The following is a 230,686-nucleotide window of genomic DNA, read 5'->3' on the forward strand; positions in this document are numbered from 1 at the left end:
CATTGTTCACGACCAGACCGATCAGCAAAATGTACCCGATCAAAACAGATACGGTAATAGGCGTGCCTGTAAACAAAAGCCCCAATATGACCCCAGTAAGGCTCGGAGGAACCGAGAACATGATGATAAATGGACTGAAAAGTGATTCAAACTGAGCAGCCATGACCATGTACACAAGCACAACGGACAAGACAATCGCGAGACCCAAATTCACAAAAGAATTCCCCATATCCTCGCTCTGGCCGCCCATTTCGATAGTGTACCCGTCCGGAACATTCAGCTTATTGATGATACTCGTAATTTCCGTCGAGGCCGCTTGCAGGTTATCCCCGATCCAATCGCTTGTGACCGTCACTTCGCGCGTCATGTTTTTGCGCTCAATCGATGGTGGTACATCGACTTTGCTAATGGTCGCTACGGAAGTGAGGCTGATTTGAGCGCCCGTCGGCGTGGAAATGCGCAGGTTCTTCAAGTAATTGATATCTTCCTTATAGTCTTCCGGCAGCTTGAGATTGATATCAATTTCATCTTCGCCCGTACGATACTGGGTAACCGTTTGACCTTGGAAGGAAGTTCGCACAGCAGAAAGGATTTCATTTGTTGTCAATCCGTACAAGCTCGCCTTCTCTGTATTGACCTTCACATCGAACTCCTGACTCATTTCCTGAACACTGGTAGATACGTTCATCGTTCCCGGTACCTTGGCTATTTCCCCTTTCACAATCTCGCTCAGTTCCGTTAAGACGTCCAGATCATCTCCGCGAATTTCAATCGAGATGGCTGCTCCGCCCCCCATACCACCGGAAAGGGATTTCACCTTGATATCTGCTCCTGCAATATGCTTGACTTGCTCTTGCAGGCCCACAGCAATTTCCTCTGTCGATCGCTGTCTCGTAGAAATCTCTCCTACATGCAGTTCGATCGTTGCGTTATGAGAAGTAGATGCACCGCTCTCTGAAATACCGTCGCCACCCCCGACCGAGGACTTGACCAATTTCTTTTCTGGCACTTGATTGACCACTTCTTCTACCTGTTTCATGACTTTTTCTGTTTCCGTCAAGACGGTACCCTTTGGCAGCTTGATCTCTACCTGGATTAATCCTTGGTCCATATCTGGGAAAAATCCTGCTCCGAGAGATGGAACTAGCATCAATGAGCCAATCAACATGGCAAAAGCAGATCCAATCACCGTTTTTCGATGACACAATGCCCATTTGAGCACCCTTTGATAGCCTTTTTCTACTTTGTGGAAACCGATATTAAACCAGATTAGCGGATTGAAGCCTCGATAGTTTTCGTGATTCGTATGCTCCGGTACTGTTTTTAACATGCGAGCACTCATCATCGGAACCAGCAAGAAAGTGAAAACGAGGGCGGCGATGTGTGAGAAAACGACCGTCAAAGCTAATGGTGCGAACAGCTCAGCAACAATACCCTCTGTCAGCGCAATCGGTAAGAATACGCAAATTTGTGCCAATGCGGATGCCATCACCGCGGTTCCTACTTCTTTGGAACCGACCAATGCCGCTTCCATCATACTCTTGCCTTGTTCCCGCTGACGGAAAATGTTTTCCAGCATAACAACCGCGAAGTCCACTAATGATCCCAATCCGAGTGTGAGACCTGCCAGGGAAATCAGGTTGATTGTTTGACCTGTCATATACATCAAGAGGAAGGTCGAAATGATCGATACAGGCAGGACAATGACAGCAATGAGCATAGACGACAGACTGCCCAAGAAGAAGAACAGCATGAGTACGCCAATGGCACCACCTGCAAGAGCATGCACTACCGTGTTGTCAACGGAACTCTGGATATATGTAGAGGTATCGAAAACGATACTGGTTTCTACATTTGCTGGAAGCGTGCTATTAATCTTCTCCAGCTCAGCCTTTACGTCTTTTGCGATTTTGATCGTATTGCCGCCGGTGCCTTTCATCACGGCAATTCCCAAGCTTGGCTTTCCATCAATGTAGCTCAGCTCGGTCACTTCTTTGATGGTGTCTGTTACGTTGGCAATATCACTCAATCGGATGAAGCTCCCACCGACAGAGATCGGAGTGAGCGCAATGGTGTCCACATTGGTGAACTCCCCTTGCACGCGAATACTGGTCTTTGCGTCACCTTCTCGTATCGCACCAGCTGATCCGGATACATTGCTGTTTGCTAGTGCTGCCTTAATTTGATCCAATGTCAATCCATAGGCGGCTAGTTTGGCTGGGTCCACGATGATATCGACAATTCGCTCTTGCCCACCAGTGACAGTGACAGAAGCAACACCGTTAATTCGTTCCAAGCGAGACTTAATCAAATCATCCGCGATTTTTTTCAGTTTATTGACATCTTGATCCCCAGTTACAGCCAAATCAATGATCGGCTGGCTTGTCGGATCAAATTTTAACACCCTTGGTGAACCAGCTGATTCAGGCAAGCTCCCTCGGACAAAATCTACTTTATCTCGCATATTCAGCGTGGCTTGATCCATGTCTGTTCCCCACTTGAAATGGAGGATGACCGAGGAGGAGCCATTAACAGAGGTTGATGTGACCTTGTCTAAATTCGGAACCGTGCCTAATGCATTTTCGATCGGCTTAGTAACCAGCTTTTCTACCTCAGCTGGAGCCGCCCCCTCAACAGAGGTAACAACTACAGCGACCGGAGAAGTCAGCGATGGCATCAATTCAATAGCCAAGCGCGGAAAGGTAACCAAGCCAAAAATGAAGATGGCTACGGATATCATAATCATCGTGACCGGACGTTTAATGGACAGCTCTGATATATTCAAAATTTTCTCACCTCTTTGTTTGTAGGGAGCTCAGCGTATCAGCTCAGTATTTCTTTTTCCAAAATAAGCGCGCGCAAGGAATGCAGCGATGCAGGTGTACAAGCACTTCCTTCTTGTCCCGCCCAATTCGCTGGTACACGCTCCGTCAATGCTGCCCACACAATTCTCCGATCCGATTTATCACGAAATCTGCGCACCAAGTTCATCTGTTCCAGCCGACTGATTAAACCTGAGGTCGTACTATACGAAAGATCAATCGCCTTGCTGATTTCTCCCATTGTTTTCGGGCTTATCGCGATTTGCTCCAGAATGAGAACTTGTTGCCAGGTAATATCACTTGAATCCAATGCTTGCATGGAAAGTGTGGAAAACACGGTGCTCGTATCCCGTAGAATCTTCGCTAACTGAAATAGTTCGTTCATAAAAGCCTCCTACCCATTGTCTATTTTTCGTCTATCGTTTGGGGCGTTCCCCTCTACAAATCACATTGTACTTATACGATTCGTCCCCGAAGTCTATCGGATAGTTAATTTCTGGATTTTGATTTTATCTATCCAGAGATAGAAGACCGTACACCCGGAGATAGACGACAGCGCATGCTAAAATGAAACTATAATGGGTATGTATTCCAAGAAAGGAGGTTGTCTTCTTGAACGCTTCAACTGCATCTTTACGCTCCCGTTTTCTGCTCATTTGTTTTTTTGTATTGATCTCATTTTTTCTCATTCCAACTGCTTACTTGCATGAACCCACCATTCCCTTTATCATCTCTCTGATCATCATCTTCTGCTTCCTGATGATGTTTCTCAGGCCCAAACAAAATTGGAAACCTTTTCAAAAAGACATCGCCATTATCGTTCTTGGTACCGTGTCATTTATAAAAGTTCTATATGTAGGAGAAGAGATCGGTCTATCCTTGCCATTGGTAGCTTTTATTGGATATCACATTCTCGAACGCCGAGCATTGTACTATGCGACTTTTTTTGGCGCATGCTCCTTTTCTTTCATGTACTTTCATGGAGACTATATTTTTGAGGAGGTAATAGGCTATATCGTGGCCTATATCGGATGGTATATCGGCGCACGAGGATTATCTCTTCAAAATCAAGCAAAGGAATCGAGCCAGCAGCATCTTAAACAATTGCAAGAGGCGCATGTTGAACTCCAGGAAGCTCATTCTGAACTTCAAGCAGCCTCTGTGAATACACTTCGTGCCGCTGTCCTCGAGGAGAGGACCAGAATCGCCCGCGATGTTCACGACGCCTTGGGACACAGTCTCACATCGTTAATCGTTCAATTGAATGCTTTGAAATACATGCTGCAAGGAGGACCGAGTGACGCACAGGAGGCTGTCCGAGACATGCTTACGGTATCCAAGCAAAGCCTCGATGATATACGCTCGTCTGTGCATACATTGGCTGCTGACAAATCCTCTCTGGGAATCACACCGCTGCGTATACTCTTATCACGAGCCCAACAGCATACCGACATCAAAATGCAGCTGATCAGTCCCAATCCAGATATTCCTCTATCACAGCAGATGACCATTACGCTTTACCGGATTCTCCAAGAAGCTATTACCAATTCCATTCGGCATTCTGATGCAACAGAGATTTTCATCACGATTGAAAAAAAGCATAACTACCTATTCCTGGCTATTTGGGACAATGGGAATATTACGAATCATCATCAAATCAAACTGGGCTCTGGTTTAACAGGTATCGCAGAACAAACCAAGCAATTAAACGGAGACCTTTCCTATTCCATTCGAGAGCCCCACGGCTTTCAAATTGACATCAGCTTTCCGCTTTGATAAGCAAATCACGATATATACGGAGGAATGCCAGCATGGTAAATCAAAACAAAAAAGAGACCATTCGTGTGGTCCTGGTCGATGACCAAACGATGATCCGTCAAGGATTGGGGTATGTCATAAAAATGCAGAAGGATATGGAAGTAAGCGGGGAGGCTTCCAATGGAGAAGAAGCCGTGAAGATCGTAGGAGAAATCATTCCTGATGTCGTCTTAATGGATGTACAAATGCCGAATATGTCAGGAATCGATGCAACCCGAGAAATCACTCGACTCCATCCTTCGATAAAAGTGTTAATCCTCACAACATTTGACACGTACGATTACATCGTAGACGGTATTCGCGCAGGTGCTGTCGGCTACATGCTAAAGGATTCCGATTCACAGGATATGTTGGACCTCATTCGCAGGGCCCATCAGGGAGAGGCACTGTTCTACACGGCTACAGCTGCCAAGGCTCTAGCGGATGCGCTACAGTTTCAACAAAAGAATCACGAGTCTGCCTCTCATCCTGACTCTGATGCTGACTCTGCTCTTCCCCCTCTTGTCATGTTGGATCAGTTGACCGATCGAGAGCGGGACGTACTTGAGCAGCTATCCTACGGCAAACGGAACGATCAAATTGCGCAGCATTTGCTTATCTCAGGGGGAACCGTCAAGACGCATATCCATCGGATTTTGCAGAAAATGGGCGTAGAAGATCGTACACAGGCAGTTGCCAAGGCGATCCGGTATAAAATCGTGAAGTAATGTAGGAATAGACTGCAGCTATTCCACACCCCGTACCTTTCCGATCTCCACTTCCAACAACGGCAATTTTCTGCCTGGGAAAACGGTAGACACGATTTCTCCTACTCGCTTTGCCCCTCTCGACAAGTAAAACGGTTCTGCGTACGGGTCGCTGTGGATGGTGATGACTGGGATATCCAGCTTTTGTGCCACCTCCACCATATGCTGCCACAGAGCCTTTCCGTAACCTTTTCCAACTGCCTCTGGTTCCATGAACAAAAAGCCTAATAGCCATTGCTCTTGCTCTGCATCCTTTTCCAGACTCATGAAGCCTTTGATGCTGCCCTCATCCTCTAACACATATACTTCATGCGTCTCGATATACGCAGGTGATAGCGTCAGGTCGTCACGACAGGACTCCATGAATTCATCACTGTATCCCCAATAAGCTTTGGAGCGATACGCTAGCTCGCTCAGTTCACTTGCTTCTTGTCCTTTAGCTCTGCGGATGTTCATTTGAGTCCATGCCCTCCTTTTCTACGATATCCGATAGACGTTGTTTGATACCCCCTGTACAAACACCACCATGATAGGCAATCACAGTCTCTATGTCGAACGCGAGCAGTTTGCGGATCGATTGCAGAGCTGTCGTTTGATCTGGCGTGAATTCGGGATTGAAAGGCATCACTACCCCATCTTGTGCTGTGAGGGCGTCACCTGAAATCAACGTCTTGCTCGGAATATGATACAAAGAGATGTGATCTGGGGAATGACCGGGGGTATAAATCACCTGGATACCGCCACAGTAAGGGAGAACATCGCCATCCTGTACGGCATGATCCACTTTTACCGGAGGAGCCAGTAGCCCGCTTTTAATTAAAGGTGTTTCTCCAGCCAGATACGGAATCGCTACCTCGTGAGCAACCACCTGTACGCTTCCTTCCGCTGCTGCTATCATTTCAGGCAAGCTGCCGATATGATCCCGGTCTTGATGGGTAATGATGATTTTCGTCAATTTTTCAAAAGGAATCGCTTCTTGCGCCAGTACGTTCTGAATCAGCTCCAATTGTCCAGGGATGCCTGTATCCACAAGAATGGCTTCATTCTCATCCCATAGCACTGCGGTGTGGACGACAAATGGATTGCCTCCTACGTTCATCTCCAGTTTGATCGTTTTAATTCCTTCTGTTTGGGTCAAATCGGACACCTCCAGCATTTGCTCGAATTTGAATCGTATGAATTATTCCTCAAAGGCAGACTAGAATCCTTTCCCGACCTACTCTGTCAGCAGATTCGTTTGCTCACAAAAAAAATGGTCATCGCAATGGACGACCATTTTCCCCTCTTATTTTGCTTCCTTTTGACGATAGACTTCCTTCCCTTCAACCAAGGTCAGCACGACTTTCGCATCCTTGATTTGAGTGGCCGGAATTTTAAACAAGTTTTTATCGAGCACGATGAGATCTGCCTTCTTGCCTACTTCGATCGAGCCTGTGATGTCGTCCACGTGGTTGGCGTAAGCACCATCAATCGTGAAGCTGGCGATCATTTCCGCAAGCGTCGCACGCTCGTCCGGGTTGGCAATTTTGCTCGGATCGGTTACACCGTCCTCGATCCGGGTAATCCCTTGTTGAATGCCGTGCGATGGATTGAATTCTGGCGTTACGATGTAGTCAGACGAAGAAGCTACATGCACCCCTTTATTCAGAAAGCTCTTCATCGGGTATTCTTTTTCTGCGCGTTCGCGACCCAAGTACGGTACTTCGATCTCATCGTAGTAGCCCTCTTCCTGCATAAACCAGAACGGCTGCACGATTCCGACTGCACCCAGCTTTTTGAAGCGCTCGATATCTGTTTCATTGACCAGTTGCAAGTGAACGAGCGAGTGGCGAGCATCATGCTTGCCATTTTGTTTTTCAGCGAGCTCCATACCGTCCAGTGCAATACGGGTAGAAGCGTCCCCGATGGAATGGACGTGCAATTGGAAGCCTGCCTTGTCTACTGCGGCAGCTGTTTGATTGTAAACCTCTTGCTTCCAGATTAATTCTCCGTTTGTTTCCTTATGGGCATACGGCTTTTCCAAGTAAGCTGTGGCGCCTTCTACGACACCATCCAAGAAGATTTTGACAGCGTTCACCTGGAATAGCGGGTTTTGATTGCGCTCACGGATTTTTACGAATTCTGCGACCTGCTCAGGTCCTTTTTCCGGATTCGCTGTCAATGCATTGCGGAAGCGGATGGTCAGCTTGTCTTCTTTCGCGAGCTCCTCGTATGCTTCCAGTACGTTCGGATAGCGCAGCATATCCGGGTCGCGCACTGTAGTTACACCGCGTTCAACCGCTTTTTCTTGGTAGGCTTCAATTCCGGATTTGTATTGCTGTACGGTGTATCCGCCGATTTTTGCCAGCACCAGATCCATTGCGCTTTCACGCAACGTTCCAGATGGTTCTCCTGTTTTCGGATCCCGCTCGATAATGCCGCCCTCAGGGTTTGGCGTGTCCTTCTTGATTCCGGCCAGCTTCAATGCTGCCGAGTTCACCCACAATGAATGTCCATCATCCGAGGTCAGCGCGATTGGCGTCGTTGGAACGATTTTATCCAATACTTCCTTGCGAGGACCGATGCCAGGCACTACCGGATTGCTCCAGCCGCGTCCTTGCAGTGTTGGTTCGTTTGGATGCTCTTTTACGAATTTCGCGATGGTCGCAACATATTCCTCGACAGAGCCTCCGTCAAACAAATCAATGGAGTAAATAAGTCCCGTCGTTTTGCTCGCATGCGTATGGCTGTCAATAAAGCCCGGCAACACCATTTGGCCTTTCAGATCGATTACTTTCGTATCCTTGCCGATGTGTGCTTTCGCATATTCATCTGCGCCGACAAAGACGATTTCATCACCGCGAATGGCCACTGCCTCTGCCCAGCTGTTCTTTATGTCCACTGTGTAGACCGCGCCGTTGGTTAACACGACATCTGCTGGCTGTTTCGTCCCTTGCGCGGCAAAAGCAGACATCGGGCTCATCAGCGCTGTGGCTAGCAATGCGCTGGTTAATTTTTTCCCAAACACGTTAAAATCCCACCTATCTATTTATCTAAGATGAAAAGAATGCCAAAACTGATTGTAGCATCGCAACTCTGAAAATTCCATGAAATCCGGTCGAAATCGATCACATAATGACCACCTGAATTGGTCAAATTGGTAAAAGGTTAATTTGACTCTCCTCCATGAGTCGATGTATACTCATAATTGTTTTAGGGGGTAAACATTTAACTCCATATATAATTAAGCAATAAAAACAGGAGAGGGTACTATGCAAAGCCAAGTCAATTTTGAAGAACTTTATATACAACTCCAACGAAAAATTTCGGCTGAGTCACACAAGCGTCTAGACCCGCTCGTGTCAGGATCACAAGCCATGCTTTTGCGAATTCTAGATATGAACGGTCCGCAGAAGGCATCTTCTATTGCAGAACGTATGAATATTACCCCCGGAGCCGTTACGAGTCTCGCTGATAAATTGATTGCTTGCGGCTATGCCACGAGAAACCGTGACAGTACGGATCGCCGCGTCGTGCAACTGGACATAACCGATCAAGGAAAAGACATCCTGCGGCAATACAAAGCCGTGGTGAGGAGCACGATTGAACAGTTTTTTGCAGGCGTATCTGATGAAGACAAGCAACACTTAGTCCGCATCTATCACCAGGTTCTGAAGAATATAGAGCAACAAAGAGAGGAGCATCAAGATTGCAACAACTGACAGAGAAAAAGAAAGTGACGATCATGATCGCGATTATTACAGCCATGTTTTTCGCTGCGATCAACCAGACTATTATCGGGGTTGCCATGCCGCGTATTATCTCAAAGCTGGGTGGCATGGATTACTATTCGTGGGCGATTACGATTTATTTGCTGACCTCAACTGTCGCTTCTGTGCTGGTTGGGAAGCTCTCCGATATCTATGGAAGAAAACCATTTATTTTGACGGGTATCGGATTGTTTAGTATCGGGGCCTTGTTATCCGGGTTTTCCACCGATATTTTTCAACTGATTACGTATCGTGGCATTCAAGGGGCGGGTGCCGGGATCATCATGTCCACTGCTTTTACCGCCATGGGTGATCTGTACGAACCTCGCGAGCGCGCAAAATGGGGCGGAGTCATGAGTGCCGTCTTCGGAGTTTCCAGTGTGCTCGGTCCTCTGATGGGCGGCTATATCGTCGACCATCTCGACTGGCACTGGGTGTTCTGGATCTTCTTGCCGATTGGCGTAATTGCCTTTCTGTTGATCATGATTCATTTCCCGAAGGTACCGAAGCAAGAAGGAGAGTCTGTCGACTACTTCGGCTCGCTGTTCCTGACGCTCACCATCGTACCGATGCTGCTCGCCTTCTCATGGGCGGGTAATGGTCCGGGCAAATACGCTTGGGGCTCGTGGCAAATCATTGGTTTGTTTGCCGCCACCATCGTTTCGTTGATCGTGTTTATTATGATTGAGATGAAAGTAAAAACGCCTGTACTTCCGCTGGGTTTGTTCAAAAACAGTATTTTTACTGTCTCCAATCTGGTCGGATTCTTCCTCAACGCGGGGATGATGGGCGCAATCATTTATGTGCCGTTCTTTGTCCAAGGGGTCAAAGGCATCTCTCCGACGATGGCTGGTTACGTGGCGATGCCGATGTCGATTGCCTTGCTCGCGACCTCCGCACTCGCCGGACAAATCATGACCAAGACGGGAAAATATAAAAAGATGGCACTGGGCGGACTTCTCGTCATGACCTTGGGCATGGTGCTGATGTATTTCATGTCCCCAGCTACACCGATTTACTTGCTCGTGATCTACATGATCATTCTTGGATTGGGGATCGGGATTGCGATGCCAGTCTTCTCCTTGACGGTGCAAAATGCAGTCGCACCACAGCAACTAGGTGTCGCTACAGCAACATCGCAGCTCTTCCGCAACCTCGGTGGGACCATTGGAATTGCTGTCATGGGAACCGTCATGAGTGCCAGCATGTCTGCGAAAATGACGCAACTGTCGGGAGCCATGGGCCAAGGGAACAATCCCGCAGCAGCCGACCCTGCTCTGGCAGAGAAGCTGTCGCTCTTTACGAATCCGCAAAATTTGTTGGATCAGCCGAAAATTGAAGCCACGCTGGCTAGTCTGCCACCGGATCTGCAGCCTCTGTTTACTCACATGCTGGATATGATCCGGGAAGCGATGAGCTATGGGATTACGACTACGTTTTTGACTGGGGCGATTGTAGCGGGTGTCGCTGTCATCATCGCGCTGTTCCTGAAGGAAATTCCACTGCGTAGTGGGAAGGACATGGGGAAAAAGCCGGAGGGCGAAGCAGGAAAGGCGTAAAAAGGGAAAGGAAGAGGCACTTGTCCTCTTCCTTTTTTTCATGGTGTATGAATGCACAGATCGACATACTACAGCTCCGCTCTTCCCGTTCGGATCGCATACGCATAGTCTCTGCGCCCGTTTTCCTCTGCTTTTCTGGCTGCCTGCTCGAAGTCATACGGAACCAATACATGCTCCACAAGCCACGAGCCGCCTTGTTGTTTTACCGTGACGTACTTGGCATGGGGCGTCTTCGATTCCATCGAATGCGGGTACGGCGCTTCCTCAAAATACGCTGGCAGCCCGACACTCCCCGGGTTTACCACGAGCTTGCCATCTGGGAGCCATACAGATTTGGGCACATGAGAGTGTCCGCAAAAAATGACTTTCTGCTGGATGCCTGTCAGCTCGATCATCAAAGCGTTTGGGCTTTTCTCGTCAATCCCGTACGGAGCCACACTCTCCAATAAATACACATCATCAGCAAAAGGAGTTCCATGGCAAAACAACAGATCGTCATACGTCCACTGCTTTTGGAATGACCCGATCCAGCTGAGCATTTCTTGTGTCAGCAGTGGCTTCACGTATTCGAAGGTGATGGACTCCATTTGCTCTTCCAGTAAATATCTGTCACAATTACCCATGATGTGGGTGATATGAGATCGCTCCATTAAGAGCTCTGCCGTCTTGATCGGATCAAGCGGTCCAAATAAGGTGTCGCCCAAATTCACAATGGTTTGAATGCCGCGGGAATCAATGTCGCGCAGCACTGCTTCCAATGCATAGGCGTTGCTGTGTATGTCGGAGATCACCGCGATAGCATGGTTGATAGGGTTCAAGGTCGTTTACTCCTTTACGAATTCGAAAGCATGTATTCTTATAGTATTACCGCAAAATTATGTAGATTTCCTGCTCCAAACTTATAATGACAGCATACATGCAATCCAAGAGGATGCCCTTCTTTATGTACAGCGGGGCATCCTCTTCCTGTACAAATTTGCATTTTCATAAAAAAAGTTTGAGAGGGGTTTCTCCTTCTCATCGTCTATAGTAATGAACACCAAAAAGGAAAGCTGCGCAGCACCTTTTTGCAAGGAGGTAACAAACATGCAGGACGATCGAGAGGTCATTGCGGAGGTTCTTCAAGGAAATAAAGAGGCTTATGCTCTGATCGTCAATAAATACAAGGGAAAAGTCGCTTCGATTCTTGGGCGCACACTCCACCATGCTCATGATGCCGAGGACATGGTGCAGGAGGTTTTTATCAAGGCGTACTACAGTCTGCCAGATTACAAGCCCAACTATTCCTTCTCTGCCTGGCTGTATCGGATCGCAATTAATCGCGGAATTGACGAGCTGCGGAAGCGAAAGCGGATGCCCTCTGTAACAGAGATGGATCTCGAGGTAAAAGACGAGTGTCCGATCCCGGAGGAAGATTATCTGGTAAAAGAACAGCAACAGGCGCTGCGACAGCAGATGATGGCACTGGGCAAGGACTACAGGAAGATTCTCGATCTGCATTATCTCCAGCAGTTAAGCTACCGGGAGATTGGCAACAAACTATCTTTGTCCGTAGATACCGTAAGAATGCGCCTTTCCTATGCCAGGAAAAAGCTGCGAGACCAGCTAAGCAAGCCGGAGAAAAAAGGGGGTACCCCACTTTGAATTGCCTTACGCAAAGACAGCTGATCGCCTACATGGAAGATCGTTTATCACCAGTGAACAAAAGAAATATCGAAAATCATCTCGAGCATTGCTCAAACTGCCAGCACCAGCTGGAGCAATGGATCGATGAGCTGCACCAAACGGAAGAACCAATGTGGGAAAACTCCCTCTCAGCAAATATGGATCAAAAGATTATTCAGATGCTCTCCCCTCATCCCGTGAGAGTATTAAACCCTGCTACCCCTTCACACCAACCACCATCGTGGAAAAAAAGGAGTATCACCATCATGAAAAGAATGAGTATAGCCGCCGCTGCATTAACCATCGTTGTTTCGGGAGGAATGCTGATCTCCCCAACCTTTGCTGGATATGTCAATGCCGCTTTTACCAACAACCCGCTCGCCAAGACTGAGCCTGTAGCGCCTGTGAACAACAGCTTTTTGCAACAAATAGCGGACAAAGGAATTGCTCAAGCAGCCAAGAATGGGTTTGCTCAGTCCGTTGATGTAAGTGCGACAGATCAAGGCCTCACTTTTACCGTGCATGAAGTGGTCGCTGACCCGTTGCGTATTAGCATAGCAGCTTCTTTAAAAGACAAGAACGGCAAGGCATTAGACAGCTTCATGTCGGAAATGGTGAGTAGATCTATCAGAGAGCCACTTATCACCATTAAAGACAAACAAGGGAACATCCTTACACCCTCTGAGGAAAAAAATGCTCAATACCCCAACAAGCCTTGGCACGTTTCCATGTATGCCGAACAAGGTGTCATGAACTTGGATCGCGAGCTGCGAAGCTATTTTGATGATATAAGCAAGGTTCCAGACGAGCTGATCGTAGAGTTTAACATCAAGCAATTAGACGACATCAAGGGGAATTGGAATCTGTCCGTACCTGTAGATATGAAAAAAGCAAAAGCTGCAATGAAGACGCATGAAATTAACAAAGCCTACACGACCCCGCAAGGACTCAAACTGAACGTCAAACAGATTACGTTTGCGCCAAGCGGAGTGGAGATGGTCATTGATCGAACCCTTGCTCCTAGCGAGAAAAACGCATACAGCTATGAGCTGGTAGACGAAAAGGGCAAAGTGGTAGCTGCTTGGGATTCGACTTCGATTATTCATGAAGCCAGCAAACGAAACAATTTGATCAATGATGTGAAATGGGAACATACCCAATCCACCAAAAGTGGAGCAAGAGACTTCCATTACTTCTATCCAATCGACGAAAGCCAAAATCTCACCTTCAAGCTCGGGTCTGTATATACAGAGGAAGCCGCTGAGCTGAACGCGAAATTGGACACCAATCGCCTCGAGAAGAAAGAAGTCATCACAGCGGAAGACCAGGGAGATCAGTTTACTTTCAAAAAATATCAAAAGGATCCAAACGCGGTCGTTGATTTTGAAGGCTATGACGGGTATCACCGCGTAAATGACGATGGGTCTACCACCAAAGTGGAGGGCTACCACCTGACATTCGAGGCAACTCTCTCTCCAGATACTGCAGCTATGGGTCCCTATCAATACTGGACCATTACAGACGAGGCTGGGAAAAAGTACGAAGACGCCAACTACTTGATCGACAAGACTGAGTATGAAAATGGCCGGGCGATTTTTGGCGGTTCCATCTTCTTGGAAAACCTCACATCCCTGCCTAAACAACTGATCATTACTTCCGAGAAACGCATGGTTGAACACAAAAATGTAGAGTGGGAAGTACCGATTTACGCCGGAAAATAAGAGCTCTTCATACGCAAAAAGCTGGTGGTACCCTTCGTACCGCCAGCCTTTCTTTTCACGAGATATATTCCTGCTGCAAAATCCCCATGTGCACGAGATCATGCCATTTTCCCTCGCGAAACAAAAACTGCCGCGAGATCCCCTCTTGCTTGAAACCGAGCTTCTCATACAGCTTGATCGCCTTTTCGTTAAAGGAAAAGACGCGAAGCGATACCCGATGCAAGTTCATTTCCAAGAACGCATAATCCAGCAGCAGCTTCAGCGCTTCTCCTCCATACCCCTTTCCCCAATACTCTTTCTCCCCAATATCGATGATACATTCCGCATTGCGGTTTTTCAGGTCGATTTGGATGAGGGAGGTTATCCCGATCGGTCGATTGGTTTGGCTGTCTACGATCATGTAGCTCTTCGAGGAGCTCGCATGCAGGATGACCTGATTCACAAACCCGTTCGTATCGTCCCACGTAAAGACATCCATGGACGGGCTCGTTGTCCGCATGACTTCCACGTCATTTCTCCACGTGTGGTAGACGTCCACATCCTCCCCCGTCATTTTTCTCAGATAGATTCTCTCTGATTGAAACAACATTCTTCCTCCTCCTTATTGAACTGGTCCCAGCATCGCTCTCAATGAAAACAACAGTGCTTCCATCTGCACAGACACCTTCGTTTTCTCTGGGCCCAAATGCGCGGCATCCAGCATCAGTCCATCGATAACCGAGATGAGATAGCGAGCGATCGCCTCGGGTGGAAGCTGTGGCTTGAACTCACCTGTCGCTGTCCCATGCGCGAAGAAAGCTGCCAACACATCGACCATTTTTTCATAGCGAGTCGTGATGTATGGATAGCTTTGTTGCTTTTGTTGATCTTTCAGTGACAGGAAAAATTCTGAGTTGGCTTGGGACAGTGTTTGTTCGATTTTCTCGATCTCGGCTTGCTGTTTGTAGACCCATTTGTTGATTTGCTGCCAAGACGTTTCGCCAGCAACAGGCGCGAAAAACTGTACATCCTGTTGATCCTCGAATTGCAGCAGCTCCAAATATAAGTGCTCCAGGTTATCAAAGTAGGCGTACAAGGCTCCCCGCGATACACCAGCCTCGTCCATTACGTCTTGCATGGTGGCCCGTGTATAGCCTTTTGTGATGAACACTCGTTTTGCCGCTTGCAGCAGTTCGATTTTCTTTTTGGTTTTGTATTCGTCGCTTACTTTTGGGGCCATGGGGGTTGAACCTACCTCCTTTGAACAAAATATACAAAGATGTCGTTTTTGTTGGTGAGATAATTATAAACGACACTAATGTCGTTTTCAACTCCTCATGATTTTCCCACAATTTTCACCCCAACTTTCAATGGAAGTCGCCGCAATGTCCAATCAATGAAAAAACCATGGCATATTCTGTGTTAGATTGTCATGAAAGGATGAGGGCATTCTTGAAAAGAAAAAAATCGAAGGATCTGAAGAAAGTCTTTAGACGTTTGATACAATATGGACCTTATCTGGAACGTCGTCGAGACCTAAGCAATCATCTGAGAGATGAATGTAATGAGTTGAATCCGAATAATCCGAGTGGGGCTTTTTGTTGTTACCATTGTAGTAGATGTGCCATATATGGTAAGCGATATGGTGACTATGACTGCAACTATTGTAACTCCGCAGAATGTAGGGGCCGGTGAACAGCGTATTTAGGTATAGAAAACGCAAAAAAGCACCCTGCTTCACCAGTAACAGTGATCCAGGGTGCTAAAACAGCAACTCACTCTATTGCGTCCGATCCGGTATGACAAAGGAAACCGTTGTTCCTTCGCCTGGCTTGCTCGTGATAGACAAGCCCTTCCCGTACATTTGCGTCAGTCTTCGATTCGTGTTGGACACCCCGATTCCGCCTCTTTCCTTCTTCGACAAATCGAGAATTTGCCGCACAGTCTCCTCCTCCATTCCGACACCGTCATCCTTCACCTCAAAAAGGGTGGCATTCTTTTGCCGGACGATGCGGATATGAAGCGTTCCTCCCTCTAATCGAGTTAGAAGACCATGATTAATTGCATTCTCAACCAACGGCTGAATGGTAAGCGGCGGGATCAGAAGATCGATACCCGATTCAGCATCCCATTCGATCGTTAATCGCTCCCCAAACCTTTCTTTTTCAATGTAAAGATACGCTTGGACGAGCTCCAGCTCATGGGAGAGTGCAACTTGTTTTCCTGTATTCAAAAAGTCAAAGCTGATATGCAAGAAGGCGGTAAACGCATCCCCGAGTTTACGCATCTTCTCTGTATCAATGTCGCTCAACGCCATAATCGAGCTAAGTGTGTTGAACAAGAAGTGCGGGTGAATCTGCGCCTGCAAGTAGGCAGCCTCCATGCGCAGTCGTTCATCGACCGTTTGCTTGAGCATCGTCAACGACCAGACACGATATTTTAGCTCCATGCCATCGACTGGTTTGCATACATAGTCATTCGCACCAGACAAATACCCGGTGTATACATCCTCAGACTGGCTGCGCGCCGTTAAGAGCAAGATCGGAAGCTCTGAAACGGAGAAGTGCTCCCTGACCTTTTGCGTCAGCTCATAGCCCGACATATGAGGCATCATGACATCGATGATAAGCAAATCCCACTGCTCTGTAAAAAGCAGATCGAGCGCGTCTTTTGGCGATGTGCACGTAGTGATTTGATAATGCGAGGATGAGAGCATTCGATCCAGCACCCTTAAGTTAACCGGGTCGTCATCGATCGCTAATATTTTCGCCTTTCTTTCTACAAACGCATGTGCAGCCGTTTGCTGAAAAGCCAAGATATCTGGCGCTTCACTATGCCTCATCTGGTTGATAGCCTTCACTTGATTGCGCTTATCTATCTGCTCCGCATATTGGCTCTCTGCTGCTTCCATCTCATCTGTACTAACCACGGGCAGCGAGAAGCTAAATACCGATCCTTTGCCCGGTTCAGAGTCGACTCTCAGCTCGCTATCATGCAGCTCGACCAGCTGTGTACAAATAGCAAGACCGAGGCCGATTCCTCCACCACTGTTCGTTGCTTGAGCTCCCTGCTCATATGGCAAAAATATACGTGACTTGGTATGCTCATCCATCCCGATTCCTGTATCTGATACATAGATCGCCAACTGTTCGTCTACGATGTCAGCGGAAACGACGACAGATCCTTCTTCCGTGAACTTCAGTGCGTTGTGAACAAGATTGAATAGAATCTGGACGAGCCGCTTCTCATCTGCCAAGATGGGCGGGATGGACTCTGGTATATCCATTTTCAGTTGAACAGGCTTGCCTTCTACCATGTAAGTGAGCATGCCGATGATACCGGAAACAACCGATTGAATATGCAAAGGCTTCTTCTGCAACACGATATGCTTGTCCTGCAACCGTACGACATCTAGCAAATCGTCCAGTAAATGCGACATTCTGCGGCTGATCGTGATTAACAGCTCCATGTCCTGCGTGCTGCGACCACCCATGACATGCTTTTCATTGTTGACGACGGTCTGGGCGATATTCATGATGCCATGCAATGGCGTTCTCAGTTCGTGCGAGGTATGGGCGAGAAACTGGTCTTTGAGCTTGTCCGCTTCTTTCAATTGCTCCGTTAGCTTTGCCTTTTCCTCTGCATTGCGAAAGAATCGCTTGAACCAATACGCAGAAAAACTGACAAGAGCAGCAATCAGGTCGAGCGGATAAAATACGTACTTGATATCGATGACTTGATATTCCACGATTGCGGACCATATGACATTGGAAAAAATACTCGTTGCAGCAATAAGCAAAAACACAGCGTCATGCTTGTTTTGCATGAGCATGCGGCTGATTCTGAAAATAAACAATAGCAACGGGCCAAAATAAATCATGACTAAAAATGGCGTTCCAGCTAATATATACACCCATTGTGCCGTTCCCAGTACGATGACTGCCGAATAAAGACTGAGTATGGAAAGATACGCGCTGAACGGTTTTGTATATTCTTTCTCCCCCTGTTCCGTCAGGCTTCTCACCAATACGATCATCAGCAAAGGCTGCCATATGTAGGCGAGCACTTCTACCTTGATTGCCCATGTATAATCGATGGGGAGCCAAAGCAACAGCAGGTTGTCATAATCAGATACAGTCTTTATCCCCACGCAGGATAGCAACAGCAAAAACACCAGAAACTCTTTGTGACGGGCATTCAATATGTACAGGATGCCGGCATACAAGCCATGTAGCGATAAAATGAGGAAGGTTGTCATCTGGAAGCCGATAGAATACCAACGATCGGTGTCAATAGCGGCCTGCGACCCGAAGTAAATCGATCTGACGATGCCCCCCTCTATTGGATTATGAAAGTTGGCCGTTCGGACAAGCACTTCAATGACCTTTGCATCACCTGCAACGTACGTAACCGTGAAGGATGACTTCCGCGGCGTGTACGCTTCCGCTGTTGCCGCAGGCATTCCGATTCTGGCCAAAATCTCTCCGTTAACCTCTACGGTAGAAGATGCCTCCACTTGCGGTAACCATAAGGTGTATGGCTGATGTAGCGGTTGATCGACCAAGATCCGTAAACGGTATGTTCCATAGCCAAGCGATGACGGAGAGTCCTTGGAAAAAGCGCTGCTCCAATTGCCAGGTACTTGAACGTATTGTCGTTCGTAATTCAATGATTGCTGGAAATCTTTATGTGTGATCAAAGAATCAGGAAAAAACTCCCACTCCCCGTCCAGTGAAATAGACGGGGAATTTTCAAAGTCCCACCCGCGCATATCAAGAACCCCTTGAACCACAGGCGGATGCTCTGGAAGCGCATGAAACGAAAACCAGAACATCCGAAGCCCTAGTAGAAATGCTAAAAACAAGAGAAGAATCAAAAGATACTTACTTATGAGTGCTTTTGAATGACTCCGATTATGGTTGCTTCGCTTTATCATAGTATGCATCTTTCGACATACTTCGGATTATCCCTTGTCAAATTGCAGTTCCACAGTCCTATTTTTCTCACACAAACTGTCTACTATCGTTATTTCGCCCAAACCGATAAATGGCGATCAAGGCAATAACCGTAGCGAATGCGAGCAAAATGGCCATGTTCAAATACAAGCTCCCCAGACTATGCCCTTGTTGCAGCTTATTCACCGTATCGAGCAACCAATGCTGAGGCAAGAATGTTGAAATTTTGCGCACAGTGTCCGGCATGATTTCCATTGGAAAGAAGCAGCCGGCCAGAAGGCACGTCGGTACAATGATCAGGTTGGAAATCGCTCCGGCACCTGCTCTACTCTTCGCAAAGGCAACGATCATCAGGGACAGGGCGATAGCCCCTAGCGCGAACACGAACAACGGCAGAATCATTTGACTATACGAGACGCCTGCATCTATGCCGAAGACGGTTTTCATGACGAGCAAGGTCACGAAGATTTGCAGCAGCAAAATCAACATGCTGACGATAATATTCGAGAATACATAGGATCTGGCCGACATCGGCGAAGAAAGGAGTCGCAAAAAGGTGCGATTCCCTTTTTCTTTTAAAATGATCTCTGACATGTCCACCGCTGAAAACATCATGAACATAATAAGGAATCCAATCGATTGATTCGTCATCCGCGTCACGTTTGAGTTGTTTTGAAGCGTTACCGTACTGAGCTTGTAGCTTTGCTCGTGGTATGCCTCATACAGCTTCGTGAACTTTGCCTCATCCGCCTGTGCCGCTTTTCCAATCGCGGCAAGATTGCCGATATAACTGTGCAGCATGGCCTTCACGTAGGCAGTAACCTGCTCACCCTTTACGGATACAATATTCAAGTGCGCTGGCGCCCCTTCCCGAACGCTGGCAGCAAAACCTGGCTCGAAAACAATTCCGCTATCCAGTTCACCAGAAACGATTTGTTCACGCATTGTCTGTTCGTCGATAACTGTGACCTCAACATGATTCAATCTCTCGATAAACCGGATCGAATCCTGCGTGATCACCTGGTCCCCATCCTGATTGATGATTCCTACATGGATCGTGCCGCTGCCTGCATTGCTGTAGATGGTAAGAGACAGCAGAACCCCTGCGATCGGCAACCCCAAATAAGTGAACCAGCTTTTTTTGCTGCGAAACGTCTCCATCAGCGTTTTCCGAATTAGCCATACCATTTCACTCATACAAAAACCCCCTCTCGTCTGCGCATCGTAATAACAGAAAAGATGATGAACGCCGTGGCAATGCCCACATTCATCGCAATCGCAAACCATGCGCCTGTCGGATTGTCTGTGTAGATCATTTGCAGCAGACCTGTATTTACCCAGTGAAGGGGAGAAAGATTGGACAGGAGGCTGAAGAAGCCATCCGATTGATCAATTGGAAAATAGGCACCCCCTGCAAAGGAGGCGACTTGCGTAAAAATATTGTTGATTGCCCTTACCCCTTCGCCTTTGAAAAGAAAGCTAATACCGAGGCCCAAGCTGACCGCAAGCAGCACCTCTGTCAAAAGCACCAGGATAACCATCCCGTAATGGCTGCCCCAATCCGCTTTGAACACGAACTTGCTGAATAAGAACACAGCTAGTACGAAAAACAGGTTGATCACCGTACACCCGATCACTTTTCCGGTAAAAATGGCACCTTTGCTTACAGGCGCTGCCATTAATCGAATGGCCGTTTTTTTCGTTCGCTCTCCGCTGAATAAATAACTGGCATTGAACATCGCGTAGAGCCCAATCATCGTGGTCATTGCCATCGCGTAATAGTCGATGGAGCCCGGTTTTTTATTCGGATTCAAGGTCGTTTCGCGAATAAATTCATTGTTTTGTCCGGCAGCTGAAAGAGTAGCCGCAGCAGTCTCTGGGTCTACCTGAAAGGCTGCGGATGCGAGCGAGTAGCGATCTGCAAAAGCAGTTAGCATCCCGGCAAGGATATTGCTTCCGATCGCATTCTCACTGCTTCCATAAAACTCAATCCCTTCATCACTGACAACTGCGTACCCCGTATAGCGATTCGCTCTTATTTCCTCATGCCCGTCTGTGCCTGATTCCGCTTCAACGACCTCGACTCCATTTTTTCCGATAGTTTCTATAAAAGCGTTCCACCCCGTCGATATTTGCGCGTTCGTCCAGTTGCTTTTATACAACAGGCGCATGTCATCCACAGTCCTCGTGTCATCGAATGCATTGGATAGGGCGGAACCTAATATCAGCATCAAGATGATGGGTAGTGCTAGCATAAACATAAACGTTCTCTTTTCGCGAAGGCTGGACTTGACTTCTTTTACAGCGATACTCCATATATCCATGGCAAAGCCCCTCCTCTAGTCTCGCAAGTTTCGACCGGTTAAGGTCAAGAACACAGTCTCCAGATTCGGCGCTTGCTCTTCAACGGAGCGGATTTCTACCTGATCCTTGATTAATTGTTGAATGATTCGGTTCAGGTTGTTGATCTCCGTTTTGGAAACGATTTTGATCGTATTCTCTTCTTGAAGCACCGCATCCACACCAGCAATCGCCTTTAGAGCTTCGAGGTTTAACGGTTCATCTGCTCTGACGCCAATCCAAATTTCCTTCGCGTCAGTAATAATCGCTTTTAACTGCTCCTTCGATCCTTCTGCGATGACTTTTCCATGGTCAACGATGGCAATGCGAGTGCAGATTTCTTCGACTTCCTCCATGTAATGGCTCGTATAGATGATCGTGCAGCCCATGTCGTTCAGCTTGCGTACCGAATTCAAGATATAATTGCGTGAATGAGGGTCAATCCCGACAGTAGGTTCGTCCATGATGATCAGCTTCGGCCGATGGGCAATGGCGCAAGCGATGTTTAACCGACGCTTCATCCCGCCAGAAAAGTTTTTGGGAAAGCTAGTCGATTTGTCACCGAGACCTACGAATTCAAGCGCCTCTTCCGTCCGTTCGCGAAGCAGTGATCCACGCAGTCCGTACAAGCCAGCAAAAAACCTCACGTTTTCATAGGCAGTCATATCCTCGTAGATGGCGATATCTTGTGGCACGATGCCGATGTTCATTTTGGCGAATTTGCTGTGTTTCTCAATGTTTTTTCCCAGCAAGGTAATCTCGCCCTTTGTTACGCGCAACAGGGAGGCGATCATGTTGATGGTCGTGCTCTTTCCCGCTCCGTTGGCCCCCAAGAAACCAAAGATTTCTCCTTCACGCACGTTCAGAGACATATTGTCGACGGCGACGAAATCACCGAATTTTTTCGTTAATTGACGAATTTCCAATACATGACTCACGTGACTCACTCCCTTCGTGACTATGTCTGCATTGTAATAAAAAAGGATGCCCCTATGTCAGTGCATAAGTTCATCCCCCGGTATGAGAATTCTCACGTTGTTTCTCATGATCTTTTTCATTCGTTGCGATAAGGCAGCAGTGTGGTCACGCTAAAGCCTCGCGTACCGTCTACAATCACTGTTCCACCAGCGGAAGCAGCTCTCTCCTCCATCCCGAGAATGCCAAGCCCTTTTACAACCTTTTCTGCGCCGGCCCCATTGTCTGTGACCACTGCTTTTATGAAAGTGTTCAGCACCCGTACCTCTAGAGAAATCGCTGTCGCCTTTGCATATTTGAGTGCATTCGTAACCGCTTCCGTTGCATTTTGCTGGATGATTTTCCACTGAATCGGTGTAATGACGTCAATGTCTCCATCAAAAGTAAGCGTGGCTGTCACTGTCTCTCTCGCAGACAGCTCATCAACAAACAACCGGAGCCGATTGATCCCCAGCTCCTCTGGCCGTGGCTTCACATCCTTGAGTGTCACTCTGATTCGCTCCAGCCCTTCCTTCGATATGGCGATCGCATTGCGAAGCAGCTCGGATGCCTTGTCCTGATCAGTCGCCATCAGCAGTCGCGACGCTTCCATCTGAATGAGCGCACCTGCCACCGCATGCCCTACATCGTCGTGAATTTGTTGAGAAAGGCGATTGCGCTCCTCCAGTTGAATCGTATAAGTCGACTGGCGGAAGTATTCGCTGCTCTCGTTCAAGGAGCGGGTCAAGCTTTGTAAATCCTCTCTCATCTTCTCCCGTTCAGCCTCTAATCTGCGAAGCTTGTCAGTTAGCATGCTGCCACTCCTATACAGCAAATAGCTAAGAAAGGCCGTCAGTAAATACAAGGGCATCCATTCAGGTAAAACAATGAATAAAGGCAACAGCATACATCCAAATACGACCAACCTCTGCATATTCGCCAAGAACGCGAGCTCCAAAATGTGGACTGGCAAGAGCAACACAAATAACGGGTCCAACACAAGTGTACTTGCTACCACGAACACGATGGATATCCCCATAAACAATTGCTTATGATTCCTCTTTTTCACAATGAGAATAGTGAGATTAATAGCCAAATACAACAAGTACACAAGCATTTGCCAAGGGTCAATTTCAGAAGTGGGATGAGCAAGAAAAGAAGTCACGATGATAAATCCAAGCACCGCTGCCTTATTAGCCATTGTCCATAACTCCATCGGTGGTGGCCTCCTTTCAATCAGACATGTTCGTTTCGCCCGTCAAATAATAGATGGCGATCTGCGTACGGTGTTCCAGCGCTGTTTTATTCAAGATGGAAGTAATGTAATTCGCAACTGTTCCCTCGGAAATAAACAGCTTCTTGGCGATTTCTTTGTTCGATAGCCCTTTGGCGATCTGCTTCATGACATCGAGCTCGCGTTCCGTAAATAAGCTTTGGTCAATTTTGCTTTCGGTAGGGATGGCTGCTGTCGCTTTGGAAGGAGCAGTAGTGGACACAGTATCCCCAGCGTTACTCCCTGCATTCAGGTTCATTTTGATCTTATCCAGGACGACATCCTGCAGCACATGATGGTTGTTATAGACACTCTTGATGGCATCTCGAATGCGGTTGGGATCATTGTTTTTCAATAAATAGCCGCGTGCCCCAGCTTGAATGGCTTCGAGGACAAATTCATCATCGTCGAATGTGGTCAAAATGAGCGGTTTGACCGTAGTCTCGGCAGTCAGCACACGAGTTGCTTCCACTCCATTCATGTTCGGCATCCGAACGTCCAAGAGTGCTATGTCTACCTCGTTCTGTTTACAAAACGTCACCGCTTCGACCCCATCCTCTACACTCCCCACTACTTCAAACTCCTCGAAGCTCGTCAGGATGATTTTCATGCCTTCCCGTATAAACGAATTGTCGTCTGCGATCAACACTTTGATTTTCAAAACAGCTTGCCTCCCGTCGAACAAACCCTCGACCGCATAAAGAGCGGACGTATCTATTTTTCCCAATATTACCACTGTCCCGCTTTGCTTCACAATTGTAGAATCTCGTCCCTAATCGTCCTCACTTTCAGGTCACGCATGGAAAAATTAACACTTCGAAAATGTATAGACACGAATGCGCTGTGTCAGTATGATAAATTACCTAAGCCCTCGTAACCAACATACCGAGGCCAATTTTTTGAATGGAATACTCTATGGAGGGGAATTTGTGGAAACAGCACAACTAAATAAATCGGCTTGGAACACTGGGGCTTATCAAGCGTGGCTGAAACGCTTTGGAACACCTGCTGAGGCAGCGGTCAAAATTAAAGAAGCCCCCCAAAAGCGAATCGGTAAAGTATATGAGCACATGGGGGATATTCGCGGCAAAAAGATTATCAATTTACTCGGTTCAAATGGAAACAAAGCCGTTGCACTCGCCTTGCTAGGTGCCGACGTGACCATCGCCGATTTCTCTTATGAGAATGAGCAGTACGCCAAAGAACTGGCTGCAGCTGCCGATGTTGACCTGACTTACATCGTATCGGATGTATTGCAGTTACCTCCAGATGTATTGTCTGGTGAGTATGATCTCGTTTTTATGGAATTCGGTATTCTTCATTACTTTTTGGATTTAACCGAATTATTCCAGGTGGTCAACTCGCTCCTGCGAAAAGGCGGCGTGCTCGTCCTCCAAGATTTCCATCCGGTATCCACAAAACTCATCTCCTCACGCGGAACGACTGCTAATATCCGCAAACATAAAGTAACAGGCGATTATTTCGATACCTCGCTTGAGGAAAAGGACATTGCTTTCTCCAAATTCCTTTCGAACGGGATGAATGACACTGAATCAAAAGTATTGTTACGCAATTGGACATTAGGGGAAATTGTTACGTCCATTGCAAGCAAAGGGCTGTGCCTGAAAATGCTGGAAGAGCTCCCGAATCTTTCATCGGAAGTTTTTGATAAAGGAATCCCGAAAACCTTCACGATTATCGCCGAGAAATTATAACGAACGTTTGCCATTATCTTCATAAATTCCTACTACCGAATAGAGGAGGCTCTCCCTCCTCTTTTTCTTTCACGCACTGATAGACTGACGGTCAGTCATATGGTAATCTTTATTCAACCACTTACTGACAATCGGAGGAGGCGCCGATGAAAAGAATCGTGAAAGACCCCACAACACGGCGAGCAGAAATATTGGAAGCCGCCGGGGAGCTGTTTCGAAATCAGGGTTATGTCCATACAACCGTGGATGCAATCATTCAAAAAGTGGGCGTAGCGAAAGGAACCTTTTATTACTACTTCAAATCGAAGGAAGAGATCCTCGAAGCATTTGTCCAGTCCATGGTCGATACACTTTGCGAAGAATATAAAAAAATCGCAGATGACTCTACCTTACCTGTCATGGAGAAGGTTCGCCAGATGCTGCGCAGCCAGAGCCACCCCATCGACAAGCAAGCCGAATGGATGGAAAGCTTGCATCGCCCTGAAAACAGAGAGCTTCACGAGCGTCTGAACATCGCCATTATCGTAAAAATTGCCCCTGTCCTTGCGCAAGTCATTGAACAAGGAAATAAAGAAGCTGTCTTTCATGTCGAGAATGCCTTGGAGACCGTTCAGTTTCTCCTCGCTGGCTCGCAATTTTTGTTGGAATCAGGCATTTTTCATTGGGAGCAAGAGGAACAGACAAAGCGTCTACAAGCCATGCAGGTAATTATTGAAAGATCACTGGGAGCTGCGCCGGGGTCCTTCTCGTTTTTGTAATGGATGAAAGGGAAGAAAGACAATGAACGCTCATGATAAAGCCTTTCGCAGATTCCTGATCATTTGGTCAGGGCAGCTGTTTTCAGCGATCGGAAGTTCTAGTCATGCTGTCCGGTCGAATGGAATTATGGCACATCTATTTGGGGGTCGGCATCAGCTCGATCTCTGCCGCTATTCTAAGCCCAGCCTTTAAAGCAGCCGTCTCCGATCTAGTTTCGGAAGAGCGGTACTCACAGGCAAGCGGGCTCATCCAACTGGCAAGTTCGGCTCAATATCTTATTTCTCCACTGGTTGCAGGGTTTCTTCTCAGTGCTTTTGATATCCAGCTCGTCTTACTCATCGATATGATGACCTTCCCTCTTGCTGTGGGCGCCGTGCTGATAATTATGAAACAGGATGCCACTCCCCAGAAACATGACAGACAAAGCTTTTTTTGCGAAATGTCTGAAGCCTTCCGCTATCTTCTTTCCAAGACGCTCGGTATCGCCCTTTCTGTATCTGCATCGGGCATGCTCGTCAGCAGTCTTTTGATCGGACTTTTCGGTATGGGAAAGAGCAAGGTACTCATGCTGTCCTTCTCTCTCGTACTTGCTGATGGCTGGGTCAAACGGTCGGGCAGATCATCGGAACGGGAGCGGGCAGAGGGATTGGCTTTCCGTTTGTTCTCTCTGGCGTACTTGTTGCCATTCTCGGAATTGTGATCGGGCGTGTGAGAAAGATACGGGATTTGGAAGGAATGTCACTGAAAGGTATCCATTCGAACAAATAAAAATATTTTCTCAAAACCTATGCAACCTATTCATATTTTCTTCCGTCTTGAATGTCGAGTTCATGAGACTTACACCTAGAAGGAGGAAGATTCAAATGAAAAAAGCGATATCTACTTCGTTGGTTGCTATTCTACTCGCAACAAGTGTACCTGCTGCTCTGGCGGCTGACCTGGAAGTAAAAGGAAAAGGGAACGGCAAGCTCGAAGTAAAGATGGAAGCAAAAGATAAATCAAAAGAAACTTCTGTCAAAGAATCTGATACCGATACAGATAGCGACGATGAGGACTCAACCGAAGCTAGCACAGAATCCAACATCAAAGACGTAAAATTGAAAAAACAGCTGATCGAGCTTCGCCAAGAGCTCAAGCATACGGCTGAAATCACAGAAGATCAAAAAGCGAAATACGAGCAACTGGTAGCTGAACTGGAAAAAACCACTGACAAACGTGGAGCTTTGGACGTACAGCTTGAGCTTCTTCAGCGCACGTACCAAAAAGGAGATCATACACCATTCAAAAAGCTTGGAGAACTCCTTGAGGAAACAGGCTCAACAGAAGTGAAAGCATTCGTGGATGGACAACAGGTACAAGCTGACGTAGCACCGTTTGTACAAGGTGGAAGAGCTTTGGTGCCTGTACGTGCCATCAGCTCCGCATTGAAAGCGGAAGTGAACTGGAAGCCGGAGACTCGTACCGTTGAAATTACGCGTGGCGAAAAATCCATCACGCTGTACCTCGATAAAAAAGAAGCAACTGTAGACGGGAAAACCATTTCTCTGGACACTGCACCTGTACTAAAAAATGGCCGTGTATTCCTGCCTCTGCGCTTCATCAGTGAACAGCTGAGCGCGGAAGTAAAATGGCAAGAAGAAGGCAAAATCGTCATCATTGACGACATTCAAGCCTCTAACGAATCCGAGCAAGATACAGACTCTGACGATACATCTGCAAAGTAATACAGGCAAAAAGCCCTCAGCTATATGAGGGCTTTTTGCCGTAAGTTCTACCTTTGCTCGTCTGAAAACAAGAGACGTTTTGCCTTTGTTACGCTCCAAACCGCTGGCGATATCCACATCTTCTGCATAATTCCTCAACAGCTTCCCTGCGAGAAAATCCTTCTACCAGATTATTGGCCCGCTCGCCATCCACAATATCAGTGAAAGAGGTCTGATTGATATTCCCTAGATTAATAACCCCTTCCCCATCGAGACAGCACGGCACAACGGTTCCATTTTCAAGGATCGCCGCTTGCGTGCGCAGTCCATGGCAAAAGCCTTTTCCATCATCCTCAGGCGCTGTCAGACTCGGCCACTGGAATTCGTAATCTTGGTTCAAATAAACACGGTCATCGATTTTTACCCCGCTGCCCGGCACTACTTTTTCTTCAATTCGATAGTCCAGCCCAAATTCTTTCTCAATCACTTCGAGCGTCTGGCGGTTTCTACTCTTTTGAATGTTCGTAGCGTTATCCTGTGTCAAATTCCACAGACGGAAAGAAAAAATCACTTGATGCTCCTGAGCTTCTCGAACAAAGGAAAGAATTTCCCGCAAATAACCTTCGCGGTCGGTTGAGCCGATATGTCCGTCAAAACTGTGAAGCGAGAAGTTCATTTGTCGGAGCGCAGGCTTGCCCAGCAATTTATGCCGATTTTTCGCGATCAGCGTCCCATTTGTGGTGATGTTGACCTTGAAGCCTTTCTCATGACTGATATCGAGCAGCTCATCAATTTTGGGATGGAGAAGCGGTTCCCCTTTGACGTGCAGGTAAATGTAATCCGTGTGCGGTTTGATCTCATCCAGCCTTTTCGCAAAGTCTTCTACTTTAATAAAACTTTTACTGCGCTCCGTTGGCGGACAAAAGGTACAGGCGAGATTGCAAACACTGGTGATTTCTATATAGACTTTCTTAAAGGTTTTCAAGATGTTTTCCCCATTCCCGATGCCTATGAATTTGTGGCAGTCGTTTGTTGCTACAAACATAGTAACATAGGAGTGCTCAGATTAGAGCAATATGCGATTCTGTCTAATAATTCCTATTCGGCAAAAAACAAACCTATCCACTCACGAATTGTGAAGGCTGAGATTTGTTTTCTGATACAATAACTTCATCCAGTACGAGTTGGAATGATTGGAGTGATAAGGATGAAAGGTGAAAACCAAATCTACACTGATTTTGGGAAAATGTACTATGATATTGATGAAGCAGCCAATAACTACTACCGTATCTTCTTACAGGAATACCTGATGAATGGAAGATTCCCAGAAATATATACATCTGAACATACGGCAAACGCATCCTGCGCCAAACAACTTCTCAATCATTTGCAGTTTGAATGGAATCCCGTTCGCTTATTAGCTTTACTATCTACACTTGGCGCTGCCTTAGGAATGGAACGCCCTGTGCCCGCTTTAGATTTTTGTACGATGATTGAAGGACAATCTCTTATTTGCTCTCCATATGTTGATTACTATCTAGATAAAAAAGATATTCTTCTAGCAACATTAGAAATGTTTGCAAAGGACGAAGAAGAGTCGTAGTTCCATTCTACTCGATCTTTATTACACGCCTTGCATAGACATCACAATCAAAATTCCCATCGCTGCAAACGAGCTCCTTAATTCCTTCATCTCTATAATGGGGAGACAGCGGCACCACGCCCAACATATAATATCCGCCATGTGCAGCTGCTCCCCCATCTCCACCTTTTGTATAGCGGGGAATCTACGAGCTCATACAGATATGGATCGTATGCGATATACACACCAAAGCCATTCGGTTTCTCCAAGTCTGCGTCATAGTAATACCGTTTTTCCATACCGATATCCTCTAAAAGACCCTGATCAAGATGTTCACTGAAAATCCGCTTAGTTCCTGCCCCACATATGTACTCCCATTCATCCTCTGTCAGTAACGAGAAGCCTTGCTGGTCAAACTCCTTGATAACCTCCATGAAGTTAACCAAACGCCCATCCGCATGGACGACTTGCTGTACATTTCTTTCCACAAGCATCGGGGGAATCTCTACTTCTCTTACTGGCGAAAATACGCTTGAAAGATAGTAGAGGGCATCCTGTTCAAAACCAGCGATCTCAAGGTCGCTCTGCATCGCAGACAAAATGAATTCGTCTTGTTCCACTAGCTGATTCCATCCCAATCTCACTTTACCGCCTGGTACGAATACAAACTCGCAGCCGTCCAGCTTGTAGATGCCAGTTGCCAGAGTCAGTTTGCCTGAAGGAAAGCTCTCTACGGTTTTGCATGTAAAGGCATGACCTTTATAACCTTCGAAGGACTTGAGCCATTCTTTTTTCTTCCATAGATAGCCAGTTGTTCATTTGCAGGTCGTTTATGGATTTCATCCGATTTTTCACCCACTTGCTTTTTCGTAGTCCTCTTTTAGCATTCCGTAAATCTCTAGATCCACGATTCCTTTGCCCGACCATAGCGTTGCTTGTCTGAGCGTTCCTTCCTTCATAAAGCCATTCTTCAACAATACTTTCTTGGAGGTCTCATTCGGAGGCATCACTTCCGCCTGTATTCTGTTGACGTTGACAGCCATGAACAAAAAGTGGAGCAAGATATTTACCGCTTCCGTCGCAATCCCTTTTCCCCAATGCGATTCGGACAAGAAGTAGCCAATTGTCACCATGTTTACCTTTTGCTGAAAGTCGAAAGCTTCGATAATGCCAAGCAAGTGATCGGGGTTATCATTGGCGAAGATCCCCCATTTGATCCTGGATTTTTTCAAATAGTCTCTCTCAAAATGCCCGATCATGTTTTTCACTGTCGCTTTATTATGCTTGGGGATAATTCCGCAGTATGCAAATACGTTGTCATTACTGTAGATTTCAAATACTTCGTCCACATGCTGCTCTTCGATTTTCTTCAAGGTGAAACGATCTGATTTTAAAATGGGAAACTGGTTAAACAGTACGTCAACGTTCATGATTTCAGCTCCATCTTTTGAGAATTCCTTACTTCTTACTTTTTCCAAAGTGACTCTTTTTCCTCCTGATCCAATCGATAGTCATGTCTCGCATAGCCCCCCTTAACAAGGAATCGGTAACCATGATGCGATGATCCAGTTAGAGGTACCATCTGTAAAACATGGATTAACGAAGTCAAGTGAATCCACCTATTAATGCCAGAAATATTTTCAATCAACTCTTTCATTTCCTAATATTTCCTTTTATAATAAAAATGTAAATAAATTACAGGTGGAGGTCTTGAAATGAAAAAGTTGTACAGCCTATTTCTTGCCATTTGTTTAATGGTAGTTTTCAGTGTCCCTTTTGCTTCTGCGGCAGAAGTCAATGAGAAAGCCACACCTATACACAATGAAAGAGTTATCAGTATCTTAAAGAAAAACAATATTGACTTTAAAATTGCAGATGGTAATTTAAAGTTAGTCGAAACATCACCTGAATCTATAGCTAAAGTCAATAAATTGCTTGTCTCAGAGTTCAAACCCAGCCTTAAAGCTGCTGTTTCTTATCCAACTCCCTATGTGCATATGAAATTGCATGACATTAAAACCTCACAGAAATTCATCGCAGCAACAAAAACAGCTTTGGCAGCAGCCGTTATTGAATGGGCAAAAAATAAAGGAGTACCAGATCCACGTAAAATTGGTGTAGCCGCTGCTGGTGGATTCGCTGCCTATTATTTCATAAACACTGATAAAGAAGACTTGTATTTTTATATTAAATACTCCTACAGAGAATTGTCGGCAGGTAAATTTGATATGAACGGGAACTTTATTGGAGACTATGAAATCAAAAAAGAAATAAGAGTTACAAAAAACTCAAATTATACTGGTGGTAATCTTGAAGTAGATGTAAGAAAATCTTCTATATTAGACCCTTGGTTCTGAGATGAGGTGAGATGATTAAAACTTTAGGATACTTTATTACCTTCGTACTCAACTTGATAGTAGCTTACTTTATATACGATCAATCCAGCTATGTTAAACCTCTATTGCAATCTATTTTTATAGTTGCTTTGATCGTTATAATGGATTTAATTACGAAAAAAAAGAATGAAAAGCACAAATAAGAACCAACTAAACAGCCTTAGTCCATATTTCTATCGGACTAAGGCTGTTTTAAATATGTCCTCTTACTCATTGGAAGCGTTGGTTAAACTACGTCTTCCTCTCGGTAATACATACAGACAAATAGGGGACAAGATCTTGGTGACAATATGCATGCTACAATGTACCCGGATTCTCCTGAGTGGAGCGAAGCGTTCGGGACTTACACCCTAAAGCTATCGCCTGGGCGCACTAAAAAACGAGGGCATGGATCACTCCAGCCCTCGTACTTATTTCTACTAATTCATCTAAATGAGCATCCCCGCAATCGCTGCACTCAAAAGATTCGCCAAGGTTGCCGCAACTACTGCGCGCAAGCCCATCTCCGCAAGGTCTGATCTTCTTGAAGGAGCAAAGCCGCCCAAGCCGCCAATAACCATAGCCAGCGCAGCCAGATTGGCAAAGCCGCAAAGGGCGAAGCTGATGATCACAACACTTTTTTGCGACAAATTCGCAATCTCAGGTGCAAAAGCCGTGTACGCGACAAATTCGTTGAGGACAATCTTTTGCCCGATGAAAGAACCGGCTTTTAGCGCTTCCTCCCACGGAACCCCGATCATAAAAGCAATCGGCGCGAATAGGTAGCCTAAAATGTGCTCAAGCGTCAACGCTTGTACTCCCACTAACCCGCCAAGCCAGCCAATAATCGAGTTCAGCAAGAAAATCAACGAGATAAACGCGAGCAACAGCGCACCGACACCAGCAGCCACTTTTAGCCCGTCCGAAGCTCCGCGAGCAGCCGCATCAATAACGTTTCTAGACTCCGTATCTTTCATGACTTCCACATGTTCCACTCTGTGTGGCTGTTCTGTTTCCGGCATCATAATTTTCGCAAGCAACAGACCACCTGGCGCTCCCATGAATGCTGCGGCCAGCAAATACTCAATGGGAACACCAAGCATCGCATACCCACCGATAACCGAACCCGAAACGCACGCCAGTCCGCCTGTCATGACAGCAAACAGCTCGGACTTGGTCATTTTCTCAATATAAGGCTTTACGACAAGTGGCGCCTCAATCGGACCCAAGAAAATATTTGCAGAGGCTGACATGGATTCCGTTTCGCTCGTTTTGAGCACCCGAGACAAAAATCCACCAATAATTTTCGTCGCCCACTGCATGATTCCGAGATAATACAGGACCGAAATCAAGGAAGAGAAGAAAATAATGATCGGCAATACTTGCAGGGCAAACGTAAAGCCTGCATTTTGTGCACCCAGTATCCCGCCAAACAAGAACTGAATTCCGGCATTCGTCGAATCGATGATGCTTTGAACGATCGACGCCAAGTACTCCAGAAGCTTTTTCCCAAAATCCCATTTCAGTACGACTAAAGCAAAAATAAACTGAATCGCAAACGCACCAATGACCGTCCTCGGATGAATCGCTCTGCGATTTTTCGAAAACGCAATGGCTATGATTAAAATTCCCAGGATGCCGAGAACTCCCCAAATGTATTGCATGAACATATCCTTTCTGTATCGCCAGCTGTGTCGATATCTAAGATGACTTGCTTTGTTCTAGATCGCTTTTTTCGCTAATTCTGTCATGTAATCAAAGAATGCATCACGATCTACGTCATAAACCACATGTACCGGGCGTCCGTCAGCCGTCTCAACAGTCCGGCCTTGGCTTGCCCCTTCTGTAATGACGATGCTGTTAACCGTTTGCACCTTTACAAGATCACTATTGCCAACAAATGCTGTGGTTAATACATCCCACAGGTAGTAAGTCGAGTTGGTCGAGAAGTGTACGAGCGGCGGCACCATTGCATAGCATTGACCCAAGAAATCGACACCGATATGCTTGCGCTCTTTTGCCCAGCGCTCACGAACATCCAGTGTCAGTGGGACCTGGTTCGTGCTCTCCAGTGCGACCAAATCAATCTCCATTCCGCTTTCCCATACGCGAGCAGCCGCTTCCGGGTCCCAGAATACATTCCACTCTGCGGTTCCATCGTGCTCAGGCTCATGCACGTTTCCTTCTTCGCGGAATGTTCCGCCCATCCACACTAGGCGCTCTACTTTTTCTTCGATGGTCGGATCGATATCCAATGCACGCGCAAGGTCAGTCAAAGGACCGGTAAACAGCAAGGTTGTTTTTCCTTCCGTTGCACGCAGCGTTTCAATCATGTGAAGATGAGCAGGTTTGTCTGCTACTGGCGTAATCACTTCTCCTGCTTCATTGAGCAAGGGCAGTGCGTCTACATAAAATGCATGCATGCGCCAGTCCTTTGGAAAAGGATTTTTCCCGCGGGAATTGGACTCTGCTACATCCAAACCGCCGTTACCGAAACGATCAATGATTTTCCGGCTGGCAAACATCGCTGGTTCCAAGTAGCAATCCGCTGGAATGACGGATACCCCCGTCAGATTCACATTGTCCATTTGGAGCAGCAAGAATAAAGAAATTAAATCATCAACGCCGCCATCATGGTTAAAGTAAATGTTTTTCTTCATCATTATTATCTCCAATCTCATACATGAACTTGTAAGAAGTACAAGTAAACCACTATTATTTGGAACCCTTCAAAAAATAATACTAAAGTTTCACTAAAAAATATACAATCATTATGAACAAGCTGTGGACGAAAAAGAGACTATCCTCCAGTAGAAAATCTACTTTCGCGACAGCCTCTATGCCCCTTTATTTGTTTAACAGATGGAAAACTTGTTCTACGTCTTTGTCACCCCGTCCTGAAAGATTAACAATCAGGATCTGCTCCGGTGAAAGAGTGGGAGCCAACTGCAAGGCATACGCAATGGCATGTGCGCTTTCCAAGGCAGGAATGATTCCTTCTGTTCTCGATAATTCTTGAAAAGCAGCCAACACTTCTTCATTCGTCACCATGTAGTATTCCGCTCGTCCACTTACTTTTAGCTGGCTGTGCTCTGGACCAATACCAGGGTAGTCCAACCCCGCAGCAATCGAATACGTTTTTTGCGGTTCCCCATTTTCATCCAGCAATACGAGGCATTTAAAACCATGGATGACGGCTGGAACTCCTTTGGTCAAGGTAGGTGCCTGATCAGGCTCAACACCAATCAGACGTACGGATGGTTCCTCTATATAATGGGCAAAAGCCCCAATCGCGTTACTGCCGCCGCCAACAGCAGCGATGACCGCATCCGGTAAACGCCCTTCTTTCTCCAAGATTTGTCGCTTGGATTCTTCACTGATAATCGATTGGAAATACTTTACCATCGTAGGGAAAGGATGCGGCCCAACCGCAGATCCCAATAGATAGAACGTGTTTTGATAGTTTTGAACCAAATCATTCAGCGCTTCATCAACCGCATCCTTCAATCTTCCTTGTCCTTTGGACACCGCTACCACTTTTGCGCCTAAAAGCTCCATTCGAAACACATTCAGGGCTTGCCTTTTCGTATCCTCCGCTCCCATATAGATCACGCATTCCATGCCAAACATCGCGCAAACAGTCGCGGTAGCAACTCCATGCTGTCCTGCACCCGTCTCGGCAATAATACGATGTGCACCCATTCGCTTTGCCAGAAGGATTTGACCGATGACATTATTGATCTTGTGGGCACCGGTATGGTTTAAGTCTTCCCGCTTTAGATAAATTTTGGCACCGCCGAGTTTTTCCGTTAAATGACGAGCAAACGTCAACGGATTTTCCCGACCTATATATTCTTTCAGATAATACTTGTACTCTTCGATGAATTCCTCATCATCTTTATACCTTTCGAATTGTTCAGCCAAATAGTCCAACACTTCCTGCAATTGTGGAGGGACAAAGCTTCCTCCGAACTCCCCGAAATATCCCTTTTTAGTCTGTTCTGTCAACGACATGCTCATCTCTCCTCAGCTATAGCTAGTCCTCAATCCTTCCTTGCATTTTATAAGATCAAAAGAGAGTGTGTCAATTTAGTTTTATGATTATTCAGAATTCATTAGTTTTTTGGTAAGTTTTACAAAACCATCATTTTAGCTTCATATTTCCCCAATATAGATCGGGTAGTCTAACAAAAGCAGTTCACTACGTCGTTTTTTCATTCGGAGGGGTATGATGAAGATTCGCTTTCAAAAGAAAGGCTTTCTGATCGCAACAATTGCGGCTCTAACATTGATCGGTACACAAGGAGCAGGTGCAGCACAAAATGTAACGGGAGCACCCGTTGTAACCGAAATTCATGAGTGGAAAAATCCTCCTGCGCTCGCTGAAGGTATTAAAGAAGGCGGTTTCTCTGGTCTGGTGCATCTTCCTAACGACCCTCCTTCTATCTTTTATACATTGGCTGACCGTGGACCCAATGGGCAATACGGCAAGGACGAGCTACGTACGTTCCCTGACCAAAACTACACACCACGCTTGTACAAAATCAAAGTGGAGAATGGAAACATTCACGTTTTGGAAACCATCAAACTGCGTTTGCCACAGGGCAAGATCAACGCTTTTACGAAAACGAACGATATCAGCGGATTGCCGAATCTCGCTGGCCCTGATGAAGTTCCCTACGATGTAACGGGAACAAAAAAGATTAGTTACGATCCAGACGGTTTGGATTTGGAAGGCATCACTTACAATCCAGTCGACGATACTTTTTGGTTGTCCGACGAATACCGCCCATCCATCATCCAAGTAAAACGTGACGGCACAATCCTGGGCCGCTATGTGCCAAAGGGCACCAAAGAAGCCTTGGTTGCCGCGGGCGCAAAGATGGAGATTTTTGATACTTTGCCAGCCGTCTATTCCAAACGCATTGCAAACCGTGGCTTTGAAGGTATCACCATCTCGCCAGACGGCAAGTTCTTGTACACTTCCATTCAAAGTCCGATGGCACTCCCTGATAAAAAGACAGGCGAATCTTCCCGTAATTTGCGCATTTTAAAGATGGATCTCGCCACCAAAAAAGTCGTAGGCGAGTACATGTACATCGCAGAGAACGCGAAAGATTTCGTGAAAGTGAAACAGAAAGACGTCGTTATCAGTGACTTGGCCGCACTCAGCCAGGATGTTTTACTGATTGACGAGCGAGACAAAAATGCCGGGGCAGACGTACAGCTTAAGCGTATTTACAAAGCAGATTTTTCGAAAGCAACCAATTTACTCGGTACGTCAACAAGTGAGCATGACTTCGAAAAACTCACCGTTGCCCAAGTGAAAGAGCAAGGAATCGTGCCTGTTTCCAAGGAATTGCTGGTGGATGTAGCCAAGCTGAATTATCCGCATGAAAAGCTGGAAGGCTTGGCGATTGTGGATAAAAACACGATTGCCATTGTGAATGACAATGATTTCGGCGTAGATGGCTATGACGAGAAGGGTAAGATTAAAATCAACAGCAATCCAACGCAGATGTATGTGATTAAAGTAGGTAAGGATTTGAAATAAGAAGGAAAAGAAGAAGTCCTGCGCTTCAAAAAAGTGGTGGGACTTCTTTTTTTGCTTCATTGTTGAAATAGAAATATCCACGTGAATGTAAGAAATGTTATTAAACCACTTTTAGTTGGAACTTCAAATACAGTCGGAGTAAATAGTATAAGGAAAAGCCTCGCGGTTGATTTATGTCCGCGAGGCTTTTAACTAGTCATTCGTATTTTTAATTAATACAACTTCGATAAAAATTCAGTAAATGTTGAAGCGATTGGGGTGATGGCTTCTCTTTGCCATTCTTCTAGGGATTTTTCTTCTAGTTCTTGCTCGTCCAGGTCTCTTTCCGAAACCAAATATTCGTGGTCAGCAAAAACAACAATTGGTTCAGCATGCTTCCCATTGACATAATCAAAGCAGATAGAACCACCTCCTGCATCGTATCCGATAGGAATCACTCCATCAGGCAAAGAGTCCTTTGTTTGCTCATATGCTAGCAATATACGGTAACTCCCCACCTTTCTACTAAGGCTAAAGAATGAATTAAACACTTTTCCTTCTACTCGTCCGTAATCAAATCGGCATGGAACTGGAGCTCCTGCATTATTCTCAAGCATACACTCTACGAAATCTTTCGGAAAGCGTACTCCTATTGCAAATTCAACTTCTTCGATATCTTGAATGTCTATTTTTTCTGTGCAGCATTCAAATGTTACCTGCTTTGGAATTGTCATACCATTGCTCCCTGTTAATAATTTCGATCCACTTTACTAATATCGGAAATTCTTACATTTCATTGAAACAAAAAAAGAAGGGGCATGATCCCCTTCCTTTGCCACTCATTCGATTTCTTCTGCTCTTTCTATAACGACTCCCAGGTGTTTTCCAGCCACTGATCAAAATCAGCACCTTTTTCTCCCTCGTACGTATCATAGATATCGCTTCTCATTTTTTGCAGTTTCTCTTTGAATTCCTCGAACGTATGACCTTTTGGCAAGCTTTTCTTAATTCTTACCAGGGCTTTCGTTGCTCCTTTGATCAAGTCGCCTTTTTTCTGAGCAGGTAATCGAACACCTTCCCCAAATGCTTTCAGTTTTTGAAAAGCAGTCTCTTGCACTTTATACACCGTATCGTTTTCCATCATTCGCGTCAGTAATTGAATCGTTTGCTCATGCTTCCACTGCCCTAATTCTTCAACAGCCTCTAAGCGCTCTCTCCAATTCGATGTTCGATTGGCAGCTTTCTTTAATTCCTCAAAGTTTAGAGGAAGCTCGTTTTTGATTACAGGTTTATTCAATCAAATCTATCTCCTTCTGACTATCATCCTTCTATTATGACACTACGCCACACGAATAACACCACCTGCTCACATATAAATTTCTCGAACAACTAGGTCTGTTCCCGTCACCTCATGAATAAAATGAACGGTATTTCGCCAGTTCCCCTGTCGTCTATACATTGAGAGGAAAAAGGGAGGGTTGCCTATTGTTAGCAGTCAGGAAGAAGAAAATATCCCTTTGGGTGATCAGCGTAATGATGCTCTCTGCCATCCTGTTGCTCTTTGTGCCATCCGTAGAAGGGGCACAGGGCAAGGGATCTGAAGCATCCACAAACACAAATGTTTTAGCCGCAGCCAAAGTCGCACCAAAGGGCTTTTATGCAAAATGGGAGATGGATGTAGGTGGAACACGAGGATGCTCCACCTTGTGCTGGGAGTATTTTTACTTCATCAACGATAAGCAGGTTGCAACCACTTTCCCAGATGGCGGAATAGATGCACTCAATTGCAGTAAAGATAAATGTCTGACGTATCAAATCAAAGGGAACAAACTCACGCTCAGTAACGGAAAATCGTATACGTTCAAAGTCAAATCAGCAAACGAACTGGAGATCAATGGTGGAAAATTTATCAAATACGCCCCCTCTACTGGGTTGAAGCTTCAGGGTAAGTACGAGTCTTTCAGCTATTCCTCCAACGTTCTTGGTACTGGCTATGCAAGCTCAATCACCTATGTATTCAATAAAGACGGTACCTTTGTGGACAGCAGCCTCGTGGGCGTCATCAAAGATGGTTCCAGTACAGGAGATAATTCGGGCACTTCTACTAGCGTCGGATCGGAGTCCCAAGCATCTGGAACCTACCAAATTACAAACTATACCATCACTCTGACCTATAAGGATGGCAAAACGAAAAAGCTCCTATTTTTCCTCCCTGAACAGCCAAGTCTAAAAATGCTGCGCATCGGTGGTCGCGACTTTTTGCTCGCGGATGGAAACGCCTCGAAGCCTCAGCCCCCTGAACCGCCTTTTGCAGATTTTCTCACAACCAAAAAAGTAGCAAAAAAACAAGTACTCTTTACCTTCAAGCCAGACAAGAGCGATCAGTATGACAACATCAAAATTACCCTGCAAGGGTACCAGTGGGCAAAGCTGACGATTGAGCCAGCTTATGTCAATTCTTTTAAAGGATTCGGTGATAAGGGGATTGTCGCGCTAACGGCAAAATATCGTATCGATAATGGGTCAGCTCAAACGGTTAAAGTCAACAGCTTGCAAGTTGCGCTTGATTTGCCTGATTCCAAAGCCAGTGTAAAAGCCGCAATCGGATTGACCCCTACAGTCAAGGATGAGTTAAAAGCAGGTGAAAGCGTGGAGAGCATGCTGGTCATTTTGGTTCCAGCGGAGCATTTTGACAAGAACAAGGATTTCAAGCTGTGGTTTGGTCCATTGCTCAACCTGAAAGGCCAAGATGTGTTTCAAGAGGAATGGCCCAACTTCAACATTTGGAAGAAACTATAGTCAAAAAAGCTTCTTGCCGCTCATGATGATGAGGCAAGAAGCTTTTCATTTTTAATTCAGCACGGAATACAAAGACATGATACGTCTTGCTGCTTCTTGGTATCCGCCAGCATTACGCAAGGAGTCCCCTACCTGTATCGCACGCTCTTTATAGGTGGATTCGTTCAACACTTTCAGCAAAGCATCCTTCAAAGCTGTCGGTGTAAGCTGCCCTCTATCTAACATAATACCCGCTCCTAACTCCTCCACCCGCTTCGCCACAATCGGCTGATCGGAGCTTAATGGAATCATGACGAGTGGCACATGAAAATAGAGAGCCTCACTCGTACTGTTCATGCCCGCATGTGTAATAAAAGCATCGGCTTGCTGGAGCACTTCCAGTTGCGGAACGTACGGCTCAACAATGAAGTTTGGCGGAATATTATCACCCAGCGACTCCAGCTCCGTGTCTTTTCCGCAAGACAGTACAAATTGAGCCGGGATATCTTGAAAGGCCTCAAAGCACAGTTTGTAAAGCTCCACATCTTTGGTCAAAATACTGCCCATGGAAATGTATACGACCTTATCGTGTGGCGAGCGGAGCTTTTCAAACGGAAAAGAAGGAGCATCAGGACGCGATGTAATCGAAGGTCCTGTAAATATATAACTACCGTCCAGCTTGTCAGCATCTGGCTGGAATTCACGACTGGTAAAGACAATCTTCATGTCCCCATACTGGCGGGTAATATCTTCAATGGCAGGTACGGCTACGTTGCATACACGAGCGATGCTCTGTGCAGTCTGCGTCACTCGTTCATAAAGTGCATCCACATCTACAGCATCGCTTGCATCAAACACTTCGACAATCTTGCTGAGTGGTTCAGCAAATGCCAGGTTGGTTACGGAGCAGATCGTCGGGATTCCTAACTTCTCCCCTAAAATCGCCCCTCCCCACCCAAACAAGGAGTCAAAAATCAGGTAATCAAATGATTCGTTTTGTATCTGCCGGAGAATCTCGGGAATGCGGGGTTCAATAATGCCTCGGAGCATAAAATCAGTGAAATGAAGAGGGTGTTTGAATTCTGTTGGGTTAAAGCCTAGGTCGCGAAAGACTTGTTCATCCAATTGATAAGCGCGGAATTGTGCCCCAGTCTGGGCAAGCCTATCCCGATATTCTTCTGAGCACATATAGACGACTTCTTCTCCGTTGCCGACTAGCTGCTTCACCAATCCCAATGTAGGATTGACGTGACCTTCTGCTGGAATCGTAACATACAGTACGCGTGCCACTCACTCCACCTCCAAAAGAATACCTAATTAGAAAATGTTTCCATCTCATTATAGGCTAGATGGGTGGTGAAAATGGTCAAAATCCAAATATTTCATAATTTGTTCAATATTTTATATGAAGATGTTTATTATGTTGGAAGAAAACACAAAAATCCCTCCAGCCATCATTTCTCCATGTGAAGGGATTTCCATCCATATTATTTAATTAGGAAGCCCCAAAAGCCCAATACCTACAAGTCGTTTAACTTCTTTACTTTCTTGAGGTATTTAAAATATTCCTCTCGAAGCGGGTGCTTTTTACTCAACCACGGTTTACTATCTTCCCCTGTGTAGTGAATTATGGCCGGATCTATTCGCAGGTTGCTTTTATAAAGATGTTTGGACTGATAATTCCACTTTGTGTCAAGCTGAAGCCAATTATCATGAAGAATCGCATTCATCGGATCTTGACTGGGATAACGAATAATACTTTGGTTCTTTTTCATGTAATCCATAATCTTTTTTGTGATGTTATGCTCTCTCCATTTTTTCAAATTCATGACTAATACTCCTGCATTAAAGTAATCACAGTCATCCGGAATAGCTAGGTCTGCATGTCTTAACTTGTTTACCCCTTGCCATGAATCCATCACCGCTGCAAGGAAATATTCATCAACTTTTGTGTTCCATAATGGAGTGATGTCCTTTTTAATCACGATATCACTGTCCAAATAAATCACTTTTTCCACTTCTTTGTCCAACAGGTCTGGAATAGAAATTCGATGATAGGTTTCCTGCGTAAGATGATCACGAACAAGGAATCCATCATATAGGGTCGGATCAATAGTTACATATTTGATTTGAGCATGGAATCGTTTCACAGTTTTCGTTAAGATGGATTTATTTTTCCCTGAGACTTGACTGTCAATAACGTGAACGATGACTGGGTTTTTCGAAACCTTATTTTCAAAAAGGGAATATAACATGACTGCGAGATGTATAGCAAAACCATCATTAACGGCTGTTACAATATGAATCGTGCCCACTATTCTCCCACCCCATATCCTTATTGAGCTATATATACACACTATTCATGGACAGCGCTGGTTTGTGTGATGAAAATACCCAATTATTTCTAGATGGGAGCACAAATCACAGCTGCAGACTTCCGCTAATGCCGCTTTTTTCTGTGATCGTGAAGAAAACCGTTATACGACTAGAGCATGTTCCATCCATCCCCATAAAATATATAAGCTGAGAGAACGACTCGAATTCGGCAATGACCTTATCCCATCAGTCGCGGTATGGGGGTAACTTGTCCAAGCTCCAGACAGGGAACAAGAAAGTACCTATTTAAAAGGGTGATGAAATATGATCTCCTTTGTGGTTGGCAGAGGTATGGGCCATCTCGGTAGATGCATTAGCATAACCGAAAAATTGCAGCAACACCATCTTCCCATTCACGTGTTTGCCTTTCGGGAAACACATGGCTATTTATCGAAAAACCTGCACAATGACGTCCAATTGAAAGCCTTTAAATCCAAGAAATTTGAAGATGGTAAACAAACCACACTATTAATAAATGATTGGCGTTCCGATGTGCCTCGATTTCGCAGTGAGGGGAAAGTCGGTGGAAACACAAAGGTCGTGACCCTCTATCACAGTGACTTTATCATCGAAAAAAATGATTCAGCTCCGATGCAGGAATACAAAAATCGCATTGTAGAAATCGCCAATCAATCCGATATCTTTCTGCATATGAATCTTATACCGCCTAAGCAGACCCAACCGCAAATGAACTGCATCTATATCCCTATTCCTTTAATCACCAGGGAAATCAGCCAGTCACCGGAAGAAGTACGACGCATGTTAGGCCTTCAGCAGAACGAGTCGTTTATTCTGGTTCACATGGGTGGCGGACTCGCTAACCGTTATGAACAGATCGTGAAGTGGTATGATCAAATAAACTCGCTTGCCGGCCGCTATCGATTTGTTGTGGCAGGACAATTGGCAGATGAAGATTACCAATTCGATGAAAGGATCATCAAAGCCCCTCTTATCCCGAATGGCAAAAATCTTGTAAAGGCGGCCAGTCTGGTCATTAGCAAACCGGGCATGGGCATTTTAGGAGATTGCATCTCCACTGGAACCCCATTGCTTTTCCTTCCGCCAGATGATGCGGAACGCGAGCAAAAAATAGATATGCTGCGAGAAATAGCCAATAGTGATAGGATATCGATCCAGGAACCGGAAGAGATTGTACCAAAGATCGAGTATGCTTTAGCAAACAAAGAGGTCATTCAAAAAAGATTTAGCCTTATCCCTACCAACGGCGCTGAGGTCGCAAGCAAAATAATCGAAATGGCATACCGAATCCCGCTATCGAAATTGCCAAAAAGACAGGAAGATCTCCTGCGCTTGACGCCGTATAGCTCCTTTGGAAATAAGGACGGATGACATTGAAGCAAGCAAACAAGGAGGACTGTCTTAGGTAGAAGATCAATTTCTGCTTAAGACAGTCCTCTTACTTTCGCGTTTCGGTATGACTTGTTGATCTATTCCTGAAACATGATTTTCCATCTATACGTTGAGTATATTTTCGATTAGAATATATCAGTGCTGTCCTGCTATCCGCAGAATGCCTATTCTTTTACAGGTTTATCCTGATCTCATTGGAGGCTTTTACTACCATCATGAATAGTCAACAACATACCAACGTCAAAATCGTCACAGCCGATCCTAGCGCGATCGGTTTATTCGGACTGGCTATCGTTACGTTCGTAGCTTCTTCGCAAAAGCTTGGACTGACAGAAGGTCTCGGACTCGTGATTCCCTGGGCCATCTTCCTTGGTGCTTTTGCCCAACTCTACGCATCTATCCTCGATGCGAAGCACAACAACACATTCGGGACGACCGCTTTTGGGGCGTATGCGTTCTTCTGGTTCGCGACGGCAAGCAGCTGGCTTGTGAAGCTCGGTGTATTCGGTGAGACACTCGCAGCTAACGCTGACGGCGCGCAGCTCGGCTTTGCCTTCGCTGGCTATCTCATCTTCTCCATTCTGATGACGATTGGATCGATGGAGACTCATAAAGTATTGTTCTTTATCTTCGTACTGATCGACGTCTTGTTCGTGGGACTGACTTTTGATGCTTTTGGCATTGCTTCTGGCGTATTCAAACCAATGGCTGCTTATGCTGAGATGGGAATCGCTCTTCTTTCCTTCTACGGTGCAGGGGCAGCGGTGCTCAATAATCACTTCGGCAAAGTATTCCTTCCTGTCGGTCGTCCGTTTGGGATTTTTAAAGCTCGTTCTTAGGTTGGTAGCCGCTCTTTCGCGTTCTGCGAGGGGGCGGCTTTTTCTATGCAACGCTTTCCACATCCACGGATTGGTGTTTGCTCTATTGAGTGATTTGAAGCGTAACATATCCTCTTCATCTACAATATGATGTGCCTAGAACAATCTAAAGAGGTGAGTCGATGGCAGTCGTAAAAGCCAGGAAGAATGATATCGACATGTTGGCAAGGTTGCTTCGTGCCGAAGCTGTGGGTGAAGGCGAAATGGGTATGCTCCTTGTGGGAAACGTTGGAATTAACCGGATCAGAGCGAATTGCTCCGATTTTAAAGGAATACGGACAATTCCCCAAATGATCAACCAGCCGCATGCGTTTGAAGCTCTGCTTCATGGTATATACTACCAAAGGGCTAGAGAGAAAGAACGCCGTCTGGCGCGACGGGTTGTGAATGGGGAGCGGCATTGGCCGGGCAAATTCGCCCTCTGGTATTTTCGTCCGGGAACGGCGCAAAATCCCCTGCCTTGTCCACCGACCTGGTATAATCAGCCGCACGTAGGACGATACAAGCTTCATTGTTTTTATGAGCCGACCGCGAAAGAATGTGAAAATGTATATAATACTTTTTAACTTCATGGACGAAAACAGCCCAGACATTTCACTATGGGTGAGTTACGACAAGGGGCTTGAACATTAGCCCCTTGTATTTTTGTAAGTCTGATCAAATCAACGTTACGCTCCGAAATCTCCAAAGTCCTCCGGTGACTTATCCTCCAGCAAGATGATATCTTCTCCTTGCTGTTGTCTTATTTTAATATTTTCTTTCCCCCAAGAACACATAACATCAACGATCTTATTCGCTGTCACTCCATATTCCGTGAGACTATATTCGACTTTTGGCGGCATTTGCTGGTACACATATCTTTTTACAAGTCCATCCTTCTCAAGTTCGCGCAGCTGCTGGATCAGAACCTTTTGCGAAATGCCGTGAATATTGCGCTGTAATTCGCTTGTTCTCTTTCCACCGGACATTAACAAGCATATGATCAGAGCTTTCCACTTTCCGCCGATGATTTCAAGTGTCGCCTCTATGCCTAGATTATATTGTTTCATAGATGAACACCTCGTTCATGCTGATCTTGTAACATCAGTATAAAAATTGATTGTTGCATATTTATTTTTGGGAGTCCAGTACACACCTTGAGGTAACCATCTTACTTTATTGTGTGTATTTTCTTTTTTTTATGCCTGCAAGATAATGATGATATTCAAAAAAGAGGCAAGGCACTTTGGGGATGTTGGACTGAGAAGGGAGTTTTTATAATGAAAACATTGGTGATTTTGGCACACCCGAACATTGCGGCTTCAAGGGTGAACCAGCGCTGGAAAGAAGAGCTGCTGCAATACCCAAACGATATTGCCATTCATGAGATTTACAAAGAGTACCCTGACTGGAACATCGAGGTTCCTAAAGAGCAACGTCTATTAGAGGCATACAACCATGTTATCTTGCAATTCCCCTTGTATTGGTACAGTTATCCGCCTTTATTGAAAAAGTGGTTTGACGATGTTTTTGCTTACGGGTGGGCTTATGGATCAACTGGTGACAAGCTTAAAGGCAAAAAGGTAGGACTTGCCATGTCCATCGGCGATAAAAAAGAAAATTATTCGCCAGAGGGCTCTGTTTCTTTTACCCTGGATGAAGTGATTACGCCTTTCAAAGCCAGTACAGTACATGTGGGCGCTGTGGCATTACCCTATTTTGCTGTCTTCGGAGCTTCATTTCAAGCGAGCGATGAGGAAATCAATCGCAGCGCAAAAGAGTATATCGATTATATCTTTACGTATCAACAATAACCAAGCTCTTCCGTGTTGCTATCCCATCATATCTTTCAGAGAAACATAGTTCACACTTCCTCTGATGACTACTGTCGCGATCTTTACATACATTTGTTTTTACGATAAATACCCAAAAATTACCAATACGTGATACAAGCACTGTCACTTACCTTCCCAACTCCATAACTTACTATCAGGGAGGACAAAACTAATATCTCCCTGCTTTATGGAGAAAGGAAGAGGATAAATGGTAACATTAGTTGTTTGTGTATTTGAATCTGACGGAAGTTTCTTTTCTGTTGTTAAGCTCAATGGGATCGAAGTTACTGTCCCTATTTCGAGCGAAGTTTATAACCTGCTCAAACTGATCGGCGTCCCTAATTGTCCACAAGTCAGTTAATAGGTAGGAAGAATGAAAGTCTGCTAAATCTTTGCTTAGAGGCTGATGCTACATCAGCCTCTTTTCATCATTGCTTTCGTGAACCAACCACACCATATGAGCCATTTGTTTACCTTTACTCTCGAAATACTACATGACATACCCAATCTTCTAAAAATAGGTATTTTACGCACGCTGAATGCCTGTACCATTCGCTTTCATCCCTCATATGTTAATCATGATCATGAGAATATGGAGGTATGCAACTTGGCAATTAGCCCACTATGCCGTAGATTTGCTGAAATTCTGAATGCAGAGGCGACAGTCGTTAATGGTGTTTGTACTGCCCAGACCCTAAGGACCAATATTAGAGCTACCATCCTAGGAAGACGGTCGAACTCTGCGTTGACCATCCCCCAATTCCACTCTTTTGAGAGCATTAGGGAGAATGGCACTGCACTTTGTCTGGGAGAAACAGTTATCCTTACACGTGAGATTAACCCATTTATCTCGCGTCTCCGAAGTCATGGCATAAAGGTTACTGCTTTGCATAACCACTGGCTGTTTACCAATCCAAATCTGTGGTATATCCACTATGAAAAGATTGAGAGACCATTGGTTTTCGCCAGAGCTGTACGCGATGCTCAGGGTGTGTTAACGAAAAGGATTGTACGCCCCGTTGTTCGTAGAAAAAAAAGATAAGAAAGCGATGACGGTTGGTGCTGCCCAGAGAATCCAATATGACCTTGGTTGAAGAAATGCAATTCGCATCGGTTGCGTTATAAAAAATGGAGTTCATGTAAAAGGCACAATTCTCTCTTCTGATCAGTACACCATCATGATGAATCACACTCTAAACACAGTCTTTTTTTCAAAGCAGCAATCTCAGCAATCACTCCGTTCAAACCTGTACCATTATCAAAAATTTCGAAGTAAGACTTTTCAATATAAGTCAGCTTTCTGCCCTATCATTTATCTGGTAGGGCATTATTCTTTTTGATTATCAAAGTAACTAGTTTGTTAATAAACAATATGAATGCGAAGCAGAATATTAAATATATCTTTACAGTATGAACAAGCTGTAAGATATGCCCCACCATATCCTTTTCTGGTCAATCTAAAGATTATTTCGGGAACTACCGATATAGTTAGTATTCCAAAAAATATATTTAATGGGAGTATAATGATTGACGTTATGCTCACATCTCAAAGGGGAATATCTTATGAGGCTTCGTAATCATACTAGGATTTTAAAAGTAATCGCTAGTTTCTCTGTTATTTTCGCTACTGTAAATTATCCAGTTATCTCTTTTGCCGAAACAGCTGATTCTAGTTTCGTCAGTGAAACAAGCAACGCCGATGACATTAATACCGGTATAGCAAACTTAGACTATGATAATGACGATATTTTAGCAGTAAGTGGTGATGAGATAGATAGTTTTGTTCCAAAAGAAGGAATCAATCCAAATGGTAAGTTTATCGTCGTAGAACGCAAAAAAAAGTCACTTTCCACTTCTCCCGTAGATATATCCATTATTGATTCTATGGCTAGTCGCACTTACCCAGGAGCATTACAACTTGCCAATCAAGCTTTCGCAGAAAATAAGCCTAGTTTGTTACTGGTACCAAGAAAACCTTTGACGATTAGTATTGACTTACCTGGTTTGAAAAATGAAAATTCAATTACAGTGGATAATCCAACATACGGGAATGTGTCTGGAGCAGTAGATGAGCTTGTATCTAAATGGAGCGATCAGTATTCAGAAACACATACTTTACCTGCGCGATTGCAGTATGCAGAATCAATGGTTTATAGCAAATCTCAAATTGGAAGTGCTCTGAATGTTAACGCGAAGTATCTTGATTCTACATTAGGAATTGACTTTCATGCGATTGCTAGTGGAGAGAAAAAAGTGATGGTGGCAGCATATAAGCAAATCTTTTATACGGTAAGTGCGGAACTGCCTAACGATCCATCCGATCTTTTTGATGATCGTGTTACTTTTAAGGATTTAAAACGTAAAGGGGTCAGTGATCAATCCCCACCTGTTATGGTATCCAATGTAGCTTATGGTAGAACCATTTATGTGAAATTAGAAACAACCTCTAAGAGCAAAGACGTAAAAGCAGCATTTAAAGCCTTGCTTCAGAACACTGCCAATGTCGAAACGAATGCCGAGTACAAGGATATTTTTGAAGACAGTTCCTTTACAGCTGTAGTATTAGGCGGAGATTCACAAGAGCATAACAAGGTCGTTACAAAAGATTTTAGTGAAATCCGGAATATCATTAAAGATAATGCGGAATTTAGCCTAAAGAACCCAGCGTATCCCATTTCCTATACAAGTGTTTTCTTAAAAGATAATGCCATTGCTGCCGTTCATAACAATACAGATTATATTGAAACTACCGCTACAGAATATTCGAAAGGGAAAATATCGCTCGGTCATTATGGCTGGTATGTTGCTCAATTTGATGTATCCTGGGATGAAGTTTCCTATGATGAAAACGGTGAAGAAGTCCTCACACATAAAACGTGGGAAGGAAGCAACCAAGACAGAACCGCTCCTTTCACTACAGTCATTCCTCTGCCACCTAATGCAAAAAATATAAGGATTTTTGCGAAAGAATGTACCGGCCTTGCTTGGGAGTGGTGGAGAACCGTTATTGATGAATACAATGTTCCATTATCTAGTGAAATTAAAGTGGAAATTGGAGGAACGACATTAAACCCAACAGGTGGTATTACGTTTAAGTAGTTGTGAAAAGAAACGGCTGAAACCCTTTTTATAGAGGCTTTCAGCCGTTTTTCTTTTTCTTATTCCTCATTCAAATGAACAGCGGTTACCGGATGCTCTTCACAGTGCTTGCCTTAATAGGACTCACACAAGATCAAAATAAAAAACACCCTGATTATTTTAATCAAGGTACAAAAGGAGTGGTCACTTTTCTATAGGAATATGGCACCTAATTAATGTCCGGGGTCAGCAACGTTCTGCTTTACTTTAAATATATGTAATATATGTGCCGTATTATTGTTAGTCACGTCTGTAGGTAGCCAATTGACATGCAAAGTCATAGACAACAATAATACCATCAAAGCCATTTCCTTTTTCCTCTCGGGAACCCTCCATATTTACCAAAATTACCCACAGTGCTATTATAACTATTAAAGAAAAGTAGGTGATTCTCCTTGAAGAACAATTTATCTGAATTGGTATTGGAAGGGTTAAAAAAGACTCGATAATAGTAATCGATTATTAGTGCAAAATAGGAATGGAAAAGTTGATACAGCCCAGTTTACATTTAACCCTCCTGCTAATGTGGAAGAAATTGAGGAGTTTTTAAGGAGCACTCATTGGCACTTACCAACTGACTATAAGAATTTTCTCCTAATCCACAATGGAGCATGGCTGTTCGAAAGTGTAAGATATGGTGGAGGATATGAGTTACTAAGTCTGGACGAAATTAAGAATAGTCACCTAGATTATATGCCTAAACATTGGTATCCTATCTCGATCAACAATGGCGATTACATTTTTATTGACTCTAATCGAGTTGCGTCCGATCAGAACAACTATTTAGTGTGTTTTAATCATGATGATGTTTCAACCTCAGAAGGTTATTACTTAAATATGACTTTTGAAACTTGGTTAGAAAGATTAATAATTGCACAAGGAACAGAGTTTTGGACTTGGTAAGTGGAAATAAAGAAGGGGCTGTTTCAAAAGTCGATTTTTTCGACTGAGAGACACCCCATTTTTAATATCGAAACTCTTGATACATCAACGTTTCAGGGACTTCTCTAGTTGTCTAGTTGTCTAGTTGTAAGGAAGATGTGGAAGCACTCATTCAAGCTTACTCTAAACAGATTGAATCTGCCCCCTACTTTCACATAAACTCCCATCTAGATTCAAGAGCGACAATGAACTATACTAATAAGCCCCTGCCTTCTGAATAGGGCGACCTACACAAAGATAGTAATACAAACGGGAGTAATGGTTGCCAGTTAGCAAGTTCACTCTTTTGGAGAATTAGAAATCGAATAAATACTTACAGTTTCAAAATACAAATTCTTCATCTCATCCTCTTGTATACTTGGTTTAAGTTCTTTAAACCAATCTGCTTCTAAATCCTCATCATTAAGTACGTTTCCTCTCCAAAGGGACAATCCCAATTGCGGAAATGTATATGAGTAGCCTAAAGAAGCATCTTCATTTCTATCGAACTGTGAAATCTTATCTAGTATTTCTACGAGCTTGCTTGCTTTCGTATTAAACACATCAATCCCTCTAAACAAACAATAGTAATAGTCTTTCAATAAATTAGAGATATGAATGTGGGACACTTTTCCATCTGCATCATATTCGCATTGAACATCTTCATAAAAATGCCCTTCAATAGAATCATTTTTACTCAACTGAACATATCTCTCGACATCTTCTTTAGTCATTCCAAGCTTAATTACATCTATTGAGTATCCTTCCTCAATAATTAAATTTTTCATATTATCCCCCTAGTATCTTTGTAATGGAAAATCTGAACACAACCTTAAACTATTAGAAGAGTAAGGCTTCGTTCAGATTAATGTTACTTTTCTGTTACTTTACACCCCAAAATCGTAGTGCCAAGTAGGATGCCGCAACAATATAATCGTTATACTTAATGGATAACCTCCCGCTTATGTGCGGAATATTTTGTGTACGTTGTACAATTTAACTTTTCATCACAAGATTACATGTTGAATTAGCTAGGAATTGCGGAAATTTCAATCCAACGTTCTTGTATTCAAGAAAACGCCCAGCCCTAGATAGCTCTTATCTTAGGCTGGGCCGTTTGTTGTCTGAGATTCTTCCTAGATTATACATCTGACAACCAAGGGGTGGTAACCCCGCAGCGTGAATACAGTTTATGCCCGTTACTGTCTTCTAAGCATCACCTGAAAACCTTTGATCAAGATTCCAACTCTATTTTTTACTTTGGTATAAAAACTCAACTTCACCATCTAGCAAATATCGATATTCAAATAATTGCATTGTTCTTTCCCTAATTCTCTCCCGTATAACCGTGCCTAGGCTTACCGATCCTTGTGATCCAAGGTAACCATTATTAATAAATGTCTTCTCTACAAATTTTGTTTCCCTTAAGTGATACTGTAACCATTCTTTCTGCGATTCAATTAGTGCTTCTCTTGGTTCTCTATCCAACTTAGAAAGAAGCTTTTTATATATTTGATTCAACTCTTTATCCCAAATCTCTGTATATTTGCTTTCCAAAGCCCCCCATCCCAATGTTGTAATAATCTCTTTGGAATTTTGAAATTCATTAAATTCCACTTCATAATCATGATCGATAGGATTTCGAAGCATTTCATCATAAAATTCTCCAGTCAAATCATAGTTCCCAATGTTCATGGATAACACTTCATTGTTAGAAGGATCTGATCGACCTTCAGTTATTTCTTTCGATTCTGTTCCATTACCTGTACTCACTACATCAGGAGGCAGTTCAGAATTCATTTTTGATTTAGTTTCGCTGTTCAAAGTAGTCGATTGACTAATATTTTGACAAGATGAAAACATTATCGTAATAAAAAATAATAAGAGTATCTTGCCTTTCATATATTATCTCCTTAAATATTATCTTTACTATTTACCGGTAATGGCGCATAACGTCTTATTCACGAACTTCGTAAATAATCCCACATGTAGGGTATTCTTGAAAACTTTTGAACTATCCTGCCCGTAACTTTAAGAAAGGACCTTGTGCGTACAACAGATTCTTAAATAATTTGGTACGGAGCAAACGAGGGTTCACGGTAAAGTGAACCTTTGATTGGCAGTAACGTCAGATTGGACAGGCTATTCGATGCTGTAAAAGGGAATGTCGGTCTAAAACAATCCGCACTAATAAAAGAGTTGAACAAGCTGAATAAGAATATTTAGGGACTAATAACCCTCTTCTCAAATCAGGCTCTTACCCTTGAGCAGTTTAATGCCCAAAATCAACGCAATCAGGAAGAACAACATGTCCTTGCCAAACGCAAAGCGGAATTAGAAACCATTCTCGAAACGCAAAAAGACACGGAAGAACAATTCCGTGCCTTTCAAAAGAAAATTGCGTTGTTTGCACAGCTTGACATTGATGATGAACAAGTTCTAAAACAATTGCTCCATCAGGTAATTGAAAAGATAGAAGTCCATCAAGATGGCTCTATCAAGATTCATTACAATATTGCTCACCCTCAGGAAATGACCGAACTATTGCAAGGGGCTTAATCGGAAGCCCCTTTTAATTTAAGTAACACTGTACACTCTACATGTGTGGTTTGCGTAAAATAGACAAGCTTCCGATGTGGCAGTATTCGCTAAGTAATATCCTAGATTAGCTCTCGACAGATGCATCCTTTTCGTCTCAGTAGGTATTGTGGATATTTGTGCCGAGAAGATGAATAAAAGCACCTTGGCAGTAGTTGTTAAAGTACTTTTGTTACACAAGAACAAAGCATCTTATTTACCACCCTGGGTCAGTGCCATAGGAAACTACTTGAGAATGGTTTGGAATGTTTTGTACCTCATTTGCTTGAATAGTTAGAGGCACAGCAACTAAGAACACCGTCATAAATATATGCAAGAGAAGCCTGTTCATCACTTTCCCCTTTGGATTTCGTTTATTAATGTCCGGGATTATCCGAATATAACTTTATAGTTTTTATTGGAGAAACGTTAGTTCCATGTTCAATTTCATTCCTAACATTAGGAGTAGTTACTGTCAAGACAGAAAACGAGATTATAACAGAACACGTTACAATATTCATTAACAACTTTTTCATCATTCATCCCTCGCTTCGCTTTCCTTATATACTTTATTATATACCTCTTTCAGATTTCCTATAAGTTCCAATTTTATCATTTTTTCATGTGTGTAATGATGAGAATGTATCTCATTGTAACATTGCAAAATACTTTTATAATCACTTATCTTAGCGTAATGTAATATACTATTTAGATAAGCCTCCATTCCTTCATCAAAACAACCCCTCTTAACCAAAAATCTGCCTTTGTATTTGTAGTACCTTCCTAGTTCGGAATATTGATATGGATCGGTGTACTGAAGTAATATTTTACTCTCTTCTGACCCCAGAATACTGCTAATTGAATTAAGATCATTGACTTTAAATAAAGCTTCCAAAAGCATATTTACTCGATGTAAACGATTACTATCAGTTACTTCTTCTACACACTGATACAACATAGGAATAGCAACGCTATATTTCCCTGTCCGAGATAGAATAATGGCGCGGTAAAGCTTCAACCGCTTAATAATCTGCGTGTACTTCAATTCTTCATAAATATTCAAGTGTTCTTCCAAGTTACTATATTTTCCTAAGAATAGGTATGAGTTGCATATAGCTAATGCAACCTGTTCTTTTAACGTATTACTTGTCTTATCTTCGAGATGACCTTTTTTCCCCAGTTCAATACATTTGTTATAGTCTTCAATGTTATGAGCATGAAGCGCCATTCTATAATAAAATGTAATCTTTTCATCATGGGATAGGAAGTCAACATAGTGTAAAATTTCCTCCCCATTGCAAAAGGTTTCCTTTAGTTTTTTGAGATCATTTCGTTCAATTAGATATTTCTTAAATAAAGCTTTTGCAATGTATTTCGGCTCTCCGCACTGTCGTGCATAATTTGCGATGACCTGATAGAGAGCTAAGCGTATTTCGTTTTTTATTACTATTACAGCAGTCGAATCAGAGAAGTTATACAGTCGCTCTAATGCCTTCTCAATCTTTTCATTCGGCGATTGGAGAATTTTCAATGATACTCTTTCCACTAATGAAGAATATTCACACTGAATGACCTCTTGAAGAATTTCAAATAACGTCTCACTCCTATTCTCATCCTCAAGGTATCCTTCAATAATTTCTTCATACGGGTACGGAAATATAGCGGCTATCGACTTCACTGTTTTAAATTCAGGGCGTTTTGTCTCTCCGCTCTCAATCTTTTGTAGTACGCCCCTACTTACACCAGTTCTATCTTCTAACTCAGCAAAAGACAAGCCATTATTTCTTCGGCTCTCAGACAACATGTCCCCAATTGTTTTCTTTTGCACTATATCCCCCCGCAACACAAACTTCCTTTTTTTTACAATACAATCGAGTAGGATTATAGCAAGTTGATGTTTGTTAATTCAACAAAAACAAACAGACATATTTCGACCGAAATTTGCGAAAATTATCGAATGATGTCAAATGAATCAAGGTAATTTTTTCCATGTTCTTTTTGATATACGTGCTATAGTGAAAAAAGAGGGGGTGAGACTATGGGGGGCAGATAACAATGGGTGAATGGCAAGAAGTAAGCAACGAAGACCTTACACAAATCATCAAGAATCTACAATATCAGCTTAAAGAAGTCTTCAAACAACAGGGCAAACTGACAGACTCCGATGTGTTGAAGATAAGTCAAGAACTGGATGAGTACATCTTAGAGTGCCAACGAAGAAATCTTACTAATCAGAAAGGAGGCAAGTTGTAAAAGTGAATGGACTTGTTTTGAGAAAGCGGATCAACAAGAAAGGACGTTCCTCCTTTGCTTCCCGGCAACAGGAACGCCCTTTTATAGGAGCTGCTTTAAACTCCTCTTTCTAACTCTATCACGAGATGTTCAGATTCGGAAGAAGGAGATTCTTACGAAATAAACCTAAAAAACATAGCGGAGCATTTGCTCGAAGAACTCGGATAATTAATTTTAGAGAATAAATTTTTGCATGATGAAGTCGTGGAATTAAAGTAATTCAATCATTTCAAGGAGGGAACCTATTAGATGAATGTTAAGAGAATAATATCGTTCTTGCTTCTGTTTATTTTATTATTTTCAAATTCATTTACGAGTAGCTCACATGCAAACGGTTTGAATTCCGAGGAAAAAGACGAGTACACTTTAGAAACTATTTATTTGAAAGATATTGAGGTTTATGATGATGTTCTGGAGTTCATTAAAGAAAATAATTTTGAAGATGAAATAGCGGACCTGTCAAAGCAATCAAACTCGAATAGTTTTGAAAAAACACTTTCAAAGCATGGGGTTGACGAGGAAACAGAGCGTAAATTAGTAGAAAAGTATGGATTAGAAAAACCTGAACGGGAAGAACGTCAAGCGTCAAATCAAAAAGTGATGATTCAAAGAAATTTAACTACAAATGGTATTGATGGTATTATTGCAATTAGGCTTGATGTTGATGATACTTGGGTAGAATTAGATTTGGTTCATCTACAAACAGGCGTTCGTCCAATTCAAAGAATAACTGGTCTCGTAACTCAGTTTAACTTGAGTGGTAGTGATTGGAGAATTGGGCAAACTAAGTCCGTTGATAGATCATCGGTTAGAAGTGGTAACTTTTTTTCGTGGAAAATAAGTAAGGAAGCCGTTTCGGATTACTTTGAATATGATCTGCGAGTTACTGAAAATAATGTTACCCAGAGATTCGATAATAAAGGTGATAGGGACGAAGCCCACCAAAGATATAATTTTGAAGTAGATACTTATAAAAATTTAAAACCAAAAGGTGGTCAAAGACATCATCTTGTTTCAGCAAAAGCATTGGATGATGCAGGATTTAATTCAGGTAATGCACCTTGCATTAGGATGATGGCAGAAGATCATTACAATACACCGAATTATGGTGGCAATAAGAGTTTCCGAGATAAAGAACTCAATTACTTACAAAATGAACAATACGAAGAACTATTGCAATTTGAAGTTGACGCACTGAAAGATGCTGAAGATTCCGAAGGGCGATATAGAAATTTACAAAGAAAATACTATGACGCTATTATCGAAGCATTAGCACAATATCATGATTATTTCGGAATTGAAGTTTAGGCAACCATCAAAGCTTCTCGTTGATTAAAAACAAGGGTCACACTTTCCAGAATAAATTCTATTTATGGGATGGTGTGGCTCTTTGCATTTTCTTAGTATAATAAACATTTAAATGAATTAGTGTTCAAGTAGGAGGGATAACAATGGATAAGTTAATCATTGAACCTGGCATTGGAATTGGCACTATAAAATTTGGTATGGATAAAGAGGAAGTAGAAGAATGCATCCAAGAGTACAAGAGAAAATACAATAAAGATAATTTAACTACTAATTTCTTCAAAAATTCTATCCGTGTTAAGTATGATTCATATGAGAAGGTAAACTTTATTGAAATTTCATCGAATTTACAAAAAGTTTTTGAATGCGTAGTTATAAATATTGATGTATTCAAGACAAAAGTGGTAGACCTTGTGGAGAAAATTGACAAGATATCAAAATATGATCGGGATGACCGTGAGTTAGGCTGGACTTATGATTTTCCAGAGTTAGGATTACTTTTTTGGAGACCTAATGTACTTACAGAGGAGGACTTAGAGAAAGATTGGTTTAAAGAATTAGATCCAGAGATCAAAGAGGATGAGATGAGAAATTTGTTCTTTGAAAGTGTATGTATTCGCGTATTAGAGGCCAACTAAATCTGAAAATTATAAGGTAAGCTTTATCTATTCTCAGAATTGAGTAGGCAAGAATGGACAGTTTTGCTAGAATGGGAGGATTTTTCTGTAACTCACAATGATTAAAATCTTGACATACTTTGCGGGTGATGTCAGCTACGCTGGTATGTAAATGCTAATCAATAAGTTGATCATTTTTGGGGCGACCGCTCATCTTCGAGTTGACCACCTACGATGCTCACACAAAGTAACTTTTTATTTCCTGCACCAATGCTCGTCAAAAACATTTACTAATAGGTGTGAAAATGATGATGTGTGTTCAGTCTTCCTTGTGGGTAACTTTAGGTTTTGAGCAAAGTGGTCAACATTTTGGCGAGCCTATGACCTATTTTCACCGTTAAAGCCTATCGCTGTACGTACACTAATATTTCACAAAAATTTGCTGTAGGAAAAACGAGGGTAAACTTCACCAATGCAACAAAAAACAAATCATTCGGTCCCCCCTCTATACTTAGACGTTCTAAAGGATTTCCAAGGGCGGCTATAAACAAGAACCAAGCCACCCTTAATGTACTAATGGTAGCAGGTTGGCTCTTACATGTTGTTTAATGCTTGCAATTGTTCAGCATGGGATGGGTCAATGTAAATTGCTGTGGTCTGGATGCTTTCATGTCGTGCCAATCTCCTGATGCCTTCTATAGTAGCCCCACCATTTGCAAGATTCTTACAGAAGTTATGCCTTAAGCGGTGCGGCAATGTCCTTCATGTTCGCCAAGTCAGCGTATTTATCAAGCATCACCTGTATTCCTCTTGCCCCAAACTTGCCTGACCGCTCAGATACAAACAGGTACGAAGATGATGTGTACTTTACATCGGTCAAGCTATGTCGGAGTTTCAACCTCTAACGGAGGGTCTTAGAATGTTACAGTAAGCACCTAAATGATCTGTTATGACAGATTTGGTCAACAATACGTCCATCATGCACCTGTTACATTTTGTTTCTATGTCCTGTATCAATCTCAAAAACTCTATAAAATCAACTATTTACGCTGTCTGTTTCTTTACTCACAAACAGAGCCACACTCTCCACATGTGTGGTTTGCATAAAATAGATACTTGATGTGGCAGTATTCGCTCATTATTTTAGTTAAAATATTCTAGAAGAAAAAATAGCTTAATACATCAGCGCCCTGCCGAAGTATTAAGCCTACATTAAGAAAATTATGTCTATTGTTGTTACTTTAAATTAAATCCCCATTCAATTTGATTATATTTTTCTAACATCATATTACCAGTTTCCAATTCAATTGATCTTACAAACATGATTCTACCTAGTAACCATTCTTGAAAAGTAGCAGGGTTTTTTTGAATTTCCATTGAATGGTCTTTCGGTCCATATTTATCAGCATAAAACAAATGTTTTAATATATCTTGTTTATATTTTTTTGGCACTTTAGCTTTCTCACCTGACACAAGTAACCCCGTAACAATTTGTCGTTGTCCTTGTTTTCTAGTTGCCGTTTTACTTTTGTTCAGTTGAAATCCTTCTTCACTTAAGATTTTCTTTATTATAGCTAGTCTTGGCAAAATCTCAGTGTCTGTGGAAAATGTTAAATCATCTGCATACCGAGTATAAGTTACCCCTAACTTTTCTGCTAATGAAAATAATCTTTTATCGAGTTTAACAGAAACTAGGTTTGCAAGAGTAGGACTTGTTGGTGCACCTTGAGGTAAAATAAAATCTATTTTTTTTTGACTATAACGTTTTATTGATTCAAGGAATTCTTTTTGTTCAGTTGCTAGAAAAGAATCTGTTTCGATTGTTTTTTCTATTTCAACTTTATGAATTGTACATAACTTAGATAAATCATGAGCAAGACTCTTATTATATCCTAACTTGCTAAAAACATTGAAAACTTGCTTTTGCGTAATGCTTCCAAAATAATCTTCGATATCTAAATGTAAAATTGTTTTTTTAGTTAAATGTGGGGTAGCATTTGTTAATATTGACTCACCGCGCCGAAACCCTTTACAAGAACTATGCAAAGGAACTCTTGTTAGAATATAATCTAGTATCCACCGCTGTATGTTCTTCAGGATAGGAAGAGGATATTGGATTCTTCTGTAACCTCCCCTTTTTTTCCTTAAATTAAAAGTCCCATAAAAATCCTCGCGATTATCCAATATATAATTCAATTGTTTAAATGAGATATCCAATAACTCACAAAAATGCTTCGTTGAAAAAATGACTGGTAATCCTTTGTAAGTAAGATTATCAGCATACAGGAGGCATTCATTAATAAATTCTTGAGAGTGTCCCTGCTTTATAGCTTCTTTGACAAAATCATTTCGTGGGAATTCACAATTCATCTGGTTACTCACCCAATCATTATCTTACTTACTTATGAAATCTTTATGGTGCACCGCGTACTTTGCGGTGTGCGCCTTCTCTGCAACCTACTTCTTCGAGATACTTTCTGTCAATGGTTGTAGAGAAGACGCAATGAAAGTTGCTTTACAATTACTAAGTTGACTCAACTTAGTCGCCATAACAAAGGCCACGGCTAACCAAACTATGTGATTCCCCGAAATGTTAATGGTACATAAATCTTTTCGAAATTAGGATTTGACTCAATCTCGTTTTCTTTTTGAAACAAAATTATTTTTCTGCAAATGTTCTTATAGCATTCTTCACCATATTGCGACAAATTTCCATTTCTGTCAAGGAGTTGCCTTCTGATTCCTTCTTGAACAATCTCCTTATAGTCACTCTCAACAATTCCCAAAATTTGATAAATGACAGTTAGCGGACGACCTTGCCGTTTTAAGCGAATTAAGGCAAATAATCTAAAATCAATTCGTTGAATATACTTAAATTCAAAATCATGAATCTCATCATACCCAATACCGGTAGCAAAAAGAGTAGCTACCTCTGAATCCAATGACCTAGCGAGCCCTAACCAGTAGGCAGTTTGTTTTCGGTATTCCTTGCTACTTTGTATTTTATCCTTTGAGAATCTAGGGAAAATCGCCCTCCATCTTCTTCCATTTGAATTACGCCTTGAAGACCAGAAAATAGGCAATAAATTATTAGGTGAACCATACGAAAAGGTAGTAAACCCTTGAGTATTCTCGTACCCCAGTGGTGCTTCAGGCTCTAGAACTGACCCATATTTATAGACCATATCTCGGATTGATTTCATTTTCTCGTAACTTCCGAAAGGTGAACGATTTCTCCGAAACGCCTTTTCCACAGTCTTCCAAGGAACTACTTCTGAGTTTGGAATATGCTTTGTTAGATATTCTTCTGCATGTTTTTGTGATACAAGTGGCATCCAGAAAGAATGAAGATTCACTTCTTTTGGAATTATGTTTTTAATACTGTGGTTGTAGTATTTTACAGCAGACCGACCACTGCCGAAATAATCATCAATAAATAATAGGTATTCATTCCCCTTAAGTTTTTTTAGTTTTCTCTCATGCTTTGTTAGCTTAAAAATATGCTTGTTTTTGCTGTAGTTTTGCGATTTACGAAATAAGTAGATCATTGAGGTGCCACTCTTGCCAAAGTCTCCAATGGGAAGAGTGTATACTATCGCATCCTTAGGAAGGATCTCAAGTAAATAGCCAATTCGTTCGTTATAACCCTCAATTATTTGTGAATCATCCCAATAATCAACCATACTTAACAACCTCAAGGCGTCATCACGATCTGAGGGCTCAAAGTTATTTAACCACTCAATAATATCAAATTCATCAATAGAACGCTTATGACGTCTGCAAATAAGTAGACTCTGCATAACCAGGTTGGTATATTCGTTCATTAATGTTTGGTTGGATAGCAATTTATTCTTCATACCATGACTCCAATCATGATAATTCTTCAATATTACTCAATGAATATAACCCAATTCTTTTAAATATTTTATATAAATGGGTTTCAATTGAAGGGTGGTACCTTTTTTATAAAGCCATTCGATAACATCCATTTCTAGATAGTTTTGTTCTTTTTCAAACTCATTATATATTTTCAAAGCAACGCTCCTATTAATACCTGACGATATTAATTGAATCATTATAGGCTCCATTGTGCCTAATTCAAGCATTACAGGTAAGGATAAAATTAATTTATATTTCTCCTTCTCTTCGTCAGATAATGAATATGCTAAAATATCGGCTAGAACCTTAAAGTACTTTACTAAAGTAAATGTAATAACCTTCGAGTGAATGTTCATTACATCATTTATTCTCTTGTTAATATCGGTTTCATTTTCTGCATTTATTTCTTCACGGACATTTGCATAGTAATTAATATCCTCTTCAATTATTTCCCTATAGCTCCTATTGTGTAGCCACCTAAACCCAAAGTGCGAGATATTACCAATATATAAGTTTGAAATATTATGTTTAAAGAACGTTTCTTTTGTAATTCCAAATATTTCATTAATTTTTTTGCATAAGATAGAAAATTGCCAATAAAAACTTAGATCATTAAACTCGTATTTTTCCAAATCTAATTTCCTTATTCTTTTGTGAAAATTAGGATTAGGAGAAATTACCCATTTGATAATCCCTTCTTCTTTAATATTTTGATATAACTTATTTTGCAACAAGGGGTCCACAGAAGGATTTAATTTTAATACCTCAAAAGGTAGCTCTATGTTCACAAGTTGTGATTCAAGCTCATCTATTATCATTGCAATTTGCGACTGATCTAAGTTTTTATTATTCAAATAAGTACCCAACTCATTTTTTCCACTTAAGTACTTATGTTTTAGTAACGTAATCGTATATCCACTCTTGTTTTTATTAGTATCAAGAGTTCTATCCTTTAGCTCGGTTTCAATAAAGTTATCCTTTTTTAATGATTTACTAGTCGCCAGAACAACTTCTTTTTGGTAATTCTCAGAAAAGTACTTTTCCGCTAAAACCTCATCACTATTATCCTTTGCTACATAATATATCGAGCCATATAATGAGTCTTTAATTCTTCCTGCTCTACCTATTAAATTTCCGAATTCAAATGGAGATAGTTTCTCGCTTCTTTTTCTAGGTGAAATTAGAAACAAATTCTTTGCGGGTAAATTTACTCCTTGTATCAACGTAGAAGTACAATACAAATACGATATCTCTCCACTATCAAATAAACTTTCTATTTCCTTTCTAACAAGTTCCGGTAATTTACTATGATGAAACGCAACACGATGTTCTAAGCATTTAACTAAAAAATATTTTGGGTGGATCTCTTCTTTTAGATACTCAATTAACTCTCTAAGAGTATTACTAGCTTTAGATTCTAAATTATTTAAGTGCTCTAATGCCCATTTCTCGGCAAAATCCGTCCTTGGAGAATAAATAATACTTTGTTCTCCATCGGCTATCCTTTTTACAACTTTAGACAACAAAGCACCTAAATTAGATTCAGTTTCCTGTTTTACATTAAAATCAACTGGCAACGAAATATTTAATCTTTGAGATGTTTTTTGCAAAGAGGCGACCCTTAAATCAAGGTGGTTACCTGCAAAATTAGGAGAAACAATAGCTTTTATTTGAAACACAGGTGATAAACTTGTTTCATTTTCTACACACTCTTTATTAAATATATTAGAAAATAAAACCTCACTATTCGAAATATTAGGTCCTGCTGTAACTATAGTTGCTTTCGGCCACGTCTTACTTAAATCACCCAAAACATATTCTAAAAGAACTCCCCTTCCCTCTTCATCTTCTATGTTTTGTATTTCATCAATGAAAATAAAGTCAGGAGAAAAGGAATCATTCTTTTGATTGAGCAGATTCAAGCATCTTTCTGGTGTCAGTACATACATTACTTTGTCATACTTAGGGTTGTCGTAGTTGACTTGATTATTAATAAACGCAGTTTTAATCAATATATCTTTACTTAATATTCTTCGAAATTGTTCGCTTACTTGATTTAATAACGCCTTGGAAGGGATGATATATAATACATTGAATTTTTCTAATTTATTAAATTTATATTTGATATAACTTTGGATAATAAATGATTTACCACTCGATGTTGGAGCAGAGATAGAGATATGATTAGGTTCAAATAAATTTTCCCAAAGTTTTTTTTGGAAATCTGTCGTAATAATTGATTCATTATTAAGATCAATAGTATTTTCGTTACGTTTAAATCCTACCTCGAAATCAAGAACTGTCCCAAATTCATGTTTGAACTGTATGTGTGACGGATTTTGCTCAGAATCGTAATCGTAAAGTACAGATAAGAACTTAGTTGCTAGTAAATTTCCCGTACGTGAGAAAATAACATAGCTCAATTTATTGCAATTGACATCGTCGCTGTACAACAAATACAACAAGGATGCAAAAATCTGAGCCCTTTGTTTATGTATATCTGTATTACTATCCGCAAGAATTGAGGCTACCCAACCTGCTTTCTTTAGTTCATTTATCTCAATTTCTTTGCTAGTACCATTAAAATTTTTTACTATGTAATTGTAAAGCATTGTATCCAGAACCTTATTAAATATCGCATGATGATACGCCTGTTCATATAAACTATCCTTCATACTGTACCCCGTGTATTTGATAATAAACTGTGTTCCTAAACTTTCTGACGTTATTAACTGGGATGATAAAAAAATCCAAATAAACCTTCTGTAGGTTTTCCCATTTCATTATCTTATCTTGTATTAGACGAAAATGTTCATTTCCTCTTTTAATAAAATATTCCTTAATTAACTCTTCAGCCATTGTCTGCGTCAAAGCTTCTTTCTCGATGGTATCAATACCACTCGTATTGTACATAAGAAAAACTGGATGAACTAAGATATTCTTCTGAAACGCTTCAGAACCTGGCGTGAGACAGTCATAAACGTAATCAATATCAAAATCATCGCTTAGACTCTGTTTAGCAACCATAAATTCCGTAGCACTAAACTGTGGTGATGAACGTTCATTATGAAATCTGTCCAATGAGTCTAATGCATCTTCGACACTAGCAGCAAACCCGTCCATTATTTTGGATTCTCCTATAAGACAAGCAGGGTGGTATTTACCAGTCTGATATTCATAATCCCCAAGAAAGATACCGTCTCCTCCCTTTACTTGATCTCTTGTATTTGATAATGTCGTAATTTTATGAGCAACCATTGGACATTTAAGAACACTTTCTACTAATAAAAAAAGTAAAAGCTCCCCATACTTCCCATCAGTATCAGGATTCTTTTTTCCAAAGTACTTTTGGGCTTGCATTAGAGCTCTGATTTCACCAAGTTCTTTTATTTTCCCTGAGCTATAGACAAACTTATGAATTGACTCAGCTACAAAGGTAGAAATAGCATTAAAATCAAGAATATTTCCTGAAAATTTAATACTGTATCCTCGTATTTTTATTTTTGTATCTTCAGCTTTATGTTGCCTCGTCAAATGCTCATTAACCCATTGTTCATCTATCTGAACTAACTTTTCCCATTCCATAAATTTTCTTCTACTACTCCTTCATAGGAAAATTTCTTCTAACAAAACTGAGCTGAATAACCTTCTGGTCATAAAATACTTATGGTAATTATTTCTTTCTAGCTTGTTTGGCTGTCTCTTTTCGTTCAGGTAGGTATGCATTAACAATAAAATGATAGATTCTAAATATACTGCCGTTCTCAGGATTACTGTGTATTGTTACAATGACATCATTCATTCCATCAGGGGATTCAATAATTTGCTCAGTCTCAAAATGTTTTTCTCCTTCAATTTCAACATAAAAATTTTGTAGCAATGTTTTTCTCTTTTCTAAAACTGTGCTCAATCTTGTAGACTTATTAAATAAAATAATAAATCCAAAGTTAACATATTTGTCCATATAACCAAGTAACTGTTTAAATTGATCTCCATAATTCTTCCATTCTTTGTTTTCTCCTACTGCAACTAATCTGAAAACATTGTCATTATTTGAGTAAATGCAAAAGTCTAATTCCCCTATTACTTTGTTTGCAAAACCACTCGGCATTTCTCGTGAAATGATCAAACCAATATCACTTAATTTCATAAATAGAACATGTGCGATATCATCACTTAACTGAGTTTCCGACGTTTCCATTAATCTTATTGGATCCCGTTCCTTTAGTTTTGTTGAGGAATAAATCATTTTTACTATTGTTGATTCTTCGTTATAATCAGTAGCTATCTTGTTTCTATATTTGTGGACATCAATTTTAAGACTCTTCCTGATATCATCAGGCATTAAATCAGAGTATTCTTCAATATCAATATGCAAGAAGTTTATAACAAACTCAGGATTCTGTTGATAAGCCTTTACGTACAAAGGAACATTTAGAAAATCATGATCATCAAACATAAAGTACTTATATTCAGCAATATTGTTAATGTGCTTAGCTAAATATTCGTCATCGTCATTCAAAATTTCTGAACTAGATATCTCCGTATTAAAGTCAACGTCGGTAACATCTAACCACCAATCAAATATGTTATATAAAGCGTACTCATAGATTGGTGGCAATACATGTTCAAAAGAGTCTACAGTAAATTCTTGCAACTCAACTAGAATGTTAATGCACCGTTGTCTATTTTCTCTGTAAAAGTGACTAGGAAATATCTCCTGAATAAAAGTATCGTAATCAAGGCCGTTACAGCACTCAAAAAACAATTCAAATATTAAATAGATGTTATAATTTATCTTTTTGTTTATATTTTCAGATGCCTCAAAGTTAGTGGTTAGCATATTTTTATTTCTCCCTAATCCCGTTCTTCTTTATAATGATACCTCCGTTGGGAATTATTAACAAGATACTGCATTTAGTAAATAGGACTTTGGATACTAGCGGAGCTCAAATATCGAAAAAAGAGCCACTAATCGTTTAGTGGCATATCTTCATTATGATATAGTAGCTAAAATATAAGTTCTGATTTTTTGATATTATATATAGTTTTCGTTTCTTTAAAATCAACTTACGAGGAAATGGACGAGCGGCGAAATTGATAAGGATATGTTCAACGCTTGCTGTGGGGCGGTCAAGAACGAACGCCAAGCATTAGAGGAACGAGCGGCACGACTTCAAACGGAAATCGCCCACGAACACGATACAGAATCACGAGTATCGGCGTTTAAGGCTGAGTTAATGAAGTTCGCCACATTTGAAGTAAGCAACGAGGAAATCCTGAGAGATATGATTCACAAGATGATTAACCGTATAGACGTCCGTGAAGACGGCTCAATCGAAATTGGGTACAATTTCCAAACAGGGGACGTAGCCTTAATTCGGCTAGCCCCTTCTTTCCATCAATACAACGCCCTCCACATGCCCCGTATGCGGAAACATATCCACCGGCTGCACTTCCTTCACCTCATACCTCTCCGCCAGCACCTTCAAATCCCTCGCCAACGTAGAAGGATTACAAGACACATAAACCACTCTCTCCGGCTGCATCTCCAAAATCGTCGTCAACAACGCCTCATCACAGCCTTTGCGCGGCGGGTCAACGACAATCACATCCGCCCGTATGCCCTTCTCCTTCCAAGCAGGAATGACAACCTCCGCAGGCCCTGCCTCAAACGTCGCATTCTCCACGCCATTCAACTGCGCATTCCGATTCGCATCCGCAATCGCTTCCGGCACTATCTCTACACCGTATACATGCTTGGACTTCTGCGCCAAAAAGAGCGAAATCGTCCCGATACCGCAGTACGCATCAATCACCGTCTCCGTACCAGTCGCACCCGCGTACTCCAGCGTCTTGTTGTACAGCACCTCTGTCTGCGCAGGATTGACCTGATAAAACGAACGTGCCGAAATGGCAAACTTGATCGGACCGATATAATCGTAAATCACATCACTGCCCCAGAGCGTCACGGTCTTTTTGCCAAAAATAACATTGGTCTTGTCCGAGTTGATGTTCTGCACGATACTCGTCACGCCCGCGACTTGTTCGCGAATCGCATCCACCAGCTGATCACGCTGCGGAATCTGCTCCTCTGTAGTTACGAGCACGACCATGACTTCCTCAGTCTTGACGCCAACCTTAACAACCACATGACGCAGCAAGCCTGAATGGCGCACCTCGTCATAGGCCGTGATATTCAGCTTGGTCGCCGCCTGCTTCACGGCTGCCACTGCTTCATCATTCGCCTGATGCTGAATGAGGCATTCGTTCATGTCGATGATGGAGTGGGATTTCTCCGCGTAAAAGCCGCCGACCAACGCTCCGTTTTCCTCGCCGATCGGTACCTGAGCCTTGTTGCGGTAGCGCCATGGATCGCTCATGCCGAGTGTCGGATGAACGGTAACGGCTCCTTCTCCTTCGACCTGGAAACCGCCAATGCGCCGCAGGTTGTCCCGCACGATTTGCTGCTTGTGTCGCAGCTGCTCCTCGTATGCGAGATGCTGCAACGAACAGCCACCGCAACGGTCGTACAGCGGACAGGGCGGCTGGAAGCGATGGGTACTCGCTTCTACTACTTCTGTCAGCTTGGCAAAGCCGAAGTTTTTCTTCACATGATCGACGCGCGCATGAACTCGCTCTCCTGCAAGCGCGCCATCTACGAACAGTGTATATCCTTCAATCCGACCGACTCCTGCTCCTTCGTGGTTCAGTCCGGTTATCTCCACTTCCACGGTTTGTCCGACACGTACAGGGACGTCCAGCTCCACTTTGGCTGTCGGGTGCGGACCGCGCCGCTTCTTTGTTGTCTTCGCCACTATCTATTGCTCCTTTTATCTTGCTCTATAGGTTTTCGTTTTCGCTCCAGGAAGCATGCAGGGATGCACTGCGAAAAGCGGCATCCCCACGGCTATTGCTATTCATTTTACTATCTTCTTACGGGACGAACAACTCGATATGCCCCGGCAATGCTTCCACCACGCAAGGCAGCTGTCCGCCCAGCTCACCGTCCAGATTGAGCTGCACCGTCTCTCCGCCCGGCGAAGTGGCTTTGATGTAATCTGCCTGGAAATACAGGATGTTCGGGTCCTTTAAGTGCTCGCCGCGAACTGCCTGTGTCGCCAAGCGAATAAACTCCGCGATATTCGTCTTTTTCACGACGATGACATCCAGCTTGCCGTCTGACAAGTCCGCATCTGGGGCGAGCCAGTCGAAGCCGCCTACAGATCGGCTATTGGCGATGAGGAACACCATGATTTCTTCATCCAACAGCACTTCTTTGCGGCTCTCCAGACGAACACGGATCGGGTGCAGCGATGGCAGCTTCTCCAATCCCTTGACGTAATACGCCATTTGTCCGATCAGCGTTTTCAGCTTGCTCGGGACCTCGTAGGTCAAATTCGTCAGCGAGCCGCCACCCGCGATATTCATAAAATAGCGGTTGTTGATGCGCCCCAGGTCAATGCGTTTCTTCTTGCCTTTGGCGACAATCTCCGTTGCACGCGTGATCGATTTCGGTATACCGACCGCCCGGGCAAAATCATTGCTTGTTCCGCAGGGGATTATTCCCAGAGATGGACGTGCTTTCTGCTCTGCCATCCCATTGACTACTTCATATATGGTTCCATCTCCACCAGCGGCCAGGATGACGTCAAAACCGCGAGCTACTGCACGAGCAGCTTCTTCTGTCGCATCATCTTCCCCTCTGGTCGCATGGCATGAAGTTTCATATCCGGCCGACTCCATTAAATCGAGGATTTCCGGCAATCGCCGACGCACGATCTCCCGGCCGGAGCTTGGATTGTAGATTAATCTGGCTCGTTTCAAGGCAGATCCCTTCTTCCTTCCCTCGCTCACGGGGGTACTCTCTTCCATCATATCCTGTATAGCCATTTTTGGGAATCGCTATGCTCCATATAGCGTGATAAGATAGAAAAAGATGGAAAACAAGGAGATAGGGGAGACGCTTGTGAAGAAGATCATCGTGGGAGTAGATGTGGGTGGCACTGCAATCAAGATGGCTTTGATTACACCAGACGGCGAGCTGGTTACCAAAAGGCAAGAACCGACGCCTGTTGTGGACGGCGAGGATGGCATTTTGCAAAAAATCGCAGACATGTCTCATGATCTTCTTGCGCAGCATGACTATTCTCTTTCACAAGTTTGCGGAATCGGTGTAGGAGTACCCGGCCCCGTCGATGGCGGGAAGGGAATCGTCTTCCAAGCGGTGAATCTTCACTGGCGCCAACCTGTTTTATTAAAGGATAAATTGGAAGCCCTTACAGGTCTCCCAGTCGCGGTCGACAACGATGCCAATGTCGCAGCCCTCGGGGAAATGTGGCAAGGTGCAGGCCAAGGTGCACAAGACCTCGTTCTTATCACGCTCGGCACAGGTGTAGGTGGAGGCGTCATTTTGAATGGAAAGGTCATCCATGGCATCAACGGTGTGGGTGGCGAAATCGGGCACATCACCATGACCCCGGATAGCGGTGCCCCCTGCAATTGCGGCAAAACAGGTTGTCTCGAAACATATACCTCTGCGACTGCCATCATTCGTGAAGGGCGATTTGCCGCTACAAACGGATCAAGCCCGGCGCTTGCCGCTGTCCTATCCACCAAAGGAAACATTGCCGCCAAGGATGTCCTCGAAGCAGCCGTAGCCGGAGACACAGCGGCTCTCGTAATTATCGATCAAGTGGCGCTCTATCTCGGTCTCGCTCTCTCCCACTTGGCAATTGTGCTCAATCCTGCGAAGTTTATGATCGGTGGAGGCGTCGCCGCAGCAGGAGAATTCCTTTTTTCCCGAATCCGTGAATCATTCAAACGCTTTGTTCCGTTCACCTACGTCGTCGAGTCCACAGAGATCGTTCCTGCCGAACTCGGCAATGATGCGGGTGTATACGGTGCAGGCTGGTTAATCCGTTCACAGATGAACGAATCCTGATCGGGCCACATAAAGAGAATGGACGCTCCTGCACGTGAAGCCTCACAGCTAGAGCGTCTTTTTGGTATGACCTTATGAAGAAGCCTGCCTGGGTGCCAGCTCCGGCTCGCCGCCTTTCCCCGAAACAATCAGCGCAGCACCGACGAGCACTGCACATCCCCCTAACAGCTGGAGCAGGCTAAATGCTTCGCCAAACAACAACGCAGAAAACCCAAACGTGACAACAGGCTCCAGCGTGCTTAACACAGACGCTTTGGTTGACCCGATCAGTTGCAAGCCGCGGAAGAAAAAACTGATGGCGACCACCGTAGAAAAAACAACGATCCCCAGCAGCGCCCACCACCCTTGTACCGCAAAAGACAGATCAACCCCTCCGTCTTTTAGCGCAATGAAAAAAGTAGAAATGGTAGCAAACAGGGCGATGTACGCAGACGTTACATAGGACGAGACGCCTTTTACCACTCGATTCCCCACCACAATATAAACGGAGTAAAACAACGCCGCAGCAAGAGCCAGCAATACGCCAACCGGCTGAATCCCGCCAAATGACAAGCCGAGCACCAGTCCAAGACCAACGAGTGTAATCAGCATGGCGATGACCGTCTTTTTCGTCAACCGCTCCTTCTCGACGAAGTAGCTCAGTATGGCAACAAACACCGGAAATGTGTACAGCAGCAAGGCCGCCATTGAGGTCGGGATGTACTGTACCGCAGAGAAAAAGCTAAGGGATTGCAGCGTGTACAAAATCCCTCCGAGACAAAACATCGCGAGCACCTGTTTTTTATCCAAGCGAAGCGACTCCTTGCGCCAGAGCAACAAACCAAAAAACAGGGCAGTCGCCAATAAAAACCGCAAAAACAAGAGCGTCGAAACAGACACACCCGCTTCATAAGCGTACACAGCAAAAATAGACATGACGCCAAAGCCAACAGCCGATCCGAAAATATATAGCACACCGACATACAGCGGATTCACAACATTTCACCATCTTTCTCGAAATGACAGCGACGAGTGACGTGACAGGTCTGAAAATTTTGCGATCAGTGCTTTAACCCCGCCCCTTCTCTGCGGAATATGCGCGACGCGAGAAAAATAGTGAAAACCACATAGACAAGCAACGAGCCAATCCCCAGGAGCGCATGCATCGGGTCGACCTTGCCATAAAACACTTCCTTGGACAGTGCGACACCGTTGAACACGGGCATCACGTAGTAATGCGCGGGGATGTCGACCGGACTGACTGGCATCAGCATATACGAGGGAACCATTGCCAAAAATATGACAGCACTCATGTACGTCTGCCCCTCTTTAAAAGACTTGGCAACCGTACTCAAAACAAGCTCCAACCCTGCAAAAAATGCCGCCAGCAACAAAATCGTCACGATGAGCACCAACAAAGTGACAGGCGAGAAGAATGCGAGTGTAAAATGATCTCCTTCCGTCGCCATTGGTCCCAGACGCATGGCCAGCGTGACAGAAATCAGCGATGCCACTGCCCCCATGATACTCATCGTCATGACAGCCAACAGCTTTGCCGTGAGAATGTGCTGGGCTGCAATCGGCGCCGTCAACAGCGATTCAAGCGTTCCCCGCTCTTTCTCACCAGCGACGAGATCATTCGCTGCGGCCATTCCCGCGGATGCGAGCGAGACTACCAACATCAACGGAATGATGCCAGCCAGCATCCCTCCCGACTTCCTTTCCTCAGAGGCTGCATTTTGAAAGGTGGAGACAATCGGTTGAATCGTCTGCTCGGACAAGCCCGCTTGGTTCAACCTTTTCGCTACGATGTCTTTGCTGTAAGCCTCTACGGTCTGCTCGATCAAGGTACGGGCATAGACAGATTTTTGATTGGTGGAGTCATACACAACCGATAACTGCGCTGTTTTTCCCGCCGCGATCTCTTCATCGAACCCAGCAGGAATCGACAAAATGGCGCGCAGCTGACCTGCTTGCAGTGCCTGCTCCGGATTGGACGGCTCCAGGATTTGAACGGCTGAATTTTTCTGCAAAACCGTAATCAAGGAAGATGATCCTTGAACGGCTAACGGGATGTACTCCCTCGCTTCTTTTTCCACATTGCTATAGGACGTCCCCAGCAAAAAGAAGACGAACGGAATGACGAGCAATGGCACCAGGAGCGTCCCCATCCACGCCTTGCGATCGCGAAACAAGTCCATCAGCTCTTTTTTCAATACGGTCCAAACGACATGCGAGCCCATCAGCCTTCGCTCCCTTCCACGACAGCCATGAAAATGTCGTCCAGATCCTCTGTCCCAAACTGCTCGCGCAACGCATCCAATCCCCCGGCGAACTGCAGCTTACCCTTGTGCATGAGCGCAACCCTTTTGCACAGCTTGTTAATCTCGCCCATGTTGTGACTGGAGAACAGAATCGTCTTCCCCTCTTCTTGCAGCTTTCTGACCATTCTTCGAAAGATTGTGGCAGCCGTAACATCCAGCCCTGTCGTCGGTTCATCCAGAAGAATGACATCGGGATCGTGTACGAGCGTCCGGGCAATCGCTACCTTTTGCTTCATTCCCCGGGAAAAGGCCCCCACTCGCCTGTCTAAAAAAACGTCCATCTCAAGCAGCCGGCTCAAACTATCAATGCGCTCCTCAAGCCTCGCTTGCTCCAATCCATATAAACGACCGAAGTACGCGATATTTTCCCGCGCTGTCAAACGGTTGTAGAGACCTACATCTCCCCCGAACAAGATGCCAATTCTGCGACGCACTTCAAGCGGTTGCTGTCGAACGGAAAAACCGCTAATCTCGATGTCTCCCTCGGTCGGGGTCAAAACCGTCGCCATCATGCGCATCGTCGTTGTCTTTCCCGCACCGTTTTCGCCGAGAAGTCCATATACCTCGCCTGCCTCGACCCGAAACGATACATGCTGGACCGCTGCGATCTCCTTAAATCGCTTGCTGACATCCTTGACCTCAATCAACAGCAGCCCCTCCTCTCCCGTATTATCTCTAGAATCGTACCTTCAGCAAGTACGACGCACGCTTTTCTCCTGTAAACGTCACCTGTACGACACCCGTCCGCCCACGCAAAACCCTCGGTATGGCGCCAGTGACATGAAATTCCCGCCGTTTCTCATCGACTCGCGCGACAGACACGGAGCCTGGGGGCGAAAAGACCTTGTCGCCTTCCAGTGTGTAAAACGAAAGGGTGATTTCTCCCGCTTGTCCGTGGCCTTCTCCCGAAAAACGGATGATCTCCATCATTCCTGACACCGCCGACACTCCCGTGAGGTCAAACAACGGGTGACGCAGGTTCGCAAGCGTCTGCCCTTTTTTCCAGTCCTGCAAAAACGCATCAAACTCCTGCACAGCAACCATCCACGCCACCGAGGAAGTTGTAGGGACATGCGAAGGTATTGCACCAAAGACAAGCGCAGAAGACGTCATCACCAGTGGCAGCCAAATAGAAAACATGCTAATTCCCTCCAATAATTGGTTGCCCTTAGCATGCCCTATCAAAAGTTACCCGTATGTGTCTTTGGCGAATCAGAATCTTTTGACTTTAAAAACCGTTTCACTCCTATCCTACAGCGGATAACGCTCTTTCCACTTGGTCAAGGAAAAGCCTTCAAACAGCGCGACGAAAGCCTCCGTATCATTAATATAATGACGGGTTTCTTTTGCCTCTGGATGCTTTTCCAGAAACAGCGTCGCTACCAAATGGCTGACAGGAACACCTTCTGCCTCTTGATCGTAAATGCCCCGCTCAGCGAGCACTTTGCCAAAATAACGCACATAGGTGACGGTTATTGTTTTTTCTTGACCATTTTCTTGCCACGTAGAAATGGAACGGTCAAATGTATCAGACGGTGAACCACCTTTTCCAGGTGCCACACTTTCTCCTGCAACAGAAATGAGCTTCATGTACTTCCATCCTCCTTTTTATTCCTGTACGTTTCATTATAGGGGAGAGTGGAAATTGTTACAAATTGCTTTGTCATCTGCCATTGGAAAACCCACTGCGTTTACTTGTTTGATACACTAAACAGAACGGTTAAAAAACTCCGAAATTTATTTCGCATCCCGTGTCAGAAAATCCGTGAACCCGAAGTCTACATAGTAAATCAACAAATCACGAGGAGTTTTTGCGATGGATCACTTGATAATCAGGCCCAAGACTCATGAGGAGCACACCCAGATAGAAGACGAGACTTTGGTAGAACAGGCGAAAGCTGGGGATCAAGAGGCGTTTAGCGAGCTGGTCAGGCGCCATCGCTCCAAAGTATACGGCTATGCACGGTCGTACACACAAGAAGCCTTTCTTGCCGAAGACATCGTTCAGGATGCTCTCATTCGCGCCTTTTTGCACCTTGGGACGCTGGTGGACAGCCGACGTTTCCTTCCTTGGCTGCATCGGATTGTGCGCAACCAGGCCTACACACGGCTTTCGAAGGGTTCGCAAAAAAGGGAAACCGTCTTCTCGAATCTGGGCAAACAAACGCATGAGCAGGAACCGACTGACTGGGAGGACCTCGATAGTATCTTGCACAGGCTGGGACGGTCTTGGTCACACTCTGCGCAGAACACCAACCCCGAAGAGGTCATGGTGCGTCGTGAACTGTTTGAGACAATCAGGAGCCTGCTGTACTGCCTCAATCCTCGGGAGAGACGCATTGTGGAATCTCACTTTTTTGATCATTTGGCCCCTCATGAGATCGCCCACATGTTCCAGATGTCCCAGGCAAACGTCTACCAAGTGCTATCGCGTTCTCGCAAAAAACTGCTTCAGGAAAAAACTCGTGTCGTTGTTGATCAATACATGAATACGAGAAAGGTTGCGGGGAGTATGAAACAAGCAGTATTGAACAAACCAGAAGCATTCACGATGCCTACTTGGGTTACTTGCGCAGCGGCACTATTCGGATTGGTAGAATCGAGCGAACGCAAAATGTCTTTGCCGATGATACTTGGCTTGAGCGGCCATGCCTTTCGCTTGACGATCGTGCCTGGAAATATCCATATTGCAGGCCCAACGATGTTTCACTTTCAGCGGGTCTTGCAGCAGGGTTTGAAAAACATGGGCTTTGAATCTCGTGCCGTCACCTCGTATCATCTATCCTGCGAACCAAGCATCAATGCCAATCAAGTTGCTCCCTCGCTATTGAGCCCGGAGGCACGCGAAAAGCGCCAGCTGTCTGTCCTCCTGCCAGAAGCATTGGAACTGGTCCACCGCTCCATCGACAAAGGGCACCCTGTGCTTGCTTGGGACCTGTTCATGCCAGAGTTCGGATTGATCTACGGCTATGATGATGAAAAAAGAGTGTTTTACGCAGGAGACAACTGCCGAAACGACAGTACTATTCCCTATGAAAACTTGGGGCGGGGTATCGTCGAGGAGTTGTTTGTCCTTGCCATCGACCGTGCGTTTCCGATCGACCAACGCACGATGCTCGCAAATGCTCTCCACTCTGCACTCGTTCATTATCGTGGAGAAGAATCGCAGGACCCGAGTTGCGTCAATGGTCTAGCGGCCTATGCTGTTTGGCAGGAAGCCTATGAAAAGGGAACGGTTGAGCCGAATGGCAACGCTTATACGACCGTGGTGAACGGGGATGCACGTCGCTACGCCTCTCTTTTCTGGAGCGAAATCGTTGATTCGTGGACAGATTCTGTGTTTGATGAGGTTCGTCCGCTGATGAAAGAAGCGGCTAGCTTGTATGGGGGGATTGCCGATGGCTTTGACATGTTAAGCAAGCTCTTCCCATTCCCTGCTGGGGGCGAGCCGAACGATGCGGAGCAAGGTAGGCAGGCTATTGCGTTGTTGAAGGCGATTGAGCGAAATGAACGTACTGCTGTATCCGTACTGGAACAAATACAGGCGGGGCTTGAGAATAAAATAGGAAAGTAAACAGAAAGAAGTAAGGCGATTTATGGTCGCCTTACTTCTTTTAGGTTATTGCTCCATTCAAACTTCCCGCTTACTGCATCTACGGTTGGCCAGCCCTTATAAGTATCAATTGTATAGACGAGCTGAAGATAAGGAGATTTTTTGCCATTGTAGGTGGGCCAGAAGTAGGACAGCTTGAGCGGAAGATTCTTTGCTGCCAGATCAGCAGCTTGCTGTGCAGTCACAGATGGTTTACGTACTGGAAGTCCGCCTTCCTCGTTCGGCATAGTTGGAGAGAAATATACGACTTGGCCGCTCTTCATTTCGATCACGACCCAATAATTGTGATCGAGCACAGGCAGACCATTTTGGAGCCTATGAAACCTGAATGAATAATTATCTGTATGTCTTTCCTTAACCTTATTTAATTCCATCATCCAGTCGGCCAACACCGCAGGTTTATATGGATCGAATATCTCTACTTGCCATTCATTAGCCGAAATCGGAGCATACGATTCAAGGACGGCAATCGCTTTTTTTAGTGCTTCTTCCCTCGTCAATGGAATAGATAGATTTTCCTTTCGTGTCCAATCCATAGCATTGATAACCTGTCCAGTAGATTCGTCCACCGTAAGGAGAATATCCACCCCACCACGATCTGTCCAAGAATAAACGAAGTCTCCCCAAGTATTCCTTGCATCATAGGGCATATTCGTGAGCTTTTTATCTGTTCCAAACAAATTCGTAACAATTTTCTCTGCATCAGCTCGGTTTGAGACAATCAGTGAGTTCTCTTTTGGAGTGATCGTAATGTTCTTCACATTGACAGGATTTCGTTTTCCATCGTCTACGATCTCTAATCCGCTAGGCGCTTCAATCTGCTTTCCTGTTACAGCTTCTATAAATGGTGAAGTTCTCCATGCATATTGTATACTCGGTTTGCCGTCGCTCCCTTCCTGAACATATCCGTAGTCGAAATGATCGGGGGTGAATAACTGCTCTGTGATGGCTTCTGGTGCCAATACCGATTTTGGATCAGGAACCTTGGTATCTTCCAAATCAAGTGGATGAAAAGACAAACTTAAAAGATGACCTTCGTAATCCGTGACCATGTATATGCCTGTCAGGATCCCTCTATCTACTTCCAAACCATTCAGCATAGCAGGATATTCTATGTACCGAAATCTGACTATCTCGGGACGCTTCTCCTTAATTTGCGATAATTTAGGATTACCTGTCATTTTCCGTTTATCTGACCATTGTACGGCGAGCAAATGTTTTTCTGCACGCTGCAACAAAATCTCGTCCGTTACTCTCCCTTTAGCATTCCAAATATCCAGGGCTGCGTTATAGTCGAGCATTTCCCCGGTTTCCCTATCAAAAACGAGAGAGGCTCCAACGTACTCATCTTTTGGATGACTCATGTACAAGACTACTTCATTACCCGTCCTCAGTTTAACGGTTCGCACTGTCAACGTTTTTAATTCGGGCTCCAGCTCTTCTAAAGCAGCCACAATTTGAGCGGCGCCTTCTGGGAGGTTGATTTCTTCTGGAGCTGGGGCTGCTGTGCTTTTCAGGAGGATTTCAGGGCTTGCAGCCAATGCCGGTCCACTTGTTCCAAAGAGTATCGTTGCTACTGTTAGAACAATTGATAAGCATTTTTTGAACATGTTGATCAAGCCTTTCTCTCTTCCCGTCTCGTATTTCTATACGGGCTACTATTCCTCGGACTCACTCCATTTGAACGATCCGTTTACGGCATCTACAGTTGGCCAGCCTTTGCTGGTATCGAGTTTGTAGGCAAGAATGGGAGCATTATGATCACTGGATGTCGGCCAGATGTACGTCAGCTTTATTGGTACATTTTTGGCGAAAATTTCAGCAACCTGCTGGTCTGTTACGGATGGTTTGAGCACAGGATATTTGCGATCCTCTGCGGGAACTGAGACTAGGAACTCTGCGACTTGTCCTTTCCTTGGATCAATAACTACTCCATAGGAATACTCCATGACTGGTATACCGTTTTGTTTCTCGAAAAATAAAAAGCCATACTGCTCGACGGATTTCTTTTCCTCAGTCTTTTGCTTGTTATCCCTATCCGAAAGAACCTTCATAGCCAGTGGATCTTCTGGTTTGATCCGTTCGTACATTTCGACTTGCCATTCGGATTTTTTAGCGTAAGGCTCCAAGAAAGCAATCGCCTTTTGTAACGACTGTTCTTTGGTGAGCGGAGCAGGAAGATTTGGGATATGCGTCCAATATAGATAACCGCCAATCTCTCCCGTCAATTGGTCTACCATTACAGAAGCGTAATTGACTTCAACATAGTTCGCCCAATAATGATTGATTATGCCGTCCTGCTCCTCCTTTCGATAGGTCGGATACGTCTTCTTCGTATCTATTCCAAACAGTCGCTCTAAAATTTGTGTATCCGTTGCATTTTTCTCAATGAATGGCTTTGCCTGGGGCTTCAAGGAAATATTTTTTAGATCAGGAGCATTTAGCTTGCCTTCCCCGTTTTCTTCCCCCCATCCATCAACGATCTGCTCGCCTGTCAGTGCATCAAATATTGGAGATGTTCTTAGCTTATACGCTAATCCAGACTTGCCTTCACTACCTTCCCATACATAACCATACTGGATACGTTCAGGTGTAAAAATCTGCTTCTGGATCGCATCTTTTGTGACAGCTTTTTTCGGGTCAGCAACCTGAACTCCCTTTAAATCGGGTGCTTCAAACGAAACCCCGATTAAATGACCGGCCGTATCCATGTCTACATCTATACCAAAACGTGTTCCTTCTATTTCCAAACCGTTCAACAAAATCGGATAATAGACATTTCGGAATTCACTCGATTCTTCCTGATCTTCCACGAACGTGGACAATTGAGGAGCATTCGCCATACTTCGCTTCTTCGCCCCAAGCAACTCCTCAACGGCTTTATCGGCTTTTTTCAAAATGGCCTCATCTGTTGCTTTTTCTGTCTGGTCCCAAATGATAGTGGCAGCCTCGAAACCAACCATTTCACCGCTATTGCGATCAAAAAGGATATACGCATCCTCGTGTATATTGTCGGGATGATGCATAGTCAAGACCACTTGATTTTCATCTTGCTCGGAAATGAAGACTTCCCTCACCGTCAAACCTTTTAGGGCAGGCTCCAGCTTCTCCAGTGCAGCGACAATCTCTACCGCACGAGCAGGCAGCTTGATTTGGTCTTCGGATGAGGTTTCTGCATTTTTCAAAATCAATTCCGGGCTTGCAGCAAATGCCTGGGCACCCGTTCCCAGCAGCATGGTTGTCACTGCAAAAGCAGCCGTCGCACTTTTCCAATTTTGTGTCATGAACATTTCTCCTAATCAATTATGATGATAGCTACGCATTCTATCTTACCTTTTTTTCCACTATTTAGCATAGCTTACGGCACAAAAAAACAGCACCCTCCCCTTACAGAGAAAGTGCTGTCTTATGTTTGGCCTACAGGCTGTTCAATACTTCCTGAATCAACTTGTTTACCATTCCCGGGTTTGCCTTACCTTTGGTTTGCTTCATGACCTGACCAACAAAGAAAGCAGCTGCTTTTTCGTTTCCGGACTTGAAGTCTGCCACGGCTTGCGGGTTGGAATTGACCGCATCGACGACGATTTGACGCAGAGCGCCTTCATCGCTGATTTGGACGAGTCCTTTTTCTTCGACGATCTGCTTCGGCTCTTTGCCGGTCTCCACCATCTCTTTGAAGACGGTTTTGGCGATTTTGGAGGAGATAGTTCCATCCTCGATCAGCTTGATCATCTCACCCAAGCCTTTTGGTGTCATTTTCACATCAGCAAACACCAGATTGTTGGCGTTAAGGTGTGCCAACAGGTCTACCATCAGCCAGTTCGCTACTGACTTCGGCTCTGCTCCTGTTTTCACAGTCTCATCAAAGAAATCAGCTGTCTCTTTGGAGATCGTAATGACTCCTGCATCATCCTTAGACAAGCCAAACTCGTTCACATAGCGTGCCTGACGAGCATCTGGCAGCTCTGGAATGGTCGCGCGAACCGCTTCAATCCACTCCTCGGAAATTTGCATGCGAACCAGATCCGGGTCTGGGAAGTAACGATAGTCGTGCGCTTCCTCTTTGGAACGCATCGTCAACGTCTTCTTGTTCGCTTCATCCCAACGGCGCGTTTCCTGAACGACCTTGCCACCGGATGAAACTACCTCCGTCTGACGCTGTACCTCGTACTCCAAGCCCATTTGCACGTTACGGAAGGAGTTCATGTTTTTCAGCTCGGCCTTGGTTCCGAATTCTTCTTGACCATACGGGCGAATGGAAACGTTAGCGTCGCAACGCAGGGAGCCTTGTTCCATGCGAACGTCAGATACTTCGGTGTACTGAATGATCGCTTTCAGCTTTTCCAGATACGCACGGGCTTCTTCCGGTGTGCGGATGTCCGGCTCGGAAACGATCTCTACGAGAGGTACCCCGACGCGGTTGAAGTCTACCAGAGACTCTCCGCCAAAATCGCTGTGCGTCAGCTTGCCCGCATCCTCTTCCAAATGCAGACGAGTGATGCCAATGCGCTTCGTCTCACCGTTTACTTCGATGTCGATCCAGCCATTGTAGCCGATTGGCTGGTCAAACTGCGAGATTTGGTACGCTTTTGGCGAGTCTGGATAAAAGTAGTTCTTGCGGTCGAACTTGGTCTCGCGGGAAATCTCGCAGTTGAGGGCGAGTGCTGCTTTCATCGCGAATTCTACCGCTTGCTTGTTCGTTACAGGCAGTACACCTGGATGTCCCAAGCAGATCGGGCATGTATGTGTATTCGGCGGTGCACCAAATTCAGTCGGGCAGCCGCAAAAGATTTTACTGTTGGTCGATAGCTCGGCGTGAACCTCCAAGCCGATGACGGTTTCGTACTTGCTCATGCTCTTACCCCCTCACCCATTCCGGTTTGCGACCGTAGAAGCCTGCGGTTTGTTCATACGCATGGGCTACGCGCAATACGGTGGATTCGTCAAATGCACGTCCTACGATCTGCAAACCGATCGGCAGACCGTTTTTGGAGAATCCGCACGGCACGCTGATTGCTGGCAGACCAGCCAGGTTTACAGGAACGGTACAAATATCCTCCAGATACATTTTCACCGGATCATCTACGTTTTCGCCTACTTTGAAAGCCGTAGAAGGCGTGGTTGGGTGCAGGATGACATCGTAGTCAGCAAAAATGCTGTTGAAGTCCTGAATGATCAGGGTACGCACCTGCTGCGCCTTTTTGTAGTAAGCATCGTAATAACCAGACGAGAGCGCGTAGGTTCCGAGCATGATGCGGCGCTTCACTTCTGGGCCAAAGCCTTGGCTGCGGGATTCCTTGTACAGCTCGATCAGGTTTGCCGCATTGTCTGCACGCACACCATAACGAACGCCATCAAAACGAGCCAGGTTGGACGAAGCTTCAGACGAAGACAAGAGGTAGTAAGCCGGCACTGCATATTCCGTGTGCGGCATAGAAACCTCGCTCCATGTAGCACCCATGCTCTCCAGCTGCTTCAATGCTGCCAGAACCGCATCGCGAACCTCAGGGTCAATCCCTTCTCCGATCAACTCTTTCGGTACCCCGATACGCAGTCCTTTTACATCTCCAGTCAATGCGGACAAGTAATCCGGTACGTCCACATTGGCAGAGGTAGAGTCGTATTCATCATGTCCCGCAATCGCTTGCAGCACATAGGCGGAATCCTCAACGTTTTTCGTCACAGGTCCGATCTGATCCAACGAGGACGCGAACGCAACCAGCCCGAAACGGGAGACACGTCCATACGTAGGCTTCAAGCCGACAACGCCACAAAAAGCAGCAGGCTGACGGATGGAACCGCCTGTATCAGAGCCGAGTGTGAAGTAAAAATGACGCGCAGCCATTGCCGCCGCTGAGCCACCGGAAGAGCCTCCCGGAACGTAGTCGGTGTTCCACGGGTTTTTCGCTGGGAAAAAGCCGGAATTTTCATTGGAGCCGCCCATCGCAAACTCGTCCATGTTCAGCTTCGCAACGATGACGGCATCGGCATCCTTCACCTTTTTGGAAACAGTCCCGTCATGGACCGGATCGTAGTTCGCCAAAAATTTGCTTGCGCAAGTCGTGCGAACGTCTTTTGTAACCAGGTTGTCCTTCAGTCCGGCAGGCAAGCCGTAGAGAAGACCCAGCTCCTCATTTCCCTTGACCAGGCGCTCGTCCAATTGACGGGCATGAGCCAAGGCTCCCTCTTCATCTACATGCAGGACGGATTTGATTTCTCCGTCATGCTCCTTGATGCTGGCGATGGAAGCCTGCACCAGATCCGTTACCGAAATCTCTTTTGCGCGCAGGGCGCTATGTATCTCAGACAATCGCTTGTCAAACAGCGACACAGTGGGTTCCTCCCTTCTCGTTATCCAGTAGGTTATTCGAATACAGCCGGTACTTTAAACTGCCCGTCTTCGTGATCCGGTGCGTTTTTCAGCACGTCCTCACGCGGCAGGGACGGTCTATTTACGTCTTCGCGCATGACATTTTTCACGTCTGTAGCATGGCTGGTTGGCTCAATATTGGATGTATCGAGCTCATTCAGCTTGGCTGCAAAATCAAGAATCGCATTCAGGTCTTTTGTGTACCGCTCCGCTTCTTCCTCAGTGAGCTGCAAACGGGCCAAATTAGCTACGTGTTCTACTTCTTTGCGAGTAATGGCACTCATTCTTTCCACCTCCGAATCGTATCACATAACTTTGATCTTACTTGAAAAGAGCAGGTTCAGTCAATTTTCGCAGGGATTTCGGCATAGAAAACAAAAATGTTTTCGGCAAAAAAATATTGATCGATTATTAACCAGCAAAAACTTTGTCCGGCTGTTGTGGTGGGGAGGAAACAGGAGAAAACGCTCAGCTTCTTGTCCCACCCGCTGGGGGATTCACTGCCCGACTCCATGCAAAAAGCGAAACCGCGTCCAAAGTAGTCCTTTCAGGATGTGTTTCAGAGGTGGACGCTTAAGAGCGTGTTTCGCTTTTTGCATTCCGTCTCGGTCGGTGTACCAAAGATCTTCGCTTTTTTCTCCTGTTTCCTCTACGAGCTTTCCGTGTTTACCGATCTTTTAACGACTTGAAAGATTGAAGAATGTAAGAAGTTACGCCAGAGAAGAATATTTCCAGACGTAGCGACTTGTGGAGGCCTACCTAGCGGAGAAGGGATTTGCGGGCAAAAGAAACGCAACGTGCCCCGACTTCGAAGCAGCTACCACTTTTGCGTTTCCCCGCAAGTCCCTTCGGAGCGGGCAGTCTCACCCCCCAGCAGGACGGAGCCTGGAGCCTAGACTGGAAATATTCTTCTCCCCACCGCAGCTGCCTATTTAGAGAGCTTAAGTTGTTGCTGTAGTGCTGGGGAGGAAACAGGAGAAAACGCTCAGCTTCTAGGTCCACCCGTTGTGGGATTGACTGTCCGGCTCCATGAAAAAAAGCGAAACCCGCGTCCAAAGTCGTCCATTCAGGGGGTATCTCAGAGGTGGACGCTAAAGGCTTGTTTCTCTTTTTTCATTGCGCCTCGGTCAGCGTCCCTAAGATCTTCGCTTTTTTCTCCTGTTTCCTCTACGAGCTTTCCGTGTTTACCGATCTTTTAACGACTTGAAAGATTGAAGAATGTAAGAAGTTTCGCCAGAGAAGAATATTTCCAGACGTAGCGACTTGTGGAGTCCTACCAAGCGGAGAAGGGATTTGCGGGCAAAAGAAACGCAACGTGCCTCCGCGACGAAGCGGCTACCACTTTTGCGTTTCCCCGCAAGTCCCTTCGGAGCGGGCAGTCTCACCCCCCAGCAGGACGGAGCCTGGAGCCTAGACTGGAAATATTCTTCTCCCCACCGCAGCCACTTCTATTAGAAAACTTCATCTCCTAAGAAAAACAAGTCCAAGGCATTTGCCCTGGACTGTGATCTCTTTTGCCGTTTGTTATTCTGGCTTCTTTTTCGCGAGCGCTTGCCCCATCAAGAGAGGTTTGCCTTTTTCAACACCCGCTGCCCATTCGAGCTGATTGGATTCCAAGAGCAAGATGACGGTCGAACCAAATTCGAACCAGCCCAGCTCCGCCCCTTTTTCATAACGAGGTGTCCCAGCAATCTTCTCGTGTGTTTGGCGACCGCGCTTGATGTTCGTCGTAGCTGTGTTGTAGCAGACCTTCACGCTGCCTACAAACAAGGCTCCTACTTTTACCAAAGCTATATCGCCCAAGCTATCTGTTTTGATGTGCGTTACCAAGCGTTCATTGCGGGCAAACAAACGGTCTACGTTTTCAATCCCCAGCTGGTTGACAGGATAGAGTCTGCCAGGCAAATAGCAGTAACAGCTCAAATCGCCCGTTACCGGCATATGAATCCGATGGTAGTCCCTTGGACTCAAATAAATGGTGATAAATTTACCACCGTAGTAGCGCTTGGCCTCTTCCTCCGAACCGCCCAACAGCTCCATCACACTGAACTCTTTTCCCTTTGCTTGAATTAAGGTGCCTTCGCAAATATCACCCAACTGCGAAACGGTTCCATCTACCGGGCTTACAATGGTATCTGGGCCAGGTGCAATCGGTCTCGCTGCGGGCTTCAGGCGGCGGGAAAAAAACTCCTTCAGCGTGCGGTATTCCGAAGCCGGCTTTTCTATGATGGACGTATCAATTTGATAGTGCTTTATGTATCGTTGAATGGCTAATCGACTAAAGGGAGTAGCGGTAATTTTGCCCATAGTCCGTGACATCGCGTTTTGTGGCAAGCGATGGATGAGACCTGGGAGCAGCTTTTTGCCCATAAGAAATGCTCCTTCGTAAAACAACAATACCCTTACTTTACCACTTCTGCTAACAGCCAGTAAACCCCGCACTATTACCAGAGGTTCATCATTTTCTTTGAGAGTCTTGCTATACTATAATCATTCCAAGAAGCCACTTATCAGGAGATATCGGTTATGGTAAAGAAACTCGATATTACTACACTTATCAGTCAGCATGGTGATATCCTAACCAGTCTATTCGATCATATGTCGGACATGTTCTTTCTCATGGCTGTCGAACAAGATTCGGACGGGGCGTATCAGTTTCGCTATGTCTTGATGAATCCATCCGCTATGCACGTTGCCCAATTGAGCGAGGAAGCATACGGAAAAACGTTTGAGGACGTGTATCCTCATGAAAAAGCCAGCTTATTACAGCACATGTACACACAAGCAGTAAAAAGCGGGAGTCCGATCCACTTTACTGCGAATGGTGACATCATTGGCGAATCCATTCTTTCCCCTGTCTACGATAGCAATGGCGTATGTACGCATGTATTTTCCATTACCCGCGATGTTACCGAGCGCACAAACCTGCAGTCGCAATTAGCCTATATGGCTTATCATGATGCGCTTACGGGATTGCCGAACAGGCGCCTCCTCTCCGAAAAGCTCCAGCAAGCTCTACGTGCAGCCCAATCAAAAGAGGAGATGGTCGCTGCCCTCTATTTGGACTGTGACCGCTTTAAAGAAATCAACGATACGTGGGGTCACGACACAGGAGATCTGTTTTTACAAATGCTGGCTACACGCCTCAAGTCGTCCGTTCGAGATGGAGATATCGTCGCGCGTCTGGGGGGAGACGAGTTTGTCATCGTCCTGACCGGCATTCATTCCGAACGCCAGGTTGAAAAAATTGCGAGCCGTATCCTGCTTGCGACGCAAGAGCCTTGGATGATCGAGGACCGGGCCATACCGTTTTCGACAAGCATAGGCATTGCCCTCTACCCGACATCTGCAAGCGAAGCCGAACAACTGTTGAGCAATGCAGACAAAGCACTCTATCAGGCTAAAAAGACAGGGCGCAATCGTTTCTTTTTCTTTGACCCCATTTGATTATTGACTGTAAAACAAAAACACTGCCAAGACGGAGAACAGCAAGCTCACCACATACAGAATGATGACCGTCTGCTTCGTTGACAACCCCCGGGACATGAGCCGATGATGAACATGTCGACGATCCGCTTGGTACATGGGGGAGCCTGCCAAAAGCCGACTGATGATGACCTGTACAGTGTCTATGACGGGCAAGCCTACTGCTAGTACAGTCACGACTAATGAAATGAGTGTAGCCCCTTTCATCGTTCCTTCCAACGAGATCACGCCGAGAGCGAATCCCAAAAACATCGATCCCGCATCACCCATAAAAATTTTCGCCGGATAGAAATTAAAACGTAGAAAAGCGAGTGCAGCACCTGCCAGTGCCACTGCCAATAATGCCGTTAATTCTTGACCTTTGAGCATCGACAAAAAGAACAAGGTCACCGCTGAGATCACGGTAGCACCGGCAGCAAGTCCGTCGACCCCATCCAAAAAATTCACCATATTGATCAAGCCGACGATCCACAGCACGGTCATCAGCAGGGAAACAAGGATCGGAAATGAGATATACGTCCCTTCCTCTCCCCCCAGCCACATCAAATTGATTCCCCGAAAGCGAATATCCATGAGGAATGTCATCGTCGCTACCAGTAACTGCACCATCAGCTTCGGCAGTGCCGGAAATTCTTTTTTCTTCGATTTGTACGTATCGTCTACCCATCCAATGGCTACCAGCATGGTCCCTCCAACTGCCAAAACTGCAACGGTTTTTTGCGCCCCTGCAAAAAAAGTTGACACCAACAAGAGACCGACGAACATCGCCAAACCACCAGATAATGGGATTGGTCTGCTATGTCCCTTTCTCCCCTTTGGCATATCCAGCAGCTTTGTTTTCCAAGCCAGCCAATTTGCTACTGGCATCAACAAATACACAACAAAAAACGAGGAGAGTCCTGACACGATGTAAGTAAACAGCTACCCTCACCTGCTTTGCCCTTCATTTTGTCTTTAGTGTGGACAAAATGGGAACAAAAAAGCCGCCTCTATAAAAGAGACAGCCTTTTTATTGCGTAGCTTACAGTTTTTCGGAAACCATTTTTGCTTGTGTGAAGAGCAGGAGGTAGTCTGGTCCACCCGCTTTGGAGTCTGTACCGGACATGTTGAAGCCTCCGAATGGATGTACACCTACCAAAGCGCCTGTGCACTTGCGGTTGAAGTACAGGTTACCTACGTGGAACTCTTCGCGAGCGCGCTCCAGGTTCTCACGGTTGCGGCTGATAACAGCGCCAGTCAAACCGTACTCGGTGTTGTTCGCGATTTCCATTGCATGATCGAAATCGTTGGCTTTGCAGAACGCTACCACTGGGCCAAAGATCTCTTCTTGCATGATGCGAGCTTGTGGATCTACATCTGCAAACACAGTTGGCATGATGAAGTAGCCGGATTCTGGACCTTTTTCGCCACCTGCAACCAGTTTGCCTTCTGTTTTACCAATCTCGATGTACTCGAGGATTTTGTTGTATGCTTTCTCATCCACCACAGGACCTGTGTAGAAATCGTTGGTTCTGATGTCGCCTACAGTCAGTTGTTTGGTCAGTTCTACTACGCGGCCCAGTACTTGATCGTACACGTCTTGGTGAACGATAGCACGGGAGCAAGCGGAACATTTTTGACCGGAGAAGCCGAATGCAGAAGCCACGATGGACTGTGCAGCCAACTCGATGTCGCAGTCGTTGTCAACCACAATGGAGTCTTTACCGCCCATTTCGGCAACCAGACGCTTCATCCATTTTTGACCTGGACGATGTTTCGCAGCCAGTTCGTTGATACGCAGACCTACGTCACGGGAACCTGTGAAGCTGATGAAACGAGTCAGATTGTGCTCTACGAGGTAATCGCCGATTTCGCCACCGGAACCTGGTACGAAGTTCACAACACCAGCTGGTACGCCAGCGTCTTCGAGGATTTCCATGAATTTCGCAGCGATTACTGGAGTGGTAGAAGCAGGCTTCAATACAACGGTGTTACCCGCTACGAGAGCTGCTGTTGTCATACCAACCATGATCGCAAGAGGGAAGTTCCAAGGCGGGATTACGATACCTACGCCGAGTGGAACGTAGTACAATTCGTTGTCCTCATCCGGGATGCGAGGCAGGTCATGGCGCTGGGACAGCTTATCCATTTGACGGCCATAGTATTCCATGAAGTCGATTGCTTCTGCTGTGTCAGCGTCAGCCTCTGCCCAGCTTTTTCCTGCTTCTTTTACGAGCCATGCAGAGAATTCATGCTTGCGGCGACGCAGGATTGCTGCTGCTTTATACAGATAGCGGGAACGTGCTTGTGCAGGCACCTTTTTCCATGTTTCGAAAGTGCTAGCAGCTGTTTGGATCGCTTTTTCAGCCAGTGCTTGGTCAGCCTGGGAAACAACGCCCACTACTTGTTCTTTATTAGAAGGGTTGAAGGAGCTGGATTTCTTTTCAGTTGTGATGCGTTCTCCGCCGATGATAAGCGCATACTCACGGCCAAGCTCACTTTCTACCTTAGCGAGCGCTTCTTCAAATGCCTTTTTATTTTCTGGCAGACTAAAATTGGTAAACGCCTCGTTTTTGAATTCCACTTGCATCTTGTGACGCCTCCTTATCGATATCTTCCATGTTCGGATCACTCATAAAACATATGCAAGGATCATACCAACAAAACAATTAAAGGCTCGACTCTATTAGTGTTTGCATTTTTACAGAAAAATCACCGATAAGATTCAAGAAGTATTCCGAACACTTTTGTACACACATCGTTCAACGTTTTACATATTTGTTCAATTTACTATCTTTTGTGTACAAAAAAACACCCGACCTCCTCACCTTCTCAGGCGATCATTCGGGTGTTTTATGCTTTTCCTTATTGTCTGTAAATATGCATGTACGGCTCACCACTTGTCGGTCGAATATAGAGCGACAATGGTTTGTTCATCGACTGTACGTACAGGTTTACGTGAACGCTTTTGTCGAAGAGCTGATTAATGCTTCCTGCTGCAAATTGCGTAAACTGCAATACCTCTGTTCTGGAGTCATACTCTGCCGTGGCGGTAATCGTAAGTTCTGTCAGCTTGCCATCCATGAAACGTCCGAGACCCGTCATCCCGATATATTCAGGGAAATAGCCCTTGGATTGGCGCATGAGCTTGTCGTACTGCAACGACTGCTCTGGGTATTTCTGCTCAACCTCTGGACTTGGGAACAGGAAATATTCCTCTTCGATCGGCAGCCACTTGGATACCGCTGCTTCATTCGCCCCTACTGTACCTGACATGATGAAGTGCCCTGGCACCAGAGTAGAATTCGCCTCCGGTACTTGATACATCAAAACCAGGATCGGAACTTCCGGACTGGTTCCACGTACAGACTGCACGATACGAGCTGCAACCTGCTGGCCTTTTGCTTGCAGTTCTTGTGTCGTGTACACCTTGTCCTGACCGGTTGCATCCTGATAGTTCGGCGAAAGAGACAAGCCCAACACCATGCCAGCCAGGCTCTTATCCTTCTTGTTCAGGTAATCATGCTCCAATACGTGCACGAGAATTCCGTTTTTCTTTTTCCCGTTGGCCCCAGCCGTCTTTTCCTGTGCGATCCACTGGGTAACCTGCTCTTTTTTAACCACTTGACCTTCTTGGAAATAATAATCGGACGTCGGGTATGTCTCCCGAGCAAACTCCATCAGCCCTAATTCAAGGTGACTGAAATCGATGCGATATTTCGTACCAGCAAGCATTCCTCGTGTCTGATTCGGCTGGTACGGGGTAATGCTGCCGTAGTAATCCTCGGATACTTCCACTACCTCCGACAAGGACGGTGTAGTAGGCTCAGGAGCTTTGTCCTTGCCCCCAGGTATCAACGAGCAGCCAGTCAATGCCATCACAAGAAGTAAAGCTGTCAAGAACCTGCATCCTGTCAAAAACTTCACTTTCATAGATTACTCCTTTTCATATCCGAAAGTGGGCGATGTACAAATCATTCATTCCACTTGATCCATCGATTGTCTTCGAGCTTGTAGATCAATGCCGATTCGCCAATTCCCACCCATTTTGTATCCTCGCCACCTGAAGCAATGACAATCAGCTTTTCCGGTGAGCGAGCATCGAGCAAACGCCATTCGCCCTTGATTTTCTCATAGATACCTTGTTCGGTTGCGACAGCGAGAGTGCCAGTTCGTCTGTTAATGGCGAGCGAATAGATCTGCTGTGCTCCGGGAATCTCCTCTGTCTTCCACTGCCCCTCTTCATTATAGAGCAAGCTGAATTGGGCCGCTACATAGAGACGGTCTTGTTCTGGATCAAAGTCCATAGCAAATACTTCCTGATCCATCGGCTGCCACAGGCTCCATGATTGGGCTTCGTCCGTCGATTGATAAATACCTTCACCCGAGACAAAGGCAAACAGACGTACTTCGTCTCCTTGGCGGCTGCCTACAAAGCTGCTGATATTTGCAGGCTCTGGCAGCCCATTGTTGACAGAAGTCCACTTTTTGCCGCCATCTGTTGAATGAAGAACCCCATCAATCCCGCCGACAAATATTTGCTTTGGATCATCCGGGTCTACAAACCAACCTTCAATCGCATACTGCTCTAAATCTGTCGAGAGAGATCCCCACGTTCCACCGGCAGCCGAGCTATACAGCCCTGAGTTGGTACCAACCCATATTTGACGAGCATCATCGGTCATCATCAGATTGTGAATGGTCGCTCCCAGTTCCAATACGTCCTGATAGGTCAAGTTCCCTTGTAGAGCAGCAGCTGTAACTGTTGGAGGATTCGTATCGATTTGTTTACTGCCGGTACTGCTGGTACTTCCACAGCCAACCAATTGCAGCATGGCTATTACACCGATTCCCCATTTCAGGAAGCTATTCATGCTCTTCACGTCCCTTCCCTTACTCATCCGTTGTCGCCACCGTTTTCTTAGGCGTTGCTCTCCAATACTTGCAGGAAGCCTGCTTCGTCCATAACAGCCACACCTAGTTTTTCTGCCTTCACCAGCTTGGAGCCGGCTTTTTCGCCTGCAATCACCAAGTCTGTCTTCTTGCTGACGCTGCCTGTTACCTTGCCACCCAAGCGCGCAATCGCTTCCTCTGCCTCCTGCCGCGACATTTGCGTCAGCGTGCCGGTCAACACGATTGTTTTGCCTGAGAATGGCAGGTCTGCGCCACTTTCAATGCGGATTCCTTTGTACGCCATGTTCACTCCGGCCGCTCGCAGTCTCTCAATAACTGCCTGTGCCTGCGGCTGTGCGAAGTAGTTCACGAGACTCGCAGCCATTTTCGGCCCGATCTCATCGATTTGCGTAATCTCTTCTTCGGATGCCTGCATAATGGCATCGATATTGCCAAAATGCTCCGCGAGAACACGTGCCGCCTTGGCTCCGACCAAGCGAATGCCAAGACCAAACAATACGCGCTCCAGCGAGTTCTCCTTGCTCGCTTCAATAGCCGCAAGCAAATTATCTACGGACTTTTCACCCATGCGCTCCATGCCCAGTAGAACATCGCGCTGCTGGTGCAAATAATACAGGTCAGCGACACTGTGGATAATACCGTCGCGATACAGTTGGGCCACAACTTTTTCTCCCAAGCCGTCAATGTTCATGGCCGTGCGGGACACGAAATGAATCATGCCTTCACGGATCAGTGCCGGACACATTGGATTGATGCAGCGCAGAGCCACTTCTTCCTCTAAGCGTACCAGCTCACTCCCACATTCGGGGCAATGCGTTGGCATGGCAAACGGTACTTCATTTCCTGTACGACGCTCTGGCAAGACCGCGATAATCTCCGGGATAATGTCCCCTGCTTTTTTGACGACAACATGATCGCCGATAAGGAGGCCTTTTTCCCGAATAATGTCTTCGTTGTGCAAGGAAGCACGCTTTACGGTCGTACCTGCCAAACTGACTGGCTTCAATAGAGCAGTCGGGGTGACATTCCCTGTACGCCCCACAGATACTTCGATACCTTCGAGAATCGTAACCGCTTCTTCGGCAGGGAACTTGTATGCGATGGCCCAACGCGGACTTTTCGCAGTAAATCCAAGCTCCTCCTGCTGAGCGTAACTGTCGACCTTGATCACCATGCCGTCGATTTCATAAGGCAAATGAGGACGCTTTTCTGTCCAGCCCGCAATAAAAGCGAGCAGTTCATCGACGTCGTCAAATACACGTCGCTCCTGATTCACCATGAAGCCGAGCGTCTCCAGCAAATCAAGCCCTTCACTGTGCGATTCCACTGTCTCCCCTTGCAAATCGCCAATGCCGTAAATAAACGTATCCAGTTGACGGGATGCGGCAATCTTCGGATCGAGCTGTCGGAGCGAACCTGCTGCGGAATTGCGCGGATTGGCAAATAACGCTTCCCCACGCTCCTCGCGCTCTTTGTTCAGCTTTTCAAATGCTCCTTTGGACATGTAAGCCTCACCGCGAACCTCAAGGGTTACCGGCTTTGTAAGCCGCAAAGGAATGGAACGAATCGTTTTCAGGTTTTGTGTGATGTCTTCGCCTGTTGTTCCGTCTCCACGTGTAGCCCCGCGGACGAACAGCCCATTTTCATAATGAAGCGACACGGCCAGACCATCAATTTTCAGTTCTGCTACATATCGGACAGCCTGACTGCCAACAGCCTGACGTACCCGGCGGTCAAAATCCCTGATGTCCTCCTCATTAAAGGCGTTGCCGAGACTGAGCATCGGTGTCTTATGAACGACCTTTTCAAAGAAGGGCAGTGGTTCTCCCCCTACACGCAAGGAAGGAGAATCAGGCGACTGCAAATCAGGGAAGCTGGTTTCAAGCTCCTTTAGCTCCCGCATCAATTGATCGTATTCCTGGTCAGAAATCTCAGGTCGATCCTCTTCATGGTAAAGACGATTATGCCGCTCAATTCGTTTCGCTAATTCTTTAATTTTTGTTTCCGCCGTCAATCGATCCATTTCGTTCATCCTTTACTTTTGCGATTGGCCTGTATTTGCACACTATCCTTTTTGAATAGGGGCGAACTTCGCTAATAGCTTTTTAATGCCAGTCGGGCTTGGGAAAGCAATGTCGAGCTCCATGTCGTCGCCCGTTCCTTTTACTTTGACGACCGTACCGTTGCCCCATTTGCCATGTGCCACTCTGTCGCCAACCTTCCAATCAACGCCTGCTCCTTGACCGTGTCCAGGCAGTTTTTCACCCGCCGGACGGGTAAACGTAGCAGGTGTGCTACTTGCGGTTCGTTGACCCTGTCCAAATTTCGGAGCAGAGCCTGCTTGTGAGGATGACGCTCCAAACGGTCTCGCTCCCGTGTCACGTCCGAATGCACTGCCATCACGCTGTCCAAATGCACTGCTGCGTCCACCGCCGAAGCCCCGGTCCGCTGTCGCTGGATTTCCTTCCAACAGCTCTGCCGGAATTTCTTGCAGGAAGCGAGACGGCGCATTCACATTCGTACGTCCAAACAACGTCCGCATACGGGCACATGTCATGTACAGACGTTCCTCTGCCCGTGTAATTCCCACGTAAGCCAGACGGCGCTCTTCCTCCATCTCAGCATCGTCAAACAAAGAGCGGCTATGCGGGAAGACACCTTCCTCGCAACCAACCAGGAACACGACAGGGAACTCCAGACCTTTGGCGCTGTGCAAGGTCATTAATACAACCTGCCCCTCTGCCGATACTTCTTCCTGGGCACCGTCATCTCCCAAGGAATCGATGTCTGCCACCAGCGCGAGGTCGGTCAGGAAGGCTAGCAAGCTCTTGTCTTCATTTTTGCGCTCGAACTCCTGCGTAACAGACAGGAACTCCTCGATATTCTCCAGACGCGCCTGTGCTTCCAGCGTCTTTTCTTCTTTTAAAGAATCGCGGTATCCAGAGCGCTTCAGCACTTCTTCCACCAGCTCAGTCACACTCAAGTAATCGGTCATTTGCATCAAATTCGAGATGAGATCATTAAAGGACAGGATCGCATTCGTCGTACGTGAAGGCAGCCCCATATAAGCCGTCTCCTGAATCGCTTGGAAAAGGGACTGACCATTTGCGTTCGCATACGCTTGTAGCTTGTCTACCGTCGTATCCCCGATATTACGCTTCGGTACGTTGATGATTCGCTGCAAGCTGATATCGTCATCCGGATTGGAGATCAGACGCAAATAAGCCAAGATGTCCTTGATCTCTTTGCGATCGTAGAACTTGGTTCCGCCGACGATGGTGTACGGCATGTTCGATTTGATGAAAACTTCCTCGACCACACGAGACTGTGCATTCGTCCGATACAGAATCGCGAATTTGTCGTAGCGCTTGTACTGTGCCATCTGCTTGCGAATCGTATCGACGATAAAATACGCCTCGTCGTGCTCGGAATCCCCCTGGAAGCACATGATCTTGTCGCCGCCCGGATTCTCTGTCCAGAGCTTCTTTTCCTTGCGCAGCTTGTTGTTGGCAATGACCTGGTTCGCCGCCTGCAAAATCGTTTTGGTAGAGCGATAGTTTTGCTCGAGCTTGATGAGCTTGGCTTCGGGATAGTCTTTTTCAAAGTTTAAAATGATCGAGATGTCGGCACCGCGCCATTTATAAATACTTTGGTCAGCATCCCCCACGCAGCATACATTTCGATGCTTGTCTGCCAGCATGGAAATCAAAAGGTATTGCGCCCGGTTTGTATCCTGATACTCGTCAACGTGTATGTAACGGAATTTCTTTTGATAAAACTCCAATACTTCCGGCACTTCTTTAAACAGACGAACCGTCGTCATGATCAGATCGTCGAAGTCCAGTGATTGGTTGCTTCTCAGCTTTTTCTGATAAGCCGTGTAAACCTTGGCTGCCACTTGTGCAAATGGATCGCCCGCAAGACGCGTATAGGTTTCTGGATCGGTCAGCTCGTTTTTCGCTCCGCTGATCGCAGCCAAAATCGAACGCGGCTCATACTGCTTCGGATCGATGTTCAATTCTTTTAAACATTGCTTGACGACAGACAACTGGTCACCAGCATCCAAAATGGAAAAGCTGCGATTGATGCCGAGTCGGTCGATATCCCTGCGCAAAATCCGCACACACAAGGAGTGAAACGTCGACAGCCATGCATCCTGCGCTGCGGCTCCGCCAATAATGGCAGCCACACGGTTTTGCATCTCCCTCGCTGCTTTGTTGGTGAAGGTGATCGCCAAAATGCTCCAAGGTGCTACCTGTTTGGCACTGATCAGGTATGCGATACGCTGTGTCAGTACCTTGGTCTTGCCGCTACCCGCACCGGCCAAAATCAAGACGGGGCCTTCTGTTGTAAGGACTGCTTCCCGCTGCTCCGGGTTCAGACCTGCTGTGATACGATCTGCAAAAGACATATGTATAAATCCACCTTTCCACGTTCCCTAGACGAAAGCATATGTTCCTATTTTCGCACAGATCGCAGTGGAGTTCCAGTTCGTATCCCGAACAGGAAACATCATCCTTTCGGCAGCAATGGCTCGTACATCAAATAAGCCTGATTCTGCGTCAGCCATTCTTGCTCCACCCATTCTCCTTCCAGCGTATAAACATCACGATACAATTCATTTTTTCGTTCATACCCTCCCCAAATCGAAGGCTGAATCTCATGTTCTTTCTCGATAATGACATACGTCCGTGTCGGTGGCATGTCTGAACGCCATTCCCCTACCAAATGTGTATCGGTCAGGTAGACATGCAGTTGAAAGGGCTGTTGCGTCCGGTTGGCGATTTGCAAATCCAGATAATTATAGAAACAAGTCGCTCCACTTCCGAACGGCTGTGTCCGATTCGAATCGGGAAAAACATCGTAGCTATGACGATGCCGTTCCGTCACTGTCAATGGCGTATGCAAGGTCATCCAGTACAGCAGATTCGAGAGCTGACAAAGCCCTCCGCCAACTCCGGCCGTAACGCGTCCCTGCGAGAGCAGCATGCCCTCTACATAGCCTTTGCTACGGGTCGGCTTGCCAATCTGCTTCCAGTACGAAAAGGTTTCCCCAGGGTGGATGAGCAATCCGTTCAGTCGTGCAATCGCCAGGCGCAAATTGATCACTTTGTTGTGCTGCATCCACATCTCCACGTTCTGCAATGGGCGTAACAAAATCGTTTGATGTGAATAATGGACATTACGCAACAAATCGCTTCTTTTCTCATGAGCGAACCTCGTTTGACCAAATGTCCATTGTACATACCTTTTCCAACGAAAATATGTCATGCCTGCTGCTAAACGCCACTTCCCCCGTACAATCGGTTTCATTTATGCACCCCGACTTCCTGATTATTACAATAGACGCAGGAATTTGGTAGGAAGTTGCGGTCGAATACGGGAGATCCCCTCACTTCTTACACTTTTGTAAGCGAGACGTAAGCAAATGCTATTTCTCCTCCATCCCGGGATAAGCTAGGATAGGAAAAGTGCGCGATCGGACGACGGACAACGAGAGAAGGAAGTGATGGGATTGAAAGAAAACGCACCTACCATGAACCAACGAATTGATGCATTAGATACCGTACGGGGCTTCGCCTTAATGGGCATTCTCCTCGTCAACATCGTGGCATTGCTGTATGCGCAATCACCTGAAATAGGAAGTGTAGACCACTGGCTGTTCCAGTTTTTCAATTTCTTTGTGGAATCGCGCTTCTTCGTGATCTTTTCCTTCTTGTTTGGTGTGGGCTTCTATATTTTCATCAGTCGAGCAAAAGCAAAAGGGGCCAACAGCATCGTTTTGTTCATTCGGCGCCTGATTGCGCTACTCGCTCTTGGCTTTATGCATAAAATGTTTCACCCTGGCGAAGCACTCTTCATCTACGCCATCTTCGGATTCATCTTACTGCCTTTTTATCGATTGAAGGCGCGAACCAATCTGATCATCGGACTTGTTCTGTCGATAGCTGTCTGTGCTACCAGCTTCAAACCGCTATTGGTGCTTCCATTGTTTATTTTGGGACTTGCTGTCGGGCAGTACGGGATCTTTCAGGACATTCCGAGATTTTTGCCTGTGATTAAAAAAGTGCAGGGCGTGACCTTCGTCCTTTCGTTAATCGGCTTGTTTATCCAATACCGACTGACTCCGGCTGATCCGGCAATGGGTGGGGCGAATCTGGTTGTAGATGATTCCATGTCAGAAGAAACCCTTCAGCAGCTGATGAACTACACGATTGCCTTGACCTCCACAGGTCTTGTCATGGCTGCCTTTTACACGACGACCTTGATTCGGCTGCTGCAAAATAAAACCGTCCAGACCGTCCTCTCTCCGCTGACCAGCTATGGGCGCATGGCGTTGACAAACTACGTCGGACAAACCGTATTGATCCTTGTGGGAAGCTATATGTTCGATTGGTTTGGCAATCTCGGCTACCTGCAAACGACACTGATCTGCCTTGGTATCTACGTGGTGCAGATGGTATTTAGTGTACTTTGGCTGTCTGTCTTCCGCATGGGACCACTTGAGTGGGTATGGCGATTATTTACGTATATGAAAATCACACCGCTGCGAAAATAAACAATTAAAGACCCCAGAAAAGCTGCCTTGGTTGACAGCTGACCGGGGTCTCTTATTATTTTTTCGCCAAGTATTTGCGAATGTCAAAAGCAACGGCTGCCACAATGATGAGTCCTTTGATGATGAGCTGCCAATACGGGCTGACTCCGATAAACGTAAGTCCGTAGTTGATGACGCCAAAAATAAGGACACCCGCAAGCACACCTGGAACGGTACCAATTCCGCCAGACGTCGAGACTCCCCCTACCACACAGGCTGCAATGGCGTCCAGCTCGTACATGTTGCCGTAGTTGTTCGTCGCGCCACCTGTCCGGGCTGCCTCCAGAACTCCTCCGAGTCCATACAGGGCACCAGCAATGGCATAGATAATCATGAGGTTGAAAGCGACGTTGATCCCGGAAACAGTTGCGGCCTGCATGTTGCCTCCGATGGCGTACATGTTTTTACCAAGCCGTGTTTTGTTGAAGATTACCCAGACGATGAAGGCAACCATGATCGCAATGATGACAATATACGGAATCGAATACGGGCCACTCGGGCCGATGTACCCTGTCCCAAGCTGATTGAAGTCACTCCGCAGTCCAGCGATTGGCTGCGATTGATTGGGCTCCATATCAAAATAGATGGAGTTGAACCCGTATACAATGACCATCATGCCCAACGTAGCGATAAAAGGTGGCACACTAAAACGAGACACAATAATGCCGTTGATCAGACCAACCAGCAAGCCCGCAGCGATTGCGATGAGAATGGGGATAAGCAACGGCAAATCGGGTAAATCCGGGAAAAACCTCCGCGGATAGTCTTGGCTTTGCAGCATTGAGGCAGAGATGACAGCCGTCAATCCGACCACTCGCCCCGCGGAAAGATCCGTTCCGCCTGTAATAAGAACAAACGCAGCACCCAAGGCAATAATAGCGCGAGTGGAGGATTGCACCAAAATATCCCGAAGCGTTGTAATGGAAAGAAAATTAGGGTCGTAAATCGCAATTCCCGCGATCAACAAAACCAGAACGATATAGATGGCGTTTTGCGTAACAAAGCCTTGCACCTGTTTAGCAGACAACTGAGACATGCCTGTTCGCCTCCTTTCTCATGCAAGATGTTTGGTAGCCAGCCGCATAATCTCTTCTTCGGTTGCCGCTGTACCCGACAAAAAACCGGAGAGCCTACCCTCGCACATGACCATGATTCGATCTGACATTCCAAGCAACTCTGGCATTTCCGAGGAAATCATAATGATCCCTTTTCCTTGACTCGCCAGTTCCGCGATGATCGTATAGATTTCGTATTTGGCGCCGACATCGACTCCACGCGTAGGTTCGTCCAGCAATAAAATATCCGGATCAGTCAAAAGCCACCTCGCCAACAGAACCTTTTGCTGATTGCCCCCTGACAGATTTTTGATCAAGGCTTTCATAGAGGGAGTCTTGACGCGGAGCATCTCGATGCTTCGGCTGACATCCGCTCTTCGCTTGCGCTCATTGAGGAGCAGAAAAGGTGTTTGGTAACTGGCCAAATTCGCGATGACCGTATTTTCCAGAATCGATAAGACAGGAATGATGCCAGTGACTCGCCGCTCCTCCGTCAAGAGCGCCATTTTGTGCTTCTTCGCATCCTTCGGTGATTTGATCCGCACCTCCTGACCGTTGATCGACACTTTTCCTGCTGACACTGCGCGCAATCCAAACAATGCCTCAATCAGCTCTGTTCGTTGTGCGCCCACGAGGCCGCCTATGCCCAAGATTTCGCCTTTGTGCAATTCAAACGACACGTGCTGAAATGACTGGGAAAATGGAGAGGTCAGTCCTTCTACCTTCAAAATCGGTTCTCCTGGCGTATTGGATCGACTCGGGAAACGCTGCGTCAGGTCCCGTCCAACCATTTTCGAGATGATCAGGTCAGTCGTCAGCTCGGCTGCCCGCCATGTTCCAATGAGCTTGCCATCGCGCATGATCGTCACGTCATCCGCAATCCGTAAAATTTCTTCCATCTTGTGCGAAATATAGATGATGGCGACACCTCTGCTCTTCAGTTCGCGGATGATCGCAAATAGCTGCTCCACCTCGTTTCCCGTCAGTGAAGACGTCGGTTCGTCCATAATAATCACTTTGGATTGGTAGGAAACAGCTTTGGCTATTTCAAGCGACTGTACCTTGGATACAGACAAATCACGGACAACAGCGTGCGGATTCAAATCCATTTCCAGATCAGCAAACAGCTTCTTCGTATCCGCGAGCATTCTTGTCTCATCCACAAACGGAAAAGGACCGATTCTTTTGACCGGAAAACGACCTAGCCAAATGTTTTCCATGACATTGCGAAAGGGCACCGGATGCAGCTCTTGATGAATCATGGAGATGCCATGGGCCAGCGCGTCCTTTGAGCTGCTCATCGTCACCTGCTCATTGTTTAGCAGGATTTCTCCCGCATCTGGTCGATATATTCCGAAGAGACACTTCATCAGGGTCGATTTGCCTGCCCCATTCTCTCCCATCAGTGCATGAACAGTTCCGGGACGGACTTTTAGCGTGACATCGTCGAGTGCCTTGACCCCTGGAAATTCTTTATGAATGTGGTTCATTTCCAACAAAAATGCATGCTGAGCCATGCGAGTGCCCTCCTTTTTGCAAAATCATCCCCATCACCGAAACAGGAGAGTCGGATTCGTCTCTTCACCGACTCTCCTGCTTTTTATTTCGCGTCGTTCATGTTTTCCTTGGTGATTTTTTTGTAGGGCACCCACACGTACTTCCCATCCGTAATGTCAAAGCCTGTAGAATCTTTCGTTGGCGTTTCACCCTTCGCCAAAGACGCCGCGATGCTAAGGGTGGCTTTTCCTTGGTTATTCGCATCGTTGAGGACCGTTCCGAGCAAGGTTCCCGCCTCCAACTCCTTCAACGCAGGTGCTGTGGCGTCCACGCCAACAACAGGCATGTACTTGCCATTCGCAAAATAGCCAGATGCCTTCAGCGCTTCGATTGCCCCCAGTGCCATATCGTCGTTGTTGGCAAGAACGGCTTCGATCTTGTCACCGGAAGCTGCGAGGAAGGCTGCCATCTTTTCCTGCCCTTTTACGCGATCCCACATGGCCGTATCTTCCGCGACCTTCTCTACTTTAATCCCTGCATCTTCAATCGCCTTCACCGAAAACTTCGTCCGCAGCTCAGCATCCTGATGCCCTGGCTCGCCTTTTAACATGACATATTGGAGGACACCATCCTTGTTTTTATCTGCTTCCGGATTTGCCTTCCAGTAATCGACGATCAGCTCGCCGGAGATCGTGCCGGATTCCTCCGCTTTTGCTCCCACGTAGTAAACCTTATCCCACTTCTGCATATCCTCTGGCATCGGCTCACGGTTGAAGAAGACGACGGGAATATTGGCTTGTTTCGCCTTGTCGATAAGGACGCCAGCAGCTGTGCGATCCACCGGATTGATGGCGAGGGCATTTACCTTTTTGTTAATGAACAAATCCACTTTGTCATTTTGCGTAGGCTGGGCATTTTGGCTGTCTACAATGTCCACTTCCGCTTTGCCTTCTGCGGCTTTCGAAATCGCATTGCGCACTCCTGTCATGAACGTATCATCGAACTTGTAGATGGCGACTCCGATTTTGGGATTCCCCGCAGGAGACGAGCCTCCCCCGGACGCTGCCGGCTGCGAACCGCCAGATTGTGAGCATCCAACCACCGAGAGTGTAACAGCGGCTACCAGTGTAGTGGCAATCAGCTTTTTCATTCGATAATCCCCCTTTATCCCCTATGTTTACATCTGATATACACCAAATGTAAGCGTTTTCTCAAGCGTGTTCCATCGAAAATCCTGCGCATTTCTATCAAAATTCTCATCTGTTTTTTCGGTGGCCTATTTTACGAAGGGAAAGAGGAGCTTTTGATTCTCCGACCAAAACATATTCTCCCGATCGATTGCTTTTGTTCCGGTGTCGACCAGACTGGGCACTGCTTCTCCGTTGCTCGCTTCGACTGCGTACTTGACGCCGAGATATCCCATCGATAGCGGCTTCTGGATGATCGTCGCGGAGATGATCCCTTCCTGCAAATACTCCAGCACTTCCGGTGGACTGTCGATTGCTACGATTTTGACTTTGTCCCGCAGTCCACTGTTTTCCATTTCCTCGGCCACACCGATCGCTGTACTGGCATCGAGTGCAATCACCCCTTTCAACTGCGGATGCTTGCGGATCAGTTCGCGCGTCCACTCACCGATCTGCTTTTTATCCAAGGGAACATTTTCGTTGGCAATCAATTCAACCTGCGTTTCCCGTGGGAGCAAATCGAGGACGCCCTGTTCTCTTCGTTTGGCATTTGCCTTTACCCGATCTGTGCCGAGCAATGCGATTTGTCCTTTTTTCTCGATCAGGTACATCATTTTTTCGAATGCCTTCATGCCCATATCGTAGTTATCCGTCCCAATGTAGCTTTTGACGGCTGAATCTTTTCCGACGGTGTCGAGTACAAGGATCGGGATGGCCCTCTCCCTAGCCAGCTTGATAGCTTCTCGCAAAACTTGTTCGTCACTAGGTGCCACCACGATTGTCTCGGAGCCATCTGCGATTGCCTGCTGCACCAGCTCCATTTGCCTGTGGGCATCCTCCTCATAGTCTGGCGCGTAAAAATTCAGGTTTCGCTCATATTCCTTGGCAGCCATCTCCGCCCCGAGCTTGACCGTTCGCCAATAATCGCCGTGCTTCATACGGACGATCAGCGCCACTGTCTTTTTCTTGCCTACTTCCCCATCTGTAATCGGAGCACTACACGAGTAAAAAAGCGTCACCACTGCCAAAACGACCAGTCCGTATACGCTAAAACATTTCACCGCTGCCGTCCTCATAATCGATCTCGCTCCTCTGCAACCTGGCGCGGAATCCATACACGCACAACGGTCCCCTCTTCCTGTTCGCTCGCAATTTCCAAACCGTACTGTTCCCCGAACGTCAAGCGGATGCGCTCTTGCACGTTTTGTATCCCAACGCCCGAGCCTTCTTCGCTTCTATAAAAGCCGGCTTTTACTTGTGCAAGAACATCAGGGGACATGCCCAAGCCATTGTCGCTTACCTGAAGTAACACCTTACCGTCGATGAGTGCTGCAAATATGCGAATCATGCCCGGATCAGCCAAATGCTCAATCCCGTGGTAGATAGCGTTTTCCACAATCGGCTGGAGCAGTAACTTCAGCGTCAGACAATTGAGCACCTCATCCTCATTCTCGACCACGATCTCGTACTCAAATTTTTGTTTGTACCTCATTTTTTGAATAATAAGATAATGGCGCACATGCTCCAGCTCTTCCCGCACCGTGATTATGTTCTTGCCTCTGCTCAGGCTAATCCGAAACAGCTTTGACAACGAAGTAATCGTGGTGATGACATCCTCGTTTTTTCCGTTGCCGACCATTCTGACCACAGAGTTCAACGTGTTGTACAGAAAATGCGGATTGATCTGTGCCTGTAGCACCTCCAGCTCGCTTTTTCGTTTGGCTTCCTGTTCCCGAATGATCTGGTGCATCAATTCCCTGACCTTCGCGACCATCAGATGAAAACGCAAGGAAAGCTGTTCGACCTCATGGCTTCCCCGGATCGGTTCACTCTCTGAAAAGTCTCCCTGCTCCACCTTTTCCATGGATCGCTCCAGCAGCTTGATCGGTCGTGATATTTTCGCAGAGAGATAGTACAGCACGAACAACACAATGACAATCACAAAGATGAGCAGCCAAAAAATGAAGCGACTGATTTCTTTTTTGGTCGTCACAATCTCGTCCATGTAGGAAACCCCAATGATTTTCCAGCCTAGCTGATCGATCGTCTTGATGGTAATCAAACGCGATTCGTCCTGTGTCTCTTCTACATAGCTGCCATAGGAATGCTTCAGCGGCAAGGAACGATTTTCATTTTTCAATCCAGCGTAAATCAACTGCTGCTGCGGATGGTAGACGATGTTCCCGACCAAATCAATGATATAGACGTACCCCTTTTTCCCCAAGCCCACTCTCTGGCACAGCTCATCGATCTCCTTGAAATTCACATCGACTAAAAGTACGGCCGGAATTTCTCCGTCAGGTCCATGGAGAAGAATTTCCCGACTCATCGAAACGACCCAGGTGTACTCCCCTTTAAACAAGTTCTGGATATGCGGAAGTGAAAAGGACAGGTTCGTCGGGTCCTCGATCGCCTTTTGGAACCAGCTCTGTTCGGTCAGACGAGTGTTTTTTCTCAATACTTTGGAAGGAGTTGTGGCCAACAACGTTCCGTATCGTGTAAAAACCGCGATGGAGACGATGTCCTTTCTCGTTTCTACGATTGTCTCAAGCTGTTCGTTCAGCTCGTCTGCCGTGAGTCCCTTGCTTCTTCTGATCTTGTCATCAACGAGTTCGAAAATTTGCGTCATCCCATTCATATAGCTCTCCAGATTGTATTTCACCTGCTCCAGGATTTGCTGCGTGTGCAGATACGCGTTTTGCTCTGCCGTCTGCGCAAATTTTCCGTACAGCATCACCCCGACAAACAGCATGACGAGTACCGTCACGAGTGTAAAGGAGGTGGTAATGATAAATTGAATGCCTTTGACCTTGATCACCGCAAGCAATCTCTTCATGGGTTAACCTTCCTGCTCGCTCTGACTTCGGTACTCTTTGGCGGACATGCCTGCATACTTGCGAAAGCTGAAGCTAAAGTAATTGGGATCGGTATATCCTACTTTCTCCGCGATTTCAAAGGACTTCAAATCGGTCGTCCGCAAAAGCTCCTTGGCCTTTTCCATGCGTAATGACAGGAGATAGGTCACAAACGTTGTCTTCGTTTCTTTCTTGAAAATACTGCTAAAATAACCGAGGCTGATGTGCAGATGATCGCACACCTTGTGGATGGATATGTCGGGAGAATGATAATGCGCGTGGGTGTAGTCCAATGCCTGCGTAATCAATCGCCTGTACGTCGTTTGCCGTCCGTTTGCGATACTCGCCATGAGGCGCTCACAAATATCTGTGATCTGTTCGCGGGCATCCTCCATACCGGTAAAAGTCGTCATGACCTGCAAGAGATAGCGTTGTCCGCCAAACAGTTGATCCATGTCAACTTCGGCACGATGGGCAGTCTTCAAGATGGTCGTCAAAATCTCCAACAAATAAATTCGGTAGTCCTCAATGGATACCGGAACACGTGCCACTTGATCAAACAATTCATCAATCACGTTCCGAAGCTCCGCACTCGTCCCCATTTTGATGCACCGAACCAATTCATGTTCCCTTCTCTCATCGAGGCGTATCTGCTCTCTCGCTTGCTTTTCCACGTCATTGATCACAATCATCCTGTTGCAGCCGAGGATGCTTCTGTAATCGAGTGCCTGCATGGCGTCCTCATACGAGTAAGGGAGTGCCGCTACATCTGTCACGACGTTGCCGATTCCGATTGTTACCGTGATGCTCATATATTTTTCAATCGTTCTCCTGATTTCTTCGGCGATATTTTGTGTTTGCACTTCGATTCGTTGCGTGTCGTCTGCTTTTGTTCGCATGAGCAGCACAACCTGATCTTCATGGAGAAAAACGATGCCCGCCTGTTTGCCTGCGTTCAGCTGTTCTTCTGCGATATTTTTCACAGCGAAAAGAAACAGCTGCTGCTCCTCCTGCTTGGGCTGGTCTATACAGATGACCGCCACGAGATATTCGGGACTCCTGAGCTCTATTCCGTATTCGCAGGCTTTTGAATAAACATCGTGCTGTACGAGCTGACGACTCAGCAAAGATGATAAAAAAACTTCCCGCAAAACCGGCAAGCTTTTTCGATAGCTATCGCGCAGCAGCTGAACGTTTTCCCGATGAGCCGCCTCCTCGTCCATCCGTCGCTTGACCTTGTCCAGCGCTTCCAACAGCTCACTCGCGGAAAACGGCTTGAGCACATATTCATCAATTTGCAGCTTCACGGCCTTTTGCGCGTACTCGAACTCATCAAACCCAGTCAGGATAATGATGCGAATGGCAGGGTAATCACGCCCGATAGACTCCGCCAGCTGAAGTCCGTTCATAAAGGGCATCTTGATGTCGGTTACGACGACGTCCGGTCGAAGTCTCTCTACCAACTCCAATGCCTCTTTGCCGTTTTCTGCTTTGGCAACCACCTCATATCCGTGGCTATGCCAGTCAATTTCTTGGCTAACCCCTTCTCTTACATCTTCTTCGTCATCTACCAATATCAGCTTATACATAGACACCTCCCGCTGTTGTACTTGTACAACGGGAGGCGATTGTTTTCCTGCCAATGGAATGGTATGGCGCTACCACGTCTTATTCAGATCATCTGCATAGAACAGAATCGCTTTTTGATAGGCCAAAATCGCAGGATCGCTTGAGGTTTCCGCGAGGTTTTTCAGGAGAAGAGTCATGGCTTCGTGATGCTTACCTAGATTGTAATACGCCATGGAAAGAAAAATCGGAAAGGAACGGTCGCAGGGGAACTGTTGCATCCCCTTCGCGAGCGTAGCTGCTGCCTGCTCGTATTGTCCCAGCGTGCGATACGTACTGCCCAGACCCAGTAATGCCCCGTGCAGGTCGTCTTCGACAGACAGTCCGAGCTCAATCGCTTTCTCGTAAAAGGGAACGGCTTCCTTCTCCAATCCGGCTGCATCGTGGCACCATGCACATTGATAATGGGCAACAGGATCAGTCGGGGATTGGCTGACGAGCTGAAGGGCAAGCTGGATCGCTTCGTCCAGATGCCCTTCTTTTCGCAGCTGAATGATATTTTGGATCATCGGGTTCATGTGAGCACTTCCTTTGCCTGGGTATCTCTCTTCCCCCTAGCGTAACAGGGCAGCTTGGCAAGGTGAAGACTTAAATTATGTACCCTGCAAGGATTTTGTCCGCTCTCTTTCGCTTCTCCGTTGTCGATAGGCTCTCATCCACGACCAGCCCAAAATGAGAAACGGAACCAGAACCAACAGGATCAACAGGATGCCGTCCCAAAACTCCCACGAGTGAAGCGAAGCGTTTTTCATATCGTCTGCGATGATCCAAATGAAATCAACCGCCATACGCAGCTGATACTGGACAAAGAACCAGATTCCCCACACCGATCCGATCAAGTAGACCCAGCTATACCAGCGGATGACTCTTTTCTCATGGTCGGCTACGTACTCCCATTCCTCCTGCTCATCCTGCGTCAGGGAACGGAATTTCGCTTTTAGAAACAGGCGTGTATTCACCATCAAATTGGAGCATTGGAACTTGGTTGCCAATACGTAATACAAGTCAGTCTGCATGAAAACCATGAACTGAAAGGCCAAAGCCATTAGCAGGATCACATTCAGCATACGAATGAATGCTTCCATGAAGGGCACAAGCGTCAGCCAGCCTTGATCATTGGCAAACAACAGAATGACACCGATCCCCATAAACATCGCATCCCAGGACATTCCCGCCAAAAACGCCCTGTATCTGCGCTGTGGATCAACGAGAACAATATTGGACATATTCGTCTCAGCTACGGCAAAAACAAGTCGATGTCCCAGACCGATACGACTGCCGATCCCCAATGATCGGGCCGCCATCAAGTGGGCCATTTCATGGAAAAACAGAAAAACCCATGTAGCCACGAAAGAAACCACTACGGAAACCGTCACGGAAGAAGAAACAAAAATATCGGAATAGACCGGGATATACTTGCCCGTAAACACACAAATCAAAAGACCTGTGAAAAATAAAATACCGTATAATCCAAAAGCAACGCGGTTAAAGAAAAACTGACCCGTACCCTGCTTGATCCAAGAGAAATGATCCACAACCGGTACTGGCTCGTTGACAACTTCTCCATCTGCCATGTAGACAAATTGATAGGAACCAATTAAATCCTGCGCAAAGTCGAGCACATCCACCGGTTCGCCTAACCGTTCTTCCATGATTGTCGCTACTTCATTGATGCTCTTCCCTTCATCCAGCATATCGATGATCTCGACACCAATGGCCGGAAGCACAATGAAATTGCTGATATCCGTTCGGCCAATGAGGATCTCTTCCTCGTTTTCCGCCCGGCGCGCAAGCGGGTGCATCTTGAGAATGCTATCTCCCGAGATATTCACTTACAGACACCTTCCTCTCTTACAGGAACGACTCCTTACTTTGCGAGCACTTCTTTTCGCTTGATATGAAAAATCGGCTCCGTTCCGCTGCCTCTTCCACAAGTCGGGCATTCGGCTTCATTTCGCTCCCACTCAAAAAACACACTCTTTTCCAACGTATTAAAGTCGAAAATGATAAATTTGCCCGCTGATTGTACCGGAGCGATCCCTGTCAAATACCTGATTGCATCGGAAGCCATCATTCCCGTAATCATCATGGTATTGGGTGCAATCGTGGCAGTAGGCAGGATAAAGTTGGTATCGAGCAGCCTTTGGATCAACTGCGAATAGTCTTCGATCTGTCTGGAACGATGCAAATGCATGCAGTCGATACAGCCTGTCTTTCCAGGTTCTACCATAAAGAACTGTCCTTCGATGAGGTTGAATCCCCCAGCAATGAACGGGATTTGCAGCTTAGCGCAGGCATGATTCACCCATCTCTGCAAAAAGAAAAAGGGCTGATCGGCTGCGAGCATCACGAGGTCACTTCCGGCAATAACCCGCTCCACGTCTTCGCTGGACTTGATTTGCAGCGTCTCCGTTTCAATCAATACCTCAGAATGAAGCCTTCCGATGAAATCACGTGCCGCTTCCACCTTCAGCCGACCAATATCCTTTTCGTTAAAGACCATTTGTCGGTTCAAATTGCTGAGCTCCACTCTATCAAAATCCACGAGCTTGATATGCTGGATTCCCGCTCCTACCAGATTGACCAGTAGCGTAGAGCCAAAGGCACCCATTCCCAGGATCGTCACTTTTTTTCTACTTACCTGTTCCTGTAGCTCGCTAGGACTTTGATTGAGATCAGTGAACAAGGAGAAGTAGCGGATATTCGCTTTATACCTTTCCTTTTGTTCCGAAGTCAGAACGGAAGCCTCTTCCTTCGCCTGATCCATCAGGAAGCCCAAGGCACTGAGTGATTCCACTGCTTCCACTATTTCTTCATACGTAATTTCAGGGTAATCAACAGCCAATAATGTATGTATTTCACCGACAGTACGAGTGCCATCCATCAGTTTGATCATCTTGCGGATGGACCCATTCTCGTCTTCCAATTCGAAGGTATAGCCAGGCGCCTCTCCCAAGCGGATCATCTGCTCTGTCACTTCATAGACGGGATGCACTGGTTTAAATAAAGGACGACGTTCCATAATACAAAACACCTCCCAATAGTGGGGTTCGCTAACCCGGCTCATTTTAGATGAAAAAAGGGAATAGCTCGTGTGCTATTCCCCCTCTTCTTAAGAGAATTAAGCTGCTACTGCAGTAGTGCGAACGCTTTCAACTTTTTTCGCTTGGATTTTCATGGATAGTTCCCCCTCTCTTCATTCAAAAATTAAGACAAGTTCATTATATTTCATGAATTTACAGAATTCTACAAATATTAGTAAAAAATTATATATTTTGGTAATATTCTACTATTTATTTCGTAAGCAATAGGATTTTCCTTCCAAATTCTATCCAGAATATTACAAATCCTTCTTTGCCGGAAATATTTACTAGTCTTTTTGGAAAATACTCCTGAATTTGGGACACTTTCATTTTGGGATTCGTAGTACTAGGATGTAATAGGGAAATTTCACCAAGATCACTTTTGTTTGATCAAAAAAGGAAAAGCTGCGCAGCGAGCCTTTTTTGCCTAGGGGGAGCACAAATGGAGGAAGATCGAGTGATCATCGGGCGGGTCTTGCAAGGAAACAAAGACTCCTACTCCGAGATCATTACCAGATACCACGGAAAAGTAAGTTCCATTCTTCGTAAAATGTTGGGACATACACCTGATGCACAAGATATCGTGCAGGAAATTTTCATCAAGACGTATTACCATTTACCAGAATATAAAACAAACTACGATTTTTCTGCATGGTTGTACCGGATAGCAGCTAACCACTGTCTGGACGAGCTGCGCAAGCGCAAGCGGAAGCAGCAGCTCACCACCAGCGAAGAAATAGAACCAGTGGATAGCCATACGCCGGAGGTTGCCTTTCTGAATAAGGAGGGTCAGCGCCTGTTGCGTCAAAGGATGATGTCCGTCGAAGAAAAGTATCGGATCGTCCTCGAAATGCGCTACTTCGAATCATTGAGTTGTGAAGAAATCAGCCATCGACTTTCGATTCCGTCGAGTACTGTTCGGACGCGTCTGTCTCGTGGAAAAGACAAGTTAAGGGAAGCAATCGGGCATGCAGGGCAAGGGGGGGACTTTCATCTATGAAATGCTTAGATAAAGGACAAATTGCTTTGTATCTATACGACCTTCTTGAGCCAGAAGAAGCCGAGGTCATAGCAGCTCATTTGGAAGAATGCCGTCATTGTCAGTTGAAGTTGAAGCAGGAGCTGGACGAGCTGGAAGATCCGGAAGAATCGCTAGCGACAGATGAGCCATCCGATGCTGTCATCCAAGACATCATGGCTAGTCTTCCCCCTTACCCCATACACGTCCTGAAACGATCAGAGAGACAAAACATACAGAAGAAAATCGATTGGAAAAAAAGGAGCCTGGATATCGTGAAAAAAGCAACCATCGCCGTAGCAGGAATGGCAGCAGTCGTCTATTTTGGAACACTGACTTCACCATCTTTTGCGACTTATGTAAATGACTTGTATGCCGCTACCATAAAATCACAGCCGAAGCAGACAGAGAGCAGCTTGTTTGCAGAAGAAGCGTCCGAGGACGCTCTCATCCAGCGCGGACTTGAAGAAGGATATAACAAGAAGCTTGATTTGAAAGCCGTCGACAACGGAATGACGCTGGAAGTAAAAGAAGTCATGGCAGACACGAGGGATGTCCGGATTATTTTCGGCTTCAAGGATAAGAATGGCAAGCAGCTTGAAAAGTTGTTCCGGAATTTCCCACTGGGAGATGAAGATAAACTGAACGAAACCTATGAAATCAAAATCACAGACGAAGATGGAAACGTTCTTGAGACAATTGATAAGTACCATCTTAATTATAACAAGAAGGAAAGCATCGGCGAAAAAGATGAGTACTTGATGGTCAGCCGACCGATTAGCAGATATTTTACAGATGTCAGCAAGATTCCTGACAAACTGAACATCGAGCTTAGCATCAAGAAGCTGGACAAAGTTGACGGAAATTGGAGCGTGACGATTCCTGTTGATATTTCCAAAGCCAAAAAAGAAACGAGAATTATCCCGATCAACGAGCAATACACCGCTCCTAATGGCGAAGTGATTGATCTAAAGCAAGTGATGGTGACACCTGGCCAGACTGAATTCGTGATTGAGAACACGGGTGAAGGTGGTAGTTCCCAGCCCTTAACCTATGAAGTTGTGGACGACAAGGGAGCTGTCCTGGCGGCCTGGAGCAAGCTGGATCTATCGAGTGAATTTGGCGAGGAACCGAATCCGTTTTTCAAAAATGTAAGCAGGGAGTATTTCGTCCGTGCAAATGAGGACAAAAATATTCACTTCATCACCTATCATTCCTTGCCAGCCGATAATAATCTGACCTTTAGAGTGGGCGGTACTTACGATCAGGTTCCTTCGAATTTTAAGCAAAAGCTGTCCATTGAGACTCTGAAGACCCAGCCTGTAACGATAAAGCACAATGGAAATACGCTCACCTTTTCAAACTTTGCAGTAGAAGAGATAACAAAAATAAATCCAATAACGTCTGCCAAACATAAAATGCTGCGTAGTACATTACAGCTTGAGGCAACTTTGGCACCGGGTGTGGTCTTCTTAGACTCCTGGGAGGGTGCTGACGAGCAGGGGGAAAGATACAACTTCAACTTCAAGGGATCCACAACAAAAGATGAAAAAGGGAATTTTATCATGAAAGGTACACTCGTAGATGATATGGACGTCATCCCGAAAGAGATGACGCTTACGATCGAGGAACAAGTGAACAGAGCAAAAGATATGGATTGGAGCGTAGCACTTCCACTGAAGAACTAACGCAAAAAAAGACCACCACTCCCAATGAAACTGTAACAGCTCATGGGAGTGGTGGTCTTTTTTAGTTTTGGGTTCCTTTTACATCCTTCAGTACGAGCGGGATCAAGTACGAATCAAATCCCGGCACAACCGCATCCAGCGAGGAAATCTCCAAAGCAGCCGGTACTGCGTAACGATGCAATCGCGACATCAATTCGAGCGTATTGTCATAAGTCACACCGTACGTGCCGCCTACATTTTTTATTAAAAACTCAAAATTCATTCTTTTTGCAAAAAACTTTTATTTTTTGGAAAATCCCCCCGATTTTGGGACGCTTTTCTTTTGGGATTCGTAGTACTAAATGTAATGGGAAAATTTCACCAAGATCACTTTGTTTGATCAAAAAAGGAAAAGCTGCGCAGCGAGCCTTTTTTGCTTAGGGGGAGCACTAATGGAGGAAGATCGAGTGATCATCGGGCGGGTCTTGCAAGGAAACAAAGACTCCTACTCCGAGATCATTGCCAGATACCACGGAAAAGTAAGTTCCATTCTTCGCAAGATGCTGGGACATACACCGGATGCACAAGATATCGTGCAGGAAATTTTCATCAAGACGTATTACCATTTACCAGAATATAAAACAAACTACGATTTTTCTGCATGGTTGTACCGGATAGCGGCCAACCACTGTCTGGACGAGTTACGTAAACGTAAACGCAAGCTTGCGCTCAGCTCGAACGAAGAGATAGAGCCAGTGGATAGCCATACGCCGGAGATTGCCTTTCTGAATAAGGAGGGGCAGCGCTTGTTGCGTCAAAGGATGATGTCCGTCGAAGAAAAGTATCGGATCGTCCTCGAAATGCGCTACTTCGAATCATTGAGTTGTGAGGAAATCAGTCATCGACTGTCGATTCCTTCGAGTACTGTGCGGACGCGCCTGGCTCGGGGAAAAGACAAGCTCAGGGAAGCAATCGGGTATACAGGGCAAGGGGGGGACTTTCATCTATGAAATGCTTAGATAAAGGACAAATTGCTTTGTATCTATACGATCTTCTTGAACCAGAGGAAGCCGAGGTCATAGCAGCCCATTTGGAAGAGTGCCGTCATTGCCAACGTAGGTTGAAGCAGGAGCTGGATGCGCTGGAAGATCCAGAAGAATCACTGGCGACAGACGAACCGTCCGAAGCAGTCATTCATAGCATCATGGCGAACCTTCCCCCTTACCCTATACACATTCTGAAACGATCAGAGAGACAAAAATTGCAAAGAAAAACCAATTGGAAAAAAAGGAGTCTGGATATCGTGAAAAAAGCAACGATCACTGTAGCAGGAATAGCAGCAGTTGTCTATTTCGGAACACTCACCTCCCCTTCTTTTGCAACGTATGTACATGGCTTGTATGCATCAACCATCAAACCTCAGCTGAAGCAGACGCAAGAGAGCAGCCTTTTTGATACACTAGCCTCCACAAACCTCCTCATCCAACGTGGACTTCAAGAAGGCTATAATAAAAAAGTTGATCTGAAAGCTGTCGATAATGGAATGACCCTTGAAGTAAAAGAAGTCATGGCGGACTCAAGGGATGTCCGAATTCTTTTTACCATCAAGGATCAGAATGGAAAACCAATTGAGGATCTGTTCTCTCGTGTTTTGCAGGACGAAGGTACATCCTATGAATTGAAAATAACAGATAAGGATGGCAAGACGTATACAAACTACGATGAGGAATTCCAAATCGGGTATAATGATTTGACGCAAGTAAAAGGACAGAGTGAGCTCATTATGCTCAGTCGCCCCATCCAAACCTTTTTTAGTGATACGAGCGAGATTCCAGATGAATTGAACATCGATCTTGTGATCAAGGACGTCGAAGGCATTGACGGAAAATGGAATGTTACCTTTCCAATTGACATTTCCAAAGCGAAAAAAGACACAAAAATTGTTCCCATCCATAAACAATACACTGCTCCAAATGGCGAATTGATTGATCTAAAGCAAGTCATGGTGACACCAGGCCAGATTGAATTCGTCATCGAGAACACCTTGGCAGAGTATACCTCTCAGGGTCTTACCTATGAAATTGTGGATGATACAGGAGCCGTACTTGCCAAATGGAGCGAAATGAATAGAGGGAACAAGGAGAGATACCCACAGCCATATTACAAAAATGTAGCCAGAAACTACTTTGTCCGTGTTGTCGATGACACACCAACAGGCAAAAAGGTTAACTTTCTCACATTTCACTCCTTGCCAACGGATAAAGACCTGACCTTTAGAGTCGCAGCGACCTATCAAACCACTTCCGCAGACTTTGAGCAAAAGCTGTCCATTGATGCGATGAAAAACAAGCCTGTCACAACAGAGCATGATGGAAACGTGTTTACCTTCTCGAATTTTACTGTAAAAGAAGAAACGATTCGGAACGAGAAGAGAATGAGTGCAACGATGCAACTGGATGCAACCTTGGCACCAGGTGTTGCGGACGTAGATAAATTTGCAGCAGTTGATGAAAATGGCAATAAATACACCGGCTATTTCAAAGGCTCACTAACAAGAGATGCAAAAGGCAATATTGTCTTGAGCGGTCCACTCAATTTGGTGAAAGATCTGAAAGCTATCCCGAAAGAACTGACGATTTCCATTAAAGAGCAATTGAAAGAAAACAAAGATGTCGACTGGAGCGTAACCCTTCCCTTGAAAAACTAAAGTAGACATGAAAAACCACCTCGCCCAATCATAAGTTGGGGAGGTGGCTTTTTTAGTTGCTTGTTCCCTTAACGGCCTTCACAGTAGCCAATGCAGCAGCGAGATCATCATAAATGACATTCCCCACAACAACCGTATCTGCAATCGCAGCCATTTCTGCCGCTTGCTCCGGGTTACGAATCCCTCCGCCATAAAAGAGGTGGGCTTCGCCCGCGCCTGCTTTGGCTGCCTTGACGATCGCCGGATCGCCGTATGTACCGCTGTACTCCATGTAGACAATTGGCAAACGGCAAATGTTCGTCGCTACCTGTGCGTACGCTTTGGCCTGCGAGGCATCCGCAATCGGACGTGCTTTCGTCAGCTCTGCTACGCCCGCTTCTGGATTGGCGATGATATATCCTTCTGTAATGATCTCATCCCAATGAATATAAGCACCAAACGCTTGAAGCCCCGATACATGCGGAGCAAAAATCCAGTCTGGATCGCCAGCGTTCAGTACGAGCGGGATCAAGTACGAATCAAATCCCGGCACAACCGCATCCAGCGAGGAAATCTCCAAGACAGCCGGTACTGCGTAACGACGCAATCGCGACATCAATTCGAGCGTATTGTCATAGGTCACACCGTACGTACCGCCTACAATGATCGCATCTGTTCCGGACTCGCAAATCGCCTCCAAGGCCTCGTCATCGATTGTTTTATCCGGGTCTAGTTTAAATGTATGGCGCCAGCCACGATAGTCAATCAACGTTGCCTGCCTCCTAGCTATTTTCCGATCCGCTCGAGCGCCATCTGGTATCCGTCATTTCCATAGTTCAAACAGCGTTTGACGCGGGAAATGGTCGCCGTACTTGCGCCGGTCTCTGCTTCAATCTGATTGTAAGTAAAGCCTTTGCGGAGCATTCTCGCCACTTCCAGGCGCTGTGCGAGTGACTGCATTTCGTTCACTGTGCACAGATCGTCAAAAAACTGATAGCACTCTTCCATCGTTTCCAGGGAAAGAACTGCTTCAAACAACTGTTCGAGGCCTTTTCCTTTTAATTTTTCCAATTGCATGTCTGTCACCTCTGTTATATAGTCCGTCTTTTCGAGCGGTTTCTCACTGTACAATTTTTAAGCACTAAAGCTTCAACAATTATCTTAGAAGAAACCGCCTTCATCCGCAAGCCCTAATCCTTACTGGAACTTGAGCGACTTCGACAGACCCGGTGAGTTCGGCAATATGGCCACCCATGTATTTCCTGGCAAAAGTGGTGCTTCTTGCGTCAGAGCCGCGTCCTCATAGACACGGATGACACCATTGCTACGCTTCCATTTGACCTTGCGCGCTTTTCCTTGCTGGAATAAATAACCGTCCCCCGGACCAATTACATCGACCGATAGACGCCCTTCTTTATCCAGCACACGGTGTTTGGCAGAGATGACCAACAGATTGGTCGTGGACAACTGTCTCTTGTCGCTCAAGTCCAAATGCGGCTTGCCTGCCGTGAAGCGCATGTATTTCTTTTGCTCGGCATCATATGTAAAAGCAGCTTTATTCAATGAGTGGAACGTCAGATCTACCTGTGTAGCAGGCTGGCCTTCCTTGATCTCGGCATCCTCCGGCAGGAACGTGAAGTGAGGCACCTCTGCCGTTTGACGCATCCCTTTATCCTGCATCGCTTTTTCCAAGAGCTCTGGCTTGGTATACAGGTTATGTGGCATTTTGCGGAATTTTTCTCGCCAAAAGTATTGACCATTCGGGATTTCATCCAGATGACTGAGGTCTTTTCGCGCCAAAGTTTCCAGTGCATCCGGACTGCCTCCCGCGTGAACGAGGACCGCATCAAAGCCAGTCCCGATCTGGATAAAATAAGGGCGGATACTGCGGACAGGTCCGATTACTTCTGGTGTTTGGCTTTGGAATATCGCAAGAAAGCGGGTCATTTCCCCTTCTGACAATACCTCATAAATCATGTCCGCTTTGTTGATGCCTGTTTGTGGACGGGCGGGCGGAGCATTGTTGATCATCACCATGATCGGTCGTTTGCTCCCCAGATTTTCGTGACTGCCAAGTCCTGTCATCGGTGCCTTATACGCATATTGGATGGGCTGATTCGTTTCCGGTGGCGTTTGCACAATCGGATCAGGCATCTGCGGACTCGGTTGGGTGTCCACCGGCTTTTGACCGCAGGCCGTAGTTAAGAGCATGAAGGCTAGTACCATGAGAGACGATTTGACTGTTCGTTTCATATGAATCGCTCCTTTCCATCTCTCGTTGTTGTTTTTTCCCCTGTTTCTTTTTCCAGAAGGATACAGGTGAATCCTGCTTCCACACGTTTTCCACGATTCTCATACGTCCGTGCCACACATCTTGTTTTTGGCTATGCTACAATATTGATATAAAACAGATGCAAAGCGAGGCCGAAATCCATGAATACCCCCTACCTCGTCTATCTGGTGGACGATGAAACGAACCTGTTGGAGCTGCTGCAATCCTATTTGCAAAGTGCCGGATTGCAGGTGAAAGCGTTTTCTAGTGGCAAGGACGTCTTGCCGTTACTTGATGAAGAAACACAACCACATCTGTGGATATTGGACATCATGATGCCCGACATCGACGGCTACGAGCTCTTGCGCCTTATCCGCGAAAAGTCGAATGTACCCATCATCTTCATCTCTGCTCGCGATCAGGATGTCGATAAAATCATCGGACTGGAACTGGGCAGCGATGACTACTTGGCGAAACCATTTCTACCACGTGAACTGGTCATCCGTGCGAAAAAGCTGCTACAGCGTACCTATGAGAAGTCCAATGGCACTGCTTCCTCTACCCAAACTTTCCAAGATTGGGTAACGGTTGATCCTTATATGATCTCAGAAAAAGGCAGACAAGTAAAAGAAGGCGACGAACTCATTGATCTAACTACAAAAGAATTCGAGCTAATCGTCTACCTTTTGCACAATCAAGGTCTGGCCTTGAATCGCGAGCAGATTCTGACTTCCATCTGGGGGGAAGACTACATCGGCTCAGACAGGGCTGTCGATGACTTGGTGAAGCGTATCCGCAAGAAAATGCCCAAGTTTCCATTGGAGACGGTCTATGGCTTCGGCTACCGTATGACACGTCTATGAGCAAATTCCGACTGAAAAACCTGCCGATATCCAGGCAAATCCTCATTTTGTTCATGATCCTGACAAGCGTCCTCGGGGTTGGCCTTGGTATCGGGTATCCAATGGCTGTCAAACAGTACCTGGTCTCCAACACTTACTCGCTCTTGGAAGAAGAGTTTTACACCTTATCTCAGCATATCTCCTTCAACGAGCATAATGAGCTGCTGCCTGTCCCGGCTGCGGCCCCTTACTTTTTACAGCTCTTGCTCCAACGTTATGAGTACTCATTTGATATGATCGTCTATGCTGAAAACGGTCAGGAGCTGGGTCGCCGGAGCAATACCAATGGCCGCATTCCGTATGAGGATACCAAGGAGCTGTTCCTAAAAGCAGCCACATACCCAAGCCAAAAGCTGCAGCATGGTTCGCTGGACCGTGGAGCCGAGAGCTATTTGTTCGTCAGCAAAAAAATGGACTACCACGGCTTCCCTTACTACATGGTGCTGTTCTCCAAGGAACAGGAGCTCAACCAGATCAACTCGATTTTGACACGTCAGTTTTTACTCGTGTTTGGTCTGCTGCTGCTCGTAAGCTGGCTGTTGGCCGTGTGGTTTAGCGGGTATTTGAGCAGACCGCTGCGCACACTTGAAGAGTTGTGCAAAAAGATCGCCCGTCGTCAGTTCGATATCCCGCTTGCGATGGATCGCGGAGATGAGATCGGACAACTCGCCCGCTCTTTCGATATGATGAAAAACCAACTGAAGGAATACGACGAGTCGCAGCAGCATTTTGTCCAAAACATTTCCCATGAGCTCAAAACACCGATTATGGCGATTCAAGGATATACGCAAGGACTCATCGAAGGCGTCTTCCAGGGACCTCAGGCTGAAAAAGGACTTTCTATCATCATGGAAGAGAGCAAGCGCCTCGAAAAGGTCGTCGGACAGCTCTTGTACATCACGAAGATCGAGTCTGTCTCCCAAATGATGCAAGTCGACCGCGTCGACCTGTCAGAGATGATGCACCTGTTGAAACAGCGGCTCTCCGTGCTCAATCCGCAAATCGAGTGGGAGTTAAATCTGGCAGCTGACTTGATCGTAGAGGGAGACGGCGAGCAATTGAGCACTGCGTTCGTCAATATCATGGAAAATCAACTGCGCTACGCCAAAAGCCGACTGACTATCACAGGAAGACACGCGGGAAAAAGCGTCGTCGTCGCGATTTCCAATGATGGGCCACCCATTGAGGAGGCGCTGCTGCCGAATTTGTTCCAGCGTTTCCGCAAAGGAAAGTCGGGCAAGCATGGGCTTGGACTTGCGATTGCCCGTGCCGTCTTGGAAGCACATAAAGGGACGATCGATGCCCGCAACGATCCAGATGGACCTTGCTTTACGATGATTGTACCTGTTGAATTTAAAGGCCGATTAAATTGATAGGAGGGGACACTTGTCCTCTCTTTTTCTATTCTAAAGGACAAATTCAATAAAAGCGTAAGAAGATACCGTGACAAAACCGAGCTTCTCATATACGTGCATCGCAGTCGGATTATCCGTAAAGACCATCAAATAAACATTCGCAGACTTCTCCAAGCCAATTCGGGAAATATCTGAGCTGATTTGCGTACCCAACCCTTTTTGCCAATGATGAACAGATGTTCCAATGTTCCCGATTTCTACGTAGGCTTCGTCATAGACATGAAAGCCTGCTACGGCCATTGGCTCGCCATCTTCCGAAAAGAGCGCGATGTGCGGCATTTCGGCTACTTCCTCCGCCCGGAAACTAATCATGCCGAGCTCTGCCGCCATATCCTCCACGATCTGTGCTTCGGATAACTCCAGTATTCGTGATTCGCCCACAGGTAAAAGACGCTCTGGATCTGTAAGTTTCATCAGACGCATGGTACGTGTGGCGAGTATATTCGGAATCTGTACGCGCGTCAGGAGAGGCTCTGCTAGGGCAATCACGCCCTTTTGTCCATCTGGCAGGCTGCCGTCTAGCACTTCTTTCATATAGGAGAGCATCGGCTCCACCTCGTAATTTTTCTCCCCCTCTACTACATGAAGAGAAAACGCATGAAACGGCATCCCTTTCAAGTAAGACCCGATGACGGTTACTTCTCCCTGAACGCTGTCCGTTACGACGACGCTCCTGTCCGTTCGCACGTACATATTCCCGTACAAAATGTACGAATCTTCTAACGAAATTTGCCCCAAAAGCTGGCGTTGTTCATGACCTGTTCGCAATTTTAGCAAAGAAATCTCTCCTTCTATCGATTCCCTATTGACGTTGTCGTGCTTCGCGGTTAACATGGTAAAAATTTCTCTGTTTAAAGAGGCAGTTCAAAAAATGGAGACCAACTTCACCTAGGAGGAGAGAATCGTGGCTTTTTATTACACAGAACCATCTCGGACGTTTAATGAGTTTTTGCTGTTGCCAAATCTCACCACAAAAGAATGCACTCCGAACAATGTGGACTTATCCACTCCGATTACCAAGTATAAAAAAGGTGAAAAGCCTGCCATCACACTAAACATACCGTTCTCATCCGCAGTCATGCAAGCAGTTTCCGACCATCATATGGCGGTCGCATTGGCTAGATGTGGCGGTATTTCGTTTATTTTTGGCTCCCAGTCCATCGAGAGCCAGGCAACCATGGTTCGCAAAGCAAAAGGCTACAAGGCTGGTTTCGTCGTTAGCCGCTCCAACCTGACACCAAGCCATACGCTGAAAGACATTTTGGAATTGAAAGAGGCGACAGGCCACTCCACCGTTGCCATTACGGAAGATGGTACGGCAAAAGGCAAGTTGCTCGGAATCGTAACCGGACGCGATTATCGAATCAGCCGTGACTCTTTGGACAAACTCGTCAGCGACATCATGACACCATTCTCGAAGCTGATCTATGGCAAATCCGGCATCACGCTCTCCGAAGCCAACGACCTGATCTGGGAGCACAAGCTCAACTGCTTGCCAATCGTAGACGAAAATCAAAATCTCGACTTCCTCGTTTTCCGCAAAGACTACGATTCCCGCAAAAACAATCCGCTGTCCCTCTTGGACGCGAACAAAAGCTATATCGTAGGTGCTGGTATCAATACAAAGGACTACAAGGAGCGCGTCCCTGCGTTGGTGGAAGCAGGCGTTGATATTCTGGTCATCGACTCCTCCGACGGCTTCAGCGAATGGCAGCGCGAGACGGTTCAATATGTAAAAGAAAACTTCAATGTTCCGATCGGTGCAGGTAATGTCGTCGATAAGGAAGGCTTCCGCTACCTCGTGGAATCGGGCGCAGATTTCATAAAAGTAGGGATTGGCGGCGGCTCCATCTGCATTACCCGCGAGCAAAAAGGAATCGGACGCGGTCAAGCCTCTTCCCTCATTGAAGTGGCAGCAGCTCGCGACGAGTACTTCAAGGAAACAGGCATTTACGTTCCGCTCTGCTCTGACGGCGGAATCGTACACGACTACCACGTGACACTGGCTTTGGCTATGGGTGCAGACTTTGTCATGCTGGGCCGTTACTTTGCTCGCTTCGACGAAAGCCCGACCAAAAAAGTGAAGATCGGCAACAACTTCGTGAAAGAATACTGGGGAGAAGGCTCCAACCGCGCTCGCAACTGGCAACGCTATGACACTGGCGGAAAAAGCAGTCTCGTCTTTGAAGAAGGCGTAGACTCCTACGTCCCATACGCGGGAAGCCTGCGCGAGAACATGGACCGTACCTTGAGCAAAATCAAATCGACCATGTGCAATTGCGGTTCGCTCTCCATCTCAGAGCTTCAACAAAAAGCGCGGATCACCGTCATCTCTGCTACCAGCTTGGTAGAAGGCGGCGCACATGACGTTATCTTGAAAGAAAGCAGCATGGCTGCTGAGTAAGACAATGAATTCGTAGTCACAAAAAAACAGTCTGCCGCACTTCTAGCAGACTGTTTTTTTTCTTCTTAGGGCCCCCACACTCAATAAGAGAATGGGCAAAAACAAACCGTACGTTAGGGAATAAGGCATCCAAATTTCCGAAACGAAAGTATCAAAATAAGGGCGGTTAGGCATCGTCGCCAATGCCACCACGATCATGATCATCCCCAGCGGAAATGTCAATTGGCGGTAATCCCGCAACCCCAGCGTATTTGCGATTCCACGGCTCGTCGCATAAAAGCAAATGGTAATTTTGACAAAGAGCGTAATAAACCAGATGACGGCCATCAACACTTCGATTCGCTCAAAAAAATTACCGATACTGATTTTTTGCGCAAGTGTGTAGCTCGGGTAGGCGAGCAGTACGGTAATATCAGCACCCAAGACCAAGATTGCCACAGCCGTAATCATTATCAGGAAGAAATTAGAAAAAAGGCTGCCCAAGATATACGCTTTGGCGGCACTCGCTGGTCGCTTTACCAAGGGAAACATTACGATCAGAATGACTGTTTCCAGCAAATAACCCATGTACCGGAAGTTCCCCCCAAATACAGGCGCCATGCCATGCGCAAGAACAGGCTTCACATTTTCTATTTTGATCTGGGGGGAGATAAATACGATTAAGACAAAAAACAGCAACAGAAAATACGGAAACAACAGCTCACTTACCCGAGAAAAGGCTTCTGCTCCACTGCGAACCCCCATGACGATGATCACTGTAAAAAGGACAAGAATAATTTCAATGGGGGTCTCCTGCATAATCTGTGTCGTGACAAAATCTCCAATCTCCATCAGCATGAGCGAAGCGTCGATGAAGAAATAAGTGATAAACAGGATAGCCACCACTTTTCCCAACCATTTTCCCAATATATCCTCACTGTACTGAAAGATCGACTTGTTTGGGTAGCGCATGCTAAGCGAAACATACAGATAAGTCAAAAGAAAGCCTTCCCCCCACCCTATGAGGGCGGAGAGCCACGCATCTTGCTGGGCAGCGGTTGCAGTAAGGGAGGGAACGTACAAAATCGCGTCGCCAATTGCAAAAAGCGTCACGAGTATCATAAATTGCCTTGCGCTAATATGACCGTTGTCAATCAATTCCTCTCGCTCCCCCGCCTCGCTGCTGGCTACTGCTTCATTCCACAATTCCAAAAATGAAGTCGCTGAATGGTTTATAGACAAATGTGATCCAGTCCAACGGGTTCGGAATGTTGGCCTCAAGCGATTCGGCTATGCCAAGTCCCGTCCCGACTACAAGCAAAATGAAGAAAACCAGCAATTCCTTGTTCATCGCGTTCTTTCTCAAATAAGGCACCTCAACGAGGGCAATCAGTAGGCTGATCAGCAAAATCATTATGATGGTCCACATGCTATGCGGCGCACCTACTTTTTCGCTGGAATACCTTTACCATTTCCCCAGATGGAAAAAGTTATGCTCTAATCCTTTTTGATGAAAGGAATAAACGAATTGCCCACCTTTCCTGTCCGCCTGAGCCTGACGTCCACTTTTACCTTCACGTTCAGGTCGGTGAATTTGGAATCCCAATCTTCCTTTACCTTCTTCCAGCCTTTAGGGTCATTGTGGTAGATCGACTGCCCAAATCCCAAAACATCGGAGTGGTATTGCTTTTGCGTTTTATGGATGGCACTTACGATTTTCTCCCTGATCCTCTTTTCCACATCCGCCTCCAATTTGTATATGGTTTGGGGATTGGACATATCTTTCGGACACGCCACCTCGCCTACATTCCCTTCTGCCGAAACACTGACTTCTATTTGCGGATTGCCATTCTTCACCTTCCCGTTGACTGTTGTTTTGCTCCGAATGATCTCAACGACGATTTTATGTTTTTTGTCACAAGGAATTTCTTCTACTGTACTGTCCACTTTATCTGTGATATAGCTGAATCCGATGCTTTCCTCTTCGTTCAACCAACCCAGCAGCTTATCTTTTTTGAAGACCCCAATGTCCTGGTACCTCAACAGATTGGGCTGGCTATCTTTTTGGGAGCTTATATCGGTTGAACCCGTACGTACCTTTCCTTTCAGCGTAGCGCCTACCAAAACCGGCTCTACACCTTCCCGGAGCAAATCAGCAATGACTTCATCCAATCGCATGGAGACAATCGACCCCCAGGCTTTCTCTCCCGTTTCCAAGCTTTTATAGAGCTTCGTCGCGGGGATTTTTTCCAACGGGTCGATCATGCTGAGGATTTGAAGAGCTGTTGTATCCTTCGCCAGAATGACATAAAAATCGGGTCGAACCTCATGATCGCGAAATAACAAGTCCAGTGCTTCTTTTATCCCTTCTCTTGCTACCTGCTCCCCCAAAACCAGCACCTGGATATGGGAAAAATACAGCCTTCTGGGCGTTTCCGTTGTCATTCTCCGGATTCCCTCAAAAATGCTCGATCCCCGCATACTGTAAGTGGCAACAGCTGATTGACTTATCTTCCCACTTTCAGTTGAGGCTACCGCTCCAGGATTGACGATTTGGGCGGAAATCACATATTGCCCGTCAATCTTGTCGATACCTGTCCCCATGACGATCGCCAAATCATTCAATTCTCTACGGTTCCAGCAGCCTGTCAACAAAACGAGAAGAGTCAGGGCCAGGAGGAACACACCTTTTCGTTTCATGCCGTCTCCACCTCGGCTAATAATTTATCATCACATCGGCACGATACTTGCGCTATATTTTACTTTTTCGTTCTCTGACGCTGTTTTTCTGGCGTAAAAAATGGGGACGCGTATGCATCATCCAGATCGGAATCCGAAGCAGCGTATCCTTTTGATCAGACAGATTCATAGGGGCAAGCGGAGCCATATACGGGACACCAAACGAGCGCAAGGTGCACAGGTGAATGCACAAGGTGATCATTCCCACAAATATGCCGATAAAACCAAAGCTGGCGGCAAGTGCGATCAAGCCGAACCGCAACAGTCGAATCGGAATGGACATGGAAAAGGAAGGGAAGACAAAGCTGGTGATAGCCGTAATGGAAACGACGATGACGGTAGCGGGTGAAACCAGTCCTGCCTGCACGGCAGCTTCCCCCAATACGAGTGCTCCTACGATGGAAATCGCGGATCCAACCGCCCTCGGCATGCGTACCCCTGCCTCTCGCAGCATTTCAAAAGTAAACTCCATTAACATCGCCTCGACTGCAGCAGGGAATGGCACTCCTTCACGCTGGGCAGCAATGCTCATGATTAGGTTGGTTTGCAGCATTTCCTGATGAAAGGTGGTAATGGCGACATAAATGGATGGACCGAGCAAAGCGATAAAGAAAGAAATGAGCCGCAAAATACGAAGGATCCCAAAATCCGCACGCATGTAATAATCCTCTGGAGACTGGAAGAATTGGACAAAGACAGCTGGTACCAACAAAACAATCGGTGTACCGTCCACCAGAATGGCGACGCGCCCTTCCAGCAGCCCGGCAGCCACCGAGTCTGGACGCTCCGTATTGTAAATCGTCGGAAATGGAGTAAAGGTATGATCCTGAATCATTTCCTCGATGTTCCCGCTCTCCAAAATACCGTCGATCTTGATCTGCCCCAGCCGCTCTCTCACTTCTTCTACTACGCTATCCTGCACGACTCCTTTTATATACATTATCGCGACTTTGGTTTGAGTCATCTCCCCAATCTGTACGGTCTCCAACCAAAGATTGCGATTATTGATCCGTCGGCGTACCAATGCCGTATTGGTCCGGAGGTTTTCTGAAAACGCTTCTCTGGAGCCGCGGACCACCGTCTGCACGGAAGGCTCTTGTACCCCACGATCTTCCCACTGTTTCGTATTGATGATAAAGCCGTATGTATATCCCTCTACCAGAATAACGGTATCACCGGTCAGTATCGCATCATACAAATGGTCAAAGTCATATACCTCTTCCACTCCACCCATCGTTAGCAGGAAATCCTTCATGAGCAGCAACGGCTCTACTTCCCGCTCGGCCTCTGTAGGGATAACCGTTTTTCTTGCATGGATCATGATAGACTCCAGGAAGGTGCTAATCATGTTTTTATCGACCAGACCCTCTGTGTACAAAATTCCCACCAGTAACTGATCGATGGCCTCAAGACGCACTTGCCGCGTCACAAGGTCTGTGCTGTTGCCCAGCTCTTTCTTCACCTTTTCCAGATTTTCGTCCAACGAGTAATGAAAGGGCGCCGCTTGTTTTACTGAATGGATCATCTCAAATCACTCTTTTTCCAGTTCGGGATATGTTTACTATCCCTCATGGCTTTGGGGTCTATGCTGAACACAAAAAAGCCCCCTTAAGGGAGCCTTTGGAACTGGCTGTATTAATCGACAGTTGTCACCATTGTTACGGCAAACGATATACGGCAAATGGTTCCCCGTTTCGATACGTGTCACTCAATCGGTCCAGCTCTGCCAAGGTCGCTTCATCCAACGTTAACGCTGCACTTTGCAAATTATCCGTAAGCTGTCCTACACTGGTCGCGCCCACGATCACCGAAGATACAGCCGGCTTGTGCATGAGCCAAGCCAAAGATAGCACACTGGAGGATACACCAATACCCGCCGCTACCTGACTGATTTTGCGTCCAAACTCCAGCTTGTCTTCGCTCAGCAACCGGACAAAACGCGGCTCCTTGTCCGCACGCGAACCAGCTGGGGCCTGTTCTGCGGAGGTGTATTTGCCTGTTAAAATTCCGCCCGCAAGCGGGAAGTACGGAATAATCCCCACCCCCTGGTCAAGACAAAGCGGTACGAGTTCACGCTCCGGTGTCCGATCTGCCAGCGAGTAGCTGACCTGCGTCGATATGTAACGATTCAGCCCTTCCCGCTGACTGATGCCAATTGCCTTCATCAATTCCCAGGCCGCATAGTTGGAAGCACCGATGTAACGCACTTTCCCAGATCGAACCATGTCATCTAGTGCGCGAAGTGTTTCTTCCAAAGGCGTCTCTGGATCAAACGTATGAATTTGATATAAGTCCACATAATCGGTGCGCAAACGCTTCAAGCTGTTCTCCAGCTCCAGCATTAGGTGGTAACGCGATGAGCCTCTTTGATTCGGTCCTTCGCCTTTTACCAAACCAGCCTTCGTCGCTAAAACGACGTCGTGCCGCTTCCCTGAAAGCGCCAGCCCGATAATTCGCTCCGATTCTGTTTGCGTGTAAATATTTGCCGTATCAATAAAGGTAATCCCGTTTTCGATTGCGGTATGAATGATGTTTACAGACGTTTGCTCATCCGCACGCCCTCCGAATGAGTTCGTGCCTAATCCCAATGCTGATACCTTCAATCCACTGCCACCGAGTCTGTAGTATTTCATATTGTGATCGACCTCTTTTCATAATAGGAGTGCTCTTCCATTATCTCCTATTTAGGCGGGAATTGAAAAATAAGATTAGGAAAGTTTATTTTTCGAAATATTCTGAATTTTTTTCATGGTTCTTGATACACACATTTGGGATACATTTAAAAAATCTGCCGTTTGCGTCTGATTGTAGCCTGACATCCTTAATTGCAGGACTTGCCACTCTTTTGATGAGATTTGATTTTGCAGTTGCGCAAGCATTGCAGCAACATATAACTTGTCCAGCACGTACTCCTCCACGTCACGTCCTTCATCCTTTAAGACATCCATAGCGGTGGCAGCTTCATTGCTAGAAGCGGCTCCATTCAAGTATGGCTCCTGTAAATACTTCACAGGTCTACCGACATCCAGCGCTTTTTTGATCTGTTCTACATTTTCACCCAACAGTTCGGACAGTTCTTCCATTGTAGGGAGATATCCCAGGTCTGTTTCTATTTTACTTATCTGTTGGAGAATCGTTGTTGCCGTTCTAGTCGGTCGTACAATATGTCCGCTATCTCGCAAAAAGCAGTTGATCTCCCTCACAATCGTGATGACAGCAAAGGATGAAAACTTCACGCCTCTTGCAATATCAAAGGCTTTGATAGCTTTGATGATTCCCATTCTCCCCAATTGCAAGATATCTGCTTTTTCCAAGCAATATTGCTTCACTAATGTCTCCGGCTTTCCGATATATTTGTGCACAGAATGCCAAATGAGATCTTCATTTGCGAGTATTACTTCACCGAGATACTCACTGTCTTCCTTGCAGCGGCGAATATTCTCCATGTTATACAAGGAGTATTGTTCTTTTTTCTTGCCCAATCTCTGTTTTACGAACACGGCATGTTCACTCATAATACCTCCTCCCAGCCTATCTTGATGATTCTTGTAATAAGCCGTTCATTTTTTTGTAATGGGTCATGACTTTTGTATAGTAGCCATCGTGATAACGATTTCGGTCTACATTTCCCTCGCCTTGGTTATAGGCAATGATACTTAAACGAAGGTTTCCATATTTCTTTTGCAAGAGATCGAAATACTTGATACCTGTCTGTAGATTGATCACTGGATCAAACAGGTCATCAGGGTGAACTCCCAGCCAGCTTCCTGTGCGCGGCATGATTTGTAATAATCCTCTTGCTCCTTTGCCGGAAATCGCGTCGTGCTGAAATCGGCTTTCCTGCCAGATCATCGCCATGATCAAAACCGGATCTATTTCGTATTGATTGGATAATGCAAAAATCGTTTCTGTATAAAGCTCAACGGTAGCTTTATCAAGTCTCGGTGCAACATGTGTGATTATGTTTGCAAGCTCCTTTTTTCTATGCAACTGCCTCTCTGTGTCCCTCGCCAGTTTCATCACAGGATGAACTTCCGACAGCCCCTTTTCTACGGCTGGCAGTACAGCATTTGCGGGAATGAACACTGCCGCAACAATGCCGATTAGCTTTGTTAGCACGTAACTCGCTTTTTCAGATGTTGCTGATGGACTGCCTGCAGAATGTTTTTCTGCATTCTCTCCACCCCGATTGCCGTATCCAGTGTATGTACCGATCGGCGCGAAGTATGGGCAAGGGAAAGATAGGCTTCCTGCACCTTTAGCAGCATGGCATTATTCGCATCTACTTCGGTTCGCAGAAAAAAGGTTGCATCGGGTCGCTTCGTCAAATCACTCATCGTGGCATACCAAGAAAGAGGAGTATCCTTTATATAGAAGTAGTAATAATTGGACAGTTCGTAATGATCAATGATGATAAAATCAACGTTCTCCTTCGAAATCCGCGCCATTTCTCGCTGATAGTCCAGAAAATCCGCTTCAAAAAGCTTTCCTACCGCTTTCTCATCCAGTTGAATTTCGCAGCGAAGCCACATGCCAATGACCGCTCCGATTGGGGTATCTAAACGCGGAAACGATACTCTTTTCACTTTATATCCGAGGCATCTCAAATTTTCTTCTAGCAACGCCGCTTGGGCTTCCTTCGCATTGGCGTCAATTCCTTCGAAAGCGACAATCGTGGGCTGTCTCATGGCACTACATCGTCTCCTCATTTGTCGAGATTTCCTCTGCCGCTTCACGAAGCTTTTTCTCTGCTTCAAGCTCAGCAGCCTGAGTAGCCAGATGATCTGCCAGCATTTGCTCGAATTCTTCCTTTGTAATCTCATAAATCTCGGAATGGAGTCGGTTCACCGTGTATCCCATACCGTCGGTCAGTAAAAAGTTTGTGTAGGTCAACGGCTCCTCACGAAATTCCTGCTTCTCGTAATCGAAGGCAATGACCGCTTTTTCAATGCCCGCTACGCAACCGCCGAACCAAATATTTACCTCTTCTTCTCCACCTTCGGCTGTAGGTGTTGCATGCATATTGGTCGGAACGTGTACATATTTTCCAATGACCTGATGGGAGAGCTCCTCGGTCAATTCCTCATTCATCTTTTTCAACAAAACTGCCATGCTGGATCATTCCTTTTCATCGATTATTTGTGTATGTCTACAGCTCACCGTACTGTTTCAAAATCGCCTTGATGATCTGACACACTCTTTCCTTGCTGATATTGAATTTCTGACCAATTTCCTCATGGTAATAGCCTTCGCTTCTCATCTGGAGAATCAGCTTGTCTCGCGTGGACAGCTTCATATACTCCATAATGTCGATCATCATTTCTACTTCCTCATATCGAAACTCCTCACTCGGAGCAGCAATACGGCTGATCATCGTTTCCTCTTCATTCTCATCTCCACCAGAGACAAGAACCGCATTACTGTTTGTCAGGTTTTTTTGCGTGCCGGCTTTCCGCAAGCAGTCACGAATTTTATTCGTAATCACATGATCGACAAAGGTAGTCACTCTTGCTTTTTCCTGGTCGTAATCCTTCATCGTGCGATACACCTTCAAGAGAACCTCTTGGACGACATCATCATGGGTCATTCCGGCAAACGTCATCCCGGTCAGCTTGGCTTCACAGTTTTCCTTTGCCTTCTGCAAAAAATCATCGACTTTCCCTGCGAAAAATAACTCGTCCATTTGGTGAAGTTGATCTGTCATGTACTTCATCCCCTCCTCATGCTCCTATTCACAGTTGCTCTATCACACTAGGTAATTGGAGGAGGGATTTAGCAACCAACTTTCAAAATTTTTTTCGGACATGTTTGCAAGGTACCAGCCGTGAAGACTTTTCCATTCAAAATCTTCCATGAGGCACACTGACGCTTGATGTACCATTGGCAATCACGGCAAATGTCATGAACCACACAACGACAGGTCATGGGCACGACATCTTGTTCCTTTGCTGACATCACGATGTCATTGACTATCATCTTCTTTTGGCAGGCTTTTTCATAATCACATCCCTGACAAGCCATGCTACCCACCGATCCTGACGATCCCGATTCCTTTTAGGGACTCAGGATTCACTTGAACATGCTCGCGAAAGAACTCTTCCAAAACGGCTATGGGGGTGTCTTGGGTCGACGTATATTTCATGACCTGCACCTGCTCTCCATCTGCCGAAAAACTAATCTGATAGTACATGGATTCTCCCCTCCTTTTGCTTCTTGTCGAATCTATACGAAGCGATTTGAGATGTATTAAGTGGATTTTGAAAACAAAAAAACCAGCCGTTTATTCCAGCTGGTCCTCTACGTATAATTCCTCTATCATTTCCTCTGTTATATTCATCTTCCCAAATTCCTGACAAACTTTTTGAAATCCAAGTAGCAAGGAATTATTTTCTGTGAAAACTTCGTTCAGATCCATTCCTACCATGCCGAGCGCGTCACTGAGCTCCTCCCAGCCTTCGCGATCGATATCTTCTCCTAGTAGAAATTCAGCTAATGCGGCAATAATTACGACATACAATACGGCTTTTTTGGAATCTCTCATTCTTATCCCCTCGATTCTTTTTCGTCTGAGATAGAATAGACAGTTTCGAATGAGTTTTCTCCAATTAAAAAGAAAAAGCCCGCTGTAAACGGGCTTACTTTACATCTGAGATGATTTTTTGAATCAAACTTTCATCTATCAAATGGCTGGCTACTGTCAATGCCTTTGCCATTCGCTCCTTATCTCCATCAAAAACCTCATGAATGATGTGACGCACACTTTCTTCATTCAGCGTGTAGTTCTTGGCCATGGCCATAATCCCAACAACGGCTTCATGATCTTCGAGCGTCTTCGCAGAGACTTTTTCCTTGGTCTGTTGGATGATGATTTGTATCATTTCACTTCGCAATGTTATGACCTCCTGGCTTAATTACGACTGAATATGTATTTCAAGGGAGACATCTTCCTCATCTGTCTAACCTATGAACGTAGAAGGAGAACATTTTGTTCCAAAAATTCTCAGCAAAAGGGGGTGAATCATTCGTGATTGTCGACCTCTATCATCATCTCTATGAACTACTTTCTACGGATAGTCGGGTGCTCGCATTACTCGGCATTGCTCCAGAAGACAAGGACTCTCTATCCAAGCAGATTATCAAGCAAAGAAAGCTCGCTCAGCTATCTGATGTTGCGAAGCCTCTCTTTTCCTTCTACGCAACTTCCGGAAAGCGCGACACCGACAATCCCTTCCTTCTCACCAGCTTCTTCCGATTTGATGTGATCACGCCTGGCGATATCAAGCTGGCGCATCAAATTGCTAACCATCTTTTCTATCTCTTAGACGGCAAAAGCTTATCGATGAATGGAATAGAAGGATTGGACACGTATGTTGTCTCTCAGCAGGAATCCGATACGGGCCATTCCTCTGCGTACTGTTTCACACTGATCACGAAGTTTACTTTGCAAGTTTGTTAGACATTTCAAAACCCCGTCTATCCTATGACAAGCTGATCGCGGTTCCCTTTCCACACGATTCAGCTACAGCACCCAAATCCCCTATCTAGAAGGAGTGACTTTCATTGTCTAAAAAAATGATTATCAAAGGTGTCGGTCAATTTCTTGCCAAACGCGCTTCCAAAGATGGAAATGGCGTCGAAGTCATCACGCTTGGTAATATGCAGGACCTGAAAATTGACATGAATGTTGAAATGGAGGATATCTTTGGCGGCGATGGTCTCTTCGCCATCGACACTCTCGTCAAATCGAAAAGCATTGAGATTACCGCAACGGATGCCAAATTTGATCTGGCCGCACTTGAGCTCATGATGGGCTCCAAGCTGCAAGAGCAAAAGAGCGACTATGTATACGTGCTGGGTGAGCAGAAAGCAGTCACTGCTGGCAGCCTGGATCGCACAGCATCCACTGGCGACGCTGGTGTTTGTGAAGTAGAGTTTGGCGGCAAGCTCTTCAACGGCGGCGGATTTGCTGTTCGTCTGAAAAATAGCAATCGCCTGTTGAAACAAGTGAAATTGAGCACGTCTGCTGCACCACAAGCTGATGAGTTCATGGTAGATACTTTCAAGGATGGCGGCGAAGATAAAGCTCGTCTCATCTTCTCTCCTGCCCTGCTCAATGAAGATGTGGTATTCAACTATCAGCGAATCGAAACCGTAGACGTGGTCGACATTTTGATGGATGAGGTGCCATTCCCGGTTCATGTCGTCCATCACGGCTCTTTCCTGCAAAAAGACGGAACTTATGCAGGCATTGAAACAGAGCTATTCTCCTGCATGGCAAAAGGCAGCTTCTCGATTGATGCGGCACGCTCCACAGCCAGCACTTCCGCTATTTCCTTGTCCGTTATTGATCCAGAGCGAGCAGATGGCAAGCTAGGCAGTGTGAAACGCTTCGTATCGACCAAAAAAGTGTAACTCTTTCGAGGTTAAGCAGGCTGAGTGGAGAGCTCCGTGCTCTTCGCTCTTGCCTTGCTTTTTTTCAAAGGGAATAACTTACAACGAATCATAGCGAACGACAACTCATTTTAGCAAGTAGATATATTTAACAAATACAATCTGGCATTGTTCAAGGAGGGATTCTTCCATGCTAAACCACCAAAAAGCTCTGGAAAAAAAACACGCTGAGATGATGAACCAGGAAGCTGTCGAGCGTATCAAAAAACAGGAGGAGGCTGATCTGGTAGAAGCTATTTTCTTTGAAGATGATAGTGAAATCATGCTGCGTGACGGCAAAACCTACCGGATTCCGCCTGTGACTTTAAAGGACGCCCGTATCCTGATGAAACAACTAGGAACCGTCCATATCGACGCGATTATCCTTAATTTTCTCCCCTACGAAAACAAGGAAGAAGATTTATTCGATATCCTGCTTCTGGGCTTTCGCAACTACCCTACGGTTACTCGCGAGTACTTGGATGAACATTGTGATTTGGAGACGGCCAAAAAGCTTATTAACATTCTCATTGGCCTAAACGGCTTAAAAAAGTAGAGAGTGGCGAGGGTGACAGTTCCTCCATTCGTGATAGGGAATCTGGTGAGCCACTTGATTGGGGCGATCTATTTTTTCATCTCCATAAGGACTGTGGTTTGAAGAAATGGGATATTTGGGAGTACACCCTTCCCCAAGTAGCAGAATTAATGAAGAGAGTGAACAAATACATTCAATTTGAGGTAGAGACACGCATGGGATTTCCTTTCTTGAGAAGAAAGGGGACGAATTCTGTAGACAGCTCCCCCCATGCATCTAGCTCGCAAGACTATCAGGAAATATCCGAAGACGATATTGCCGTACTTGGCAAAGTGTTAGGTGGTCTATAACCCGTTTCTGTCTATTCTAAGACCAGAACGGGATTTTTCTTTTGAGGAAGGTGATATTCATGGAAACCCAACGTTTGACCGATGCCCTCCGCTCTATAACGAGTGCTGTAGAACAGTCGGCATCCCCATTTCGTGCCCAGCAAGCTACACCATTTTTTCAAGCACTGCATCAACAATTGTATGAATTGCGCGAGATGATACGCGACATTGAGTCAAAGCCGCTCAGCTTTTCTCGTAAGTACGTCTCTCAGCCTGTTTCCCATGCTGCTCCTGCTTCCCTGTTGTCCGTAAGTACAGGAGCCATTGCCCCGTTCCGCTTTGCGACTTTACCAAATGACCCCGTTAAAAGAACAGAAAAGTCCTACAGCAGAAGAAGCACCCTCCATCCACAAGCATGGGAAGAGGCTGCCGTAGATGTGTTGCGAAACATGATGAGCAGCGGCCTTCACACGCTTATCACCTCGATGGATATTGAAAATTGGGAGTCAGCGAAATCTTTGAACCGCCTGTTAAAAAAGGCAGAGCGTAATTTTTTGTTCAAAGATACAAACATGATGGATTTGGCGCAAGCACGCGTTTCAGGAGGATCGACGGATCAAAAACAAGTGGAAGAAGAAGCACTTGGTTTGCGCGAATACTTGCGAACAGGAGTCAAACAAGACCTGCGGGATATCGCGCTAACACATGCCGTCAGCCTTGAAGAAGTAACCAGAGCCTACTATACGTCTTCTCGCCAATCAAATGACCCGCATGTAACTATAGCGGATATTCGGGAGAAAGCAGCTTTGTTACCAGATGACCCGCTTGCTCCCCAAACCCAGATGCAAACCATCTGGCAGGCAGCGTCCCTTGAAGCATTCGATATTTTTAAAAATCAGCCCGGTAGCTTTCCCTCGCTTTTGGTCCACCTGCTTCAGCGCATGAGAGAAAGTCAGAGCCAATTATCGCTCGCTGTACGTCTGTTGAAAAATGCTGCGGATCAATACGGCGGAAAAGCTGCCTACGTCAAAGCCCGGCGCAATCTTCATGAAGGAAGTGAGCAGCGAAGACAAGAGCGTGTTACCGCACTGCTTGGTCAATCCTCTTCTCCCTTTACACAAGAAGCGATGGAGATCCAGTCCTGGCAATTGCAAAATCTGTCTTCCTTTCAAGCTACCCGCACTCGGTTGGTTCGCAACAGGCTGGAACAGAAAAGAGTACAAGAGCTGTATCCGTACAATGATCGATTGTTAAAGGCATTGATTGCGGAAGAGAAAAAGCTTCTTGAACAGTTGCATTTGCTCAGACGAAAGATGCGCGATGTAGAGCGTCAGGCACATTTGCTCACCAGCCGAATCCTTTTGGTCCAGCGCGCATTCGGCAGTTTGCAGAACACGATTACCTCCTTAATTCCTTCCGTCTCTTCGCTGGATGAGAGGCTGCGTGCCCTCTCTGATACATCTGTCACGACCGACCAGCAAATCAAGGACATGACAAGCGATTTAAAACAGCAGGAGGAACAACTCCAGAAAACACGGGAAGCCTTGAAGGAATTGACAGAAGCACTGTCCACGGCTGTACCCAAACCTCCGACTGCCACAGCGGGTCCTCAGGCCGCTCCCTCAGCTGCAGCCGCCAGCAGTTCATCCTCTACCACTAGCAGACTCGCCCCTTTTGCTGCTCTCCTTTTTGAAGAGTTCTCGGGTGATTTTAAGACGAAGATACGGGAAAAGTTCTTCAAGGGCAAAAAGAAGGGGGATGAGAAAGAATCTGAACCTGAATCCAAACCTGAACCTGAATCCGATTCAAAATCTAAACCTAAACCTAAGTTTAAATATAAATTGAAATCTGCCGAAAAGGCGAGCGGTCCGGATGAGTCAGACTCCACTCCGAAAGCTCCATCCAAAGCTGGCAAAGCTGCTTCAACGTCTGTCGATGATGCAGCCAAGAGTGTACCTCTATGGCGAAAAGGATTAAAAAACATCGCGAAATTAGGTAAAGGTCTACCTGGCATAGGGATTGGTATTACAGCACTCACTTTATTGGACAGTTTTAACAAAGATTGGTTGCAGCCTATGTTTATGTCCGATACCCAGAGACAAAGCAGAGTCTTAGAAAATCAAAAAGGTCTAGTGGCCGACATCACTAATTTTGATAAAATGCCTCCGGGTTTAAAGCATTTATTTTTTGCCGGTACTGCTGTTTCTGGTATTACAGATGGTCTGATCAACTTCATGGGTGGCACTGCTCCTTCATGGAGCGATTACTATAACGCTTTTAAAGCGGCTTATAAGCATGATGGCCCTGAACTCAAACAGCAGTTGGAAAATACCTTTCAGCTTGGAGACAAGGAAGCTCAACTCACGCTTGAAAATGTCAAATCCGACATTAAAAAGAAAAACGAAAAAGAAAAGCACTCTAAACTTATTGATGTCGATGGAGATGGATACAAGCTGGACGATACTCCACTACCTTCATGGGATGAAGTCAAGACACTTGAACATGGCAAAGAAGTGGTTGGGTATCGCCTGGAAAAACTCGCTTTAGCGGAAGGCAAGTTAAAAGCCAAATTAGAGCAAACGCAGGCAACTCTTCTAGACCAAGGTAAATCCGAAGATTCTCCAGAAATGCTGAAAGCTTATGCTGACTACTACAGTGGTATTAATAAGGAACGGAGTGAACACTTAGCCTATTTTGAAGCGGTATTAGCGAAAATCCCTAAAGGTACAGATGCCTCTGGAGTAGTAGAATCAGTAATCGCTGATATAAATGCTTCTATCGCCCAAAACAACCTCGATAAAACCAACCATACCTCCGGCACAAAAATTGATTCCGTGAAGGACAAGCTGAGCTCTGAGCTGGAAAGTAAAGAGCTTCAATACTCGATTGACAGGAACAAAGCAATCTTGGCAGGGCACAGCGCAAATTCTGAAGTAGTAAAGAAGCTAGATGAAGAATATTTACGCAGTATCAATGAGCTTTTTGATACGACGAGTTCTGAAATGGATCGCCTTTTGTCCGGGAACCAAATGAATGAGACATTCAAGAAAGACATCGAGAACTTTAAAAAAAGCCTCGAAAAAGCCAAGTACGACAATCTCGTATCTCTGCATATGTCCAAGAAGCCCACCAAAGGAACCTTCAACATGCCCGACGGCTTGCAGCCGCTTACCTATTGGGGCATGCAAACCGCAAATGCAACACACAGCACCTACGACCTTACCTATGGCGGCGACAGCAATGTGAACATTACCATTGCCAATATGAGCGGAACGGAAGCTGACCTCCAACGCCTCGGCTCAACCGTCAGCGAAGCCGTTCGCAATACACAAGCAAGCCTTTCTACCGAATTGAGCCAACAAGTCCGCTCTGGAATCGCTACGAGCTACACGAGATTGTAAGGAGGTACAACGATGACCCAACAATACGCCTTTGGCACTGCCAATCAGCGCTATAAAAAAAAGCTGTTCGTCGATACAGGCTTTGAATTCATGGAAATAAACGCCCGACTCATCGAGCCCTATTCTCCGCCAAATCCCCAGCCTTCTTTACGCGAAATCAAAATCATCAACGCTCCCTCGCACATCCACCACTCCGGCTTTAGCAGCTACCAGTGTTCATTGACCTTACTTTTTCCAGACAAAGAATCGTATAACGATTACTTGAGCTACGCAGGCTGGACCCACAAGTTTTACGATGAAAAGGGAAGCATTTTCCTTGGAAGCGCAGAATCCATCACCCCCCATGTGCTTGAGGCAGGACGGCGCTACAGCGTCACCGTCGATCTGATCCTCATCAAAAAAGACTCGATCGAACGCGAATCACGTTTCCAGTTTCAAGATATTGAAGGGCATTGGGCACAGAAAAATATCGAAGAAATGGCCGATCTTGGGCTGATCACGGTCATTACCCGAGATGGGAAGCCCGTCATTTACTTCCGCCCCAATGATTTTGTGACACGCGCCGAATTTATTGCCTTTTTGAATCGGACAAGGCGACTGGTAGAACGGATGATTCGGGAATAGCTGGGGCTGTTACGGGTTTCTGTCTACTCTATAAAGGAGGTGATGAAAATGATCAGCTGGGCTGATGTGAATGAAAAAGACTGGTTTTTTAATGAAGTAATGGAGGCCAGCAATTATTTGATGGCTGACGGAGAACCGTTCATTCAAGGAATTGCTTATGGCTCCTTTGAAAGCAATGCTCCTTACTTGTATGAGGAACAAAAGGGCTCCACCGGACAAAAAGTATTTACGCTCACAGCCAAATTGACACCGAGTGCAGATAACCCCGTCAATGTCTATATTGACGGCACGCAAACCCTTTTCAAAGAAATTCGGCCGAATCAAACAGACCCGAACAAAACGGACGTCGAGCTGTATTACGCACCATCTGCCAACTCAGTTGTTGCCTTTTCCAGCTTCGGCAAGCCTGCCTTGGACCGTTTTGGCAAACCGATTCCCCCCAACTCCTCTTCCTTTGCTTACCCGAACAAACGCCTCGATAACGGAGACACGTATTTCTACAATCCGTTCAGTCGCCAATTCAACGAGTATTTGTACGCATATGGACGCTCCTTCAAGCGGATTGATGTGCCAGAAGAGGAATGGAAATCGACACCTGCCCAAGACCTCGCCAAAAAATATATCGGACTCAAGCAAGACGTCTACATGGTTAGTCCTGCTCCCGGAGCCACGATTTATCTTCCCTACAATCTAAACGGCGTACAGTTGCGCTTCATCTACAACAGCTACGAAAACGGCGCTCTGTTTATGCGAGGCGGATATTTTTCGGTGAAAAGCCCTGGCGTATGGCGAAACGACCGCTTCTTTCCCAACGCCTACATCAATCGGGCAGAGGCTTTTCTTCTCATTGACCGGCTTCGGCGCTCTTTTTACCAACGCTTTACGGATTCACAACCTCCCACACAGCGGCTGGATGAATCCCACACGGCATACGAGGGGCAACGTGTTTTTCGCCTGAACGGTACCTATCCTGCGGGTAAGGAGCTGCTTGCCGTCAAAGTGGATGGAAAAGCGGTGAAAAGCTCGGACTATCAAGAATTTGATGATCATACGGTACTGTTCAACATGCCGCTTGCGGCAGGTAAAAACGTTCATTTCTTCTATGTCAAAGAAACGAGCACCCGCTTTGAAGATGTCGGGCACGAAAAATATATGTACAACAGCAATACCGGGGAAAAAATTGCGCTAAACGGTGGGATGACAGGCAGCAAGCCTTCATGGTGGGCACCATCCGTCCTCTCTATGGAAGACGAGCGGTTTGGCAACGGAGATTACTTGATCGAAGGAATTGCGATCAACAACTTCGTCGATGGAGCGGCTGTCGTCAATCATATGTACGAGGTATCGTCATCCAATGCGGAAGAGAAAGAAAAATGGTTCATGCCTTACTCGCTGCTCACTCGGGCACAGGCCGTCTCTTTTTTGAATCGCTTTCGAAAATGGTCCCTGGAACGGTTTAAATAGGAGGTGCTTTCATGCAAACGATGTCCAATGAGCTGCGCAGAATTCTCTCCGAAAGACTCAAGCTCGGAGAATTATCGAAGCCCGCTTGCCGCGTCGAAGTAGATCGACTCGTCTTCGTGCCGGGCCGTACTGAAGAACTCGATTTCATTATGAGTGATCCGCGAGAAGAGAAAACATTGACCCGCACCATTATTCAGGATGGTTCAGGAGATGGTGGCACTGCTCTGTCCAAGATTCCTTTTGTCTTTCCCGTAGAGGGCAAAAGCATCCGCGATATTACAGCCTATATGGGCGACAATCGCAACCACAAAGGGATTGATATCGCTTGTCCAGTCGGTACGCCCATCAAAGCTGCCTGGGCTGGCAAAGTAAAAAAAGTGACCGTGTCTGAAAAATATACGAGCTTTGGCTTTCGTGTAGAAATTCAGCATGCGGATGGCATGTGGACCCGCTACGCCCATATGAGCGAAATCCACGTCAAAACAGGGGATTATGTCACGCAGGGCACCATAATCGGTAAAAGCGGCAATACAGGCGATGTCCGCTCTGCCGGCGTTACTAACATGGGCACCTATGACGATCCGAATTCCCCCCGCTCCAAAGGAAGAGGAGCTCATCTGCACTTTGAAGTCTGGAACGGACAAGCCGTTATCGATCCGTTTCCTTATATGAATGGCTCGAAGCATCTGTTCGCTGCCTCTTCCAATAACGGCGCAGGAGTCACAACCGATGCCACCTATGTTGGAACACCAGGAGCAACTCTTTTTGACGAACGGTTTACCAATAATACGTGGCACACAAAATCTGTCTACAAAGTAGACGAGCTGACCAAAAAGCTATCCATGATCGAGAGAAGCTCGACGGAGCATAGCAACCTCACCTTTACCTTTGATCCCAAAGGGTACAAGACCGTCTTCCCCTCCCCTACCGTTACAACAGGCATGAATCTCAAGATGACCTCCGTTCACCCCGGCATTTTTAGCATGGGGTTCTCCACCAACTTCGGTGAAGGTGCCGGCGAGCTGCGCGTTTTTTTCAATGGAAAAATGCAAATCAAGGTCAACAAATTCTCCGGGACAGAAAACGTAGAGATTCGTGATATCCCCTTTCCCAATGGCGAAACGGAAATCCGTTTCGAGCTGTTCTGGAATGGAAAACAAATCAATCGCTTTTCCCTCCAATACATTCAGATCAAGGAATTGCAAGGGCGCCCCGATCTGTACGGGAACAAAGACAAAGTCGATCCGACGGTGCAGCAGGAGTTTTTTGAGGAACGGGAAATTACGAGCACCTTCATGCCTGGGCAGCCGCGAAAAGTATCGCTCCAGGTCGGAAAGTTTGTCTATATGGACACCCTTACTCTGGACAATATTAACCACATCGAAATGGACGACCAGTTTGAAATGGAATCATGTGAGGCACGAATCACGATTTCAAACCCGGGCGGCTACTACAGCCCGGACTACAATCCGTTTTACTTTCCCGAAACCTACAAGGAAACCCCTTGGTCTTATTTTGTGAACGGATTCCATGTCGGTGTCCTCTCTGAAAATACTCCTGTCCGGATCTACATGGGTTATGGTCTGAATTTGATGCGGGTATTTACTGGGCTGATCGACAAGCTCGATTTGAATGGCGAGGAATCGACCATGACCATTTACTGCCGCGATATGTACAAAAAGATTTTGAACAAGGTCATTACCGAGGACAAGCAATATCCCCCAGACATCGGACATTCTGCCGCACATGATACCAATGTTTTTTCCTCGATGTCTCGTCGGGACAAAATCATCTCGATGGCCAAAAAGCAGTCCAAGCAGCAAGGTCCCGAACTCGATTATAAATTTTTGCTTGCCATTGCCGAACATGAGACAAAAATGGGGACGCTCGGGAAAGGTCTTCCTCCTGGCGATTTCATTCTCGGGTATGGATGCTATACCGGTGAAAAATGCGACCCGCAATACCAAGGAATCGAGCGACAGCTCTATCGCGGAGCCGTTCGCTATCGGGAAGCCATGGCGAGCAAAGGCTGGCGCTTCCAATCAGTCGACGACGTCAAATATTTTTGGCAAGGAGGAGACAAGGGGGCTTACCAATGGGCGAGCGATACGAATTGGTATAACAGCGTGTGGCAAATCTATCAAAAGTTCCGTTCCAGCACGGAGTTTGATTCGATCCTTGAGTGGGAGGGTACCGCACCTGTCCCAACCGAACCAACTGCCAAAGCCGCCTACCTCAAATCCGCCATCGTACAAGACTTGATCGCCCATGCAGGAATGTACGGCTGGCGTAGCAATCCGCAAGACATTTACTACCCCTATGCTATTGTACAAGAGACAAGCTATACCCACGTGACGCAGGCAACAGGCAAGGTTTTCAAGGCTGTGCCTGATAAAGAGGGCGAATTCGTGGAAGTCGATGCCGAATCCATTCTGACCCCAAAAGGTTGGAAAAATCCTTTTATTGAGCCGCCCGGACGCAAATTCGAGTCGTATCAATACAAAGTGGGAGAAGCCATCGCGGAAATCATGAAAGATACAGATTTCCGTTCCTATTGTGACCGTTACGGTACGTATCGCTTGGAAGAGATTGATATGAATCGACCAATTGTGGCCACTTATACGGAGCACGATAATTTGATCACGATTCATAAGACGATCGATTTTTCCCGTGGCAGAAGCCATCTTGTCATTTTGGATGAAGAAAATAAGGCTGGTCATTTCGTAGACACGGAGATTTTGATGGAGCTAAAAGGCGAGGTCCGCACAGGCGTGAGGCACGTTCCTTTTGCGAAGACAGACGAATTGAAGCGACTGGCCGCGCGACGATCATTTTTTGATATAAAACGCTTGTGCCGTACGCTGCAAATTTCCATCCCTGGCAACCCTGCCTTGGATGTTCTCGATCGCATTTACATTATCGACTCCAATACAACGACCCGCGAAGCGTATACCATCAAAGGAATCCGCACGATGTTTGATGCGCAGAACGGCTATATGCAAATCCTCGATTTATTTTGGAGCAACAACGAGGGGGCGATTGTGTAATGGCCGGGATTGCCAATGATTATTTGATTTACCCCATCCTCGATCTGATCCGTGATGAAGTCCACCGAACCACGACCGTCACAGCAGACCCGTTCGAAGAGGAGCCCTCTGTACGTCTGATCCGGGAGCATCCCCTCGATCCGGAAAAGGTCACGGGTGCCAAGCTATTCTACGAGTCTGGCTACATGCTGGACATTTCCCTCACGTTTGGCTCTACAGACACTACCACCTTCCCCCTTGAAGTCGATCAGCTCCATCCAGACTGGGAGTACTATTCTCTATGGCGCTTGACCTCGGTTACCGCTGTGGGCTACGCACCTGACGGAAAAACGGTAGGATCTTACCTGATCCGTCTACTCTATGATACGAGGGGCCTCTTAACTGGCACCGATGTCCTTCGTATAGAGAAAGAGAGGTGAGTACAAGTGGGCTTCTCCGTTGTTTATTCGGGCGGGGGTGTGATCGACAAGGTACGTGAGCTCCCCTACCCGCACTTTTCCAAATTTACTGAGCCCTTCATTCGCGGACGCATGATTGATGTGACTGCATCCAAGCAAGTCTTTTCCGATACCTATGCCCTTCCCTATCCGACAGAATTTTTATCCGTGGCGTTTGCTACCAATAATTATTGCGTCGGCGATTACTGGGAGCTGAGTCTGGACGGCGTGAAGGTCTGTGAAACGATTTATACCAAAGAGCTCCCGGAGTCCGTCTCGATGGGAAACAGCTTTGGGATCGTCTATCCGTTGAAGCCAAATGCGCAGGTCCGCTTTGACTTCCACAACATTTCAGGTACGGAAAAGAAAGTTTGGTACAATGTGAAATTTTTACGCAAGAAACTGTAAAGGAGGCGTATGGATGCCTAGTAAACAAGTAGCTTGGATTGAGGGCGAGGTTACAGCCGATTTGCTCATCAACAAGCTGGCTGATGAAATCGTCAATGCCAAAATCCCGGATACGAAGAACCGATGGGAAAAGGTGTTTGAGGTCAATGAAGATAAGTGGGTTACGTATACGAAGACGACTGTTGCGAATACGCAAGGAACGTACAAGCATACGGATGGGAAGACTTATCCGGTTTATGTGTTGCCGGATTTGCGGGAGTTGAGAGCCTCGTACGCTGATATTCCGCTCGTTGATGAAGATGGTTATGTCTATGAAACTCTCGGTACTAGCAACACGAAATCAGGTAAAAAAATCCAGGTAAAAGAATTTGTCTACAAAGATACTGAAGGTAACGACATTACCCTTTCTGTGCCAGGGCTACTGGTGGTTAATATCGATGATGATGATCCTTCAAACACCGTCGGTAAGAAATCCTATGTACTGCTTCAAGGTAAATACGAGCTTGATGGGGTTACTTTTACACCCGGTGTCGAATGGAACGAGTACAAGATCATTACACAAATGCCTTCCGATTGGAACGACCTACTTTCAAAAACGAAATGGACTACCTACTATTCGGGAGGTTACTCCACTTACGTTAGTGCCCCATTATACAAATTCGGAATGATCAAATACATTGCCAATCCCGTCCACCACTACGATCGCACTGTCGTCCTAAAAGCCATTCCTGACGTACCTTCAGGCCAAACGTCTAACGAATATTTCGTCATGTTAAAACATCCTAACAATCAGTACAACTATTTCGATGTGTCCTACGGCAAAGGCTTCACTGGTAAAAATCCCGTTGGAAAATCTGCTGATACCTACCTCCTTGCCTGCGATGAAAACAGCGTTATTCCAGGCAAAGTACCCGTCATCATCGACCAAAAACAAGCCGAGCTTCAATACAACAAATGGAACAATCCCGATGAAACCGACAAATACATCCCGCCTCACGAAGCATGGACACTCGATTACGACGACAAGGTCGAAATCAAAAGCCCTTCCTCCCACTTTTTCTACGGCGCTGACTCTGTCGTCTCTTGGGTACCAAACAAGAAACGTCGCCCAGACTATTGGGTCGAATACAACCTCTCCGTCAGCAATGATCGTGTAGCAATCGTAATTGAGGGCGACCCTTCGCCTGATATGGATGCCTACTACAGCAGCTTTGCTTATATCGGAAAAACCATTCCTTTTGCTGACTATGACCACAAAGGCAATTTTGGAATCACCGTCGGCATGGGTGATTTGACAAAAGAAAAATCAGGCTTCCTTCCAGCCGACATCAAGCAGGACAGCAATCCTAACTACTCGGGTTGGGGACGCTATACCTCCAACGGCATGTATTCCTTCTCCATGCTGCAAACCCGAAGCTCCGTCTACTTCCAAGCGTACTACCCTGCCTTCATTACCCAGCTCCCCAAATACGATGGCGTGGGCACAATCCCTCCTGAGCTTTCCAAGATGGTACTGGAAGCAAACGGCTTCCAAAGCTCGAAATGGACGAAGAAATATCATGCGTCGCCGATCTATCTGGTGCACCAGTTCGAAGGCTATCGGGGCTACCTCGACAGTGTCGTAGCAATCGAGGACCATAATCTGATCAACAAGGACGAGCTCGTCGTAGATACAGAGGAACCAAAAGATCCGAAGGACCCCGCTGCCGGAACTTGGACAGAGGTTTACAAGTTCTTCCGAATCAATACCCCTGTCAACTTCTTCAAGTACTCCCCCAACCCTACCGATTGCACCATCGCTATCTTAAAAGAAGTATATTAAAGGAGGAATTTTACATGGCTAATTTTAAATACATTGAAAAAATCACCACTTCTAAAGAGCTTCTGGAGACGATTAAATCCGAAATTGAGCAACTTACCAACTATTCCTTTAACCCAGCCGCCGGAGAGACACAAGAAAAATCAACCTGGACGGTCATGACCGATCTGACAAAAAAAGATTCCGCTTCTGGAAAAACCTCCGAGCTTGTCCTGAAGGGCATCTCCAGCATTAACAACGTGACCAAAGATTTTTATGTCAAATTCGTCAATCCAGGCTTCACCAACCCAAAGGAACATAGCTCCTTGACGGTTCAAGTATTGGCAGACTACAATTCCACAGCCAAAACCTTCGGAACAGAAGGACATCCAGTCAATTTTGAATGGGCTGACGAGAAATTCGTCACGAGTGACAAACGACCGACAGATCGTACGATAGACAAACCTGTCTACCTGTACATGAACGTGATGAACAATCGCCTTTCCCTCGTAGCTGTTGGCGATCCGGCTGTTCACTTTGAAGATTATCGCAAGAGCTTCCTGTACGTAGGCGCACTCAAGCCGTTCAAGTACAACATGGATGACGTAGTTGGAAACATCATGCTGACAGCCGGAGCTGTCGCTGCTGAGCCTGCTGCTCCGATCGCCCCACACGATTATGGTCAATACACCTCTTTTGGCAACAACACCTTGCAAATGCTCGGGACAAAATCGGGCATTCGCTTCCAAAAGCACTACCCTGCCTTCATTACCCAAGCTCCACAGCCGGGCAAGGCATATAAGGATGGCTCTCTAGGCGATACTGGGTTGCTGCTGGAGCCACAAGGCTTTAACGCATCGGCTTGGACACGCCGTTACCATTTGAGCCCGATTTATGTTGTGCATGGCTACGATGGATACCGCGGCAGCCTCGATGCCTGCATTGCCGTATCGAAAAACAATATTCTCCACTTGGATGAATTGATCATTGATGTCGATCCGAGCGACACGACCAAGAAACACAAGCAGGAAGTATACCGCTATTTCGACCACAATACCGAGCAGAATTTCATGAACTACTCCGCCAACGTAAAAATGGGGGTCGCTTTCCTGAAGGAAGTTCGCTACTAAAAGAAGTCCCTCTAAAACCGTATAGCTAGCAAAAGGGGGAAAACTAGAACGCATCTCTGGTGTTCCCCCTTCTTTTTGGGAGGTGAACCATTTGACCGGGATTTCTTCTCTAGCAGCCTATCAATTCAGACTTGCAAACCACCATGCTTCTATTCGCAACTATATAGGAAAAGTAACTTTCACCACTTCTCCCTCCCGCAAGTATTCCTTCGTCTACATTCCCTACGGACAAAGTGCCAGTATGGTCATGCTGGATTATTTGCTCGCGAATCGAAAATGTTTTGCCTCCGCTGAGCTTCAAGATTCCCTGCAGGATATGATACGGAATGATACCAGCATGGCAAATCCTATGGATCTTGTCGTGGTATCCGATCGCTCGCCGCTTAAAGAGAGCTTGCTTCAAAACGATGCCTTGGATGCTGACCGGATCATTAAGCAGCCATTACAAGTTATTCGTCGCGTTCATCTATCAGATCGGATCAAAGCAGCCGGAATGGCAAAGCTCAATCCGACCCAAATGTCCGTGCGCGTAAATAAGGATGAGCTGCATATTGACTTGCCACCAGCATCGGCAAGCCGTTCCATTTCTACCGAAGCTACCGTTGGGAAAGATCAACCTAGCGCAACACGGACTGAGCGATTCGCCGGAAAAAAGATGAACGAATGGTTCACGGGAGAGCGTTTTTCTACCTTCGATTTATTCATCAACACCGAAAGAAGCTTGGCTGAGCGAAAGTTTTGGGCTTCTCTCTTTGTGCAGATGGAAAGAGAATACGCAACCAGATCAATCACTCACAGCCTATCTATTGAGAACAGCCCCTCCCTTTCCAGACGGGATAACAGACATGCCATGTTTACGGATTGGTCCCGTTCCGTTGGCGAGCGTCATTTTGCCTTCGAGATGACCCGACACTTCGTGCAAGCTTTCCGCCGGATTAAAACACACCCGACGAAGGTGCTTCGCGACATGGACTGGGCTTACCTCAAAGCCCGTCAGTATGACGCCTTGCTGCATTTCCTTCAACGTGCAAGCAGGATTGCTACTCATGACTTAGCTATCCATCAGGCTTCTACAGGTTTTCGAACCATGCGTCAAGGTGGTTCCATTTTGCAGGAGCGCGGCTGGGGTTATCGAGACTTCTTGCGTCTTCTCTCCCTTGATTCCATTTCACCAACAGCCTTCCGTCCGTATCAGAGTGACTTGTTCATTAATCGCTCTCGACTCCATGCTTTTCGTCCCTATCAATCACCTGGCACACTCATGATGGAATATACAATCGGTAATAGAGACGTGGTTTCGGAGCTCGCTATTCTCCTGTCACAGCTTTCTGGAACTCGTTTGATTCAAACAGATGCTTCACTCTTAACCTATCTCGAACAAGCCTCTCGACAAAGCAGCCACCATCTGTTTATCCCAAATCCCATCACTGATTCTCGACGCGAAAAAGTCAATCCGCTCTGGATTTCTCAGGACTTCGAACTCGGAAAGAAAGATCTTTCTCGCCCCACTTCGATTATCAGGGATGATGTTCGCGCAAATCGCCAACTCATGCGTTCTGCTCATCTTTGGGAAAAGGAACGCCCTATCGATCTCAGTGGGGGCAAAGCACCTAAGCCATCCTTTTATCAGGATGAGGATGACATTTTCGCCAACCTGGAAAATGTACGCCCAAGTCTGCTTCAGGAATGGCTCGCTGCCCAGCTCTATTCCCGCGAAGCAACGATGGATAGCTTGTTGGCAGAAGATATGCTCTTCGCGACCATCTTGCGCTTACTGCCCTCTCATCTTTTGGAAGACATCCTTGCTTCCAAAGAATTTCCTTCCCATCTGATGGACGACATGATTTTTGCCTCGCGCCTTACAGACGGTCAGAGCATATTGGAAGCGCTGATGGAATGGGCGCTAACCAACAAGGCTTTCGATGCTTATGTAGATGAGGAATTTTTGGAGGGTGTGCGGACGCGGGTTCAGGCATTGATCGAATCTGAGGTCATATTCAGTAAGACGTTGCAAGAAAAGGCAGGGATTCTTTCCTTTGAGACATGGGAGTCCACCCGTCCGAACGAGGTTATCTCGCATCTGGAGGAGGACGGGGTTGCAGGAAAACGGGAAGTATTGCTCTCTTCCACCGTTGAAGAGGTCGAAATCGCTAGCCAAATGGAGGCAGCCCCTGCAACCATTGCAGAAGCACTTGTTGGCGAAGATGTATTCCGTCCAGCCGAGCTGCAAATTGAGCATCCTTTTGGTTACATGGAACCCGATCCGTCCTTTTTGTTCGACGAGCATACAGCCCGTAAATCGGCTCACTCCAGCGATCTTGACGAGTTGCCGGTTACCGCACTGCTGCGCAGCCGAATCACGGAATTGTGCAGCGGCTATCTCTTCGCTACCTCCCCGCATGAACGAGCCAGTTACCTCGTCGATTTATACGATGTGGCAGAAAAAAGCGCGCGTGATGGAGAACTGCAAGACGATGAGTGGCAAAAGTATGCCAAGCTCGCGCTGGAACAAACGGTATTGCATGAGCAACTGATTGCCTATCAGCCGGAAGCAGCAGCTCATTTGATCGAATCCATCCTCAGCTACAAGCAACCAGATCAAGCTGTTATGAACGCGGATTGGATAGCTAACAACCAAGAGCGAGCGACCTCTCTTCTCACCCAAATCATGGGTAAAAAAGAACTCGCAGATGCTGTCATCCTGGAATACTTGGCTGGCCAATTGGATCATAGAAAAGGTCATATCGAGAAACCATTACTTTCTGTTCGCGACTACAAGAAAGCGTGGGCAGATCGTATAGAAGAAATAGGACAAGGTTTGGTCTACGACTACTCGGATGATGTACTCGAAGCAGAACATGATCCCGAGCATTGGTCTGGTGGTTTTTCTGTTCCAGAAGCATACGATCCCCACGATCCATTCAATGCGTACTATCCGTGGACGACAGATATGAACGCACTTGCGATGGGGCAAGACAACTGGACTCGTTTTGGTTCTGGCACTTGGGAGCATAATCGCGACCAAGGCACTTTTACCCATACAAAAGGCTCCAGTGGCATGAGTGGCTACATCCGAAACGACTTTACCTATACAGACTATCAGTTTGAGGTCGATTTCAAAGTAGATGAGCCCGCAGAAGGGGACAGCGCTGGCATCGTGTTCAAATATCACAATGCTCAGAACTACTGGATGTTTGTCGTCAGTGACGGAGGCGCCAGCGGTATGCCGCGGCCCATGCAGCTTTTCAAAGTAGAGAATGGCAGATCAACCATGTACTCTACCCCGATGAACCCGTTTGCCTGGGAAAAAGAGAAATGGTACACGCTTCGTGTTTGGGTTACGGGAAACCGCATCCGCGTCTGGGTAGATCATAACCTGCAATACGATTTTACGGATTAGAGGTGATCATTTTGGGTCATACGTTTGGCATTTTTTCTAAATCAGTGGGCAACGTCACATTCGGAAAAATGCGCTCCTCATTGGTAGAGGGCGCATTCCACCCGAATCATCCAGATAATCCGCACAGCCCCAATCGTCCTCGTGCAGAGGATCGTTACGCTGGGTATCAGAATCCGCTCTTAGGTGATCCTGGCAAAGGTCAGATCGGCCGTTGGCAGACGGTGAATCTCGATTCTCTCGAAAACATGATTGATCAGATGATTGAACAATTTGTCCGGGACAAAAATTGGTACGCCAAGGTTCGTTGCCGCGAAGCGCTTTGGAACATGTACCGTCGTCTGGAATGGTGGGTCAACCAGCAAATCGATCCGCAAAAAAACGACTATCAGCGCGCCTTGCTCATGGTACGAGATTGCATTTACAAAATCCTGAAAAACGCCGAGCAGCCGGATGGAACCCACCAAAATGTTTCGCTGCCAGTTTGTCCAGCTCCTTACTATCATCACTTTAGCGGCTACTATCTCAATCATTACGATGCCATCGATAAAGAAGTCCCTACATTTGATATGCGGACGCTCCCGCTGTCGGACAAGTTTCACGGCCTTTTCCGTTACGTCTCCTCGACGGAAGATCAGGAATGGAAGATGATTCACTCTATCGGCTCCAATGAGATGGCGGGGAATGAAAATATCATGAAGCTGGATGTGACCACGCTCAAGCACGGTAATTCCAGCAAAGTGACTTTTCAATGGCGCTTTAAAAAGCAAGGCTTTATTCGTTTCAAGTACATGGCTAGCACCGCCCCTGGCGATGGGTTGCTGTTTTTTATCAACAACAATCAGGTTGGCGGGGAATGGAATCAAAACAACAGCTGGCAGGAAGCAAAGTTTCACGTCAAGCCGGGGCAGACGTACAAGTTTGATTGGTTTGTGCGTCGGATGAGTGATCGGCGGTTTGGGAAGAATTCGGTTTATGTTAAAGATGTAGAGTGTGTTGAGGTGGTGCAGAGCTTGGATGAGCAGACGCCGCCGGATGTGGATACGTTGGGGGATGCGGCTTATAACATTCCTGGATGGGAATGGATTACATTTTCAGATAAGAGCATCATCACCACTTATTTTTCAGGAGTAAACGACACACTTTCAAGGAAAGTTCAGAGAGTACTTGATGCGGAGTGCGCTGGAGATTTCAGTTTTCAATACGAAATGGGTGTGGATAACCCGCCCTATACGAATGAATCTGCTCTATTTTTCGATGAAAGATTTGCTTCCCGTACCCAAACCGGCGAAGGAGTACGAGGAAGTACCGCGGTCTCACAACATGGATGGCAGTGGTCATTAGATGGACGTTCCTCCTCCACTCAAGAAGATTCAGCTATCATTTCTTATGATATTGAAATTGGTGACAACTGTACCGTTGATTTAACAGGAGATGTCCAACTGATTTGTCCACCACTAGAGATTGATCACTACGAGGAACGAACCACCAATGTTTCTGATCCTTTAAACTTCTCCTTTACTGGGGTGAGTCACTGGGAATGGAAGTCGATTCCCGGACTTGGCAGCGGAATTTATATGCAGGACCCCATTGTTTCAGGAAATGGAGATGCCACCTATACTTTTGAGCTTGAGGCTGATGGGTGGATTGAGTTCAGTTTTACTACTGGTTTACGTGATACAGAAAGACTCCTTGTCATTATCAATGACGTACAACAACTAGAAGCGACGGGAGATGAATGGGAGAAAAATGTACAGCTCCCCTTAGCAAAAGGCCGAAATACCGTTATTTTTCGGATTCAAGATGACCTGACAGAAGAGCCCCTGGAAGAAACGTATCCTGGTGAATTTTCTTATCGCTCTTCAAGTGGCAAACATAAAACACCGATGGGCAGCTATATTGATGTAGACCGGGAATGGAGAACAGACAAAAACTCCAGTTACACAGAAAAGGATCGTGCAGAAAATGTTTACGACATCTTCCTAAACCCTGGTTCCTCCTTTGACTTTTCGGAAGAACTGGAGCTGAAAAGTCTCATTGATGAATCAGAGGAAGATGAATATGAAGTAATTTTCTCCGAGGATTTCAATGATCGCGATAATTATGCACGTGAAATTCGTGTTGATGACAATTGGGAATGGGAAGATATCGTTACTCGTTATCATGGGGAGGGTCACGGTGGAGACGGTGTACTTAAGGTCGAGAATAAAGACGGTACCCGGAACCGCCTTTATGTCGAGAATATAGATTTGGATGAACCGGGGTTCGTAAAGTTCGAATATGGCGGTTCCTTTTCAGACTACGAGAATCTCACTCTATATAGTAATAATCGGTTAATTTGGTCTGAAAACAGAAGCACAAGCGATCCGCTTGGTCGTACTGTAGTGGTTCCACTCGGCAGAGGAAAACAAACATTAAGGTGGGTATTTGAAGATTACGATGAAGTAGAGGTTGAGGACCCCGACTTCGATTATGAGCCGCCGACGAAGCCAGATCCTTCTACTGGGGGTGAGAAATGCTATCCGGCGGGAAAAGAAACTCATTTCGGTGATTATAGTCCTTTCATTGATCACCAACAAGTATATGAATCGAAAAGAAAATTTCGAGTGCGATGGATGCAATATACCCAAGATCCTGTAAAGATTTACTACGATGGTAACGTACCTATTGCTCAAGGAACTGAAAAAGATGGTTACACACTCAGACGATTTGTTAACAACTCTTCTATCACATCAGCTAAATATTCCGAGCGATTAAAAATCTATGCTGGTAAAGGCTATGATGTTCCAAATGCATTCGATGTACCTGTCAAATGGGTTTTCCGCTCTCATCCTGACGCTGATAAAAAGACACCGATACACTATGATAATACCTATGTGATCACGTCCGAACAGGTTGCAAATAAACACATTTCCTCTACTTATTGGTACGTTGTATTTGACAGTGTGGGCAACGAACATATAGAAGTTGAGTTTGACTATCAATACTATTGTTACGAACCAGATAGTCAACAAGGTAACAAAAATGGGCGACAAGTCTCTACGAAAAGATTATATGGTTACGCAATAGCGACAGAATACGATCCTAAAACGAATTCTCATCTTTTTGTAACACGTAGAGGTATTGGTTGGAGTACCCCAACAATCAATATGACAGGTAATAAGAGGATGAATGTAGGAAACACGCAGAATCCCTATAAAATAAAAGATTGGAGCGCCGCTAAACACCACGGCCCCAAAAAATTTTATTGTAATAAGCCAGGTCCCTATTGTATTGTCTTTGACGTCCAACGAACTTTTTTTAAAGACTCCACGTTTGGAAAAGATGGAATTCCCTATTACATCGCGATCCGCAATCTCAAATTAACATCCAACAAACACCGTAAATTCAGCAATAACTATGACGAAACAAAAGTAGAAGTTACCGTAACGGATTTGACCAATCGAACGATTATTGATTCTTACCCCTTGTCAGCAGGTCCTACAGGTCAGGCAGAGCATTTCATAAAGTACGATGTCCCTCAAGGTAGACATTATCGTTTTGATTACAAGCTGCTAAAGGGAATAAGTCATAGGGGAGGATTAGATGACAACGGTGGGGTATTTACTCTCAGTCAAGGAAAAGCTGAAGAAAAGTGGGTAAAATATTGCATTGATAAACTAGGCTCTATTTATCCAAAAGACAACTCGCCATATGAACCCAATCTCCCCCCTCCAACTCAAGTAATCATACCCGACGACTCCTGGTGTTGGATCGATACAATCGAGATCAGGCAAAGTAAAAAATCAAAACCATGCCGTGATGCCTATGTACGTGTAAGAGTTTACGATGAAGACAACGGAACCATCCTATCCGAAGAGAAATACTCTGATTTTGACGATATACAAACAATCAAGGCTGCCATTACCAATGATTCTGATGAAGGGAAAAATTATTCTATCCGAATCAAATTCTATACAGATTGCGATGCCGAAGCGAGATTGAGCAATGGAGAGTATACCTTTCACGACAAGCTCCCCCTCCCTAAATCATCGGCTTTTGTATACAACTTCAAAACGACTGCCAATGTCCCAATATGGATGGGCGGATGCAACGGCAGCAATATTCAGGTAAACATCTTCGATCAAGCAGGCAACAAACTTCATCACACGACAGTTAATCTCTCCGGAAACTACGACTTTACCCTCGAAAACCTTTCCAAGCCTTCCGTATCTAAAGTGCGTGTAGAAATTACTACAGAACAAAAAGGTGAAATAAGCGAGTGGACTGGCAAAAGCTATTTGACTACGTTCAAGCTACGAAATTTCAAGGCAACGGAAAATTGGACAATTGTCCCCTCTCCTTTTAATAGCCAATTAGACTTCTACATCGATGGAGTTCTTCGAGGCAGCTATACAAATGCGGGTGGAGCTCCTGTGTTTCAAGTAGATAGAGGAAGACATACTTTCACCTGGGTATTTACAGCGAAAGGCACATCGGAAGTTTGGGATTACTGCAATATCGACTACATCAAACTAACCAACTGGATCTGCGACAAAGTCCTGGTCACCCCCTACTGCGATCCCGGCAGCGGAGACAAATGCGTCGAAGCACTGATCAAATGCTTGCTGGCGATCTGGAAACAACGCCCTGAGGCATGTGTGATTGGCAAACGAATATGGCTATTTACGTAAGGAGGTACTTCTATGAGTGTAGTTTCTCGGCGTAAATCGGGGTTTCTCTTCGAGGATTCTTTCGATTCTCTTACCCTCGATTCCAAGTGGAACATGACACCAAATGACTCTGCAAGGTGGTCGCTATCAGACGCACCAGGCTCGCTCCGTTTAAAAGGCGGAGCCGAGCCGCTTCATCTCTTTTTAGACACACTTACCCCCGTGAAACAATTCGTCCTCGATATGAAAAATTCATACAATCCAAAAGCTTCCGGAAGCACAGGCGGATTGACTGTCTTCATAAACCAAAATGACTTTTTCCACGTCGAAGAATATTACGATACATCGCAAGGCACTGCGAAAACCTTCCCCTGGCTTCGATTAATACGCGACTACAATACCTACACCGCGTATTGGTCCGAGGACGGAGCCATCTGGCACATCATCGGTTCGGAGGAATTCAACCGCCTCGCTCCCAAAATCGGTATATTTCTCAACAGCAAGGCTACAGACGACTATCTGGACATGGAACACGTTCGCGTTTTCTCCCTCCCCACTCTCACAGTCTCAAACCTCTCCCCCGGCACCCGCGTGGAACTGCTCGATTCCAAAGGAGCCCCCGTCGACTCCAAAACGTGTCGGACAAGCCAAACCTCCATTCAATTTGACATGACCCAGCATCCCATTCCTTTTACAGGCTCCCTACGTTTTGCGGAAGCAGACGGCAAAACAACGATTAGCTCCAGCGACCAGATGGAAATCTGGGGTGGAGACGAATACGACTTTTCCCCCTCTCCTACCCTCTTTTTTATCGATGGCGAAGGAAATGAGGTACACCTCCAAGACAACACAGAGGAATTTCTCGGTCATATGCTCCAAGGCCAGTACAAAGAAGTGAAAATGATCGCCCGAAATACCATGCTTCATGGAACTTTTACGGGTATCCAAGGTGTTCTCACCTCTTATGCAGGTACCGATCAGTACAAGCGGCTTGTAGATGTCGCTGTAGACCAAAACGGTGTGCCCGGCTCGTGGGGCGATTCCTTCACTCTGCCAGATACTACCGCAGGAAATGAACAAGTTTTCTGGACGCGGATTTCCCGAGAATCAGATCCAGCACTCATAGATAAAACCACGCATGTCCATTTTGGTCTCAATTTGTCCGCCGTTTATACCAAATAAATCGAAAAGGAGCTGAACGTATGTCGGTCAGAATCACCCGAACAGGCAACGAGATCGTCCTGGATCATAATGAGTTGGCCAACAAGGGTAAACGTACCCACGCTGAAATCGACTCCTACCTCCAGGAGCTGGATGACGCCAGAGAGGATAAACCGAGCTTACAGGATAAATTCCGTGAGCTAAAAGACAAAGACGACGAACAGGATCGTCAGCTTGATGCCGTGAAAAGTGATGTTTCTACCTTTCAAACGGGGCTGAATACGTTATCGTCAACCGTCAGTGCGGCAGAAGCGAAAAATCAGACGCAAGATCTCCGTCTGTCGCAAGTTGAACAAAAAAACGCACAGCAAGACCAAGCCATTTTGAAACTGCAAAGCGATGTCTCCTCTAACCCGAACGCCGAGGTGGTTGCTGCACGTCGGGATCGGGATGGCAGGACTTTTCCCAGTCTGAAAGCTCGGTTGGATGACATGCAGGGGAAGATTGGTACAGGGGGTGGCGGGGGTAACGATGGCGGTGGAACAACTACCACGAAGCCGTTAGTTGACGTCGTTGCTGCTACTAATATTTTGCGAAATGCTTATCGGACTTTGGAAAGCATGGGGCAGGGAGCATCGGTACGGCATAATTTGTATGCTGATGCTTTTTTAAATACGTCGGGGGTTGATATATCAAAGTCCGAATCATTTCAAATTGGAAGCGGCAAATTTACCAAATCAGCTGGCTCAGTTTATAACTGGAAGACACTAGGTGTACAGATCGCTTCTTCTGTTGGAGATTACAGCAATAGCAATACTGCTTATCGCCCATACAAAGCAAATGGCACTACATCTATCTACTCTGTTGAAAAAATCGCAGATGATAATGCCGTTGCGTCTCCAGGTGGATATTCTGATTACTGGTTACAAGGTGGTACAAGTGCTGACTTATTCATGAAATGGGAAACCCTTGTTGATGTTTCGAAAGTCATTCTTTGGATGAATGGGAGTTTTGGTAGTAACGGTCACCACTATTGTGATCATCAAATTTTTGTTAAGAATCCTTCTTCAGGTAAGTGGGATGCAGTAACTCCAAGAATAAATCTCGCCTCTTCGACGGACAAAGGTGTACATGGCGATGGTTCATGGCACTACCCTATCAGCCTAGACTATCTCATTAATGAGGTCAAAGTAACGGTATGGAATAAAAGCACATACATGACCGTTACTGAAATACAAATACTGCAAGCATCTGACAAAAATCCTGTCATGGTTTCTAAACCGATTCCATTGGCAACAACTCCGACCCATCTTGTGCTGGATGCAGAGTACGAAGGCAATATCAGCATTGATTTGTCACTCGATGGAGGAACCACGTTCACAGCTGGTGTTCCTTTGAACCAGCTAGTTGATTTAAGCACTTTCCTACCAGGTACATCTCTTGTCATTCGCGCCAACCTTAGTGATAAAGCAGTCCTAAACAGCATTGGCTGCATTTGGTATGACGAAGACACGCTGCCGACTTATACAGATACGGTAGGCGAAAGTTCTGGAGGAAAAGACCCCGGTAATAACGGTACCAAAGTAGAGGTAGATCCTTCTCTTGGCTCTATCCTTTTATACAATACCATCGGCCTCATCACAGCCAATTTCCGAGCTGCCGAAGCTCTCAATGTCCCCAAATACACCGCTAAAAATTTTGTGATTGACTCATTTATAGACGACTCGGGAATTGATAAAACAAAGTCTTCTGGCTTCATCGTTGAACATGGTGAGGTCAAACGTATGGGACATAACGCAGTTAAAGGCAAGACTTACAATCTAAATCCTATCCCAACAAAACATTATCCAGATAATATACCAAACTCAAAACTAACTGATGGTAAAGCAGGAAAAGATGGCTCGGCTGCCGATTATCTTGATGGCTCTTGGATTAGTCAGTTAGGGATTCCCGGATCCATTTCTACGGTAGACTTTGACCTTACCGTTCCAGAAATAATTAATCGTGTCAGAGCCCTGTTTTGCGAGTATCAGGTATCTGGAATTTTCTATCCTCCCGAACTATACGTTTATGGATCGAATGACAACAGCAATTGGACTCTACTTTTTCATCAGCCTACTGGTCTAAGTGGTAATGGCATTAGGAAATGGATTGACTTTACCTTTGCGAATACTATCTCCTATCAATACTACCGTGTAGGCTATACCGTTGGCGGTACGGGGGACACATACAAACATTTATTTATAAACGAAATAGAGTTGTATTCTACCGGTCCCTCTACCTTGTATACAACCATAGAATCGCTTCCTGTAGAACCTAAAAAAATGATTGTTGTAGCTGAACACAAAGGACAAGTCACCTACGATCTATCTGTAAATGGCGGCATTACCTGGTTGAACAACATTACTCTCGACAAGTTTTTGGAGGTAACTGGTGGGAAAGAAGTTTGCATTCGTGCTAATCTCGCCACAGGGTCAACCCTATTATCCTTAGGTTATGGATGGTTCGATGATTCAGTCGAATTCATAAAGGTCACACCCGGAAGTGGCGGATCAACCGGGTATCCTATGATTCAAGTCAATAAATTCGGAGTCATAGCCTCTCCTAACACACCTGAAGAAGTAAATATAACCATCCCATATTCATCCGACTACAGACTACCACCTATTGAGGTTTTGAAATTTTCCCCTGGTGAACAAAATTACAGTCAAGAGATAGCAGCCTTTTCTAAAAACGAAGCCTCTAACTTTGATTATGACAATTACATGGAGTTGGAGGGTATGTTACGGCTTAAAACCGACTATTTGATTGAAATGACAGAAGACGTCGTTCTTCCCTCTGGTAATAGTGTGTACTCATTTAGTCTCGATACTAAACAATACTCGAGTATTGAAAAAATTGAAGTGACTTAAATTGTCTATTTTCCTTCAATTCAAAAAGTTGAGGTGAGAAAGAATGCCAGTGCCAGCAACAACTGGGCAACTCCAAGAGAATGTTTTAGATATGGAAATCGCTGATTACATTGTGATGAAAGTAACTTCCACAGGTCTTCACGAATTCGGCGGAACTACAGCAGGTTACACTGAAACACCTGTCAATGGAACCAAACAAAGTCTCTTAAACACATTTATTTACATGGTGAAAGTAGATAAAGGCCTGCTAATTGCAGACAGAGTTCGTTCACATTCCGTCTCATGGGATAGTCTTAACGTTCAAAAAGCAATTGAGGGAAATACTTGGAATAGCGCCAATCTCATTCCTGTTATGACAAGCAATACATCTCCTAGCGGTATCGTAAGTGCAAGCAGTGTATCCAGCAATCAAAATGGTGCTTTTCAAGCGTTCGACGGCAAGTTAGTTGGAGCATGGAAAAATGTATGGTATACCAATGGCGAGTCTACGGGTTGGTTGGCTTATGAATTCCCCGAGCCAAAAATTGTGAGAAAATATACGGTTATTTGCGGTGACGCAACAGATACTCCAGCATCTTCTCCAAAGGATTGGATTTTTGAAGGTTGGGATGGAGATAAGTGGGATCAACTAGATTATGTTTATGGTCAAACAAATTGGTCTGGTTCGCAAAAGCGTCATTTTCTTATAGAAAACAACACACCTTATAGGAAGTATCGTATCAACGTGTTTTCTAATAATGGCTCAGCATTTCTCAGCATTGGTGAATTGGAGATGTTTGAGTTTACGGGTATTATGCGATCCTTGACTGGCGGAGTAACCAATGCAGATGGAAACGGGCATCTGTCCCTTATTGATAAAAATCAAGGTGGATGGCCTACCAATAATGAGTGGGATAAATACATTGTGAATTTCCCTATTGATAAAATTCAGCCAGGAAAGTCACTGGATGATGTATTCCATTGGAAAGTAGGTGTAGCTACATGGTGTCAAGAAACACCCGTTAATGGAACGAGACATCATGACGGAGTCACAGCTGGTGCTTCTATACATCGGATATGGAGAGGTTCTGCTAATGTAAGTGGTTCTGTACGACAAGAAGTGAACTATTCCAATTTCTCGGGTAGTAGCATTAGCAGCACGACAATTGGATACCGACCTGTATTTGAATATAGAGAGAAGTGATAAAAAATGACAATGCCCGCAACTACAGGACAATTAAGAATAAAAATTTCAGAAATGGAAATAGGGGATTACATTCCTTGTAGATTTTATTATGACAAGACTAATAACCAGATGGCATTTATGGGATTAGGTACCCCTCCCTCTACAATTGCACCAGAATTTCCTCTCACCGGCAATGCTTCAGGGTTTACTGGAATGCGGGAACTTCTGTCCTTTCTCAATGGGTAGGTTACATTTTTGGTGAGCCACAAGTGGTTAATGCAATAGGCTTCACAGATTTTAACAGTTCAGTTTATACATCAAACGTATCCGTTCAAGCGACAAGTGATGGTTCCAATTGGAATGTCACGCTTGCAAATGCTTCCTACTCGAGTGGTGGAACGAAAGTGATTACCTTTAAAAATTCGACTGCCTATTTAGGTTATAGGCTTGTCATTAACGGCTACGTAGGTGGCTGGATAGCATTAAGAGCAGGGCTATATTTTGGAGAAAGCAAGGATGTAATAACTGCACGAGCTCTAACAGGCGGAGTGATTTATTCTGACGAGCATGGGCAGCCTTCCATGTCTGATAAGCGAAAAGGAGCATGGCCTATTAATAATGAGTGGGATCGATATATTGTGAACTTTCCCACAAACAAAATTCAGGCAGGGAAAACAATAGATGATGTGTTTCATTATGCAGATAACTATACATGGGTTCAAGAAACACCCTTGTATGGAACTTGGACAGACTTCGCTGGCACTACAGATTCAGGTGCATCCAATTCAACTCGAATGGCAAGAGGCAATAATAACAGGAGCGTCTGGAGAGATTTGAGCTATGACGCTTCCTCTTATACTTCTGCTACATGGGGTTTTCGTCCTGTATTTGAATATAAGGAGGCTTAACATATGGCAACTGTGGGTCAACAATTATCTGCACCAGAAGCAGGATGGAAGAGATATGATGATGCAGGTGTATTCGCATATAGTAGTGGCTGGGAAACAGCATCTACTTCAAATGCCTGGAAAGGATCATACAAAAGAACATCGACTATTGGTGCGACTGTAAAATTCTTATTTAAAGGCACAAAGATAAGAATCGTCACAATAGGATGGAGCAATCGTTTTAAAGACAGCAAACTGACAATTGATGGTGTAGATTACAATGTGGATAGCAGTCTTTCCAATCAAGACCAAATCCTTGTCTTAGAAGTACTGGGATTGCCTAACATCGTTCATCAATGTGTGTTCACAACAGGTTCTAATGGGAGTTGGGGAGATTGGGACGCAGTTGATATAGATGCTGATGGCAGGCTTTTTCATCCCGATGAAGTAACAGACAGTAAAGATTTGAGTGTGGGGAAGCGAATTCGATTTAACTATCTAGCATCTCCTGGTATCTTTGGAACGTTATCTATTGGAAAAGAATTAGGAGAATTTCTTCCTGTAATTCCTGCTTCCAATAATACTGCGAACGGCGATGGATACTTCATCATGCTTGGCACAGACCATAAAGGCGACAAGCTTCTCTTGGCTGACCGCAATATTCAAAATCTGTCATGGGATGTCATGAATAACTGTGGGATTGCGAGTGGGAGTGGGCTTCCGATAACCGGGATGCACACTATTCCATTCTTGTCTGGGTATTCTTCTTCAGCATGCGCAGTCTCAGCATCAACAGAGTATGATCAGACAAGCTATAATGCATGGAAGGCTTTTGACGGATCAGACATCACCTATTGGACAAGCACTTCTGCAACTGAAATAACAGAATCTATTTTAAGCATCGTATACTCAACGCCGACAAAGATAACCTCTTATCATCTGCATGCTAAATATAGTCCAAAGCGATGGGTCTTAGAAGCTTCTAATGATGGATTCACTTGGGACATACTTCATAGTGGTGAAGAATTAACTAGCTGGCATGATAGCAAAAAGTCTTTCTCATTCAATAACAATAAAGACTATACAAGGTATCGAATCAAAACATTAGAAAGACATGTTTGGAATGGCCTATACTACAACGGATTTTATTCTGTTCAATTGTTCACCGCTCCCGAACAGGCAATGGTGTTACGGTTGCCAACAGGCGGTATCAGTGCTTCAGATAAAGACAACGAATGGGATAAGTACATTACCGATGACCAGATCTGGAATAATGTAAATCACGGTTCATGGACCAGTACAACTGATCAATCCAATTCAAAGGCCCGCGTGATTCGAGGTTATAACGGTCTCAAAAACTGGACTTCTGGTTCAACGGATCTTACAACTCCAGGCCGAGGCTTCCGTCCGGTTCTTCTGATTGAGTCAATAAACAATAGATTTCTTATACTTGACGGTACAGAAGTGAAAACATACACTTCTTCCGGCTGGGAAACTGTTGGTTCCACTCCCCCTACAGACGATATGTTTCTAAATAAAGGCATGCCTGACCTCTCTACATGCGCCCCATTCTTGAAAGATTTAATCGACAAATCCAATCTCAAAATCCTTGTTTCGAAACCTAAAAGAGAGCCCACAGTCGCTCATCTTACTGCCATTCCAGTACCAAGAATCGTAAAAATGAAGAATGATACCAGCTTTCTCGGCGTAACTAAAATCAACTCTTTAACCTTATCAGGAACAGAGAAAGGCGTTTTAAGAGTCGCAATAAGTACGGACAGAGGAACAACATGGGAAGCAAAACAAAAAAATGGCTCGTGGGCAACAGTTGATGTTACCAAACCCATTGAATTCAAAGAAAAAGCAATGACAATAGACGATTTCAATAGCATCTCTGAATGGGACGAGAAAATTGGCCAAGCAAGAAACTTGCGATGCGCGTTCTACTTCGAACAGTCTTCATCCACAGATGAAACAAGCCTAGATTCCCTTACCATGAATGTGGACTTACTAGATTCCTGGGACATGGCCATGCCCGGAGTCGATTACAAATACGGGTATAACCGAAATACCAATCTACGAGTCCTTTTACTCTCAGATGGAGATTACAAAATAAACGTAGGCTCAGGCGGTAGCAGTGGCTCCACGATCACAGAAGTAGATGGAGGTACATTCTAATGACACTGCCAATCAAATTAAAACGAGGTCTAAAAGCCAATCTCCCTCCCGCTGCAGCGGCGGGAGAACCTCTTTTCACCACAGATACAAAAGAATTATTTATCGGAACAGGTGACGGGATCTCAGCTATTGGAACCGATCCAACCCTGGCAGAAAGAGTGGGCAAACTAGAGAAATATCGCAGTTCCGTATCTCGGACCTATACGGAAACATTTACTTCACCAAAAGTTGACGTTGAGAAAACTACTGCATGGTATTCGTCCAACGGTGTACGTACCTCTAAAATTCCCTCCATTACAGAGAGTTTCACAAATTTGAGCGCTGTTGATCAAATCAATTCCTACGGCGTTAACTTCGACGTTGAAAACGGATTGGTAAGACTGAGCAACACCCTTGAAGGAGTCGTTGTGTCTTCTGCTCTTCAAGTAGTAGGAGTTGACAAGCTAACTGTTCAATCAGACTATACGCTTCCTAGCGCATTAGGCGTCATCTCTACCAAAAAAGTAACCGGGGAGATGGCGTCAAAAGAATCGCACCTAGAACCAACTATTTTAGTTGATCGCTTAAACAGGACTTGGGTTATCAGTTCTGTTTACCGTGAAGGAATTTATGCGGTTGTAACCAATCCAGGTGATTCCGTTGCCTTTGAAGGGTATTTGCATTCGTACAGTGGAACTGGTTACTATGTAGCCTCTAGCATTACGAATGCAGTAGTTGACCATAACAACAATGTATGGATAGCAGCAGCCATAACAAACATGCCTGGGTTAATCATTTCAATTAAGCCTGATTTTCAAGCCTTTTTAAATCCCATTTCTGTAAGAGGTAACAACAGCATATATTCCTACCCTCCATTTTTAAAGCTCCATGTCGATAAAAACAACCGAATCTGGTACTCTTGGAGTTATTCTAGCACCTTTTATTACGGATGCATTACTTCAGATGGTACCTTTTTCATCCCTACTACTTCCCAAACTTTCAACCCATCTACGGGAGTTGACAATGCTGTAATTGTAGAAGATCGTATGAAAGGGTATATATGTTTTATAATTCGAGGATATTCTACTAACACTCTAAGAGCTCTCCGTGTTAACTATGATGGAACAAACCAAACCCCCTACAATTTGATCGGTAAAGCCTCAGGTAAATGGTTAGACGCAACCCACGATGAATCAACAGGTATTACGACCATCTTAAGTGTTGATAACAATGCTCCTGTTGTACATCGCCTAAATTTGTCAACAGGATCATCCACCACACTTCCCTTGACAGGTTTCATGGCCGTTGATCATTCTTTACCGATTGGATTTGTGTTACAAGACAATATCATGCGGGTTTTTTATCATCAACAAACGGTTGGCTCTACTCGTCTTATCTCTATTGATCTTGCTACTTTATCTATTGTGGAACCGGACACACTGATCCAAAGCGGGACCAATACAACACGAGTGTCTAGCTGTATTGACGGTTATGGTCGATTGACGTTTGTCATGAATACGTCCGAGTATTCAAGTAATTATAGTTTGATAAAAATGTTACGCTATGATATAGTACCTACCTCCATTGCTATTCAAATTTCACCGGATGATACCTCTTGGTTTCCAATTACACTCGGAGAGGAAATTACCTTCCCCAACAAAACAGACACGTTGAAAATAAAAATAAAAATGCAGTCACCAAATCCAGGAATTTCCCCTTTACTCAGAAACTACCGTATTGCACTAGGCGGAACGGCAGGAGAAATCACACAAACCTATACTTCCTCATCCCTGCCAACCGTTACCCCTACTGCATTTGTCACACTAACTGCCAATCAAATTCTCGATGGCGGAGAAATCCTCTGGGAAGTAAGCAACAATGGTGGCGGGTCTTGGCAATCTGCTGAACTGGGTCAAGAGATCGAATTTGCCAATCCAATCAACAGCGATCTTCGAGTCCGTGCGATTCTCCATTCTCCTGCTAGCGAATCAAGCACCCCGTCTATCCGAGATTTCACTGTAACAAGCGCCAACTTATTATTGAACCCCTCCATAGCAGACTCCAACCTCCCCCAACGAGTTATCGATCTTGAAACAAATCTACTAAAAACAAATTTCCAGCTAATTACTTACATGAACGCGACAAAATATGGATTAAAAAACATGGTTATCGATACTTTCACAGATCTATCTGGTGTAGATATCCCGAATAGCCAAGCTGTCTATGACCATATTCAAAAAAAATTCACTACTGGAATCGTAGACATCGTACCGCTAATGACTGCTAACGACGCCCCCACCCCTTTTATTGTGAGTGCAGACAGTGTTACTGGTGGAGCTGTGATTCATTTGTTTGACCGCAACTTAGCAAGTGGCTGGAGCACAACTGTCGGTGGACATCATTGGATCAAAATCTTTCTGGATAATCCGGCTCAGATTGTCGATCGATATCTTTTATCTGGAGGCGCAAATTACGCTCCTACTACCTGGCAATTGCAAGGCTCCAATAATAATACGACTTGGGATACACTCCATTCCGTCTCCGGTTATGTTTGGACTCGGTATGAAGGTAATGAATTTACCATTCCCACTGAGAACATCAAACCTTATAAATACTATCGATTCTACTCTACCTCTTCCCAATACGGGTCTGGCGCAACCCAAATACAGGAATTACGATTACAAAAGGCCGTAGACCAAAATCATCTACAATCCAAGCCCGAGAACACCACTACACCGCCAAATAAAATCGTGATTGTCGGAGATGAGACGGTTAATGGTGGAAGCATCAGATACCTGGCATCTCGAGATGGTGGAAACACATGGACAGACGTTCCTCCACAAACGTTAACGGATATTTCCAGTCAACCGGTCGGAACACAACTCGTGGTAAAGGCAATCATCACTGGGAATGCAGAGCTCAACGCGTGGGGCTACTACTATGAGTAAGACAGGTTACCTCATACAAGACGCGACTGCCATGCTAGACGGAAGGAAATGGAGGATTATTCATGTCAATACCAATCAAACTCAAACGCGGTCTAAAAGCCAATCTTCCCTCCGCTGCATCAGTGGGGGAGCCTCTTTTTACAATCGACACCCATGAACTTTTTGTCGGAACAGGTGAGAGTGTCGTACCAATCGCAGCATCTGATCCCACTCTTGCAAATCGAGTAGAAGAACTTGAAATGCACAGAAGTACCATCTCCAGCACCTACTCTGAAGAATTTGATACATTAACCTATGTCGACTCCGAAAAGACAACCGCTGGAATTGTAGGGAGCAGAGTAACTCCTACAGTTACCCCTGACTTTACGGAAGACTTCAGCACTACGAACTACTTTGACGAGTTAAATTCTATGGGGGTTACTGTTGACACAACTAACCGTCTCATCAGGAACACAGCCGGGATAAAAAATGGGATTTTTTACTCCGAGCCGATTACCATCCCGAATACTGACAAAATAACGATAAACGCTGTAGCCAACGAACCTAGCGCATACGCTTTCTCAGAAGCCACTCGCTTTTCTTATTCCGGAAGTGTCTTTTCGCAGCCAATGGGATTTACAGATCGCACGAATCGTACTTGGAAGGTGGCTCTAGTAAACGGCACAGGGATTTATGCAAAAGTGACAAATCCTGATGGCAGCCTGTCGTTTGAAGGAACGATCTTGCCCTTCAAGGGGAATACTCATACGCTTCCTTTTCAATCGGTTGACTATGTTGTGGACTACAACAATCGTGTCTGGTTCTCTATTTCAAATTCATCACTCGGTGGGGTAGTTGGTGCTGTTAATAGTGATGGCACCACTTTCAAAGATTGGTATACCCTTTATTTAGGATCAGGAACAGTGATAGCAACATCAATAACTCTAGATAATCAGAATAGGGTATGGGTCTTTCATTCTGTTTCATCCTATACGCGACTTCATGTTTTTAGTAGTGATGGTCTTATAGTTAAGGATATGACTAATATTCTTACATCCGGGCCATCCGATTACTTACGCTCAGCCTATGACCCAGTAAGAAACCAAGTTGCTCTAGGCATGGTAAACGGAAATTATTTTAAAGTATTTCTTTTCGACAGTTCATTTCGGAGTGTTCGAAATATACAACTAGCAAATGGAGGTAAAGACATCTCCATCGATATGATGTATGATCCCGTCTTAGATAGGTACATCGCCATACAAACAATTTATACGGGCAGTACTAATTCCTACACAGTTAAGCTTTATTCCCTTCACCCAGAAACACTTTTTCAAACCGCTTCAGTGGTAAACATCAACGCAAATTGGGTCTCTCAGCTAGTTGCTGACGGCTCCAATTACCACTTTATTTACTCGTCAGATACTGAGCTAAATAAATACTATCTTGCCACATTTAAAGCTTCCGATTTATCAATGATCGATACTTCAGTCACAGTCTCGCCATTTGCCGGCAAACATTATCCCTTCAAGGATAGCAATGGGGTCCTCCGAACCCTCTCTTTGACTACTAGATATGAACCCAACCAAGCCATCGGCGAATACACTTTTGGAGCATCCAAAGCTACCGTTACGTTGGAGGTAACCAACAACAACGGGCTAGAGTGGATCAATGCTATATCAGGAGAGGAAATTACATTCCAAACTCCCTCCACCTCACTACTTTTACGAGCCAGATTAAACTCGCCTACTGCAAATCTATCTCCAGAGCTGTACGGGTATCGTGTGATTACAGGAACTCTTTCAGGGGAGGTTACCCAAGAGTTTGTAAGCACCAAGCTCCCTTCTGTATCTCCCGTTGCCCATGCCTCGCTTACCGCTGACCAAACCCTTCAAGAAGGCTCAATAGACTGGTACCTATCCAACGACGGCGGCGCTACTTGGGAATCAGCCACCCTTGGACGCAAACATTCCTTTAAGAACCCGCTCTATGCAGATTTACGGGTAAAAGCAGTCATCACCTCGCCTTCTGGCTCCGTGAAATCCCCTGCCATCTCTGGTTACACCCTTACCAGTTCCAACCTATTACTCTCCCCAGCCAAAACAGGAACCAACCTAACCGCCACCATGTCAGCGGACCAAACCCTATCCGCCCCTCACACCTTCACCAAAATTGCTTTCAATACACCCTTCCAAGACGAACTGCAAGAATTCGATAAAAACCTAAATCGCTTTATCGCAAAGGTACCGGGCGACTACTTAATTGTTGGCTCAGCCCGAATCATTAGCCCAACAACCTCGCCAAACGGACTGCATCTAGAAGTCAGAATCAACGGTGAACTTCATAAAGTACTCAGCAGCATCGTTTCCTATTCCAACCATGCCTGGTGTCTCAACGGCTCAAGCATCGTTCGACTTCAACCAGGCGACTATGTAGAGCTTTTCGGCTACTCGTTTTTTGCCAATGGCGTCATAGAAGCCCTCCCCGCTTATACTTACTTCCAAATCAAGCAGTTGTGGTAAAGGACAATCTCTCAAACCACCGTGAGAAAATCCCCAAACTGTCTACTCTATATATAGACCTCACAAGAGAAAGCAGGTGAACAAACGGATGATCCAAACACTACTCAACTCTTCCACTCTCCCTTTGGTAGTATCCAGTGTGCTGACGGCAATCGTCACCTATCTGGTTGCTCGCCACAACAACAAGAAAGAGTTGATGATTACAGACAGGCAGCAAATCTCGCAGGAAAACCAGCAAATTCGCCAGGAGCTGCGTCAGGAAATGGACAAGCTCCGGGAAGAACTCCATGTTTGGCGCAACCGTTGCATGGAGCTTGAAACCATCGTGCAGGAGTGGCGAGATAAATACACGACGCTGGTAGTAGAGAGACAACAGCTGGAGTTTCGTGTCAAAGAGCTGGAGACCGAACTCAAAACGTACATGCAAGCGAGGATTTCCTAAATGTTGCATCGTTAACCATGCGACTCATATTATTTTGGACGTGTCTGCCTCTGCTCAATATCAAGCACGAGTACAAAGGAAATGGATTGTTCCTCATCAATAACCGCTTGGTCCAAGGCGTCATCCACGAAGGTGACACCTACCTTCCATGGGGCGAAATCTCGCCTCGTGAACTAACTCCCTTCCAAATGAATGACGGCTCGATGTTTGTCTATCAGCCTTGATCACTATTTACTTCCCCGAAGTACGCCCCGCTTTAATAGCAAAAGGAGGAACAACCTTTGATTGATACTGACCAGTTCATTCACAGCCTGAGTCTGCTTACTTTTATGGCGATCTTGATTGAAGCCGTAACCGAAATTTTAAAGAATGCCTTCCCCGTACTAAAAGACCGCTCCACTTACATCCTCTCTATCCTCATTGGCATTTCGCTCTCCCTCGCTTTTCAAGTCAACCCCTTTGGTCTTGAGGGCAGCGGCTACTACGTTTCTGCCGTGCTGGCTGGTATCCTCACCAGCCGCGGAGCGAACTACCTTAATAGCTTTGTGAAAAAGCTGAATACATCCTCGAAACAATAACCTCTTCTTCCTCACACAAAAGCACCTGCCCCGATGCAACATCACACACATCAGGCAGGTGCTCCTTCTTTTTTCTCTATACTCTCTCTATACTTCCTCTATCAACCGCGCCAACAAGGTAGCACGCGTCGATATTTCCCCCAGTTCAATCCATTCATCCGGCGAGTGGGCGTAGCCACCCTTTACACCAAGTCCATCCAGCGTCGGGACTCCGCAAGCAGCAGCGAAATTGCCATCGCTTACTCCGCCAGTACCCGACTCTTCCAAAGCCATCCCTAGTTCATTGATGCTAATCGATTGTGCAAGGGAAAATAATTTGCCTGTCTCTTCGGTTCGCTCCATCGGTGGTCGGCGAATGCCTCCCTTTACACTGATGGTAGTACCGGCGAGCACTGGCGTGAGCTCACTCATTACCTTCTCAATGCGTAATGCCTCTTCCATCGAGATAAACCTCACATCTACTTCTGCTTCTGCCGAGTCGGCTACGACATTGGAGCCAATTCCGCCCTTGATGACGCCCACATTGACGGTCGTTCCTTTCTCGTAATCGGTCAAGGCATGCAGAAATTGCACCTGCCTTGCCAGCTCTTCAATAGCAGAGACACCTTTTTGATGATCGACGCCAGCGTGTGAGGAAATACCGCTGACTGCCACGGTAAAATAGGCGCTTCCCTTCCGCCATGTTTTGAGTGCGCCACTCGGTTCTGTCGGCGGCTCCAACACAAAGCTCGCCACCGATCGCGCGGCTTCTTCTTCTACCAGTCGGCGAGAAGTCGGGCTGCCGATCTCCTCGTCACTGTTTAACAATAGCACAATTTTTTTATCTGCAGGCAGGCGATCCAGCTTCACCAATGCCCGCATCGCAAACATTGCTTGCAAAACGCCCGCTTTCATATCGTATACGCCCGGCCCGTACGCTTTCTCATCCCGGATCGCAAATGGTCGGCGAGCCGCCTCTCCTTCTAGCCATACGGTATCGTAGTGACCGATGATGAGGATTTGCTTTTCCCCGTTGCCCAGCGTACAACGCACTTGATCGCCATACGTCTTATTCGGGATCAGCTCTGCTACTCCCCCTGTCAGCCGTTGAAACTGCAGGGCGAACCAGCCCGCCATGCGGTCGCCCAGCTGTTTGTCACGAGAAGGCGAGTCCATGTTGACTGCCTCTTCGAGTAGCTGTAGATAGTGGGGCATATTCTCTTGTACATAAGTGTGGATTGACATAGTGCCTCTTCCTTAGTGAGATTGTGAATTGAGTCCGAACAGGCGCTCTAGTCCGTACACTTTTTCCAACAAGACGATGAACACCAGACTCAGCAGGATGACCACCGAGGAAATTGAAGCCACCAATGGGTCAAGTGTTTCCTGCATATAGGTGAAAATCGCGAGTGGCAGCGTCGTTGTATCCGGTGCCACCAAGAATAAGGAAACCGTCACATTGTCAAACGACGTCAAGAACGAAAAGATCATCCCCGACACGATGGCCGGACGCAACAGTGGCAACGTAATATCCCAGAACACCCGAAACGGATGGGCACCCAGCATGTATCCCGCTTTTTCCAACGTATAATCGAACGAGCTAAGCCCTGTGAGCACCAGCCTAACGACATACGGAATCGAGATCAGCATGTGCGCCAGCAAAAGCCCCGTAAACGTCCCCGCGATACCAATTCGCGTGAAAAACAGCAGCGCGGAAATCCCGATAATGAGCGAAGGAACGGTAAGCGGTGAAAGCATCAGTGCGTTGATGATGCCGCTCCCGCGAAACTTGTATTTGGACAGCGCGAATGCAGCCAATGTCCCTAAGAAAGTCGCCAAAATCGCCGTTACCGTAGCTAGCTTAAGACTGAACCACAGTGAATCGATGAACTCCGGCCGATCCAAAATCATTTCATACCATTGCCACGAAAACCCTTCCGGCGGAAAAGCGAGGTATCCTGCTGCCGTAAAGGAGCTCGGGATAATGACCAGAAACGGCAGATTGACCAAAACAAGCACAAAGAACGTGATGAGTCCGAGTACGTTTATTTTTTTCATGACGCAAACACCTCTTTATACCGCTTGGTTTCAATCAGCTTCGTATACAAAGTCACCAATAGAATCGTGCTGCCCAAGAGCAGGAAGGCAAGTGCCGCACCCAAAGGCCAGTTCAGTGTCGCCATGATTTGCTCATAGGCAATGACAGGCAAGACCTTCACGGAAGTGCCGCCCATTAAAGCAGGTGTCACAAAGGCACTCATCGACAAGCTGAACACCAGTGTCGTACCGGCAATAATCCCCGGCAAGCACAAAGGCAAAGTCACACTGAAAAACGTCCGCATGCGGGAAGCACCCAAAATCGAAGCTGCCTTGTTCAAAGACGGATCGATTGCATACAAGCTGGTTGCAATCGCCAGAACCATGTAGGCAATAAAGGAATCTGTCAGACCGATCACAATCCCCAGCTCGTTGTACAACAGCCGCAATGGTTGATCGATCAACCCCAGACTGATCAACGTTTCATTGATCCACCCTTTTTCCCCCAAAACCACTACCCAACCGAAGTTGCGAATAACAACACTGATGAGGTGAGGGGCAAGAATCAGCATGGTAACGATTCCACGCATTTTTCCTGTAGCCTGTGCCATGTACATCGCTACAGGGAATCCGAGCAAGAGGCTTGCCAGTACCGTCCAGAGACTCACGCGAATCGTCCGCCAAAGAATCTCCAAGTAGTACGGATCTTGTGCAAATAATAAATAATTGTGCAAAGAGAACGCCTGATTCTCATCCTGAAAGCTGAGCAAAAGCATCATCAGCATCGGAATGATGAATACTCCAAGCAGCAAAATCATCGCAGGTGCTGTCAACAATGTAACCGAGAGACGCTTGCTCATCCGTCATCCCCTTCCTGCGGGCATGACCAGTACGTCGTCCGCGTTCCATTGACAGTAAACCGTTTGACCTTCTTGGCGGTCCACCGAACGATCGGTCATTTGGACTTTTACCGAAAGCGTATGCTCCCCGACCTTGACCTCGCATTCTGTGTACGAGCCCAGGAAGGAGGCAAGCTGCAAATGTCCCTTTACCCGATTTACTTCCTCACTGACTGCAGTATCGGTCAGCTTGATTTTCTCTGGTCGGATAAAAATGATCACTTTTTCATGCAGTGCCACTGTTCGCTGTTGCTTTGCCGCCTTCACGAGCATTCCACCAGTCGTCTGCAACGTGAGTACATCCCCGTCAATTCCGATGACTTCCCCTTCCAAACGGTTCGTCTTACCGATGAAGGTATGTACGAATTCAGATGCGGGCTGATTGTAAATCTCCAGCGGTGTACCGATTTGCTCCACGAATCCGTGATTCATGACCACGATGCGATCAGAGAGCGCTAACGCCTCTTCTTGGTCATGTGTCACGAAAATAGTCGTAACGCCGATTTCATGATGTAAGCGCTTTAACTCATCGCGCAGCTCTTCACGAAGTTTTGCATCCAGGTTACTGAGCGGCTCATCCAAAAGCAGGAGCGACGGCTCAATAACTAGCGCCCGTGCAATCGCAATCCGCTGACGTTGTCCGCCCGAGAGCTGTTTCGGGTAGCGGTCTGCTACGTTTGGCAGCTTGACCAGAGACAGTACACGATTCACGCGCTCTTGCATTTCTTGCTTGTTCACTTTGCGCAATTTCAAGCCGTAAGCGATGTTTTCCGCCACAGTCATATGCGGGAACAGCGAGTACGTCTGAAACACCATTCCCAGCTCCCGTTTGTACGGAGGTACGCCATTCATTCGCTGCCCCTTGATCAAGAGGTCTCCGCCATCCGGGTCCAAAAAACCGGCAATCATATTCAAGGTCGTGGTCTTACCGCAACCAGATGGGCCGAGAAACGAGATGAATTCGCCTTGCTCCACCTGCAGGTTGAAGTTTTGAACCACGACATTGCTTTGAAATTTTTTCATGATGCCGCGCAGTTCAACGTCAATCACCTTGGTCACGTGAATACCTACTTTCCTGTTTTGGGTGCGATTTCTTTGTTAAAGCGATCCAGCCAAGCAGATGTGTCCTTGCTCACTACGCCATAGTCGAAGTTGACAACCTTTGTACGATCGAATTCCAATGTTTTCGCTACATCGTCTGGCAGCTTCACAGATGTTGCCGGATTGTAGTACAGCTTCGTTGCGTACATCGTTTGAATTTCATCTGTCAAAAGGAAATCGACGAATGCTTTCGCGGCTTTTGGACTCTTCGAACCTTTTACCAGCGTAGCTACGTTCGGTACGATGTTTCCGCCTTCTTCAGGGAAAACGAACTCCAATGGAACGCCTGCTTCTTTTTGTGTCAAGCTGCGCGCCATTGTCCAAGTGGTGTAGGCTGCGCTCTTGTTTTGCAGATTTTGCTGGAGCTGTGCAGCACTCTTCGCAAAGGTCGGCATGTATCCTGCAATCGTTTCCATTTGTTTGAAGCCTTGTTCGATGTCTTTCTCAGACCCGCCATTTGCATATGCCAGCATGATCATCGCAGAGCGTCCGAAGTTGCTCGCTACGTCTGTCATTGTGATGTAGCCCTTCACTTCAGGCTTCGCCAGGTCATTCCATGATTTCGGTACAGGCAAACCTTTTTCTTTTACCAGGTCCGCATTGTAGGAAATCCCCATCGGCGTGAAGTTCACGACTACACCGCTATCCTCAGTGACATGCAAATCTTCTGGCACGTTTTTCATGTTCGGGATATCGGTTGCAGATACGGTTTCCCACAGGCCTTCTTGACGTCCCTTCTCTTGTTCGCCGCCCTCAACGATTGTCAGGTCGATTTGCGGAGCATTTTTTTGTGCCTTAACCTTCGCTACGATCTCTGTAGAAACACCAGAAACATAGGTCAGCTTCACATTCGGATACTTCTCGTTAAACTTCTTGAACACTTCATCCTTCATCATCTTTTCAACGGTCGCGCCGTTCCCTGCCACTACCAATGTGTCTTCCAGCTTAACCTGTGCCTCGGCGCCGCTATTGTTGCCAGCAGTCGGTGCAGGAGCAGATGTTTGCGGCGTGGAGGAGCCACACCCAGCCAGCAAGGAACCAGTCAAAGCGAAAATGGACAAGACGGATAATGCCTTTTTCTTCATGTAAGTTCGACCCCCGATTGTCTGTATTGTTCACGAATAGAGAACAATGTTTCCTATTCGAGAACGATAATGTTATACTAGCATAAAGATACTGACTATTCAAGGTAGTCGTACTAGAAGCATCATTGTCCCAATTACAGGCTTGTCACCATTCTTTCTAATGGTAAAATAACCTCATTCGAGACTCTTCTTTATAGAGGGGCTACTGTACGTTAAAGGAGACGTTTGTATGGACCAAGTATTGTCTTCTGTTCGAAATGGCTGTCGGCTGTTAAAAATATTTCTCGATTCGCCAAAGGAACTCGGGGTAACGGAGCTCAGCAAAAAGCTCCAGCTGTCCAAGGGAGCCGTTCACAAGCTCCTGTCCACGCTGGAGTCTGAAGGCTTTATCCGCCAAAATGAAAAAACCAAGCAGTATACGCTTGGCTACACGTTGCTGGAGCTGGGCACTAAGGTGCTCACGAATCACGATATCGTTGATTTCTCCAAGCCGTTCTTAGGTCAGCTCGTCTCACGGACAAACGAATTGGCTGTCTTATGTGTACAAGATTCCAAGGACGCGATCTATGTAGCCAAAGAGGATTCACTTCATCCTATTCGCTTTACCGTAGAATCCTTCCGGCGTTTTCCTCTTTACTCTACCTCCGCTGCGAGGGTTTTGCTCGCCTATCAGCCGGAGGAGTTTCAGGATGAGATTTTGCAGGAACACCCACTGAAAAGCTACACGCCTCATTCGTACACCTCGGTCGATCAAATCAAAGAGGACTTGGTGACGATCCGCAAGCGGGGCTATGAAATTAGCTCAAATCGACGCAATACAGGCGTGACCGGAATCGCTGCCCCGATTTTTGATTCAACTGGACACGTAACTGCATCCGTCAGTGTCATCGGTCCCACTGACCGCGTGATGCCGAAAAAAGAAGAGATTTTACAAGAAACGCTAGCGACGGTACGTGCGATGTCTGCTCAGTTAGGGTATCGAATGTCTTGAAACTAGAATTGAGTTGCCATGAAAAAACCTCCTGTTCATCAGTCTGCTCTGATGATAGGAGGTTTCTCTTATGTTGACTTCCTCAGCCTCCGTTGTAGATGAAAGCTCGCGACGCACAGCGGACTCCTGCGCATCCTCGCTGTTCAATGCCAGACCGTAGCGTCGAGACGAAAATCAGCCAGCCCACGATTCCGTGCGAAATCAAACCGATAGCGGCAAATCCTGCTTCATTGGGAGAGTAGCGAATAGGGTTACTGGCGATATGTGAAGTTCCGAGGTCGATGATTTTTTGGGAAAAATTCAAGACGATTTTGTTATTCGGCTTTCCCTTTTCCTCAGAACGCAATCCTACCGCATCTTACTTAAAACAAAGAAGATATTATCGATACTTCGACATGTCTTCTTTGTTTTAAGTGTTATCTAATCGTCACACTAAACGTCAGATACGGTAAATACTAATTATTAATCGCGAATACGCTCTGAAGTATGTCCTGTAATTTTTTGTACATCATCTTCGTATTCAAATGCAATGCTTCCACCTAAAGGAATTGAGAAAGCCCCTGACCAATGTATTTTGTACTGTGTATGCAGATAATGGCTAAATACATCATATCTCTCTCCGCCCCAAGAAGAACCCTCAGGTTCTACATCGACTTTCATGTATCCTCTTATATTTTTTATATGCTGTCTTCTATTATTATCTAAACTAGGGAAGTTCACGTTAAATGCGTAACCACCTTCGTCCCGCAAATCTGCTTTACTATCGGTCTTACTATCAGAGTACCACTCATTAATCGGATCTCCATACTTATCATATTCACCGTTGAATCCATATAAGCGATATTTCAGAGAAAAATCCTCAGTACCAGGCATTAGTCGAGCATTTTCGCTAACCCCAATGGCAAGAATATCATCATAAAGATCTGCTTCTGTAAAGCCATATGTAGAACTATTATCTGCAAATTCGAAACGTGCTGAAGCTTGTGCGTCCCAGTCCACTTCGTCATATATGAACCATGTCTCTAAAGTTATATAATCATGACGATCTTCAATATCGTGTCCTAGAGTCGAAATTAAGCTGGATTTTCCATCTTTTTCTCTTTGTTCGTTAACTTCTTGGTTTTCAGTTACCTTTATATCAAACTCTTTCTTTGTAAGTTGCTCGACTGCGACTTCACCATTTTGCTCTCTTGTTAGCTCATAGTATTCTTCTTTCTTACTTACTACTGGTTTTTCCATAGATAAATATTCTTGAACATATCCATCCTCTATTAAATCCTCTATGTGTTGATCAGAAAATTTAAAGACTTCCTTTAGTTTTTTCATTTCTGCTTGACTCAAATTGTCATTAGATTTCGCCAAAATTATAGTAGGATCCATGTAAAATATAGATGTAAGCAACACTGCCGATATAGCCATTTTTGCTTTTTTTAACATTTCTTACACTCCTTGTTATATAATTAAAAGAAAACGAAAAGGTGAGGTTACATTGAATTTTAGTAAAAAATACTTTGTCTCTACATTAATTGTCGCATTAGTAGTGACTAATATCCTAACTATTTGGGGATTGGTAAAAAGCAAAAGTAATTTAGAACTTTACCAAGAGAGCATTGATGTTGATTTTCAAAGAAGCTTAAGCTCTATCGCTACATCATTAAGGCAAAACACTGACTGGGATACAAAATTTAAATTAGCGCTTTCCTACGCTAGTAAAGTTCAAATCCTTGTAGATAGTACCTCATTTACTGTGGGTACAACTGAAGAAGCCAAGAACGTACTTAGTTACGGATACATGCTAGAAAACTACTTTCAAAATTCTCAACATGCAAAAATAGATGATAATCCCCAACAATTGGAGGAGTTTATTAAATGTGTCGAAGCATTATCATCTAACCCCTCAGATAGTGAATCCGCCAAAAGACTAATTTCACTTATGAAATAAATAGAATTTCACCCCCAATACAAAATGTGATAAAAATCCCCAGTACCACCCCTTTTTTATCACATTTTGTATATTATTGTCAATTTTATATATTAATGTAAATTCATTCTATTTTGAATGCACTACTTTCTAACTTCGAATAATAGATGTATCCATCTGAATCTCTGACATGGAATAGGGCGGAGACACACATAGGTGATCAAGATCAAGTGCCAGATTTGTCACGCAACCACCTCCGCACAATAAAAAAGACGCACCCTCTACGAGTGCATCAAATTATTATCATTCTTCAACATTTAACATTTCTCGAAGTACAGTCAAAAACTGTTTACTCAAAAAAGCAAAGGTCCAAATCGCTCCCAGAAAAGGAATCACATTTAACCATGCCAGCGTTTTTGAAAAAGACCAAAAGTAAAGCCAAAGACTCATTGTTATGAAATATACAAAAGCTTTTATCATCCCGTAGAGGCGACCTTTATGTATTGCAAACTGACCTGCATGTTTTAATGCTGAGGCTATACCCGCAACTAAAGCAGCATATCCCAAAGCAATTGTCACATTAATTTGTGCAAGATTTTTTGTTAGTTCGCTCCATTTACTTAGATCATTAACGTTTTCAAAAAGGGTGGTAAACACTCCAATTAACATGACAAACCCTAAAAGAATCCCACCTAAAAATTGAGCTACTCTCTGCAAGTCCATCTCCCTCCTGTTTACAGAACTTCAACAGTGACAGAATATCTCCTCTCGTATTTAAATTCATCCTTCTGCATTTTTTATATCCATGCTGTTCAGCTCCTTCGTGGCAATAAAGTAAGAACCTTGAGTTGCTGAAGGCCGTGTTTTTGGAGTGTAATGAAACGACTACTACTCCAGCGGAAAAGTCGTTTGTTTCGCCGCGAAAAATGGGGTTGAGGCTTAGAGCCTCATGCTTCGGCTGGCTGTTGGCATCTGGTGATCCCCTAAATCAAACTGTGGTCTTATCTCCAGCCTCGGTAATCCCCTGCTTGAAAAGATTCAGGAGCCATGCTTCTGCTGTCTTCCCATTGAGAGAACACAGTGGATTGTTAGCTAATCCTGACCGTCCTTCCAAGTCGGTCCGACGTATGATATGCAGCTCAATGAATGTCTTCACGATCTTGCGTGCTGTTGGATAGGAGCAGTCTACGATGCGGGCAAGGTCTTATACTGTAAGCTGTAAGCGGCGTTCCCTTTTGCCCGCGTGTCGTTATCCCCTTGCAATGGTTAGTTCTCTCGCTTATATAGAGAGCCATCTTCAACAACAAAAAGCCAGCCTCAGCAAGTGACAACTTTCTAAGCCGTCGCTTTGCCTTTTGGCTGGTTTTGATTTTCACGAGTTTTGAGCTGCGAAAAACCTTTACGATTTCGTCCGACCGGCGCAGTACTTCCTCGGTTGTAGTATTTTCCCCGGTTAATGGTTCAACATACTGGCGCACTACATTTCCCCCAACACCATGAAAAAAGCACCACACGGATGCTATTGTTCGATAATTGTGTATAGATAATAATGGTTTAGATAAAGTTTTAGACTAGCATCCAGCTAATCAAGTAACGGTTAGAAGAGTTCATCTGAATGGCTCTCCCCAACCGTTCTCTTCGAAAGCTCACCGAATATGATCCAGGACGCTTTTCATGACCTGCGGCGAGTCCTGCCGATCGAATAAATTATAGCGGGCCTTGACTGTTTGGTAGACCTGATTCAGCGCTTTTTGGCTCTTCGTTTTCCGGTACTCGCTCACAAGTTTGGTAAAGGAAGGATGCCGGATTACGTCTGTTCGCCAGTCCCACACGCGCGGTTTTTGGACTTCTCGCCGGACCTGTTCCACCATCTCAACTATTTTAGGTGCAAGAGAGGCGCTTAATTGCGTTTCGGCCTTCTTCGTCTCTGGAAGATCAGACAGCATCACATAGTTGGGAAGGGAAGACAACGGCTTGTTGTTTACATGCAATAATTCGCCTGAATAGTTGTGCACGGCCTCTAGAAAACAAGTCTTGATTGACTTCGTATTGAAAATACTCCCATCCAGTCGCAGTTTTTTTGCTCGGCAAAAACAGATGGATGAAGTCGAGCATACCTGTGTAGTACGGCTGCGATTGCGGATACACATACCCTTTTGCATCGACCTGGAATCCGGGCACTCCCACTTCTACTGCCCAGCGGACCGCTTCACTTTGGCTGTCCTTGGGAGCTACACTCCCCTTATAAGGCCTCACTTTTTTGTACATGCGGTACAATGTCTCCGCAACAAATTGCTTCGTAAGCCGTTGGTCTTTCAGGTCCTCAGGCTGTACGTACCCCGCCTGGACAAGTGCGTTTATCCGCGCTTTTAGTTCCATCTCTCCCCGCTTTTTCCGCAGCTCGCCTCCCCATTGACCAGCTGCTTGCTGCTGCTCTATTTGCTTGCTGATGGCGTCTGGATCGTACCCTTGGGGATAGACGGGATCCAATATCCCAATCTCATTGTACAAGGCCAATAAATACCCATCTTTAGAGACGCTGAATTCATCGATCATAAAACCGCGCGGCGTGTCTGTACCGTTAAGTTCGCCGACGATTTCCGTGAGGCTTTTTCTGTTTTTGTCCAGGGTGCTGGCCGGATGCGGATTTTTGATCTTGAGCGCCCCTTTTAGGAAAGAGTGCAAAACTTCTTTTTCTTCCAGCGTATTGACCGTGGGAATTTTGTAGGTAATGCGATAAGAGGCCGCCTTTGCCGCTCCTGCCTCTTGAATTGGATAGGCGGTCTGCCCCACAGACAGAACAGCTGCGATTGCAGCGATGAACACAATCTTTTTCATGGATTTGTTACCTCCTCAGCGTGGTGGCAAACGTATCGGATTTTATTCACGGGAGTTTGTAAATACATTTTGTTAGACGAACCCTTCTTGAATAAAGTTACATCGCACCCATAATTCCCCTGTGATACCCAACCTTCGGGCAGAGGTCTCCGCCGCAAGTCAATCCTTATACCTATTGCGGTCACAGGTTATAAGAGGTAGTGCAGTAGGTAAATCTACACACTTGTAACAGGATCGGCGTATTCGAATATGAGAAGTACTGGACAAGGGGCGAGGACTGGAACCGTTGCCTAATGTGTTAATATCGCAAAAAAAAGCACCCCGTGGGTGCTTTTTTTCTGTCTATTCAGTAAGCAATTATTTTAACCAAAAATTAATAACCGTATCCCAACCTTTTTCCCCTCTAATTTCCACCGGGGCTGATACTGCAAGGATTCTATTGTTTTCGTCTACAGCATAAGCATGTATTCTGTATAGTTTTCCAATTCTTAAACTATAAATTTTTGAGCTAGTAGTGTACGAAGTACCAGACGCATCCTCATATCCATCGGTTATATTGTAACGTACCCACTTATATCTATCTGCACCTGGAATATAATTAAACTTCACCCCAATATCTTGATACACATCTTCATACTTTTCATCTTCGTCAGAAGATATTTTTGATGATGAATATTGAGTGGTTGCAGTAGTTGTTGGTGATTGCTGTCCCTCCTGTGCAAATGCAGGAACGGCTGAAGTCAATAATGCCAGTGTTGCCAAACTAGTCATAAACTTTTTCATCGAAAAACACTCCTTCTTAATCTTCTTTTTACCCGCTCTCAGAAGAGAAGCAAGTTAACGGGGGAGTGGACTTGATAGCCGCCATTCGAATGTTACAAACATTTTTTCCATCTTCTCCCATTTCTTACAAAAATATCATACCACGCGACTTTAAACAACACAACTGTATCGTTTAAAATTACTCTGAGATTTTTTTTGGCAGGAGTCTCCGCCGCGAGCTTTTGATCACTGATTTTCTCCAGCCTCAAAAAGCTAATCCCTTGAAACGGCGAAAAACGCTCGAATTTAATGATTTGGACGTCTGTTTACATACCATCTATTATCAAGACCCAAATAAAACATAATTGGACGAGGGATTTGAAAAAATATGGAACAACATATGATAGAAAAATGAGTCAAATATATTAACTGAGCAAGAATTTGAGTAGCTCCCAGATGGTGTACACAGAGAACCATCTAAACGAAGTACGGAACGATATTAATGGACCACAATAAAAAAATGCAGCCCGCCTCCTAAGGGAGAACGGGCTACATTTTTTCCATCAATATACCATCTGCTTCGCATTTCAGGGGCTCATCTAATGAAAGAGCAGGAACCTTATCGAAAGATTTTTGCAGGGGCGAGTACTGCTGATTACTTAATATGGAACGTGAGTACCTTCGCCGGAGCGATGTTCCAAGACTGGGCTTTTTCCCTGTCGACAAATATGTGGCTTTTAAAGCCATACGTCCAGCGGCAGCCATCGGAAGAATTCGCTTCATGCCTTTTACAAACAACGCCTAAAACACCCCGGCTGCGCTCCCCCTCTATGCCTTGCCCATGTGGTTGCTCAAATAAGGCTCCCATACACGTTTCAATAGACGAATGCCAGCCTCAATCTCCTCGATGGTCTGCCCCCCGAATCCGAACTGAAAAGCCGGAAGTCCATTTTCCTGCGGATGAATCCATTTGTGTGCGGTTGGATAGACACGAACGCCTGATGAAGCCGCAATTTGCTTCAGCTGTTGCGGAGTGCTCTCACTTTTCACTTCTACCGTCACGGACAGCCCGGCATCCTGACCTTTGATCCGGATGTACGCTCCAAAGTGTTCCTGCAAGCACTGAAGCAGCGCCCCATGCTTTTTGCGGTAAAGCGTCCGCATCTTGCGAATATGCCGCTCCCAATCGCCATTTTTCATGAACAGGGCCAGCGTCTCCTGATGAATACGCGATGCCGACTGGTCAAAGTCCGCCAATTTCTCCTGATATACCGCTAATAACGCATGCGGCAAAACCATATAGCTCATCCGAATCGATGGCAGCAATGCCTTGGAAAACGTCCCTAAATAAATAACCCGTCCTTGAGTATCCAGTCCTTGAAGGGAAGGAATCGGCTTGCCATGATAGCGAAACTCACCATCGTAGTCATCCTCCATGATGTAGCTCCCCGTCTGATTCGCCCAGTGTAGCAGCTTTAGCCGTTTGGCATACGGCATGACAATTCCAGACGGGTCCTGATGAGACGGTGTGATATAGACCAGCTGTGCTCGACTCTCACTGAGCGCTTCCACATCAATCCCATCCTCCGCCAGCTTGATTGGGCGCACATCATAACCCAAATGGGAAAACACGGCACGTACACCGTGATAGCCCGGCTCTTCCATCGCAACAGCCTGTCCCCGTGTTCCGAATAAGAATCCCAATAAGCTGATCATCACCTGCGTCCCCGCACCGATCACAATTTGTTCCGGCGTAGCTTGTACGCCCCGAGCTCGTCCGAGATAGCGTGCGAGCTCCTCCCGCAGCTGCGGCTCACCTTGTCGATCGCCGTAGTAGAGCACATGCTTGTTTTCTTCCTGCATGCATTGGTTGGTGTACTTGCGCCAACGGTCAAAAGGAAAATGCTCGGCATCTACGCGGGCTTGGTGAAAATCATATTGGATCGGGACTGCTGAGGGTGGAAGTGTTTGGACGTAAGCCGTTTTTGCTGGTTGCTGCCCTTTTCCTGCAGGTACAGGTACAGGCACTGGCCCATCCCAGTCCACATCGACCACATAAAATCCGCTTCGCTCCCGACTCTCGATGTATCCTTCTGCCATGAGCTGGTGATAGGCGCTCTCGACAGTCGTTTTACTCACTTGCAAAAATCCGCTCAATGCCCGAACAGAAGGCAGACGCGTCCCGGAGATCAAGCGCCTCCCTTGGATTTCTGTACAAAAATAGCGATAAAGCTGTAGATAGAGAGGTTCGCTCCCTTCTACAAAGCGGGGACTGATATCTAACAAGCTACATCCTCCTCGCTGACCAAATGAAAAACCGACGGAGACAAAAATCTCCATCGGTACTCATGTTTCTATTACGCCAAATACGCCTCTCTTACCTGCGGATTCATCAATAATGTTTGGGCGTCGTCTTTCAAAATAATTTCGCCTGTCTGAATCACATAACCGCGATGCGCGACAGACAGCGCCTGATTCGCATTTTGCTCGACCAAGAGAATCGTCATGCCTTCCTTGTTCAGCTCCGTAACGATGTCAAAAATCTGCTCTACCAGAATCGGCGCCAATCCCATCGACGGTTCATCGAGCATCAGAATTTTGGGTTTCATCATCAGGCCACGCGCAATCGCCAGCATTTGCTGCTCCCCACCGGACATCGTGCCACCTTTTTGACTAACCCGTTCCTTCAGTCGAGGAAAGTAAGCAAAGGCGCGCTCGATTCCTTCTTCGATCACCTTTTTATCGGATACACTGAAGGCACCCATCTCCAAATTCTCGCGTACGGTCAGCTTGGGAAAAATGCGGCGGCCTTCCGGGACGTGAGCGATTCCTGCTAAGGCAATATCATGTGTACGCATCTGCGTAATGTCTTTGCCATTAAAGATGACTTTTCCTTCTTTAGCACGGGTCTGCCCACATATCGTTTTCAACGTGGTCGATTTACCTGCCCCGTTGGAACCAATCAGCGTCACCACTTCGCCTTCGTTTACCGTCATGCTCAATCCTTTTAATGCGTGGATGCCGCCGTAATACGTATGAACGTTAGTCAGCTCTAGCAATGCCATCGATTTTCCTCCTTCTACGACACGTCCGACGCACTTTTTCCGAGATAGGCCTCAATGACGTTAGGGTTGTTGCGGATTTGTTCGGGTGTTCCTTCTGCAATTTTTCTCCCGTAATCCAACACGTGAATGTATTCGCTGAGTCCCATGACCAGCTTCATATCATGCTCGATCAAGATAATCGTCAAGTCGAGCTCTTTTTTCAGCCGACGAATAAAATCCGTCATCTCAACCGTCTCGCGAGGATTCATCCCTGCCGCCGGTTCATCGAGCAAAATGATTTGCGGATTGGTCGCCATCGCCCGGGCAATTTCCAAGCGGCGTTGAAGCCCGTAAGGCAGACTTCCTGCTGCTTCATTGGCAATATGTGCGATCCCGACATACTCCATGAGCTGATAAGCCTCGACGCGCGTCCGCTCTTCCTCCTGGCGTACACGTTTGGAATTGAACAGGATACCGAGAATTCCAGCGGACAAGCGGCTATGCACACCCACCATGACATTTTCCAATGCCGTCATTTCTTTGAACAGACGAATGTTTTGAAAGGTGCGGGTAATCCCGCGACTTGCAATCTGGTCAGGACGAAGCTTCTTGATGCTTTTGCCATTCAGCAGGATTTCTCCCTCGTCTGGCTCGTAAAATCCGGTAATCATATTGAAAAAAGTCGTTTTTCCGGCCCCATTCGGACCGATGACAGCCGTAATGCTTCCTTTTTCGATGCCAATCGAAACGTCTTGATTGGCTACCAAGCCGCCAAAGCGCTTCGTTAAATTTTTTGCCTCTAACAATGCCATGCTCATATCCCTCCTCGTCCGCTATGACTGTTTCCCAGAAGTCAATTGGGACAGTCTGCCGAGAATCCCCAGCTTTTCTTTGCCAAACTCGCTATTTTTGATCGCATCAAGATCGTTTTTCTTCCGTTTGGCCGGAATCAATCCGTTAGGGCGATACAAGGCTACGAGAATGAGCATAATTCCGAAAATGAGTCGCTGGAACTTGGATGGGTCCAGCTGGTTCGGCAAACTGATAATCCCCGCATTTTGCAGACCGTGCAGGAAGTTGGAGAATTCTTTTAACAGCTGTACCTGCAAGATCGTGACAAAAGCGGCACCAAGCACAACGCCTGGAATGCTGCCACTACCACCCAGAATGACCATGACCAATATCCCGATTGATTCCATCAGCGTAAAGGAAGTAGGATCGATAAACGTCTGCTTGGCCGCAAAGATAACACCGACGACACCAGCGAAGGAAGCACCCAATGCAAATGCAGCCAGCTTGGTATTCAACAGGGAAATCCCCATGGACTGGGCAGCCAGCTCATCTTCACGTACCGCAATCCATGCACGTCCCAAACGAGAATGCTCAAAGCGTATATTCGCCAAAACGATAAAGGCAATCACAAACAAGACGATGAAGTAAAAGTAAAACGGTGTCCCCATTTTGATCCCAAACAGCTCAGGAGACGGAATCGGCGTAATTCCCTGCGGACCGTTGGTGATGTTGATGGGCTTGTCCAAGTTGTTGAAGACAATGCGAATGATTTCGCCAAAGCCCAAGGTTACGATCGCGAGGTAATCGCCCTTTACTCTGAGAACTGGCAATCCTAGCAATATTCCGAAAACAGCAGCCACAATCAAGCCGATTATGAGAAATGGCCAAAACCACTCACCGGAGAGCGGGAACAGATTACCCGCGATAAACTCATTCGCTTGCGAGGTAGAGAAAATCGCATACGCATAAGCCCCGGCAGCAAAAAACGCAACGTAACCCAAGTCAAGCAGACCAGCAAAGCCTACTACGATATTCAAACCCAAAGCCATCGCTACATAGATTCCTACCTGTGAAGCTACTTCCATGTAGTATCGGTTTTCACCCGCTACCAACGGAATGATCAGAAGGAGAACCACAGCACCAATCACCATTTTGATCGTTTTGGAGGTATTGGTGTAATAGACAAGCACAATGGAAGAAAGAATGCCGAGAAACGCGATGACCGATTTATCCATGAGGTACAACGCGGCAGAAAAAGCTACAATCCAGATCAACGTGAATACGAGCGGAATGCCTTTGAACGATTTCCAAGCGAGATTTGCCATTTATTTCACCTACACTTTCTCTTTTACAGCTTCGCCAAACAGTCCTTCCGGCTTGAAGAGAAGCACGAGAATTAAAATACTGAACGCAAACACGTCTTTGTACTCTGCACCAAAGGCTCCGTTGGTCAACGGCCCCATAAAGGCACCGGACAGGGATTCCAGAAGACCGAGAAGTACGCCACCGATCATCGCACCACGCAGGTTCCCAATCCCGCCGAGTACGGCAGCTGTAAATGCTTTAAGACCGAGAATAAAACCGATATACGGATCGATCGTTCCGTAGTTTTGCGCAAACAGAACACCTGTCGCGCCACCCAGGCTGGATCCAATCAAAAACGTAAGCATGATTACTTTGTTTACATTTATGGTCATCAGCGAAGCCGTACTCTGGTCTTGTGCGACGGCGCGCATGGCGATTCCCCACTTTGTTTTATTCACAAACAACGTCAACGCAATCATCATGATGATCGCAATTACAATTACGATCAATCCTTTTGTTGGAATCGTAGCAATACTTCCTAATGGAATCGAACCTGTAAAAAGAGCGGGACTGTTCAAATAAAACTCATTACGAGCCAGTGCTTCTGTAAAACGTACGAGGTCTTGCAGCAAAAACGATACGCCAATCGCCGAAATCAACGGCACAAGGCGAGGTGCTCCACGCAATGGTCGATAGGCGATCCTCTCAATTCCTACCCCTAAAGCACCCGTTAATACCATGGCAATTATGAGTGTTATGAAAAGTGCGACAAATGGATTCATACCTTCAAGTGCCCCTAGCGCATCAGAGATCAATAATACCTCTGTACCGATAAAGGCTCCGACCATGAAAATGTCTCCATGGGCAAAGTTGATAATTTCCAAAATCCCGTAAACCATTGTGTAGCCTAAAGCCACGACTGCGTACATAAATCCAAGTGTCAATCCGTCAACCAACACCTGAGGCAAAATGTTGATCATGCTTTCCCATCCCTCATTTCTCTTGTAGACTTGTACAAATTTTCTGCATTCATTCCATTGACTGGACTTGTTTTCTCGTGGAAAAGGGGCCAACACCGGCGTGCAGCCCCCTATCCTAATATGAGGCATGGGAGTGTGTGCGCGTTTTGTGGTGTGATTACTCGGCCTTGCCTACGAAAATGGATTTGTCCTTGTCGTACTTGTAAATGAATACATCTGCATTTGTGTTGTCACCTTTTTCATCAAAGGTAACTTTGGTGAATTGACCCTGAAAATCTTTGGTTTTGTGGACTGCATCGAGGACTTGCTCGCGGGTTGGTTTTTTGCCTCCGTTTGCTTTGACAGCTTCCAAGACACCATTGAGGATGACGTTCATGGAGTCGAAACCGTAGACGGAATAGGTTTCCAGAGGCTTGCTTGTGGCTTTCTTGTACTCTTCAGCCCATTTCTTGCCCTCTTCGGTTTGTGTTACGTCCCCTGCTACTGACGTAAAGACAACACCTTCGACAGCATCACCGGCTATTTTTATCATATCAGAAGAATCCAAGCCGTCGCCACCCATAAAATAACCCTTAAATCCTTTTTCACGAGCTTGCTTGATCAAAATTCCACCTTCTGGATAAAGGCCGCCGAAAAAGATGATGTCCGGGTTTTTCACCGTCACCTGGTTAAGTACCGCGCTGTAGTCCTTTTCGCCCTGGGTAATGCCCTCGAAGCCAAGGATTTGTACCCCGTCCTTTTCGAATTGCAGCTTCACTTGATCACTCAGACCTTGGCCGTATGCTGTCTTATCATGGATAATATAGGCCGTTTTTACACCAAGTGTATTTTTTGCATAAAGAGCAGCCTTTGGTCCTTGCGCGTCATCGCGAGCACAAATTCGATGGACGGTTTTCTTGCCTTCCTCCGTGAGCTTCACCCCTGTATTTGCTGGGGATACCATGACCAGCTTGCCTTCCTCGTACTTCACAGACGATGGAATCGCAACACCTGTGTTATAGTGCCCAACTACACCGTATACATCAGGATCAGAGATGAGCATCTCCGCATTGGATACCCCGATTTTCGGGTCGCCTTGATCATCCTGAGGGAAAAGCTGGAGATCAAAGCCAAGTGCTTTAAACTCTTCCTTGCGCTTTTCGAGAGCGTAACCTGCGCCTGTCTTAATCGCATCTCCCACAGCGGAATTGCTCCCGGACAGCGGGGATTGTGTGGCAATCTTGATGAGGCCCCCCTCGGTCGTTCCGCCACCACTGTTGCCTGGAGCTGGCTGACTTTGCCCCCCGCTTGCGTTACTTCCGCCGCTTGAATTGCTGTTTCCTGCGCAACCTGTTAATGCCATACTCGCAGCCAATACCGCAGATAAAACCCCGACATAACGTTTTTTCATGCAGAATGAATCCCCCTTTTATCATTCTTTGTTTTCGTTTCCCAATCCATCTACCTTGCTAGCCAGGTTGCGACTTTCAAAAACAATGATCTACGGGGACAAAGTTAGATGAGGCTTGGATGTTTTTATTTTAAAATAAATCTGATAATTTACAAGAAGTAAAATATATTTTATGTACATATATCATTGATGCACAAATAAAAAAATAACCCCCTCTCAGGAAAGAGGGAGTGCCGGAACGACGATTTGCCCACTCTTAACGTCGACAATGCCTGTTGCCGTGAGACGTGCATACGGCAAGTGGGTAGCCGTAAAAAACAAAAGCGAATAAATGGGATCGAGATGGACATGGCCTTTGGAACGGAGCTGACTTACCAAATTTTCACCCATGCTGATCACTTCCTCCATCGGCGCAGAGGAGAATTTTCCAGCAAGAGGCAATGGGCATTCGCAAGTGATTTTTCCTTCATCGATCAGGACGATTCCGCCTTTTATTTCCCGAGTACGCTCCAGCGCTTGTGCCATCGCTTGGGGATCGCGTCCGATTACGATCCAATCGCCAGACGCTGAATAGGTGCTGGCCAGCCCTTCAAGATGTTCACCGAAGCCATGAAGAACTGCCAATGTTCGGTTACCGCCAGTCGCATCAATGATGGCGATCAACGCCAACTGCGGATCATGCTGCAAGGATACGTATCCATCCTGATCAACGGGCATGTCCTCTAGCGACAGCCGCGTGATAACGGCATTCAGCATCTGTATCACAGGGACCTTCCCGTCTTCATCTGGCCGCAGGCGGAACCAATCGGGATGCGTCCGCTTTTTCAATGGATCTGTCAAACGTAAAGAAACTTCCTCCCATTGTGGTTGTACGGTTGGGACAAGCAAGGTTCCCTTTTCTGCCGCCCGTTGTCCATTCGCAATTACGATGGAGGGTGTCGGCTGATCTTTTGCAGGCAACAACAGCATATCCGCGATTCGGCCCGAAGCAATTCCTCCGATCTCCGCGTCCAGCCCATAATAGACAGCTGGGTTCAACGTCGCCATGATATACGCTTCCTCTGGCGGCATTCCCGCTTCAATGGCCACACGGATCGTACTATCCATGAACCCGTCTCGATGCATCGGCGGCGTGCTTCCATCCGATGTCAGCATCATCCGTGATGACCACGGCACCCCCAGCGCAAGCCACCCTTTCACCAGCTCGGGCAGATCAGGGCGAATGGAGGAATGGCGCAATGTTGCATACATGCCTAAACGGATACGCGACAACAAATCGGCTGCAGTGATGGCCTCATGACAAGCTGTTACACCGGCTGCTGCGGCAATGTTCAAGGTCTCGTTAGAAGCTCCCGGATGATGCCCCTCCATCCTTTTGCCCAAATCTCGCGTATGCTTCAAACCAAAAAGCAGCGTTTCATCCTCTTGTAAAACACCGCCCCAATTCGTCAACTCTCCTCCCTGGATTACACGTGGATGCTCGAGCATTTGCGCCAATTTTTCCTTGGTGAACGCCGGATGAGCTTTTCCTGTCTGCGGATCAAGTCTGCCCCAGAAAAACTGCTTTACGGGATGTGCTGCCAGAGAATCCATGATCGCTGCCGTTTGCGAAAAAGGCAGATGCATGAGCATCAGTGAGTCCGACATCATTCCAGTGGTTCCCGTTTGCAGAGCAAAGTCAGCCAATGTATATGGGTTATACCATTGAAACGGATGCGCGTGTGGCTCGATGTAACCCGGCACGAGATACTGCCCAGCCGCCTCCATAATCACGGTCTGGTCATCGACCAACGGCTCTTTTTCTCCTACATAAGCAATACGTTCTCCTGCCACTACGACGTGATGCTCTTGCCATTCTTTTGTATACACATTCAGAACGCTTGCTCCTTTTATCCAGAGGCTTGCTGGTGCCTGACGTCTACTCACGCGAATCATGTTCAAGTAATCACGGTCTGATAGAGCACGTACACGCATCATTTCTCCCTCTCCTTGCTGGTCTGCCGATGTTTTTTTAAAAATGAACGGTCGTTCATCGCTTTCTACAGCTTCGCCGCCCCTCAATCATTCCCCTGCAAGCTGTGCAGTTGGTAGTAACAATTCCCACGGGTCTCTTGTCCCCCTTTACTACACACTATGGAATAGATGTAATTGCGACAGGAGGGTATATCTCATGCAAAGAAACGTAGGTACGACTGATGCCATGCTTCGCATTACCGGCGGTTTGTTAGGCTTGGCATACGGTATCGGAAAAATGAGCCGCCGCCCCTATAAGACTCCTTGGTTTTTAATGGGGTTCTCCGCAATGAGGGTAGCAGAAGGGGTGACGCGTTTTTGTCCCACATTCGCCGCACTGGGCATTAATTCTGCAAAAGGAGTTGGCATGCAGGGCATGATGGACCAGCTCAAGAAAAAAGGCGTGGAGATGGCGGTCAACCAGTTTACCCGCTCCATGAATATTGCCCCTATCAAAGGCTCAGACACCATCCAAGATGATGCGAGCAACACTCCAGCGCCAACGAATAAGGCAAACATACAGTATTCTGCAAGCCCACAATTCTCAGCGAACCAGGAGAAACAACCAATCGACAATCAGCAAAAGGCGAAGCTTACCCCCGAGGATCAACTTCTCGAAACGGCCGCAAGGGAGTTCATCTCTTTTCGCTCCCAAGAAAATAACAACAGCAACACTCGCTACCCCACGTACAAGTAAGGAGAGGAGGCACTGCATATGCTTGTCGGCCCCCAGATGTATGAATGGATGTCGCATAACTTTTTTGTCATTGCCACGATCATTGGCGTCATCGGCGTAATGGGTTATTACTTCTTTCGCACCTCGCGAAAAAGAGGGAGATATCGTCAGTAAAGGAACAGCAACCAACCGCCTGTAATTGGGCGGTTTTTTCCATTTACAAAAATAATTGTTATACATATAATTGTCATTGCAAGTATTTTTGAACGAAAGAGGGTCATTCCCCTGATCGATCATTGGCAAAAAGAACCGGTTGGATTTCTTATCGGAAATACATACCGGAGAATGATTCATTATGTTTCCCTTTTTTTAAAGGATTTTGATTTGACCACGGAGCAGTTTGCCGTCCTGTATCGGCTACGAGAAGAAGAGGGCATCAATCAAAAAGAGCTGGCCCAGCGCTCTGCCAAGGATCAGCCTTCCATGACACGCATTTTGGACACACTCGCCAAAAAAGGCTTTATCGAAAAGACTTTGAGCGAACAAGACCGACGCGCCTACATCATTACCCTTTCCCCGAAAGGACGGGAATGGATTGAGCAGGCGATTCCTGTAGAGGCTCGTGCCGTTGCAGACATTCTGGAAGGGATATCTCCTGAAAAGCTGGTCTTCTTGCGAGAAATCTTGCTGGAGATTAACGAGAACATCAATAGAAAAACGACGGACTAGGAGTGACAGCATTGGGAGAGAGTAGAGAGAGACTGTGGACGAGAGATTTTGTCCTGTTAACTGTATGCAATTTGTTGTTGTTTCTCACTGTGCAAATGCAGACACCTACATTCCCTGCCTATGTGAAGGAAGCGTATCAGGCCAATGATTTTGTCGTCAGCCTGGTCATTAGCTTGTTTTCACTTGCAGCAGTGATCGCAAGGGTGTTTACCGGGGAAGCATTGAAAACGAAAAGCAGTAAGATCTTGGCGATTGTAGCACTTGGATTCGTCGCGATATTTAGCGCAGGCTATTACTGGGCAGGAAGCATTGTTTTCTTTCTTCTGTTGCGAATCTTGGTCGGCATCGGTTTTGGAATGGGCAGCACGACCTTTCCGACGATTGTTTCCAATGTGATTCCTGCCAAACGGATCGGTGAAGGCATGGGGTATTTCGGCTTATCGACCAGCTTGGCAATGGCACTCGGCCCGTTGATTGGACTTGGCCTATTGAATTGGTTTGGATTCGGATCGATGCTCATAGTTCTCGTGTTGCTGGTTGCCATTATTTTTCCGTTAATGCATTTTATCCGCGCCTACAATCAGCTTCCTGTGTCGTCCGGGAACGCACAAACGGTCACAGGCATTCGCCGTTTTTATGATAAAAAGCTGCTGCTTCCAGCAGGACTGAATTTTTGTTTGTCTATTACGTATGGCGGAATTCTCAGCTTTTTGGCCTTGTACGGGAAAGAAGCCCACATTGAGAATGTCGGCTGGTTTTTCCTTGCAAATGCACTGGCGATGGTGTTGATTCGTCCGTTTTCCGGCAAGCTGTACGATCGCAAAGGGCACATTGCCGTCCTGCCTCCCGGTGCGATTTTCGTCGGGATCAGCCTCTTGCTCCTGTCCCTAACAACGACAGAGTCCTTGCTTCTCGTCTCTGCTGCCTTCTACGGGCTTGGCTATGGCATGATTCAGCCATCTATCCAGGCGTGGATGGTGAAGGTCGTCACACCTGAGCAACGCGGCATGGCGAACGGACTGTTCTTTAATTCCATCGATTTGGGGATCGCGGTCGGCTCTGTGCTCCTCGGTGTCATTGCGACACATTCGAGCTACTCTGTCATGTACCGCTGGTCGGCAGCGTGCTTGCTGCTGTTCCTCATCGTTTATTTCCTTTCGCAGCTGGCTGCGGCCAAAGCGAAAAAGGCGGCGGTTGCGAGTGAAAACGTTGGTGTGTAACAGAAGACACGATAAAGATTGAACCCCGTAGAATTAGACGCCTTTTAGCGCCTCTTTCTTTTCTTCGGTGCTGTTAAGCTATATACGATTACTGCAGAAACAATTACTAAAACTACCATAACGATAAGACCAGGGTAACCTATACTCCCCATAAATACCCCTACCCCCTAAAATTTTACTATTATTGGCATTATACAAATAAAACGAATCCTTTTGTAAGGAATAGTTTTATTCATGATAATGCTATTTTTTATTGAGCACAGCTCCCGCACATGTAAAAAAGCTGTTCCCCAAGTAGATATCTCTACTGAAGGAACAGCTTGTTCTTTTTTATCACTTCTGCTGATACTTCATCGCTCGTGCTGCAATATCCGTGCGATACTGCGCCCCATCAAACGAGATCCCTTGGACCTTCGCATACGCTGTCTCACGCGCCTGCGCCAAATCTGCTCCTGTTGCCACAACGCCAAGCACACGGCCACCGCTCGTCACGATGCCTTCCTCGGTTTCCTTCGTACCTGCATGAAACACCGTAGCTCCCTCGTTTGCCTGACCCAGTCCCTGGATCAACGAACCCTTTGGATATTCTCCCGGATAACCCGGCGCTGCCATGACGACACAAACAGCACTTCCTTTTTGCCATGTCACATCGACTGCATCGAGCTCGCCATTGACCGTTCCGACAAAAATATCGAGCAAATCTGTTTCGAGCAACGGCAAGAGCACCTGTGTCTCTGGATCGCCAAAACGCGCATTGAACTCCACGACTTTTGGTCCTTGCTCCGTAATCATCAGACCTGTGTAGAGAATGCCTTTGAACGGAATGCCATCCTTAGCCATCCCTGATGCCATCGGCTGGACAATCGTTTTGACGATCTCGTCTACCAGCTCAGCAGACATTTGCGGTACCGGGGCGTATGTTCCCATGCCGCCTGTATTGGGACCGCGGTCATTATTGAAAATTCGCTTATGATCCTGGGAGGTAATCATCGGCTTAACCGTCTCTCCATCGACGAAAGACAGCAGCGACAGCTCCTCGCCGAACATACACTCCTCAATGACCACGCGCGCCCCTGCTTCTCCAAAGACGCTTTCCTGCATGATTTGACGGAGTGCCTCTTCCGCTTCCTCCACCGTCTCTGCGACAACGACTCCTTTCCCCGCTGCCAAGCCGTCCGCTTTGACAACGATAGGAGCTCCCTGCTCTCTCACGTACGCACTCGCCGATTCGTAATCCAGGAACGATTCATAGGCAGACGTCGGAATCTCGTAGCGTTTCATTAGACTTTTCGCAAAAGACTTGCTGCCCTCGATCATTGCCGCTTTTTGATTCGGGCCATAGATCGGCAGATTGCGCTCCTGGAAAAAGTCCACAATCCCCGCCAGCAAAGGATCTTCCGGGCCAACGACAGTCAGATCAATTCCCTCATCTTTGACGAATTGAGCCAGTGCAGCAAAATCATGAACACCAATCGGTACGTTTTGAGCGATTTGGGCTGTGCCCCCATTTCCTGGCGCACAGTATACCTTGGTTACTTTAGAGCTCTGCAACAGCTTCCAGGCAATCGTGTGTTCTCGACCGCCGCCGCCGACCACTAATATTTTCATCGTATTTCCTCCTGTGTGAGAGGTAATCCACTCTTTAGTACGTGTTAAAAAAGCGAACGTTACTCCGAATAGCCTCTTTTAGTGCTTGAAATGACGAGTGCCGGTAAAGATCATCGCGATGCCCGCTCGGTTGCAAGCATCAATCGATTCTTGGTCGCGAATGGAGCCGCCTGGCTGAATGATAGCGGTAATCCCTGCTTTGGCTGCCTCTTCCACGGTATCTCCCATCGGGAAAAACGCATCCGAGGCCATAACCGCGCCACTTGCCAATGCACCTGCCTGCTCGATGGCGATTTTCGCTGCCCCAACGCGGTTCATCTGGCCTGCACCCACGCCGATGGTCATATTGTCTTTTGCCAAGAGAATCGCATTCGATTTGACGTGCTTGACGACCTTCCAGGCGAATTTCAACTGTGCCAGTTCCTCTTCCGAAGGCTTGCGGTCTGTGACCACTTGAATCTCGTTTTCTTCGAGCTGCTTGTAGTCGAAGTCTTGAATGAGCGCACCGCCTGCAACCGGAGCCACGCGGAACAGATTGTCCACTTTTTTGCCTGGTTCATTCAGCGCAGGAATATGCAAGAGACGCAGGTTCTTTTTCTCAGCCAGAACCGCCAATGCCTCTTCGGTGAAGTCTGGTGCGATAATAATTTCCAAGAAAATCTCTTTCATTGCGAGTGCAGTGTCACGGTCAATCGGGCGGTTTGCTGCCACGATCCCACCGAAAATAGAGACAGGGTCTGCTTCATACGCTTTTTGGTAAGCGGCGCGAATATCAGTGCCGATCCCTACTCCACAAGGGTTGGAGTGCTTGATCGCAACGACAGCAGGTTCAGCGAATTCACGTACAATCGCCAGCGCTGCATCTGCGTCATTGATGTTGTTATAGGAAAGCTCTTTTCCTTGCAGTTGACTCGCATTCCCGATGCTCAACTGATCCGATAACGGCTCACGGTAAAATGCCGCACGTTGATGTGGATTTTCCCCGTAGCGTAAATCCTGTGCTTTCTCGTAAGTCACCGTGTAGCTCTCAGGCAACAGTTCGCCCACCTGCTCACTCAAATAGCGAGAGATCAAGGCATCATAGGCGGCTGTATGACGGAAAACTTTTGCAGCCAGCTTGCGACGGGTTTCTAGCGTAGTATCGCCATTTGCTTCAATTTCTTCTGCTACTTTTTCATAATCGGCTGCATCGACCACTACACTGACGAACGCGTGATTTTTCGCAGCAGAACGCAGCATCGTTGGTCCACCAATATCAATATTCTCAATGGCATCTTCATATGTCACGTCTGGCTTCGCGATCGTTTCCTTGAAAGGATACAGGTTCACGACAACCAGATCAATGGTTTCAATCCCAAGGTCTTTTAGTTGCTGCACATGTGCTTCACTGTCCCTTACAGCCAAGAGGCCGCTGTGGATATTGGGATGCAACGTTTTGACGCGACCGTCCAAAATTTCTGGAAATCCAGTCACTTCAGAAATGCCAATGACGGGAACTCCCTCTGCTTTTAAAAGAGAAGCCGTACCCCCGGTAGAAATGATCTGTACCCCGGCGGCTACCAATCGACGGGCAAACGGAATCAATCCTGTCTTGTCAGAAACGCTGATCAACGCTTTTTTCACACTCACGGATAGAACCTCCTGAATTTTAGTGAAAACATGAGTAACTATTGACCAAAACACGAACATTACTTATCTATTATAAAATAATCGTACGCTATTATCAATAACTTCGTCAGAAAAACAAACGCAGCCGCCCATGCCTGTTCGGCACTTGCGACTGCATACACCTGCATTTGCTTTGATGAAGTTATCGTTTTTTCTTGCCTTTGCCTGATAGCTTTTTGATGCGATCTGACAGCGGGGCTGATTTGCTTTTGGCAGTCGCCCTGATTGGCTTGATCGGCTTCTTCGACTTGCGGCTCTTCGCCTTTACTTCTTTGGGCATTAAATTCCCTAACTCTTCCATGGAGATGGATTGGCCGTCCTTTACACGATCCCTGACGCGCTCTTTCGTCTCCTCTGGCACCTCGAATCCCATGTTGCCCAGCTCATCGAGCAGTGAATCTACGTTCGCTCCGCCCTTCGGCATTTTTTCCGCTAGCTTCATAATATCGTTAAGCGTCCATTGCCGCCCTGTTTTTTGGCTTAGCTTATCGAGCAAGTTCGAAACAAAATCTCCGCTCAAGTCTGCCCCTCCCTTTGTGGGAATATCCCTCTCTTACTGTATGTCACAAGAGTTGATTTGGTTTGTCATGATTCGCGGAAGAAGAATTGCAGCAAAATAGGGTGAGTCGGTCATAGTTAGAAGCCGACACCGTATGAAAGGACATGAATAACATGCATGTAGGACGAGAAAACATGATTGACAAATACTGGTGACAGGAATAAGATGACAAAGTCAATCATTCATCCTCGTTAGGTGAGGCTCCTATACAAACATAGGCCACTGCCCGGAAATATCGAAAGATGCCAATGGGTAGAACAGGAACTGCCGAATTAAGGCTTTTCTTAAGGTGGCTAAGGAATGTTTCCTTTACGTTGTATAGTGCCAAAGCTCTTGCAGGGGGAGAAAAAGTGGTGTTATTTTGTGCACTTTTCTAACCCTCTAGATTCCCGCTAGAGGGTTTTTATTATCGAAAGGGGGGAACGTTTTTATGGACAGTAGTCCAAGTTGCCGAATGAATAACTGCAATCAGTATTGTGTACGGAGAATTTTCCGGCCTTGTGGCGCTGCGGCATGTTCCCCATACCTTATTTGACATTCTCCCTTTTTATGGGACGAGTGTATGTAAGTATGTTTAAGTAGACATGCTTGCGCAACATGGTCGTATCCCTCCGATCCTTATTTGCGAAAGGATGAAAAAACCATGTTGAACATTTACAAAACGAATGCCATGGGAAAAATAGAAGAACGGCATCAATTTGAAAAAGGCTGCTGGATCCATCTGACCGATCCTTCTGAGCAAGAAAAGCAACAAGTCGTCAGGGAGTTGTCGATTGACCTTCATTTTTTGCAGGATGCCCTTGATGACGAAGAAATAGGACGGATCGATAAGGACGGCAACCGCGTGATGCTCTACGTGGACATCCCGATCTCCACGAAGGAAGGGACGAAGGACAACTACACGACGGTTCCGCTGGGAATCATGGTGATGGAAGATTATATCTTAACCGTTTGCCTGGTAGAAACGGCTGTCATGAATGAGTTCGTCCAAGGAAAAGTGAAAAGCTTTCACACGCACATGCGAAACCGGTTCGTTCTGCAAATTTTATCAAATGCATCCCACTATTATTTGCAGTACTTGAAAAAAATCAACAAACAGACAGAAATGCTGGAAAAATCGTTGCGACAATCGACGAAAAACAATGAACTGCTTACCTTGCTTGAATTGCAGAAAAGCCTCGTTTATTTTTCGACTTCCCTGGAAACGAACAGTCTGTTGATCTCCCTGCTTCGGAGCGGCAGTTATTTGAAAATGTACGAAGAAGATAAGGAGCTGCTGGAAGAAGTAAAAATCGAAACCAAGCAGGCTATCAAAATGACGGAAATCTATACGGCCATTTTAGGGAACATCATGAATGGCTTTGGCTCTGTCATCTCCAACAATCTGAATCGCGTATTAAAGCTGTTGACCGCCATTACCATCGTTATCACATTACCTATGGTGATCGGCACCTTTTACGGGATGAACGTCGCGCTTCCTTTTCAGGATCATCCATACGCATTTACGATCATTATGATCATGTGCACCACCATTACCTCAGTAACAGCCCTCCTTTTTTGGAGGAAAAAATATTTCTAAAACCGATTGCAAAAAAACCGACATCAGAAATGGATGTCGGTTTCTTCTTATTCTCTCGGTTTACGTCAGCTGGACAAGCCGTCCCTCAAGCTTTACTCTTTCGTCCACCAAAAGGCCAATGACCTTCACCAAAAGCTCATGCTCCACGGCATGGATGCGAGCCGCCAAAGTCTCAGCTGTATCTGCTTCTTGCACTGCTACGGGAATCTGGGCAATGATCGGCCCTGTATCCAGGCCAGCATCAACCAGATGTACCGTTACCCCCGTTATCTTTACCCCGTATGCGAGTGCCTGACCAATCGCGTCTTTTCCTGGGAAAGCAGGCAAAAGCGATGGATGCAGATTGATGATTTTTCCTTCGTAGGATGACAAAAGGGTGTCGCCCACCAACCGCATGTAGCCTGCCAGCACAACCAGCGATATATCGCGTTTTTGGAGCTGCGCCACTATTTCCTGCTCAAAAGCAGCCTTGTCTGCATACTCCTTCGGTTGAAAAACAAAGGCGTCGATCCCTAAACGCTCTGCCCGTTCCAAAACCTTGGCGCCGGGCTTGTCGCACACGAGCAAGGCAACTTCTACACCTGTGAGCTTGCCTTCCTGTACAGCCTGCACGATCGCTTCAAAGTTGGAGCCGCTGCCTGAGGCGAAAATGGCCAGCTTTCTCACCATTCCACCCCGTTGTATACGACTTTGCGCTCTCCCGCTTGAATATGTCCGATCAAATACGCCTGTTCTCCCAGCTCTTGCAGCTTTTCCATAACACTCACTGCGTCTTCCGGCTTCACGACGAGCATCATGCCAATGCCCATGTTGAACGTTTTGTACATATCCGGATAAGAGATGTTACCAGCCTCTTGTACCAGCTCGAAGATCGGCAGCACCGGCCAGGAACCAACGTTGATCACAGCCTGCATTCCTTCTGGAAGTACGCGCGGAATGTTTTCAGTAAAGCCGCCACCTGTGATGTGTGCCAGAGCTTTCACTTCATGGGACTCCAGAACGGATAACACTTGCTTTACATAAATGCGGGTCGGTGTCAGCAGCTCTTCGCCGAGCTTTTTGCCCAATCCATCAACATGATCATGCAGGGACATGCCTTTGTCTGCCAAAAGAACCTTGCGAACGAGCGAGAAGCCGTTGCTGTGCACGCCGCTGGAAGCCAGACCGATCAGTACATCGCCTGCCGCCACGGACGCTCCTGTAATCATTTTGCTCTCGTCCACCACACCTACGGTAAAGCCCGCGATGTCGTATTCGCCTTCTGCGTACATGCCAGGCATTTCGGCAGTCTCCCCGCCAATCAGAGAGCAGCCGGACTGGGAGCAGCCTTCCGCGATCCCTTTGACAATCGCTTCAATTTTTTCCGGAATGACCTTGTCTACTGCCAGATAATCGAGGAAAAAGAGCGGCTCTGCCCCTTGAACCACAACGTCATTGACGCACATGGCGACAGCATCGATGCCGATTGTATCGTGTTTGTCCATGGCAAAAGCGAGCTTCAGCTTGGTTCCTACTCCATCTGTGCCGGAAACAAGAATCGGTTTCTCGTATTTTTTGGTATCCAGGCGAAACAGTGCTCCGAACCCGCCCAAATCCGTCATAACTTCCGGGCGGAAGGTTCGTTTGACGTGCTTTTTCATGCGTTCGACGGCTTCGTTGCCCGCATCGATGTCTACGCCAGCTTGTTTATATGCTTCACTCATCGTTTCTCCCCCTAGCAAGAGGTGCTTGTATTAGCATTTGAGCGCAGGTAGCGCTTCTTCGAACTCAATCTCTGTCGGATATTCTCCGTTAAAGCATGCGAGGCAGTGTCCTCTATTGGGAGCCGAATCGGTGCGGCCAATCGCATCGATCATTCCTTCAACAGACAAGAACGACAGCGAATCAGCCTCAATGATTTGACGAATTTCCTCTACGGATTTGGTCGCCGCAATCAGTTCCTCACGCGACGAGGTGTCGATGCCGTAAAAGCAAGAATTCATAACGGGCGGAGAGCTGATACGCACATGCACTTCTTTGGCGCCAGCCTCACGCAGCATGCGGACGATTCGATTACTCGTCGTACCGCGGACAATGGAGTCGTCAATCATGACGACGCGCTTGCCTTCTACTACTTTGCGAACCGCAGACAGCTTGAGATAGACAGCGCGCTCGCGCAGCTCCTGACTCGGCTGAATGAAGGTACGTCCGACATAGCGGTTTTTGATCAAGCCGATTTCATACGGAATTCCTGTCGCTTCTGCAAATCCGATAGCAGCAGAGATACTGGAATCCGGTACACCTGTGACGACATCAGCAACAATCGCGGATTCCAATGCCAGTTGCTTGCCCAGACGTTTGCGCGCCATGTGGACGTTGATTCCGTCGATGTCACTGTCTGGTCGGGCAAAATAAATGTATTCAAACGTACAAATCGAACGCTGTGTTGTTTCCGTAAACTTGCTTTCGGTAATGCCATCCTTGTCGATGACGATCAGCTCGCCCGGCTGCACGTCACGCCAATACTGCGCGCCAATGATATCGAACGCACAAGTCTCGGATGCGACAGTGATCGCATCTCCGAGTCGTCCCAATGACAGCGGACGCAAGCCATTCGGATCAAGAGCAATCACGAGCTGCTTCTCGTTCATGACGAGAAGTGCATACGCTCCTTTGATGTATTGCAGAGCGTCCTTTACCGCTCCCGGCAAATCCTTGCTCTCAGAGCGGGCGATCAGATGCGCGATCACTTCTGTGTCACTGGTCGTCTGGAAAATAGATCCTTTTGCTTCCAGCTCTTTTCTAAGCACGGCGGCATTCACGAGATTCCCGTTATGGGCAACTGCCATGCTGCCTTGTGCATAGCGGAAGAAGAGTGGTTGGGCATTTTCAATCTTGCTCGAACCAGCAGTCGTATAACGGGTATGACCAATCGCAATATGACCGCTGAACTTCTCCAAATCGCCCTTGCCAAAAGCCTCTGACACGAGACCCATTCCGCGGTGCTTATACCATTTCTCGCCGTCGGAGGCGCAGATGCCTGCGCTCTCCTGACCACGATGCTGAAGGGCATGCAGACCCAGGTAGGTCAATTGGGATGCTTCTTTGTGGTTGTAGATGCCAAAGACGCCGCATTCTTCATTCAATTTGTCCCAGATTAGCCGATCAAACATGGAATCGCATCCTTCCAGGCTGCTTTCACCTCTTGAGTCGAAGCGTTGATCGCTTCTGTACCGTTCACGTTCACTACCAGACGATCGCCGCCGACCGTACCGATGTTTTCAGCAGGTACGCCATGTTCACCTGCCAATGCGAGAATCGCCGCCGCTTGCTCTTTGGAAGCACTGAGCAAGATACGAGATTGAGATTCACTGAACAAGAGCACGTCAGCACGCAGCTCGGACGTAAGAGCCACCTGTGCACCGAAGCCTTTGCCGAAGCAAGATTCAGCCAGCGCGACACCCAGGCCACCTTCGGACAGATCGTGTGCAGAGTTCACCAGACCTTGGCGAATCGCTGTGAGAACCAGCTTTTGTACTGCCGCTTCCTTGGTCAGATCGATTTGCGGAGGACGTCCGGAAATGCTGCCCGTAGCCATCTTTTGATACTCACTGCCGCCCAGTTCAGCGAATGTCTCGCCCAACAGGATGATCGCGTCGCCTTCGTTTTTGAAATCCTGGGTCGTAATATGGTCAACATCGGTGATCAAGCCGACCATTCCCACCGTTGGGGTTGGATAGATCGCGTCACCGCTGCGTTCATTGTAAAAAGATACGTTTCCGCCGATGACTGGAGCATCGAGTGCTACGCACGCCTCGCTCATGCCCTCGCACGATTTTTCAAATTGCCAGAACACCTCAGGCTTTTCCGGACTTCCGAAGTTCAAGCAGTCCGTAATCGCCAGCGGCTCTGCACCGGAGCAGACGACGTTGCGTGCAGATTCTGCAACCGCAATGGCACCGCCCACTTTTGGATCGAGGTACACATAGCGACCGTTGCAGTCGGTACTCATGGCAAGAGCCTTGCGAGTACCGCGCACCATCACAACAGCCGCGTCAGAACCAGGCTTTACAGCTGTGTTTGCACGCACGATGTGATCGTATTGCTCGTATACCCACGCTTTATTCGCCACTGTTGGCTGAGCCAGCAAGCTTTTCAGCGTAACATTCAGATCTTTCGGTTCTTGGATGGCTGCCAACACATCTACATTCGCGTTTGCTTCGTAGTAAGCAGGCACCGCAGATGGACGATGGTACACAGGTGCGTCGTCTGCCAAGCTGTCTACTGGCACCTCTGCTACTACTTCACCTTGGTGCAACAGGCGCAGCTTGCTGTCTTCGGTTACTTTGCCCACGACAGCGGACGCCAAACCCCATTTGTCAAAAATCGCAATCGCTTCTGCCTCTTTGCCTTTTTCCACGACGACGAGCATACGCTCCTGAGACTCAGACAGCATCATTTCGTATGCAGACATGCCAGCTTCGCGCTGTGGCACCAGATCCAGATTCATCTCGATTCCGTTCCCTGCCTTGGACGCCATCTCGGAGCTGGAGCTCGTCAAGCCAGCCGCTCCCATGTCCTGAATCCCGACAACAATACCCGTATCGATCAGCTCCAGGCACGCTTCCAGCAGGAGCTTTTCCATGAATGGATCGCCAACTTGTACTGCCGGGCGTTTTTTCTCCGACTCTTCCGTGAGCTCCTCGGATGCGAAGGTTGCCCCGTGAATACCGTCACGCCCCGTGCTTGCGCCCACGTAGATAACAGGGTTGCCGATACCGGACGCTACCCCTTTTTGAATCTTTTCGTGGTCGATCAAGCCGACGCACATGGCGTTGACAAGCGGATTGCCTTCATACGTAGGGTCGAAATTCACTTCGCCACCCACAGTCGGAATCCCGATGCAGTTTCCGTAGCCTGCGATACCAGCTACTACATTTTCAAACAAATATTTGACGCGAGGAGACTTGAGCTCCCCGAATCGAAGCGAGTTGAGCAGCGCAATCGGACGCGCGCCCATCGAAAATACGTCACGGATGATACCGCCCACGCCAGTCGCAGCCCCTTGGTACGGCTCGATTGCAGATGGATGGTTATGGCTTTCGATTTTGAAAACAACCGCCTGATTGTCACCGATGTCGACAATACCCGCACCTTCCCCTGGTCCTTGCAAAACGCGAGGTCCTTTTGTCGGGAAACGGCGCAGGACAGGCTTGGAGTTTTTGTAGGAGCAGTGCTCCGACCACATGACGCTGTACAGACCTGTCTCCGTCCAGTTCGGCTTGCGGCCGAGAATCTCTACGACACGCTGATACTCTTCGTCAGTCAGACCGATTTCTTTGTATAGTTTTTGATCGGCAATTTGTTCGGCTGTCGGTTCTTTATGCGTGAGTTGTGACACTGTTCTGCTCCCTCCAAGTCTTCAGAATCGAGGTAAACATGCGGCGTCCGTCATCGGAAGTCATCCAAGAGTGGACGGCACGCTCCGGGTGAGGCATCATGCCAAGTACGTTTCCACGTTCGTTGCAAATGCCCGCGATGTCTTCTAGTGAACCATTCGGATTCTCACCATGATAGCGGAAAACGATTTGATTGTTCGCTTTGAGCTTCGCCAGCGTTTCTTCATCACAGTAGTAATTTCCTTCGCCGTGCGCGATCGGAATTTGGATGACTTCCCCTGCCGTGAAATCACGGGTAAAGGAGGTATCGTTGTTTTCCACACGCAATTCGGACAGCTTGCAACGGAATTTCAGTGAACGGTTGCGCAAGAGTGCTCCTGGCAACAGCCCGACTTCGGTCAGGATCTGGAAGCCGTTGCAGATTCCCATGATCAGCTTGCCTTCTTCTGCTGCCTTCACCACTTGCTCCATGACGGGTGAAAAACGAGCGACCGCACCACAGCGCAGATAATCTCCATAAGAGAATCCACCTGGCAAGAGAATCGCATCATATTTGGAAAGATCCGTATCGGAATGCCATACGTAATCCACAGGCACTCCCATTACGTCTTCAACTGCGTTAAACAAATCAATGTCGGCATTCGAGCCTGGAAAGACGATAACGGCTACTCGCATATCCTTAGCCCTCCACGATATCAAAGCGATAGTCTTCTACCACCGTATTGGCCAACAGCTTTTCGCACATTTCACGTACACGCTCTTCTGCTTGCGCACGGTCAGAAGTATTCAATTCCAGCTCCATGTACTTCCCGATACGCGCATTGTTTACTTCATCAAAACCCAAGGTGTGCAGAGCACCTTTTACAGCGTGTCCTTGCGGGTCCAAAACACTCTCGCGCAATGTTACATAAACAACAGCTTTAAACATGTACGTCTCCTCCTAGTCTCATAAGCATTTCTTTGTAAGCTTCCTCCACATTGCCCAAATCGCGGCGGAAGCGGTCTTTGTCGAGCTTTTCATTCGTTACCGAATCCCAGAAACGGCATGTATCCGGGGATATTTCATCGGCGAGGAGAATCTCCCCGTCCGCTGTTTTTCCGAATTCCAGTTTGAAATCGACCAAGGTAATGTTGCGCTCGCGCAAGTAAGGCACGAGGACCTCGTTTACAGCAAGACCCATGCGTTCCAGTGTCGCTTGGTCACTCTCGCTCGCAATCCCCAACACTTTGATATGGGAGGCATTCACCAATGGATCTCCCAGTGCGTCATCCTTGTAGTAAAACTCGACAACGGGCTGCGGGAGCACCGTCCCTTCTTCCATGCCAAGACGCTTGGCCAATGAGCCTGCTGCGATATTGCGAACGACTACCTCCAAAGGGATAATCTCCACTTTGCGAACAACCTGCTCTGTGGCGGACAGCAGACGGACAAAATGATTGTCGATGCCCCGCTCCTTCAGCATGGTGAAAAAGATTGCCGTAATGCGGTTGTTCAGCTCACCTTTTCCGGTGATTTGCGCCCGTTTCTCTCCATTGAATGCTGTTGCGTCGTCTTTGTACTCTACCCAGTACTGATCAGGCAAAGATGTCCGATAAATTCGTTTTGCCTTACCTTCGTAGAGTTGTTCCTGTTTTTCCACCGTAGGAGTCACCTTCCCAGTCAAAAAGGTTGAGTTTCGGTTAATTCACGAACGTTTCAACTACATTAAAACACAAACATACGCATTTATCAACGAAAAATGCTGGAATACACTTCGACAAACGTTCGGGATTTACTGCATGTTTTTCGAAAGGCAGATGTTAACATTCGTTTACATGTTCTCCATACTGGCTTTACATCTCCTGAGTACAATAGTCCTTAGTCTCGGGACTTTTCGACCATCCACTTATCAGGAGGCAACTGGAGATGCACGCTATCTTTCGCCATTTACTCACTCCCTTTTCTCGCTTACACAGGCAAGTGCGGCTCCGTACCAAGCTGACGATCCCACTTCTATTCATCCTGCTCATTTCTTCTGGCATGATTGGCTGGACCTTTTACACCCAGGCAAAACAGGTGATGATTTCGCAAATGGAGTCCCGCCTTGACTCAGAGACGGACAAGACCACCGAAAAAATTTCGCTATTGAAGTTCACTTTCGCTAGCGACGATCAAGCCTACCAAAAGCGCCTTCAATACGAATTGCAACAGCAAGAAAGCAATCTGTCTCAGGAAGGCTTGATACTCCAGCAATATCTGGTCAAAAATGGAGCCTTTCATCCCATTGAAAAAGTGACAACGGGCGCTATTGAAATCCCGCAAGATATCGCGATACGGATGGAAGCAGAACGCTTCGGCGTGATTCATGTCCCTGTCGATGATCACATACATACCCTGGCCTTTACGCATTCTCCTGAAGAGAGCTACATTTACGTCATAGACGTTTTGCAAGAGTCCTATCTAGGTCCTCTCCATGAAATAACCAAAATAATCGTAATGACCATTCTCGCTAGCTTGGTCCTTTCTTTGTTGCTGTGCTTGCTGGTTGTGAAGGGGATAACCGCCCCTTTTCAGACGTTGATTGCGGCAATGCAAAAAGTCAGCTCGGGTGATCTCACCCATCGATCCCTTTTGCAAAACGAGGGTCCAGAGATTCGTGGGATTTCAAACAGCTTCAATCACATGGTAGAGCAAATGTGTGAGATTATTGCCGAGATCCAACTCATGATTGAAGAACTGAACAAAGGAGGCATCGCAATCAGGCAAACAGCCGATGAAGCAGGCAATCGTTCGTCGATGCTGTCTCTGCGTCTCGATACAGTCAATCAAGGCGTCGTACAAACGGCTGCCTCAACAAATGGCGCCAGCGCCTCTTTTCAGCACATAAAGCAATCGATGTATGGACTTTTTGCACGTATTTTCTCTGTGATTGAAGCAGGTAAAAAGATGCAGACAGTCACCCACAATGGACAAAATCGTATCGATGATTTGAACACGATGATCAACCGCTTCTCCCACACGTACGCACAGGTCGACACCCGCATGACTGAACTGCGCCGACAATCAGAATCCATTGGAGATGTTGTTCATCTGATCCAAAACGTGGCGAAGCAAACCAAGCTTCTCGCTTTAAATGCAAGTATTGAAGCGGCCCGTGCCGGAGAATATGGACGCGGATTTGCTGTCGTGGCCAACGAGGTAGCCAAGCTTGCCAGCGAGTCGGAAAATGCCACATTAGAAATCACGCGGCTGATGGACGCTGTTCAAGTACAAACCTATGAGATTTCCTCCGAAACCTCACAAGCATCCGAACAGCTTCAGCAAAGCCTGCAAAAGCTCTCAGACGCTGCCTCTGCTTTTCTTGAGCTTCGACAAGCTGTCGATCAGACAACGGGAGAGCTGCATATAGCAAACGAGGGGTTATCCGACATTACCGAAGGCTTGCACACCGTTGACATGGCATTGGATTCATTTGTTGCCATTTCCCAAGAGACCAAAAGCAGCACAGAAGAAATGCTGGTCGCCTCGCGCGAACAGCTCACTTCCATTGAAAAATCACGTCAATTGGCAACAGAGCTGCTATCCTTATCTGAGCGGCTGCAAGAAATCAGTGATCGCTTTCGCGTTGCATGAACGAGCAGAGCCTCCCCCTCGGGCAGGCTCTTTTCTTTTGTTTATGATAAACTTGTCAGTGGTACAACCAATACGTGAAAGAAGGAATTTCAGATGTTTCCATTTGAAGTGTCTTTTCCTACCAAAATTTACTTTGGCATAGGCGAACTGGAGCGTTTGGGCCAAGAAGCAAAATCGATGGGCCAAAAAGCATTGCTCGTTACAGGCGGCAATGCGGCCAAACGTACAGGACTTTTGGACCGCGCCAAGGCTCTATTGCAGGAAGCTCAAGTGGCGTATCTTGTTTTTGACAAAATCGAACCGAATCCGCGTACGACAACGGTTGATGCCGGAGCTGCTCTTGCTCGTGAGCATCAATGTGACTTCATCCTGGCTATCGGTGGCGGCTCTGTGATGGATGCCTCCAAAGCGATTGCGGCGGCAGCCGTTTCCGGACGTCCGATTTACGATTACATGCGGGGAAATCCGAGCGGCTCTGGTCAATTGCTAGTACCCGTTCAGGAAGCACTGCCGATCATGACCGTCCCGACAGTAGCCGCTACAGGTTCGGAAGCAAACCATATCAGCGTCCTGACTCATTGGGACACGCATGAAAAATCATCGATCAACGGCCCAGCACTTTACCCGAAGATTGCCATTCTTGATCCGTCTGTAACCTTTACCGTTCCGGCTCGCGTCACAGCGGAATCTTGCGCCGATATCTTTTCCCATCTGTTTGAGAACTATTTGATCAGCGCGGAAGGAACCCACGTTCAGGACGGGATTTCCGAAACACTCATTCGTCTCGTCGTCGAGCACTCCATCACAGCGATCCAGCAACCAGACCATGCAGAAGCACGATCCACCCTTCTGTGGGCGAGCACGCTGGGCATCAGTCCATTCGCTGCTGGCGGTCGTGGTGCTGGTATGCCGTTGCACGGAGTTGAACATCCGCTGAGCGGGATCTACGATATGGCTCACGGTCGTGGACTGGCGATCCTGTCCCTTCCTTATTTCGAACAGGTGATTTTGCAAGACCGTCCCGAAAGACTAGCCCGTATGGGACGTCATTGTTTTGGCGTTACCGTGGAGGACGAGGGCGAAGCAGCACGAGCAACGATTGAAGCCGTTCGCGGTTGGTATGAGCGCATGGGAATCACAGAACGTCTGTCTGACTTCGGCGTGACCAAACAATCGCTGGCACAAATGGCTGAAGAAGCGGTTCGCATCGGCGGACGCGGTATCGGGTATCTGCCTAGCTCACGAAAATTGAATGAATCCGATGTGATCGCGATCTACGAGGCTTGCCTGTAATCGAAGCATCAAACACACTGGCGAGCCCTCGTTCAGTTGTGTAATAATACAAATTAATCATTAATCAAAATTATTTTACTACGGAGGTTACTACCTATGGCAGATCCACGCATTAATGAACTGGCAAGCCGTCTCGTCCGTTACTCACTCAATTTGCAAAAAGGCGAAAAAGTTCTGATCGAAAATACAGGCCTGCAACCTGAACTCGTTCGTGCACTTGTGCGTGAATCATTTGCAGTTGGGGCTCTGCCTTTGGTCACCTTGAAAGACCAGGAAATCATGCGTGCACTCTATCAAGGCACCAGCGAAGAACACATGGCCCTGATGGCAAAATACGAGTATGACCGGATGAAGGATATGGACGCTTACATCGCCATCCGTGCTTACGACAACATCAACGAGTTTGCCGACGTACCGGAAGACAAAATGGGCATTTACGCTCGCGTCTTGTATCAACCTGTACATACGAACGAGCGCGTTCCGAACAAACGCTGGGTTGTACTGCGCTACCCGAACAAGTCGATGGCGCAGCTGTCCAAAATGAGTCTCGAGGGCTTTGAGGACTTCTACTTCTCCGTCTGCAATCTGGACTACGCGAAAATGTCCGCTGCGATGACTCCGTTGAAAGAGCTGATGGAGCGCACCGATCGCGTACGCATCGTCGGCCCAAAAACGGACCTGCGCTTCTCCATTAAAGGAATCAATGCCATCAAATGCGACGGCAAACGCAATATCCCGGATGGCGAAGTATACACCGCTCCTGTGCGCGATTCCGTGGAAGGAACGATTTTCTACAACGCGGCATCGATCTACAACGGCATTACCTTCAATGATGTTCAGTTCACTTTCAAAGAAGGTAAAATCGTGGAAGCAACCAGCTCCAATACCAAAGCATTGAACGACATCCTCGACACTGACGAGGGCGCACGCTATATCGGAGAATTCGCGATCGGCTTCAACCCGCACATCCTCCACCCGATGCTGGACATCCTGTTTGACGAAAAAATCGCGGGCAGCTTCCACTTCACGCCAGGGAATGCTTACACAGTAGCAGACAACGGCAACCGCTCCTCTGTTCACTGGGACTTGGTCCAAATCCAACGCCCTGAATACGGCGGCGGCGAAATTTGGTTTGACGATGTGCTGATCAGAAAAGACGGGCGCTTTGTGTTGCCAGAGCTGGAAGGCTTGAACCCTGAGAATTTGATTTAAATGAAATCTATCAAGCCGTACTAGCAAAGGGGCTATCTAGAAAGTCGTACTCACTGACTTTCTGGATAGCCCCTGCTTCCGTTTGGCAGCCTGACCTCAAAACATGTACGAATCAAATCACTTTGAACAGAAATCGTTCCCCGATGCTTCTCAACTATATTTTTTGCAATAAACAAGCCGAGTCCTGTGCCTCCTCCTAGATGAGTTCGCGCTTTGTCGCCCGTAAAAAACATTTCAAAAATATGCGGCAGCGCCTCCTCAGGTATCTGGTCACCGTAATTCATGATTTGTACAACCACTTCATCTCCCTCACGATAAGCGTTCAAATCGATAAAATGGCCATCGCCCCCATAGCGTATCGCGTTGGTCAGGATATTCTCGAATACGCGCGCCAGCAACTCTCCGTCTCCCACGATCACTAATTGAGCAGCAATCGTACACCGCGCGACCAGCTCATTTTTCTCAAAGGAAGGATACATCTCATCATTTAACTGGACAAGCAATTCACTCAAATCTATGACCTTTTGCTCGATGTTGACCATGCCGTAATTCATTCTCGTAATTTCGAAGAGCTCATCAATCAGCTTTTCCAATCGTTGCGACTTGGTAAAAGCAATCGTTGCATAATGCCGCATTTGTTCTTGTGGCATCTGCTCATCTCGGAAAATGAGATCCAGATATCCCAAAACGGATGTCAGCGGTGTGCGTAAATCGTGGGCCAGGTTCAAAACTAGCTGATCCTTGCTGCTTTCGGCGAAATCTCCTCTTTCTACCGCCTTTTGCAGCATTTCACTTGCCAGATTAATATCCTTGGCGATATCTGCGAACTCATCATTGGATGGAATATGGACATGCCGTGTAAAGTCTCCACTGGCGAGATAATGAATCCCGGTGGAAATCTCCCGAAAGTAGCCCGCATACCGTTTGGTCAGGAGATAGAAAAACAAGATCGCAATGGGAGCAAAGACAATCAAAAAGAAATTAATATCCCCTATCTCCCTGATGAAATAGCGAACCTGAGCGAGCGGATCTTCGTACTTAACCCCCGCCCTATAGTAAAACTGGAGCACTTTATAGAGCAGATAGGTTACGATACTGGCCAAAAGCATGCCAAGCCCAAGAAGCCCAAGCATTTTAGAACGAAAGCTATGTCTCCTCTTCACCATGGAAAAAATGAACCACTCCCTATACTCGTTTTCGTCCAGGGCTCAATCTTGATAGACTCTTTTGACACGTTCTCCCAAATGGCTTACCAGCTCGTTCGTAATGGTTTTACATTGATGGGCCATTTCCTCGGCAGTGATCCCCTCTTCTTGATCTTTGCCGATAAAGGTCACTACATCCCGTTTTTGCACCTCTTCCATATCTGTAATATCTACAATAAGTTGATCCATGCAGACAGTGCCGATAATCGGTCTTCTTTTTCCTCTGATCAGGCAGGTAGCGCCCGCTTGTGACAGCATGCGCGGAACCCCATCTGCATATCCGATGGATACGATGGCAATCTTGCTGTCTTTCAGCACTGTGTGGGCGCGTCCATAGCCAACATATGCTCCTTTTTCCACCTGTTTCACCTGCACAACTCTTGCTTTCAGTGATAACACAGGTCGTAGGTCGACGTTTGTTTTTACCTTGTCTCCCTGCTTACTCAACATTCCGTAGAGAGCGATCCCAATCCGAGCATAATCGTATTGCAGCTCCCCGTAATTCAGCACGCCGTAACTGCTTTGAACGTGCAGCCTCTGTGGATCGATCCCCTTTTCTTTCAGCTGTTCGATCACTTTCTGGAAACGGGCGATTTGATTTTTCGTGTATTCGATATCCGAAGCTACTAAACTGTCAGCGACACTCAGATGCGTGAAGGTACCGCCTACCTGCAAATTTTTATATCGATACATGGACGCTATTTTTTCCGTGTGTGTCCAAGATTCCCCGAGTCTCCCCATCCCCGTGTCGATCTTGATATGAACAGGGATTTTCACATTGTAGCTATTCAGTTTTTGGGCATATTCGTCATCTACGACGGTTTGCGTCAGTCTGAAACTGGCGATTTGGCGTATCCGTCGTTCATCGGTATAGCCGAGAATCAGGATTTCTCCTTTTACGCCCTTCTTCCTTAGCTCGATTCCTTCATCGATGGTGGCAACTGCGAAGTGATTAATCCCGAGCTTGTTTAAGAACCTCGCGATTTGCCATCCGCCGTGGCCATATGCCTGCGCCTTTACGACTGCCATCATCGCACAATCCTTGGGGAGCACTCGCTGAATTTCCCTGACATTATGTTGGAGATGAGGAAGATGGATATCAGCCCATGCTCGTCCTGTTTGATCCGGTTTCTCACCTTGAAAGCGCCGGATCACCTTCATCGCCATCACAGAAAGAACAAACGACAGCACCGTGACGAGTGTAACATGCACCAAGCTGTTTTCAACAAACAGCCCTGTCAGTCCCGTTACTTTGGCCGCTCCACGAATGAGCACAATACACAGCGGATGGATGACATACACATACAAGCTCAGCTTTCGTAAGGCTGGGCGATTTTTTCCTTTCCAGAACAATAGTAGTTGAAAGAGAAAATACATGCACGGTATCAAAAAAATATACATACTGTCATGGCGTTGCAGCTGATAAGCGTGCAAAAGCAAGCCTTCCATTACAAGCATGCTTCCGAACAAACCAAGTCCGATGGCATACGGTGAGACCTTTTTCTTTTTCCGCCTGCGGGTATTGGCAATCATCCCTCCTATGACAATAAACACAGGGGCAAAAAATATACCGTTCCGCGTGTAATCAAACAGGGTAAACATCGATTGGTAGATACTGTCCACATACGGACTCATCTGTGCCAAGCCAAAGTAGCTGTCTCCGAATAGCCCGATGCCATACAGCAGCAAAGTCACCCAAAACGTATTCCAAGTCGATAGTCTTGTATACAAAAAAGTACTGATACAGACCCCCAGCATGATGCCAGGGAAATACCACAGATGATACAAGGTCCCGTTAAACAAGAGGTCTTTCACTGCTGAAAATAGGGTAAATCCATCTGTAAAATACCCTGCATACACATTCACAGGAAGATAGAGAAGGATCGAAAGCAAATATAGCTTTCCTACTTTCCATAAAAACTGCCTCAGCATAGACGAATTTCTGTTGGGATCTGTGCCAAGCTTTTGCAAGAAGAAAAATCCTGTGCACATAAAGAAAAAAGGAACTGCAACCCTGGCTATTGTTCGTGTCAGTGTAAAGTCAGCCCATTCACTTATAGACAGCAGCGGAGAAGTATGGATTGCGATGACAAGGATCGCCGCAATGATTCGGAATCGATCGAGCCCACCATACTGCTTTTCATTACCCTTATTCATTACGTGCCTCCTAATGAAACACCGTAATGATAAATCCATCCACGTTGTTGCCCGATATTTCGTAGCTCTCACCAGCCACAACTGGGATGTGCGTAACTGTATCGGTAGCTTTTACATAGTAGATTTCAATGCTCTCATCATCCACTAGCAAATGCTCCTTATGGAATTCGTAGTTTTTCACATACTCGATATACTCTTCCAGACAAAGCTGGAGCTTTTCCATCAATACAGCATGCGGATAGCCCACATACCGAAAATGCCAAGGCTCATCCGAAATCCCTGTCAGCTGTTCCTTGTCTTTGTCGTAGCGTTTGATAAACCCATATTGGCTGGCACGTTGGCGAAACATTCGGCATACGCCATGATCGGGAAAAGAGGGGCAAATAAAATCGATTACTTCCTTTTTCTCCCCTACATCTATCGCAAGCCCTGTCTGATGCTCGCTTTCATTCGGCCGCGCTACAAATTGACTGGTAAACACCTGTCCATTTTCGAGCAAGGATTGATCATAAATATCCTTTTGTTCGGCCTTGCTGCGAAAGCCACTGACAGGCACGATTGTATGCTCTGCGTTGCATGCTTTCAGCAGCTTGGCAAACATCTTCGCAGCCGTGCGTTCCAGCATCATATTGTTGTGTGCACCGTCAATCAGCCGCATGCGGTTCAGCAGGATACCGTCGTCTGTTTGCCAGCGGATCGGGTACTGGCGATTCACCAATATCAGATGGCCGTGATGCAAATTGTCGCTGTTCAAAGTAACCGTAAAGACATGAGGTTGTGTCATCAGTTAGTCCTCCTCCAACGCTAGCATAATCAACGTATCTAGAAGCTCTTTATAGGAAATTCCCGCAGCACGCAGCATGTTTGGATACCTGCTTTTCGAGGTAAAGCCGGGGATCGTATTCACTTCGTTAAACACGATGTCTCCGTCTGGTGTGACAAACATATCCACACGAGCGAAGCCACGACAGCCAAAAACCTGATAGAGATGGGTGGCTGTTTGCTTGATTTTATGAGCGAGTTCGGCGTCAATTCTTGCTGGGACATGGATATGGGCAGTCGCCAATGAATACTTTTCTGCGTAATTGAAGAAGCCTTGAAGCAATTCGATCTCATCCACTTCCCCCACAATGACCTCACGATTTCCGAGTACCGCGCAGCCCACCTCAAATCCCGCGATGTTTTCCTCGATGACTACTTTGTCATCATGCAGCAGGGCGTTTTCTATACCAAAAGCCAATTCTGATGGGCTGTATGCTTTCGTAATCCCAATGGAAGACCCTGCCTTTGCCGGTTTGACATACAAAGGAAATCCCAGTGCTTCGGTAGCAGATTGAACATTTGCAAGATCAGTATTCGAATAAACGGTAACGGATCTTGGCGTTTTGATACCGGAGCTTTCCGCCAGCGTGTGAGCGATATCCTTATCCATACAAATCGCAGAGGATAGCGTATGACAACCGACAAACGGGATTCCGGCCAGCTCCAACAGTCCTTGCAAGGTTCCATCCTCTCCGTTTTTGCCATGCAAAATCGGGAACACCACATCAACCTTTGTGACCGTCATGGCACCGTTCTCCTGCGCAACAATTCCCCTCACCTGTCTGCAAGGAGAGAGAAAAGCTGGTACACACTTCTCACTTTGATGCCAACTGTCATTCCGAATGCTTTCGATGTTGCCGGTATATCGCAGCCATTGCCCTTCCCTCGTAATTCCTAGCAAAATCACCTCGTACTTTTCCAGACACAAGCTTTCCAGCACCGAACTCGCTGATTTAAGGGATACTTCATACTCCGAGGAACATCCCCCAAACAAAATCGCGACAGTCAATTTCTTCATTAGATTCACTCCTTCTTTTCTTCGTTCACGTAGCTTGTAACAATCACGCCGCCCATGTTGTCACCCGAAATCTCATAGTTGCTCGAAATCGGTACTTTGATCGTCATCTCTTCGTCGACAGGGTAGTAGTTAATTTCATAGATCTTCCCATCGTTTGTCACGGAGATACTTCTTTTGTCTTTTAGGTAATCCAGGTATTCTTCCAGCGAAAAGTTATTTTGCTTCATGATCGCGCTATGCGGCAAGCCGACATATCGGAAGTGCCAAGGCTCGAATACCGTTCCTGTAATGGCTACCTTGTCCTTTGGGTAGCGCAAAATAAAACCGTATTTCCACGAATGATCTTCCAGCCACTTGCCTTCAGGGGCGTGCTCCATTTTCATTTGCGTCGATCCAATATCCAGCGCGGAGCCTACATTATGTTCGCTGTAACCGCTCGGCATCGCGTACGCTGGCCCCATTTCTTCATACAGCTTCTCTTGTTCTTCCATGCCTCGATAACCGCTGTTCAGGATAAAGTGGCTCACGTTATCTTGCTGCGCAGCTTCGACCATCTCCAAAAATACTTTGGCTACACGCTCTGACACTTCGATTCTGTGATCGAGCAAACGATAGCCTTGTACCAGCTCTTCATGCTCAGACAGCCGAATCACATCGTTTTTTACCCCTGCCTCATGAACCGGATAGTCTTTATTGACCAAGAGAAGGTCTCCCTGATAAATTTGATCTTTTGCTAGTTGTATCGATTGGTACTCCACACCGGTAGCCTCATCCACTGTTTCCATATGTCCCTCAACATTAGGTGGTCGATCTGCTATTTTTTGAAAAACGATATATCCAAACAGCAATAAAATGACAAGCCAAAAAACCCTCTTTTTCATTCGCAGCTTCCTCCTTCACTTACACATGTAGGATAGGGAAAACTGTTAAAATAAAAAGTAGGGTAAATATAAAATAATTTTAAAGATGTCCGCTCATTTTTATAAAGTTGCTTAGCTGGATAGAGAGGAGGTCAGAAGCATAGCATGAACAAAACAGACCGTCTGTTGGCAATCGTTCTGGAGCTGCAGCGAAAAGGTACGTTGCGCGCAGAAGATTTGGCCGCGACCTTCGAGACGAGCGTCCGAACGATTTATCGTGATATGCAGGCATTGAGCGAAGCAGGCGTCCCCATCGTTGGGGCACCGGGTCAGGGCTATTCGTTAATGGAAGGGTATTTTCTGCCGCCCGTCAGCTTTTCGGTAGAAGAAGCCGTTGCACTCTTGATCGGAGCAGACTTGGTCGAGCAAGCATTTGACCAAAACTTTGGCAATAGCGCAAGAGCCGTACAGCGCAAAGTAGAAGCGATCCTGTCTGCGGATGTAGGCGAACAAGCGAGACGTATTCGTTCAACCTTTCGCCTCATAAGCCCCAGAGCAAACAATCTCCGCGAACAGGAAAAAGCGCATGCGCAACTCCTCCACGATGCGATCATCAACGAGCGAAAGGTGCGGTTCCGCTATCGGAGGGGCACGCCTGGGGAGGGTGACGATCGTGAAACAGTGCGTGACGTTGCTCCATATGGTCTGGTGCTGGTTCGTGGCTCCTGGATACTACTCGCTCATTGCGATCTGCGACAGGATATTCGTCGATTCCGCCTGTCGCGCATGAGCGGACTGATCGTATTGGAAGACCGCTTTATCCTCCCTGACCATTTCAATTTTGATGATTACAAGCCTCTCGACGATCGGTCTCTGGAAGTGCAGATCGTCATCAGTGCAGCTATCGCTGATCGGGTAAAAGAATCAGGCAATTTTTTTATCGAAGAGATTACGGAGCATCCGGACGGCTTTCTCGTCAGATTGCGCGTCAGACAAATTGAAGAAATATTATCTTGGGTACTTGGGCTGGGGGCAGATGCGGTTGTTCTTTCGCCTGAATCCTTGCGTAGCCGAATACGCGAAGAAGCAAAAAAATTATTCGAACGCTACTGACATACTGCTGTCAGTAGCGTTTTCATATGATAAAAGCAAGAAAACCAAGAGGAGCTGATTCGCCCATGAATACAAAAGAAATCGTAAACAAATTTGAAGACGTGACAAACCACTACCTGCAAGAATTAGAAGGCTTCACTATGGAACAACTCTTGCAAAAACCAAGTGAAGAGGAATGGTCGATCGGTCAAATGTACCTTCACTTGATCCAATCTGCCCGGTATTTTCAAATAGGAAGTATCGAGAAGTGTAGACAAGGAGGCCCTGCTGTCACAGAAGCAGGTGCCGAAAAATCCGAGATCGGGCAGGCGATATTTGCTCAAGGCTCCTTGCCTCCCGTTCGCGTGAAAGTCCCTGCCTCCCCGGCGTACACACCTGCACAACCGGAGAACAAGGAACAATTGCGTGATGGACTCATCAGCGTGCTCGCACAAATGAAAGAGCTGGAACCGACTTTGGACGAAATTCCTGCGCATCACACGGTGGCTCACCCAGCCTTCGGTCCGCTGACGGCCAAGGAATGGTTCGCCGTCGTAGAAATGCACTATCGCCATCACCTGCTCCAGCTTAACCGACTGAAGGGTTAGTTTTTTTCTCCAAACATCCCCGCAAGCTTTTGATAGGTCGGCGGAAACTCTGCCTGATAGCGCAAGAAGGACGGGATCGGGTAGCGGATTCCGCCTTTTTGCGTTCCTATCAATCCCTCCACCAGCTCAGCAGCATCGCGAAAATGAAAGCTGAAGGCCATCTCATGATCCTGTGTCTGGGCAAACAATCTGTCGCCATAACACGGTACGATTACTTGCGGTTCTCCCGTCTGAATCGGCTTGATTGCAATGTCTGCGCAATCGGCCCGACTGGAAAAGGTGGAAGGAATCGATCCACCGCGCTTGTACAGCATCCCCGCCACCAATCGCATGACCTGTGCCGCATTGCCATAAATCACGACGACATCCGGCTCGATCTCCGCCCGCTCCAGCGGAAACGATACGTAGTACCCGCTTTCTTCTGCTGAAAATTTCGGGACATCCAGCTCGCTTTTCGCCCCATTTTCCAATGAATCTGTATACATCCCACAGGCAAGATGACCCTCTGTATAAAACGCAGGCTGCTCTTCATAGCCAAAAGCCACCTGCGCGATTGGACAGGACAGATCGGCTCCATTCATCGCGATACTCCAGCCATAACGCCGTGAAAAACCGACAGCTTGGCAAATGGTAATCGGATAACCGAGATCACGGACAGGTCGCTTTGCCTTTGACGGCAGAGCGGCTTCTTCTTTTTGGATGCTAATTCCTACGGGAAAAGTCTCTGTCCTCACATACATTTGAAGTGCTTGGTTCAGCTCGATGGCGTTCATTCCATTTGCCCCCTCGTTTTTCATATACACTGCTCATACTCCGAATTTTTCGTCTTTTTTACCCAAAGTCCTGTCACTCCCTACATTTTTCTCAAAGCTTACAACATCGTAAGGTAATGGAAAGGTTATTCGATAGGGAGTCGAAACAATCCCTGTTAGGATAAGAAAAGATTACACGTATTACTTGGGATGGCTGGAGGGTTCACAATGAAAAAGTTCGCATGGCTGGGCACGGCGCTTCTCGTCCTTTTGTTAATGGGATGCTCCTCCAGTTCACCAGATGCAGTGCTAGGGCTCGGAAAAGAAGAAGCGGCGCAAATCGCTGCAGCCGCTGTTAGACAATATTATCAGGTGGATGTTGATACAACTGATCGGGAAGTCACGCTGGAGGACCCAACCAATTCGGTATACAGAGGAGTACCTGTTCACGCCATACTGAAACGTGAACCTGTGAGTGGCGATGTCCATGGCTTTCACGCCATCATCGAACCGAAGTCAAAGCAAATCCTTTCCCTGTCGATTGACGTTATTGGAATAAACGGAGAAATGGCAACAAAAACGATGACAGAAGCTGCTTTGGAAAAGACGGCATCTGATTTCATCCGCTCGAAAAACCTGCTTGCGACGAACGACTTCCAATTGGTGAAAGCTTCTGACGCTCATTCCAATGACGCCAAGCGTTACTTTTATTACACAGATGGCCTAAATGACGTGGCAATCGGAGTGGACCCAGGCCTGCAACAGGTCGTTACGTTTACGTATGATTGACGCACCCTATCCCTTACCATTTTCAGTGGGTTCTCCGTTGCGAAAGCACTCGCTTTTGCAACGGAGAACCCATTGCTGTTAGTTTCCGCTGTATTTATCCTCAATTTCTTCTCTCATTTCCTGATAGGTCTCGGTTGTGAGACTCACCAAATAATTGGTAAGCTCCTCCTTGGACTGTGTAGCCAACGCTTCTCTTTCTTGCCTTTTCCCAGTAAGGTACTCCCTCGCTTCATTGCCAATCTTGCCGCTCACAGACAAATGCTCGATCGCCATTCCGATGTTCAGGCTCTCCCGCCAGTTTTTCTCGTACCAGTCCCGGTCGTAAGCATCCACCCATTTTTTGCGGTCGATCAGCACAGCGTCAGCTTCTGTCAAAGCATCCCGTTTCCACTGCTCCCACTTCTGGGCAATTTCTTTCGCACGTTCCAGCTCTTGCTTGAACTGCTCGCGGTTCGTCACATTTGCATACAGCCCTTCTGACGCGTGGGCAATCTCCTTTAGTTGCTTCTGCCCTTCTGCATTTACGTCAAAGCCGATGACGTTCAACAACGGCATAATTTTGGACTGAGACAATTCCTTGGCTACTGCAACTGGATTGCCATCGCACGTCTCGATACCGTCACTGACCAGGTAGATGACATTCGTATTTTTATCCGCTTCGAATCCCGCCAAATCCTCCTGAGCGAGACGCAAGGAGTGCGCAATGGATGTCCAGCCCGTCGGCTCAAACATGTCAAGTGCTTGCTCAAGACCTTTCGCATCGTAGGCTTGCAATGGATAGACCATCTCACTGCTTCCACAGGAGAGCTGTTTATGCTCATCTGCATTGCTGCCCTTATGTCCATATACGCGCAGCGAGATTCTCGCCTCTTCAGGCAGTGCTTCCGCGAATTCCTTGATCGCTTCCTTGGCAAGCTGCATTTTCGTTTTGTCCCCAATTTTCCCGGCCATGCTTCCGCTTGCATCCAGGATGATTTCTACGTTGAAATTTTCCCGAAACTGAAAGCGGGCGTCCTCGATGTCCGGACTGCCATACGAAGCCATTCTCCAACGGTCCACAACCATTTGGGGACTGAGGTAATCCTCGGCAAACAGGGTGAGCAGTTGATTCCAGTACAAATCCAAGTAAGCATCATTCATCCCGTCGACTAGAGTAGGCATTTTATCCAGAACCTGTATGATTTCTGCTCGATGTGGATAAGCTGCGTGGAAAAATTGTGTGCCAGCAAGCGGTCCGGGCTGGGAAGCAATCAATTCCTGTGTTGTCTGCGGCCATTGATTTTGCCCGATCCCCGTACCTGCTCCTATTGCGCCCAGTGAACAGCCGGTAAGCAGCAGCGTGATCAGAATGCTGTTGATTAAGAGCGACATCCGCATTTTGTTGTTACGCATTCGGTCATATCCTCCTTGCCTAGTTGCCCTGTTGATCAGATCGCCGCGTTTTTCTTTCGGATGAACGCCAGATGGTTTCTTTTAATAAAAGGCATACCGATGGCGAGGATAAGCAGCTGCAACGGGAACTCTTCTCGATAAAATGCGCCGATGATCGTAGCCGGTACGATCAGGGCGTAAAAGTAAATCATCATGTAGCGCCAAAAGCGCTGCCAGTTTCGCTCCTGTCTGGACATGGCCTACACCTTCCTCCTCATACACTTGATCATCACCGACTCATTTCTTTTCGGCGCAAATGGTCCATGCCAGCCTGTTCAATATAAGGAAGGGCAAACATAAAAAAGAGCAGTGCATACGGGAGCTTTTCCCCCAACGCCATGAACAGACAGGACAGCGGCAGGAAAACGCCATAGATGATCACCGTCATTACATTCCAGAACCGCTGCATTTTCTGAATTTTTCTCATCATGCCATTTCCTCCATTGTTCGCCATGCCTACAAAGGAATATGCAGATTCACCCATCCGCTTACTTCGTCAATAAAACCGATCCGTCTGCTTTCCCCTGTCTGGTAGATTTGCTCGGAATAGGCAGGAATGAAGTCAAAGCCCATCGATTCCGATTCGTACTTTACAGAAGTTGTTACTTCAATCCGATTGTCACTGTTGAACAAATGGACGGACGAACCGCTGAGCGTTGCATGGTTATCCGATAGCACTTTGGCAACCACTCCAGGAATTTTTGCTGTTGCCGTTTGCAAGCCAGCGTAGACATAAGTCTGCAACTCAACATCGCCTGGCAATGCGCTGCTCAATACCGAGTCAATCGCACCGTATTCAATCTCGCTATGAGACCAATCGGGGTGCGCTGCTCTCAGCTGGCTCCTAGCAATTCCTAGTCTGGGACCGAGGTAATTTTGGTCATAATACCGTTTGGGTGACAAATCATATATTTTAATAGCCGTTTCCATCTCATCATATATATCCTTCACCGCCGCAATACTCGCCTGCTGCGCACTGTTCGACGCCTGCTCCTTGTCTACAAAAATGGTCGAAAAGTTGAAAAGCGCAACAAACACCAGCATGAACATAAACCAGTAAATCGTCAGGGTGAAGATCGTCATATTTCCACGTTCATTTTGCAAGTGACGCAGTATACGTACCATTAGTTCATCACCCTGCTCGTCATTTCCCGATCAAAGGAGATATATCGGTCTTCCTCTTTGATATAGAGCCAGTCAGGAAGAAACCCCAGCTCCATCTGGACGCCGACTTTGGCGGTAAAATATCCGTCGACTCCCCCTGAGATATCCGCCCCTTTAAAGGAAATGTAGCCTCCTGCCGCATTCACCACGTTTTTGGCAGCTTGCGTGGCTTCTCCCGAATTCCCCGTTATGGCATACACCTTCGCCGCCTCATTGGCTGCCGACTGCGAGATGATTACGCCGTAGACACCCACAAGAAACTGCCAGCAAATCAGCATGATCAGAAAGACGAACGGCAGTATGGCGATAAACTCCACGGTGACGGAGCCCTTTTCATTTGTAACAATCCTCTTCAGGCGCATTCTTCGCTCATCTCCTTTCGCGCTTATTTGCAAGCTACCTCTCATCAAGCAGCAATCCTCCCGACACAGCAGCTTCTGCTCCTGCCGCTTCTTCTTTCCACTTATTCACGTACATCATGAACATGACCGCGAAAAACGGAAGAACAATCACGTTGAGCAAAAGCTCGATAAACATAACCGCTCCGAAGGTCGAGGTGATGGACGTGACGAGGAACAGACCCGCCAAACTGATTAGCCATTCCACCAAGCTCACTAGCAACAGCAAGCCAAAGATTTGCAAGAAATGCTTTTTCCCCATTTCCAGGGCACCTCGCCAGCAACGCCAAGCTGATTGTTTTTTCAGCACCACAAAAAACGGCGTCAAATAAAACAAAACCAGAATGATCAAACCGGGTATCATGAATAGCATCATTCCTGCGGATACAAGAAAGCTAAACACGATCCCGAAAACGAACACGGAAAAGCTGTGTTCGAAAAAAGCCCGAAATGCCTTTCGAACCGGGCGCTCGTCGCCGTCCAAATCGCTTTGCACATATTGGGCAAAAGGGATCTGGAGGATCAGCAAAAACAGAAGAAGTAAAAATAGGTTGAAAAAGCTTGCTACAAATTTTGCGCCCGTGATGGCGGCGAGCAGGTTAAGGAAGTTAAGCGTAAAGTTGTGTACAAGAAAAAACGGCACAACGAGCACTGCAGACAAGAGCAGCAGGGACTCGATGTTTCGCGCGTAAAACCGAATGCTTTCTTTGATTGGATGCATATGCTCTCACCTTTCCTGCTAAGGGTTTCTCAGTTTATCCATCAGCCCGTTTTCCAAGATGGTCTTATTTAGACTCTCGTGGGCTTCCCGCAACTGTTCAACCGAATGGAAAGATTCATGTTTCCCTATCGTATGAGTCTCAAAGCTTTTCACAGATTCATCCGCAATATTTCGCAACGTTTTGTCTTTGTATGCCAAGAGCAAGTCGTGCAGCTTTTTTCGTTTCTGCTCCTGCACCCGATCCAGTTCTACTCGATTAGGCTGGAAAAACTGATACAGTCGGTCCACTGAGTCCTTGATCAACACCTGCTTGCGGATGCGATCATACAAAATGTAGTCGGATTCAAATAAAACATCGCGCAACGCCGTTTCTTCTCCCTCGATCACGTAGTTGCGCGCAAAGAACTGATTGAGCAGATCCATCCCACGAGCATGAATGGCACGCAGTTGATCCCTGCTTTTGATCATGGTTTCGCAAACGTCGATCAGCTTCTCCACATCTTGCCGTATCACAGCATCCATCTTATCGTGGTAGCTGGGCAGCAGCGCTTTGAGATGCTCGTATTTTTGCTGGTACATCTCGATCGGCTTTTCTTTATCAATGGCTAGATTGTTCTTAATCTTGCGCCCCGCATGTGCATGCACCAAAAACAATTTCACCACTGGCTCTGCTTCATTGCGACGAACTACTTCACCATCCGGTCGCAGCACCAAGTACCCGACAGCGTCTTTTTTCCCCCATTTCCAGTACGCTACATGATAGTAATATTCTCCGTTTACGTAGGCTGGGTAATTGTACAGCTCCGTTCTCTCCAAAAAACGCTTATGCCGCTCGATTTGAGCCTGTACCTGTGGTGTATTCACGACTTTCATAGCAAAGGACCTCCGTTACGCAAATAAGGATTTCACCCAGCCAACAGCTTTTCCGACCCCATCTCGGATTCCACGAGTAATTGCTCCGCCGGCTAGCTTGTCAGCGTACTTCACGAGTTTGCTCAAGCCCCACAAAACCGCACCGGTGACAACAAGCACACCACCTACGGCCTGCCCGCCTGGTATGACAGAAGCAATGACCCCTGCATCCATCAGTACACTGCCGAAATTACCGACGCCATCCACAAATTTCTCATTTTGTGTGGCTTCACTCTGGCTCGGATCAAATGCCATGCCAAAGCTTCCAAATGTATCGATAACATCAAACGGAAGGCTGATGGCTGCTACGCCAACATTCAAACCTTTCACGATCCCCGGCATTCTAACGCCGGATGGATTTGCCGAATTGGTCAGCTGACCGCCTTGGAAAATATCCCGGAAGCTGTTATTCGGCAATTGCGCCAACACAAACTGATAGTTGGCCCATGCGTTCATCCCGTCGAGTGTATCGACACCCATGCCTGTTACAGTACCTGCATACGGCGTATTCTTGAAGGCTAAATCAAGGCCTTTTATTGCCAGGTCTCCCATTAACATGCCTTTGCCCCGAAGTCCCGTCGCCATATCTACTTCGCCGTTCATAAGCAAATCAGCGCTGTATGCCAGCGTACCGCCCATTACGTCTTTGAACGTCCATTTGATTGCACCGTATTCCAGCGTCTCCGTCATCGGTTTCGAACCGTCAGAGTTTGCGCCAGGTGGCTGCATTTCTATATTCGTTGTCGGGGCGGTTGCATTTGGCGCTTGCGGGTTCGGTTGATTGACATTCGGCGCTTGCAGGTCCGGTTGATTGACGTTTGGAGCCTGCAGATTTGGCTGCTGCCAGTTCGGCGCCTGCGTGTTCGGTGCCTGCAGATTCGGCTGCTCCCAGTTCGGGGCCTGCACATTCGGCTGTTCCCAATTTGGCGCCTGCATGTTCGGCTGTTCCCAGTTTGGCGCCTGTATGTTCGGTTGCTGCCAATTTGGCGCATTGTAATCCGGCGCTTGCAGGTTAACAGATGATGCCAGAGCCGCAAGTGGAAGCAGATTCATCAAAAGAATCAGAAAAGCAAAGGTAGCCGCTGCAATTGGGCCTCTAATCCATTTCCTCACTTCACAAACCTCCTTTTGGAGATTTCGACTTTAGTTCGTTTTCGTATTCTGCGCAAACTTCTGGTTGATCGCATTCACGGTTTCCTTATAGGACTTATCGTTCAAGGAATCCAGAAAGTCCTCCAATTCGTCCGCCTTTTTCTTGGCCATATCCTTCTGTTCGTCCTTCATGGTTCGGAGACGATTGGCGAGTTCATCCGGAATCATGTCATCCGCACCCATGGTCGTAATGGCAGAATTCATATTGTAGCTTTCATCGCCAGCAATGATTCTCCAGTCTGCTGCGAACGAACTGATGTCTGTCTTACGTGATATGCGCGTGTCAAAAGCCTGATAGGACGCATCTGCTTTCCACTTTTTCCATTTGTCTGCAATCTCTTTCCCACGATTGAATTCTTCCTGTAGTTCTTTTTGATCCTGAATCAGTACGTAGCGACCTCCTGCTGCCTTGGCCACTTCTTTTAGCTGTTGCTGCCCTGGGCCGTCCACGCCAAAACCAATTACGTTAATAATCGGTGTAATCGCTGATTGGGAAAGTTGTTTTGCTGCTTCGGCGGGGTTTCCGCCGCATGTTTCGATTCCGTCGCTAACCAGGTAAATCATATTGGTGTTTTTGTCCCCTGAAAATTTGCTCAAATCCTTCATTGCTTCCTGCAAGGAGTAGGCAATCGGGGTATATCCCGCAGGCTGAAACTGATTCAAGGAACTCCGCAGTTTTTCTTTGTTGTAAGGCTGCATTCCGTATACCAAATCACTGCTGCCGCAGGAGAGCGCTTTATCCGACTCTTTCCCGCTGCCCTTATGTCCGTATACGCGCAGAGCCACATTGGCCTGTGGCGGCAATGATTCAGCAAAGGCTTTGATAGCATCTTTGGCAGCATCCATCCTTGTCTTGCCGTTCGCCATTGCACCCATGCTGCCACTTGCGTCAAGAATAATCTCCACATTGTAGTTTTCCTTGTACTGGTAGCGAGGATCTTCGATTTCCGGACTTCCGAAATAATCCATCTTCATGTCATCAATAATTTGTTGCGGATCGGGATAGCTCTCCGCGAACAAACCTAAGAGGGCAAGGTAATACAGATTCGTGATTTCTTCGTCTGGATTTTCAATATAAGGCAATTTCTTTAATTCCGTTTCTATCTCTTCCTTGTTGTCGTCATACGACTTCCCCGCAAAAAGCCCAGGAGGAGTGTTCAAAAAATCCTCTGTTGTTTCCCGTTTTAGCAGGGGGCCAGCCTTTACCATTGCCTCCAACGCTTTTATTTTTTCTTCTCTGCTCATCTCGGTGTTCGTTTCACCAGTGTTGTCTGGAGGCTGTTGTGTTTCTGTGCCTGATGGAACAGAGGGTGGCTGCCCATCCGTGGTCTGTGGAGTTTCCGGTTGATTTCCTGCCTCTTGTGAACACGCCGTTAGCAGGCTAATAAGGAGGACGGCCGCAATAAATCCCTTCACAAGTCTCATCGACTGCTACCTCCTGCTTCTTACAGATTTACTATGTATGAGTGGAGGTGAAGGAAAGCCCTTCACCGCCAACTTTTCCAATGTTTGTAACCAAACAGCATTCACTCAGATTACTTCCCATCCAAGTCTCCGATGATATTGCCAAGCGTTTCACCAATTGATTTTCCTACACCGTCAGGATTACCTTTGAAGTAAGTGATTACTGCTCCAAACACGGCGATCACCACACCTGCCAGCGCGATCCATTCAATGGCTTGAGCACCTTTCTGATTATGCAGAGCTCCTTGGACTTTTACATACAGTTTTTGCATCATGGTTTTCATAAAAAATCTTCTCCCCTCATGGTTAAAATGAATTTGATAAGGCACATTGTTCACATTACTCATCCCATCTTTGTGACGGGCATCACCTCCCATAAAGTCAAAACATACATTATGGCATGATGCCAGAGAACAAATCGAGGTTCTCTAAAATATTCAATACCATCAAACCGCCAATCAGGATAATCGCTGTAGGAGTCACGACAAACGTGGTGATCAGGGTTACTTTCGGCGACGCCTTGGCCGCCTTTTCCTTGATCAGCTCTTTCCGGATTCTTCGCATGTTTTCGGCTTGTGCCTTGAACGTGACGGCAATCGGTACTCCCAGGCGCATCCCCTGAATGAGCGCTTTGATCAGCATTTGAAACTCCGGATTATCGTTGCGTCGAAGCAGTTGTTCATACGCCTTTTCCCTCTGTACACCCAGATCCAGCTCTTGATTGAAACGGGAAAACTCTTCCCGAATCGGTCCGTCAAAAAACTTGATGACTTCGCGCAATGCCTGATCGAGACTTACCCCCGCTTGCAGGGTGACGCTTACGGTGTCGAGAAATTCCGGCAGGTCATAACGAAGCTGATTTTGACGATCCCGGGCTTTGTTCTTCAGCAGAAGGATGGGCAGAAAGTATCCAACCAACGGCCATGCGATCAGGCCCAGATGCGACAAGGGAAAGCCAAGAATGAAAAACAGCGTGCCGGCAATGATACCGAGCAAAGCCATAAATATTTTGACTCCTTGAAATTGGGCAACTGTCAAATCTAACGGGCGTCCAGCCTTCAGGAGCCAGTCCTCAACCTCATGTGACTCACTAAAAAAGTTGATGCGCTGACCCATGACCGCATAGTCGTCTCCATACCGAAGCAGGCGTTTGACCAGGCGTTCGGATGAAGTTTCCTTCTTGCGCACTCCGTAGTTTTTGTGTCCGGTCACCTCATGGACATGTGTGAGCAGTTTTTGCTTCTCGATGGAGTAGCGATACCACTCCTTCAGACAGATGGCGAACAGCAAGAGAAACAAGAACACGCATGTAATTATGAGAGCATCCATGTTTTCACACCTTTATGTTGGTCACTTTCTTTACGAGGATATAGGACAGGAGAGTTCCGATTACGAACAACCCCAGAAGAAAAAGACCAAATCCGGAAAACAACGGATCAATGAAGCCTTCGTTCATCATGTTCATCATCAGTACCAGGGCAATAGGCATAATCGGCACCAAAATGGAGACGTATCGCTGTTCTGCCGTCATGGTCTTGATCTCCTGATTCACAATGCGGCGATCCTCCAATGTCTCCGCCATTTCCTGCAGCACTTGGCTCAAATTCCCCCCTGCGCGCCGTTGAATCAACAGCGTAGCAGTAAAGATACGGAAATCCCGCGTCGGTATCCGTTTTTCCATGTCAGAGAGCGCCCGGTCAAAGCTAACACCAAGCTGCAGCTCGCGCGCCATACGGCTGAACTCTTCGCCAGCAGGGTAATTCATCTCTTTCGCAACAAGCGTGATCCCCTGCGAGAGCGTAAGGCCTGCCCGCAGTGAGTTTGCCAAAAGGCGGCACACCTCGGACAGCTGTTCATTCAACCGCTCCTGGTACTTATTTCGTCTTACAAAGAACAACACGTTCTGTATGAGATACATCACCGCTGCACCAATAATGATGTTGTAAGGAAAGGGAATATTCACCACATTACTGAGTAAGAAAGCGAGTCCCATCGTCCCTACAATCAAAATTCCGTAAAACTCGGAGGGCGCCAGAGGGAAATTCGCTTTGATCAGCTTTTTTTGTATTTCTTTGGCATAAAGCGTCTGGTCGAATTTGTCCCCCCAGACGATGACGACGCTTTTTCGTTTGCCCTTCACCTCAAACCATTCTTCTGCTTTCTTTTTCCATTCGGTCTTCTTGGCCCGGTAACCGAGATATTCATAGAGGCCCCAGATACCAAACAACACCGCAAGACTAAACAGAATAGGCATGGTCACGCTGCTTCCCTCCTTCCGCCCTGAACATGGATTCGTCGAGATTGATTCCAAATACTTGGAGCCTCTCCAAGCACCGCGGGATCACTCCGGTTGCCGTAAAGTAGCCAAGCACTTCTCCTTTTGCGCCGATTCCCTTTCGCTGGAAACGAAAAATCTCGTTGACCTCTACCCGTTTGTCTTCGGTTTTCACCACTTCTGAAATGGAAACGATTTTCCGCGTTCCGTCAGACAGACGTGTGACCTGGACGATGATATCCAGTGCGCTGACAATATATTCACGGACGATCGTGGAGGGCAAATCCATCCCAGCCATGACGACCATCCCTTCCAAACGGTTGAAGGCATCCTGCGGTGAATTGGCGTGTACCGTGGTGAGCGATCCTTCATGTCCCGTATTCATTGCCTGCAGCATGTCAAATGCTTCCGCACCCCGTACCTCCCCGACGATGATTCGGTCTGGCCTCATCCGCAGGGAGTTTCGCACGAGCTGGCGAATGGTGACTTCTCCTGTTCCCTCCATATTGGGTGGGCGTGCCTCCATGCCAATACAGTTGGGGTGAGTCAGCTTCAGCTCGGCCGAATCCTCAATCGTGATGACACGTTCATAGTGAGGAATGGCTTTTGCTGTCGCATTGAGCAACGTCGTCTTACCGCTCCCCGTACCGCCTGAGATCAGGACGTTCATTTTGGCTTCCACTACGGCTTGAATAAACTGGGACATCGGTTCGCTGAAGGAACCGAACTGCATCAGGTCATCCATTAAATACGGCTCTTTGCGGAATTTACGAATCGAAACGAGTGTCCCATTCAGACTGATCGGAGGGATGACCGCATTCACGCGGCTTCCGTCCTTCAATCGGGCGTCGACCATCGGTGAGCTTTCGTCGATTCGGCGGCCGAGCGGTGCGACAATCCTGTCTACAATATGCCGCAAATGTTCCTCATCGCGAAATTTCAAATCGGTCAACTCGAGCCTTCCCCGCTTCTCAACGTAAACAAGGCTGTGCCCATTAATCGAGATTTCCGTGATTTCCGGGTCTGCGAGCAGCGGTTCGAGCGGCCCAAGCCCCACTGATTCATTGATCAGACGAGTCAGCAGTATGTCCTTTTCATTTCGTGGAATGACTACTTTCTCTTCCGACATGTATTGGGATACGAGACGTTCGATCGCGAGACGCATCTCATCTGAACGTAGACTAGTCAGTCTCTCCAGGTTGGTCTCACGTAAGAGTCGGGTCTTGTAATGCTCAGCCAGTTCGTCAATATACGGATTGAAGGAAGGAGCTGCTAGTGTGGCAGCGAGTGTCGTCTGCTTTGCCTCATCCCCTGGCGCTGTCTGCTCTTGCTTGCGTCGGAATAAAGCCATCTAACTCCCACCTTTATGACAGTTTCTTGAGTACCCATTTTCTGATGTCTTTCGCAGCCGGAGAGAGCTTCTTCTCATTCGGTTCTTTTTGCAATGGTCGGCCTTGATTGACGGCCGCTTGCACTCCTTGATGATCTCTGCTGATTTCAGCAGTAATCGGAGCGTTGAATAACCCTTTCAAATCCGATACGTTCAGTTCGTTATCCCGTCCCACCTGGTTGACGATCACTTCGAGCCTGCCTGCCGTATCAATCCGAAGACGTCTGAACAAGTCTTCCACGAGTCGGTAAATTTGAACGGACGGTGTGTCAAGATTCATCACGTAGTAAATCATGTCCGACTCTGACAAAGCGGCAAAGGTTAGCTCATTCATATGCGTTGGCAGGTCGAGAATGACAAAGTCATAACTGCGACGACTGGCGCGGATCAGCCTGGTGACGAAGGCTTCGGACATATTCTCGGCTGTCTCGGCATCCCGCGGACTGACCAGCACCTCCAGCTTGGAATAGTTCTCCCTCTGCGCCACGTTGCGAATATGAAATTCGTTGATTTCGTCCATAACGGGCATCAGATCGCCCAATGTACGGTTGTTTTCAAACGACAAGAAGGTTTCTACACCGCCGTATTGGAGATTGAGGTCGATGAGCAGCACACTTGCCGTAGATTCCAGCTTCAATGCTTGCGCAAAGCCAGTTGCCAGCTGTGTTCGCCCGCTTCCCCCTTTTCCGCTGTAAAAGGAGTACACCTTCCCTCGTCCTCGCACAAAAGCCTTGCCGCATACATCCGCACCCTTTTTTCTCTGTTTGATTAGGGATAGATCGGATATTTTGTCGAGACGATCAGACAAAAGATTCAGCTCATCAGGCATGACGATGTATTCAACCGCACCCGCACGGACGACATCTCGCAGCAAGACAAAATCCTGTCTTTCCGTGAGATAAATGACAATGCCCTCCGGCAGCTCGCCTTGTATATACTGCACCAGCTCTACTCCTGCTCCGTCTTCCGGCTGCACGAGCAAAACGACATCGGGTCCAATACGGTCAATTTCTTTTTTCACTTCGATAGAAGTCGTGTATCGTACTTGCTCGTAAGCGGACAGAATTTCCCTCAGCATGTCTTTTACAGAGTCGTAATCCGCAACGACGAGAATTTTCATATCTTTGTTCATGACTTACCCTCCGGTTTTCGGTGGTTGATTAGTTGGCTGCGGTGGTACCGAAGTTGGTTTGCTTTGTGGCTGAACCGGAGCCGCTGGTGGTTTCTGGACGGCGGCGGGCAGTCCGGCAGGCTGTGCCGCAGGTGGCGTTACTGCTGGTGTCCCAGGCTTGGCGTCAGCTGGTTTGCCAGGCGTTTTCGTCTGTTCCGGCGTAGGCTCCACAAACGGATCAGGAATGCCCAAGTCTCCTTTGCCCACATTCGCTTTCAAAATGCGAACCATCTGGGCGTAATGCTGCTGGTGAATGAATTTCGGCGCTTCCTCAAACGGCAGTTCCAAAGCCACGCCCTTGAAGCTGTTCTCCGATTTCGCTACCATGGCGACCGGCACGTCTTTCATGAACACTTCCGTTACGGGCTTTCCACTCACCTCATGCGAGATGATGATGTCGACCCGGTCTAGCGCTTCCAACTCCTGGTCGAAGACGATATTATTCGA

The 230,686-nt window shown here is 46.4% G+C and carries 202 protein-coding genes, 1 pseudogene and 1 riboswitch (2 of these 204 only partly in view); of the genes and pseudogenes, 72 read left to right on the forward strand and 131 right to left on the reverse strand.

The features are described 5' to 3' along the window. Together FB479_RS18915 and FB479_RS18920 are read right to left on the reverse strand one after the other, a co-directional pair. Positions 1 to 2,785, reverse strand: partial view of an efflux RND transporter permease subunit gene (locus FB479_RS18915; protein ID WP_142066333.1) — the 5' portion only. 347 nt of this gene lie to the left of the window's left edge; only the first 2,785 of its 3,132 coding nucleotides appear in the window; it begins with the start codon at positions 2,783 to 2,785; its stop codon lies beyond the left edge, outside the window. Between the two features lie 38 nt (positions 2,786 to 2,823). Further along, complete coding sequence (locus FB479_RS18920) at positions 2,824 to 3,207, reverse strand: MarR family winged helix-turn-helix transcriptional regulator (protein WP_142066334.1); 384 nt, start codon at positions 3,205 to 3,207, stop codon at positions 2,824 to 2,826. 227 nt (positions 3,208 to 3,434) lie between these two features. Between FB479_RS18920 and FB479_RS18925 the strand changes: the two genes are divergently transcribed. Next, on the forward strand, positions 3,435 to 4,598 hold the full coding sequence (locus FB479_RS18925; protein WP_142066335.1) for a sensor histidine kinase: 1,164 nt from the start codon (positions 3,435 to 3,437) through the stop codon (positions 4,596 to 4,598). Positions 4,599 to 4,633: 35 nt separating this feature from the next. Next, positions 4,634 to 5,347: a response regulator transcription factor gene (locus tag FB479_RS18930; protein WP_142066336.1), complete on the forward strand. Its 714-nt coding sequence runs from the start codon at positions 4,634 to 4,636 to the stop codon at positions 5,345 to 5,347. 18 nt (positions 5,348 to 5,365) lie between these two features. Here FB479_RS18930 and FB479_RS18935 read toward each other — a convergent pair whose 3' ends face one another. From FB479_RS18935 to FB479_RS18945, 3 genes are all read right to left on the reverse strand, one after another. After that, entirely contained in the window at positions 5,366 to 5,842 is a 477-nt protein-coding gene (locus FB479_RS18935; RefSeq protein WP_106652353.1) for a GNAT family N-acetyltransferase, read from the reverse strand. Beyond that, a complete protein-coding gene (locus FB479_RS18940) occupies positions 5,823 to 6,524 on the reverse strand; it encodes an MBL fold metallo-hydrolase (RefSeq protein ID WP_142066337.1) in 702 nt (233 codons plus the stop codon). Before FB479_RS18940 ends, FB479_RS18935 begins: the two co-directional genes overlap by 20 nt. A 147-nt stretch (positions 6,525 to 6,671) precedes the next feature. After that, positions 6,672 to 8,393: an amidohydrolase gene (locus FB479_RS18945; RefSeq protein ID WP_142066338.1), complete on the reverse strand. Its 1,722-nt coding sequence runs from the start codon at positions 8,391 to 8,393 to the stop codon at positions 6,672 to 6,674. Positions 8,394 to 8,637: 244 nt separating this feature from the next. Between FB479_RS18945 and FB479_RS18950 the strand changes: the two genes are divergently transcribed. Both FB479_RS18950 and FB479_RS18955 read left to right on the forward strand, forming a co-directional pair. Further along, positions 8,638 to 9,087, forward strand: coding sequence for a MarR family winged helix-turn-helix transcriptional regulator (locus FB479_RS18950; protein WP_255438451.1), 450 nt, complete (start codon positions 8,638 to 8,640; stop codon positions 9,085 to 9,087). After that, complete coding sequence (locus tag FB479_RS18955) at positions 9,075 to 10,694, forward strand: MFS transporter (RefSeq protein WP_106652349.1); 1,620 nt, start codon at positions 9,075 to 9,077, stop codon at positions 10,692 to 10,694. The genes FB479_RS18950 and FB479_RS18955 overlap by 13 nt, the downstream gene beginning before the upstream one ends. Before the next feature lie 68 nt (positions 10,695 to 10,762). On the opposite strand, the gene FB479_RS18960 is transcribed toward FB479_RS18955, so the two are convergent. Further along, a complete protein-coding gene (locus FB479_RS18960) occupies positions 10,763 to 11,512 on the reverse strand; it encodes a metallophosphoesterase family protein (protein ID WP_142066340.1) in 750 nt (249 codons plus the stop codon). A gap of 268 nt (positions 11,513 to 11,780) precedes the next feature. Between FB479_RS18960 and FB479_RS18965 the strand changes: the two genes are divergently transcribed. Both FB479_RS18965 and FB479_RS18970 read left to right on the forward strand, forming a co-directional pair. Then, a complete protein-coding gene (locus FB479_RS18965) occupies positions 11,781 to 12,338 on the forward strand; it encodes an RNA polymerase sigma factor (RefSeq protein ID WP_142066341.1) in 558 nt (185 codons plus the stop codon). Then, positions 12,335 to 14,080: a DUF4179 domain-containing protein gene (locus tag FB479_RS18970; RefSeq protein ID WP_142066342.1), complete on the forward strand. Its 1,746-nt coding sequence runs from the start codon at positions 12,335 to 12,337 to the stop codon at positions 14,078 to 14,080. The genes FB479_RS18965 and FB479_RS18970 overlap by 4 nt, the downstream gene beginning before the upstream one ends. Before the next feature lie 55 nt (positions 14,081 to 14,135). Here the strand turns inward: FB479_RS18970 and FB479_RS18975 are convergent, their stop codons facing one another. The 8 genes from FB479_RS18975 to FB479_RS19010 all read right to left on the reverse strand — a co-directional run bounded on the left by FB479_RS18975 (position 14,136) and on the right by FB479_RS19010 (position 24,242). Next, complete coding sequence (locus FB479_RS18975; protein ID WP_088910684.1) at positions 14,136 to 14,669, reverse strand: GNAT family N-acetyltransferase; 534 nt, start codon at positions 14,667 to 14,669, stop codon at positions 14,136 to 14,138. A gap of 12 nt (positions 14,670 to 14,681) precedes the next feature. Next, on the reverse strand, positions 14,682 to 15,299 hold the full coding sequence (locus tag FB479_RS18980) for a TetR/AcrR family transcriptional regulator (RefSeq protein ID WP_142066343.1): 618 nt from the start codon (positions 15,297 to 15,299) through the stop codon (positions 14,682 to 14,684). A gap of 540 nt (positions 15,300 to 15,839) precedes the next feature. Continuing rightward, positions 15,840 to 19,004 carry an ATP-binding response regulator gene (locus FB479_RS18985; RefSeq protein ID WP_142066344.1) on the reverse strand — a complete coding sequence of 1,055 codons (3,165 nt, stop codon included), beginning with the start codon at positions 19,002 to 19,004 and terminating at the stop codon, positions 15,840 to 15,842. Positions 19,005 to 19,062: 58 nt separating this feature from the next. After that, positions 19,063 to 20,211: an ABC transporter permease gene (locus FB479_RS18990; RefSeq protein ID WP_142066345.1), complete on the reverse strand. Its 1,149-nt coding sequence runs from the start codon at positions 20,209 to 20,211 to the stop codon at positions 19,063 to 19,065. Beyond that, on the reverse strand, positions 20,208 to 21,338 hold the full coding sequence (locus FB479_RS18995; RefSeq protein ID WP_142066346.1) for an ABC transporter permease: 1,131 nt from the start codon (positions 21,336 to 21,338) through the stop codon (positions 20,208 to 20,210). The genes FB479_RS18990 and FB479_RS18995 overlap by 4 nt, the downstream gene beginning before the upstream one ends. A gap of 15 nt (positions 21,339 to 21,353) precedes the next feature. After that, on the reverse strand, positions 21,354 to 22,292 hold the full coding sequence (locus FB479_RS19000) for an ABC transporter ATP-binding protein (RefSeq protein ID WP_142066347.1): 939 nt from the start codon (positions 22,290 to 22,292) through the stop codon (positions 21,354 to 21,356). A gap of 116 nt (positions 22,293 to 22,408) precedes the next feature. Continuing rightward, positions 22,409 to 23,524, reverse strand: coding sequence for a sensor histidine kinase (locus FB479_RS19005; protein ID WP_142066348.1), 1,116 nt, complete (start codon positions 23,522 to 23,524; stop codon positions 22,409 to 22,411). Positions 23,525 to 23,540: 16 nt separating this feature from the next. After that, on the reverse strand, positions 23,541 to 24,242 hold the full coding sequence (locus FB479_RS19010) for a response regulator transcription factor (RefSeq protein ID WP_142066349.1): 702 nt from the start codon (positions 24,240 to 24,242) through the stop codon (positions 23,541 to 23,543). Between the two features lie 268 nt (positions 24,243 to 24,510). On the opposite strand from FB479_RS19010, the gene FB479_RS19015 reads away from it, so the two are divergent. The 4 genes from FB479_RS19015 (at position 24,511) to FB479_RS19030 (ending at position 27,779) form a co-directional block, all read left to right on the forward strand. Continuing rightward, positions 24,511 to 25,296: a class I SAM-dependent methyltransferase gene (locus FB479_RS19015; protein ID WP_142066350.1), complete on the forward strand. Its 786-nt coding sequence runs from the start codon at positions 24,511 to 24,513 to the stop codon at positions 25,294 to 25,296. A 146-nt stretch (positions 25,297 to 25,442) separates the two neighbouring features. Then, positions 25,443 to 26,054 (forward strand): TetR/AcrR family transcriptional regulator, encoded by a 612-nt coding sequence (locus FB479_RS19020; protein WP_106652335.1) that lies wholly within the window; start codon positions 25,443 to 25,445, stop codon positions 26,052 to 26,054. Between the two features lie 104 nt (positions 26,055 to 26,158). Beyond that, positions 26,159 to 26,755, forward strand: a complete 597-nt coding sequence (locus FB479_RS19025; RefSeq protein WP_232030086.1) for an MFS transporter — start codon at positions 26,159 to 26,161, stop codon at positions 26,753 to 26,755. A 163-nt stretch (positions 26,756 to 26,918) separates the two neighbouring features. Then, positions 26,919 to 27,779, forward strand: coding sequence for a copper amine oxidase N-terminal domain-containing protein (locus FB479_RS19030; protein WP_142066351.1), 861 nt, complete (start codon positions 26,919 to 26,921; stop codon positions 27,777 to 27,779). Positions 27,780 to 27,867: 88 nt separating this feature from the next. Here the strand turns inward: FB479_RS19030 and FB479_RS19035 are convergent, their stop codons facing one another. Then, entirely contained in the window at positions 27,868 to 28,743 is an 876-nt protein-coding gene (locus tag FB479_RS19035; RefSeq protein WP_106652333.1) for a radical SAM/SPASM domain-containing protein, read from the reverse strand. A gap of 222 nt (positions 28,744 to 28,965) precedes the next feature. On the opposite strand from FB479_RS19035, the gene FB479_RS19040 reads away from it, so the two are divergent. After that, on the forward strand, positions 28,966 to 29,361 hold the full coding sequence (locus FB479_RS19040; RefSeq protein WP_106652332.1) for a hypothetical protein: 396 nt from the start codon (positions 28,966 to 28,968) through the stop codon (positions 29,359 to 29,361). Between the two features lie 92 nt (positions 29,362 to 29,453). On the opposite strand, the gene FB479_RS19045 is transcribed toward FB479_RS19040, so the two are convergent. Both FB479_RS19045 and FB479_RS19050 read right to left on the reverse strand, forming a co-directional pair. Continuing rightward, positions 29,454 to 29,960: a hypothetical protein gene (locus tag FB479_RS19045; RefSeq protein ID WP_142066352.1), complete on the reverse strand. Its 507-nt coding sequence runs from the start codon at positions 29,958 to 29,960 to the stop codon at positions 29,454 to 29,456. A 231-nt stretch (positions 29,961 to 30,191) separates the two neighbouring features. Next, a complete protein-coding gene (locus tag FB479_RS19050) occupies positions 30,192 to 30,770 on the reverse strand; it encodes a GNAT family N-acetyltransferase (protein WP_142066353.1) in 579 nt (192 codons plus the stop codon). Between the two features lie 285 nt (positions 30,771 to 31,055). Here FB479_RS19050 and FB479_RS19055 point away from each other — a divergent pair, with 285 nt between their 5' ends. Then, positions 31,056 to 31,697 (forward strand): hypothetical protein, encoded by a 642-nt coding sequence (locus FB479_RS19055; RefSeq protein WP_106652329.1) that lies wholly within the window; start codon positions 31,056 to 31,058, stop codon positions 31,695 to 31,697. A gap of 467 nt (positions 31,698 to 32,164) precedes the next feature. Here the strand turns inward: FB479_RS19055 and FB479_RS19060 are convergent, their stop codons facing one another. From FB479_RS19060 to trpB, 3 genes are all read right to left on the reverse strand, one after another. After that, complete coding sequence (locus FB479_RS19060) at positions 32,165 to 33,379, reverse strand: NupC/NupG family nucleoside CNT transporter (RefSeq protein WP_106652328.1); 1,215 nt, start codon at positions 33,377 to 33,379, stop codon at positions 32,165 to 32,167. Positions 33,380 to 33,436: 57 nt separating this feature from the next. Further along, on the reverse strand, positions 33,437 to 34,375 hold the full coding sequence (locus FB479_RS19065; RefSeq protein ID WP_142066488.1) for a nucleoside hydrolase: 939 nt from the start codon (positions 34,373 to 34,375) through the stop codon (positions 33,437 to 33,439). A gap of 187 nt (positions 34,376 to 34,562) precedes the next feature. Beyond that, positions 34,563 to 35,729 carry a tryptophan synthase subunit beta gene (gene trpB, locus FB479_RS19070; RefSeq protein WP_142066354.1) on the reverse strand — a complete coding sequence of 389 codons (1,167 nt, stop codon included), beginning with the start codon at positions 35,727 to 35,729 and terminating at the stop codon, positions 34,563 to 34,565. 217 nt (positions 35,730 to 35,946) lie between these two features. Between trpB and FB479_RS19075 the strand changes: the two genes are divergently transcribed. Next, complete coding sequence (locus FB479_RS19075) at positions 35,947 to 37,269, forward strand: esterase-like activity of phytase family protein (RefSeq protein WP_142066489.1); 1,323 nt, start codon at positions 35,947 to 35,949, stop codon at positions 37,267 to 37,269. A 212-nt stretch (positions 37,270 to 37,481) separates the two neighbouring features. Here the strand turns inward: FB479_RS19075 and FB479_RS19080 are convergent, their stop codons facing one another. Beyond that, on the reverse strand, positions 37,482 to 37,982 hold the full coding sequence (locus FB479_RS19080) for an SMI1/KNR4 family protein (RefSeq protein WP_106652324.1): 501 nt from the start codon (positions 37,980 to 37,982) through the stop codon (positions 37,482 to 37,484). Between the two features lie 128 nt (positions 37,983 to 38,110). Continuing rightward, positions 38,111 to 38,545, reverse strand: coding sequence for a HEAT repeat domain-containing protein (locus FB479_RS19085; protein WP_142066355.1), 435 nt, complete (start codon positions 38,543 to 38,545; stop codon positions 38,111 to 38,113). A gap of 188 nt (positions 38,546 to 38,733) precedes the next feature. Between FB479_RS19085 and FB479_RS19090 the strand changes: the two genes are divergently transcribed. Continuing rightward, entirely contained in the window at positions 38,734 to 40,047 is a 1,314-nt protein-coding gene (locus FB479_RS19090) for a hypothetical protein (RefSeq protein ID WP_142066356.1), read from the forward strand. Between the two features lie 51 nt (positions 40,048 to 40,098). On the opposite strand, the gene FB479_RS19095 is transcribed toward FB479_RS19090, so the two are convergent. Both FB479_RS19095 and FB479_RS19100 read right to left on the reverse strand, forming a co-directional pair. Beyond that, positions 40,099 to 41,316 (reverse strand): macrolide family glycosyltransferase, encoded by a 1,218-nt coding sequence (locus tag FB479_RS19095; RefSeq protein WP_142066357.1) that lies wholly within the window; start codon positions 41,314 to 41,316, stop codon positions 40,099 to 40,101. A 230-nt stretch (positions 41,317 to 41,546) separates the two neighbouring features. Continuing rightward, the gene (locus FB479_RS19100; RefSeq protein WP_106652320.1) at positions 41,547 to 42,341 is read right to left on the reverse strand and encodes a glycosyltransferase family 8 protein; all 795 of its coding nucleotides are present in this window, start codon (positions 42,339 to 42,341) and stop codon (positions 41,547 to 41,549) included. Positions 42,342 to 42,666: 325 nt separating this feature from the next. Between FB479_RS19100 and FB479_RS19105 the strand changes: the two genes are divergently transcribed. The 3 genes from FB479_RS19105 (at position 42,667) to FB479_RS19115 (ending at position 45,217) form a co-directional block, all read left to right on the forward strand. Further along, a complete protein-coding gene (locus FB479_RS19105; RefSeq protein WP_142066358.1) occupies positions 42,667 to 43,752 on the forward strand; it encodes a glycosyltransferase family 28 protein in 1,086 nt (361 codons plus the stop codon). Between the two features lie 236 nt (positions 43,753 to 43,988). Continuing rightward, positions 43,989 to 44,612: an acetate uptake transporter gene (locus FB479_RS19110; protein WP_142066359.1), complete on the forward strand. Its 624-nt coding sequence runs from the start codon at positions 43,989 to 43,991 to the stop codon at positions 44,610 to 44,612. Positions 44,613 to 44,773: 161 nt separating this feature from the next. Beyond that, positions 44,774 to 45,217, forward strand: coding sequence for a cell wall hydrolase (locus FB479_RS19115; protein ID WP_142066360.1), 444 nt, complete (start codon positions 44,774 to 44,776; stop codon positions 45,215 to 45,217). Between the two features lie 102 nt (positions 45,218 to 45,319). On the opposite strand, the gene FB479_RS19120 is transcribed toward FB479_RS19115, so the two are convergent. Next, positions 45,320 to 45,700, reverse strand: a complete 381-nt coding sequence (locus FB479_RS19120; RefSeq protein WP_142066361.1) for a winged helix-turn-helix transcriptional regulator — start codon at positions 45,698 to 45,700, stop codon at positions 45,320 to 45,322. Positions 45,701 to 45,910: 210 nt separating this feature from the next. Between FB479_RS19120 and FB479_RS19125 the strand changes: the two genes are divergently transcribed. The 4 genes from FB479_RS19125 to FB479_RS19140 all read left to right on the forward strand — a co-directional run bounded on the left by FB479_RS19125 (position 45,911) and on the right by FB479_RS19140 (position 50,506). After that, entirely contained in the window at positions 45,911 to 46,444 is a 534-nt protein-coding gene (locus FB479_RS19125; RefSeq protein ID WP_142066362.1) for an NAD(P)H-dependent oxidoreductase, read from the forward strand. A gap of 613 nt (positions 46,445 to 47,057) precedes the next feature. Then, complete coding sequence (locus tag FB479_RS19130; protein WP_255438468.1) at positions 47,058 to 47,507, forward strand: DUF1259 domain-containing protein; 450 nt, start codon at positions 47,058 to 47,060, stop codon at positions 47,505 to 47,507. A gap of 521 nt (positions 47,508 to 48,028) precedes the next feature. Then, positions 48,029 to 49,564, forward strand: coding sequence for a thiol-activated cytolysin family protein (locus FB479_RS19135; RefSeq protein ID WP_142066364.1), 1,536 nt, complete (start codon positions 48,029 to 48,031; stop codon positions 49,562 to 49,564). A 564-nt stretch (positions 49,565 to 50,128) separates the two neighbouring features. After that, a complete protein-coding gene (locus tag FB479_RS19140) occupies positions 50,129 to 50,506 on the forward strand; it encodes an SMI1/KNR4 family protein (RefSeq protein WP_255438469.1) in 378 nt (125 codons plus the stop codon). Positions 50,507 to 50,823: 317 nt separating this feature from the next. On the opposite strand, the gene FB479_RS19145 is transcribed toward FB479_RS19140, so the two are convergent. The 3 genes from FB479_RS19145 to FB479_RS19160 all read right to left on the reverse strand — a co-directional run bounded on the left by FB479_RS19145 (position 50,824) and on the right by FB479_RS19160 (position 54,929). Next, complete coding sequence (locus tag FB479_RS19145) at positions 50,824 to 51,312, reverse strand: hypothetical protein (protein WP_142066365.1); 489 nt, start codon at positions 51,310 to 51,312, stop codon at positions 50,824 to 50,826. Between the two features lie 460 nt (positions 51,313 to 51,772). Continuing rightward, complete coding sequence (locus FB479_RS19150; RefSeq protein WP_142066366.1) at positions 51,773 to 52,426, reverse strand: lysozyme inhibitor LprI family protein; 654 nt, start codon at positions 52,424 to 52,426, stop codon at positions 51,773 to 51,775. Between the two features lie 1,210 nt (positions 52,427 to 53,636). Beyond that, the gene (locus tag FB479_RS19160) at positions 53,637 to 54,929 is read right to left on the reverse strand and encodes a helix-turn-helix domain-containing protein (protein WP_255438452.1); all 1,293 of its coding nucleotides are present in this window, start codon (positions 54,927 to 54,929) and stop codon (positions 53,637 to 53,639) included. Between the two features lie 227 nt (positions 54,930 to 55,156). Here FB479_RS19160 and FB479_RS19165 point away from each other — a divergent pair, with 227 nt between their 5' ends. The 3 genes from FB479_RS19165 (at position 55,157) to FB479_RS19175 (ending at position 57,336) form a co-directional block, all read left to right on the forward strand. After that, the gene (locus FB479_RS19165) at positions 55,157 to 55,354 is read left to right on the forward strand and encodes an aspartyl-phosphate phosphatase Spo0E family protein (protein WP_142066367.1); all 198 of its coding nucleotides are present in this window, start codon (positions 55,157 to 55,159) and stop codon (positions 55,352 to 55,354) included. 288 nt (positions 55,355 to 55,642) lie between these two features. After that, complete coding sequence (locus tag FB479_RS19170; protein ID WP_142066368.1) at positions 55,643 to 56,701, forward strand: hypothetical protein; 1,059 nt, start codon at positions 55,643 to 55,645, stop codon at positions 56,699 to 56,701. A 143-nt stretch (positions 56,702 to 56,844) separates the two neighbouring features. Next, the gene (locus FB479_RS19175; RefSeq protein WP_142066369.1) at positions 56,845 to 57,336 is read left to right on the forward strand and encodes a hypothetical protein; all 492 of its coding nucleotides are present in this window, start codon (positions 56,845 to 56,847) and stop codon (positions 57,334 to 57,336) included. Positions 57,337 to 57,909: 573 nt separating this feature from the next. Here the strand turns inward: FB479_RS19175 and FB479_RS31285 are convergent. From FB479_RS31285 to FB479_RS19215, 8 genes are all read right to left on the reverse strand, one after another. After that, entirely contained in the window at positions 57,910 to 58,071 is a 162-nt protein-coding gene (locus FB479_RS31285) for a tyrosine-type recombinase/integrase (protein WP_255438453.1), read from the reverse strand. Between the two features lie 480 nt (positions 58,072 to 58,551). Continuing rightward, positions 58,552 to 59,685 (reverse strand): reverse transcriptase family protein, encoded by a 1,134-nt coding sequence (locus FB479_RS19185; RefSeq protein ID WP_142066370.1) that lies wholly within the window; start codon positions 59,683 to 59,685, stop codon positions 58,552 to 58,554. Positions 59,686 to 59,888: 203 nt separating this feature from the next. After that, positions 59,889 to 61,172, reverse strand: coding sequence for a phosphoribosyltransferase-like protein (locus FB479_RS19190; RefSeq protein ID WP_142066371.1), 1,284 nt, complete (start codon positions 61,170 to 61,172; stop codon positions 59,889 to 59,891). A 36-nt stretch (positions 61,173 to 61,208) separates the two neighbouring features. Further along, positions 61,209 to 63,869 carry a DEAD/DEAH box helicase gene (locus tag FB479_RS19195; RefSeq protein WP_142066372.1) on the reverse strand — a complete coding sequence of 887 codons (2,661 nt, stop codon included), beginning with the start codon at positions 63,867 to 63,869 and terminating at the stop codon, positions 61,209 to 61,211. Next, positions 63,859 to 64,779 carry a Hachiman antiphage defense system protein HamA gene (locus FB479_RS19200; protein ID WP_142066373.1) on the reverse strand — a complete coding sequence of 307 codons (921 nt, stop codon included), beginning with the start codon at positions 64,777 to 64,779 and terminating at the stop codon, positions 63,859 to 63,861. The genes FB479_RS19195 and FB479_RS19200 overlap by 11 nt, the downstream gene beginning before the upstream one ends. Before the next feature lie 88 nt (positions 64,780 to 64,867). Beyond that, positions 64,868 to 66,037, reverse strand: a complete 1,170-nt coding sequence (locus FB479_RS19205; RefSeq protein ID WP_142066374.1) for a hypothetical protein — start codon at positions 66,035 to 66,037, stop codon at positions 64,868 to 64,870. Positions 66,038 to 66,578: 541 nt separating this feature from the next. After that, the gene (rlmD, locus tag FB479_RS19210; RefSeq protein WP_142066375.1) at positions 66,579 to 68,012 is read right to left on the reverse strand and encodes a 23S rRNA (uracil(1939)-C(5))-methyltransferase RlmD; all 1,434 of its coding nucleotides are present in this window, start codon (positions 68,010 to 68,012) and stop codon (positions 66,579 to 66,581) included. 118 nt (positions 68,013 to 68,130) lie between these two features. Further along, complete coding sequence (locus FB479_RS19215; RefSeq protein ID WP_142066376.1) at positions 68,131 to 69,021, reverse strand: diacylglycerol kinase; 891 nt, start codon at positions 69,019 to 69,021, stop codon at positions 68,131 to 68,133. Positions 69,022 to 69,133: 112 nt separating this feature from the next. On the opposite strand from FB479_RS19215, the gene FB479_RS19220 reads away from it, so the two are divergent. Then, positions 69,134 to 70,138, forward strand: coding sequence for an ROK family glucokinase (locus FB479_RS19220; RefSeq protein ID WP_185746391.1), 1,005 nt, complete (start codon positions 69,134 to 69,136; stop codon positions 70,136 to 70,138). Between the two features lie 72 nt (positions 70,139 to 70,210). Here FB479_RS19220 and FB479_RS19225 read toward each other — a convergent pair whose 3' ends face one another. The 5 genes from FB479_RS19225 to FB479_RS19245 all read right to left on the reverse strand — a co-directional run bounded on the left by FB479_RS19225 (position 70,211) and on the right by FB479_RS19245 (position 74,031). Then, complete coding sequence (locus FB479_RS19225) at positions 70,211 to 71,113, reverse strand: DMT family transporter (RefSeq protein WP_142066378.1); 903 nt, start codon at positions 71,111 to 71,113, stop codon at positions 70,211 to 70,213. Between the two features lie 65 nt (positions 71,114 to 71,178). Next, a complete protein-coding gene (locus FB479_RS19230; protein ID WP_142066379.1) occupies positions 71,179 to 72,360 on the reverse strand; it encodes an ABC transporter permease in 1,182 nt (393 codons plus the stop codon). After that, positions 72,360 to 73,088: an ABC transporter ATP-binding protein gene (locus FB479_RS19235; RefSeq protein ID WP_142066380.1), complete on the reverse strand. Its 729-nt coding sequence runs from the start codon at positions 73,086 to 73,088 to the stop codon at positions 72,360 to 72,362. Before FB479_RS19235 ends, FB479_RS19230 begins: the two co-directional genes overlap by 1 nt. A 28-nt stretch (positions 73,089 to 73,116) precedes the next feature. Then, positions 73,117 to 73,581, reverse strand: coding sequence for a hypothetical protein (locus FB479_RS19240; protein ID WP_142066381.1), 465 nt, complete (start codon positions 73,579 to 73,581; stop codon positions 73,117 to 73,119). A 111-nt stretch (positions 73,582 to 73,692) separates the two neighbouring features. After that, on the reverse strand, positions 73,693 to 74,031 hold the full coding sequence (locus FB479_RS19245; RefSeq protein ID WP_016741198.1) for a hypothetical protein: 339 nt from the start codon (positions 74,029 to 74,031) through the stop codon (positions 73,693 to 73,695). Between the two features lie 226 nt (positions 74,032 to 74,257). Between FB479_RS19245 and FB479_RS19250 the strand changes: the two genes are divergently transcribed. Next, positions 74,258 to 76,015, forward strand: a complete 1,758-nt coding sequence (locus FB479_RS19250) for an RNA polymerase sigma factor (protein ID WP_142066382.1) — start codon at positions 74,258 to 74,260, stop codon at positions 76,013 to 76,015. Positions 76,016 to 76,035: 20 nt separating this feature from the next. Here the strand turns inward: FB479_RS19250 and FB479_RS19255 are convergent, their stop codons facing one another. The 6 genes from FB479_RS19255 to asd form a co-directional block, all read right to left on the reverse strand. Next, positions 76,036 to 77,664 (reverse strand): YcdB/YcdC domain-containing protein, encoded by a 1,629-nt coding sequence (locus FB479_RS19255; protein WP_142066492.1) that lies wholly within the window; start codon positions 77,662 to 77,664, stop codon positions 76,036 to 76,038. A gap of 48 nt (positions 77,665 to 77,712) precedes the next feature. Then, complete coding sequence (locus tag FB479_RS19260; RefSeq protein WP_142066383.1) at positions 77,713 to 79,338, reverse strand: hypothetical protein; 1,626 nt, start codon at positions 79,336 to 79,338, stop codon at positions 77,713 to 77,715. 133 nt (positions 79,339 to 79,471) lie between these two features. After that, positions 79,472 to 80,908 (reverse strand): Asp-tRNA(Asn)/Glu-tRNA(Gln) amidotransferase subunit GatB, encoded by a 1,437-nt coding sequence (gatB, locus tag FB479_RS19265; RefSeq protein WP_016741203.1) that lies wholly within the window; start codon positions 80,906 to 80,908, stop codon positions 79,472 to 79,474. A 4-nt stretch (positions 80,909 to 80,912) separates the two neighbouring features. Next, entirely contained in the window at positions 80,913 to 82,385 is a 1,473-nt protein-coding gene (gatA, locus tag FB479_RS19270; protein WP_047072225.1) for an Asp-tRNA(Asn)/Glu-tRNA(Gln) amidotransferase subunit GatA, read from the reverse strand. A 32-nt stretch (positions 82,386 to 82,417) separates the two neighbouring features. Then, positions 82,418 to 82,708: an Asp-tRNA(Asn)/Glu-tRNA(Gln) amidotransferase subunit GatC gene (gatC, locus tag FB479_RS19275; protein WP_007717539.1), complete on the reverse strand. Its 291-nt coding sequence runs from the start codon at positions 82,706 to 82,708 to the stop codon at positions 82,418 to 82,420. A 1,240-nt stretch (positions 82,709 to 83,948) separates the two neighbouring features. Further along, positions 83,949 to 84,794 (reverse strand): archaetidylserine decarboxylase, encoded by an 846-nt coding sequence (asd, locus tag FB479_RS19280; protein WP_142066384.1) that lies wholly within the window; start codon positions 84,792 to 84,794, stop codon positions 83,949 to 83,951. 156 nt (positions 84,795 to 84,950) lie between these two features. Between asd and FB479_RS19285 the strand changes: the two genes are divergently transcribed. Next, the gene (locus FB479_RS19285; RefSeq protein WP_142066385.1) at positions 84,951 to 85,871 is read left to right on the forward strand and encodes a diguanylate cyclase domain-containing protein; all 921 of its coding nucleotides are present in this window, start codon (positions 84,951 to 84,953) and stop codon (positions 85,869 to 85,871) included. Here the strand turns inward: FB479_RS19285 and FB479_RS19290 are convergent, their stop codons facing one another. The 7 genes from FB479_RS19290 to FB479_RS19320 form a co-directional block, all read right to left on the reverse strand. Beyond that, positions 85,872 to 86,675, reverse strand: coding sequence for an MraY family glycosyltransferase (locus FB479_RS19290; protein WP_142066493.1), 804 nt, complete (start codon positions 86,673 to 86,675; stop codon positions 85,872 to 85,874). A gap of 256 nt (positions 86,676 to 86,931) precedes the next feature. Next, positions 86,932 to 88,479 (reverse strand): L-glutamate gamma-semialdehyde dehydrogenase, encoded by a 1,548-nt coding sequence (gene pruA, locus FB479_RS19295; protein WP_142066386.1) that lies wholly within the window; start codon positions 88,477 to 88,479, stop codon positions 86,932 to 86,934. A 275-nt stretch (positions 88,480 to 88,754) separates the two neighbouring features. Next, positions 88,755 to 89,822 (reverse strand): CamS family sex pheromone protein, encoded by a 1,068-nt coding sequence (locus FB479_RS19300; RefSeq protein ID WP_142066387.1) that lies wholly within the window; start codon positions 89,820 to 89,822, stop codon positions 88,755 to 88,757. A gap of 41 nt (positions 89,823 to 89,863) precedes the next feature. Beyond that, positions 89,864 to 90,790: a WD40/YVTN/BNR-like repeat-containing protein gene (locus FB479_RS19305; RefSeq protein ID WP_142066388.1), complete on the reverse strand. Its 927-nt coding sequence runs from the start codon at positions 90,788 to 90,790 to the stop codon at positions 89,864 to 89,866. A gap of 20 nt (positions 90,791 to 90,810) precedes the next feature. Next, positions 90,811 to 92,826 (reverse strand): NAD-dependent DNA ligase LigA, encoded by a 2,016-nt coding sequence (gene ligA / locus FB479_RS19310; RefSeq protein WP_142066389.1) that lies wholly within the window; start codon positions 92,824 to 92,826, stop codon positions 90,811 to 90,813. A gap of 42 nt (positions 92,827 to 92,868) precedes the next feature. Beyond that, positions 92,869 to 95,214, reverse strand: a complete 2,346-nt coding sequence (pcrA, locus tag FB479_RS19315; RefSeq protein WP_142066390.1) for a DNA helicase PcrA — start codon at positions 95,212 to 95,214, stop codon at positions 92,869 to 92,871. A 101-nt stretch (positions 95,215 to 95,315) separates the two neighbouring features. Then, on the reverse strand, positions 95,316 to 96,116 hold the full coding sequence (locus FB479_RS19320) for a VanW family protein (RefSeq protein WP_142066391.1): 801 nt from the start codon (positions 96,114 to 96,116) through the stop codon (positions 95,316 to 95,318). Positions 96,117 to 96,312: 196 nt separating this feature from the next. On the opposite strand from FB479_RS19320, the gene FB479_RS19325 reads away from it, so the two are divergent. Then, positions 96,313 to 97,362 (forward strand): DUF418 domain-containing protein, encoded by a 1,050-nt coding sequence (locus FB479_RS19325; protein ID WP_142066392.1) that lies wholly within the window; start codon positions 96,313 to 96,315, stop codon positions 97,360 to 97,362. Between the two features lie 55 nt (positions 97,363 to 97,417). Here FB479_RS19325 and mglC read toward each other — a convergent pair whose 3' ends face one another. From mglC to FB479_RS19370, 9 genes are all read right to left on the reverse strand, one after another. Then, positions 97,418 to 98,437: a galactose/methyl galactoside ABC transporter permease MglC gene (gene mglC, locus FB479_RS19330; RefSeq protein ID WP_106652545.1), complete on the reverse strand. Its 1,020-nt coding sequence runs from the start codon at positions 98,435 to 98,437 to the stop codon at positions 97,418 to 97,420. An 18-nt stretch (positions 98,438 to 98,455) separates the two neighbouring features. After that, positions 98,456 to 99,973, reverse strand: coding sequence for a sugar ABC transporter ATP-binding protein (locus tag FB479_RS19335; protein WP_142066393.1), 1,518 nt, complete (start codon positions 99,971 to 99,973; stop codon positions 98,456 to 98,458). Positions 99,974 to 100,056: 83 nt separating this feature from the next. Continuing rightward, positions 100,057 to 101,103: a galactose ABC transporter substrate-binding protein gene (locus FB479_RS19340; RefSeq protein ID WP_142066394.1), complete on the reverse strand. Its 1,047-nt coding sequence runs from the start codon at positions 101,101 to 101,103 to the stop codon at positions 100,057 to 100,059. A gap of 126 nt (positions 101,104 to 101,229) precedes the next feature. Beyond that, positions 101,230 to 102,201: a substrate-binding domain-containing protein gene (locus FB479_RS19345; protein WP_255438456.1), complete on the reverse strand. Its 972-nt coding sequence runs from the start codon at positions 102,199 to 102,201 to the stop codon at positions 101,230 to 101,232. Positions 102,202 to 102,212: 11 nt separating this feature from the next. Then, entirely contained in the window at positions 102,213 to 103,976 is a 1,764-nt protein-coding gene (locus FB479_RS19350) for a cache domain-containing sensor histidine kinase (protein WP_142066396.1), read from the reverse strand. Positions 103,977 to 103,979: 3 nt separating this feature from the next. After that, positions 103,980 to 105,584: a response regulator gene (locus FB479_RS19355; protein WP_142066397.1), complete on the reverse strand. Its 1,605-nt coding sequence runs from the start codon at positions 105,582 to 105,584 to the stop codon at positions 103,980 to 103,982. A 69-nt stretch (positions 105,585 to 105,653) separates the two neighbouring features. Then, the gene (locus FB479_RS19360; RefSeq protein WP_142066398.1) at positions 105,654 to 106,139 is read right to left on the reverse strand and encodes a tetratricopeptide repeat protein; all 486 of its coding nucleotides are present in this window, start codon (positions 106,137 to 106,139) and stop codon (positions 105,654 to 105,656) included. Positions 106,140 to 106,214: 75 nt separating this feature from the next. After that, the gene (locus tag FB479_RS19365; RefSeq protein ID WP_106652538.1) at positions 106,215 to 107,453 is read right to left on the reverse strand and encodes a hypothetical protein; all 1,239 of its coding nucleotides are present in this window, start codon (positions 107,451 to 107,453) and stop codon (positions 106,215 to 106,217) included. Positions 107,454 to 107,488: 35 nt separating this feature from the next. After that, positions 107,489 to 108,643 carry a HesA/MoeB/ThiF family protein gene (locus tag FB479_RS19370; RefSeq protein WP_142066399.1) on the reverse strand — a complete coding sequence of 385 codons (1,155 nt, stop codon included), beginning with the start codon at positions 108,641 to 108,643 and terminating at the stop codon, positions 107,489 to 107,491. Between the two features lie 503 nt (positions 108,644 to 109,146). Between FB479_RS19370 and FB479_RS19375 the strand changes: the two genes are divergently transcribed. Together FB479_RS19375 and FB479_RS19380 are read left to right on the forward strand one after the other, a co-directional pair. Next, the gene (locus FB479_RS19375; RefSeq protein ID WP_106652536.1) at positions 109,147 to 109,704 is read left to right on the forward strand and encodes an RNA polymerase sigma factor; all 558 of its coding nucleotides are present in this window, start codon (positions 109,147 to 109,149) and stop codon (positions 109,702 to 109,704) included. Continuing rightward, positions 109,701 to 111,410, forward strand: coding sequence for a DUF4179 domain-containing protein (locus FB479_RS19380; protein ID WP_142066400.1), 1,710 nt, complete (start codon positions 109,701 to 109,703; stop codon positions 111,408 to 111,410). Before FB479_RS19375 ends, FB479_RS19380 begins: the two co-directional genes overlap by 4 nt. Positions 111,411 to 111,498: 88 nt before the next feature. On the opposite strand, the pseudogene FB479_RS19385 reads toward FB479_RS19380, so the two are convergent. Then, positions 111,499 to 111,645 (reverse strand): annotated as a pseudogene (locus FB479_RS19385) (geranylgeranylglyceryl/heptaprenylglyceryl phosphate synthase); the annotation flags it as partial. Positions 111,646 to 111,841: 196 nt separating this feature from the next. Here FB479_RS19385 and FB479_RS19390 point away from each other — a divergent pair. Next, positions 111,842 to 112,399: an RNA polymerase sigma factor gene (locus FB479_RS19390; protein ID WP_142066401.1), complete on the forward strand. Its 558-nt coding sequence runs from the start codon at positions 111,842 to 111,844 to the stop codon at positions 112,397 to 112,399. Further along, positions 112,396 to 114,096, forward strand: coding sequence for a DUF4179 domain-containing protein (locus FB479_RS19395; RefSeq protein WP_142066402.1), 1,701 nt, complete (start codon positions 112,396 to 112,398; stop codon positions 114,094 to 114,096). The genes FB479_RS19390 and FB479_RS19395 overlap by 4 nt, the downstream gene beginning before the upstream one ends. Positions 114,097 to 114,148: 52 nt before the next feature. Here FB479_RS19395 and pcrB read toward each other — a convergent pair whose 3' ends face one another. From pcrB to FB479_RS19410, 3 genes are all read right to left on the reverse strand, one after another. After that, positions 114,149 to 114,844 carry a heptaprenylglyceryl phosphate synthase gene (gene pcrB / locus FB479_RS19400; protein ID WP_142066403.1) on the reverse strand — a complete coding sequence of 232 codons (696 nt, stop codon included), beginning with the start codon at positions 114,842 to 114,844 and terminating at the stop codon, positions 114,149 to 114,151. Positions 114,845 to 114,861: 17 nt separating this feature from the next. Continuing rightward, on the reverse strand, positions 114,862 to 115,152 hold the full coding sequence (locus FB479_RS19405) for a YerC/YecD family TrpR-related protein (protein WP_007717484.1): 291 nt from the start codon (positions 115,150 to 115,152) through the stop codon (positions 114,862 to 114,864). Between the two features lie 120 nt (positions 115,153 to 115,272). Further along, entirely contained in the window at positions 115,273 to 116,328 is a 1,056-nt protein-coding gene (locus tag FB479_RS19410) for a DUF3048 domain-containing protein (protein WP_142066404.1), read from the reverse strand. 180 nt (positions 116,329 to 116,508) lie between these two features. On the opposite strand from FB479_RS19410, the gene FB479_RS19415 reads away from it, so the two are divergent. Together FB479_RS19415 and FB479_RS19420 are read left to right on the forward strand one after the other, a co-directional pair. Beyond that, positions 116,509 to 117,210 (forward strand): response regulator transcription factor, encoded by a 702-nt coding sequence (locus FB479_RS19415; protein WP_106652532.1) that lies wholly within the window; start codon positions 116,509 to 116,511, stop codon positions 117,208 to 117,210. After that, positions 117,207 to 118,622, forward strand: a complete 1,416-nt coding sequence (locus tag FB479_RS19420; protein ID WP_106652531.1) for a sensor histidine kinase — start codon at positions 117,207 to 117,209, stop codon at positions 118,620 to 118,622. Before FB479_RS19415 ends, FB479_RS19420 begins: the two co-directional genes overlap by 4 nt. Before the next feature lie 33 nt (positions 118,623 to 118,655). Here the strand turns inward: FB479_RS19420 and FB479_RS19425 are convergent, their stop codons facing one another. After that, on the reverse strand, positions 118,656 to 119,441 hold the full coding sequence (locus FB479_RS19425) for a GNAT family N-acetyltransferase (protein ID WP_255438457.1): 786 nt from the start codon (positions 119,439 to 119,441) through the stop codon (positions 118,656 to 118,658). A 127-nt stretch (positions 119,442 to 119,568) separates the two neighbouring features. Here FB479_RS19425 and FB479_RS19430 point away from each other — a divergent pair, with 127 nt between their 5' ends. Continuing rightward, positions 119,569 to 121,068: an IMP dehydrogenase gene (locus FB479_RS19430; RefSeq protein WP_106652530.1), complete on the forward strand. Its 1,500-nt coding sequence runs from the start codon at positions 119,569 to 119,571 to the stop codon at positions 121,066 to 121,068. 42 nt (positions 121,069 to 121,110) lie between these two features. On the opposite strand, the gene FB479_RS19435 is transcribed toward FB479_RS19430, so the two are convergent. The 13 genes from FB479_RS19435 to FB479_RS19495 all read right to left on the reverse strand — a co-directional run bounded on the left by FB479_RS19435 (position 121,111) and on the right by FB479_RS19495 (position 130,676). Continuing rightward, positions 121,111 to 122,259, reverse strand: a complete 1,149-nt coding sequence (locus FB479_RS19435; RefSeq protein ID WP_255438458.1) for a GerAB/ArcD/ProY family transporter — start codon at positions 122,257 to 122,259, stop codon at positions 121,111 to 121,113. Continuing rightward, positions 122,243 to 122,476: a hypothetical protein gene (locus tag FB479_RS19440; protein ID WP_106652528.1), complete on the reverse strand. Its 234-nt coding sequence runs from the start codon at positions 122,474 to 122,476 to the stop codon at positions 122,243 to 122,245. The genes FB479_RS19435 and FB479_RS19440 overlap by 17 nt, the downstream gene beginning before the upstream one ends. A gap of 68 nt (positions 122,477 to 122,544) precedes the next feature. After that, positions 122,545 to 123,747: a Ger(x)C family spore germination protein gene (locus FB479_RS19445; protein ID WP_142066406.1), complete on the reverse strand. Its 1,203-nt coding sequence runs from the start codon at positions 123,745 to 123,747 to the stop codon at positions 122,545 to 122,547. A 52-nt stretch (positions 123,748 to 123,799) separates the two neighbouring features. Continuing rightward, the gene (locus FB479_RS19450; protein ID WP_106652526.1) at positions 123,800 to 125,311 is read right to left on the reverse strand and encodes a spore germination protein; all 1,512 of its coding nucleotides are present in this window, start codon (positions 125,309 to 125,311) and stop codon (positions 123,800 to 123,802) included. Between the two features lie 133 nt (positions 125,312 to 125,444). Then, positions 125,445 to 126,419 carry an aldo/keto reductase gene (locus tag FB479_RS19455; RefSeq protein ID WP_106652525.1) on the reverse strand — a complete coding sequence of 325 codons (975 nt, stop codon included), beginning with the start codon at positions 126,417 to 126,419 and terminating at the stop codon, positions 125,445 to 125,447. A gap of 75 nt (positions 126,420 to 126,494) precedes the next feature. After that, a complete protein-coding gene (locus FB479_RS19460) occupies positions 126,495 to 127,301 on the reverse strand; it encodes a sigma-70 family RNA polymerase sigma factor (protein WP_106652524.1) in 807 nt (268 codons plus the stop codon). Between the two features lie 16 nt (positions 127,302 to 127,317). Then, positions 127,318 to 127,905 (reverse strand): lytic transglycosylase domain-containing protein, encoded by a 588-nt coding sequence (locus FB479_RS19465; protein WP_142066407.1) that lies wholly within the window; start codon positions 127,903 to 127,905, stop codon positions 127,318 to 127,320. Beyond that, positions 127,899 to 128,474 carry a nucleoside/nucleotide kinase family protein gene (locus FB479_RS19470; RefSeq protein WP_106652522.1) on the reverse strand — a complete coding sequence of 192 codons (576 nt, stop codon included), beginning with the start codon at positions 128,472 to 128,474 and terminating at the stop codon, positions 127,899 to 127,901. The genes FB479_RS19465 and FB479_RS19470 overlap by 7 nt, the downstream gene beginning before the upstream one ends. A 4-nt stretch (positions 128,475 to 128,478) precedes the next feature. Then, positions 128,479 to 128,898, reverse strand: coding sequence for a hypothetical protein (locus FB479_RS19475; RefSeq protein ID WP_106652521.1), 420 nt, complete (start codon positions 128,896 to 128,898; stop codon positions 128,479 to 128,481). A gap of 37 nt (positions 128,899 to 128,935) precedes the next feature. Then, entirely contained in the window at positions 128,936 to 129,490 is a 555-nt protein-coding gene (locus FB479_RS19480) for a sigma-70 family RNA polymerase sigma factor (RefSeq protein WP_142066408.1), read from the reverse strand. A 318-nt stretch (positions 129,491 to 129,808) separates the two neighbouring features. Beyond that, positions 129,809 to 129,976: a hypothetical protein gene (locus tag FB479_RS30555; protein WP_164724532.1), complete on the reverse strand. Its 168-nt coding sequence runs from the start codon at positions 129,974 to 129,976 to the stop codon at positions 129,809 to 129,811. A gap of 90 nt (positions 129,977 to 130,066) precedes the next feature. After that, positions 130,067 to 130,327 (reverse strand): hypothetical protein, encoded by a 261-nt coding sequence (locus FB479_RS19490; protein WP_142066409.1) that lies wholly within the window; start codon positions 130,325 to 130,327, stop codon positions 130,067 to 130,069. A gap of 94 nt (positions 130,328 to 130,421) precedes the next feature. After that, the gene (locus FB479_RS19495; protein WP_106652517.1) at positions 130,422 to 130,676 is read right to left on the reverse strand and encodes a hypothetical protein; all 255 of its coding nucleotides are present in this window, start codon (positions 130,674 to 130,676) and stop codon (positions 130,422 to 130,424) included. Between the two features lie 134 nt (positions 130,677 to 130,810). On the opposite strand from FB479_RS19495, the gene FB479_RS19500 reads away from it, so the two are divergent. From FB479_RS19500 to FB479_RS19615, 24 genes are all read left to right on the forward strand, one after another. After that, complete coding sequence (locus tag FB479_RS19500) at positions 130,811 to 131,242, forward strand: hypothetical protein (RefSeq protein ID WP_142066410.1); 432 nt, start codon at positions 130,811 to 130,813, stop codon at positions 131,240 to 131,242. A 104-nt stretch (positions 131,243 to 131,346) separates the two neighbouring features. Next, positions 131,347 to 132,198 carry a hypothetical protein gene (locus tag FB479_RS19505; protein WP_106652516.1) on the forward strand — a complete coding sequence of 284 codons (852 nt, stop codon included), beginning with the start codon at positions 131,347 to 131,349 and terminating at the stop codon, positions 132,196 to 132,198. Positions 132,199 to 132,367: 169 nt separating this feature from the next. After that, positions 132,368 to 132,772 carry a hypothetical protein gene (locus tag FB479_RS19510; protein WP_142066411.1) on the forward strand — a complete coding sequence of 135 codons (405 nt, stop codon included), beginning with the start codon at positions 132,368 to 132,370 and terminating at the stop codon, positions 132,770 to 132,772. Positions 132,773 to 132,870: 98 nt separating this feature from the next. Beyond that, a complete protein-coding gene (locus FB479_RS19515) occupies positions 132,871 to 133,101 on the forward strand; it encodes a hypothetical protein (RefSeq protein WP_232030104.1) in 231 nt (76 codons plus the stop codon). 59 nt (positions 133,102 to 133,160) lie between these two features. Further along, the gene (locus FB479_RS19520) at positions 133,161 to 136,481 is read left to right on the forward strand and encodes an AAA family ATPase (RefSeq protein ID WP_142066412.1); all 3,321 of its coding nucleotides are present in this window, start codon (positions 133,161 to 133,163) and stop codon (positions 136,479 to 136,481) included. Positions 136,482 to 136,493: 12 nt separating this feature from the next. Beyond that, complete coding sequence (locus tag FB479_RS19525; protein ID WP_142066413.1) at positions 136,494 to 137,105, forward strand: S-layer homology domain-containing protein; 612 nt, start codon at positions 136,494 to 136,496, stop codon at positions 137,103 to 137,105. A 48-nt stretch (positions 137,106 to 137,153) separates the two neighbouring features. Next, entirely contained in the window at positions 137,154 to 138,569 is a 1,416-nt protein-coding gene (locus FB479_RS19530) for a hypothetical protein (RefSeq protein ID WP_142066414.1), read from the forward strand. A gap of 11 nt (positions 138,570 to 138,580) precedes the next feature. After that, positions 138,581 to 141,616: a M23 family metallopeptidase gene (locus FB479_RS19535; protein WP_142066415.1), complete on the forward strand. Its 3,036-nt coding sequence runs from the start codon at positions 138,581 to 138,583 to the stop codon at positions 141,614 to 141,616. Beyond that, positions 141,616 to 142,035: a hypothetical protein gene (locus FB479_RS19540; protein WP_142066416.1), complete on the forward strand. Its 420-nt coding sequence runs from the start codon at positions 141,616 to 141,618 to the stop codon at positions 142,033 to 142,035. Before FB479_RS19535 ends, FB479_RS19540 begins: the two co-directional genes overlap by 1 nt. Before the next feature lie 6 nt (positions 142,036 to 142,041). Continuing rightward, a complete protein-coding gene (locus FB479_RS19545) occupies positions 142,042 to 142,461 on the forward strand; it encodes a hypothetical protein (protein ID WP_047072281.1) in 420 nt (139 codons plus the stop codon). 13 nt (positions 142,462 to 142,474) lie between these two features. Continuing rightward, positions 142,475 to 144,283, forward strand: coding sequence for a hypothetical protein (locus FB479_RS19550; protein ID WP_142066417.1), 1,809 nt, complete (start codon positions 142,475 to 142,477; stop codon positions 144,281 to 144,283). A 14-nt stretch (positions 144,284 to 144,297) separates the two neighbouring features. After that, the gene (locus FB479_RS19555; protein ID WP_106652507.1) at positions 144,298 to 145,389 is read left to right on the forward strand and encodes a hypothetical protein; all 1,092 of its coding nucleotides are present in this window, start codon (positions 144,298 to 144,300) and stop codon (positions 145,387 to 145,389) included. An 82-nt stretch (positions 145,390 to 145,471) separates the two neighbouring features. Next, a complete protein-coding gene (locus tag FB479_RS19560; protein WP_255438459.1) occupies positions 145,472 to 148,789 on the forward strand; it encodes a 3-keto-alpha-glucoside-1,2-lyase-like domain-containing protein in 3,318 nt (1,105 codons plus the stop codon). Between the two features lie 2 nt (positions 148,790 to 148,791). Then, positions 148,792 to 153,459, forward strand: a complete 4,668-nt coding sequence (locus FB479_RS19565) for a hypothetical protein (protein WP_255438460.1) — start codon at positions 148,792 to 148,794, stop codon at positions 153,457 to 153,459. Between the two features lie 12 nt (positions 153,460 to 153,471). Further along, positions 153,472 to 154,620, forward strand: a complete 1,149-nt coding sequence (locus tag FB479_RS19570; protein WP_142066419.1) for a beta-xylosidase family glycoside hydrolase — start codon at positions 153,472 to 153,474, stop codon at positions 154,618 to 154,620. Positions 154,621 to 154,640: 20 nt separating this feature from the next. Next, positions 154,641 to 157,511, forward strand: coding sequence for a carbohydrate-binding protein (locus FB479_RS19575; protein ID WP_142066420.1), 2,871 nt, complete (start codon positions 154,641 to 154,643; stop codon positions 157,509 to 157,511). Between the two features lie 43 nt (positions 157,512 to 157,554). Continuing rightward, on the forward strand, positions 157,555 to 158,694 hold the full coding sequence (locus tag FB479_RS19580) for a discoidin/SUN/FTP domain-containing protein (RefSeq protein WP_142066421.1): 1,140 nt from the start codon (positions 157,555 to 157,557) through the stop codon (positions 158,692 to 158,694). Positions 158,695 to 158,700: 6 nt separating this feature from the next. Then, on the forward strand, positions 158,701 to 158,922 hold the full coding sequence (locus FB479_RS19585; protein WP_142066422.1) for a hypothetical protein: 222 nt from the start codon (positions 158,701 to 158,703) through the stop codon (positions 158,920 to 158,922). Positions 158,923 to 158,927: 5 nt separating this feature from the next. Beyond that, positions 158,928 to 159,584 carry a hypothetical protein gene (locus FB479_RS19590; protein WP_370511694.1) on the forward strand — a complete coding sequence of 219 codons (657 nt, stop codon included), beginning with the start codon at positions 158,928 to 158,930 and terminating at the stop codon, positions 159,582 to 159,584. A gap of 3 nt (positions 159,585 to 159,587) precedes the next feature. Then, entirely contained in the window at positions 159,588 to 161,741 is a 2,154-nt protein-coding gene (locus tag FB479_RS19595; RefSeq protein WP_255438461.1) for a hypothetical protein, read from the forward strand. Continuing rightward, entirely contained in the window at positions 161,741 to 164,668 is a 2,928-nt protein-coding gene (locus FB479_RS19600) for a hyaluronate lyase N-terminal domain-containing protein (RefSeq protein ID WP_142066424.1), read from the forward strand. Before FB479_RS19595 ends, FB479_RS19600 begins: the two co-directional genes overlap by 1 nt. Positions 164,669 to 164,730: 62 nt before the next feature. Next, on the forward strand, positions 164,731 to 167,166 hold the full coding sequence (locus FB479_RS19605) for a hyaluronate lyase N-terminal domain-containing protein (RefSeq protein WP_142066425.1): 2,436 nt from the start codon (positions 164,731 to 164,733) through the stop codon (positions 167,164 to 167,166). A gap of 88 nt (positions 167,167 to 167,254) precedes the next feature. After that, complete coding sequence (locus FB479_RS19610) at positions 167,255 to 167,608, forward strand: hypothetical protein (protein ID WP_047072301.1); 354 nt, start codon at positions 167,255 to 167,257, stop codon at positions 167,606 to 167,608. A gap of 281 nt (positions 167,609 to 167,889) precedes the next feature. Further along, positions 167,890 to 168,186 carry a hypothetical protein gene (locus FB479_RS19615; protein ID WP_142066426.1) on the forward strand — a complete coding sequence of 99 codons (297 nt, stop codon included), beginning with the start codon at positions 167,890 to 167,892 and terminating at the stop codon, positions 168,184 to 168,186. A gap of 87 nt (positions 168,187 to 168,273) precedes the next feature. On the opposite strand, the gene FB479_RS19620 is transcribed toward FB479_RS19615, so the two are convergent. The 5 genes from FB479_RS19620 to FB479_RS19640 are packed head-to-tail and all read right to left on the reverse strand — an operon-like array spanning position 168,274 to position 173,287. Continuing rightward, complete coding sequence (locus tag FB479_RS19620) at positions 168,274 to 169,410, reverse strand: M20 family metallopeptidase (RefSeq protein ID WP_142066427.1); 1,137 nt, start codon at positions 169,408 to 169,410, stop codon at positions 168,274 to 168,276. Between the two features lie 12 nt (positions 169,411 to 169,422). Further along, a complete protein-coding gene (locus FB479_RS19625) occupies positions 169,423 to 170,223 on the reverse strand; it encodes an ABC transporter permease (RefSeq protein WP_106652497.1) in 801 nt (266 codons plus the stop codon). After that, complete coding sequence (locus FB479_RS19630) at positions 170,220 to 171,062, reverse strand: ABC transporter permease (protein ID WP_142066428.1); 843 nt, start codon at positions 171,060 to 171,062, stop codon at positions 170,220 to 170,222. Before FB479_RS19630 ends, FB479_RS19625 begins: the two co-directional genes overlap by 4 nt. A 3-nt stretch (positions 171,063 to 171,065) precedes the next feature. Next, positions 171,066 to 172,160, reverse strand: a complete 1,095-nt coding sequence (locus FB479_RS19635; protein ID WP_106652495.1) for an ABC transporter ATP-binding protein — start codon at positions 172,158 to 172,160, stop codon at positions 171,066 to 171,068. A gap of 8 nt (positions 172,161 to 172,168) precedes the next feature. Further along, positions 172,169 to 173,287, reverse strand: a complete 1,119-nt coding sequence (locus FB479_RS19640; RefSeq protein WP_142066429.1) for an ABC transporter substrate-binding protein — start codon at positions 173,285 to 173,287, stop codon at positions 172,169 to 172,171. Between the two features lie 229 nt (positions 173,288 to 173,516). Here FB479_RS19640 and FB479_RS19645 point away from each other — a divergent pair, with 229 nt between their 5' ends. After that, the gene (locus FB479_RS19645; RefSeq protein ID WP_142066430.1) at positions 173,517 to 174,278 is read left to right on the forward strand and encodes an IclR family transcriptional regulator; all 762 of its coding nucleotides are present in this window, start codon (positions 173,517 to 173,519) and stop codon (positions 174,276 to 174,278) included. A gap of 82 nt (positions 174,279 to 174,360) precedes the next feature. On the opposite strand, the gene FB479_RS30990 is transcribed toward FB479_RS19645, so the two are convergent. Both FB479_RS30990 and FB479_RS19655 read right to left on the reverse strand, forming a co-directional pair. Beyond that, entirely contained in the window at positions 174,361 to 174,624 is a 264-nt protein-coding gene (locus FB479_RS30990; RefSeq protein ID WP_142066431.1) for a hypothetical protein, read from the reverse strand. 116 nt (positions 174,625 to 174,740) lie between these two features. Further along, the gene (locus FB479_RS19655) at positions 174,741 to 175,715 is read right to left on the reverse strand and encodes a hypothetical protein (RefSeq protein WP_142066432.1); all 975 of its coding nucleotides are present in this window, start codon (positions 175,713 to 175,715) and stop codon (positions 174,741 to 174,743) included. Positions 175,716 to 175,767: 52 nt separating this feature from the next. On the opposite strand from FB479_RS19655, the gene FB479_RS19660 reads away from it, so the two are divergent. Then, complete coding sequence (locus FB479_RS19660) at positions 175,768 to 176,220, forward strand: hypothetical protein (RefSeq protein WP_142066433.1); 453 nt, start codon at positions 175,768 to 175,770, stop codon at positions 176,218 to 176,220. 282 nt (positions 176,221 to 176,502) lie between these two features. On the opposite strand, the gene FB479_RS19665 is transcribed toward FB479_RS19660, so the two are convergent. The 12 genes from FB479_RS19665 to FB479_RS19715 all read right to left on the reverse strand — a co-directional run bounded on the left by FB479_RS19665 (position 176,503) and on the right by FB479_RS19715 (position 189,284). Then, a complete protein-coding gene (locus tag FB479_RS19665; RefSeq protein ID WP_142066434.1) occupies positions 176,503 to 176,916 on the reverse strand; it encodes a hypothetical protein in 414 nt (137 codons plus the stop codon). A 422-nt stretch (positions 176,917 to 177,338) separates the two neighbouring features. After that, entirely contained in the window at positions 177,339 to 177,677 is a 339-nt protein-coding gene (locus FB479_RS19670) for a hypothetical protein (protein WP_255438462.1), read from the reverse strand. Positions 177,678 to 177,845: 168 nt separating this feature from the next. Then, the gene (locus tag FB479_RS30995; RefSeq protein ID WP_255438463.1) at positions 177,846 to 178,214 is read right to left on the reverse strand and encodes a hypothetical protein; all 369 of its coding nucleotides are present in this window, start codon (positions 178,212 to 178,214) and stop codon (positions 177,846 to 177,848) included. Continuing rightward, positions 178,135 to 179,037, reverse strand: a complete 903-nt coding sequence (locus FB479_RS19675; protein ID WP_255438464.1) for a hypothetical protein — start codon at positions 179,035 to 179,037, stop codon at positions 178,135 to 178,137. Before FB479_RS19675 ends, FB479_RS30995 begins: the two co-directional genes overlap by 80 nt. A 357-nt stretch (positions 179,038 to 179,394) precedes the next feature. Next, the gene (locus FB479_RS19680) at positions 179,395 to 179,820 is read right to left on the reverse strand and encodes a hypothetical protein (protein ID WP_142066435.1); all 426 of its coding nucleotides are present in this window, start codon (positions 179,818 to 179,820) and stop codon (positions 179,395 to 179,397) included. An 807-nt stretch (positions 179,821 to 180,627) separates the two neighbouring features. After that, positions 180,628 to 182,085: a MocR-like pyridoxine biosynthesis transcription factor PdxR gene (pdxR, locus tag FB479_RS19685; protein WP_142066436.1), complete on the reverse strand. Its 1,458-nt coding sequence runs from the start codon at positions 182,083 to 182,085 to the stop codon at positions 180,628 to 180,630. Between the two features lie 71 nt (positions 182,086 to 182,156). Continuing rightward, positions 182,157 to 182,864 carry an ABC transporter ATP-binding protein gene (locus tag FB479_RS19690; RefSeq protein ID WP_106652490.1) on the reverse strand — a complete coding sequence of 236 codons (708 nt, stop codon included), beginning with the start codon at positions 182,862 to 182,864 and terminating at the stop codon, positions 182,157 to 182,159. A gap of 14 nt (positions 182,865 to 182,878) precedes the next feature. Beyond that, positions 182,879 to 183,655: an ABC transporter ATP-binding protein gene (locus FB479_RS19695; protein WP_106652489.1), complete on the reverse strand. Its 777-nt coding sequence runs from the start codon at positions 183,653 to 183,655 to the stop codon at positions 182,879 to 182,881. 21 nt (positions 183,656 to 183,676) lie between these two features. Then, positions 183,677 to 184,960 carry a branched-chain amino acid ABC transporter permease gene (locus tag FB479_RS19700; RefSeq protein ID WP_142066437.1) on the reverse strand — a complete coding sequence of 428 codons (1,284 nt, stop codon included), beginning with the start codon at positions 184,958 to 184,960 and terminating at the stop codon, positions 183,677 to 183,679. 9 nt (positions 184,961 to 184,969) lie between these two features. Beyond that, a complete protein-coding gene (locus FB479_RS19705) occupies positions 184,970 to 186,016 on the reverse strand; it encodes a branched-chain amino acid ABC transporter permease (protein ID WP_142066438.1) in 1,047 nt (348 codons plus the stop codon). Positions 186,017 to 186,077: 61 nt separating this feature from the next. Beyond that, the gene (locus tag FB479_RS19710; protein WP_142066439.1) at positions 186,078 to 187,310 is read right to left on the reverse strand and encodes a branched-chain amino acid ABC transporter substrate-binding protein; all 1,233 of its coding nucleotides are present in this window, start codon (positions 187,308 to 187,310) and stop codon (positions 186,078 to 186,080) included. A 216-nt stretch (positions 187,311 to 187,526) separates the two neighbouring features. Continuing rightward, positions 187,527 to 189,284: an adenine deaminase C-terminal domain-containing protein gene (locus FB479_RS19715; RefSeq protein WP_142066497.1), complete on the reverse strand. Its 1,758-nt coding sequence runs from the start codon at positions 189,282 to 189,284 to the stop codon at positions 187,527 to 187,529. Between the two features lie 196 nt (positions 189,285 to 189,480). Between FB479_RS19715 and FB479_RS19720 the strand changes: the two genes are divergently transcribed. From FB479_RS19720 to FB479_RS19730, 4 genes are all read left to right on the forward strand, one after another. Continuing rightward, entirely contained in the window at positions 189,481 to 190,020 is a 540-nt protein-coding gene (locus FB479_RS19720) for a YgaP family membrane protein (protein WP_106652485.1), read from the forward strand. Between the two features lie 18 nt (positions 190,021 to 190,038). After that, positions 190,039 to 190,173, forward strand: a complete 135-nt coding sequence (locus FB479_RS31000; RefSeq protein ID WP_255322517.1) for an EYxxD motif small membrane protein — start codon at positions 190,039 to 190,041, stop codon at positions 190,171 to 190,173. A gap of 171 nt (positions 190,174 to 190,344) precedes the next feature. Further along, positions 190,345 to 190,728 carry a MarR family winged helix-turn-helix transcriptional regulator gene (locus FB479_RS19725; RefSeq protein WP_106652484.1) on the forward strand — a complete coding sequence of 128 codons (384 nt, stop codon included), beginning with the start codon at positions 190,345 to 190,347 and terminating at the stop codon, positions 190,726 to 190,728. Positions 190,729 to 190,739: 11 nt separating this feature from the next. Then, the gene (locus tag FB479_RS19730) at positions 190,740 to 191,948 is read left to right on the forward strand and encodes an MFS transporter (protein WP_142066440.1); all 1,209 of its coding nucleotides are present in this window, start codon (positions 190,740 to 190,742) and stop codon (positions 191,946 to 191,948) included. A 333-nt stretch (positions 191,949 to 192,281) separates the two neighbouring features. Here the strand turns inward: FB479_RS19730 and purD are convergent, their stop codons facing one another. From purD to FB479_RS19745, 3 genes are all read right to left on the reverse strand, one after another. Continuing rightward, complete coding sequence (purD, locus tag FB479_RS19735) at positions 192,282 to 193,556, reverse strand: phosphoribosylamine--glycine ligase (protein WP_142066441.1); 1,275 nt, start codon at positions 193,554 to 193,556, stop codon at positions 192,282 to 192,284. Between the two features lie 78 nt (positions 193,557 to 193,634). Beyond that, positions 193,635 to 195,185, reverse strand: a complete 1,551-nt coding sequence (purH, locus tag FB479_RS19740) for a bifunctional phosphoribosylaminoimidazolecarboxamide formyltransferase/IMP cyclohydrolase (protein WP_142066442.1) — start codon at positions 195,183 to 195,185, stop codon at positions 193,635 to 193,637. Positions 195,186 to 195,366: 181 nt separating this feature from the next. Continuing rightward, positions 195,367 to 195,744, reverse strand: a complete 378-nt coding sequence (locus FB479_RS19745) for a hypothetical protein (protein WP_106652479.1) — start codon at positions 195,742 to 195,744, stop codon at positions 195,367 to 195,369. A gap of 219 nt (positions 195,745 to 195,963) precedes the next feature. Continuing rightward, positions 195,964 to 196,132, forward strand: a riboswitch (M-box (ykoK) riboswitch). 294 nt (positions 196,133 to 196,426) lie between these two features. Between FB479_RS19745 and FB479_RS19750 the strand changes: the two genes are divergently transcribed. Beyond that, complete coding sequence (locus FB479_RS19750) at positions 196,427 to 197,362, forward strand: magnesium transporter CorA family protein (protein ID WP_106652478.1); 936 nt, start codon at positions 196,427 to 196,429, stop codon at positions 197,360 to 197,362. Between the two features lie 60 nt (positions 197,363 to 197,422). On the opposite strand, the gene purN is transcribed toward FB479_RS19750, so the two are convergent. The 7 genes from purN to purC are packed head-to-tail and all read right to left on the reverse strand — an operon-like array spanning position 197,423 to position 204,380. Continuing rightward, on the reverse strand, positions 197,423 to 198,031 hold the full coding sequence (gene purN, locus FB479_RS19755; RefSeq protein ID WP_142066443.1) for a phosphoribosylglycinamide formyltransferase: 609 nt from the start codon (positions 198,029 to 198,031) through the stop codon (positions 197,423 to 197,425). After that, positions 198,025 to 199,065 carry a phosphoribosylformylglycinamidine cyclo-ligase gene (purM, locus tag FB479_RS19760; RefSeq protein ID WP_048031069.1) on the reverse strand — a complete coding sequence of 347 codons (1,041 nt, stop codon included), beginning with the start codon at positions 199,063 to 199,065 and terminating at the stop codon, positions 198,025 to 198,027. Before purM ends, purN begins: the two co-directional genes overlap by 7 nt. A 30-nt stretch (positions 199,066 to 199,095) precedes the next feature. Continuing rightward, on the reverse strand, positions 199,096 to 200,514 hold the full coding sequence (gene purF / locus FB479_RS19765; protein ID WP_142066444.1) for an amidophosphoribosyltransferase: 1,419 nt from the start codon (positions 200,512 to 200,514) through the stop codon (positions 199,096 to 199,098). Further along, positions 200,499 to 202,742, reverse strand: a complete 2,244-nt coding sequence (gene purL, locus FB479_RS19770; RefSeq protein WP_142066445.1) for a phosphoribosylformylglycinamidine synthase subunit PurL — start codon at positions 202,740 to 202,742, stop codon at positions 200,499 to 200,501. Before purL ends, purF begins: the two co-directional genes overlap by 16 nt. Continuing rightward, positions 202,723 to 203,415, reverse strand: coding sequence for a phosphoribosylformylglycinamidine synthase subunit PurQ (purQ, locus tag FB479_RS19775; RefSeq protein ID WP_142066446.1), 693 nt, complete (start codon positions 203,413 to 203,415; stop codon positions 202,723 to 202,725). The genes purL and purQ overlap by 20 nt, the downstream gene beginning before the upstream one ends. 4 nt (positions 203,416 to 203,419) lie before the next feature. Continuing rightward, on the reverse strand, positions 203,420 to 203,668 hold the full coding sequence (gene purS, locus FB479_RS19780; protein WP_007717324.1) for a phosphoribosylformylglycinamidine synthase subunit PurS: 249 nt from the start codon (positions 203,666 to 203,668) through the stop codon (positions 203,420 to 203,422). Then, the gene (gene purC, locus FB479_RS19785) at positions 203,661 to 204,380 is read right to left on the reverse strand and encodes a phosphoribosylaminoimidazolesuccinocarboxamide synthase (protein WP_106652472.1); all 720 of its coding nucleotides are present in this window, start codon (positions 204,378 to 204,380) and stop codon (positions 203,661 to 203,663) included. Before purC ends, purS begins: the two co-directional genes overlap by 8 nt. Before the next feature lie 266 nt (positions 204,381 to 204,646). Between purC and FB479_RS19790 the strand changes: the two genes are divergently transcribed. From FB479_RS19790 to FB479_RS19800, 3 genes are all read left to right on the forward strand, one after another. Next, complete coding sequence (locus FB479_RS19790) at positions 204,647 to 206,353, forward strand: methyl-accepting chemotaxis protein (protein ID WP_142066447.1); 1,707 nt, start codon at positions 204,647 to 204,649, stop codon at positions 206,351 to 206,353. A 93-nt stretch (positions 206,354 to 206,446) separates the two neighbouring features. Continuing rightward, complete coding sequence (locus tag FB479_RS19795; RefSeq protein ID WP_142066448.1) at positions 206,447 to 207,646, forward strand: iron-containing alcohol dehydrogenase; 1,200 nt, start codon at positions 206,447 to 206,449, stop codon at positions 207,644 to 207,646. A gap of 96 nt (positions 207,647 to 207,742) precedes the next feature. Next, entirely contained in the window at positions 207,743 to 208,858 is a 1,116-nt protein-coding gene (locus FB479_RS19800; protein ID WP_142066449.1) for an aminopeptidase, read from the forward strand. A gap of 50 nt (positions 208,859 to 208,908) precedes the next feature. Here the strand turns inward: FB479_RS19800 and FB479_RS19805 are convergent, their stop codons facing one another. Genes FB479_RS19805 through FB479_RS19825 form a run of 5 tightly spaced genes read right to left on the reverse strand, consistent with a single transcriptional unit; the run spans position 208,909 to position 214,941 of the window. Continuing rightward, the gene (locus FB479_RS19805) at positions 208,909 to 210,024 is read right to left on the reverse strand and encodes a sensor histidine kinase (protein ID WP_142066450.1); all 1,116 of its coding nucleotides are present in this window, start codon (positions 210,022 to 210,024) and stop codon (positions 208,909 to 208,911) included. A 42-nt stretch (positions 210,025 to 210,066) separates the two neighbouring features. Then, complete coding sequence (gene vanT, locus FB479_RS19810; RefSeq protein WP_142066451.1) at positions 210,067 to 212,220, reverse strand: serine racemase VanT catalytic subunit; 2,154 nt, start codon at positions 212,218 to 212,220, stop codon at positions 210,067 to 210,069. A 10-nt stretch (positions 212,221 to 212,230) separates the two neighbouring features. Further along, on the reverse strand, positions 212,231 to 213,004 hold the full coding sequence (locus FB479_RS19815) for a M15 family metallopeptidase (protein ID WP_142066452.1): 774 nt from the start codon (positions 213,002 to 213,004) through the stop codon (positions 212,231 to 212,233). Between the two features lie 3 nt (positions 213,005 to 213,007). Then, positions 213,008 to 214,060: a D-alanine--D-serine ligase VanG gene (gene vanG, locus FB479_RS19820; protein WP_142066453.1), complete on the reverse strand. Its 1,053-nt coding sequence runs from the start codon at positions 214,058 to 214,060 to the stop codon at positions 213,008 to 213,010. 5 nt (positions 214,061 to 214,065) lie between these two features. After that, the gene (locus tag FB479_RS19825; protein WP_142066454.1) at positions 214,066 to 214,941 is read right to left on the reverse strand and encodes a M15 family metallopeptidase; all 876 of its coding nucleotides are present in this window, start codon (positions 214,939 to 214,941) and stop codon (positions 214,066 to 214,068) included. A 144-nt stretch (positions 214,942 to 215,085) separates the two neighbouring features. Between FB479_RS19825 and FB479_RS19830 the strand changes: the two genes are divergently transcribed. Further along, positions 215,086 to 216,033: a helix-turn-helix transcriptional regulator gene (locus FB479_RS19830; RefSeq protein WP_106652463.1), complete on the forward strand. Its 948-nt coding sequence runs from the start codon at positions 215,086 to 215,088 to the stop codon at positions 216,031 to 216,033. Between the two features lie 65 nt (positions 216,034 to 216,098). Next, complete coding sequence (locus FB479_RS19835; RefSeq protein ID WP_142066455.1) at positions 216,099 to 216,620, forward strand: DinB family protein; 522 nt, start codon at positions 216,099 to 216,101, stop codon at positions 216,618 to 216,620. On the opposite strand, the gene FB479_RS19840 is transcribed toward FB479_RS19835, so the two are convergent. Further along, complete coding sequence (locus FB479_RS19840) at positions 216,617 to 217,393, reverse strand: DUF169 domain-containing protein (protein ID WP_142066456.1); 777 nt, start codon at positions 217,391 to 217,393, stop codon at positions 216,617 to 216,619. The two genes, FB479_RS19835 and FB479_RS19840, sit on opposite strands and share 4 nt — an antisense overlap. Before the next feature lie 207 nt (positions 217,394 to 217,600). Here FB479_RS19840 and FB479_RS19845 point away from each other — a divergent pair, with 207 nt between their 5' ends. Continuing rightward, on the forward strand, positions 217,601 to 218,161 hold the full coding sequence (locus tag FB479_RS19845; protein WP_142066457.1) for a hypothetical protein: 561 nt from the start codon (positions 217,601 to 217,603) through the stop codon (positions 218,159 to 218,161). Positions 218,162 to 218,239: 78 nt separating this feature from the next. Here the strand turns inward: FB479_RS19845 and FB479_RS19850 are convergent, their stop codons facing one another. The 15 genes from FB479_RS19850 to FB479_RS19920 all read right to left on the reverse strand — a co-directional run. Next, positions 218,240 to 219,553 (reverse strand): VWA domain-containing protein, encoded by a 1,314-nt coding sequence (locus tag FB479_RS19850; protein ID WP_106652459.1) that lies wholly within the window; start codon positions 219,551 to 219,553, stop codon positions 218,240 to 218,242. Between the two features lie 35 nt (positions 219,554 to 219,588). Next, entirely contained in the window at positions 219,589 to 219,789 is a 201-nt protein-coding gene (locus tag FB479_RS19855; RefSeq protein ID WP_142066458.1) for a hypothetical protein, read from the reverse strand. 32 nt (positions 219,790 to 219,821) lie between these two features. Beyond that, on the reverse strand, positions 219,822 to 220,022 hold the full coding sequence (locus tag FB479_RS19860) for a hypothetical protein (protein ID WP_255438466.1): 201 nt from the start codon (positions 220,020 to 220,022) through the stop codon (positions 219,822 to 219,824). Positions 220,023 to 220,048: 26 nt separating this feature from the next. Continuing rightward, on the reverse strand, positions 220,049 to 220,717 hold the full coding sequence (locus tag FB479_RS19865) for a Tad domain-containing protein (RefSeq protein ID WP_142066460.1): 669 nt from the start codon (positions 220,715 to 220,717) through the stop codon (positions 220,049 to 220,051). Next, positions 220,717 to 221,163 (reverse strand): TadE/TadG family type IV pilus assembly protein, encoded by a 447-nt coding sequence (locus FB479_RS19870; protein WP_232030593.1) that lies wholly within the window; start codon positions 221,161 to 221,163, stop codon positions 220,717 to 220,719. Before FB479_RS19870 ends, FB479_RS19865 begins: the two co-directional genes overlap by 1 nt. Next, positions 221,153 to 221,875, reverse strand: coding sequence for a hypothetical protein (locus FB479_RS19875; protein WP_142066461.1), 723 nt, complete (start codon positions 221,873 to 221,875; stop codon positions 221,153 to 221,155). Before FB479_RS19875 ends, FB479_RS19870 begins: the two co-directional genes overlap by 11 nt. An 18-nt stretch (positions 221,876 to 221,893) precedes the next feature. Beyond that, on the reverse strand, positions 221,894 to 222,748 hold the full coding sequence (locus FB479_RS19880; RefSeq protein WP_106652454.1) for a hypothetical protein: 855 nt from the start codon (positions 222,746 to 222,748) through the stop codon (positions 221,894 to 221,896). Positions 222,749 to 222,763: 15 nt separating this feature from the next. After that, positions 222,764 to 223,900: a hypothetical protein gene (locus FB479_RS19885; RefSeq protein ID WP_142066462.1), complete on the reverse strand. Its 1,137-nt coding sequence runs from the start codon at positions 223,898 to 223,900 to the stop codon at positions 222,764 to 222,766. Positions 223,901 to 223,930: 30 nt separating this feature from the next. After that, positions 223,931 to 225,364, reverse strand: a complete 1,434-nt coding sequence (locus tag FB479_RS19890; RefSeq protein WP_142066463.1) for a vWA domain-containing protein — start codon at positions 225,362 to 225,364, stop codon at positions 223,931 to 223,933. A gap of 110 nt (positions 225,365 to 225,474) precedes the next feature. Next, complete coding sequence (locus tag FB479_RS19895; protein ID WP_106652451.1) at positions 225,475 to 225,687, reverse strand: hypothetical protein; 213 nt, start codon at positions 225,685 to 225,687, stop codon at positions 225,475 to 225,477. A gap of 109 nt (positions 225,688 to 225,796) precedes the next feature. Then, entirely contained in the window at positions 225,797 to 226,732 is a 936-nt protein-coding gene (locus tag FB479_RS19900) for a type II secretion system F family protein (RefSeq protein WP_047072374.1), read from the reverse strand. A 4-nt stretch (positions 226,733 to 226,736) separates the two neighbouring features. After that, positions 226,737 to 227,663, reverse strand: coding sequence for a type II secretion system F family protein (locus tag FB479_RS19905; RefSeq protein ID WP_047072375.1), 927 nt, complete (start codon positions 227,661 to 227,663; stop codon positions 226,737 to 226,739). After that, the gene (locus tag FB479_RS19910) at positions 227,641 to 229,029 is read right to left on the reverse strand and encodes a TadA family conjugal transfer-associated ATPase (RefSeq protein WP_106652449.1); all 1,389 of its coding nucleotides are present in this window, start codon (positions 229,027 to 229,029) and stop codon (positions 227,641 to 227,643) included. The genes FB479_RS19905 and FB479_RS19910 overlap by 23 nt, the downstream gene beginning before the upstream one ends. A gap of 13 nt (positions 229,030 to 229,042) precedes the next feature. Then, positions 229,043 to 230,200 carry a CpaE/TadZ family protein gene (locus FB479_RS19915; protein WP_142066464.1) on the reverse strand — a complete coding sequence of 386 codons (1,158 nt, stop codon included), beginning with the start codon at positions 230,198 to 230,200 and terminating at the stop codon, positions 229,043 to 229,045. A gap of 3 nt (positions 230,201 to 230,203) precedes the next feature. Next, positions 230,204 to 230,686, reverse strand: the 3' portion of a protein-coding gene (locus FB479_RS19920; RefSeq protein WP_106652447.1) for a CpaB family protein. The gene runs 360 nt beyond the window's last position; only the last 483 of its 843 coding nucleotides appear in the window; the start codon falls outside the window, past its right edge — the gene reads right to left on this strand; the stop codon is at positions 230,204 to 230,206.

Origin of the sequence: Brevibacillus sp. AG162 (assembly GCF_006715575.1) — a bacterium.
Lineage (GTDB): Bacteria > Bacillota > Bacilli > Brevibacillales > Brevibacillaceae > Brevibacillus > Brevibacillus brevis.

Coding starts and splice junctions, on each gene's coding strand:
- FB479_RS19420 (WP_106652531.1), top strand. CDS start 117,207: ATGAGCAAATTCCGACTGAAAAACCTGCCGATATCCAGGCAAATCCTC.
- FB479_RS19065 (WP_142066488.1), bottom strand. CDS start 34,375: ATGAAGAAAAACATTTACTTTAACCATGATGGCGGCGTTGATGATTTA.
- trpB (WP_142066354.1), bottom strand. CDS start 35,729: ATGTCGTTGACAGAACAGACTAAAAAGGGATATTTCGGGGAGTTCGGA.
- FB479_RS19145 (WP_142066365.1), bottom strand. CDS start 51,312: ATGAAAAATTTAATTATTGAGGAAGGATACTCAATAGATGTAATTAAG.
- FB479_RS19835 (WP_142066455.1), top strand. CDS start 216,099: ATGAATACAAAAGAAATCGTAAACAAATTTGAAGACGTGACAAACCAC.
- FB479_RS19125 (WP_142066362.1), top strand. CDS start 45,911: ATGAAAACATTGGTGATTTTGGCACACCCGAACATTGCGGCTTCAAGG.
- FB479_RS19570 (WP_142066419.1), top strand. CDS start 153,472: ATGAGTGTAGTTTCTCGGCGTAAATCGGGGTTTCTCTTCGAGGATTCT.
- FB479_RS19860 (WP_255438466.1), bottom strand. CDS start 220,022: ATGATGAGAAAAATTCAGAAAATGCAGCGGTTCTGGAATGTAATGACG.
- FB479_RS19290 (WP_142066493.1), bottom strand. CDS start 86,675: ATGTTCGTCGGTCTCTTGTTGGTGTCAACTTTTTTTGCAGGGGCGCAA.
- FB479_RS19890 (WP_142066463.1), bottom strand. CDS start 225,364: ATGAGACTTGTGAAGGGATTTATTGCGGCCGTCCTCCTTATTAGCCTG.
- FB479_RS19695 (WP_106652489.1), bottom strand. CDS start 183,655: ATGGCATTGTTAGAGGCAAAAAATTTAACGAAGCGCTTTGGCGGCTTG.
- vanG (WP_142066453.1), bottom strand. CDS start 214,060: ATGAAGAAATTGACTGTCGCGATTTTGTTTGGGGGATGTTCCTCGGAG.
- FB479_RS19620 (WP_142066427.1), bottom strand. CDS start 169,410: ATGTCAATCCACACTTATGTACAAGAGAATATGCCCCACTATCTACAG.
- FB479_RS19405 (WP_007717484.1), bottom strand. CDS start 115,152: ATGCAATTGGAAAAATTAAAAGGAAAAGGCCTCGAACAGTTGTTTGAA.
- FB479_RS18920 (WP_142066334.1), bottom strand. CDS start 3,207: ATGAACGAACTATTTCAGTTAGCGAAGATTCTACGGGATACGAGCACC.
- FB479_RS19850 (WP_106652459.1), bottom strand. CDS start 219,553: ATGCGTAACAACAAAATGCGGATGTCGCTCTTAATCAACAGCATTCTG.
- ligA (WP_142066389.1), bottom strand. CDS start 92,826: ATGGATCGATTGACGGCGGAAACAAAAATTAAAGAATTAGCGAAACGA.
- FB479_RS19715 (WP_142066497.1), bottom strand. CDS start 189,284: ATGCGTGTACGTGCTCTATCAGACCGTGATTACTTGAACATGATTCGC.
- FB479_RS19530 (WP_142066414.1), top strand. CDS start 137,154: ATGATCAGCTGGGCTGATGTGAATGAAAAAGACTGGTTTTTTAATGAA.
- FB479_RS19440 (WP_106652528.1), bottom strand. CDS start 122,476: ATGTGGACCATCATAATGATTTTGCTGATCAGCCTACTGATTGCCCTC.
- FB479_RS19220 (WP_185746391.1), top strand. CDS start 69,134: ATGGAAAACAAGGAGATAGGGGAGACGCTTGTGAAGAAGATCATCGTG.
- purQ (WP_142066446.1), bottom strand. CDS start 203,415: ATGCGAGTAGCCGTTATCGTCTTTCCAGGCTCGAATGCCGACATTGAT.
- FB479_RS18975 (WP_088910684.1), bottom strand. CDS start 14,669: ATGTTGTTTCAATCAGAGAGAATCTATCTGAGAAAAATGACGGGGGAG.
- FB479_RS18965 (WP_142066341.1), top strand. CDS start 11,781: ATGCAGGACGATCGAGAGGTCATTGCGGAGGTTCTTCAAGGAAATAAA.
- purD (WP_142066441.1), bottom strand. CDS start 193,556: ATGAAAATATTAGTGGTCGGCGGCGGCGGTCGAGAACACACGATTGCC.
- FB479_RS19110 (WP_142066359.1), top strand. CDS start 43,989: ATGAATAGTCAACAACATACCAACGTCAAAATCGTCACAGCCGATCCT.
- FB479_RS19490 (WP_142066409.1), bottom strand. CDS start 130,327: ATGAGAGATTCCAAAAAAGCCGTATTGTATGTCGTAATTATTGCCGCA.
- FB479_RS19055 (WP_106652329.1), top strand. CDS start 31,056: ATGAAAAAGTTGTACAGCCTATTTCTTGCCATTTGTTTAATGGTAGTT.
- FB479_RS19390 (WP_142066401.1), top strand. CDS start 111,842: ATGGAGGAAGATCGAGTGATCATCGGGCGGGTCTTGCAAGGAAACAAA.
- FB479_RS19915 (WP_142066464.1), bottom strand. CDS start 230,200: ATGAACAAAGATATGAAAATTCTCGTCGTTGCGGATTACGACTCTGTA.
- FB479_RS19005 (WP_142066348.1), bottom strand. CDS start 23,524: ATGGAGTTATGGACAATGGCTAATAAGGCAGCGGTGCTTGGATTTATC.
- FB479_RS19410 (WP_142066404.1), bottom strand. CDS start 116,328: ATGAAACGAACAGTCAAATCGTCTCTCATGGTACTAGCCTTCATGCTC.
- FB479_RS19875 (WP_142066461.1), bottom strand. CDS start 221,875: ATGCATCCAATCAAAGAAAGCATTCGGTTTTACGCGCGAAACATCGAG.
- pruA (WP_142066386.1), bottom strand. CDS start 88,479: ATGCAAGTGGAATTCAAAAACGAGGCGTTTACCAATTTTAGTCTGCCA.
- FB479_RS19840 (WP_142066456.1), bottom strand. CDS start 217,393: ATGAACGCCATCGAGCTGAACCAAGCACTTCAAATGTATGTGAGGACA.
- FB479_RS19355 (WP_142066397.1), bottom strand. CDS start 105,584: ATGTATAAGCTGATATTGGTAGATGACGAAGAAGATGTAAGAGAAGGG.
- FB479_RS19710 (WP_142066439.1), bottom strand. CDS start 187,310: ATGAAAAAACGTTATGTCGGGGTTTTATCTGCGGTATTGGCTGCGAGT.
- FB479_RS19240 (WP_142066381.1), bottom strand. CDS start 73,581: ATGTTTTCTATTTGGCTGCCACTGGTGATGACGTCTTCTGCGCTTGTC.
- FB479_RS19555 (WP_106652507.1), top strand. CDS start 144,298: ATGGCTAATTTTAAATACATTGAAAAAATCACCACTTCTAAAGAGCTT.
- FB479_RS19525 (WP_142066413.1), top strand. CDS start 136,494: ATGACCCAACAATACGCCTTTGGCACTGCCAATCAGCGCTATAAAAAA.
- FB479_RS19895 (WP_106652451.1), bottom strand. CDS start 225,687: ATGAAAACCATGATGCAAAAACTGTATGTAAAAGTCCAAGGAGCTCTG.
- FB479_RS18990 (WP_142066345.1), bottom strand. CDS start 20,211: ATGAGTGAAATGGTATGGCTAATTCGGAAAACGCTGATGGAGACGTTT.
- FB479_RS19460 (WP_106652524.1), bottom strand. CDS start 127,301: ATGAGTGAACATGCCGTGTTCGTAAAACAGAGATTGGGCAAGAAAAAA.
- FB479_RS30555 (WP_164724532.1), bottom strand. CDS start 129,976: ATGTACTATCAGATTAGTTTTTCGGCAGATGGAGAGCAGGTGCAGGTC.
- purS (WP_007717324.1), bottom strand. CDS start 203,668: ATGTTTAAAGCTGTTGTTTATGTAACATTGCGCGAGAGTGTTTTGGAC.
- FB479_RS19595 (WP_255438461.1), top strand. CDS start 159,588: ATGGCAACTGTGGGTCAACAATTATCTGCACCAGAAGCAGGATGGAAG.
- FB479_RS19580 (WP_142066421.1), top strand. CDS start 157,555: ATGCCAGTGCCAGCAACAACTGGGCAACTCCAAGAGAATGTTTTAGAT.
- FB479_RS19645 (WP_142066430.1), top strand. CDS start 173,517: ATGGACCAAGTATTGTCTTCTGTTCGAAATGGCTGTCGGCTGTTAAAA.
- FB479_RS19360 (WP_142066398.1), bottom strand. CDS start 106,139: ATGAACCCGATGATCCAAAATATCATTCAGCTGCGAAAAGAAGGGCAT.
- FB479_RS19845 (WP_142066457.1), top strand. CDS start 217,601: ATGAAAAAGTTCGCATGGCTGGGCACGGCGCTTCTCGTCCTTTTGTTA.
- FB479_RS19395 (WP_142066402.1), top strand. CDS start 112,396: ATGAAATGCTTAGATAAAGGACAAATTGCTTTGTATCTATACGATCTT.
- FB479_RS19080 (WP_106652324.1), bottom strand. CDS start 37,982: ATGACAATTCCAAAGCAGGTAACATTTGAATGCTGCACAGAAAAAATA.
- FB479_RS19790 (WP_142066447.1), top strand. CDS start 204,647: ATGCACGCTATCTTTCGCCATTTACTCACTCCCTTTTCTCGCTTACAC.
- FB479_RS19540 (WP_142066416.1), top strand. CDS start 141,616: ATGGCCGGGATTGCCAATGATTATTTGATTTACCCCATCCTCGATCTG.
- FB479_RS18930 (WP_142066336.1), top strand. CDS start 4,634: ATGGTAAATCAAAACAAAAAAGAGACCATTCGTGTGGTCCTGGTCGAT.
- FB479_RS19040 (WP_106652332.1), top strand. CDS start 28,966: ATGAAAGGTGAAAACCAAATCTACACTGATTTTGGGAAAATGTACTAT.
- FB479_RS19870 (WP_232030593.1), bottom strand. CDS start 221,163: ATGAGAGGTAGCTTGCAAATAAGCGCGAAAGGAGATGAGCGAAGAATG.
- FB479_RS19830 (WP_106652463.1), top strand. CDS start 215,086: ATGAACAAAACAGACCGTCTGTTGGCAATCGTTCTGGAGCTGCAGCGA.
- FB479_RS19130 (WP_255438468.1), top strand. CDS start 47,058: ATGGAGGTATGCAACTTGGCAATTAGCCCACTATGCCGTAGATTTGCT.
- FB479_RS19610 (WP_047072301.1), top strand. CDS start 167,255: ATGATCCAAACACTACTCAACTCTTCCACTCTCCCTTTGGTAGTATCC.
- FB479_RS19075 (WP_142066489.1), top strand. CDS start 35,947: ATGAAGATTCGCTTTCAAAAGAAAGGCTTTCTGATCGCAACAATTGCG.
- FB479_RS19105 (WP_142066358.1), top strand. CDS start 42,667: ATGATCTCCTTTGTGGTTGGCAGAGGTATGGGCCATCTCGGTAGATGC.
- FB479_RS19370 (WP_142066399.1), bottom strand. CDS start 108,643: ATGGAACGTCGTCCTTTATTTAAACCAGTGCATCCCGTCTATGAAGTG.
- FB479_RS19260 (WP_142066383.1), bottom strand. CDS start 79,338: ATGACACAAAATTGGAAAAGTGCGACGGCTGCTTTTGCAGTGACAACC.
- FB479_RS19625 (WP_106652497.1), bottom strand. CDS start 170,223: ATGAAAAAAATAAACGTACTCGGACTCATCACGTTCTTTGTGCTTGTT.
- FB479_RS19255 (WP_142066492.1), bottom strand. CDS start 77,664: ATGTTCAAAAAATGCTTATCAATTGTTCTAACAGTAGCAACGATACTC.
- FB479_RS19120 (WP_142066361.1), bottom strand. CDS start 45,700: ATGAAACAATATAATCTAGGCATAGAGGCGACACTTGAAATCATCGGC.
- FB479_RS19655 (WP_142066432.1), bottom strand. CDS start 175,715: ATGTTAAAAAAAGCAAAAATGGCTATATCGGCAGTGTTGCTTACATCT.
- FB479_RS19305 (WP_142066388.1), bottom strand. CDS start 90,790: ATGAGTAAGGGAAGGGACGTGAAGAGCATGAATAGCTTCCTGAAATGG.
- FB479_RS19605 (WP_142066425.1), top strand. CDS start 164,731: ATGTCAATACCAATCAAACTCAAACGCGGTCTAAAAGCCAATCTTCCC.
- FB479_RS19020 (WP_106652335.1), top strand. CDS start 25,443: ATGAAAAGAATCGTGAAAGACCCCACAACACGGCGAGCAGAAATATTG.
- FB479_RS19135 (WP_142066364.1), top strand. CDS start 48,029: ATGAGGCTTCGTAATCATACTAGGATTTTAAAAGTAATCGCTAGTTTC.
- FB479_RS18995 (WP_142066346.1), bottom strand. CDS start 21,338: ATGGATATATGGAGTATCGCTGTAAAAGAAGTCAAGTCCAGCCTTCGC.
- FB479_RS19800 (WP_142066449.1), top strand. CDS start 207,743: ATGGCAGATCCACGCATTAATGAACTGGCAAGCCGTCTCGTCCGTTAC.
- FB479_RS18950 (WP_255438451.1), top strand. CDS start 8,638: ATGCAAAGCCAAGTCAATTTTGAAGAACTTTATATACAACTCCAACGA.
- FB479_RS19630 (WP_142066428.1), bottom strand. CDS start 171,062: ATGAGCAAGCGTCTCTCGGTTACATTGTTGACAGCACCTGCGATGATT.
- FB479_RS19060 (WP_106652328.1), bottom strand. CDS start 33,379: ATGCAATACATTTGGGGAGTTCTCGGCATCCTGGGAATTTTAATCATA.
- FB479_RS19865 (WP_142066460.1), bottom strand. CDS start 220,717: ATGGTACGTATACTGCGTCACTTGCAAAATGAACGTGGAAATATGACG.
- FB479_RS19575 (WP_142066420.1), top strand. CDS start 154,641: ATGTCGGTCAGAATCACCCGAACAGGCAACGAGATCGTCCTGGATCAT.
- FB479_RS18935 (WP_106652353.1), bottom strand. CDS start 5,842: ATGAACATCCGCAGAGCTAAAGGACAAGAAGCAAGTGAACTGAGCGAG.
- FB479_RS19200 (WP_142066373.1), bottom strand. CDS start 64,779: ATGGAATGGGAAAAGTTAGTTCAGATAGATGAACAATGGGTTAATGAG.
- FB479_RS19050 (WP_142066353.1), bottom strand. CDS start 30,770: ATGAACGTTGACGTACTGTTTAACCAGTTTCCCATTTTAAAATCAGAT.
- FB479_RS19815 (WP_142066452.1), bottom strand. CDS start 213,004: ATGACACAACCTCATGTCTTTACGGTTACTTTGAACAGCGACAATTTG.
- FB479_RS19300 (WP_142066387.1), bottom strand. CDS start 89,822: ATGAAAGTGAAGTTTTTGACAGGATGCAGGTTCTTGACAGCTTTACTT.
- FB479_RS19475 (WP_106652521.1), bottom strand. CDS start 128,898: ATGGCAGTTTTGTTGAAAAAGATGAATGAGGAATTGACCGAGGAGCTC.
- FB479_RS19375 (WP_106652536.1), top strand. CDS start 109,147: ATGGAGGAAGATCGAGTGATCATCGGGCGGGTCTTGCAAGGAAACAAA.
- FB479_RS19720 (WP_106652485.1), top strand. CDS start 189,481: ATGCAAAGAAACGTAGGTACGACTGATGCCATGCTTCGCATTACCGGC.
- FB479_RS19335 (WP_142066393.1), bottom strand. CDS start 99,973: ATGGCTCAGCATGCATTTTTGTTGGAAATGAACCACATTCATAAAGAA.
- mglC (WP_106652545.1), bottom strand. CDS start 98,437: ATGTCTCAGTTGTCTGCTAAACAGGTGCAAGGCTTTGTTACGCAAAAC.
- FB479_RS18980 (WP_142066343.1), bottom strand. CDS start 15,299: ATGGCCCCAAAAGTAAGCGACGAATACAAAACCAAAAAGAAAATCGAA.
- FB479_RS19150 (WP_142066366.1), bottom strand. CDS start 52,426: ATGAAAGGCAAGATACTCTTATTATTTTTTATTACGATAATGTTTTCA.
- FB479_RS19115 (WP_142066360.1), top strand. CDS start 44,774: ATGGCAGTCGTAAAAGCCAGGAAGAATGATATCGACATGTTGGCAAGG.
- FB479_RS19520 (WP_142066412.1), top strand. CDS start 133,161: ATGGAAACCCAACGTTTGACCGATGCCCTCCGCTCTATAACGAGTGCT.
- purF (WP_142066444.1), bottom strand. CDS start 200,514: ATGTTTGATCGGCTAATCTGGGACAAATTGAATGAAGAATGCGGCGTC.
- FB479_RS19690 (WP_106652490.1), bottom strand. CDS start 182,864: ATGGCATTGCTAGAGCTGACTAACGTTCATACGTATTACGGCGGCATC.
- FB479_RS19910 (WP_106652449.1), bottom strand. CDS start 229,029: ATGGCTTTATTCCGACGCAAGCAAGAGCAGACAGCGCCAGGGGATGAG.
- FB479_RS19445 (WP_142066406.1), bottom strand. CDS start 123,747: ATGAAACGAAAAGGTGTGTTCCTCCTGGCCCTGACTCTTCTCGTTTTG.
- FB479_RS19325 (WP_142066392.1), top strand. CDS start 96,313: ATGGGATTGAAAGAAAACGCACCTACCATGAACCAACGAATTGATGCA.
- FB479_RS19030 (WP_142066351.1), top strand. CDS start 26,919: ATGAAAAAAGCGATATCTACTTCGTTGGTTGCTATTCTACTCGCAACA.
- FB479_RS19455 (WP_106652525.1), bottom strand. CDS start 126,419: ATGAAATACTACAGACTCGGTGGCAGTGGATTGAAGGTATCAGCATTG.
- FB479_RS19585 (WP_142066422.1), top strand. CDS start 158,701: ATGACAATGCCCGCAACTACAGGACAATTAAGAATAAAAATTTCAGAA.
- gatC (WP_007717539.1), bottom strand. CDS start 82,708: ATGAGTGCCATTACTCGCAAAGAAGTAGAACACGTAGCTAATTTGGCC.
- FB479_RS19320 (WP_142066391.1), bottom strand. CDS start 96,116: ATGAAACCGATTGTACGGGGGAAGTGGCGTTTAGCAGCAGGCATGACA.
- FB479_RS19880 (WP_106652454.1), bottom strand. CDS start 222,748: ATGAAAGTCGTGAATACACCACAGGTACAGGCTCAAATCGAGCGGCAT.
- FB479_RS19680 (WP_142066435.1), bottom strand. CDS start 179,820: ATGAAAAAGTTTATGACTAGTTTGGCAACACTGGCATTATTGACTTCA.
- pcrA (WP_142066390.1), bottom strand. CDS start 95,214: ATGTCTTTTGCAGATCGTATCACAGCAGGTCTGAACCCGGAGCAGCGG.
- FB479_RS19285 (WP_142066385.1), top strand. CDS start 84,951: ATGGTAAAGAAACTCGATATTACTACACTTATCAGTCAGCATGGTGAT.
- FB479_RS19350 (WP_142066396.1), bottom strand. CDS start 103,976: ATGAAGAGATTGCTTGCGGTGATCAAGGTCAAAGGCATTCAATTTATC.
- FB479_RS19550 (WP_142066417.1), top strand. CDS start 142,475: ATGCCTAGTAAACAAGTAGCTTGGATTGAGGGCGAGGTTACAGCCGAT.
- purN (WP_142066443.1), bottom strand. CDS start 198,031: ATGGTGAGAAAGCTGGCCATTTTCGCCTCAGGCAGCGGCTCCAACTTT.
- FB479_RS19245 (WP_016741198.1), bottom strand. CDS start 74,031: ATGAAGCTCATTTCTGTTGCAGGAGAAAGTGTGGCACCTGGAAAAGGT.
- FB479_RS19795 (WP_142066448.1), top strand. CDS start 206,447: ATGTTTCCATTTGAAGTGTCTTTTCCTACCAAAATTTACTTTGGCATA.
- FB479_RS19205 (WP_142066374.1), bottom strand. CDS start 66,037: ATGCTAACCACTAACTTTGAGGCATCTGAAAATATAAACAAAAAGATA.
- FB479_RS19250 (WP_142066382.1), top strand. CDS start 74,258: ATGGATCACTTGATAATCAGGCCCAAGACTCATGAGGAGCACACCCAG.
- FB479_RS19450 (WP_106652526.1), bottom strand. CDS start 125,311: ATGATCCATTCAGTAAAACAAGCGGCGCCCTTTCATTACTCGTTGGAC.
- gatB (WP_016741203.1), bottom strand. CDS start 80,908: ATGAGCAAGTACGAAACCGTCATCGGCTTGGAGGTTCACGCCGAGCTA.
- FB479_RS19855 (WP_142066458.1), bottom strand. CDS start 219,789: ATGTCCAGACAGGAGCGAAACTGGCAGCGCTTTTGGCGCTACATGATG.
- FB479_RS19415 (WP_106652532.1), top strand. CDS start 116,509: ATGAATACCCCCTACCTCGTCTATCTGGTGGACGATGAAACGAACCTG.
- FB479_RS19825 (WP_142066454.1), bottom strand. CDS start 214,941: ATGAAAAAGAGGGTTTTTTGGCTTGTCATTTTATTGCTGTTTGGATAT.
- FB479_RS19480 (WP_142066408.1), bottom strand. CDS start 129,490: ATGACAGATCAACTTCACCAAATGGACGAGTTATTTTTCGCAGGGAAA.
- FB479_RS19175 (WP_142066369.1), top strand. CDS start 56,845: ATGGATAAGTTAATCATTGAACCTGGCATTGGAATTGGCACTATAAAA.
- vanT (WP_142066451.1), bottom strand. CDS start 212,220: ATGAATAAGGGTAATGAAAAGCAGTATGGTGGGCTCGATCGATTCCGA.
- purM (WP_048031069.1), bottom strand. CDS start 199,065: ATGAGTGAAGCATATAAACAAGCTGGCGTAGACATCGATGCGGGCAAC.
- FB479_RS19675 (WP_255438464.1), bottom strand. CDS start 179,037: ATGAAAAAGATTGTGTTCATCGCTGCAATCGCAGCTGTTCTGTCTGTG.
- FB479_RS19165 (WP_142066367.1), top strand. CDS start 55,157: ATGGGTGAATGGCAAGAAGTAAGCAACGAAGACCTTACACAAATCATC.
- FB479_RS19750 (WP_106652478.1), top strand. CDS start 196,427: ATGTTGAACATTTACAAAACGAATGCCATGGGAAAAATAGAAGAACGG.
- FB479_RS31000 (WP_255322517.1), top strand. CDS start 190,039: ATGCTTGTCGGCCCCCAGATGTATGAATGGATGTCGCATAACTTTTTT.
- FB479_RS19510 (WP_142066411.1), top strand. CDS start 132,368: ATGCTAAACCACCAAAAAGCTCTGGAAAAAAAACACGCTGAGATGATG.
- FB479_RS19640 (WP_142066429.1), bottom strand. CDS start 173,287: ATGAAGAAAAAGGCATTATCCGTCTTGTCCATTTTCGCTTTGACTGGT.
- asd (WP_142066384.1), bottom strand. CDS start 84,794: ATGGGCAAAAAGCTGCTCCCAGGTCTCATCCATCGCTTGCCACAAAAC.
- FB479_RS19700 (WP_142066437.1), bottom strand. CDS start 184,960: ATGGCAAATCTCGCTTGGAAATCGTTCAAAGGCATTCCGCTCGTATTC.
- FB479_RS19025 (WP_232030086.1), top strand. CDS start 26,159: ATGCTGTCCGGTCGAATGGAATTATGGCACATCTATTTGGGGGTCGGC.
- FB479_RS19340 (WP_142066394.1), bottom strand. CDS start 101,103: ATGAAAAAGCTGATTGCCACTACACTGGTAGCCGCTGTTACACTCTCG.
- FB479_RS19900 (WP_047072374.1), bottom strand. CDS start 226,732: ATGGATGCTCTCATAATTACATGCGTGTTCTTGTTTCTCTTGCTGTTC.
- FB479_RS19600 (WP_142066424.1), top strand. CDS start 161,741: ATGACACTGCCAATCAAATTAAAACGAGGTCTAAAAGCCAATCTCCCT.
- FB479_RS19195 (WP_142066372.1), bottom strand. CDS start 63,869: ATGAAGGATAGTTTATATGAACAGGCGTATCATCATGCGATATTTAAT.
- FB479_RS19185 (WP_142066370.1), bottom strand. CDS start 59,685: ATGAATTGTGAATTCCCACGAAATGATTTTGTCAAAGAAGCTATAAAG.
- FB479_RS19230 (WP_142066379.1), bottom strand. CDS start 72,360: ATGGGCTCGCATGTCGTTTGGACCGTATTGAAAAAAGAGCTGATGGAC.
- FB479_RS19170 (WP_142066368.1), top strand. CDS start 55,643: ATGAATGTTAAGAGAATAATATCGTTCTTGCTTCTGTTTATTTTATTA.
- FB479_RS19190 (WP_142066371.1), bottom strand. CDS start 61,172: ATGAAGAATAAATTGCTATCCAACCAAACATTAATGAACGAATATACC.
- FB479_RS18985 (WP_142066344.1), bottom strand. CDS start 19,004: ATGCATACTATGATAAAGCGAAGCAACCATAATCGGAGTCATTCAAAA.
- FB479_RS19535 (WP_142066415.1), top strand. CDS start 138,581: ATGCAAACGATGTCCAATGAGCTGCGCAGAATTCTCTCCGAAAGACTC.
- FB479_RS19380 (WP_142066400.1), top strand. CDS start 109,701: ATGAAATGCTTAGATAAAGGACAAATTGCTTTGTATCTATACGACCTT.
- FB479_RS19470 (WP_106652522.1), bottom strand. CDS start 128,474: ATGAGACAGCCCACGATTGTCGCTTTCGAAGGAATTGACGCCAATGCG.
- FB479_RS19725 (WP_106652484.1), top strand. CDS start 190,345: ATGATTCATTATGTTTCCCTTTTTTTAAAGGATTTTGATTTGACCACG.
- FB479_RS19805 (WP_142066450.1), bottom strand. CDS start 210,024: ATGGTGAAGAGGAGACATAGCTTTCGTTCTAAAATGCTTGGGCTTCTT.